Annotated in this window: 219 protein-coding genes, 4 tRNA genes, 1 other RNA gene and 1 pseudogene (2 of these 225 running past the window's edge); 101 read left to right on the plus strand and 124 right to left on the minus strand. The window is 57.0% G+C overall.

The window, feature by feature from the left end; all coding sequences use genetic code 11:
• Positions 1-432: the 3' portion of an OmpW family outer membrane protein gene (locus Q1B21_RS02525; RefSeq protein ID WP_298933064.1), read on the plus strand. It extends 174 nt beyond the left edge of the window; 432 of the gene's 606 nt are visible here — the last part of the coding sequence; its start codon lies off the left edge, out of view; it ends in the stop codon at positions 430-432.
• Between the two features lie 50 nt (positions 433-482).
• On the opposite strand, the gene Q1B21_RS02530 is transcribed toward Q1B21_RS02525, so the two are convergent.
• The 4 genes from Q1B21_RS02530 to Q1B21_RS02545 form a co-directional block, all read right to left on the minus strand.
• Entirely contained in the window at positions 483-1,646 is a 1,164-nt protein-coding gene (locus tag Q1B21_RS02530) for an isovaleryl-CoA dehydrogenase (RefSeq protein WP_299885500.1), read from the minus strand.
• 86 nt (positions 1,647-1,732) lie between these two features.
• Positions 1,733-2,455 (minus strand): EF-hand domain-containing protein, encoded by a 723-nt coding sequence (locus Q1B21_RS02535; RefSeq protein ID WP_299885503.1) that lies wholly within the window; start codon positions 2,453-2,455, stop codon positions 1,733-1,735.
• 117 nt (positions 2,456-2,572) lie between these two features.
• Complete coding sequence (locus Q1B21_RS02540; RefSeq protein ID WP_299885506.1) at positions 2,573-3,772, minus strand: aminotransferase class I/II-fold pyridoxal phosphate-dependent enzyme; 1,200 nt, start codon at positions 3,770-3,772, stop codon at positions 2,573-2,575.
• Between the two features lie 39 nt (positions 3,773-3,811).
• The gene (locus tag Q1B21_RS02545) at positions 3,812-4,483 is read right to left on the minus strand and encodes an HAD-IA family hydrolase (RefSeq protein WP_298933075.1); all 672 of its coding nucleotides are present in this window, start codon (positions 4,481-4,483) and stop codon (positions 3,812-3,814) included.
• Between the two features lie 134 nt (positions 4,484-4,617).
• Here Q1B21_RS02545 and glmU point away from each other — a divergent pair, with 134 nt between their 5' ends.
• The 5 genes from glmU to Q1B21_RS02570 are packed head-to-tail and all read left to right on the plus strand — an operon-like array spanning position 4,618 to position 9,459.
• On the plus strand, positions 4,618-5,970 hold the full coding sequence (glmU, locus tag Q1B21_RS02550) for a bifunctional UDP-N-acetylglucosamine diphosphorylase/glucosamine-1-phosphate N-acetyltransferase GlmU (RefSeq protein WP_299885509.1): 1,353 nt from the start codon (positions 4,618-4,620) through the stop codon (positions 5,968-5,970).
• A gap of 5 nt (positions 5,971-5,975) precedes the next feature.
• The gene (gene glmS, locus Q1B21_RS02555; protein WP_298933081.1) at positions 5,976-7,799 is read left to right on the plus strand and encodes a glutamine--fructose-6-phosphate transaminase (isomerizing); all 1,824 of its coding nucleotides are present in this window, start codon (positions 5,976-5,978) and stop codon (positions 7,797-7,799) included.
• A gap of 19 nt (positions 7,800-7,818) precedes the next feature.
• Entirely contained in the window at positions 7,819-8,175 is a 357-nt protein-coding gene (locus Q1B21_RS02560) for a hypothetical protein (RefSeq protein WP_299885512.1), read from the plus strand.
• A 42-nt stretch (positions 8,176-8,217) separates the two neighbouring features.
• Positions 8,218-8,760: a pyridoxamine 5'-phosphate oxidase family protein gene (locus tag Q1B21_RS02565; protein ID WP_299885515.1), complete on the plus strand. Its 543-nt coding sequence runs from the start codon at positions 8,218-8,220 to the stop codon at positions 8,758-8,760.
• Positions 8,761-8,766: 6 nt separating this feature from the next.
• Positions 8,767-9,459 (plus strand): DNA alkylation repair protein, encoded by a 693-nt coding sequence (locus Q1B21_RS02570; RefSeq protein WP_299079930.1) that lies wholly within the window; start codon positions 8,767-8,769, stop codon positions 9,457-9,459.
• Here Q1B21_RS02570 and Q1B21_RS02575 read toward each other — a convergent pair.
• Positions 9,441-9,863, minus strand: a complete 423-nt coding sequence (locus Q1B21_RS02575; RefSeq protein WP_299885518.1) for a hypothetical protein — start codon at positions 9,861-9,863, stop codon at positions 9,441-9,443. The two genes, Q1B21_RS02570 and Q1B21_RS02575, sit on opposite strands and share 19 nt — an antisense overlap.
• Positions 9,864-9,953: 90 nt before the next feature.
• Between Q1B21_RS02575 and moaA the strand changes: the two genes are divergently transcribed.
• Together moaA and Q1B21_RS02585 are read left to right on the plus strand one after the other, a co-directional pair.
• A complete protein-coding gene (gene moaA / locus Q1B21_RS02580) occupies positions 9,954-10,961 on the plus strand; it encodes a GTP 3',8-cyclase MoaA (protein WP_299885521.1) in 1,008 nt (335 codons plus the stop codon).
• Between the two features lies 1 nt (position 10,962).
• A complete protein-coding gene (locus Q1B21_RS02585) occupies positions 10,963-12,252 on the plus strand; it encodes a 3-deoxy-D-manno-octulosonic acid transferase (RefSeq protein WP_299885523.1) in 1,290 nt (429 codons plus the stop codon).
• An 81-nt stretch (positions 12,253-12,333) separates the two neighbouring features.
• Here the strand turns inward: Q1B21_RS02585 and Q1B21_RS02590 are convergent, their stop codons facing one another.
• From Q1B21_RS02590 to Q1B21_RS02610, 5 genes are read right to left on the minus strand one after another with little or no spacing between them, the layout of a single operon-like run.
• Positions 12,334-13,497 carry a M20 aminoacylase family protein gene (locus Q1B21_RS02590; RefSeq protein ID WP_299885525.1) on the minus strand — a complete coding sequence of 388 codons (1,164 nt, stop codon included), beginning with the start codon at positions 13,495-13,497 and terminating at the stop codon, positions 12,334-12,336.
• 22 nt (positions 13,498-13,519) lie between these two features.
• Positions 13,520-14,683, minus strand: coding sequence for a M20 aminoacylase family protein (locus tag Q1B21_RS02595; RefSeq protein WP_299885527.1), 1,164 nt, complete (start codon positions 14,681-14,683; stop codon positions 13,520-13,522).
• A gap of 16 nt (positions 14,684-14,699) precedes the next feature.
• Entirely contained in the window at positions 14,700-15,866 is a 1,167-nt protein-coding gene (locus Q1B21_RS02600; protein WP_299885529.1) for a M20 aminoacylase family protein, read from the minus strand.
• Positions 15,867-15,909: 43 nt separating this feature from the next.
• Positions 15,910-17,076 carry an acetylornithine deacetylase gene (gene argE, locus Q1B21_RS02605; protein ID WP_299885531.1) on the minus strand — a complete coding sequence of 389 codons (1,167 nt, stop codon included), beginning with the start codon at positions 17,074-17,076 and terminating at the stop codon, positions 15,910-15,912.
• 5 nt (positions 17,077-17,081) lie between these two features.
• Positions 17,082-18,902, minus strand: a complete 1,821-nt coding sequence (locus Q1B21_RS02610; protein ID WP_299885533.1) for an ABC transporter ATP-binding protein — start codon at positions 18,900-18,902, stop codon at positions 17,082-17,084.
• 285 nt (positions 18,903-19,187) lie between these two features.
• Between Q1B21_RS02610 and Q1B21_RS02615 the strand changes: the two genes are divergently transcribed.
• The 3 genes from Q1B21_RS02615 to Q1B21_RS02625 all read left to right on the plus strand — a co-directional run bounded on the left by Q1B21_RS02615 (position 19,188) and on the right by Q1B21_RS02625 (position 22,969).
• Positions 19,188-20,894: a peptide ABC transporter substrate-binding protein gene (locus Q1B21_RS02615; protein ID WP_299885535.1), complete on the plus strand. Its 1,707-nt coding sequence runs from the start codon at positions 19,188-19,190 to the stop codon at positions 20,892-20,894.
• 94 nt (positions 20,895-20,988) lie between these two features.
• On the plus strand, positions 20,989-21,996 hold the full coding sequence (locus Q1B21_RS02620) for an ABC transporter permease (RefSeq protein WP_298933106.1): 1,008 nt from the start codon (positions 20,989-20,991) through the stop codon (positions 21,994-21,996).
• The gene (locus Q1B21_RS02625; protein WP_298933107.1) at positions 21,989-22,969 is read left to right on the plus strand and encodes an ABC transporter permease; all 981 of its coding nucleotides are present in this window, start codon (positions 21,989-21,991) and stop codon (positions 22,967-22,969) included. The genes Q1B21_RS02620 and Q1B21_RS02625 overlap by 8 nt, the downstream gene beginning before the upstream one ends.
• Positions 22,970-22,977: 8 nt before the next feature.
• Here Q1B21_RS02625 and Q1B21_RS02630 read toward each other — a convergent pair whose 3' ends face one another.
• From Q1B21_RS02630 to Q1B21_RS02655, 6 genes are all read right to left on the minus strand, one after another.
• Positions 22,978-24,114 (minus strand): MFS transporter, encoded by a 1,137-nt coding sequence (locus tag Q1B21_RS02630; protein ID WP_299885539.1) that lies wholly within the window; start codon positions 24,112-24,114, stop codon positions 22,978-22,980.
• A gap of 71 nt (positions 24,115-24,185) precedes the next feature.
• Positions 24,186-25,463 carry a DUF3422 family protein gene (locus Q1B21_RS02635; protein WP_299079901.1) on the minus strand — a complete coding sequence of 426 codons (1,278 nt, stop codon included), beginning with the start codon at positions 25,461-25,463 and terminating at the stop codon, positions 24,186-24,188.
• 108 nt (positions 25,464-25,571) lie between these two features.
• A complete protein-coding gene (locus Q1B21_RS02640; RefSeq protein ID WP_120635939.1) occupies positions 25,572-25,928 on the minus strand; it encodes a VOC family protein in 357 nt (118 codons plus the stop codon).
• 93 nt (positions 25,929-26,021) lie between these two features.
• Positions 26,022-27,476, minus strand: coding sequence for an NAD(P)(+) transhydrogenase (Re/Si-specific) subunit beta (locus tag Q1B21_RS02645; protein WP_299885544.1), 1,455 nt, complete (start codon positions 27,474-27,476; stop codon positions 26,022-26,024).
• 13 nt (positions 27,477-27,489) lie between these two features.
• Positions 27,490-29,061, minus strand: coding sequence for a Re/Si-specific NAD(P)(+) transhydrogenase subunit alpha (locus Q1B21_RS02650; protein ID WP_299885547.1), 1,572 nt, complete (start codon positions 29,059-29,061; stop codon positions 27,490-27,492).
• Positions 29,062-29,190: 129 nt separating this feature from the next.
• The gene (locus Q1B21_RS02655) at positions 29,191-29,640 is read right to left on the minus strand and encodes an isoprenylcysteine carboxylmethyltransferase family protein (protein ID WP_299079895.1); all 450 of its coding nucleotides are present in this window, start codon (positions 29,638-29,640) and stop codon (positions 29,191-29,193) included.
• Between the two features lie 173 nt (positions 29,641-29,813).
• Between Q1B21_RS02655 and kynU the strand changes: the two genes are divergently transcribed.
• The gene (gene kynU, locus Q1B21_RS02660) at positions 29,814-31,007 is read left to right on the plus strand and encodes a kynureninase (RefSeq protein ID WP_299885550.1); all 1,194 of its coding nucleotides are present in this window, start codon (positions 29,814-29,816) and stop codon (positions 31,005-31,007) included.
• Here the strand turns inward: kynU and Q1B21_RS02665 are convergent.
• Positions 31,000-31,578 carry a TetR/AcrR family transcriptional regulator gene (locus Q1B21_RS02665; protein WP_299885553.1) on the minus strand — a complete coding sequence of 193 codons (579 nt, stop codon included), beginning with the start codon at positions 31,576-31,578 and terminating at the stop codon, positions 31,000-31,002. The two genes, kynU and Q1B21_RS02665, sit on opposite strands and share 8 nt — an antisense overlap.
• A gap of 98 nt (positions 31,579-31,676) precedes the next feature.
• On the opposite strand from Q1B21_RS02665, the gene Q1B21_RS02670 reads away from it, so the two are divergent.
• Positions 31,677-32,141 carry a (2Fe-2S)-binding protein gene (locus tag Q1B21_RS02670; protein WP_298933125.1) on the plus strand — a complete coding sequence of 155 codons (465 nt, stop codon included), beginning with the start codon at positions 31,677-31,679 and terminating at the stop codon, positions 32,139-32,141.
• A gap of 3 nt (positions 32,142-32,144) precedes the next feature.
• Positions 32,145-34,385, plus strand: coding sequence for a molybdopterin cofactor-binding domain-containing protein (locus Q1B21_RS02675; RefSeq protein WP_299885557.1), 2,241 nt, complete (start codon positions 32,145-32,147; stop codon positions 34,383-34,385).
• A gap of 46 nt (positions 34,386-34,431) precedes the next feature.
• Here Q1B21_RS02675 and Q1B21_RS02680 read toward each other — a convergent pair whose 3' ends face one another.
• The 3 genes from Q1B21_RS02680 to Q1B21_RS02690 all read right to left on the minus strand — a co-directional run bounded on the left by Q1B21_RS02680 (position 34,432) and on the right by Q1B21_RS02690 (position 38,033).
• Positions 34,432-35,211, minus strand: a complete 780-nt coding sequence (locus tag Q1B21_RS02680; protein ID WP_298933129.1) for a gamma-glutamyl-gamma-aminobutyrate hydrolase family protein — start codon at positions 35,209-35,211, stop codon at positions 34,432-34,434.
• A 189-nt stretch (positions 35,212-35,400) separates the two neighbouring features.
• Entirely contained in the window at positions 35,401-35,826 is a 426-nt protein-coding gene (locus tag Q1B21_RS02685) for a heme-binding protein (RefSeq protein ID WP_299885560.1), read from the minus strand.
• Positions 35,827-35,897: 71 nt separating this feature from the next.
• Positions 35,898-38,033 (minus strand): malate synthase G, encoded by a 2,136-nt coding sequence (locus Q1B21_RS02690; RefSeq protein ID WP_299885563.1) that lies wholly within the window; start codon positions 38,031-38,033, stop codon positions 35,898-35,900.
• A 202-nt stretch (positions 38,034-38,235) separates the two neighbouring features.
• On the opposite strand from Q1B21_RS02690, the gene pepN reads away from it, so the two are divergent.
• From pepN to Q1B21_RS02725, 7 genes are all read left to right on the plus strand, one after another.
• The gene (gene pepN / locus Q1B21_RS02695; protein WP_299885566.1) at positions 38,236-40,788 is read left to right on the plus strand and encodes an aminopeptidase N; all 2,553 of its coding nucleotides are present in this window, start codon (positions 38,236-38,238) and stop codon (positions 40,786-40,788) included.
• Positions 40,785-41,213 (plus strand): hypothetical protein, encoded by a 429-nt coding sequence (locus tag Q1B21_RS02700; protein WP_299885569.1) that lies wholly within the window; start codon positions 40,785-40,787, stop codon positions 41,211-41,213. The genes pepN and Q1B21_RS02700 overlap by 4 nt, the downstream gene beginning before the upstream one ends.
• A 130-nt stretch (positions 41,214-41,343) precedes the next feature.
• Entirely contained in the window at positions 41,344-42,603 is a 1,260-nt protein-coding gene (locus tag Q1B21_RS02705; RefSeq protein ID WP_299885572.1) for a hypothetical protein, read from the plus strand.
• 81 nt (positions 42,604-42,684) lie between these two features.
• A complete protein-coding gene (gatB, locus tag Q1B21_RS02710) occupies positions 42,685-44,196 on the plus strand; it encodes an Asp-tRNA(Asn)/Glu-tRNA(Gln) amidotransferase subunit GatB (protein WP_299885575.1) in 1,512 nt (503 codons plus the stop codon).
• Between the two features lie 148 nt (positions 44,197-44,344).
• Positions 44,345-45,601 (plus strand): peptidase T, encoded by a 1,257-nt coding sequence (gene pepT / locus Q1B21_RS02715; protein WP_299885578.1) that lies wholly within the window; start codon positions 44,345-44,347, stop codon positions 45,599-45,601.
• An 80-nt stretch (positions 45,602-45,681) separates the two neighbouring features.
• Complete coding sequence (locus Q1B21_RS02720; protein WP_299885580.1) at positions 45,682-46,128, plus strand: DUF4177 domain-containing protein; 447 nt, start codon at positions 45,682-45,684, stop codon at positions 46,126-46,128.
• 177 nt (positions 46,129-46,305) lie between these two features.
• The gene (locus Q1B21_RS02725; RefSeq protein ID WP_298933147.1) at positions 46,306-47,337 is read left to right on the plus strand and encodes a fatty acid desaturase; all 1,032 of its coding nucleotides are present in this window, start codon (positions 46,306-46,308) and stop codon (positions 47,335-47,337) included.
• Positions 47,338-47,458: 121 nt separating this feature from the next.
• Here the strand turns inward: Q1B21_RS02725 and Q1B21_RS02730 are convergent, their stop codons facing one another.
• From Q1B21_RS02730 to Q1B21_RS02740, 3 genes are read right to left on the minus strand one after another with little or no spacing between them, the layout of a single operon-like run.
• Positions 47,459-48,232, minus strand: coding sequence for a hypothetical protein (locus tag Q1B21_RS02730; RefSeq protein ID WP_299885583.1), 774 nt, complete (start codon positions 48,230-48,232; stop codon positions 47,459-47,461).
• On the minus strand, positions 48,232-48,939 hold the full coding sequence (locus tag Q1B21_RS02735) for a hypothetical protein (RefSeq protein ID WP_299885587.1): 708 nt from the start codon (positions 48,937-48,939) through the stop codon (positions 48,232-48,234). The genes Q1B21_RS02730 and Q1B21_RS02735 overlap by 1 nt, the downstream gene beginning before the upstream one ends.
• A 52-nt stretch (positions 48,940-48,991) precedes the next feature.
• Positions 48,992-49,246, minus strand: coding sequence for a BolA family transcriptional regulator (locus Q1B21_RS02740; protein ID WP_299885589.1), 255 nt, complete (start codon positions 49,244-49,246; stop codon positions 48,992-48,994).
• A gap of 106 nt (positions 49,247-49,352) precedes the next feature.
• On the opposite strand from Q1B21_RS02740, the gene Q1B21_RS02745 reads away from it, so the two are divergent.
• Positions 49,353-49,976: a DnaJ domain-containing protein gene (locus tag Q1B21_RS02745; protein ID WP_298933155.1), complete on the plus strand. Its 624-nt coding sequence runs from the start codon at positions 49,353-49,355 to the stop codon at positions 49,974-49,976.
• Between the two features lie 21 nt (positions 49,977-49,997).
• On the opposite strand, the gene Q1B21_RS02750 is transcribed toward Q1B21_RS02745, so the two are convergent.
• Positions 49,998-51,095 (minus strand): hypothetical protein, encoded by a 1,098-nt coding sequence (locus Q1B21_RS02750; RefSeq protein WP_299885592.1) that lies wholly within the window; start codon positions 51,093-51,095, stop codon positions 49,998-50,000.
• A 391-nt stretch (positions 51,096-51,486) separates the two neighbouring features.
• Here Q1B21_RS02750 and cobS point away from each other — a divergent pair, with 391 nt between their 5' ends.
• The 6 genes from cobS to Q1B21_RS02780 all read left to right on the plus strand — a co-directional run bounded on the left by cobS (position 51,487) and on the right by Q1B21_RS02780 (position 58,795).
• Complete coding sequence (gene cobS / locus Q1B21_RS02755) at positions 51,487-52,473, plus strand: cobaltochelatase subunit CobS (RefSeq protein WP_298933159.1); 987 nt, start codon at positions 51,487-51,489, stop codon at positions 52,471-52,473.
• Positions 52,474-52,486: 13 nt separating this feature from the next.
• Positions 52,487-53,185, plus strand: coding sequence for an aspartate/glutamate racemase family protein (locus Q1B21_RS02760; RefSeq protein ID WP_299885596.1), 699 nt, complete (start codon positions 52,487-52,489; stop codon positions 53,183-53,185).
• Positions 53,185-55,062, plus strand: coding sequence for a cobaltochelatase subunit CobT (gene cobT / locus Q1B21_RS02765; protein WP_299885599.1), 1,878 nt, complete (start codon positions 53,185-53,187; stop codon positions 55,060-55,062). Before Q1B21_RS02760 ends, cobT begins: the two co-directional genes overlap by 1 nt.
• A 296-nt stretch (positions 55,063-55,358) precedes the next feature.
• A complete protein-coding gene (locus Q1B21_RS02770) occupies positions 55,359-56,525 on the plus strand; it encodes a winged helix-turn-helix domain-containing protein (RefSeq protein ID WP_299885602.1) in 1,167 nt (388 codons plus the stop codon).
• 74 nt (positions 56,526-56,599) lie between these two features.
• Positions 56,600-58,390: an aminopeptidase P family protein gene (locus Q1B21_RS02775; protein WP_299885605.1), complete on the plus strand. Its 1,791-nt coding sequence runs from the start codon at positions 56,600-56,602 to the stop codon at positions 58,388-58,390.
• A gap of 63 nt (positions 58,391-58,453) precedes the next feature.
• Positions 58,454-58,795 (plus strand): DUF427 domain-containing protein, encoded by a 342-nt coding sequence (locus tag Q1B21_RS02780; protein ID WP_299885608.1) that lies wholly within the window; start codon positions 58,454-58,456, stop codon positions 58,793-58,795.
• A 49-nt stretch (positions 58,796-58,844) separates the two neighbouring features.
• Here Q1B21_RS02780 and Q1B21_RS02785 read toward each other — a convergent pair whose 3' ends face one another.
• On the minus strand, positions 58,845-59,051 hold the full coding sequence (locus tag Q1B21_RS02785) for a helix-turn-helix transcriptional regulator (protein WP_120635971.1): 207 nt from the start codon (positions 59,049-59,051) through the stop codon (positions 58,845-58,847).
• Between the two features lie 9 nt (positions 59,052-59,060).
• A complete protein-coding gene (locus Q1B21_RS02790; RefSeq protein ID WP_299885611.1) occupies positions 59,061-59,570 on the minus strand; it encodes a hypothetical protein in 510 nt (169 codons plus the stop codon).
• Positions 59,571-59,734: 164 nt separating this feature from the next.
• On the opposite strand from Q1B21_RS02790, the gene Q1B21_RS02795 reads away from it, so the two are divergent.
• From Q1B21_RS02795 to Q1B21_RS02805, 3 genes are all read left to right on the plus strand, one after another.
• Entirely contained in the window at positions 59,735-60,100 is a 366-nt protein-coding gene (locus Q1B21_RS02795; RefSeq protein ID WP_299885614.1) for a glycine zipper family protein, read from the plus strand.
• On the plus strand, positions 60,087-60,713 hold the full coding sequence (locus Q1B21_RS02800) for an alpha/beta hydrolase (RefSeq protein ID WP_299885617.1): 627 nt from the start codon (positions 60,087-60,089) through the stop codon (positions 60,711-60,713). Before Q1B21_RS02795 ends, Q1B21_RS02800 begins: the two co-directional genes overlap by 14 nt.
• 193 nt (positions 60,714-60,906) lie before the next feature.
• Positions 60,907-62,274 (plus strand): DUF3179 domain-containing protein, encoded by a 1,368-nt coding sequence (locus tag Q1B21_RS02805; RefSeq protein ID WP_299885620.1) that lies wholly within the window; start codon positions 60,907-60,909, stop codon positions 62,272-62,274.
• Positions 62,275-62,277: 3 nt separating this feature from the next.
• Here the strand turns inward: Q1B21_RS02805 and Q1B21_RS02810 are convergent, their stop codons facing one another.
• From Q1B21_RS02810 to Q1B21_RS02885, 16 genes are all read right to left on the minus strand, one after another.
• Positions 62,278-63,963, minus strand: a complete 1,686-nt coding sequence (locus tag Q1B21_RS02810; RefSeq protein WP_299885623.1) for a chloride channel protein — start codon at positions 63,961-63,963, stop codon at positions 62,278-62,280.
• Positions 63,964-64,053: 90 nt separating this feature from the next.
• Positions 64,054-65,703, minus strand: coding sequence for a DNA repair protein RecN (gene recN / locus Q1B21_RS02815; protein ID WP_299885625.1), 1,650 nt, complete (start codon positions 65,701-65,703; stop codon positions 64,054-64,056).
• Positions 65,704-65,739: 36 nt separating this feature from the next.
• Positions 65,740-66,603, minus strand: coding sequence for an outer membrane protein assembly factor BamD (locus tag Q1B21_RS02820; RefSeq protein WP_298933185.1), 864 nt, complete (start codon positions 66,601-66,603; stop codon positions 65,740-65,742).
• Between the two features lie 127 nt (positions 66,604-66,730).
• Positions 66,731-67,651 (minus strand): UDP-3-O-acyl-N-acetylglucosamine deacetylase, encoded by a 921-nt coding sequence (gene lpxC / locus Q1B21_RS02825; RefSeq protein WP_298933187.1) that lies wholly within the window; start codon positions 67,649-67,651, stop codon positions 66,731-66,733.
• A 213-nt stretch (positions 67,652-67,864) separates the two neighbouring features.
• The gene (ftsZ, locus tag Q1B21_RS02830) at positions 67,865-69,484 is read right to left on the minus strand and encodes a cell division protein FtsZ (RefSeq protein WP_299885630.1); all 1,620 of its coding nucleotides are present in this window, start codon (positions 69,482-69,484) and stop codon (positions 67,865-67,867) included.
• A gap of 347 nt (positions 69,485-69,831) precedes the next feature.
• Positions 69,832-70,251 carry a hypothetical protein gene (locus tag Q1B21_RS02835; protein ID WP_299885634.1) on the minus strand — a complete coding sequence of 140 codons (420 nt, stop codon included), beginning with the start codon at positions 70,249-70,251 and terminating at the stop codon, positions 69,832-69,834.
• Positions 70,238-71,572 carry a cell division protein FtsA gene (gene ftsA / locus Q1B21_RS02840; protein WP_298933476.1) on the minus strand — a complete coding sequence of 445 codons (1,335 nt, stop codon included), beginning with the start codon at positions 71,570-71,572 and terminating at the stop codon, positions 70,238-70,240. The genes Q1B21_RS02835 and ftsA overlap by 14 nt, the downstream gene beginning before the upstream one ends.
• A gap of 8 nt (positions 71,573-71,580) precedes the next feature.
• The gene (locus tag Q1B21_RS02845; RefSeq protein WP_299885637.1) at positions 71,581-72,588 is read right to left on the minus strand and encodes a cell division protein FtsQ/DivIB; all 1,008 of its coding nucleotides are present in this window, start codon (positions 72,586-72,588) and stop codon (positions 71,581-71,583) included.
• A complete protein-coding gene (locus tag Q1B21_RS02850) occupies positions 72,576-73,490 on the minus strand; it encodes a D-alanine--D-alanine ligase (protein ID WP_299885640.1) in 915 nt (304 codons plus the stop codon). The genes Q1B21_RS02845 and Q1B21_RS02850 overlap by 13 nt, the downstream gene beginning before the upstream one ends.
• Before the next feature lie 112 nt (positions 73,491-73,602).
• Positions 73,603-74,550 (minus strand): UDP-N-acetylmuramate dehydrogenase, encoded by a 948-nt coding sequence (murB, locus tag Q1B21_RS02855; RefSeq protein ID WP_299885643.1) that lies wholly within the window; start codon positions 74,548-74,550, stop codon positions 73,603-73,605.
• A 271-nt stretch (positions 74,551-74,821) separates the two neighbouring features.
• A complete protein-coding gene (locus Q1B21_RS02860) occupies positions 74,822-75,064 on the minus strand; it encodes a DUF2484 family protein (RefSeq protein WP_299079804.1) in 243 nt (80 codons plus the stop codon).
• Positions 75,061-75,309 (minus strand): DUF2484 family protein, encoded by a 249-nt coding sequence (locus tag Q1B21_RS02865; protein ID WP_299885646.1) that lies wholly within the window; start codon positions 75,307-75,309, stop codon positions 75,061-75,063. Before Q1B21_RS02865 ends, Q1B21_RS02860 begins: the two co-directional genes overlap by 4 nt.
• A 76-nt stretch (positions 75,310-75,385) precedes the next feature.
• Complete coding sequence (murC, locus tag Q1B21_RS02870; RefSeq protein WP_298933203.1) at positions 75,386-76,795, minus strand: UDP-N-acetylmuramate--L-alanine ligase; 1,410 nt, start codon at positions 76,793-76,795, stop codon at positions 75,386-75,388.
• A complete protein-coding gene (locus Q1B21_RS02875) occupies positions 76,792-77,889 on the minus strand; it encodes a UDP-N-acetylglucosamine--N-acetylmuramyl-(pentapeptide) pyrophosphoryl-undecaprenol N-acetylglucosamine transferase (protein WP_299885649.1) in 1,098 nt (365 codons plus the stop codon). Before Q1B21_RS02875 ends, murC begins: the two co-directional genes overlap by 4 nt.
• Entirely contained in the window at positions 77,889-79,052 is a 1,164-nt protein-coding gene (gene ftsW / locus Q1B21_RS02880; RefSeq protein ID WP_298933207.1) for a putative lipid II flippase FtsW, read from the minus strand. Before ftsW ends, Q1B21_RS02875 begins: the two co-directional genes overlap by 1 nt.
• A 176-nt stretch (positions 79,053-79,228) precedes the next feature.
• A complete protein-coding gene (locus tag Q1B21_RS02885; protein ID WP_299885663.1) occupies positions 79,229-79,627 on the minus strand; it encodes a rhodanese-like domain-containing protein in 399 nt (132 codons plus the stop codon).
• 140 nt (positions 79,628-79,767) lie between these two features.
• On the opposite strand from Q1B21_RS02885, the gene Q1B21_RS02890 reads away from it, so the two are divergent.
• The gene (locus Q1B21_RS02890) at positions 79,768-80,946 is read left to right on the plus strand and encodes an NAD(P)/FAD-dependent oxidoreductase (RefSeq protein WP_299886738.1); all 1,179 of its coding nucleotides are present in this window, start codon (positions 79,768-79,770) and stop codon (positions 80,944-80,946) included.
• On the opposite strand, the gene Q1B21_RS02895 is transcribed toward Q1B21_RS02890, so the two are convergent.
• From Q1B21_RS02895 to mraZ, 9 genes are all read right to left on the minus strand, one after another.
• Positions 80,943-81,317, minus strand: coding sequence for a glycine zipper family protein (locus tag Q1B21_RS02895; RefSeq protein ID WP_298933213.1), 375 nt, complete (start codon positions 81,315-81,317; stop codon positions 80,943-80,945). The two genes, Q1B21_RS02890 and Q1B21_RS02895, sit on opposite strands and share 4 nt — an antisense overlap.
• A gap of 105 nt (positions 81,318-81,422) precedes the next feature.
• On the minus strand, positions 81,423-82,823 hold the full coding sequence (gene murD / locus Q1B21_RS02900; protein WP_299885665.1) for a UDP-N-acetylmuramoyl-L-alanine--D-glutamate ligase: 1,401 nt from the start codon (positions 82,821-82,823) through the stop codon (positions 81,423-81,425).
• 152 nt (positions 82,824-82,975) lie between these two features.
• Complete coding sequence (mraY, locus tag Q1B21_RS02905) at positions 82,976-84,058, minus strand: phospho-N-acetylmuramoyl-pentapeptide-transferase (protein WP_298933216.1); 1,083 nt, start codon at positions 84,056-84,058, stop codon at positions 82,976-82,978.
• Positions 84,059-84,093: 35 nt separating this feature from the next.
• Entirely contained in the window at positions 84,094-85,488 is a 1,395-nt protein-coding gene (gene murF, locus Q1B21_RS02910) for a UDP-N-acetylmuramoyl-tripeptide--D-alanyl-D-alanine ligase (RefSeq protein ID WP_299885668.1), read from the minus strand.
• Positions 85,485-86,966, minus strand: a complete 1,482-nt coding sequence (locus Q1B21_RS02915; protein WP_299885670.1) for a UDP-N-acetylmuramoyl-L-alanyl-D-glutamate--2,6-diaminopimelate ligase — start codon at positions 86,964-86,966, stop codon at positions 85,485-85,487. Before Q1B21_RS02915 ends, murF begins: the two co-directional genes overlap by 4 nt.
• 22 nt (positions 86,967-86,988) lie before the next feature.
• Positions 86,989-88,776 carry a penicillin-binding protein 2 gene (locus Q1B21_RS02920; RefSeq protein WP_299885673.1) on the minus strand — a complete coding sequence of 596 codons (1,788 nt, stop codon included), beginning with the start codon at positions 88,774-88,776 and terminating at the stop codon, positions 86,989-86,991.
• Positions 88,773-89,141, minus strand: coding sequence for a cell division protein FtsL (locus tag Q1B21_RS02925; protein WP_120635996.1), 369 nt, complete (start codon positions 89,139-89,141; stop codon positions 88,773-88,775). Before Q1B21_RS02925 ends, Q1B21_RS02920 begins: the two co-directional genes overlap by 4 nt.
• Complete coding sequence (gene rsmH, locus Q1B21_RS02930; RefSeq protein WP_299885675.1) at positions 89,138-90,130, minus strand: 16S rRNA (cytosine(1402)-N(4))-methyltransferase RsmH; 993 nt, start codon at positions 90,128-90,130, stop codon at positions 89,138-89,140. The genes Q1B21_RS02925 and rsmH overlap by 4 nt, the downstream gene beginning before the upstream one ends.
• A gap of 4 nt (positions 90,131-90,134) precedes the next feature.
• Positions 90,135-90,638, minus strand: coding sequence for a division/cell wall cluster transcriptional repressor MraZ (gene mraZ, locus Q1B21_RS02935; protein WP_298933230.1), 504 nt, complete (start codon positions 90,636-90,638; stop codon positions 90,135-90,137).
• Between the two features lie 909 nt (positions 90,639-91,547).
• On the opposite strand from mraZ, the gene Q1B21_RS02940 reads away from it, so the two are divergent.
• Positions 91,548-91,772 (plus strand): DUF1127 domain-containing protein, encoded by a 225-nt coding sequence (locus Q1B21_RS02940; RefSeq protein WP_299885677.1) that lies wholly within the window; start codon positions 91,548-91,550, stop codon positions 91,770-91,772.
• A gap of 403 nt (positions 91,773-92,175) precedes the next feature.
• Here the strand turns inward: Q1B21_RS02940 and Q1B21_RS02945 are convergent, their stop codons facing one another.
• The gene (locus tag Q1B21_RS02945) at positions 92,176-94,575 is read right to left on the minus strand and encodes an ATP-dependent helicase (RefSeq protein WP_299885679.1); all 2,400 of its coding nucleotides are present in this window, start codon (positions 94,573-94,575) and stop codon (positions 92,176-92,178) included.
• 188 nt (positions 94,576-94,763) lie between these two features.
• Between Q1B21_RS02945 and Q1B21_RS02950 the strand changes: the two genes are divergently transcribed.
• From Q1B21_RS02950 to Q1B21_RS02965, 4 genes are all read left to right on the plus strand, one after another.
• Positions 94,764-96,554, plus strand: a complete 1,791-nt coding sequence (locus tag Q1B21_RS02950; protein WP_299885681.1) for a diguanylate cyclase — start codon at positions 94,764-94,766, stop codon at positions 96,552-96,554.
• Positions 96,555-96,593: 39 nt separating this feature from the next.
• Entirely contained in the window at positions 96,594-97,730 is a 1,137-nt protein-coding gene (locus Q1B21_RS02955) for an alpha-hydroxy acid oxidase (protein WP_299885683.1), read from the plus strand.
• A 146-nt stretch (positions 97,731-97,876) separates the two neighbouring features.
• Entirely contained in the window at positions 97,877-101,314 is a 3,438-nt protein-coding gene (locus Q1B21_RS02960) for a pyruvate carboxylase (protein WP_299885686.1), read from the plus strand.
• A 78-nt stretch (positions 101,315-101,392) separates the two neighbouring features.
• Positions 101,393-101,776, plus strand: a complete 384-nt coding sequence (locus Q1B21_RS02965) for an MAPEG family protein (RefSeq protein ID WP_299885689.1) — start codon at positions 101,393-101,395, stop codon at positions 101,774-101,776.
• 39 nt (positions 101,777-101,815) lie between these two features.
• On the opposite strand, the gene Q1B21_RS02970 is transcribed toward Q1B21_RS02965, so the two are convergent.
• Positions 101,816-101,962 (minus strand): hypothetical protein, encoded by a 147-nt coding sequence (locus Q1B21_RS02970; RefSeq protein WP_298933244.1) that lies wholly within the window; start codon positions 101,960-101,962, stop codon positions 101,816-101,818.
• A gap of 151 nt (positions 101,963-102,113) precedes the next feature.
• Here Q1B21_RS02970 and Q1B21_RS02975 point away from each other — a divergent pair.
• A tRNA-Gly gene (locus Q1B21_RS02975) sits at positions 102,114-102,188 on the plus strand.
• 34 nt (positions 102,189-102,222) lie between these two features.
• Positions 102,223-102,297, plus strand: a tRNA-Gly gene (locus Q1B21_RS02980).
• A gap of 58 nt (positions 102,298-102,355) precedes the next feature.
• On the opposite strand, the gene Q1B21_RS02985 is transcribed toward Q1B21_RS02980, so the two are convergent.
• On the minus strand, positions 102,356-102,595 hold the full coding sequence (locus Q1B21_RS02985) for an Lrp/AsnC ligand binding domain-containing protein (protein WP_120636199.1): 240 nt from the start codon (positions 102,593-102,595) through the stop codon (positions 102,356-102,358).
• 153 nt (positions 102,596-102,748) lie between these two features.
• Here Q1B21_RS02985 and hisB point away from each other — a divergent pair, with 153 nt between their 5' ends.
• On the plus strand, positions 102,749-103,336 hold the full coding sequence (gene hisB, locus Q1B21_RS02990; RefSeq protein ID WP_299885695.1) for an imidazoleglycerol-phosphate dehydratase HisB: 588 nt from the start codon (positions 102,749-102,751) through the stop codon (positions 103,334-103,336).
• Positions 103,337-103,393: 57 nt separating this feature from the next.
• Positions 103,394-104,032, plus strand: coding sequence for an imidazole glycerol phosphate synthase subunit HisH (gene hisH, locus Q1B21_RS02995; protein ID WP_299885698.1), 639 nt, complete (start codon positions 103,394-103,396; stop codon positions 104,030-104,032).
• A 4-nt stretch (positions 104,033-104,036) separates the two neighbouring features.
• On the opposite strand, the gene Q1B21_RS03000 is transcribed toward hisH, so the two are convergent.
• Positions 104,037-104,435, minus strand: coding sequence for a DUF2147 domain-containing protein (locus Q1B21_RS03000; protein ID WP_298933252.1), 399 nt, complete (start codon positions 104,433-104,435; stop codon positions 104,037-104,039).
• Positions 104,436-104,569: 134 nt separating this feature from the next.
• Here Q1B21_RS03000 and hisA point away from each other — a divergent pair, with 134 nt between their 5' ends.
• Together hisA and Q1B21_RS03010 are read left to right on the plus strand one after the other, a co-directional pair.
• Positions 104,570-105,292, plus strand: coding sequence for a 1-(5-phosphoribosyl)-5-[(5-phosphoribosylamino)methylideneamino]imidazole-4-carboxamide isomerase (hisA, locus tag Q1B21_RS03005; RefSeq protein WP_299885702.1), 723 nt, complete (start codon positions 104,570-104,572; stop codon positions 105,290-105,292).
• A 4-nt stretch (positions 105,293-105,296) separates the two neighbouring features.
• Positions 105,297-105,761, plus strand: a complete 465-nt coding sequence (locus tag Q1B21_RS03010) for a DUF2867 domain-containing protein (protein WP_299079745.1) — start codon at positions 105,297-105,299, stop codon at positions 105,759-105,761.
• Positions 105,762-105,772: 11 nt separating this feature from the next.
• On the opposite strand, the gene Q1B21_RS03015 is transcribed toward Q1B21_RS03010, so the two are convergent.
• A complete protein-coding gene (locus tag Q1B21_RS03015; RefSeq protein WP_299885706.1) occupies positions 105,773-106,219 on the minus strand; it encodes a DUF302 domain-containing protein in 447 nt (148 codons plus the stop codon).
• Between the two features lie 117 nt (positions 106,220-106,336).
• Between Q1B21_RS03015 and hisF the strand changes: the two genes are divergently transcribed.
• From hisF to Q1B21_RS03030, 3 genes are all read left to right on the plus strand, one after another.
• Positions 106,337-107,098, plus strand: a complete 762-nt coding sequence (gene hisF / locus Q1B21_RS03020; protein WP_299885709.1) for an imidazole glycerol phosphate synthase subunit HisF — start codon at positions 106,337-106,339, stop codon at positions 107,096-107,098.
• Positions 107,095-107,412, plus strand: a complete 318-nt coding sequence (locus tag Q1B21_RS03025; protein WP_299079737.1) for a phosphoribosyl-ATP diphosphatase — start codon at positions 107,095-107,097, stop codon at positions 107,410-107,412. Before hisF ends, Q1B21_RS03025 begins: the two co-directional genes overlap by 4 nt.
• An 84-nt stretch (positions 107,413-107,496) precedes the next feature.
• A complete protein-coding gene (locus tag Q1B21_RS03030) occupies positions 107,497-108,072 on the plus strand; it encodes a hypothetical protein (protein ID WP_299885712.1) in 576 nt (191 codons plus the stop codon).
• A gap of 2 nt (positions 108,073-108,074) precedes the next feature.
• On the opposite strand, the gene Q1B21_RS03035 is transcribed toward Q1B21_RS03030, so the two are convergent.
• The 4 genes from Q1B21_RS03035 to rlmB form a co-directional block, all read right to left on the minus strand.
• On the minus strand, positions 108,075-108,545 hold the full coding sequence (locus Q1B21_RS03035) for a CoA-binding protein (protein WP_299885715.1): 471 nt from the start codon (positions 108,543-108,545) through the stop codon (positions 108,075-108,077).
• A 196-nt stretch (positions 108,546-108,741) separates the two neighbouring features.
• Positions 108,742-109,194 (minus strand): YHS domain-containing (seleno)protein, encoded by a 453-nt coding sequence (locus tag Q1B21_RS03040; protein ID WP_299885718.1) that lies wholly within the window; start codon positions 109,192-109,194, stop codon positions 108,742-108,744.
• A gap of 105 nt (positions 109,195-109,299) precedes the next feature.
• A complete protein-coding gene (locus Q1B21_RS22355) occupies positions 109,300-109,470 on the minus strand; it encodes a hypothetical protein (protein ID WP_366525386.1) in 171 nt (56 codons plus the stop codon).
• Positions 109,471-109,596: 126 nt separating this feature from the next.
• Positions 109,597-110,367: a 23S rRNA (guanosine(2251)-2'-O)-methyltransferase RlmB gene (gene rlmB / locus Q1B21_RS03050; protein WP_299885721.1), complete on the minus strand. Its 771-nt coding sequence runs from the start codon at positions 110,365-110,367 to the stop codon at positions 109,597-109,599.
• Positions 110,368-110,483: 116 nt separating this feature from the next.
• Between rlmB and Q1B21_RS03055 the strand changes: the two genes are divergently transcribed.
• Positions 110,484-110,567 (plus strand) — tRNA-Tyr (locus tag Q1B21_RS03055).
• Between the two features lie 34 nt (positions 110,568-110,601).
• On the opposite strand, the gene Q1B21_RS03060 is transcribed toward Q1B21_RS03055, so the two are convergent.
• From Q1B21_RS03060 to Q1B21_RS03070, 3 genes are all read right to left on the minus strand, one after another.
• A complete protein-coding gene (locus Q1B21_RS03060; protein WP_299885725.1) occupies positions 110,602-111,723 on the minus strand; it encodes an alanine racemase in 1,122 nt (373 codons plus the stop codon).
• On the minus strand, positions 111,720-112,967 hold the full coding sequence (locus Q1B21_RS03065) for a D-arabinono-1,4-lactone oxidase (RefSeq protein WP_299885728.1): 1,248 nt from the start codon (positions 112,965-112,967) through the stop codon (positions 111,720-111,722). The genes Q1B21_RS03060 and Q1B21_RS03065 overlap by 4 nt, the downstream gene beginning before the upstream one ends.
• 88 nt (positions 112,968-113,055) lie before the next feature.
• Entirely contained in the window at positions 113,056-113,577 is a 522-nt protein-coding gene (locus Q1B21_RS03070) for a DUF2478 domain-containing protein (RefSeq protein WP_299885731.1), read from the minus strand.
• A gap of 128 nt (positions 113,578-113,705) precedes the next feature.
• Between Q1B21_RS03070 and Q1B21_RS03075 the strand changes: the two genes are divergently transcribed.
• On the plus strand, positions 113,706-114,392 hold the full coding sequence (locus Q1B21_RS03075; RefSeq protein WP_299885734.1) for a hypothetical protein: 687 nt from the start codon (positions 113,706-113,708) through the stop codon (positions 114,390-114,392).
• A 4-nt stretch (positions 114,393-114,396) separates the two neighbouring features.
• On the opposite strand, the gene Q1B21_RS03080 is transcribed toward Q1B21_RS03075, so the two are convergent.
• Positions 114,397-114,804: a c-type cytochrome gene (locus tag Q1B21_RS03080; RefSeq protein WP_299885737.1), complete on the minus strand. Its 408-nt coding sequence runs from the start codon at positions 114,802-114,804 to the stop codon at positions 114,397-114,399.
• A 97-nt stretch (positions 114,805-114,901) separates the two neighbouring features.
• Here Q1B21_RS03080 and Q1B21_RS03085 point away from each other — a divergent pair, with 97 nt between their 5' ends.
• Positions 114,902-115,339: a DMT family transporter gene (locus Q1B21_RS03085; protein ID WP_298933278.1), complete on the plus strand. Its 438-nt coding sequence runs from the start codon at positions 114,902-114,904 to the stop codon at positions 115,337-115,339.
• Here the strand turns inward: Q1B21_RS03085 and Q1B21_RS03090 are convergent.
• The 3 genes from Q1B21_RS03090 to Q1B21_RS03100 all read right to left on the minus strand — a co-directional run bounded on the left by Q1B21_RS03090 (position 115,323) and on the right by Q1B21_RS03100 (position 117,679).
• The gene (locus Q1B21_RS03090; RefSeq protein WP_299885741.1) at positions 115,323-116,009 is read right to left on the minus strand and encodes an ABC transporter ATP-binding protein; all 687 of its coding nucleotides are present in this window, start codon (positions 116,007-116,009) and stop codon (positions 115,323-115,325) included. The two genes, Q1B21_RS03085 and Q1B21_RS03090, sit on opposite strands and share 17 nt — an antisense overlap.
• Positions 116,002-117,297 (minus strand): lipoprotein-releasing ABC transporter permease subunit, encoded by a 1,296-nt coding sequence (locus Q1B21_RS03095; RefSeq protein ID WP_299885744.1) that lies wholly within the window; start codon positions 117,295-117,297, stop codon positions 116,002-116,004. Before Q1B21_RS03095 ends, Q1B21_RS03090 begins: the two co-directional genes overlap by 8 nt.
• Positions 117,298-117,379: 82 nt before the next feature.
• Complete coding sequence (locus tag Q1B21_RS03100; RefSeq protein ID WP_299885747.1) at positions 117,380-117,679, minus strand: hypothetical protein; 300 nt, start codon at positions 117,677-117,679, stop codon at positions 117,380-117,382.
• A 309-nt stretch (positions 117,680-117,988) separates the two neighbouring features.
• On the opposite strand from Q1B21_RS03100, the gene Q1B21_RS03105 reads away from it, so the two are divergent.
• A complete protein-coding gene (locus Q1B21_RS03105) occupies positions 117,989-118,348 on the plus strand; it encodes a hypothetical protein (RefSeq protein ID WP_298933287.1) in 360 nt (119 codons plus the stop codon).
• 96 nt (positions 118,349-118,444) lie between these two features.
• Here the strand turns inward: Q1B21_RS03105 and proS are convergent, their stop codons facing one another.
• Positions 118,445-119,785: a proline--tRNA ligase gene (proS, locus tag Q1B21_RS03110; protein ID WP_299079695.1), complete on the minus strand. Its 1,341-nt coding sequence runs from the start codon at positions 119,783-119,785 to the stop codon at positions 118,445-118,447.
• Between the two features lie 167 nt (positions 119,786-119,952).
• Here proS and Q1B21_RS03115 point away from each other — a divergent pair, with 167 nt between their 5' ends.
• From Q1B21_RS03115 to Q1B21_RS03135, 5 genes are all read left to right on the plus strand, one after another.
• A complete protein-coding gene (locus tag Q1B21_RS03115) occupies positions 119,953-121,317 on the plus strand; it encodes an FAD-dependent oxidoreductase (RefSeq protein WP_299885752.1) in 1,365 nt (454 codons plus the stop codon).
• Complete coding sequence (locus Q1B21_RS03120) at positions 121,317-122,291, plus strand: 2OG-Fe(II) oxygenase family protein (protein WP_299885755.1); 975 nt, start codon at positions 121,317-121,319, stop codon at positions 122,289-122,291. The genes Q1B21_RS03115 and Q1B21_RS03120 overlap by 1 nt, the downstream gene beginning before the upstream one ends.
• 90 nt (positions 122,292-122,381) lie before the next feature.
• Complete coding sequence (locus tag Q1B21_RS03125; RefSeq protein WP_299885758.1) at positions 122,382-123,455, plus strand: AI-2E family transporter; 1,074 nt, start codon at positions 122,382-122,384, stop codon at positions 123,453-123,455.
• Positions 123,456-124,145 (plus strand): DnaA/Hda family protein, encoded by a 690-nt coding sequence (locus tag Q1B21_RS03130; protein WP_299079688.1) that lies wholly within the window; start codon positions 123,456-123,458, stop codon positions 124,143-124,145.
• 49 nt (positions 124,146-124,194) lie between these two features.
• The gene (locus Q1B21_RS03135) at positions 124,195-125,739 is read left to right on the plus strand and encodes a Ppx/GppA family phosphatase (RefSeq protein WP_299885762.1); all 1,545 of its coding nucleotides are present in this window, start codon (positions 124,195-124,197) and stop codon (positions 125,737-125,739) included.
• Between the two features lie 12 nt (positions 125,740-125,751).
• Here the strand turns inward: Q1B21_RS03135 and Q1B21_RS03140 are convergent, their stop codons facing one another.
• The 6 genes from Q1B21_RS03140 to scpA all read right to left on the minus strand — a co-directional run bounded on the left by Q1B21_RS03140 (position 125,752) and on the right by scpA (position 131,242).
• The gene (locus Q1B21_RS03140; RefSeq protein WP_298933300.1) at positions 125,752-126,123 is read right to left on the minus strand and encodes a hypothetical protein; all 372 of its coding nucleotides are present in this window, start codon (positions 126,121-126,123) and stop codon (positions 125,752-125,754) included.
• A gap of 37 nt (positions 126,124-126,160) precedes the next feature.
• Positions 126,161-127,162 carry an endonuclease/exonuclease/phosphatase family protein gene (locus tag Q1B21_RS03145; RefSeq protein WP_299885766.1) on the minus strand — a complete coding sequence of 334 codons (1,002 nt, stop codon included), beginning with the start codon at positions 127,160-127,162 and terminating at the stop codon, positions 126,161-126,163.
• A gap of 4 nt (positions 127,163-127,166) precedes the next feature.
• Positions 127,167-127,847 (minus strand): molecular chaperone DjiA, encoded by a 681-nt coding sequence (locus Q1B21_RS03150; protein ID WP_299079682.1) that lies wholly within the window; start codon positions 127,845-127,847, stop codon positions 127,167-127,169.
• Between the two features lie 45 nt (positions 127,848-127,892).
• The gene (locus tag Q1B21_RS03155; protein ID WP_299885770.1) at positions 127,893-128,381 is read right to left on the minus strand and encodes a GNAT family N-acetyltransferase; all 489 of its coding nucleotides are present in this window, start codon (positions 128,379-128,381) and stop codon (positions 127,893-127,895) included.
• The gene (locus tag Q1B21_RS03160; protein WP_299885773.1) at positions 128,378-128,980 is read right to left on the minus strand and encodes a VOC family protein; all 603 of its coding nucleotides are present in this window, start codon (positions 128,978-128,980) and stop codon (positions 128,378-128,380) included. The genes Q1B21_RS03155 and Q1B21_RS03160 overlap by 4 nt, the downstream gene beginning before the upstream one ends.
• 135 nt (positions 128,981-129,115) lie before the next feature.
• Complete coding sequence (gene scpA, locus Q1B21_RS03165) at positions 129,116-131,242, minus strand: methylmalonyl-CoA mutase (protein ID WP_299885776.1); 2,127 nt, start codon at positions 131,240-131,242, stop codon at positions 129,116-129,118.
• 168 nt (positions 131,243-131,410) lie between these two features.
• On the opposite strand from scpA, the gene Q1B21_RS03170 reads away from it, so the two are divergent.
• Positions 131,411-131,857, plus strand: coding sequence for a DUF4174 domain-containing protein (locus Q1B21_RS03170; protein ID WP_299079671.1), 447 nt, complete (start codon positions 131,411-131,413; stop codon positions 131,855-131,857).
• A 118-nt stretch (positions 131,858-131,975) separates the two neighbouring features.
• Here the strand turns inward: Q1B21_RS03170 and Q1B21_RS03175 are convergent, their stop codons facing one another.
• The 6 genes from Q1B21_RS03175 to Q1B21_RS03200 all read right to left on the minus strand — a co-directional run bounded on the left by Q1B21_RS03175 (position 131,976) and on the right by Q1B21_RS03200 (position 138,260).
• Positions 131,976-132,770: a hypothetical protein gene (locus tag Q1B21_RS03175; RefSeq protein WP_299885779.1), complete on the minus strand. Its 795-nt coding sequence runs from the start codon at positions 132,768-132,770 to the stop codon at positions 131,976-131,978.
• Positions 132,771-132,777: 7 nt separating this feature from the next.
• Positions 132,778-134,823, minus strand: a complete 2,046-nt coding sequence (locus Q1B21_RS03180; RefSeq protein ID WP_299885782.1) for an acetyl/propionyl/methylcrotonyl-CoA carboxylase subunit alpha — start codon at positions 134,821-134,823, stop codon at positions 132,778-132,780.
• Positions 134,824-134,940: 117 nt separating this feature from the next.
• Positions 134,941-135,144 carry a hypothetical protein gene (locus tag Q1B21_RS03185; RefSeq protein WP_299885785.1) on the minus strand — a complete coding sequence of 68 codons (204 nt, stop codon included), beginning with the start codon at positions 135,142-135,144 and terminating at the stop codon, positions 134,941-134,943.
• A gap of 529 nt (positions 135,145-135,673) precedes the next feature.
• Positions 135,674-136,027, minus strand: coding sequence for a hypothetical protein (locus Q1B21_RS03190; RefSeq protein ID WP_298933319.1), 354 nt, complete (start codon positions 136,025-136,027; stop codon positions 135,674-135,676).
• A 136-nt stretch (positions 136,028-136,163) separates the two neighbouring features.
• Positions 136,164-136,649 (minus strand): DUF6497 family protein, encoded by a 486-nt coding sequence (locus tag Q1B21_RS03195; RefSeq protein ID WP_299885789.1) that lies wholly within the window; start codon positions 136,647-136,649, stop codon positions 136,164-136,166.
• Between the two features lie 78 nt (positions 136,650-136,727).
• The gene (locus Q1B21_RS03200) at positions 136,728-138,260 is read right to left on the minus strand and encodes an acyl-CoA carboxylase subunit beta (protein ID WP_298933322.1); all 1,533 of its coding nucleotides are present in this window, start codon (positions 138,258-138,260) and stop codon (positions 136,728-136,730) included.
• A 183-nt stretch (positions 138,261-138,443) separates the two neighbouring features.
• On the opposite strand from Q1B21_RS03200, the gene Q1B21_RS03205 reads away from it, so the two are divergent.
• Both Q1B21_RS03205 and Q1B21_RS03210 read left to right on the plus strand, forming a co-directional pair.
• Positions 138,444-139,649 (plus strand): multidrug effflux MFS transporter, encoded by a 1,206-nt coding sequence (locus Q1B21_RS03205; RefSeq protein ID WP_299079663.1) that lies wholly within the window; start codon positions 138,444-138,446, stop codon positions 139,647-139,649.
• Positions 139,650-139,714: 65 nt separating this feature from the next.
• Positions 139,715-141,115, plus strand: a complete 1,401-nt coding sequence (locus tag Q1B21_RS03210) for a short-chain fatty acyl-CoA regulator family protein (RefSeq protein ID WP_299885794.1) — start codon at positions 139,715-139,717, stop codon at positions 141,113-141,115.
• A 72-nt stretch (positions 141,116-141,187) separates the two neighbouring features.
• On the opposite strand, the gene Q1B21_RS03215 is transcribed toward Q1B21_RS03210, so the two are convergent.
• The 7 genes from Q1B21_RS03215 to Q1B21_RS03245 all read right to left on the minus strand — a co-directional run bounded on the left by Q1B21_RS03215 (position 141,188) and on the right by Q1B21_RS03245 (position 147,663).
• Positions 141,188-141,427, minus strand: a complete 240-nt coding sequence (locus Q1B21_RS03215; RefSeq protein WP_298933327.1) for a DUF465 domain-containing protein — start codon at positions 141,425-141,427, stop codon at positions 141,188-141,190.
• A gap of 88 nt (positions 141,428-141,515) precedes the next feature.
• Entirely contained in the window at positions 141,516-142,136 is a 621-nt protein-coding gene (locus Q1B21_RS03220) for a thermonuclease family protein (protein ID WP_366525385.1), read from the minus strand.
• Positions 142,137-142,217: 81 nt separating this feature from the next.
• Entirely contained in the window at positions 142,218-143,876 is a 1,659-nt protein-coding gene (betA, locus tag Q1B21_RS03225) for a choline dehydrogenase (RefSeq protein WP_299079654.1), read from the minus strand.
• Between the two features lie 73 nt (positions 143,877-143,949).
• On the minus strand, positions 143,950-145,458 hold the full coding sequence (gene betC, locus Q1B21_RS03230) for a choline-sulfatase (protein ID WP_299885800.1): 1,509 nt from the start codon (positions 145,456-145,458) through the stop codon (positions 143,950-143,952).
• The gene (betI, locus tag Q1B21_RS03235; protein WP_298933334.1) at positions 145,455-146,027 is read right to left on the minus strand and encodes a transcriptional regulator BetI; all 573 of its coding nucleotides are present in this window, start codon (positions 146,025-146,027) and stop codon (positions 145,455-145,457) included. Before betI ends, betC begins: the two co-directional genes overlap by 4 nt.
• 87 nt (positions 146,028-146,114) lie before the next feature.
• Positions 146,115-147,023, minus strand: a complete 909-nt coding sequence (locus Q1B21_RS03240) for a DMT family transporter (protein ID WP_298933336.1) — start codon at positions 147,021-147,023, stop codon at positions 146,115-146,117.
• A 40-nt stretch (positions 147,024-147,063) separates the two neighbouring features.
• Positions 147,064-147,663, minus strand: a complete 600-nt coding sequence (locus tag Q1B21_RS03245) for a LysE/ArgO family amino acid transporter (RefSeq protein WP_299885805.1) — start codon at positions 147,661-147,663, stop codon at positions 147,064-147,066.
• Positions 147,664-147,749: 86 nt separating this feature from the next.
• Here Q1B21_RS03245 and Q1B21_RS03250 point away from each other — a divergent pair, with 86 nt between their 5' ends.
• On the plus strand, positions 147,750-148,655 hold the full coding sequence (locus Q1B21_RS03250; protein ID WP_299885808.1) for a LysR family transcriptional regulator ArgP: 906 nt from the start codon (positions 147,750-147,752) through the stop codon (positions 148,653-148,655).
• Here Q1B21_RS03250 and Q1B21_RS03255 read toward each other — a convergent pair.
• From Q1B21_RS03255 to Q1B21_RS03265, 3 genes are all read right to left on the minus strand, one after another.
• Positions 148,652-149,926, minus strand: a complete 1,275-nt coding sequence (locus Q1B21_RS03255) for a permease (protein WP_299885810.1) — start codon at positions 149,924-149,926, stop codon at positions 148,652-148,654. The genes Q1B21_RS03250 and Q1B21_RS03255 overlap by 4 nt on opposite strands.
• A 175-nt stretch (positions 149,927-150,101) precedes the next feature.
• Positions 150,102-150,842 carry a YebC/PmpR family DNA-binding transcriptional regulator gene (locus tag Q1B21_RS03260; RefSeq protein WP_299079640.1) on the minus strand — a complete coding sequence of 247 codons (741 nt, stop codon included), beginning with the start codon at positions 150,840-150,842 and terminating at the stop codon, positions 150,102-150,104.
• A gap of 36 nt (positions 150,843-150,878) precedes the next feature.
• Complete coding sequence (locus tag Q1B21_RS03265) at positions 150,879-151,085, minus strand: hypothetical protein (RefSeq protein ID WP_298933346.1); 207 nt, start codon at positions 151,083-151,085, stop codon at positions 150,879-150,881.
• Here Q1B21_RS03265 and Q1B21_RS03270 point away from each other — a divergent pair.
• The 4 genes from Q1B21_RS03270 to Q1B21_RS03285 all read left to right on the plus strand — a co-directional run bounded on the left by Q1B21_RS03270 (position 151,084) and on the right by Q1B21_RS03285 (position 156,211).
• A complete protein-coding gene (locus Q1B21_RS03270; RefSeq protein WP_299885814.1) occupies positions 151,084-152,856 on the plus strand; it encodes an SLC13 family permease in 1,773 nt (590 codons plus the stop codon). The two genes, Q1B21_RS03265 and Q1B21_RS03270, sit on opposite strands and share 2 nt — an antisense overlap.
• Positions 152,857-152,872: 16 nt before the next feature.
• Positions 152,873-153,607 carry a glutamine amidotransferase gene (locus Q1B21_RS03275; RefSeq protein ID WP_299885817.1) on the plus strand — a complete coding sequence of 245 codons (735 nt, stop codon included), beginning with the start codon at positions 152,873-152,875 and terminating at the stop codon, positions 153,605-153,607.
• 73 nt (positions 153,608-153,680) lie between these two features.
• Entirely contained in the window at positions 153,681-154,538 is an 858-nt protein-coding gene (locus Q1B21_RS03280) for a bile acid:sodium symporter family protein (RefSeq protein ID WP_299885820.1), read from the plus strand.
• Positions 154,539-154,549: 11 nt separating this feature from the next.
• Positions 154,550-156,211 carry an FAD-binding dehydrogenase gene (locus Q1B21_RS03285; protein WP_299885823.1) on the plus strand — a complete coding sequence of 554 codons (1,662 nt, stop codon included), beginning with the start codon at positions 154,550-154,552 and terminating at the stop codon, positions 156,209-156,211.
• Between the two features lie 6 nt (positions 156,212-156,217).
• Here the strand turns inward: Q1B21_RS03285 and Q1B21_RS03290 are convergent, their stop codons facing one another.
• From Q1B21_RS03290 to Q1B21_RS03300, 3 genes are all read right to left on the minus strand, one after another.
• Positions 156,218-156,952: a YbaY family lipoprotein gene (locus Q1B21_RS03290; RefSeq protein ID WP_299885826.1), complete on the minus strand. Its 735-nt coding sequence runs from the start codon at positions 156,950-156,952 to the stop codon at positions 156,218-156,220.
• Positions 156,953-157,046: 94 nt separating this feature from the next.
• The gene (locus tag Q1B21_RS03295; protein WP_299885829.1) at positions 157,047-158,825 is read right to left on the minus strand and encodes an SLC13 family permease; all 1,779 of its coding nucleotides are present in this window, start codon (positions 158,823-158,825) and stop codon (positions 157,047-157,049) included.
• Positions 158,826-158,911: 86 nt separating this feature from the next.
• Positions 158,912-159,724, minus strand: a complete 813-nt coding sequence (locus tag Q1B21_RS03300) for a TIGR00282 family metallophosphoesterase (protein ID WP_299885832.1) — start codon at positions 159,722-159,724, stop codon at positions 158,912-158,914.
• Between the two features lie 132 nt (positions 159,725-159,856).
• Here Q1B21_RS03300 and Q1B21_RS03305 point away from each other — a divergent pair, with 132 nt between their 5' ends.
• A complete protein-coding gene (locus tag Q1B21_RS03305; protein WP_298933365.1) occupies positions 159,857-160,090 on the plus strand; it encodes a DUF333 domain-containing protein in 234 nt (77 codons plus the stop codon).
• 2 nt (positions 160,091-160,092) lie between these two features.
• Here Q1B21_RS03305 and Q1B21_RS03310 read toward each other — a convergent pair whose 3' ends face one another.
• Positions 160,093-160,650 carry a 5-formyltetrahydrofolate cyclo-ligase gene (locus tag Q1B21_RS03310; RefSeq protein WP_299885836.1) on the minus strand — a complete coding sequence of 186 codons (558 nt, stop codon included), beginning with the start codon at positions 160,648-160,650 and terminating at the stop codon, positions 160,093-160,095.
• The gene (gene mgtE, locus Q1B21_RS03315) at positions 160,647-162,041 is read right to left on the minus strand and encodes a magnesium transporter (protein ID WP_299885839.1); all 1,395 of its coding nucleotides are present in this window, start codon (positions 162,039-162,041) and stop codon (positions 160,647-160,649) included. The genes Q1B21_RS03310 and mgtE overlap by 4 nt, the downstream gene beginning before the upstream one ends.
• Positions 162,042-162,180: 139 nt before the next feature.
• Here mgtE and guaD point away from each other — a divergent pair, with 139 nt between their 5' ends.
• The gene (gene guaD / locus Q1B21_RS03320; protein WP_299079612.1) at positions 162,181-163,467 is read left to right on the plus strand and encodes a guanine deaminase; all 1,287 of its coding nucleotides are present in this window, start codon (positions 162,181-162,183) and stop codon (positions 163,465-163,467) included.
• Here the strand turns inward: guaD and Q1B21_RS03325 are convergent.
• From Q1B21_RS03325 to Q1B21_RS03335, 3 genes are all read right to left on the minus strand, one after another.
• Positions 163,464-164,798, minus strand: a complete 1,335-nt coding sequence (locus tag Q1B21_RS03325; RefSeq protein ID WP_299885843.1) for an 8-oxoguanine deaminase — start codon at positions 164,796-164,798, stop codon at positions 163,464-163,466. The two genes, guaD and Q1B21_RS03325, sit on opposite strands and share 4 nt — an antisense overlap.
• Before the next feature lie 115 nt (positions 164,799-164,913).
• Positions 164,914-165,705, minus strand: a complete 792-nt coding sequence (gene hisN, locus Q1B21_RS03330) for a histidinol-phosphatase (RefSeq protein ID WP_299885846.1) — start codon at positions 165,703-165,705, stop codon at positions 164,914-164,916.
• Between the two features lie 45 nt (positions 165,706-165,750).
• On the minus strand, positions 165,751-166,122 hold the full coding sequence (locus tag Q1B21_RS03335) for a helix-turn-helix transcriptional regulator (RefSeq protein ID WP_298933377.1): 372 nt from the start codon (positions 166,120-166,122) through the stop codon (positions 165,751-165,753).
• Positions 166,123-166,466: 344 nt separating this feature from the next.
• Here Q1B21_RS03335 and Q1B21_RS03340 point away from each other — a divergent pair, with 344 nt between their 5' ends.
• Positions 166,467-167,423, plus strand: a complete 957-nt coding sequence (locus Q1B21_RS03340) for an NADPH:quinone oxidoreductase family protein (RefSeq protein WP_299885850.1) — start codon at positions 166,467-166,469, stop codon at positions 167,421-167,423.
• Between the two features lie 6 nt (positions 167,424-167,429).
• Here the strand turns inward: Q1B21_RS03340 and Q1B21_RS03345 are convergent, their stop codons facing one another.
• Entirely contained in the window at positions 167,430-168,311 is an 882-nt protein-coding gene (locus Q1B21_RS03345) for a LysR family transcriptional regulator (RefSeq protein WP_298933381.1), read from the minus strand.
• 127 nt (positions 168,312-168,438) lie between these two features.
• Here Q1B21_RS03345 and Q1B21_RS03350 point away from each other — a divergent pair, with 127 nt between their 5' ends.
• On the plus strand, positions 168,439-168,648 hold the full coding sequence (locus Q1B21_RS03350; protein WP_298933383.1) for a DUF1127 domain-containing protein: 210 nt from the start codon (positions 168,439-168,441) through the stop codon (positions 168,646-168,648).
• 183 nt (positions 168,649-168,831) lie between these two features.
• On the plus strand, positions 168,832-169,569 hold the full coding sequence (locus tag Q1B21_RS03355; RefSeq protein ID WP_298933385.1) for a Bax inhibitor-1/YccA family protein: 738 nt from the start codon (positions 168,832-168,834) through the stop codon (positions 169,567-169,569).
• 174 nt (positions 169,570-169,743) lie between these two features.
• Here the strand turns inward: Q1B21_RS03355 and Q1B21_RS03360 are convergent, their stop codons facing one another.
• The 8 genes from Q1B21_RS03360 to gatC form a co-directional block, all read right to left on the minus strand.
• The gene (locus Q1B21_RS03360; protein ID WP_299079602.1) at positions 169,744-170,250 is read right to left on the minus strand and encodes a hypothetical protein; all 507 of its coding nucleotides are present in this window, start codon (positions 170,248-170,250) and stop codon (positions 169,744-169,746) included.
• A gap of 219 nt (positions 170,251-170,469) precedes the next feature.
• Positions 170,470-170,637, minus strand: coding sequence for a 50S ribosomal protein L33 (gene rpmG / locus Q1B21_RS03365; protein WP_007799108.1), 168 nt, complete (start codon positions 170,635-170,637; stop codon positions 170,470-170,472).
• Between the two features lie 127 nt (positions 170,638-170,764).
• Positions 170,765-171,472, minus strand: a complete 708-nt coding sequence (locus Q1B21_RS03370) for a DUF533 domain-containing protein (protein ID WP_299079599.1) — start codon at positions 171,470-171,472, stop codon at positions 170,765-170,767.
• A gap of 162 nt (positions 171,473-171,634) precedes the next feature.
• An RNA gene (gene rnpB / locus Q1B21_RS03375) (RNase P RNA component class A) lies at positions 171,635-172,034 on the minus strand.
• Between the two features lie 125 nt (positions 172,035-172,159).
• Positions 172,160-172,846 carry an N-acetylmuramoyl-L-alanine amidase gene (locus Q1B21_RS03380; protein ID WP_299886743.1) on the minus strand — a complete coding sequence of 229 codons (687 nt, stop codon included), beginning with the start codon at positions 172,844-172,846 and terminating at the stop codon, positions 172,160-172,162.
• Positions 172,830-173,534, minus strand: a complete 705-nt coding sequence (locus tag Q1B21_RS03385; RefSeq protein WP_299885857.1) for a hypothetical protein — start codon at positions 173,532-173,534, stop codon at positions 172,830-172,832. Before Q1B21_RS03385 ends, Q1B21_RS03380 begins: the two co-directional genes overlap by 17 nt.
• Before the next feature lie 38 nt (positions 173,535-173,572).
• Complete coding sequence (gene gatA / locus Q1B21_RS03390) at positions 173,573-175,060, minus strand: Asp-tRNA(Asn)/Glu-tRNA(Gln) amidotransferase subunit GatA (RefSeq protein WP_299885860.1); 1,488 nt, start codon at positions 175,058-175,060, stop codon at positions 173,573-173,575.
• 3 nt (positions 175,061-175,063) lie between these two features.
• Positions 175,064-175,351: an Asp-tRNA(Asn)/Glu-tRNA(Gln) amidotransferase subunit GatC gene (gatC, locus tag Q1B21_RS03395; RefSeq protein WP_039536649.1), complete on the minus strand. Its 288-nt coding sequence runs from the start codon at positions 175,349-175,351 to the stop codon at positions 175,064-175,066.
• A gap of 228 nt (positions 175,352-175,579) precedes the next feature.
• Here gatC and Q1B21_RS03400 point away from each other — a divergent pair, with 228 nt between their 5' ends.
• From Q1B21_RS03400 to Q1B21_RS03410, 3 genes are all read left to right on the plus strand, one after another.
• The gene (locus tag Q1B21_RS03400) at positions 175,580-175,738 is read left to right on the plus strand and encodes a hypothetical protein (RefSeq protein WP_299885863.1); all 159 of its coding nucleotides are present in this window, start codon (positions 175,580-175,582) and stop codon (positions 175,736-175,738) included.
• 157 nt (positions 175,739-175,895) lie between these two features.
• Positions 175,896-176,459 (plus strand): DUF4202 domain-containing protein, encoded by a 564-nt coding sequence (locus Q1B21_RS03405; protein WP_299885866.1) that lies wholly within the window; start codon positions 175,896-175,898, stop codon positions 176,457-176,459.
• Between the two features lie 96 nt (positions 176,460-176,555).
• Positions 176,556-177,245: an SGNH/GDSL hydrolase family protein gene (locus tag Q1B21_RS03410; RefSeq protein ID WP_299885869.1), complete on the plus strand. Its 690-nt coding sequence runs from the start codon at positions 176,556-176,558 to the stop codon at positions 177,243-177,245.
• On the opposite strand, the gene Q1B21_RS03415 is transcribed toward Q1B21_RS03410, so the two are convergent.
• Entirely contained in the window at positions 177,246-177,932 is a 687-nt protein-coding gene (locus tag Q1B21_RS03415) for a ceramidase domain-containing protein (protein WP_299885872.1), read from the minus strand.
• Positions 177,933-177,990: 58 nt separating this feature from the next.
• On the opposite strand from Q1B21_RS03415, the gene Q1B21_RS03420 reads away from it, so the two are divergent.
• Entirely contained in the window at positions 177,991-178,683 is a 693-nt protein-coding gene (locus tag Q1B21_RS03420) for a metal-dependent hydrolase (protein WP_299885875.1), read from the plus strand.
• 18 nt (positions 178,684-178,701) lie between these two features.
• Here Q1B21_RS03420 and Q1B21_RS03425 read toward each other — a convergent pair whose 3' ends face one another.
• Positions 178,702-179,166 carry a nucleoside deaminase gene (locus Q1B21_RS03425; RefSeq protein WP_299885877.1) on the minus strand — a complete coding sequence of 155 codons (465 nt, stop codon included), beginning with the start codon at positions 179,164-179,166 and terminating at the stop codon, positions 178,702-178,704.
• On the opposite strand from Q1B21_RS03425, the gene Q1B21_RS03430 reads away from it, so the two are divergent.
• The 14 genes from Q1B21_RS03430 to Q1B21_RS03495 all read left to right on the plus strand — a co-directional run bounded on the left by Q1B21_RS03430 (position 179,165) and on the right by Q1B21_RS03495 (position 195,136).
• Positions 179,165-180,043 carry a pseudouridine synthase gene (locus tag Q1B21_RS03430; protein ID WP_299885880.1) on the plus strand — a complete coding sequence of 293 codons (879 nt, stop codon included), beginning with the start codon at positions 179,165-179,167 and terminating at the stop codon, positions 180,041-180,043. The genes Q1B21_RS03425 and Q1B21_RS03430 overlap by 2 nt on opposite strands.
• A 174-nt stretch (positions 180,044-180,217) precedes the next feature.
• Entirely contained in the window at positions 180,218-181,132 is a 915-nt protein-coding gene (locus Q1B21_RS03435) for a 5-bromo-4-chloroindolyl phosphate hydrolysis family protein (RefSeq protein ID WP_299885883.1), read from the plus strand.
• A 30-nt stretch (positions 181,133-181,162) separates the two neighbouring features.
• Positions 181,163-182,353 carry a toxic anion resistance protein gene (locus Q1B21_RS03440; RefSeq protein ID WP_298933416.1) on the plus strand — a complete coding sequence of 397 codons (1,191 nt, stop codon included), beginning with the start codon at positions 181,163-181,165 and terminating at the stop codon, positions 182,351-182,353.
• Between the two features lie 22 nt (positions 182,354-182,375).
• On the plus strand, positions 182,376-183,323 hold the full coding sequence (locus Q1B21_RS03445; RefSeq protein ID WP_299885886.1) for a DUF2927 domain-containing protein: 948 nt from the start codon (positions 182,376-182,378) through the stop codon (positions 183,321-183,323).
• Positions 183,324-183,345: 22 nt separating this feature from the next.
• On the plus strand, positions 183,346-184,494 hold the full coding sequence (locus tag Q1B21_RS03450; protein ID WP_299885889.1) for an SPFH domain-containing protein: 1,149 nt from the start codon (positions 183,346-183,348) through the stop codon (positions 184,492-184,494).
• A 41-nt stretch (positions 184,495-184,535) separates the two neighbouring features.
• A complete protein-coding gene (locus Q1B21_RS03455) occupies positions 184,536-185,624 on the plus strand; it encodes a TFIIB-type zinc finger domain-containing protein (protein ID WP_299885892.1) in 1,089 nt (362 codons plus the stop codon).
• 87 nt (positions 185,625-185,711) lie between these two features.
• Entirely contained in the window at positions 185,712-186,380 is a 669-nt protein-coding gene (locus Q1B21_RS03460; RefSeq protein ID WP_299885895.1) for a nitroreductase, read from the plus strand.
• Positions 186,381-186,422: 42 nt separating this feature from the next.
• Entirely contained in the window at positions 186,423-186,863 is a 441-nt protein-coding gene (dtd, locus tag Q1B21_RS03465; protein ID WP_299885898.1) for a D-aminoacyl-tRNA deacylase, read from the plus strand.
• Positions 186,860-187,963, plus strand: a complete 1,104-nt coding sequence (locus Q1B21_RS03470; RefSeq protein ID WP_299885900.1) for a DUF4147 domain-containing protein — start codon at positions 186,860-186,862, stop codon at positions 187,961-187,963. The genes dtd and Q1B21_RS03470 overlap by 4 nt, the downstream gene beginning before the upstream one ends.
• Before the next feature lie 51 nt (positions 187,964-188,014).
• The gene (locus Q1B21_RS03475) at positions 188,015-190,009 is read left to right on the plus strand and encodes a CocE/NonD family hydrolase (protein WP_299885903.1); all 1,995 of its coding nucleotides are present in this window, start codon (positions 188,015-188,017) and stop codon (positions 190,007-190,009) included.
• A gap of 119 nt (positions 190,010-190,128) precedes the next feature.
• Positions 190,129-191,715: an ABC transporter substrate-binding protein gene (locus Q1B21_RS03480; RefSeq protein ID WP_299885906.1), complete on the plus strand. Its 1,587-nt coding sequence runs from the start codon at positions 190,129-190,131 to the stop codon at positions 191,713-191,715.
• Positions 191,716-191,730: 15 nt separating this feature from the next.
• On the plus strand, positions 191,731-192,687 hold the full coding sequence (locus Q1B21_RS03485; protein ID WP_299079549.1) for an ABC transporter permease: 957 nt from the start codon (positions 191,731-191,733) through the stop codon (positions 192,685-192,687).
• On the plus strand, positions 192,687-193,502 hold the full coding sequence (locus Q1B21_RS03490; protein WP_298933484.1) for an ABC transporter permease: 816 nt from the start codon (positions 192,687-192,689) through the stop codon (positions 193,500-193,502). The genes Q1B21_RS03485 and Q1B21_RS03490 overlap by 1 nt, the downstream gene beginning before the upstream one ends.
• Positions 193,499-195,136 carry an ABC transporter ATP-binding protein gene (locus tag Q1B21_RS03495; RefSeq protein ID WP_299885909.1) on the plus strand — a complete coding sequence of 546 codons (1,638 nt, stop codon included), beginning with the start codon at positions 193,499-193,501 and terminating at the stop codon, positions 195,134-195,136. The genes Q1B21_RS03490 and Q1B21_RS03495 overlap by 4 nt, the downstream gene beginning before the upstream one ends.
• A gap of 56 nt (positions 195,137-195,192) precedes the next feature.
• Here the strand turns inward: Q1B21_RS03495 and Q1B21_RS03500 are convergent, their stop codons facing one another.
• On the minus strand, positions 195,193-195,693 hold the full coding sequence (locus tag Q1B21_RS03500) for a thioredoxin family protein (RefSeq protein ID WP_299885912.1): 501 nt from the start codon (positions 195,691-195,693) through the stop codon (positions 195,193-195,195).
• A 175-nt stretch (positions 195,694-195,868) separates the two neighbouring features.
• On the opposite strand from Q1B21_RS03500, the gene Q1B21_RS03505 reads away from it, so the two are divergent.
• Positions 195,869-196,705: an alkaline phosphatase family protein gene (locus tag Q1B21_RS03505; protein ID WP_299885915.1), complete on the plus strand. Its 837-nt coding sequence runs from the start codon at positions 195,869-195,871 to the stop codon at positions 196,703-196,705.
• A 12-nt stretch (positions 196,706-196,717) separates the two neighbouring features.
• Here Q1B21_RS03505 and Q1B21_RS03510 read toward each other — a convergent pair whose 3' ends face one another.
• From Q1B21_RS03510 to Q1B21_RS03525, 4 genes are all read right to left on the minus strand, one after another.
• Positions 196,718-197,641, minus strand: a complete 924-nt coding sequence (locus tag Q1B21_RS03510) for an alpha/beta hydrolase (protein ID WP_299885918.1) — start codon at positions 197,639-197,641, stop codon at positions 196,718-196,720.
• A gap of 13 nt (positions 197,642-197,654) precedes the next feature.
• Positions 197,655-199,544: an acyl-CoA synthetase gene (locus tag Q1B21_RS03515; protein ID WP_298933444.1), complete on the minus strand. Its 1,890-nt coding sequence runs from the start codon at positions 199,542-199,544 to the stop codon at positions 197,655-197,657.
• Positions 199,545-199,703: 159 nt separating this feature from the next.
• Complete coding sequence (locus tag Q1B21_RS03520; protein ID WP_299885922.1) at positions 199,704-201,524, minus strand: ABC transporter transmembrane domain-containing protein; 1,821 nt, start codon at positions 201,522-201,524, stop codon at positions 199,704-199,706.
• Positions 201,525-201,789: 265 nt separating this feature from the next.
• Positions 201,790-201,863, minus strand: a tRNA-Gly gene (locus Q1B21_RS03525).
• An 874-nt stretch (positions 201,864-202,737) separates the two neighbouring features.
• On the opposite strand from Q1B21_RS03525, the gene Q1B21_RS03530 reads away from it, so the two are divergent.
• Positions 202,738-203,283, plus strand: a complete 546-nt coding sequence (locus Q1B21_RS03530; RefSeq protein ID WP_299885925.1) for a class I SAM-dependent methyltransferase — start codon at positions 202,738-202,740, stop codon at positions 203,281-203,283.
• Positions 203,284-204,199: 916 nt separating this feature from the next.
• Here the strand turns inward: Q1B21_RS03530 and Q1B21_RS03535 are convergent.
• Complete coding sequence (locus Q1B21_RS03535; RefSeq protein WP_299885928.1) at positions 204,200-204,703, minus strand: Lrp/AsnC family transcriptional regulator; 504 nt, start codon at positions 204,701-204,703, stop codon at positions 204,200-204,202.
• 47 nt (positions 204,704-204,750) lie between these two features.
• Here Q1B21_RS03535 and Q1B21_RS03540 point away from each other — a divergent pair, with 47 nt between their 5' ends.
• The 4 genes from Q1B21_RS03540 to Q1B21_RS03555 all read left to right on the plus strand — a co-directional run bounded on the left by Q1B21_RS03540 (position 204,751) and on the right by Q1B21_RS03555 (position 207,368).
• Entirely contained in the window at positions 204,751-205,713 is a 963-nt protein-coding gene (locus Q1B21_RS03540; RefSeq protein WP_299885931.1) for an EamA family transporter, read from the plus strand.
• Between the two features lie 46 nt (positions 205,714-205,759).
• Positions 205,760-205,882, plus strand: coding sequence for a hypothetical protein (locus tag Q1B21_RS03545; RefSeq protein ID WP_299885934.1), 123 nt, complete (start codon positions 205,760-205,762; stop codon positions 205,880-205,882).
• Between the two features lie 34 nt (positions 205,883-205,916).
• Positions 205,917-206,801 carry a DMT family transporter gene (locus Q1B21_RS03550; RefSeq protein ID WP_299885937.1) on the plus strand — a complete coding sequence of 295 codons (885 nt, stop codon included), beginning with the start codon at positions 205,917-205,919 and terminating at the stop codon, positions 206,799-206,801.
• Between the two features lie 159 nt (positions 206,802-206,960).
• Positions 206,961-207,368, plus strand: a complete 408-nt coding sequence (locus Q1B21_RS03555; protein WP_299885940.1) for a hypothetical protein — start codon at positions 206,961-206,963, stop codon at positions 207,366-207,368.
• Between the two features lie 923 nt (positions 207,369-208,291).
• Here the strand turns inward: Q1B21_RS03555 and Q1B21_RS03560 are convergent.
• From Q1B21_RS03560 to Q1B21_RS03570, 3 genes and pseudogenes are all read right to left on the minus strand, one after another.
• Positions 208,292-208,513, minus strand: coding sequence for a hypothetical protein (locus Q1B21_RS03560; RefSeq protein ID WP_299885943.1), 222 nt, complete (start codon positions 208,511-208,513; stop codon positions 208,292-208,294).
• Between the two features lie 176 nt (positions 208,514-208,689).
• Positions 208,690-209,210 (minus strand): annotated as a pseudogene (locus Q1B21_RS03565) (Arm DNA-binding domain-containing protein); the annotation flags it as partial.
• A 310-nt stretch (positions 209,211-209,520) separates the two neighbouring features.
• Positions 209,521-210,393: a MurR/RpiR family transcriptional regulator gene (locus Q1B21_RS03570; RefSeq protein WP_299083166.1), complete on the minus strand. Its 873-nt coding sequence runs from the start codon at positions 210,391-210,393 to the stop codon at positions 209,521-209,523.
• A gap of 104 nt (positions 210,394-210,497) precedes the next feature.
• Between Q1B21_RS03570 and Q1B21_RS03575 the strand changes: the two genes are divergently transcribed.
• The 7 genes from Q1B21_RS03575 to Q1B21_RS03605 all read left to right on the plus strand — a co-directional run bounded on the left by Q1B21_RS03575 (position 210,498) and on the right by Q1B21_RS03605 (position 218,379).
• A complete protein-coding gene (locus Q1B21_RS03575) occupies positions 210,498-211,283 on the plus strand; it encodes an N-formylglutamate amidohydrolase (RefSeq protein WP_299885946.1) in 786 nt (261 codons plus the stop codon).
• Positions 211,284-211,299: 16 nt separating this feature from the next.
• Positions 211,300-211,818 carry a TRAP transporter small permease subunit gene (locus tag Q1B21_RS03580; RefSeq protein WP_298934587.1) on the plus strand — a complete coding sequence of 173 codons (519 nt, stop codon included), beginning with the start codon at positions 211,300-211,302 and terminating at the stop codon, positions 211,816-211,818.
• Positions 211,818-213,143: a TRAP transporter large permease subunit gene (locus Q1B21_RS03585; protein WP_299885949.1), complete on the plus strand. Its 1,326-nt coding sequence runs from the start codon at positions 211,818-211,820 to the stop codon at positions 213,141-213,143. Before Q1B21_RS03580 ends, Q1B21_RS03585 begins: the two co-directional genes overlap by 1 nt.
• Before the next feature lie 72 nt (positions 213,144-213,215).
• Positions 213,216-214,247, plus strand: a complete 1,032-nt coding sequence (locus tag Q1B21_RS03590; protein WP_299885952.1) for a TRAP transporter substrate-binding protein — start codon at positions 213,216-213,218, stop codon at positions 214,245-214,247.
• A 91-nt stretch (positions 214,248-214,338) separates the two neighbouring features.
• Entirely contained in the window at positions 214,339-215,691 is a 1,353-nt protein-coding gene (locus Q1B21_RS03595; RefSeq protein WP_299885955.1) for a glutamine synthetase family protein, read from the plus strand.
• Between the two features lie 92 nt (positions 215,692-215,783).
• Positions 215,784-217,166 (plus strand): aldehyde dehydrogenase family protein, encoded by a 1,383-nt coding sequence (locus tag Q1B21_RS03600; RefSeq protein WP_299885957.1) that lies wholly within the window; start codon positions 215,784-215,786, stop codon positions 217,164-217,166.
• Positions 217,167-217,233: 67 nt separating this feature from the next.
• Complete coding sequence (locus Q1B21_RS03605) at positions 217,234-218,379, plus strand: iron-containing alcohol dehydrogenase (protein ID WP_299885960.1); 1,146 nt, start codon at positions 217,234-217,236, stop codon at positions 218,377-218,379.
• 68 nt (positions 218,380-218,447) lie between these two features.
• On the opposite strand, the gene Q1B21_RS03610 is transcribed toward Q1B21_RS03605, so the two are convergent.
• The gene (locus Q1B21_RS03610) at positions 218,448-219,680 is read right to left on the minus strand and encodes an HlyD family secretion protein (protein WP_299885963.1); all 1,233 of its coding nucleotides are present in this window, start codon (positions 219,678-219,680) and stop codon (positions 218,448-218,450) included.
• Between the two features lie 3 nt (positions 219,681-219,683).
• Entirely contained in the window at positions 219,684-220,076 is a 393-nt protein-coding gene (locus Q1B21_RS03615) for a hypothetical protein (protein ID WP_299886746.1), read from the minus strand.
• Between the two features lie 198 nt (positions 220,077-220,274).
• Here Q1B21_RS03615 and Q1B21_RS03620 point away from each other — a divergent pair, with 198 nt between their 5' ends.
• Entirely contained in the window at positions 220,275-221,348 is a 1,074-nt protein-coding gene (locus tag Q1B21_RS03620) for an FAD-binding oxidoreductase (RefSeq protein ID WP_299885965.1), read from the plus strand.
• Positions 221,345-221,995, plus strand: coding sequence for a DUF938 domain-containing protein (locus tag Q1B21_RS03625; protein WP_299885968.1), 651 nt, complete (start codon positions 221,345-221,347; stop codon positions 221,993-221,995). The genes Q1B21_RS03620 and Q1B21_RS03625 overlap by 4 nt, the downstream gene beginning before the upstream one ends.
• A 42-nt stretch (positions 221,996-222,037) precedes the next feature.
• On the opposite strand, the gene Q1B21_RS03630 is transcribed toward Q1B21_RS03625, so the two are convergent.
• The 4 genes from Q1B21_RS03630 to ggt form a co-directional block, all read right to left on the minus strand.
• Positions 222,038-224,545, minus strand: coding sequence for an FAD-dependent oxidoreductase (locus Q1B21_RS03630; RefSeq protein WP_299885971.1), 2,508 nt, complete (start codon positions 224,543-224,545; stop codon positions 222,038-222,040).
• A 142-nt stretch (positions 224,546-224,687) separates the two neighbouring features.
• Complete coding sequence (locus Q1B21_RS03635; RefSeq protein WP_299885974.1) at positions 224,688-225,680, minus strand: hypothetical protein; 993 nt, start codon at positions 225,678-225,680, stop codon at positions 224,688-224,690.
• Between the two features lie 94 nt (positions 225,681-225,774).
• Positions 225,775-227,178, minus strand: a complete 1,404-nt coding sequence (locus tag Q1B21_RS03640; protein ID WP_299885977.1) for an FAD-linked oxidase C-terminal domain-containing protein — start codon at positions 227,176-227,178, stop codon at positions 225,775-225,777.
• Positions 227,179-227,271: 93 nt separating this feature from the next.
• On the minus strand, positions 227,272-228,199 hold the 3' portion of the coding sequence (ggt, locus tag Q1B21_RS03645; protein ID WP_299885980.1) for a gamma-glutamyltransferase. 866 nt of this gene lie beyond the right edge of the window; only the last 928 of its 1,794 coding nucleotides appear in the window; its start codon lies off the right edge, out of view; the stop codon is at positions 227,272-227,274.

Raw genomic sequence — 228,199 nt, forward strand, 5'->3', positions numbered from 1 at the left:
CGCCCGATCTTTACGGCCGAATACTTCATCCGTGACAACCTGGGCATCGAGCTGCTGGCTGCTACCCCGTTCAGCCACGATATCACCCTTGGTGGAAGCACCGATGCTGGCAGTGTCAAGCACCTGCCGCCGACCTTGTCGCTGAACTACCACATCCCGACCAACACGGCCTGGAAGCCGTATGTTGGCGCGGGTCTGAACTATACCATTTTCTTTGACGAGCAGTCCTCGCTGGGCGATCTGAAGGTGGACAACTCCTTCGGCGTCTCGTTGCAGGCCGGTCTGGACTACGCGATCACCGACAAGGGCGCTGTGCGTCTGAACGTGCGCTGGTTCGATATCGACTCGGATGTCACGTTGGACGGCGCCAATATTGGCACGGCAGAAATCGATCCCTGGCTGATCGGCCTGTCTTACGTTCATCGCTTCTGATCCTTTGATCGGATCGCCCCGCAGTGACCTCGTCTGCGGGGCGTTTTTTCTCAGAGAACTTCGTTCATCAACTCGCGCCCGATCAGCATCCGGCGGATTTCGCTGGTTCCCGCCCCAATTTCCATTAGCTTGGCATCCCGGAAAATTCGGCTGACCGCCGAGTCCGCAAGGAACCCGGCTCCGCCCATCGCCTGAACGGCCTGATGCGCCTGAACCATCGCCTGTTCCGAGGCGTAGAGGCAGCAGGCCGCCGCGTCCTGACGCGTGACATCTCCACGATCGCAAGCTTTCGCGACCTCATAGATGTAGGCGCGTGCTGAGTTCATCGCTGTATACATATCGGCAATCTTGCCCTGCATCAGTTGGAAGCTGCCGATGGGTTTGCCAAACTGCTTGCGTTCAGCCAGGTACGGCATAATCTCATCCAGGCAGGCGGCCATGATCCCAGTGCCGATGCCAGCCAGAACCACGCGTTCATAGTCCAGGCCCGACATAAGAACGGCAACGCCCTTACCCTCTTCGCCCAGAACATTTTCGAATGGGACTTCGACATCTTCAAAGATCAGCTCGGCCGTGTTTGACCCGCGCATGCCAAGCTTGTCGAAATGGGGAGACGTGGAAAATCCCTTCATCTCCTTCTCGATCAGGAAGGCGGTGATTCCCTTGGATCCTGCATCCGGATCAGTTTTGGCATAGACGACCAGCGTATCCGCATCCGGCCCGTTGGTGATCCAGTATTTGTTCCCGTTCAGACGATAATGATCGTTACGCTTTTCCGCGCGCAGCTTCATCGACACAACATCAGACCCGGCCGAGGCTTCGGACATGGCCAAAGCACCGACATGGTCGCCTGAGATCAGACGCGGCAGATACTTCTGCTTTTGCTCCTCAGTCCCGTTCAGCTTGATCTGGTTCACACACAGGTTTGAGTGCGCTCCGTAAGACAATGACACCGAGGCAGATGCGCGCGCGACCTCTTCCACAGCAATCGTATGTGCAAGATAGGACATTCCCGCACCGCCATATTCTTCAGGCACGGTCACGCCCAACAGGCCAAGCTCCCCCATCTCTTTCCACAATTCATTGGGAAAGGCGTTAGAGGCATCGACCTCTGCCGCCATCGGCTTAACCCGTTCTTGCGCCCAGCGATGCACCAATTCGCGCAGCGCGTTTACATCTTCACCCAGATCAAATTGCATCGTTGCCTGGAACATATCGCTTTCCCGTACGTCGCCAAAATAATTGAACACCCGTTCATTAATAGCGACGCAAGAGATTGCTGTCCAGTCAGAATACTGCGTCAGTGGTTGACGAACTCCCCCAGGCTGATCCGGCCGTCGCCATCCGTATCGAGTTGCTTTAAAATCTCAGGGGCGCGGGCCGCGCTATGCATGCCAATGGCCGCTCTGCATTCGGCGCTGACTTTCGCTTCATCTTCTCGAAAACCGAATTCCAACTCAGCCAGGCTCACAAAACCATCTTCGTTTGTGTCCGCCGACGTAAAATCGTCTGCCCTGAAACGCTCGTTCGCAGCTACAACTTCGGACAGGGTAATGCGTCCATCCTTGTCGGCATCCGAAAAAGTGATCGCATCCTCCGCCAATTCTTGTGGTGACATCGACCAAACCTTAGCCAATTCGGTTCCATCGCAATCGCTGGGCAAATTCACTTCGGCTGCTTGCTGTGTCATGTGCTGCAGCATTTCCATGCGGTCAACAAAACCGTCGCCGTTCGTGTCTTTCGCACGGAAATTGCCCGCGAAGTCGGTTTTTGCTGACGCTCCGGCCAGTGACACTGCGGCAAGAATAGCGACCGTCAGGACCACCGGTGACGCGGCGATAGTAATCTTTTTCAAGGTCGAGGCCTCCTTCGTTTTTGAATGAGGCACGCCATCTTCGGCAATCAATCGGCGCAACGCGGCGCTCATGGTTTCACCACGGGATTCAACCCGCGATGCAAACGCATTTTTCTCTGACAGGCTGAGCCTGACTTCGAGGGATTCTGATTTCTTCTCTTTACGCATTGTTTCGCAATGATGTTGATAGCGTGCCCGGCCAAGAACGCTGGGGCACCTCAGAATGCTAGCAGGATACCGTCCAGACACGAGGAAATTCGTGTCCAGACAAACCGATTAGCGACTTCAGAACGCCACCTGGTTGTGGATGCGCGTCACTTCATCCCGAATGATCCGAGCGATCAGGCGACAATCTTCCAATGAAAACGTCAATGGGACGCGCATGTCGATGATCCCAGCAAGCACCCTGTCGCTGGTCGGCATGGGCGCGCTGTCAGCATAACGCCAACTGTCATAGCGCGACGTGAACCCGGTCGGCTCTGCCCCACCAAACCATTTCAACTCGACACCGCGGTTGGCACAGCGGCTGATGACGTCAGCTATGCGGTCCGCTGACCAGTCCAGCAACAGAAACTGGATTGAAGACCCAACATAGGTCTCATCCTCGGGGCGCTCCACCACCAGCAGGCCCGGTGTTCCCCGCAAACCTGCTTCGATCTCGCGGTAACGTTCGTTCCATCGATTCACCTGTCGATCCAGATCACGCAATTGTGGGCGAAGGATCGCAGCGCGCAAATTGTCCATTCGGCCCGAGACATTGGGTGTGGTGTACTTGATCCGGTCAAACACCTCTGGGCCTGGTGCCGCCAAATGGCGTTCGTACAGCATGTAGGACCCAGATAGCATTGTTGCTTTGGCCGCCAATTCCTCATCATCTGTGATCAGCAGACCACCTTCGCCTGAATTGACGTGTTTATATGTCTGACAGGAATAGCACCCGATAGCGCCCTGACGCCCGGACAATTGCCCGCGCCAAGCCGCCCCCATGGTATGTGCACAGTCTTCGATCACGGTGACACCCGCCGTGTCGCACAGCTCCATCAGCCGGTCCATGTCGCACAAATGCCCACGCATATGGCTGAGCATGAGGACCCGCGCCTGTCCGAGCTTACTTTCCAGATCATCCAGATCGATGGTCAGGCCTTCGGTCACGCCAACAAAAACCGGCTTGGCCCCAACCGACGCGATCGCCCCTGGCACCGGCGCCAGAGTAAACGCATTGGTCAAAACCCGATCGCCCGGCTGCACTCCCACCGCCCGCAGCGCAGTCGCCATCGCATACCCACCGGACGACACTGCAAGGCAGTATTTCGCCCCCATTTGGGCCGCGAACTCCTGTTCTAGCAAGGCGGTCTCCCCCAGCTCTCCTGGGGCAATGTTGTAACGATGCAGGCGCCCGTGACGCAGCACCGCCAATGCGGCCTCGATCGCGTCGTCGGGGATAGGTTCCTGTTGGGTGAAACTGCCGGTAAATGTCTCAGTCATGGCATTGTTGTGGGGCCGCACAGGGCCTGGGTCAAGGGATCAAGCAGCCGCACCGATCAATCCCGGAACCATTCCGGGTAAATCATCGAAATGATGCAGCAAAGCCTCTGGCTCCAGAGCCGCCATGTCATCACCGGACGGGCCAAATGTGACCAGAACCGAGGGAACCCCTGCGGCCCGCGCGGTGTTTCGGTCGGTATCCGAATCCCCGATCAAGACGCATAACTCCGGATCTCCGCCAGCGCGGCGAGCCGCCTCACGCAGTGGTTCAGGGTCTGGCTTGCGCACGGTCAGCGTATCTGCCCCGACCAGCGACGCGAACCGGTCGCGAACGCCCATGCGGGTTAGCAATAGCTCGGCCAGCGCCTCGGGCTTGTTGGTACAGATGCCAACACCGTAACCAGCGCCTTTCAGCAGATCGACCGCCTGCAATGCGCCGGGGTAGAAGGTTGTATGTGTATCGATAGCTTCGGAATAAGCCTTCAGCAGCATCGGGTAGTAGTCGAGAACAGTCCGCTCTTGAAAAGCCCCGACCCGCTTTAGGCCATGGGTCAACATCATCCGGCCACCGCGCAGCGCAACACCTGCATCCTGCCCGTGAACCAACACATCACCATGCCCCATGTGACGAAAACAATGGTTCGCCGCCGCCAGCAAATCGCCTGACGTATCCGCCAATGTGCCGTCCAGATCGAAGATGACTGTTCGCATTTTTTCTCCTGCCTCGGCGGGTTTTCGCCATGTCGTATTTCAAAACGGCAACCTTGTTTGATGGCCGAACCGCTTGCGCCTTTGCCCTCAGCGGATAAAACGGACTGCGACAAAACAAAAGAGAAATTGATCTCATGACCATTGCCCTTGTCATCCTTGCCGCCGGGAAAGGCACCAGGATGAATTCGGATGTTCCAAAAGTTCTGCATCCTATCGCCCAGGCACCCATGCTGCTTCACGCGATGCGGGCGGGTGCAGTGCTGTCGCCGGAACGCACCGTTATCGTCACGGGCCATGGGTCAGAAGCTGTGGCCAAAGTCGCCCAGGCCGAGGATGAAACGGCACAGGTCGCCGTGCAGGAGGAACAGCTTGGCACAGCGCATGCGGTCGCTCAGGCCCGCGCGGCGCTGGATGGGTTCGATGGTGACGTTGTTGTCCTTTATGGTGACACGCCATTTTTGCAGCCCGACACGTTAGAGCGGATGATCGAAGCCCGGGCCCAGAATGATCTGGTCATCCTTGGGTTCGAAGCCGCCGACCCCGGACGGTACGGACGTCTTGTAATGCAGGGCGACACTTTGGAACGGATCGTGGAATTCAAAGACGCCACGGAACAAGAACGATCCATAACCTTTTGCAATTCAGGTCTTTTAGCATGCAACGCAAAGACATTGTTTGACCTGCTTGCCGCGGTTGGAAACGACAACGCATCAGGTGAATACTACCTGACCGATGTGGTGGAAATCGCCCGGGGCAAGGGCCTGACCGTGACGGCAGTTGCTTGCGACGAAGGACAAACATTGGGCGTCAATTCCCGCGCTGATCTGGCGGCAGCGGATGCCGTGTTTCAAGCGCGCGCGCGCGTCGAACTGTTGGATCTGGGCGTGACGCTGATGGCCCCGGAATCTGTTTATCTGGCGGCTGACACCGTCATTGGACGCGATTGCGTGATTGAACCCAACGTGGTCTTTGGCCCCGGTGTGACTGTCGAAAGCGGCGCAACGATCCGGGCGTTCTCGCATCTTGAAGGCTGTCATGTCAGCCGCGGGGCTATCGTTGGCCCCTATGCCCGATTGCGACCCGGTGCCGAATTGGCCGAAAACGCGCGGATCGGCAACTTTGTCGAAATAAAAAATGCCGAGATCGCCGAAGGGGCCAAGGTCAATCACCTGAGCTATATCGGCGATGCCACTGTTGGCGCTGCGACGAATATCGGCGCCGGGACCATCACCTGCAACTATGATGGCGTGATGAAGCACCAAACCACGATTGGTGAAAACGTCTTTATCGGCTCGAACACCATGCTGGTGGCCCCGGTGACGCTGGGCGATGGTGCGATGACTGCGACGGGAACCGTTGTGACCCGGGACGTAGAGCCAGATGCCCTGGCCGTGGCCCGCGCCCGGCAGGACAACAAACTGGGGTATGCGCGTAAATTGTTTGACATGTTAAAGGCGAAGAAGGCTCGCCTAAGCAAAGGAGCCTGAGACCTATGTGTGGCATTGTAGGCGTTCTGGGACAGCATGAAGCTGCACCCATACTGGTCGAGGCGCTCAAACGGCTCGAATATCGCGGCTATGACAGCGCGGGGATTGCGACCGTCAACGACGGTGCGTTGGGGCGCAGGCGCGCTGTTGGAAAACTGGTCAACTTGAGCGACTTGCTGGTACATGATCCCCTGCCCGGCAAATCCGGGATCGGCCATACCCGCTGGGCCACACACGGGGCACCTTCGGTCAACAATGCCCACCCGCACAAGGCTGGTCCGGTGGCTGTCGTGCACAACGGGATCGTCGAGAACTACCGGGAACTGCGTTCAGAACTTGCAGAGCATGGCATCGGCTTCGAAACCGAAACCGATACTGAAACCGTCGCCCTGATGGCGGAACATTTCCTCAAATCCGGTATGTCGCCCGTTGAGGCTGCGTTCAAAACCATCGACCGGCTGCAGGGTGCTTTCGCGCTGGCCTTTTTGTTCGACGGTCAGGGCGATTTGATCGTGGCCGCGCGCAAAGGCTCACCCTTGGCCATCGGTCACGGAGATGGTGAAATGTATGTGGGATCCGATGCCATTGCTCTGGCCCCTCTGACAAACAAGATCACCTATCTGGAAGAAGGCGACCGCGCCGTTCTGACCCGCACTTCGCTGGAAATCCGCAACGAGGTTGGTGAGTTGGCCAACCGCGAAATGCGCAAAATCAAACTGGATCATGCGCGGGCCGACAAGGGCGAGCACAAGCATTTCATGGCCAAGGAAATCGCCGAACAACCCGTTGTAGTGGCGGAGGCGATCAGATCCTATATGCCCACCGGCGGCGATAAGGTGATTCTCCCCGATACAGATCTCGATTTCACCAAGCTAGACCGCCTGACCATGGTCGCCTGTGGCACAGCGTTTTATGCCTGCCTCACGGCGAAATACTGGTTCGAGCAGCTGGCCAAAATGCCAGTCGAGGTCGATATCGCCAGCGAGTTTCGGTATCGCGAACCACCGATCACTGACCGCACCTTAGCCCTGTTCGTCAGCCAATCGGGTGAGACTGCCGACACGCTGGCGGCACTACGCTATTGCGATGGCAGAGCTGACAAGATCGTCTCGGTTGTGAACGTCCCTGAAAGCTCGATTGCGCGGGAAAGCGATGTGGCTTTGCCAATTCACGCGGGTGTCGAGATTGGCGTTGCCTCGACCAAGGCCTTCACGTGCCAACTGAGCGTTCTGCTGATGCTGGCACTGAAGGCTGCGGCGGACCGGGGCACGTTGACCGATGAGGAAATCGCCGATCACGCGGCCGCCCTGCGCGGATTGCCTTCGGTGCTCAATACGGCATTGGACCAGAACCGGGCCATCCGCAAATCCGCCCAGCGCTTGTCCGAAGCACGCGACGTTCTGTTTTTGGGCCGTGGCCTGATGTATCCGCTTGCGATGGAAGGTGCGCTGAAGCTCAAGGAAATCAGCTATATCCACGCCGAAGGATATGCATCGGGCGAGCTGAAACACGGCCCCATCGCCCTGATAGACAAGCATATGCCAGTGGTTGTCATGGCACCGCGCGACGCTGTTTTCGACAAGACCGTGTCCAACATGCAAGAAGTGATGGCACGTAAAGGCAAGGTCATCCTTGTATCTGATGATGACGGCATCGCCGAGGCTGAGGATGGCGTCTGGAGCACGATCCGCATGCCTCATATCCACCCTAACCTGGCGCCGATCCTGTATTCGGTTCCGGCACAACTGCTGGCCTATCACACAGCCGTCGCCAAGGGCACAGATGTCGATCAGCCGCGCAACCTCGCGAAATCTGTCACTGTGGAATGATCACTTTGGGACCAGCAACTTGAACGACACTGACATCCGGACCCTTTTGCGTCTGATGCGCAGCTCGAAACAGGAATACGAGCTGTACCTGAGCAATGGGCGAACGTTCCTTCATGCCAGAAAGCTGAGAGAAAACAATCAAGCCATCCTCGACTTAATCGCGGCCGAAGGTTTTGGACCAGACGACACGTTGGGTGCGGGCCTTCAGGACCTGAAAGAACATTTGGAAGACTGGGCACAATGCTGGGATCGCGAACAGGCCACTCTGGGCCCCAATGATGATGATCCGTTTGTCTTTACAGGCTACAAGACGTATCCAAAGCATCTGGACGCGCTTCTGGCACAGTACCAAAAGGACAGGGGTCGCAAGATCTGAGGCGCAGCCGCTCCGAAATTGACAGTCACGGTGGAGAGCCCAATGGCCAAGCAATTCCCACAAATCGATGTCGCGCACCAAAAATTCATTGAAGACCAGCACATGTTCTTTGTTGGCTCTGCGGGCACCGAGGGGCGTGTAAACATCTCACCCAAGGGTATGGATTCATTGCGGGTTCTGGGGCCCAATCGGATTGTCTGGATGAACCTGACCGGCAGCGGAAATGAAACTGCCGGGCATCTGCTGGACGTAAATCGCATGACACTGATGTGGTGCTCGTTCACCACCCGCCCACTGATCTTGCGCACCTATGGCACCGCCCGCATGGTCCAGACCGGGGACGAAGATTGGGCTGAAATGGCCCAGCAGTTTCCCGATCATCGCAGCGCGCGGCAGATCTACGACCTGACTGTCGATCTGGTCCAAACCTCTTGTGGTTATGCCGTCCCTTTCATGGAGTATCAGTCCGAACGGGACACGATGCAAAAATGGGTTGATGGCAAATCGGACGACGATATTCGCGCCTATTGGGTTGAGAAAAACCAACATACAATCGACGGCAAACCCACTGGAATTCTGGGCTAACCAACCATGATGGACGCGTATCTGAACCAGATCAAAGCCCACGCCGACCCTGAACGCGCAAAACAGATGGCGGCGTATCACAAGGCAGATCGACCCCATTTGGGCGTCGCAAACCCGGTTCTGAACGACTTGACCAAGATGTGGCGGCAAGAATTGGACGTGCCAGCACGTGTGGAACTCGCGGGTGCGCTTTGGAAAACCAACATCCACGAGGCGCGTCTTGCTGCAGCAAAACTGCTGACCCAAGCGCGCATCCGCCCCGATGCCGAGGTTTGGAGCCTGTTGCAAAGCTGGTTACCGGACTTCGACGCATGGGCGGTCGCAGACCACGCCTGCATGGCGATGCAGAAACGTCTGTCGGCCGACCCGGAGCGCTTGGATCAGGTCGAGCTTTGGACGACGTCAGATCATATGTGGACGCGCCGGGCGGCGCTGGTGGCCACCCTGCCCTGGACCAAACAGAACCATCCAAAACCTGATGACCTCCTACATCGAGATCGGGTGCTCGGCTGGGCTGCAAGCTATGTGCAGGATCGTGATTGGTTCATTCAGAAAGCGATTGCTTGGTGGTTGCGCGAATTGTCCAAACACGACCCGGACCGTGTGATTGCATTTCTAGAAAACCAGGGTGACGCCATGAAGCCCTTTGCCCGCCGCGAAGCGGGCAAGTACCTGAAGGATCAATCGACGAAGACCTGAACTTCAACCAATTCGTCAAATGGCACCAATAGCGCCCGCATTGCATCCACCGACAATCGGCTTCCGCTGCCGGCTGGTCCCGGTGCGGGAACCAGAGTGATATAAGCCTGTGCACCGGTTTTTGGGACAACAACGCGCGCAGTAACTTCCGCATCAACAAGTGGCGTCTGCATCCAGCGACCGGGGGTGGACGGATCGCCCAGACCAGCAATAGTCGTCCTGGCGCCGACCCAGCCCGCAGACGCCGAAACCGGCGCAGGGTCTGGCGTTTCAGTGTCAGCCTCAACCGCCGCGGGCGTTGTTTCGGCAGGTGCCTCATCTTTTCCGAAAACGCGGTCTGTCGTGGACCGAATTGCGTCGCATCCACCAAGCACAACACATGATATCAAAAGCACGTATCTCATGTCTGAAACCTACAGCCCTGTGCGCATCTGTACCAGCGCAAAGCACAGTTCACCCTTGTCGCGGACAGGTTCCAGCTTTACCTATACCGAATGACAGTTCCGCTTATTGACCCGTTCGCACGCGCCATCACATATCTCCGCGTCTCCGTCACGGACCGCTGCGATTTTCGCTGCGTCTATTGCATGTCCGAAAACATGACCTTTCTGCCCAAGAAAGAACTGTTGACGCTGGAAGAGCTCGACCGGATGTGTTCAACCTTTGTCAAAATGGGCATCGAGAAGCTGCGCATTACCGGTGGTGAGCCATTGGTGCGCCGCAGTATCATGACGTTTTTTAACGCCATGACACGCCATCTGGACAGCGGCGCATTGAGAGAACTGACGCTGACCACCAACGGATCGCAATTGCATCGCTTTGCCGATGATCTCTATGCGGCAGGCGTGCGACGGGTGAATGTCTCGCTGGATACGCTCGATGAAGACAAGTTTGGCCGCGTAACGCGCTGGGGTCGTCTGAAACAGGTCTTAAATGGTATCGACGCGGCACAAAAAGCGGGATTGCGCGTCAAAATCAACGCCGTGGCCCTAAAAGGGTTCAACGAACCCGAGCTGCCAAAGATCACCGAATGGTGCGCCGAACGTGATATGGATCTGACATGGATCGAGGTCATGCCCATGGGCGATATCGGCAACGAAGATCGTCTGGACCAATACTGGTCCCTCAAAGATGTGCGGGCTGAGTACGAAAACCACTATACGGTCAGCGATCTGGCTGAACGCTCCGGTGGCCCTGCGCGGTATGTACGCCTTGAAGAAACCGGTCAGAAAATCGGCTTTATCACTCCGCTGTCCCACAATTTCTGCGAAAGCTGCAATCGGGTGCGCCTGACCTGCACCGGCGAGCTGTATATGTGCCTGGGCCAGGAAGACATGGCTGACCTGCGCGCGCCATTGCGTGATCAGCTCGATTCGGAAGAACCACTTGAAAACGCAATTCGCGCTGCGATCAATCTCAAGCCGAAAGGCCATGATTTCGACTATTCGCGCCAAACGATCGATGGTCAGATGAGCCGCCACATGAGCCATACAGGCGGCTGAGATGCCTGAACGTCCGACGCTGCTGTATCGGCTGTATTGCGGCCTGACCTCGCTTGTTGAACCACTCGCATGGCGCACAATTCAAAAGAAACTACAAGCGGCAGACGTGTCCGTCGCACGTCAACGCGAACGCTTGGGTCATGCGTCCGCGCCCCGCCCCGATGGTCAGCTGATATGGTTTCACGCCGCCAGTGTCGGCGAAAGCCTGTCGGTGCTTAGCCTGATCAAGCGCTTGGGGGACAGGTTGCCTGAAGCGCATTTCCTTATCACCTCGGGCACGCCGACCTCTGCAGCCTTGATCGAAAAGCGCCTGCCCACGCGCGCACGGCATCAATACCCACCGCTGGATACCGGCGGCCCCGTAAAACGTTTTCTGAATCATTGGCAACCTAACGCCGGTATCTTTGTCGAAAGCGAGATTTGGCCGCGCCTGATCGTCGAAAGCGCCCGGCGCGGCGTGCCATTGGCCTTGCTCAATGCACGTTTGTCCGAGAAGTCCGTGAAAGGTTGGTCGCAACGCCCCCAAACCGCGCGCTTTATTCTGGACAGTTTCCGCCTGTTTCTGACCCAAAACGACAGGACCGCCGGAAACCTGATCGGCTTAGGGGCAAATCCCGATCATGTCCAGCGCGGCACCAACCTTAAAGCCATGTCCGATCCGTTACCCGTGGACCAAGATGTTCTGGATGGCATTCGCAAAGAAATCTCTGGGCGGCCGGTCTGGATTGCCAGCTCCACCCATGATGGCGAGGAAGAGACGGTTCTGGCTGCACACACGCGTCTTTTGAAACGTTGGCCCAACCTCCTGCTTTTATTGATCCCGCGCCACCCGGACCGTCGTGACGACGTGGCCGCGATACTGAAAGAGGCCGGGCTGAAAGCTTCTTTCCGCATGGCCGCCGAGCCGATAACTGAGACAATTCAAGTCTATGTGGCTGACACGCTAGGCGAAACCGGCACCTGGTACGCGCTTTGCCCAATCGTGTTTCTTGGTGGATCGCTGAAGGAAATCGGCGGCCATAATCCTTTTGAGCCAGCGCAAGCCGGCGCCGCCGTGATCACAGGTCCGGGATATTTCAACTTCGCAGAAACCTTTGCACCTTTGGTGAAAAGCGGCGGTGCCATCAAAGTTCAATCGGCACAAGACCTCAGCGAAACAGTTGAACGATGGCTTACAGTTGAAAGCGCGCTGCGCGAAGCTCAAGCCGCCGCAAGCGCCTGTGTGAAGACGCAGGAAAATGCTCTGGACTCGGTCTTGGACACGCTGTGCAAGCGCCTTGATCTCACCTGACGCACACGACTCGCTCCTTCATCTGGCTAAAAATATCCCGGGGAGCGCGAGGGGCTGGCCCCTCGCTTGCCCAAGTCATCCCTAGACAGCAGGCATCCGCTGTTCGACAATTTCCGCCCACCAGCTGCACCCGGCTGGAATGGCCTCATCATTAAAGTTATACTCAGGATGATGCACCATCGCGGTGTCACCATTGCCAACCAGAATATAGGCGCCGGGGCGCTCTTCGAGCATGAAGGCAAAGTCCTCGCCACCCATCACCAACGGCGCTTCTTCGCAATTGCCCGAGATCGAGCGTGCGACATCGGCAGCAAAATCGGTCTGTTCGTCACTGTTGACCATGACCGGATAGCCACGGATGTAAGTGACATCTGCCGTGCCGCCAAACGTGGCTGCGACACCATTGCAGATCTCATTGATGCGCTTTTCGGCCAGATCGCGCATGTCTTTGCTCATCGTACGCACGGTGCCTTTGATCTGTACGGTCTGCGGGATGACGTTGAACGCTTTCGACGAAGTTTCGAAAGAGGTAACCGAAACGACCACCTGATCAATCGGATCAGCGTTGCGCGACGCAATCGTTTGCAGCGCCAGAACCGCTTTGGCCGCGATGATTGTGGTGTCCACAGTATCATGCGGTTTGGCTGCGTGACCTCCGCGCCCTTCGAATGTGATGTCGAACTGATCCGTCGCCGCAAAGAAAGCGCCGGGGCGGATCGAGAAGCTTCCGACCGGTTTGCCTGGCCAATTGTGCATTCCATAAACTTCCTGGATGTTCCAGCGGTTCATCATGCCGTCTTCGCACATCTCGCGGCCGCCGCCGCCGCCTTCTTCGGCAGGTTGGAAGATCACCACAACAGTGCCATCGAAATTGCGGGTTTCGGAAAGGTACTTGGCGGCCCCCAACAACATCGCGGTATGCCCGTCATGACCACATGCATGCATGGCTCCGGGCGTTTTTGAAGCATAATCCAATCCCGTGGCCTCATGGATTGGCAAAGCATCCATATCGGCGCGCAACCCGATGACTTTCCCAGAAGAATCAACCTTGCCTTTGATCACGCCGACCACACCGGTTCGACCAATCCCCGTGACGACCTCATCACAACCGAATTCTTTCAGCTTTTCGGCAACCAGAGCACTTGTGCGGTGAGTGTCGAACAGGATTTCCGGGTTTTCGTGCATGTCACGTCGCCAAGTTGTGATTTCATCCTGCAGCTCGGCAAAGCGGTTTTTAACGGGCATACTGTCTCTCTCCTAATTCACTTCAAGCTACCGGCATCCGGCGCTCGACCATTTCGGCAAACCACGAGCATCCGATCGGTATGATCTCGTCGTTGAAATTGTATTCCGGGTGATGCAGCCCTGCTGTGTCGCCATTACCCAAAATAATGAACGCGCCAGGGCGCTCTTCGAGCATAAAGGAAAAATCCTCGCCCCCCATCACCATCGGTGCTTCGTCGCAGCTGCCACCAACCGAGATCGCGATCTCTTCGGCGTAACCTGTCTGTTCCTCAGCATTGATTGTCACTGGAACGCCGCGCTTATAGGCGACAGTCGCGGTCCCGCCCATGGTGGCAGCAATCCCTTCCGCAATTTCTGTCAGGCGCTTTTCGATCAGGTCGCGCATCTCGTTGGAATGGGTTCGCACCGTTCCGTTCACGCTGGCCGATTGCGGGATCACGTTGAAGGCCTTTGAGGATGTTTCGACAGATGTCACCGACAAAACGCCCTGCTGGATCGGATCCGCATTGCGCGACACCACGGTTTGCAACGCAACAATCAACTGAGACAACATCACGGTTGTATCCACGGTGTCATGGGGTTTCGCCGCATGGCCACCCCGCCCTTCCAGATGAATTTCAAACTCATCCGCCGCCGCCAGCAAGGGCCCCGAGCGGATGGCAAACTGACCCGTGGGAACGCCGGGCACGTTGTGCATGGCATAGACTTCCTGAATGCCAAACCGATCCATCAGACCATCTTTGCACATGGCCTCGGCCCCGTTGCCGCCTTCTTCGGCGGGCTGGAAGATCACAACCGCCGTGCCGTCGAAATTCCGCGTCTCAGCCAGATACTTGGCCGTCCCCAGGACCATTGCTGTATGGCCGTCATGGCCGCAAGCATGCATGGCGTTTGGAGTCTGCGAGGCGTATTCCAACCCGGTCTGTTCTTGCATCGGCAGCGCGTCCATATCGGCACGCAATCCGATGGCACGTCCTCGGGTATCCGACTTGCCCCGGATCACCCCTACCACGCCGGTGCGACCTATTCCGTTCACCACCTCATCACAGCCGAATTCTTTCAGTTTTTCGGCAACCAAAGCGCTGGTGCGGTGCGTGTCATACAGGATTTCTGGGTGCTGATGAATGTCACGCCGCCAGCCGGTGATTTCTTCGTGCATTTCTGCAAGGCGGTTCTTGATCGGCATGTCATGCTCCCTGTTTTTATGCGACGGGCAATCGTCGTTCCACAAGCTCGGCATACCAACTGCAGCCGGCGGGTATCGCGTCGTCGTCGAAATTGTATTCCGGGTGGTGGCACATCGCGGTGTCCCCATTGCCTACAAAGATGTAGGCTCCGGGCCGTTCTTCAAGCATATAGGCAAAATCTTCGGACGGCATTATGGGATCGGTGTTCTCGGTCACCTTGCCTGCTACGGCGGCGGCGGCCTCGGCCGCATACCCCGTTTCCGCCTCGGAATTTACCGTCACCGGGTAGCCGGGCGTCCACGTCATCGTTGCAGTCGCCCCAAAGGCCGAGGCCGTGTCTTCTGCGATCCTGCGAACCCTCTCTTCCGCGATGGTGCGGTATTCGGGGTCAAGGGTTCTGACAGTACCCAAAAGGCGCACCGTGTGCGCAATGACATTCGAGGCCGAGCTGTCGGTTTCAAACGTGCCCACCGTCAGAACAACGCGCTTAATCGGATCGACCGAACGCGCCACAACGGATTGAAGAGCCACGACGATATGAGAAGCCACCAGCGTTGTGTCGACCGCATCATGGGGCGCGGCGGCATGCCCCCCTTTGCCGGTGACAACGATCTCAAACTCGTCAGAGGAGGCCAGCAGTGCCCCGGGCCGGATCGCAAACTCTCCGACAGGCAGACCCGGCATATTGTGCATGCCGTAGACTTCCTGAATACCCCACCGGTCCATCATTCCGTCTTGGCACATGGCCAGACCGCCCGCGCCGCCTTCTTCGGCGGGTTGAAAGATCAGCACGGCCGTACCATCGAAATTCCGCGTCTCTGCCAGATATTGTGCCGCGCCCAGCAGCATCGAGGTGTGCCCGTCATGGCCGCAAGCATGCATCTTGCCGGACACGGTCGAAGCATAGTCCAGCCCCGTCGCTTCTTCGATCGGTAGCGCATCCATGTCCGCACGCAAACCGATCACGCGGCCGTGCGTATCCTGACGTCCGCGGATCACGGCCACAACACCGGTTTTCCCAATGCCCGGGGTTATCTCGTCTACACCAAATTCTTTCAGACGCTCAGCAACAAATGCCGCAGTTTCGTGGACATCATACATTAGCTCTGGATGAGCATGCAGATGACGGCGCCACTTGGTGATCTCGTCATGCATTTCAGCAAGTCTGTTTTTGACCGGCAATTTAAGTTCTCCACGTAGCTATTTGATAAACAAATAAAACAGATTATGCCGCCAACCTTGATACAAGGCGTTTCATGAAGGTCTGGCCCGAGTCAAACTGCGAGATCGAAATGAACTCGTTTGGCTGATGCGCCTGCGCGATATCGCCCGGTCCGCAGATCACGGCAGAATAACCCGCCTCCTGAAACTGTCCGGCTTCTGTGCCATAGCTGACGACATGACTGGCATTGTCACCTGTCAGGGTGCGCACCAAAGCCTCGGCCTCACCTTCTTTTTCCGGCACCAAGGCAGGTACTGCAAAACTCTCGGAAACCTCGATGCGGGCTTCCGGATGGACCTTTTGCATCTGTGTCTCGGCCTCGCGGACCTGCCGTAGATAGGCATCTCGCCAAGTGCGAGCCTCTTCACCCGGCACAACCCGAAAGTCCATCATGAACCGGCAATCTTTGGCGGTGATATTATGCGCCGTTCCGCCCTGAATCATCCCCACATGGCAGGTGGTCCATGGCGGATCAAAGACCGCCGCTATGTCACTCGGCCTGGCCAGCCGGTTTTCGGCGTTTCGCCTGTTGGCCCAGTCGATCAACGGGGCTGCTTCCATAATGGCGTTGACACCTGTGTGCATGATCGAGCTGTGAACCTCAAACCCGACCATATGGGTGTCATAGCCAAAGCCCCCCTTATGGCCGGTCACAGCTTGCATCATCGACGGCTCACCCACAATCACAGCAGAGCCTTTTGGCAGCACGCCCTGCATCGCCTTGATCATCGGCGGCGCACCGGTGCATCCGACCTCTTCATCAAAGCTGAGCGCCAGCTGTAGCGGGCGTTTGACATCGGCGTAGTGCGCCTCAACCAAGGCCCAGATGGCCAGGGCATCAAAGCCCTTCATGTCACAGGTGCCGCGCCCGAAATACTTGCCGTCCTTCTCTGTCACCAAGAACGGATCGGTATCCCATGGCTGCCCGTCCACCGGCACCACATCCGTGTGACCGGACAGAACAATTGCGCCCTCTTCCCAGGGGCCGACATGAGCATACAGCGCCGCCTTGTGCGGCTGCTCCGGGTCCGGCCAGCGATATGACGTGATCCCGTGGTCCCGCAAATACCCTTCGACCCAATCCACCAAAGGCAGGTTGCTGTCGCGGCTCACCGTCGGGAATGAGATCAGCTTGGTCATGATCTCAAGCGGCGTCAGGCGCAGTGCCATGGGGTCTAGTACCCGCTGTCAGTGGTGAGAATGAAATGCCCCGGTTCGACCTCGCGGTACTCCGACGGCTCTGGTGTGTACCCAATCGGGTGGATCGGAGATGGGATCGGTTTGAAATTTAAATCCTTTTCCGACTTCCGTTTGTTCGGATCAGCGATTGGCACTGCTTTCATCAGGGCCTGTGTATAGGCGTGCTGCGGGTTTTCGAACACGCGCGCACGTGGTCCCAGTTCCACGATCCGGCCCAGATACATGACACCGACATGGTGGCTGACCCGTTCCACAACGGCCATATCATGGCTGATGAACAGATAGGACAATCCCAACTCGGACTGTAGCTCCATCATCAGGTTCAGAACCTGCGCCTGTACCGAGACGTCCAGAGCCGAAACGGCCTCATCTGCGATGATCAGCTTTGGGTTCAAGGCCAACGCGCGGGCAATCGCGATTCGCTGTCGCTGACCGCCTGACATTTCATGTGGGAACCGGCGCATGAAACTGCGCGGCAGTTGCACTTTGTCGAACAATTGTGCCACGCGGTCCTGCAACTCTGACCCGGTCGCCACGCCATAGTTCCGCATCGGTTCCGCCACTTGGTCCAGCAATTGCATCTGCGGGTTCAGCGAGGCGAAGGGATCCTGAAAGATCATCTGCATGTCCAGCCGCGCCTTGCGCAGACCGCTCTGATCCAGCTTTATGATGTCCAAGCCATCCAGATCGACCTCGCCAGACAAAGGCTCGACCAAACGCAGGATAGATCGACCGGCCGTGGATTTTCCGCATCCGGATTCGCCAACAAGACTTAGGGTCTGCCCTTTGTTCAATTTGAACGACACATCCTCGACCGCATGGACGTTCGAGATGGTCCGGCGTAACAATCCGCCTTTGACCGGAAAGCGAGTTGTCAGGTTCTTAACCGTTAACAGAACCTCCTCGGTGCCCGGGATCGGCGCGATATTCTGCCCTTCCACGCCCAACAGCTTCATCGGTTCGGGCGCGGCTTTGCCCTGCATTTCACCCAGCTTCGGCACTGCCGCCAGCAAGGCCTTGGTGTAATCGTGCTGCGGGTTCTCGAAGATCTCTTTGACTGAACCTTCTTCAACCTTGTTGCCGCGGAACATGACCACGACACGGTCGGCCATCTGCGCAACCACTGCCATGTCATGCGTAATGAACATAACAGCGGTGCCCGTTTCCCGTTTCAGCCGGTCCATCAGAGCCAGAATTTCGGCCTGAATGGTCACATCCAGCGCCGTGGTCGGTTCATCCGCAATCAGCAGGCGCGGTTCGCACGCCATTGCCATGGCGATAACAACCCGTTGCCTCATCCCACCGGACAATTCATGTGGATATTGCTTCAGGCGTCGTTCCGGCTCGGGGATGCGTACCTGGCGCAGAAGTTCCAGCGCCCGCGCTTCAGCCTCGGGTTTGGTCATATCTTTGTGGATGCGCAGGCCTTCGGTCAGTTGCCGACCTACTGTGAAAACCGGGTTCAGGGCAGTCATCGGCTCCTGAAAAATCATCCCAATTTCATTGCCGCGAATCTGTTTCATCAGGTCCTGATCGGCCCTGGACAGGTCCATCTCTTCGCCATCGCGCCGGTCGAACAACAATTCTCCGCCCGCGATTTCGCCGCCTCCGAACTCGACCAACCGCATCAGTGACAACGACGAGACCGACTTTCCAGACCCGGATTCACCAACGATACAAACGGTTTCGCCGGGATTCACCTCGAACGAGACATCCTCGACCCCAACCACTGGGCCGTCCTTGGTTTGAAACTCGACGCGAAGTTTTTTTATCTGTGCAATCGGTTGGTCCAGCACGCACACGCTCCCCTTGGCAGCTTTTTTTGTTCTATTGCCCGACGCTAAGGCGGCAATAAGGGGAAAGTCAAACCGGTTGCACCTTTTCGCCACAGCAACTCTTGCAATTTTCCAAAGTTCTGTTTCGATACCAGGCGTAACCGTATTGGGGAGAATACGGCATCATCAGAATGCTGCCTGAATTTGCGATTCGAAATCAGGATCTTACTCCCCTTTCGGCAACGCCAAATCCGCAGGCATTGCGGAAGAAATCGAGACACGCAAGTGTCCAACATGGAGTGTATGATGAAAATCAAAACCCTTTTGCTTGGCGCGATCGCAAGCACGGCTATGGCCCCGATGGCCATGGCAGAGCGCGGATCGGACGGCAATGTCAGCATTATTTATTGGCAGGCTCCGTCAATCCTGAACCCTTTCCTGTCAGGCGGCACCAAGGACGTCGAAGCATCTTCGCTCGTGATTGAACCTTTGGCCCGCTATGACCAAGACGGCAATATGGTGCCCTTCCTTGCCTCTGAAATTCCAACCGTTGAAAATGGCGGCGTTAGCGAAGATCTGACCTCGATCACCTGGAAAATCGCACCGGGAATCACTTGGTCCGACGGAACGCCCTTCACATCCGCAGATGTGAAATTCACCGCCGACTACTGCATGGACCCCGATGGTGGCTGCGCGCAGGTGACCAAATTCGAAGGCGTAACCGCTGTCGAAGCAGTCGATGACCTGACCGTCAAAGTCACATTCGACAAACCAACCCCATTCCCCTACGGCCCGTTCGTTGGCGGCGAAAGCCCGATCATTCAGGCTGCGCAATTTGCAGATTGCACAGGCGCGAAAGCGCCGGAATGCACGGACCAGAACTTCAACCCAATCGGCACGGGCCCGTTTGTCGTCACCGAGTTCAAGCCGAATGACGTGATCACATTCCAGGCCAACGACAATTACCGCGACCCGGCCAAACCCGCATTTGCTTCTGTGACGTTCAAAGGCGGCGGCGACGCGACCGCGGCAGGCCGCGCCGTTATGGAAACGGGCGAGTTTGACTATGCCTGGAACCTGCAGTTGGCGCCCGAAGTGATCGCCCAGATGCAGGAAGGTGGCAAGGGTACGCCCGTCGCGGGCTTTGGTCCACTGGTCGAGCGGATCATGTTGAACCAGACAAACCCATCGCCCGACCTACCGGAAGGTGAGCGTTCGACAGCTGCCCATCCGCATCCGTTCCTTCAGGACCCGGCCGTTTACAAAGCCATGTCAATGGCCATCGACCGTCCGCTACTGGTGGAAATCGGCTATGGTCAGGCAGGTAAAGTGACCTGCAACTGGGTTCCGGCGCCGGCCGCGTTCAACTCGACCTCGATGACCTGCGACACGCAGGATATCGAAGGCGCGAAGAAGATGCTGGATGACGCAGGTATTGTCGATACAGATGGCGACGGCGTGCGCGAAAAAGACGGTGTTCCGCTGAAAGTTGTCTACCAGACCTCGACCAACGCCGTCCGTCAGGACTTCCAGGCGCTGATCAAGGAATGGTGGAGTCAGATCGGTATCGAATCCGAGCTGCGTAACATCAACGCGTCAGTCTTTTTCGGGGGTGACCCGGGTTCGCCTGATACCTTCCAGAAGTTCTATGCCGACGTTGAAATGTATGCCAACACCTTCAACGGCACCGACCCGCAGTCCTATCTGGGCAATGGTCTGTGCGACAAGGCACCTCGCCCCGACTCGCAGTGGCAGGGTGAGAACATCAGCCGCTTCTGCAACGAAGAGTTCGACAAGCTGCACGCACAACTGGCCGAAACCGCAGGTCTGGAGCAGCGGGCTGCTATCGCCACACAGTTGAACGATATCATCGTTCAGAACGGTGGTATGATCCCGCTGGTGCACCGTGGCCGTCTGTCGGCGCACGCGAATACGCTGGGTGGCGTTGTCCTGAACGTTTGGGACAGCGAACTGTGGAATATCGCTGACTGGTACCGCAAGACCGGTTCCTAAGCGTTAGCCTTGCAAAGCCGCGCCCCGATCTTTATCGGGGCGCGGTCTTTCGCATAATCCACCAACAAGAAGACGCATATAAAGGCGCCTCTTAATGCTTAACTTCACAATCAGACGGCTGATACTGGCCGTTCCGACGCTTTTGTTCATCAGCCTCGTCATTTTCCTGCTGCTCGAGCTCGCACCTGGCGATCCGATGGCGCAGGTTCCGCTCACTGTTCCGCCCGAAGTCAAAGAGAAGATGCGCGAGGCACTAGGCCTCGGCCAGCCGATGCATATCCGATTCTGGAAATGGATCGTGCAATTCTTCTGGATCGAACCACAGGTGCTGATCGACGCAATGTTCGGCACAACCTTCTCAGAAGGTGATCTGCGCGTGATTTCTTGGCAGACCCGCTCGCCGGTTATGGACATCGTTGTTCAGCGTATCCCGCAGACCCTGTGGGTTGTTGGCACCGCCTATGTGGTTGCCATCCTGATTGCCCTGCCCATCGGCATCTACTCTGCATATCGCCAGTACTCCTGGTTCGACCAGATGGGGACATTTGTGTCGATGATCGGCTTCTCGGTTCCGCCGTTCTTTTCGGGTGTTCTGGTGATCGTGATCTTCTCGGTGCAACTGGGCTGGTTTCCGTCGATCTATGACACCACACTTGTTGTGAACAGTTGGGACAGCTTTGTATTGCAGCTGAAACAGATGATCATGCCGGTCATGGTTCTGGCACTACAGATCACAGCGCAACTCAGCCGGTTCATGCGCGCCTCGATGCTGGACAACCTTAATCAAGACTACGTCCGCACTGCCCGCGCCAAAGGCCTGAGCGAGTATGTCGTGGTTATGGTTCACGTCCTGCGCAATTCGATGATCCCTGTCGTCACCGTGATCGCGTTGGGAATTCCCGCCATCTTTGGCGGCGCAATCATCACCGAACAGGTGTTCAAGGTGAACGGTATCGGCCAACTGCTGATTGGTGCCATTCAGGCCAACGACCTGCCGATGGTGCAAACCCTGACCTTCATCTTTGCTGTGCTGATCGTTCTTTTCAATCTGATCGCAGACGTTCTGTATGGCATTCTGGACCCGAGGATTCGCTATGACTGATCACAATCATTCAGACACGCTGATCCCCGATGAAGGACTTGCCCCGGCATCAACAGCCCTGCCAACGGCCGACGTGCTGGAAGAGCTGGCAACCCCACCCCGCAGCCAATGGCGCGATGTGTGGGATCAGTTCAAAACCCACAAGGGCGCCATGCTGGGGGCGGTTCTATTCATCTTTATCGTGGCTGCCGTCTATCTCGGCCCGTTTCTTTGGACGATTGATCCGACGCAGATCGACATCCGGTCTCGGAATCAGGGGCCCAGCTTCGCTCATCCCTTTGGCACTGACCAGTTGGGGCGCGATATCATGGCTCGCATGATGTCAGGTGGTCAAACATCGGTTTCAGTGGGCATCACGGCAATGCTTCTGGCCCTGTTCTTGGGCTCGTTCATCGGCGTTGTTGCCGGATTCTTCAGACGGTTGGACGGTCCGCTGATGCGCCTGACGGACCTGTTCCTGGCTTTACCACTGCTGCCTTTGCTGCTGGTGATGATGCTGTTGTTCCGCGAGCCTTTGTCCGCAGCCTTCGGGCTGGAGCGTGGGATTTTCATCCTGATCGTCTGCGCCATCGGGATCACATCATGGATGCCGACAGCGCGGATCGTGCGGGGTGATGTGCTGGCCATCAAGGAACGAGAGTTCGTGCTGGCCGCCCGGTCCATCGGCACCAGCAACAGCCAGATCATCACGCGGCACATCCTGCCCAACGTGCTGTCGCCGATCATGGTATCGGCAACGCTGGGGATTGCTACGGCGATCATCACGGAAAGCGCCCTGTCTTTCCTTGGATTGGGCTTTCCGCCTGATTTCCCAACCTGGGGAAGGCTACTGTTTGATGGTGTCGACTACCTGCAGCAATACCCGGAGCGCGTATTCTGGCCCGGCCTGGCAATCTCGCTGACAGTGCTGAGCGTCAACTATTTGGGCGACGGCCTGCGCGACGCGCTCGATCCGCGTATTCGCGGACGGTAAACAAAAACTCAGCCGGCGCGCCTTAGCGCGCCGGCGCATACTACAATCATAACGGCCAACGGTAGCAAAACCGCGAAGGCCATCCGCAGCGTCAAAAGCTCGGCCAGAAACCCGATTAGCGGTGGCCCAATCAACAACCCGCCATATCCAAGTGTTGCGACACTGGCGATCGCCTGACCGGGCGGAACATTCGGGTCATTTGCCGCCCGGCTAAACGCCAATGGCATGATCACGGCATAGCCAACCCCCATCAGGGTAAACCCGACCAAAGCGAGGGGCACATTGCCGGAAGAAACAACTAAGAACACCCCCAAGGCCGAACAGAGACCACCAAAACGCGCCGACGCGACGGGTCCAAACCGAGCGATGGCCACGCCTCCGGCAAGCCTGCAAACCACCATCGCAACCGAAAACACTGCATAGCCCAAGGTCGCCACACTTTCGGTAGATCCTGTCACGTCGCGCATGAACAAGGCACTCCAATCGGCAACAGCGCCCTCGCCCAGCGCAGCGCACAGTGCTGTGAACCCGACAAGGATCAATGCGCCCGAAGGCAAGGCAAAAACCGATCCTTGCGACAAGGCTGACCGGCGCGATACCCAAGGCACCCACGACATCGCCAAAGCCAGAAGAACGACCATGCAACCAGCCACCAAAAAATGCTGAAGTGTCGTCAGATTAAACTGCACCGCTATGAAACCGCTGACCGCGCCCAGACCGGCACCCAAGCTCCACATCGCGTGGAACGAGGACATCAACTGCTTATCGTAGGTTTGCTCGACCTCTGCCCCCCAGGCGTTCATGGACACATCCATCGACCCATGAAACGCACCGAAAACGAACAGAAAAGCCGCCAGCGCCGCAAAACTGTCTGCAAGACCCAACAGGACTAGAGAAAATGTGTATAGGACCGCAATGATCCGGGTGATGGCGACAGCGCCAAACCGGTCTGTCAGACGCCCAGTCACTGGGAAGGAACAGACAGCCCCGGCCGCCATGAACAACAGTCCATAGCCCAGGTCTTCGTGGCTTAGTTGCAGGTGGTCGCGAACGGCAGGAATACGAGACGCCCAAATGCCGAACAAAGCACCGTTCAGAATAAACATGGCGGCCACGGCCCGCCACGCAGATGCAACACTGATCACTGGAAACCTCTGCCCTTTCACCGACACTCGCGACCACTTCTACAAAGGCCGAAGTCGGTGGCAAGCCGCTCTTACTCTAAACGGCTGCGTATTTTTCGGATTGCGCCCCAAACCAACAACACAACCGGAAGCGTGACAGCCGCCGTTAGCATGCCTTTGCTGATCCCGGCGGCCGTCAACGGATAAAGCAAATAGCTGGCCAGCGAAACCGCGTAATAGCTGATCGCCACAACAGACAACCCTTCGACCGTGTGTTGAAGACGCAGCGCAAGATCGGCCCTGCGGTCCATGCTTTCCAGCAATGCCTGGTTCTGGGCGCTGCGTTCGACGTCCACCCGCGTGCGCAGCAGATCACCTGCACGGATTGCCCTATCCGACAAGGTCTGTAAGCGCCGTTCCGTGGACTTCACGGTGCGAATGGCGGGGTCATATCGGCGCATCATGAAGTCGGCAAAGCTCTGCCTGCCAAGAAAGCGCTCCTCTCGCAACACTTCGATCCGCTGATTCACGATGGCCTCGTAAGCTCCGGTTGCACCAAACCGAAATGCATTGCGGGCAGACAGTGTTTCCAACTCGGTCGAGATTGCGAGCAGTTGCGGCAACTGATCATCGGGCCGGTTGGCATCGTCGGTCATTTCAATCATCAGCTCGGTCAGTTTTTGATCCAATTCACTGATGCGTTCTGTCAGACTTTTGACGCGCGCGAACCCAAGCATGGACATTGCCTTATAGGTCTCGACCTCACACAATCGTTGGATGATGCGGCCAATTCGTCGTTCGCCGGTCCCTTCCGAGACGAACATTGCAAACCGCATGTGCCCGGCCGGGTCGATGCGAAAATCGCTGGCGCAAGTGGCAGCATTATCCAACACTCGGGAAACGGCCAGACTTTCCGGCTCGAACCAATCGGTCAGCGACGCGCTGATTTGATCGTCATCGGGGCATGGTACTACACGCATCAGAACCGAGGTTACCCGTTGTCCCGGGCTGGACATCAGCCAGTCCGGTGGAAAAACCTCAAAATCAGCAGGATTGAACGCACGCTCGCTGACGTTGTTTGTGATCGCGGTGAACGTTACAAACTCCGTATGCTGTTCCCATTTGAGCCAGTGGCGTCCGATTTGCCCCGCGTAATGCGTCGCACCGGGTTGCGGATGCGGTGCGCCGTGGCGGTCCAAGAGGTCTGTCAGATGGGCGATATCTTCACTTCTGTCCCGACCCACTGCTTGCTCGGGCTTTTTGATTGCTAAAAACACAACCGTGCAGGGCATCTGAGCTACCGGAAAAGGGCGCGCATGCAATTCATTGGCCAGCGCATAGCGCAGCGGATGGTCCTGGATCGGTGTCATTGGTCGCTCCGTTCAATTCCCCGGACTATACGGCATGCACGACAGACATCAATTCTCTTTTTATTTCAGTAACTTACATGGATACAACGGTATACAAGACACGCTATCTCATTGATTTGGTTGCCAGAGCTCAATCGGATTGCCCTCAGGGTCGTGGATGCGGGCAAACTTCCCGACCTCGCTGTCCCACTCTGGGTTGGTTTCTACGGTGATCCCGGCCGCTTGCAATTGTTTGGTCATGGCCTCCAGATCATCAACACGGAAGTTGATCATCCATTGTTGTTCGTCTCGACCAAAATAGCCCGTGTCCTGCGCGAAGGGGGTAAACACCGTATAGCCCTCGCGCTGTTTCCACGGAACCGGATCATAGTGATGAACGCCCAGATGCGTCTCGTACCATTGTGTCAGCGCCTGCGGATCACGAGCGCGAAAGAACACGCCACCTATGCCATTCACTTTTTCCATCGGACACCTCCTATGACCGCATGGTACCTCAATGCTGGCAAAAACAGAAAAGGCGCCCATTGGGGCGCCTTTCCAAAGGGTATCGGACCCAGATCAGTCGATCATCGGCAACAACTTGTCCAACGAAGCCTTGGCGTCGCCATAGAACATGCGGGTGTTTTCTTTGAAGAACAGCGGGTTTTCGATACCCGAGTACCCGGTGCCCTGGCCGCGCTTTGATACGAATACCTGCTTGGCCTTCCAGCATTCCAGAACCGGCATCCCGGCGATGGGGCTGTTGGGATCTTCCTGTGCAGCGGGGTTCACGATGTCGTTCGAGCCGATGACAATGGCCACATCCGTGTCCGGGAAGTCATCATTGATCTCGTCCATTTCCAGAACGATGTCATATGGCACCTTTGCCTCGGCCAGCAGAACGTTCATGTGGCCCGGCAAGCGGCCCGCAACGGGGTGGATGGCAAAGCGTACGTTCTTGCCTTGCGCCCGCAGCTTGCGCACCAGTTCGGAAACCGACTGCTGCGCCTGTGCCACGGCCATGCCGTAACCGGGGATGATCACCACGCTGTCGGCATCGTTTAAGGCCGCAGCCACACCGTCGGCCTCGATGGCAATCTGCTCGCCCTCAACAGCCATCTGTTCGCCCTGCGGGCCGCCAAAGCCGCCCAGGATCACACTGACAAAATGACGGTTCATCGCTTTACACATGATGTAGGACAAGATCGCACCTGACGAGCCCACGAGCGCACCAACCACGATCAGCAGGTCGTTGCCCAGCGAGAAGCCAATCGCCGCAGCCGCCCAGCCGGAATAGCTGTTCAGCATCGACACAACTACCGGCATGTCGGCACCGCCGATGCCCATGATCAGGTGATAACCGATGAACAACGCGGCCAGCGTCATCAGGAACAGCGGGAAGAACCCACCCGACGCGGTGTACCAGATCAGGCAGATCAACGAGATGATTGCGGCCGCCGCGTTCAGCGCATGGCCACCCGGCAGCTTGGTCGCCGCAGATGTCACCTTGCCCGCCAACTTGCCATAGGCCACGACCGAACCGGTAAAGGTGATCGCGCCAATGAAGATACCCAGGAACAGTTCCACATGCAGGATGCCCAGCTCTGCCGGGGTTTTCTTTGCAATCAGCTTGGCGAAAGCCCCCAGATCAGACAGGTCCGCCTGATTGGCCGAATCCACTATAGCTATGACCTGCGCTACATTGCCAATCTCGAAATGCGCATTGTAGCCAACGAAAACAGCCGCCAGACCCACCAGCGAGTGCATCGCGGCCACAAGCTGTGGCATCTCGGTCATCTGTACGCGCTGCGCGACGTACTGGCCGATAAAGCCACCGCCAGCGATCAATAGTAGCGACAACAGCCACAAGCCAGACCCGGGACCGACCAGCGTAGCAAAGACCGCAAGCCCCATACCGACGATGCCATACCAGACCGCGCGCTTGGCGCTTTCCTGGTTCGACAGTCCGCCTAGGGACAGGATAAAAAGGACAGCCGCAACAACGTAAGCGGCGGTAGTGAAGCCATAATCCATGTGCCCGGCCTCCTTAAGATTTCTGGAACATGGCAAGCATGCGCCGGGTTACGAGGAAGCCGCCGAAGATGTTGATCCCGGCCATGAAGACAGACAGTGCCGCCAGCAGAATGACCAGGAAGGATCCCGATCCAATCTGCATCAGCGCGCCAACGATAATGATCGACGAGATCGCGTTGGTGATCGCCATCAACGGAGTGTGCAAGCTGTGCGAGACGTTCCAGATCACCTGGAAGCCCACAAAGATGGCCAGCACGAAGACGATGAAATGTTGCATAAAGCTGGCCGGAGCAATCAGCCCCACCAGCAGCATCAGCACGCCGCCGACCCCCAGCAGCGTAAACTGCTGCTTGGTCTGCGCCTGGAAGGCCGCAATTTCCTGCGCCCTCTTTTCTTCCGGCGTCAGCTCTTTCACCTCAGCCTTGGGCTGAGCCGCGATTGCCTGCACTTTGGGCGGTGGTGGCGGGAAGGTGATCTCACCCTCATGTGTCACGGTCGAACCGCGGATCACGTCATCTTCCATGTCATGATTGATCTGACCGTCCTTTTCGGGCGTCAGATCAGTCATCATGTGACGGATGTTGGTGGCGTAGAGCGACGAGGATTGTGAGGCCATACGGCTTGGGAAGTCGGTATAGCCGATGATGGTCACGCCATTATCGGTCACGACCTTCTCATCCGCGATCGTACCCTCAACGTTGCCGCCCCGTTCGGCCGCAAGGTCAACGATCACCGAACCCGGTTTCATGGCCTTGACCATATCCTCGAGCCACAGCTTTGGCGCCGGGCGGTTCGGGATCAGTGCGGTGGTGATGACGATGTCCACTTCTGGTGCCAGTTCACGGAACTTGGCCAGTTGGGCTTCGCGGAACTCGTCGGACTGGACGGATGCATAACCGCCCGTGGCCGCGCCGTCCTGCTGTTCTTCTTCGAAGTCCAGATAGACAAATTCCGCGCCCATCGACTCGACCTGCTCGGCCACTTCGGGGCGGACGTCGAACGCATAGGTAATCGCACCCAGCGAGGTCGACGTACCGATCGCCGCCAGACCAGCCACGCCAGCACCCACGATCAGAACCTTCGCGGGCGGCACTTTACCAGCCGCCGTCACCTGGCCAGTGAAGAAACGGCCAAAGTTGTTGCCAGCTTCGATCACCGCGCGATAGCCTGCGATGTTGGCCATCGAAGACAGCGCATCCATCTTCTGCGCACGGGAAATCCGCGGCACCATCTCCATGGCGATCACGTTGGCACCTTTGGACTTGGCCAACTCCATTCCTTCTTCGTTCCCGGCCGGGTTGAAGAAGGAAATCAGCGTCTTACCCTTGGTCAGACGCTTTAGCTCGGCCTCGGTCGGGATCCGAACCTTGGCTACAATGTCAGCCGATTTCCACAACGAGGCTGCGGTCTTGACGATCTCGACGCCGACCGCCTTATACGCCGCGTCTGAAAAGCCCGCCGCTTGCCCGGCCCCCTTTTCAATGGCGCAATCATAGCCCAGTTTCTGCAGTTGCACGGCGGAGTCCGGGGTCATCGCGACCCTGTTTTCACCGTCCAGTATTTCCTTTGGCGTGCCTATTTTCACTGGCAGTCCCCCTAATTATCACTCTGGCAGAGCGGGTGATCGGTATTGTTAGTTAAGCAAAGATGTATCTTGCGCAAGATTATTTCGCAAGCGCAGCAATCGTTACGTGATGTCACAGCACGAAACACCCTATATCCAACGACGTGTTTTGCGTTCATATCGGGCGAAATCCGCACGAAAAGTACGGCGCAGACGGTCTTCTTCAGGTATTATAAAGCGACGTTCAAGCAGCGAGACAAGGATCGGCACCAAGACCAATGACAGCACGGCATCCAGACGCAGTACAAGCCCGGCCAAAATCAGGATATCGGCCAGATAGATCGGGTTGCGACTGTATTTGTAGATACCCGATTGCACCAGCGCCGTCGGCGTTTCATGCGGGATGACTGTGGTCTTTTGCCTACGAAACTCGACGATCGCCATAACCACGATCAAAATACCGCCGCCAATCAAAACACCACTGATGAGATCGGTCACTCCGCCTTCCAGCGACAATCCAAAACCCAAAAAGCGCGCCTGCAGCCACGCCAGAAAAACAAACCCCAATAGCCAAACAGGCGGAATGTCGATCCGACGCATGCATCGTCCCCGTGGATGGCGACACGCAGTGGCACATGTCGCTTCTGCGCGATGTCCTATCGCTTTCAGACCGGAATAGCAAAACCTCAGTATGTCGCATGAATGGACAGATACAAGAGGATCGGATAGGCCAAAAGCACCCTGCGATGTGTAAGAAAGAATTGTGAGCCGCCATGACCGATTTTGCCGCAACCAAGGCCATGTTCCATCTGCCCGAAGGGGTTCTGTATCTCGACGGTAACTCTCTGGGACCATTGCCAAAAGCGGCTGCAACCGGGGTCCAGCGCATGATGAGCGACGAATGGGGCCAGATGTTGATCACCTGCTGGAACAAAGCCGGCTGGATGGGGCTGCCCACGGGCCTTGGAGACCGTATTGGTCGGTTGATCGGAGCCGAGGCTGGCAGCGTCGTCGTCGGCGACACCTTGTCGATCAAGGTCTATCAGGCCGTTGCATCTGCGCTAGAGCTTAATCCAAAGCGCAAGGTGGTTCTGTCCGACAATGGTAATTTCCCCTCAGACCTATACATGGCAGACGGTCTGTTGCGCTCCCTTGGGGCAGAATACGAATTGCGCGTCGTTGACCCTGAGAATGTCGCTGACGCGCTGACAGAAGAAATCGCGGTCTTGATGCTGACCGAGGTCGACTATCGTACAGGTCGCAAACACGACATGAGGGCCCTGACCGAGCTGGCCCATGCAAACGGCGTGGTAACGGTGTGGGATCTGGCGCACTCGGCCGGGGCGATCCCGGTTGATCTTGCCGGATGCAATGCCGATTTTGCGGTGGGCTGCACGTATAAGTACCTGAATGGCGGACCGGGCGCGCCTGCCTTTGTGTACGTGGCACCCCGACTGGCACCCAACGTGCGCCCTGCTTTGTCAGGCTGGCTGGGGCACGAAGCTCCGTTCAACTTCGATCTGGACTACCGACCCGGAGCAGGGATCGAGCGGATGCGCGTCGGCACGCCGCCCGTCATTCAGATGACGGCTTTGTCCACCGCGATGGATGTTTGGGATATGGCCGATATCGCGGACGTCCGCACCAAATCCATTGAACTGACCGAGATGTTCGTAGACCGGGTCGAAGCGACCTGCGCCGATCTTGAGTTGGCAAGTCCGCGTGATCCGGAACAACGTGGCAGTCAGATTTCCTTCAGGTTCCAAGAAGGCTATGCCGCGATGCAGGCGCTGATTGCGCGTGGGGTAATCGGTGATTTCCGTGCACCCAACATCATGCGGTTCGGCTTCACACCTTTATATGTTGACGAAAACGATGTCGCTCAGGCGGCGGATATCCTGGCCGATATCATGACCAACAAACTGTGGGATACGCCCGAGTACAAAACGCGCCAGCGCGTTACCTGACCTCAAGCCCGGCGCCGATCAGGGCGGCCAGTTGCACGGTCCGCCTTTCAAATTCTTCCGCGCCGGACGCCGTCATTTTGACTCCCTTGAGCGCGACTGTGATGGTCTTTGCAGTTTCATCAGGGGTTTCAAACAACCGGACCCGACCAGCGACGTCTTCGCGGGTCAGCCACGCCGCATAAAGACCCGTTAGCTCGGCCTCGCCTTCTTCAACAATGTCGATGGACATCGATTTGGTCGTATCCAACATCTCTAACCCATGTGGTGAGGCAAGAATGGCAGCCATCCCGTCTGCCTGCGCCAGGATTGCCCGTGTCACGAGGTCAGAAACTGCTCCGGACCCGTTTAGGGCTTCGGTCACAGCGACGATCTTTTCGGCATAGTGCAATTCGGTCAGCTTCCGAACAATCGCCTCTTTATTCTTGTAGTGCAGATAAACCGCAGGACGGGACATCCCCGCCCCGCGCGCTATGTCATCCATCGAGGTCTTACGAAACCCATAGGACGAAAAAGCCTGAAACGCCGAGGTCAGGATCGCCTTTTGCCGTGTATCGTCACCGGTGTCGTTCATACTCGCAGACCTGACATTTTTTGTATATTTTGTCAATTGACATACTGACACTTTTCACCAATTATGTCAGAAACAGCCACAGCCAAGCGAGGTGAGCCATGGCGACCACCCTTAAGATCAACGGAACGTCTCATCAAGTGGACCTGCCGGATGATGTGCCCCTGTTGTGGGTCCTGCGGGATGAGGTCGGTCTGACCGGAACCAAGTTTGGCTGCGGCGTTGCCTCGTGTGGGGCATGCACCGTCCACATCGATGGTGAAGCTGTGCGCTCATGCCAAGTCGCGCTGTCCGACGTCTGGGGCGATGTGACTACAATCGAAGGTGTAGGAACCCCGGATGCGATGACCACAATCCAGCAAGCATGGGTTGACCATCAAGTAGCGCAATGCGGCTACTGCCAGTCAGGCCAAATCATGCAGGCTGCCACTTTGCTGGCTGAAAACCCGACCCCCACAGACGCCGATATCGACGATGCCATGCAGGGCAACTTGTGCCGCTGCGGCACCTATCCGCGCATTCGCGCTGCTATTCATGACGCAGCTGCCAAATTGAAGGAGGCATAAGCAATGGCTCGCATTGGAAAAATCCTCCGCCGTACTTTTCTGATTGGCTCTGCCGCGATTGTTGGCGGTGTGGCGTTCGGCGCGTATTACGTCAGCCGTCCGGCGGCCAATCCGTTGAAACCGAAAGAAGGCGAAGCGGCGCTGAACCCCTTCATCCTGATTGACCAGAAAGGCGTCACCCTGTTTGCACCGCGCGCCGAGATGGGACAGGGCGTCCAGACCACCTGGGCAGCACTGATCGCAGAAGAACTGGACGTAGATCTGGATAAGATCACGGTTCTGCACGGCCCGGCAGCAGCAGCGTATTACAACTCGGCGCTGGTCGGTGAAGGCCTTCCCAACAAGGGCTATGACATCACGAATTTCCAACACAATCTGGGCGAGGCCCTGGGCGTGTTGGGCAAAGTGCTCAGCCTTCAAGTCACTGGCGGCTCGACCTCGATGAAGGATGGGTTTGAACGCATGCGTCAGGCAGGTGCCTCGGCACGCGAAACCCTAAAGCGCGCCGCTGCCAACCGGCTTGGGGTAGACCCATCTGAGCTACAGACAGCATCGGGTCATGTGATCGCACCGAACGGTAGTCAGATTGCTTATACAGAACTGGCCGTCGATGCGGCGGGTTTGGAACCCGTCGATGTGCCCCTGCGCGACCCATCCGAATGGCGCTATCTGGGCCAGACCCAACCGCGGCTGGATATGGTCGAAAAGGCCACCGGAACGGCCGAATTCGGCGTCGATGTGCGCCTGCCCGGCATGAAGTATGCCAGCGTTCGGATGAACCCCAAACTGGGTGGGGCGATGAACGGATATGACGACAGCGCCGCGACCTCACTGCCCGGTGTTGAAAAAATCGTCGATCTGGGCACTGGCGTTGCGGTTATCGCCAACAATACCTGGTTGGCCATTCAGGCTGTTGAGGCCATCGATGTCGATTGGGGCGATGCCCCCTACCCGCCAGAAACAGACGGTATCTTTGCCAAGATTGCTGAGGCGTTTGACGGCTCGCCGAACTCTACAATGCGCGACGATGGGGATGTCGGCACCCTGCCCGCAGGCGCAACAGAGGTCACGGCAGAGTATCAAGTGCCCTATCTGGCCCATGCCACGATGGAGCCGATGAACGCCACTGCACTTTATTCCGGAGATGCATTGGAACTGTGGTGCGGCAACCAGGCCCCGACATTGATCCAGTTCCGTGCTGCCAACACGGCCAATCTGGAAACCGAGGCGGTGCAGATCCACACCACCTATCTGGGTGGTGGGTTCGGTCGCCGGGGCGAATTGGATTTTGGCGAGATTGCCACCAAAGTCGCCATGGCCATGCCCGGCACCCCGGTTCAAACAACCTGGAGCCGCGAAGAGGATATGCGTCACGATTATTTCCGCCCAGGCGCAATTGCACGTATGCGCGGTGCAGTTCAGGACGGAACCGCAGTTTTGATCGATGGCAAACTCGCATCGCAATCCTGCACGCAGCAGGCTGTTGAACGTTACACGGGCATGCCGGGCGCTGGCCCCGACAAGGTGCTGGTCGAGGGGTTCTTCAACCAACCCTACGCGGTTCCAAACTACAGGATGAGCGGCCATATCGCCGATTTGGCAATCCCGGTCGGCTTTTGGCGGTCCGTAGGTAACAGCCACAACGGTTTTTTCCATGAAACCTTCGTGGATGAGATGGCACATGCCGCGGGTCGCGATCCCTTAGAGTTTCGGCTGGAGTTGATGAAGAACGAACACGCCCCATCGGCCGGTTGCCTAGAGGCCGTGCGAGAGATGTCAGGCTGGATCGGTAACAAACCGGATGGTGTTGGTCGCGGCGTGGCGTTTACCTACAGCTTTGGCACCCCCGTCGCTCAGGTCATCGAAGTGGTGGACGAAGACGGCACCATCCGCATCAACAAGGCCTGGATCGCGTGCGATATGGGACTTGCACTGGATCCCGAAAATGTCAAAGCGCAGATGTTCGGTGGCATGATGTATGGCCTGTCGGCCGCCTGCTACGGAGAGATTACCTTCTCCGAAGGAGAGGTCGAGCAGTACAACTTCCCGGACTATGACGCGATCCGCATGCACACCGCGCCGCAGGTCGAAGTGCGCGTGCTGGAAACCAACCGTCACATGGGTGGCGCGGGAGAGCCCGGCACGCCCCCATCAATGCCGGCGCTTGGAAATGCGCTGTTTGACCTGACCGGAAAACGGGCCCGAACCCTGCCGCTGAACACTCAGTTCGACTTGCTGATCTGACCACAGAACACTGGTCCGGTAGCGCAAATGCCGGGCTAGCTTCATCTTAAGCAGATTGTTGGATCAATTGCGTGTCCGACCCCGTCGCCCATGCACGAACGGCGGCCCCAAAAGCCTCGAATAGCGGGCGGGACACTGGATCATTGATCGCGTCCCATTCGGGATGCCATTGCACCGACAGTGTAAAGCCAGGTGCGTCTTTGATGTACATCGCTTCGGGCGTTCCATCCGGTGCATGCCCATCGACCAGGACACGCTGCCCGACCGTCTTGATCCCCTGCCCGTGCAGCGTGTTTGTCATCACTTCAGACGCACCAAACAGATCGTGAAACACGCCATTTTCGCTTAGCTTTACAACATGACGCAGCGCAAATTTTTCTTCCAGGGTGCCGTCTGGTGGCATGCGGTGGTTCATACGCCCGGGCAAATCTCGGATCTCGGGGTAAAGCGTGCCACCCATGGCGACATTCACTTCCTGAAATCCACGGCAGATGCCAAGGAACGGCTGGCCGCGATCCACGCAGGCGCGCACAAGGGGCAAGGTGATCGCGTCACGCGCCCGGTCGAAATCGCCATGCGCGTCGGTTGCGGACTCACCATATTCCTCAGGATGCACGTTGGGTCGACCGCCGGTCAGCAGAAACCCATCGCACACCTCCAGCAGTTCCTCCACTGAAACATAACGTGGATCAGCCGGGATCAGCAGCGGCAAGCATTCCGAGACGTTGGCCACGGCATCCGAATTCATCGTCCCACCGGCATGTGTCGGGTATTGATCGTTCATAAGATAAGAATTGCCGATAATACCAACGACGGGTCGAGACATTCCGCATACCTTGCTGTGACAGTAGTTCACCGCGAGGCTATCTGCAGCGGGATAAACGTGCAACAACACACGACCTGCATGACAGCGCAAGACCGTGTTCAACAGCGCACATCTCATGCGTTATTGCTGAAAGCCTAAGAAACAGGCGTTTTGCAACACCTCCAAATGCTGGCAAACAGCCTGCTGTGGTCAAATTTCTCCTGTCAGACCAGAGGCTTCAATACCCGCCATACCGGCCGCCGCATCGTTGTCCGACGTATCACCGGTGACACCAACAGCGCCGATTACAGCGCCTTTGCGGTCCCGCAACAGAACCCCACCCGGGACTGGTACAACCTGCCCGCCGTAAACACCGTTCACTGCTGCCATAAAATAGGCCTGTGCCTCGGCCCGCTGCATCTGCGCGGTCCCCGCCATGCCCAGCATTACCGAGCCATAGGCTTTCCCATGCGCAATGGAAAAGCGACCGGGGGCTGCGTCGTCTTCGCGCTCAAAGGCAATGACGTGCCCACCTGCATCCAGAACAATCACCGACAACGGCTTAAGTTCCATTTCGCGTCCTTTTTCCAGCGTTTTGCGGATAATCGTACGCGCTTTGCGCAGTGAAACCGACATGTATGCGTCCTCCTGTCAGATCGGGTTTTATGCGGAGCCAGAGGACCAACGCCCCCGGCTTAGTTCGCCGCTTATTCTTGGCTGGCCTTCAATTCCAGGCGTCGCGCATGCAGAACCGGCTCGGTATAGCCCGAGGGCTGAACCCGCCCTTTGAACACCAGATCACAAGCAGCCTGAAAGGCGATGCCGTCGAACCCGGGCGCCATTGGCGAGTAGCCCGGGTCCCCCTCGTTCTGACGATCAACCACGGCTGCCATTTTCTGCATTGCCGCCATCAGCTGCGCCTCGTCCACCACGCCATGATGCAACCAGTTGGCCAGCGCCTGAGACGAAATCCGGCAGGTTGCACGATCCTCCATCAGACCGACATCATTGATATCTGGCACCTTGGAGCAACCGACACCTTGATCGACCCAGCGCACCACATAGCCCAGTATTCCCTGCGCGTTGTTCTCGATCTCGCGCGTGATCTCGTCGTCGCTCAGATTGCGACCGCCCAGCAATGGGATAGTCAGAAGATCGCCCAATGTGCTGCGGGCTCCGCCAGCGGCGATTTCATCCTGACGCGCCAACACCTTGACCTTGTGATAATGCGTGGCGTGCAGTGTTGCCGCGGTTGGCGATGGCACCCATGCGCAGGTTGCTCCAGATTGCGGGTGCCCGATCTTGGCTTCGAGCATTTCGCCCATCCGATCGGGTATCGCCCACATGCCTTTACCGATCTGCGCTTTGCCTTTCAAACCGCAGGCCAAACCAATATCGACATTCCGGTCCTCGTAGGATGAAATCCAGGGCGTGTTCTTGATATCCCCCTTGGGCAGCATCGGCCCGGCCTCCATCGAGGTATGGATCTCATCTCCGGTTCGATCCAGAAAGCCCGTGTTGATGAAAGCCACGCGCGATTTCGCGACGCGGATACACTCTTTGAGGTTCGCAGAAGTTCTGCGTTCCTCATCCATGATCCCGAGTTTCACGGTGTTGCGTGGCAGGCCCAAAACTTCTTCGACCATATCGAAGATTTCCATGGCAAAACCGACTTCCTCCGGCCCGTGCATCTTGGGCTTTACGACATAGACAGACCCTTCGACCGAGTTGCCTCCGTCCCGCTTCAGGTCATGCATCGCAATCAGCGTGGTGCACAACGCATCCATCAACCCTTCGCCAATCTCGCGGCCTTCGACGTCCAGCACGGCGGGGTTGGTCATCAGGTGGCCGACATTGCGGATCAGCATCAACGCCCGCCCCTTGAGCGCGGCTTGTTCACCGCGTGCAGTCGTGAATTCAACATCCCCTAACAGCTTGCGGGTAAACGTCTTTCCGCCTTTGGTAACCTCTTCAGTCAGGTCGCCTTTCATCAGGCCAAGCCAGTTGCTGTAGGCGCCAACCTTATCCTCAGCATCGACACACGCGACAGAGTCTTCACAATCCATAATCGTGGACAAAGCGGATTCCAGACGCACATCGGAAATGCCAGCCGGATCGGAAGCGCCGATGTCGCTTGTCGGATCAATCATGATCTGAATGTGCAGACCGTTGCTCTTTAGCAAGACAAAATCGGGCTTCTCAGCAGTTCCGCCAAAGCCGACAAACGCGCCCGGATCGGACAAGGCTGGTACAAGGGCCCCACTTTCCACGCGAAGGCTATCGACCGCAGCCCACGAACCATCTGCCAACGCAACCGCATCATCCAGAAACGACTTGGCCCAGTCGATCACCCGGTTTCCACGCGCTTCATCATACCCTCTGCCGCTAGGCAAGTCGCCCATCGCATCCGTGCCATAAAGCGCATCATACAAGCTGCCCCAGCGTGCATTGGCCGCGTTCAGCGCAAAACGGGCGTTCGTGATCGGCACAACCAGTTGAGGACCCGGCGTTAGGGCAATTTCGGGATCGACATTGGCCGTTTCAATCTCAAAATCCGGGCCGTCTTCGACCAGATATCCAATTTCGCGTAGAAACGCTTCGTAGGTGGTGGCGTCATGAGCTTGACCTTTGCGCTCAGCGTGCCACCCGTCGATGCGCCCTTGAATGTCAGCACGTTTGGCAAGCAGTTCGCGGTTTTTCGGACCAAGCTCGTCCACGATGCGGGCCAGACCTTTCCAGAATGTGTCGGGTGCAACACCCGTCCCCGGAAGTGCCTGATTGTCGATGAAATCAACCAATTCATCCGCAATCTGCAATCCGTTTCGGATCTGTCTGCCGCTCATATCCCTATTCTCCCGCGCTGGATGCGATAGTATTCTTCCATCAATTAGGGGCAAAGTTTCCGATAGGCAACAACCCAAATGTCGATTTGGTAAAATAATATTACCAACTAGAAGTTCGCCGACTCTCGCCTCTGCCATTTGCTTGCAGCCTGCAGACGTTCCCCATAGTTTCGCGTCAAATTTGTACCGAAGCGAGGCCCCGATGCGTGACGCCGCCCCCACAACGATTTACCTCAAAGACTACACGCCGTTCGGCTATCTGGTGGATAGCGTGCATCTGACCTTTGACCTTGCAGCCCATGCCACACGGGTCACCTCACGGATCGCGTTCCGCCCCAATCCCCAAGCAACGGATCAAACGTTTTTCCTGCACGGCGAGGGTCTTACATTGATCACCGCCGCCATCAATGGAACTGACATCTCCCCTGAAATCACAGACCAAGGCCTAAGTGCAGACGTACCAGACGCGCCTTTCATCTGGGAGGCTGAGGTTGAGATTGATCCCGGCAACAACACCGCGCTCGAAGGGCTGTATATGTCGAACGGCATGTACTGTACTCAGTGCGAGGCCGAAGGGTTCCGCAAGATCACCTACTACCCCGACCGCCCCGATGTGATGTCCACCTTCACCGTGCGCATCAATGGCGATTTACCGGTACTGCTGTCCAACGGAAACTTGTCAGGCAAAGGCGAAGGTTGGGCCGAATGGACTGATCCATGGCCGAAACCGGCATATCTGTTTGCGCTGGTCGCCGGCGATCTGATTGCCCATCCGGGACAGTTCACCACCAAATCGGGTCGCGATGTCGAGCTAAACCTCTGGGTGCGTCCGGGCGATGAAGGCAAATGTGCCTTTGGCATGAAAGCCTTGAAAAAGTCGATGAAATGGGACGAGGACGTGTATGGCCGCGAATACGATCTAGATGTCTTCAACATTGTCGCCGTGGACGATTTCAACATGGGCGCCATGGAGAACAAGGGGCTGAACATCTTCAACTCGTCAGCTGTTTTGGCCAGTCCGGAGACCTCGACCGATACCAATTTCGAACGAATCGAGGCGATTATCGCGCATGAGTATTTCCACAACTGGACCGGCAACCGCATCACCTGTCGTGACTGGTTCCAGCTGTGCCTCAAGGAAGGTCTGACCGTCTTCCGCGACGCGCAGTTCACCTCGGACATGCGCTCGGCCCCCGTGAAACGCATCCACGATGCGATTGACCTCCGCGCGCGGCAGTTTCCCGAGGACAACGGGCCATTGTCGCACCCGGTTCGGCCTGAGAGCTTTCAGGAAATCAACAACTTCTACACTTCGACCGTCTATGAGAAAGGTGCCGAAGTGATCGGGATGCTCAAACGGCTGGTTGGGGATGAGGCCTATACCAAAGCGCTCAACCTGTACTTCGAGCGCCATGATGGGCAGGCCTGCACGATCGAGGATTGGCTAAAAGTGTTCGAGGACACGACGGATCGCGATCTGACCCAATTCAAACGTTGGTACAGCCAATCCGGGACACCGCGTGTCGCCGTATCAGATAGCTGGTCGGACGGCACCTATACCCTGACCTTGAAACAAAAGACCCAACCCACATCGGGACAAGATGAAAAGCACCCGCAGGTAATCCCCGTCGCAGTTGGCCTGCTGGGGCCAAATGGGGACGAGGTTCGTGGGACCGAAGTGCTTGAGCTGACAGAACCCGAACAGAGCTTTTCGTTCACCGGGTTGACCGCCAAACCCACGCCATCGATCCTGCGCGATTTCTCGGCACCAATTATCCTGGAGCAGGATCAATCCAATGCTGAACGCGCCTTTTTGCTGGCGCATGACACCGACCCGTTTAACCGCTGGCAGGCCGGCCGGTCACTGGCGCAGGATACCCTGCTGCGGATGATCTCGGACGAGGCAACACCGGACGCGGACTATCTCGAAGGGTTGTTGGCCGTGCTGCGGGATGGCGAACTGGACCCGGCCTATCGCGCGCTGATGCTTGGTTTACCGACGCAATCGGAACTGGCTGCTGCGCTGCATGAGAAAGGCGAAACGCCCGATCCGATGGCGATCTGGACAGCGGTGGAAACACTGCGGCAGGCCACCGCGCAGCACATGCAGGACCTGCTGCCAAGGTTACACAGTGAAGCTTTGGTCGATGCGCCCTATTCCCCTGATGCCAAGCAATCCGGCAAACGCGCGCTGGGCGGCGCGGCGCTGGCGCTGACCTCTCGCCTGGACGGCGGGGCCATGGCCGCTGAGGTTTACGCCAAGGCGGATAACATGACCCTGCAACTGACCGCCCTGTCCTGCCTCTTGCGGGCTGCAAAAGGCGACGCAGAGCTGGCTGCCTTCTACGACCAATGGCGGCACGACCGGCTGGTGATGGACAAATGGTTCGGCCTGCAAGTGGCAATGGCGTCCCCTGAGGCGACGTCCAAAACCACCCGCGCACTGACCGAGCACCCAGAATTCAATTGGAAGAATCCCAACCGTTTCCGCGCCGTGATGGGGGCGTTGGCCATGAACCACGCCGGGTTCCACCAACCGGATGGGGCAGGATACGAGCTGTTGGCCGGGTGGCTGATCCGCCTGGATCCGGTTAACCCGCAGACCACAGCTCGTATGTGTTCAGCCTTCCAGACCTGGAAACGCTATGACGCGGACCGTCAGGACATGATGCGCGCTCAACTCACGCGGATTTCAGAAACACCCAACCTATCGCGCGACACGACCGAAATGGTGTCCCGAATCCTCGGCGCATGAGCCCGTACACCTTCACGCGCCGGAACAGGACCTCTCGCACCGTTATCATTTTGATCGGCGTTTATGCCGCTTTGCTGGCCTTGGTGATCCTATTCAACGCCGCTTGGTGGCTGATGGCCCTGTTGGCGCTGGCGACACTGCCGGCGGTTTGGGATGTCTTTCAAGACACCCAAGCCGGCCTGTGCCTGGGGCCAGAACAGTTGCGCTGGTATTCAGGCCAACGCCAAGGCGAGACCGAACTGAACGACATCGATTTCTTCCGATTCGACACGCGCTGGGACTTTTCTGTAAGGATCTCTCTGGTCCTGCATTCCGGTAAACGGATACGCCTTCCAGATGAGTCTCTGCCGCCGCATCGAGAATTCGAGGGCCTATTAAGTCAAGCGGGATATCGCGTCGAGCGCCATCATTTTACTGTTTTTTGAAACGATCGTGGCATCAGGGCGCGATTGACCAGAAAAACTACAAAACGACCAGCAATTAACTTGAACTGAATGCCATTAGCGCCCAGACTGCTACCTCAGTTATGCGTTGTTAATAGTTTCGAGTTTTACCATGTTTCGGTTGTTCAGGGCGTTTTCGGCCCGATCAGAAGGTTCCCCACCAGGTAACGCGCCCGAATTGTGCGCGACAAAATCGGCCTTGGCGGCTGCGCTTCCGGAACAAGGGCAACTTAACATTCCGGTCGCCCAGCTTGGTTCGGAAGATATGATTGGCCGCGCAACCATCGAACATGGCCGGTTTCTTGCTCGGCAGGATCGCTGGAGTGAGTTGTCAGCGGAAATGCAAGCCGCTGACGAAACCCGGGAGACGGCCCCGGACGGAATGCCAACCGCCGACTTGTTGGCGTTCGGCGCGCGCTCTGACGTGGTTCTGGCCGTTGAACATGCGTTGTCCGATGGCAAAGCAATATCCGATTATGACTTGCTAACAGGCATCTCTGAACTTGAAGGAGAGATGCGCGAAGCGCCTGATGACGCGATGCTTGCCCTGGTTGTGGCACTGGCACATATCGACATTGCCTGGGCCTGGCGCGGAACGGCCCTCGACGCCACCCTGCCCCCTTTGCACCGGTCACGCTGCGCTGCGCATTTTGATAGGGCCGCCGCGATCCTTCCCATGTGTCGCACGGCGGCCCCTAACAGCCCACTGATCGCCGCTGCGGGATGCGCCTTGTTGGCTGGACAACGCAAAACGACGGCACGTGTCGCTGACGAGTACGAGCGTCTGATAACTCTGGACCCGCAAAACCAGCGCCATATGCGCGCGATGGGCAGCCATCTGCTGCCACGCTGGTTCGGCAGCTATGAAGAGCTTGAGGTTCAGGCCCTGCGCAACGCCGCCCGGACGCAAAGTAGTTGGGGCGCAGGCGGCTATACCTGGGTGCAGTTTGATGCCATAGCTCTGGACGACGAAGCCTGCGCGCGTGTGGATCTAGATTACTTCCAAGAAGGGTTGCGAGACATTGTGCGACAACGCCCAGATCAGCAAATGATCAACATGCTATCGGCCTATTGCGCAATTACGCTTCAAAACGGTCTGGGTTTGAACGAAAAGGCCGATCTGGTTCGGACGCAGATGCGGGAAACTGCCAACTGGCTGATCCGTGATCATCTGACCGAACTGCACCCGCTGATCTGGGCGCATGCCGCCAACGGGTTCAACAACAGCGTTCGCATCAATTCGCCCGAGCGGTTCGCGGCACGTGGTCACCGGGACGCATTGCGGGCGATTGGTGATTTGTTCCGGGATGAGTTGGGCAGCGGGATGGATGTAACCTTCACGCCGTCGGGCCTGCGCTTCTCTGAGAACTGATCCACGCAGGATTCCCCCTTGCCCCTTTGGCGCGCCGAGCCTAATACGCAGGCTTAGACTTCTGCGGAAAAGAGGCGCGCCATGCTCGATCTGACATACGAAATGCCCAAACCCAAAACAATCGCCGGTGCCAAGCACGATTGGGAGCTGGTGATCGGGATGGAAGTGCATGCGCAGGTCTCATCCAACGCCAAATTGTTCTCGGGCGCCTCAACCCAATTCGGGGCCGAGCCGAATTCGAACGTCGCCTTTGTTGACGCGGCGATGCCCGGTATGTTGCCGGTAATCAATGAGTATTGCGTGGAACAGGCGGTGCGAACCGGGTTGGGCCTAAAGGCGGAAATCAACCTGAAATCTGCCTTTGACCGCAAGAACTATTTCTATCCCGATTTGCCGCAGGGGTACCAGATTTCCCAGCTTTATCAGCCTATTGTCGGCGAAGGTGAAGTTTTGGTCGAGATGGGGGATGGCACTGCGCGTATGGTACGGATCGAACGTATTCATATGGAGCAGGATGCCGGCAAATCGATCCATGACATGGATCCTCATATGTCTTTCGTGGACCTGAACAGAACCGGCGTGTGCCTGATGGAAATCGTCTCGCGCCCTGACATTCGCGGACCCGAAGAAGCGGCCGCCTATATCGCTAAGATCCGTCAGATCATGCGGTATCTGGGCACATGCGATGGCAACATGCAGAATGGCAACCTTCGGGCAGATGTGAACGTCTCGATCTGCTTGCCGGGTGCATACGAGAAGTATCAGGAAACACAAGACTTTTCACATCTGGGCACCCGCTGCGAGATCAAGAACATGAACTCCATGCGATTCATTCAGCAAGCCATCGAGGTTGAGGCCCGCCGCCAAATCGCAATCGTCGAAGGCGGTGGTGAGATCGATCAGGAAACACGCCTGTATGATCCCGACAAGGGCGAAACACGATCGATGCGGTCGAAGGAAGAAGCGCATGATTATCGCTATTTCCCTGACCCGGATTTGCTGCCGTTGGAGATCGAGCAGGCCTGGGTCGACGATATCGCCGCCAAATTGCCGGAACTGCCAGATGAGAAGAAAGCGCGTTTTATCAGTGCCTTCGGCCTGTCCGACTATGACGCATCGGTGTTGACCGCTGATGTGGAATCTGCGGCATATTTTGAAGATGTTGCCAACGGTCGCAATGGCAAGCTGGCCGCAAACTGGGTCATAAACGAACTGTTTGGCCGGCTGAAAAAAGAAGATCATGACATCACCGAGTCGCCGGTTTCTCCCGCACAGCTGGGCGGCATCATTGACCTGATTTCATCGGATGCGATCTCAGGCAAAATCGCCAAGGACCTGTTCGAAATCGTCTATACTGAAGGCGGTGATCCGGCCAAGATCGTCGAAGATCGCGGCATGAAACAGGTCACCGATACCGGCGCGATCGAGGCTGCGCTGGATGAGATTATAGCCGCCAATCTGGCACAGGTTGAGAAGGCCAAGGTAAATCCGAAACTGGCTGGCTGGTTTGTTGGTCAGGTGATGAAGGCAACTGGCGGCAAGGCAAATCCCAAAGCTGTTAACGAATTGGTCAGCCAGAAGCTGGGATCGTAGATCTTTCGTCTTGTATAAGTCGGGCAGCAGAGATTGTCTGACTTGTACAAAACAGAATTTCACGCTTTGTGAAGGTTTGGGGGTCAGACCACCCGGTTGACTTCCCCCCGTCGGCACCCTTTCTTCTGCATCAGAGAGATGAGGTGTCATGCAGAAACGATTTGATCAGGAACTGGAAGACCGGCTGGTCCGCTACGCAGCGATAGACAGTCAGAGCGACGAGATATCACCGTCAACTCCCAGCACGGATATCCAATTCGACATGCTAAACCTGTTGCAGCAGGAATTGAGCGATATAGGCGCGCAGGATATCGAGCTGACGGCGGACAGCGTGGTGGTGGCCACCATTCCGGGCACAGCACCAGGCCCGACCATAGGCTTTTTGGCTCATGTCGATACGGCGCCGCAATTCAATGCAACAGGCGTCAAACCGAGGGTGATCAAAGGGTACAATGGCGGTGAGATTACCTTTCCCGATGATCCGGAGTTGGTTCTGTCGCCCGAAGAACATCCCTATCTGGCGAAAAAAATCGGACATGATGTGATCACCGCCTCGGGTACGACCCTGTTGGGCGGTGATGACAAGGCTGGTGTGTCGATTCTGATGACCATGGCGCGGTATCTGCTTGAAAACACAGACATCCCGCATGGCCCAATCCGCATTGCCTTTACACCAGATGAAGAGATCGGGCGCGGTGTCACAGAGAACCTGTCCAAGGATCTGAAAGCTGACTTTGCCTATACTCTGGATGGTCAGGACATCGGCAACATCGAGTATGAGAGCTTTTCAGCTGATCGGGCCATCATCAAGATCGAAGGCGTTTCGATCCATCCGGGGCTGGCTAAGGGCAGGATGGTTAACGCCGCCAATCTGGCCGCCAAAATCGTGCAGACCCTGCCGCAGGCCACGATGACGCCCGAGGTCACTGATGGGCGCGAAGGTTTCATCCATGTCACTGACATGAAAGGCGGGTCATCCGAGATGGAGATCAGGCTGATCCTGCGTGACTTCGAACTGGATGCGTTAGAGGCGCAGGGTGATCTGGTGCGGCAGGTCTGTGCCGCCGTACAGGCCACCGAACCACGGGCAGTGATCTCTTGCGACATATCCCACCAGTACCGCAATATGCGCTACTGGCTGGAAAAGGACATGACGCCAGTAGAATTGGCCTTAGATGCCTGCCGCGGCTTGGGGATCGAGCCAGGCTCGGTCCCGATCCGGGGCGGAACGGACGGCTCTCGCCTGACCGAGTTTGGCACGCCCTGCCCCAACCTGTTTACCGGCATGCAATGTGTCCACGGCCCGTTGGAATGGATCTCAGTTCAGGATATGGCCCTGGCTACGGAACTATGCTTGTCTGTTGTGCAAAAAGCCGCGCTGAATACGCGCAACAGTCAGGGCTGAAATCCGCTGGTTGGGCAACATCTCTTTCGTCCGGGGATCAACGTGTTAGATTGGGCGCAACAGGCATTTAGGAACAGTTGATGCAGCGTTACGAATACAAGGTTGTCCCCGCCCCGCAAAAGGGCGCCAAAGCCAAGGGTGTCAAAACGGCAGAAGGACGTTTTGCAGTTTCGGTCGAACAACTGTTGAACCAGATGGGTCAGGACGGCTGGGAGTACCAGCGCGCTGAATTGCTGCCCAGCGAAGAGAGAACCGGCCTGACGGGATCAACAGTGAACTGGCGCAATGTTCTGGTATTTCGGCGCGCGGTCGAGGGGAATGCCGTCGTCATCCCTGCCCCCAGTCCGACAGAAACATCCGAGGGTGTTCCGCTGGCACAACCGATTTCGGGACCCGACACCGTGGCAGCACCCGCACCCATTTCAGAGACGGCAGACGAGCCGCCTTTGTCACTGAAAGGGTCCGAGAACCCAAAGACTGAAGAGGCCGACCAGAAGACCTCAACAGAGGCTGCTGACAAAGCCTGAAGCAGGCAATTCCCACGGATACTGCGAACACCGCGTGTGGATTCAGTCCTAGCAACGGGTGTTTTTGGATCACGCCTCAAGTTTTGTTTACCCACGGTAGGCCAATGATGAGTTTTATGCGTTGTTTACTTGGCGCTTTCGTCTATCAAGGCCGGTGACACCGATAAAAGCAGGCAAATGCAACACAATCCCGACTCCTTTCAAAAGGACACCGATCAGACGCACGCGCGGGATTGGGTAAAAGTTCTCTCATCTTATCGCGAACCCAGCGGGTCCCGAAGTGCCTTCGAGCTTGCCGTTACGCTTGGCCCGTTCATAGCTTTGTGGGCTTTTGCCTGGTTTGCCCTGTCTTTCAGTGGCTGGTTGGCGTTTGTAATTGCCCTGCTCAACGCGGGATTCCTGCTGCGCCTGTTTGCGATCCAACATGATTGTGGGCATAGCGCCTTTTTCAACAACCGTACGGCCAGCGACTGGTTGGGTCGAGTCATCGGTGTGCTGACACTGACCCCCTATGACGTGTGGCGCCGATCGCATGCGATGCATCACAGCTCTGCCGGCAATCTGGGGCGGCGGGGCATGGGTGACATTCACACGCTGACTGTTGCAGAATACAAAGAGCTTTCGCCGCTGGGGCGTTGGTCTTACAGGCTTTATCGCCATCCAATCGTGCTGTTCGGTCTTGGGCCCGGTTATCTGTTCTTCTTCCAGAACAGGCTGCCTTTGGGGTTCACCAACCAGGCACGCTACTGGGTCAGCGCCATGGGGACGAATGCAGGGATCCTGATTGCGTTGTCGCTGATCTACTACTTCGGTGGGCTGATGCCAATCCTTCTGATTTTCGTGCCAACGACTCTGCTGGCCGCAACAGCCGGGGTCTGGCTGTTTTATGTGCAGCACCAGTTCGAAAACACCCATTGGTCTGAAGATACGGATTGGGATCTGCATGACGCGGCCCTGCATGGCAGCTCGCACTATGTGTTGCCCAAAATGCTGCAATGGATGAGCGCGAATATAGGCATTCATCACGTGCACCACCTGTACTCTCGCATCCCGTTTTATCGGCTGCCCGAGGTCCTGCGCGATCACGCCGTTCTTGCGCATAGCAACCGGATGACCATCCGTGAAAGCCTGTCCAACGCGCGCCTGCATCTGTGGGATGAGCAGAGCAAAAAGCTGCTGTCCTTCGCACAGGCTAGATTGCTGGGCTGAACCGGACTAAAAGTTCAGCTTCACAACCCAAGTGAAATTTGCCTGTATAAGCAGACGATGCTCATTGTTTTGGTAGCGGCGCAGACTCCGCGGGTTTGGCAACCAGGGGAGTGCCAATTGTTCAAATTACCGCAGCAAAAGCTTTTGACCTGAAAACCAAAAATACTTTTCCAGACCGCCTTTCGGCCGAAGAAAAACGCGCAATGGTCCAATCAGCTGAAACAACGATGATCCTGGGACCATCCAAATCGAATTCCACAAAGTCATTTGCATATTCACCCGATAGAATGGCAAACGGTTCGTGAGAAACGTAAACCCACAAAGTCCCAAGTATTTTTTCAACTGAAAGGTGCGCCGGAGCTTCGATTGTTTTGTTCCATGCCAACCTCGTTGATTGTAGAGATCCAGCCAATTGTGTCCTATACCAAAATCCTGCGTCTTTTTCGCCGCCGGACGCCTGAAAATGAAACCGAGTTGGTTTGATTTCTCCAGTCCCGAACGTGCCAGACAAATCGATGTGGCCACTTTGCGGCAAGAAATGTTTCATAAACGCGCAACCTATAAGGTCGAATTCAAGCTTCGGGTTTAAGTTATCACGAATACGTTCTACGCCAGTTTTCGTGGATTTGTAGTGCTCGGGGGAAGACGTACCGACGGTTAGTTGCCCATTGTCACGCAGATCGATTTGACTCGCAACGCGCATTGGCCGGAAGCCAGCCGGGCAAACGGGTCTCGGTTCACCCGGCTCCAGGTTCATCAACTTGGCAATCACGAATTCATTGGGCAAAAATGTAATTTCCCAAGTTCGGGCAGCGACCGGGTTGCTAAAAACCGAGCAGGTCAGGGACGCCCAGAGAAAAATCCGTACACTTTTACGAAAAAACGCGTGGCACATTATTGACTGCTCTCGGGCATCGGAAACTCTACAAAGCTGCTTAGGGTCAAATCTACCAGCATCTCGCCGTCCCCTTCCTGCGTCTGAAAAGGTATATCTTTCAATTCCAACGAAAGATGGAGGCGACCAGTTGTGTCTGGTGTATCAGACTTTCCAAAGTTGGAATCTCGATACCACTTAAACCCCCGCTCGAATGTTAGCGAAAAAGTTTCGCCCTGATCTGACGTTACAGCATCTCTTTTATGAACTGTGAAATTCCCAACTTCGCCCGAAGCCGTGTAAACAAGGCCCACAAACTCAGGAAAACCAAGGTATTCGCAAAAATAGAGCACTGTGCGCAACTCCACATCTGCAGCCTGCACTTTTGAAAAAGACTTGCTTGCAAACCGCGCCTGACTCTCTGGTCCTTCCGTATCGGTCTGCCCACCGCGCCGCACGACAACTGGCTTTTTACGTAGCGCGGTTTCGACAAAAGATGACAAGTCATGAGTCTGTGGGTTCAATGCATTGACGATGTCAATCTTTGCAGGGCGCATCGGAACCTTGCAGGAAATAGCGGACTCGGGTGCCACTATTTCAAGCTCTACAGAAGTACGACGAGCATTCAATTCTAGGTGCGCATTTTGCGCCTGCGCCTGAACGCCCGACCATGCTGAGATTAAGGCGACCAGCACAACGACTAAGAGAGCTTTTGATGCAAGGATCATTTCAAAGTTCGAATAGATACAATCTAAGGCAGAACTACGGCAGGTTTCATGTTCAAACCCCAATATCCAACGCCAGCGCATGGATGCGCGGCACTATGTCGCCCAGTGCCTTGTGAACCGCGCGATGCCGGGCGACGCGGGATTGGCCCTCGAACGCAGACGCGCGGATTCGAACGTTGAAATGGCTTTCGCCACCCTCTTGAAAACCTGCATGGCCACGGTGACTTTCGCTATCGTCCACAACTTCAAGCTCATGCGGCTCAAATGCGGCCTGCAGGCGATCTTCAATTTCTTCGGTGATGCTCATTTTTTGCTCAACGGCAAATTAATTGCCGTCCCCCTCTTCTACTTTCGGCTGCTTAGACTAAACTGCTGCCTCCGAGTCGAAAAGATACGTTCGTGAGGATCAGAGCATGGCAAAGTCAGACCCCTTCGGATTCGATATGTCCGTTTCCACGTCAAAGAAAAAGAACCCGCGCGGGCGTCGGGGCATGTCGGGTGCGTCAGAAACTTCGGTTCGGGTCTGTGACCACGAAGGCTGTGAAGAGGCGGGCAAATTCCGCGCACCCAAAGCACCAGATGTACTGGACGACTTTTTCTGGTTCTGCCAGCAGCATGTGCGCGAATATAATCAGAAGTGGAACTTCTTCGACGGCACCACCGAGGCCGAGTTGAACGCACAGCGATCCAAGGACAAAGTATGGGAGCGTGAGACCAAACCGATGGGCGACCCCGAGGCCCGCGCTTGGGCCCGTCTCGGCATCGAAGACCCGCATCAGGTGTTGGGCGAGAACGCAACCAAGAACCCGGGCCGGGCAAATTCCGGCGGCCGCCGATTGCCCCCGACCGAACGCCGCGCCGTCGAAATTCTGGAAGCGCAGGACAGCTGGTCCAAGGCCGAGATACGCAAAGCCTATAAAAAACTGATCAAAGTGTTGCACCCGGACATGAACGGCGGCGATCGATCGCAGGAAGAACAGTTGCAAGAGGTCGTCTGGGCCTGGGATCAGATCAAGGACAGCCGGAGTTTTAAATAGGGCTGGCCAAGCAGCGATCACTTAGTCCCTGATTGCGATTTCAAGAATGCTGAGCAGATTGTTTGCCCCCTCGGCAAGCAGAAGGCCGGTTTCGGCTTTCTCGGCGGTGGACATGCTGGACCACATGCGGCCAGCATAATCGCCCGTGAGGACGACGGCATCCGCTTCGCCGGATTCGACATCCAGTGTCATGCTGATGTCATCCGTTTCCATTTGCAGGGCTTGCGCACCCTGCGTCAACTTGCGCAGCGAGGCTTCGCGCTCGGCCTTCAGCTCGGCGACGCGCACGGTCCGTTCCTCTTCACTTAGCACGCGGGCCCTGTCCATTTCCTTGCGCCAAGTGTGCATGGCCGCCAATACGGCGCCGCCGGCCGTCAGCGGCAATAACGGTGGGCACAGAACTCCGACAACGACGCCCAAACCAACACCCGTGCCGACCCCGTTTCTAAGCGCGCGCCCACTAGCGTCGAGGCGGATGGAGATTGGAGAAGTAACATTGTCCGACAGCGCAGCCGACACGGTCTTGTGAAGGTTTGCGGCCAGTTCAGGTACAGAGCTTGCACGTGACATGGTATCTGAAACACCGTCTTGCAGACTGCCCATCAACCCAGGCACCGAAGACGCGTGAGATTTTGCACCACTCCAAACAGTTTCCGACGCCGAGCTCAAACCGTCCAACGCGCGGGTGAATCTTGAAGCCTTTTTGTAAGGTTCAACCGGAGAGGGAGCATATTCTGCCAACACCTCGAGGTTCACACGCGCTTCGGCAAAGCTCGAACCTTCGATCCGCTGCCGAGCCTCTTTGGCCAGTGTCGCCGCGCGATTTATGGACGCATAGACCTGGTGTCTTTCATCTTCCGAGATCGATGTCATTTGGTCCATGTCTTCGAGCATTGCAAAAATCGCAATAAAACTGGGCACGTGCACGACATGAAACGCCCTGTTCTGACGCCAGAGTTGGGGATCAGAGGTGAGGGCATTGGTTACGTAGGTCAAATCTTCCGGCAACGTTCCGATGGCCCGGACAAAGTCACGATCAACCGCTGCTCGCCTATCAACTTGCGCCGCCAAATGATTTAGAGTTTCGAGCCGCTCACTGTCAGTTACAGGTTGTTCCACTTGGCTTGAGCCTTATTCAATCCCTTTTTGCGTGCAAATCCTAGCGCCCTAAAACTTTGAATTCGAGCGAATAGTGTGTCCGCGATCGGTTTTTGGCGCTCTGGAATTGTGAAGAAGCACTTCTAAAGCTCGACATATGGAAACCGCCCAGGCGCGGCAACCTTGGTGACCCGGGCAATGTGCCTAGTCCTGCGACTATTGGGTAGGCAAGGTCCGATGCGTATGTGGGACATTCCCGATCAGACGGTCCCGCACATCGATAAGGCCAGTTTCAAAGAAACATCCGCCTAGCTTTTGACACGCGCGGCTTTCCCTTGCCCTTGCCCGCAATATGTTGCACCACACACGGGTTCAAACCCGGGAAACGGGGCAAAGGATAAGGACAAGACGCATGGCTGACGGATCGATCGATATCAACGCGAAACCCACCGAAGAGATCTCGGTCCGTGAAGTGTTTGGAATTGATAGCGACATGGCGGTCAAAGGCTTTGCCGACCGCAGTGATCGCGTGCCTGCCATCGACTCGACCTACAAGTTCGATCCCGAGACGACGCTGGCGATTCTGGCGGGGTTCTCGCACAACCGCCGCGTCATGATCCAGGGCTACCACGGCACAGGCAAATCGACCCATATCGAGCAGGTCGCAGCCCGCCTGAACTGGCCCGCCGTGCGTGTAAACTTGGACAGCCATATCAGCCGGATCGACTTGATTGGTAAGGACGCCATCAAACTGCGCGACGGCAAGCAGGTGACAGAATTCCACGAAGGCATCCTGCCCTGGGCCTTGCGCAACCCTGTAGCCATCGTGTTCGACGAATATGATGCGGGTCGTGCGGATGTCATGTTCGTAATCCAGCGCGTGCTGGAGCATGACGGCAAGCTGACTTTGCTGGACCAGAACGAAATTATCACACCCAACCCGAACTTCCGCCTGTTCGCCACCGCCAACACCGTTGGCTTGGGTGACACCACGGGCCTCTATCACGGCACCCAACAGATCAACCAGGCGCAGATGGACCGTTGGTCGCTGGTCTCGACGCTGAACTATCTGAGCCATGATGCCGAAACGATGATCGTCCTGTCCAAGGCTCCTTTGTACAACACCGCCGAGGGCCGCAAGACCGTCAGCCAGATGGTCACTGTTGCCGACCTGACCCGGACCGCCTTCATGAATGGCGATCTGTCCACAGTGATGAGCCCGCGTACCGTGATTAACTGGGCCCAGAACGCCGATATCTTCCGCGATGTGGGATATGCCTTCCGCCTGTCTTTCCTGAACAAATGTGATGAGCTGGAGCGCCAGACCGTGGCTGAATTCTATCAGCGCTGCTTTGACGAAGAACTACCAGAAAGCGCGGCTAGCGTCAGCCTGGGGTGACTGGAGGTCCGCCATGCATATCGGATTGATTGGCGGGATCGGTGTTGCTGCAACAGTGGTGTATTATCAGCGGCTGAGTGCGGCCATTGCGGCACGTGAAAAGCCGCTTGAGTTGACCATCGTAAACGCGGATGTGCAGGAGTTGATCCGTAACAATCTGGCTGATGAGCGAGACGCGCAGGCGCGGGTCTATGCTGGGTTGCTGAACCGTTTACAGGCGGCAGGTGCAGATTGTGCGGCCATCACCTCACTGGGCGGGCATTTCTGCTATGATGAGACAGTCCCGCTATCTCCTATCCCGTTGGTTTCGGCCGTAAAGCCTTTGGATGCCTATTTCGCCTCTCAGGGGTTTGGGACAGTTGGATTGCTGGGTACGCGGGTTGTGATGCAGACAAAACTCTATGGTCAGCTTGTGCAAACTCGGGCAGTCGCGCTGGAAGACGAGATCGACACGCTGGGGCAGACCTATCAGGATATGGCAGTCGCCGGAATCTGTTCCGAACAGGATCGCGCGCTGTTTCTGGACGCAGGCCACCGTATGGTGAATGACTTGAATGCTGACGCCATCGTTTTGGCGGGAACCGATCTAAACCTTGCTTTTGACGGGCAGGATCCCGGCTATACAGTAGTAGATGCGTTGGACGTGCATGTGGAGTTGCTCGCTCGTCTGGCAGGCAAAGAATTGACGCTTGAAGAAGCAGGGGCAGATTAATGAGTAAACAAAACGACAACCCTGCCGATCCGTTCAAGAAAGCTCTGGCCGAAGCCACCAAAGTGATGGCGGACGATCCTGAGTTGAACGTCTCATACACGGTTGATCCGTCAGGGATGACGGGTGAGTCGATGCGTTTGCCGCAGGTCTCCCGCCGGATGACGCGCGAGGAGGTTTTGCTGGCACGGGGCACTGCGGACGCCTTGGCGTTGCAGCGCCGGTATCATGACGACGCGACCCACAACCGCTATGCGCCTCCAGGTGATATGGCGCGTGATCTTTATGAAGCGATGGAGGTCGCACGCTGCGAGGCGATGGGGGCCCGGGATATGCCCGGCACCGCTAGCAATATCGACGTGAAGATCGGGCATGAGGCGATCCGGCGTGGCTATGATCAGTGCAAGCAACCGGCCGAGGCACCTTTGTCCGTGGCAGCAGGCTATCTGATCCGCCATCTGGCGACCGGGCGCGATCTGCCGCCTGCCGCTGAAAACGTCATGAACCTGTGGCGTGGGTTTATCGAAGAACAGGCTGGCGGCGTGCTTGAAAACCTTGATGAGGTGCTCTCGGATCAGGCCGAATTCGCCAAGTTCGCGCGCCAGATGATCAAGGATCTGGGGTATGGCGACCAGCTGGGCGATGACCCGGATGAGCTGGATGAAGATCAGGAAGATCAGGCCGAGGACGACGCGGAAGAACAGCCTGATCCAGACAGTACCGGCCAGGATGATCAGGACGAACAGGACGCCGACGCGACGCCCGAGCAAACGCAGGAAGAGCAGCAGGATCAATCTCAGGCGCAGGTCTCGATGGATGAGATGGCCGAGGATGAGATGGGCGATGAGGCCGAAATGCCCGAGGGCGAGGCCCCGATGGAGCCACCTGCCCCACCGCCAGCGTCCGAGGCTGACCCGGACTACAAGGTATATCTGAACACCCATGACGAAGAGATTTTGGCCGAGGATTTGGCGGAACCGGCTGAATTGGAGCGTTTGCGCGCCTATCTCGATCAGCAGCTGGAGCCTTTGAAAGGTGCTGTCAGCCGTTTGGCCAACAAGTTGCAGCGTCGCTTGCAGGCGCAGCAGAACCGGTCTTGGGAGTTCGATCGCGAAGAAGGTATTCTTGACGCTGGCCGTCTGGCGCGGGTGGTTGCGAATCCGACCACACCGCTGAGCTTTAAGGTCGAAAAGGATACCGAGTTTAGAGATACCGTTGTGACGTTGCTGCTGGACAATTCAGGCTCGATGCGCGGACGCCCGATTTCGATTGCGGCGATCTGTGCCGACGTTTTGGCGCGGACGCTGGAACGTTGCAACGTGAAGGTTGAGATTCTGGGCTTTACCACCCGGGCGTGGAAGGGTGGTCAGGCGCGCGAGGCATGGTTGAACGATGGCCGCCCACAGCAGCCGGGGCGTCTGAACGATCTGCGCCACATCGTCTACAAGGGTGCGGATGCACCGTGGCGACGGGCACGGCCCAATCTAGGGCTGATGATGAAAGAAGGCCTGCTGAAGGAAAACATCGACGGCGAAGCGCTGGAATGGGCGCATCGCCGGATGCTGGCGCGGCGTGAACAGCGCAAGATCCTGATGGTGATTTCCGATGGTGCGCCCGTCGATGATTCAACGCTGAGTGTGAACCCGGCCAACTATCTGGAAAAACACCTGCGCGACGTGATCGCCATGGTGGAAAAGCGCAAGATGGTGGAACTGCTGGCCATCGGCATCGGCCATGACGTGACCCGGTACTATGACCGGGCGGTGACGATCACCGATGTCGAACAACTTGCCGGTGCGATGACCGAACAACTGGCAGCGCTGTTTGACAGCGATCCCCGCGCGCGGGCGCGAGTGATGGGGATGAAACGGGCCAGTTAGGCCTGTTGCGGTCGGTGAAATAGCATACCAGCCAAAACGCTAAGAAAGTGTTTCGGTGCCGGTTCTTCAGGCGGGCTCGTGATGTGTCGCGGGTCTGGCAGCGTATGACGCGCAGCCTGGTGTTGTAAGAGGGCGGTGTCGAATGGGGGCATCATGGTGTGATCTCCTGTTTCAGATCTTATATTTGCCAACCAGTTAGTGCGCCTGCTTGAAGATACTCTTGAGATTTCCCTAAGAAACCTTTGGGATTGCCGTTGAACCTTGTGAGGCCGGGTAAAACCGGGTGTATTCGCCCCATGCGATATGAGTTTGCTGATTGTGTTCTGGATATAGATCGTCACGTGCTGTTGCGCGGTGGCGAAACCGTATCTGTCGAGCCGCAAGTTTTTGATCTGTTGGAATTGCTGGCGCAAAGCCCCGGCAAGCTGGTCCCGCGTGAAGAGATTATCGAACGGGTCTGGCAGGGGCGCTTCGTCTCGGATTCAACGATCAGCGCGCGCATAGCTGCGGCCCGGAAAGCCGTCGGGGACGATGGCAAGACGCAGCGGGTCATTAGAACGATCGTGCGGCGTGGATTGCAATTGGCAGCGGAGGTAAGCAGCGATGACGACGCGGGCTCGGGAATGGGCGAGCATACTCAACAATTGAGATATGCACGTGGTCGAAATGGCCAGGCAATCCCGTTTACCCTGTGCGGCGAGGGCCTGCCGGTTCTTCGCTTAGGGTCCGTTGTTCATGATCTGGAAGCAGAATGGCGCTTGTCATCAGAGCACAAGCGGTTGGCAGATATGGCTGATCGGTTTCGTCTGTTGCGGTACAACAAGGACCACAATGCGAGTTCGAATTCAAACCACGAAGCTGTGTATAATCACAGGATCGACGAAATCCTGACCGTGACTGAGGCCGCAGGATTTGAGCGTTTCTCTATCGTCGGTGAGTTCGGCGGAACATTCCCGGCATTGCACTTTGCAGCGCAGCACCCCGAGCGGGTGAACAAGCTGGTGATTGCAGGTGGTTGGGCCGAAGGGCGAGATCATCGCGCGGACGCGCAACAGCCGGACTCGATCCGAACGTTGATTGCCGAGGGCTGGCAAACTCCGAGGGGCGGGTACGCACTGGGCTCTACGCTCAGCTATTTTCCGGATGGCCCGCTTGATGACGTCCGGCAGATGGTCGACGAGATGCAGTCGTTGTATTCCCGAGAGCAAAAGCTGCACTACCGCGACATAGGCAACAGCACATCCGCCTTGCACATACTGCCAAAAATCGAGTGTCCCACCCTAGTTCTGCACGGGCGTCACGCTGCAGTTCACCCGTTGTCAGAGGCGCGGAAACTGGCGGCTGGAATACCCAACGCCTCATTGGTGGTCCTCGAAACGGGCAATCAGATACCCCTGCCCGGAAACGCCGCATATGACACCTATTTGCAAAGCCTAACCGCGTTTCTTGAAGCACCCGACTAAGGTCGGATCGGGCGCTGGACATTTCTCGGCGCAGCGCTCAGGTTTCACATCGACCATGCAAAAATGAGGCCCCCATGTTCCAGTCTTTCACAGCCACCGCGCGCCCTGAACAAGGCCCCCCTCGGTTGGCGGCACTGCGGGGCGAGATGGCAGGCGACGGGTTGGACGGGTTTCTGGTTCCGCGAGCGGATGCCCATCAGGGTGAGTATGTGGCACCCCGGGATGAGAGGCTGGCATGGTTGACCGGTTTCACCGGATCAGCCGGGTTTTGCGCGGCTCTCGTCGATGTGGCCGGGGTTTTTATCGACGGGCGCTATAGGACGCAGGTCAAGGCAGAGGTGGCGCGGGATTACACGCCGGTTCCATGGCCTGAAGTCGGCTTAAGTGCCTGGCTGAAGGAACAGCTGCCAAATGGCGGCAAGATTGGGTTTGACCCGTGGTTACACCCGGCTGGGCAAATTTCCAAGACGCGGACCGAGTTGGATGGCAGTGGCATCACGCTGGCGCAATGCGACAATCTGGTGGACCGGATTTGGGACAATCAACCCGCGCCACCGATGAACCCAGTCAAGGCGCACCCGATTGAACTTGCCGGCGAAACCGCAGACAGCAAGATTGGTCGATTGGCCGATGGTTTGCAAAAGGACGGATACGCGGCAGCGGTGATCACCCTGCCGGATTCGATCATGTGGTTGCTGAACATTCGGGGATCAGACATTCCCTATAATCCGGTGGCCCACGGGTTCGCCATTCTGCACGCCGACGCCCGGGTAGATCTGTTTATGGCCGCTGAAAAGTTGGTGGGTGTGGAAGGTCATCTAAGCCCACATGTCCTGGTGCATGACCCATCTGATTTCCTGGATGCTGTAGGCAAGTTGGAAGGGCGCATTCAGGTTGACCCCAACACCGTGCCCCAGATCGTTGCGGATGCTCTGGGGGATCGGCTGGTCGAAGGTGGCGATCCTTGCGCCCTGCCCAAGGCCTGCAAGAACGCCGCTGAAATCGCAGGTAGCGCCGAGGCGCATCTGCGCGACGCGGTCGCTGTAGCTGAAACGCTGTGCTGGCTGGATACGCATTCCCCTGGCAGTCTGACGGAGTCTCAGGTTGTGACGCGGCTTGAGGAAAATCGCCGCAAAGACAATGCACTGCAGGACATCTCGTTCGATACAATCGCGGGTACCGGTCCGAACGGCGCCATCATGCATTACCGCGTGACCGAAGAGACGGATAGCAAGCTTGAGGACGGTCATCTGTTGGTTCTGGACAGCGGCGGGCAGTATCTGGATGGCACAACCGATATCACCCGTACCATAGCGATTGGCGAAGTCGACCACGAGGAAAAAGCCTGTTTCACCCGCGTGTTGAAGGGCATGATCAACCTGTCGATGTTGCGTTGGCCGGTTGGGTTGGCCGGCCGCGATATCGAATGCATCGCCCGTACGCCGCTGTGGTTGGCCGGTCAGGATTTCAACCACGGGGTTGGGCATGGTGTTGGTGCCTATCTCAGCGTTCACGAAGGACCGCAACGTCTGTCCAAGGTCAGTCATGTCCCGCTTGAGCCCGGCATGATCCTGTCGAATGAACCGGGGTACTACCGCGAAGGCGCGTTTGGCATCCGGATCGAAAATCTGGTGGTGGTGGAAGATGCCGACACCCTGCCCGGTGGCGATGCCGAACGGGCAATGTTGTGTTGGCGCACTCTGACATATGTGCCGATCGACCGCCGACTTATCGTCACCGAGATGCTGGCCGCGGATGAGCGCATCTGGCTGAACGCCTATCATCGCGACGTTGCAGAAAAGATCCGACCAAGGCTGGGCCCGGACGCGCAACTGTGGTTGGATGCCGCAGCTGCGCCGATCTGACACCGGACTGTTACCCAGACCGGGCAGAGGAAAGGCCCTGATACGACGAGAGTAGGAGCAGAAATGACTGAGATCACGATCCAAAAAGCGCCGGGGAAATGGACCGTCCGCTCGGGCGGAGCGATTCTGGGCGAGACAAGCAACGCGCTGGAATTGAACGAAGGCGATCTGGATCCTGTGATCTACTTTCCGCGTTCGGACATCGCCATGGCCTTTCTGGATCAGACCGACAAGGTAACCCATTGCCCCCATAAGGGTGATGCGACGCATTTTTCCATCGTCAACAAATCCTCGGTCACGGAAAATGCAGCCTGGAGCTATGAAGACCCGATTCAGGCTGTGGCCGAGATCAAAGGGTATCTGGCGTTTTATCCGCAGGAGTCGGTGAAGGTCGAACAAATCTAGGCTTCGCACGATCCGAGGCGCCAGACCCGGTCAGGCCAGGCGTTCCTTTTCAGTCAGGCTCAAAACTCAGGATATCGCCTGGCTGACACTCAAGATATTTGCAGATCGCGTCCAGTGTCGAAAACCGGACGCCTTTTATTTTGCCTGATTTGATCAGCGACAGGTTGGTCTCGGACAACCCGATTGCCGCCGCTAATTCCCGCGAGGAGACTTTGCGCTTTACTAGCATCAGGTCGAGATTCACCTGAATTGTCATACAGTCCCCCTATAGAAAGTGTTTGTTTTCATCTTCGGCCTGCCAGGCACGCCCTAGCGTTTGCGAGATCGCCAGCAACACAACACCCGTTATGGCAAAGATAATGTCCAAATCCAGTGGGTCCCAGCCGAATTCGAACCCTTCGGTCGAGTCCAAACCAACCACGATCAAATACGGCATCACGGCTGAAATGATATTGTAGCCGATCCAAAAGCCGATCAGCCCCCAGGCCATGCGACGCAGATTGCGTGCCAGATCGCGAAAATCCTGCCCCTGCCCGCCGTTTAAGATTAACCAAGCACCCCGAAACGCACCGGCCAGAGACAAAAGGGCAAGTAGGGTCAGGATCAATCCGATCATCAATGTCCAAACGGGTGGGGACGAAGGTTGTATAGGAAACTCAAAAATGTCCCATATCTCGTTGTGAAGACCCAACATTTGGCCAATCCAGAGGAAGCCAAAGATAAAAAGATAGTAGGTCATGCTCAATACCATCGCGGCCTTTGCAAGAAAACTCATCATACCTCCTGTGTTGCCGATCGTGCTTATCGCAATTCGTCAAGTACACAAACCCTTACTTTACGTAATTTAAATAAAACATAAAAATATTGTTGAAAAGCATTGAACCTTCGATTAGGTCCGCTGCCGAGTAATTCGATCGCAATTAAAAAAAGGACAAAACGATGAAACTGACCAATTCTTGCGGCATACTGATACTTGGATTGACGGTCGCGGCGTGCTCTGACAGTGCAGACACTTTGATTGTTGACGGCCAGAAAAAAGCGAATTTCCAATCCGACCTGACCGCCTGCCAGCAGGTGTCGATGCAGCGCGAAAAAACCAATGACGGGGCGGTTACCGGTGCCGTAATCGGCGGGCTGGTCGGCGCAGCCGAAGCAGACAGCGGCGACGCACTGGCCGGGCTCGGTATTGGTGCAGCCGTTGGCGGCCTCATAGGAACAGCCGAGGATTCATCTGAGGCAGACGACGCCAGAAAACGTATCGTTTTTAGCTGTATGCGGGGTCGAGGCCACAATGTCGTTGGTTAGAAGACATCTTTCGCCGCGTGGCCGCCGCCTGAGCCGCTATGCCGCCGTGCTGGCGGCAATGGTCGCGGTTTTAATGGGCGGGTGTACTCAGATGTCCATCTTGGCGTGGAACCAGGTCCCGATGACCGAGTTCCGCGTCGATGGCACACGGCTGTATATGCAAGGGGCTATCAACTCTCAGACGCTGAAACAGTTTGAAGACGTTTATGCCAAGCACCCTGACATCAAGACTTTGGTCGAACTGGATGTGCCCGGATCGCTTGATGATGACACCATGATTGCGCTGGCCTACCGAGTACGAGAGCTGGGACTTAACACCCATCTGGAAGCCTCCAGCCTGATCCAGTCAGGCGGGGTGGACTTGTTTCTGGCAGGCGTCCGTCGCACCATGGAGCCGGGCGCACAGATTGGTGTGCATTCTTGGTCAGACGGATCGCGGGACGCGAAAGACTACCCGCGCGATGCCCCTGAACACGAACAGAACCGATTGTACATCGAGCACGTGCTGGGCGATGAGTCATTCTACTGGTTTACGATTTATGCCGCACCGGCTGATGGCATGCACTTCATGACTAGCAGCGAAATCAAAAAATACGGGTTATTGACGAACTAGCCATCCAATGCCCCAAGTCGATGTGACCGCAGGCACGCAGATTTCAACGCGCGTGCCTACTACATTTTGATCGGTGCATATGCTCTCCGTTTCGCGAAAGCCTGAAATCCGATCACACGCTGCTCACGCGGCTGTGGCATGCAATTGATCATCCCAGCGTGCATATTGGGCGTGAACAGAAAGGGAGCGGGCCATGTCGATATCTCGTCGCAGCTTTGTTGGACTAGCCGGGGCAGGCGCATTCGCGCCAGTTGCGCTCTGGGCCCAACAGGACCCGGTGCTTGAGGCAGTTCGCAGCACGCTTTTCGGCCGCAGGACTGAGTTTGAGGCACACATGGCGTTTCTTAAGGATCGCGGCAACCCTGACGTTGTTCCGGCCCTGCTGACAGGAATGCGGTTTTCCGACCGGCGAAGAGACGACATCGTCGAAGTGATGGAGGCTCTGACGGGTAAGCAATTGGGCACCAACTGGTTCGAATGGATGCTATGGCAGGAACGCAACCCGCAGGTGGTGCCCCACCCATCGCTGATCCCGTTCAAACGCGAAGTTCTATTGGGTGTCGATTCCAATTTCGACGTATTCCTGCAGCCAGAGTATCTGCAACGCGACAAGATGAAGATCCGGCTGGAAGAGATCGCCTGGGGTGGCGTGCGCAAAGACGGCATTCCGTCGTTGGACAACCCTACACTCATTTCGGCTGCAAACGCCGACTACATGAAGGGCGACGATCTGGTGTTTGGCGTGGCGATCAACGGGGATGAGAGAGCCTACCCGCTGCGGATCATGGGATGGCACGAGATGTTCAACGATGTGATTGGCGGCGTGCCGGTTGCTTTGGCTTACTGCACCCTATGCGGTTCGGGCATTCTCTTTGAAACGCAGGTTCAGGGACGGCAAAAACCACTGGTGTTTGGCTCATCCGGGTTCCTGTATCGGTCCAACAAGCTGATGTTTGACCGCGCGACACATTCGCTGTGGAACCAATACACCGGAAAACCGGTGGTGGGGCCGTTGGTGGATAGCGGACTTACCCTGAAGCAACGCCCTGTTGTGATCACGACCTGGGACAGCTGGAAGACATCACATCCGGGCACGCGGGTGCTGTCGCTGAACACAGGGCATCGGCGTAACTATGGTTCGGGTGTCGTCTACCGGGACTATTTTGCGTCGAGCGAGTTGATGTTCCCGGCGCTCGTGGATCAGTCTAAGCATCGGCAAAAGGACTACGTGTTTGCGGTACGCCAATTTGGGGCGGCGCGGGCTTGGCCGCTGGATGCGTTCAAGCGAACTCCGGTGATCAATGACGCCATCGCGGGCCGCCCGTTGGTATTGATTGGTGATCCGGCCGAGCGCAGTGTACGGGCCTACGAACGCAAGTCCCACAAATTCAGCGCGTCGGGTCGTGGGTTGCGGGATGCCAAGGGCGCTGACTGGACCGTCACGGAAGAGGCGATTGTCGGCGCGGATGGCACACGGCTGCCGCGGGTGGCTGGTCATATCTCCTACTGGTTTGCGTGGGACAACTATATGGGTGACGCCGCAAGCGTGTATGACGGCTGACGGTCAGGAATGTTCCTCGGCCGCTGTTGCCGCCAAAGCTCGGTTATAGGCTTTGAGCGCATCTACGTGATAGAGCGCGCCAACGGGCGTTTCTCGTCCAACTTCATCGACAATGACCACCGGAATACACGGGATATCGTCGCGGTCGAAATAGGGCATCGCGGCTTCGAGCGTTGCGCTGGCTTTGACGCAGAACCCCTTATCGATCAGGATCTGCGCTTCATCCTTTGAAATCGAACGCGGGTCTCCGATAGGCCGCATTACAGCCCCTGCCCTGAGCATGGCCAGCAGATACGCCTGGGGCCCGGCGGCCAGATGCACGTTGCGACGTTCTAGCTGGGTCAGGAAGAACGAGCGGTCGACCAGGCGAGATGCCAACGCGGTGGACATCGAAACCGACACCATCACAGCCAGGCCAATCTGCCAATCTCCGGTCAGTTCGAACACGATCAAAGTGGTAGAGATCGGCGCGCCCAGAACGGCGGCGGCCACGGCGCCCATGCCCGCGAAGGCATACAGCGTATGGGTACCCGACACTTCCGGCAGCAATCCGGTGGCAATAAGACCAAAGGCCAACCCGGTCAGCGCTCCAATCATCAACGATGGGGAAAACACGCCGCCGCCCATACGCCCGCCCATGGTGATCGCTACCGCTATGGTCTTGATCACGGCAAACAGGATCGCGGTTGGCAGCACAAGATCACCGGTCAACGCACGGATCGTGGTTTCGTATCCGACCCCGATGATATGCGGGAACCAGATTGCCAAAAGACCCAGCATCGCGCCGGATACCCCTGGTCGCAACCACCGCGGCATGGATAGGCGGTTTTGAACATGGCTGCCGATATCCTCGGCAAAGAAGATCGAACGCATCAGCAGCACTGCCACGAAGCCGCAGATCAGCCCAAGGATCAGAAAGGCCGGCAATTCGACATAGAATTGCAGAGACCCGGGCGTTTCCAGCGCAAACTCTGTGACGTCACCATATTCCAAGCGGTTGATCACAGTCCCCGCGACCGAGGCAATGACGATGGGTGCAAATGCGTGCACGGCGAAATGGCGCAGCACGACCTCGAGCGCGAATAAGGCTCCGGCGATGGGCGCGTTAAAACTGGCCGAGACGGCGGCGGCAACAGCGCAACCCAGCAGATCACGCCCGGTAATGCCATCTGCGTGAATGCGATTGCTAACCCAAGTGGAAATCACACCCGCCATATGGACCACCGGCCCTTCCCGCCCGGTGGACCCGCCTGTACTGAGGGTGATGAGCGAAGCAAAAAACGACGCGATACCCGCTTTGGTTTCGACCCGCCCATTAGTCACGGCAGAACCTTCGATTACATCTGCCACGGATCGAACACGCCCGTCATCAGTGAATTTATTCAGTATGACCCCGACGATCAAACCACCGAAAATGGGGGTGATCAGGATCAGAAACCACGGGAGTTTTTCGACGTGGCTATGCAGCAGCAGAATGTCTTCCGTTTCGTAAACATAGGCCTGCAACGCCCGGATCGCCTTACGAAATCCAAGCGCCATGAAGCCCGCAGCTATTCCGATGACCAGTGCAATGAACCAGAACTGGATCTGGCTGGGACCCCGGCGCAGCATCACCCGCCAGGCGTCCTTGATCGCGGCCAGAGCCTGACTAAGCTGGTTGCGCAGAACGGTGCGGGTAGATTGGGTCATTGGCCCTCGGGGATCATCTCATATCCCTTAGTAAGCCACGGGGCGCTCATATAAAAGTAGGATAGCGACCCCGCGTAGTAGCGAGTTGTTTCAGGCTTGCAGCAAAGCGCGTGCCGCGGCGCGGGCCTCGTCCGTTATCGTATCGCCTGCAACCATGCGCGCGATCTCATCCACCCTTTCGGGATCGGCCAAAGGGGTGACAGTAGACAGGGTCTGCCCGTTGGCGACATGTTTCTGAACGCGCCAGTGATGCGCGGCACGGGCGGCAACCTGCGGCGAGTGGGTGACAACCAGCACCTGCCCACCTTCTGCCAGCGACGCAAGACGTCGCCCAACGGCATCGGCGGTAGCGCCTCCGACACCGCGATCAATCTCGTCAAAGATCATTGTAAGGGTGCTGTCATCACCGGACAGGCACACTTTGAGCGCCAGTAGAAAGCGACTAAGTTCCCCGCCCGAGGCGATCTTGTTCAGCGGCCCCGACGGTGCACCGGGGTTGGTGGCGACTGTGAATGCAACCGCGTCAGTTCCTTCAGGGCCGGAATCAGCGGCGGTGATTTCGGTCTGAAACACCGCGCGCTCCATTTTTAGCGGCGCCAATTCATCCATGACGGCTGCATCCAGTTGCCCGGCTGCCGACTTTCGCTTGGTACTCAGCGCATTGGCCGCCGTATCATAAGCAGCTTGTGCCACATCCATAGCGGCGCGGTGATCAGCAAGATCCGCGTCCCCTGCATCAAGCCGGCTGAGACGATCCCGCAGCGTTTCGGCAAAGCCACCTAGTTCATCTGGCGCAACATCATGCTTGCGAGCCAATGCACGGATCGCGAACAGACGTTCTTCGGCGGCTTCAAGGTCAGCCGGGTTGAAATCCAGCGCCTGCAGGCAGGCGTTGACGCCGTCCTGTGCCTCACCCAGTTCGATCATGGCGCGCCCCAGCGCGGCGATAGGGCCTTCCAGTTGCCCGCCTGCGTGATCGGATACGCCTTCGAGCCAGCGCACGGCATCAGCCATGGCCCCTTCTGCGCCGTCCCCGCCCAACAAATCAAAAGCGCGGGCGACGTCGTCACGGATGCGTTCAGCCCCCTGCATCATGCGGCGGCGCGCGTCGAGTTCGGCATCTTCACCCGGCTGAGGGTCAAGTTGATCCAGTTCCGCCACGGCGTGGCGCAGAAATTCCTCTTCGGCGCGCATGGTTGCCAATGCGGCTTCGGTCTCGGCCAGCGCTTTACGTGTGCGGGACAGTTCAGTCCACGCGGTGCGTACGGCATGCAGATGACCCGAAAGCTGGGCATAGCTATCCAACATTGCCCGGTGGCCGCGCGGATTCAGCAAACCACGATCATCATGCTGACCATGCAGTTCAATCAGGGTTTCAGACAGGGCCCGCAACACCTCACCAGAACAGCGGCGGTCATTAACCCAGGCGGTCTTGCGCCCTTCGGCTGTATTGACGCGGCGCAGGATCAACTCTTCTCCGCCGGGCAAACCGGCCTCGGATAGTATTTCGTGGGCAGGGTGATCGTCTGGCAGTTCGAATTCTGCTACTACCTCGCCCTGCGCGGCCCCTTGGCGGACAAGTTCAGCTCGGCCGCGCCAACCAAGCACAAAACCCAGTGAATCCAACAAGATCGATTTGCCCGCACCCGTCTCACCGGTCAATGCGTTCAGCCCCGGCTGGAACGATAGCTCCAACCGGTCAATGATCAGCATGTCGCGGATATCGAGGGCGCGCAGCATCGGGTCTTTACCGTCCCAAGCCAAAAGCCATGACGACTACAACCACTCACCCTTGATGGTTTGACGATAGATCGTGCTGAGCCAATTGTTGCCACGGCTCTTGAGATCCAGCCCACGCGAAGTCAGCAGCTTGTAGGCGTCATCATACCACTCCGAAGACTGGTAGTTGTAGCCGAGGATCGCACCGGCCGTTTGGGCCTCATCCACCAGACCAAGTGACAAGTAGGCTTCGACCAGACGATATAGCGCTTCGGCGGTATGCGATGTGGTCTGAAAATCCTCTACCACCACACGGAACCGGTTGATGGCCGCGATGTAGTGATCCTGACGCAGATAATAGCGCCCGATTTCCATTTCTTTTCCCGCCAGATGGTCAAAGGCCAGATCGAATTTCAGCACGGCCGACGTGGCGTATTCGCTGTCTGGATAAACCTCGATCACTGTCCGCAGGGATTGCAACGCCTGAAAGGTCAGACCCTGATCGCGACCAACTTCGTCAATCTGGTCGTAATAGCTGAGCGCCAAAAGATACTGCGCATAGGCCGCGTCTTCATCCGTTGGATAGAAGTCGATGTAACGCTGCGCGGCCGCACGGCTTTCTTCATAGTTCTTGTCCGAGTGGAACGAAAACGCCTGCATGATCAGCGCACGTTTGGCCCAGTCGGAATAAGGATACAGACGCTCGACTTCCGAGAAATACCAAGCCGCATCGTCCGAACGACTCTGCGATAGTTCGTATTCACCACGGGTGTAAATCTGCTCCGGCGTATAGCCTTCCAGGTTTTGACTGCGATCCGCGCCTTTGTTGCCGAACAGGCCCCCCGCGTTGCCGCATGCCGTCAAAGTTGCTGCCAGAAGAATCGCGCTTGCGAACCTGACTGCCGCTTTGCTGCCAACCATACCGCCCATCCTTGTCGTCTTAACTTAACGGGGTTCGCCCCGGATTGAGCCATGGTCTAGCACAGAAAATTCCGGTGCAAAACGCCTTATCCACGCTCTGGCGCAATTGTCGTCAGAGTTGATCAGATCAGGCGACTTCGGGAACTTCGTTCAGAACGAGGCCCTGCCCTGGCAAGCGCGCAGCTTGTTCGGGGGTACACAGGACTGGACGCACCGCACCGGGCGTTTCGAACAGTTTGCGCAGCAAAGTATTGGTCATCGAATGACCTGACTTGTCACCGGTGAAGTGACCAAGAATCGGACCACCCGCAAGATAGAGATCGCCCAGAGCGTCCAGCATCTTGTGGCGCACGGCCTCATCTGCGCGGCGAAAGCCGCCCGGGGTCAGAACTTCGTTACCTTGCACAACAACCGCGTTTTCCAACGTACCGCCAAGTGCGAGACCGTTTTCACGCATGGCTTCGACATCTGTACGACGGCAGAACGTCCGACAGTCACTAAGCTCGCGGGCAAACGACCCGTTGCGCATGTCCAGAGTTTTGGTCTGGCTGCCGATGGCGTCGTCTTCGAAATCGATGTGGAAGTCGATGATCAGCCCGTCTGCGGGCACAATCGTGGCGCTGGCGCCTTCACGCGAAGCAGTCACTGGTTTTACAACTTCGTAGGCCAGAACCGGGCTGGCTTGACGGCGCACACCCTTTGCCACAATGCCGCGCACGAAATCGATGGACGACCCGTCCATAATCGGAACCTCGGGCCCATCGATCTCGATCAGTGCATTGTGCACGCCACATCCGGCCAGAGCCGCCATGATATGTTCAACGGTAGACACCGACACACCAGCGTCATTCACCAGGCGGGTGCAAAGTGGCGTCCGCTCGACCACGTCATAGATCGCAGGGATGAGGGCATTGCCCAGCTCGATATCCGTCCGCTTGAACCAAATGCCGTGACCGGCAGCTGCCGGTTTCAGGACCATCTTGGCAGGCTGACCGCCATGCAGTCCGACGCCTTGGAACGTGACCGGAGATTTGAGCGTATGTTGCAAATGGTGCCTCAAAGAGTGGTGTCCAGCCTGCTAGGGCTGTGTTGCATCCCCAGTTAAGGAAGCACGCGTCAAGGCTCAACTCACTCTTTGTAACCGAATGAAACATGTATGTAACAGATCGGCAAAACCCTGCTTACCCACCTATAATACTTTGGTAATAAAGTAAAAAGGGCCGCCAGTAGGCGACCCTTTACACTCAATTTGTTACCGCCATCAGTTGGCTTGGCGGCGCAGGAAGGCCGGAATTTCGATCCGTTCCTGTTCCGGGTCGGCCTCATCATGGATAGGTGCCGTAGCGTCAGCCTGACGCATTGCAGGCTGTTGACGCACCGGCTGCGGGGCCTGTGCCGGAGTATCTGCCGCATGGCCGGTCATCCGGTCAATCAACCGATTGAAGCCAAAGCGGGGGCGTTCTTCGGTCTCGGGCTGCGGTTGCTGCGCCGCCTCCTGAGGCCGCGAAGCGGTCATGCGCTGCTTGGCTGACGGCACGTTTTGAACGGCCGCCTGCAGGCGCTGAAGTGCTTCGGGTGAGGGGGTGCCAGCGGCTTGTCCACGCGGAGCAACAAAGGTTTCTGGTGCCTGCTCAACGGGATCGGGCTGCGGTTCAAATTCGGCCACACGCGGCTGGTAGGCCGGAGGCGGCAGACCGTCATCATCCCGCTCGTCCCGTGCATGAAACTGCGTCGGGGCAGGCTCTTCGGCTGCTTCAAACAGAGAAGGCTCGCGGATTTCTTCTGGCTGCGGAGCTGGCTCGGCCACTTCGGCTGCAACAGGCGTTTCCTCGGGCATGTGCTCTTCCGCTGAAACCGTACGGGTCAGTGGTGCGGACATCGAGCGGCGTGCAACCGGGATATCTTCCTGCTTTTCAGTGGCGTCGATGCCAGTGGCAACAACCGATACGCGCATGCCACCTTCCATTGCGGTGTCCAGCGTCGAGCCGACGATGATGTTCGCCTCGGGGTCAACTTCTTCGCGGATGCGGTTGGCCGCTTCGTCCAGTTCGAACAACGTCAGATCGTGCGAGCCGGTGATGTTGATCAGCACGCCCTTGGCGCCTTTGAGGCTGATTTCATCGAGCAGCGGGTTGGCAATGGCCTTCTCAGCCGCCTGAACCGCGCGATCTTCGCCGGTTGCTTCGCCGGTGCCCATCATGGCTTTGCCCATCTCGTCCATCACCGCACGGACGTCGGCAAAGTCGAGGTTGATCAGGCCCGGACGCACCATCAGGTCGGTGACGCCTTTGACACCCTGATACAGAACGTCGTCGGCCATCGAGAACGCCTCGGTGAACGTGGTCTTTTCATTAGCCAGGCGGAACAGGTTCTGGTTTGGAATGATGATCAGCGTGTCAACAACCCGTTGCAGCGATTCAACGCCGTCTTCGGCCTGTCGCATACGCTTGGCCCCTTCGAACTGGAAGGGTTTGGTCACGACACCAACAGTCAGTACACCAAGCTCGCGTGCGGCCTGCGCAATAATCGGAGCGGCCCCGGTTCCGGTACCGCCACCCATGCCGGCGGTGATAAAGCACATATGCGCACCCGCCAGGTGATCAACGATCTGTTCGATGCTTTCTTCGGCGGCAGCAGCCCCTACGGTCGGCCGTGCCCCAGCACCCAAACCTTCGGTGACCTTTACGCCCAGTTGCACGCGCGCCGATGAATGGCTTTGCTGCAACGCCTGAGCGTCGGTGTTAGCGACAACAAAGTCGACCCCATCTAGTTGCTTTTCAATCATGTTGTTAACGGCATTGCCGCCGGCGCCGCCAACGCCAAATACTGTGATCCGAGGCTTCAGTTCATCGTGCCCGGGCATCGAAAGATTCAATGTCATGCTCTGTCCGCCTGTTTTTATGTTCCGCCAAAGCGGTGTTTTTCTTGCCTATCTGCCCATGATTCTATCGCTCCAATACGAAAAGGTCACGTCAAAAATTGCGTGATTCCACAAAATATGGAGGAAATAAGGCGCTGAACGGCGGTATTTCGCATCCAACGCCAGATATTGGGGACCACAGGCAAATCACAACAAGACAAGCGTCATTCGCGCCGCATTTAAGGTGCGTCACGGGTTAGTGGATCGTATCGGTACATGCGGAAAACTGCTCATGGTCCTGCCGCGGGGCCTCTTGCGGGCCTTGTGGATATCTTTAGGGATAAATCCGGTCGCTGCAACCCGTTTCTTTAGCTGATCGGAGCACCTGGACAGTTCAAACTGTTCGTGGTGATGCTGCGCACTTCCTGAATTTCACCGTCCGAGAATGAAGCAAGCCGCACCAACAGGCGGTCTTTATGCATAAACGGCCACCAACATACAGGCAGACCATCCGGATCATTGTCGTACAGAAAGCAGATCTGACCGTTGGGCGTGGTGATCTGACCATAAACGCACCCCTCGCCCTCTTGCCGCCAGACCGATGTTGTGCGGCTTAGAAACTGTTCGGTTCCTACCAGGTCGCCGCTTCGGATTTCATAGAATTTTAACGTTTTCCCAATTGCGGCATCCAGAAATGCCTCGGGCGTGATGATGGTTTGGGCCGCAGCCCAGCCGGGCAGCAGCACTGCCCCAAGACCGAACCAGCGCAGTGTTTTACCAATTGTCACGAAACCACCGGACGGCCCGTTTGAAGGGGCGTGCCGCGTCCGTGTCGACCGGAATTTCGAAGTCCCACCATTCGTCCTGCGGATGCGCAGCAAACAGGCTGAGTCCGACCGCCGAGGAAAAACCCGGCCCGGTAGCCGATTGCGGCAGCCCGTGGACGCGCAGCGGACGGCCCAGGCGCACACGCTGGCCCAGGATCCGCGTCGCAAGGCCGTCCAGCCCCATGATCTGACTGCCACCGCCGGTCAGCACAATCTGCTGGCTTGGCATATGTTCGAACCCGGCCGCGTCCAGACGTACACGTACCTCTTCAAGGATTTCTTCGACCCTAGGGCGCATAATCCCGATCAGTTCAGCGCGGCTGACGGTGCGGCGATCATGTTCCCAGTCTCCAGTGTCGCCACCGATATCGATCATATCGCGATCATCCGCGCCGGTCGCATGGACGCCACCATTAAATGTCTTGATCCGTTCGGCCACAGACGCGGGCACGCCCAGCCCCATGGAAATATCCGACGTCACGTGATCTCCGCCCATGCGCACGCAATCGGCATAGATCATGTGCTTTTTCATGAAGATCGATACGCTGGTCGTGCCACCACCCATATCGATACAAGCCGCGCCCAGTTCCTGTTCATCTTCAACAAGCGAAGAGATGCCCGACACATAAGCCGAATTTGCAATACCAGCGAGCTCTAGATCGCAGCGTTTGATACAGCGCACGATGTTCTGAATTGCCACAGCATCAACGGTCAGCATGTGCATATCGACGGCCAGCGATTGCCCGAGCTGACCGCGCGGATCAATCAGGCCCGAGCGGTTGTCGAGCGCAAAGTTCACCGGCTGGGCATGCAACACTTCGCGCCCTGCTCCGTAGTCGGGCACATCGCAGGCGTTCAGAACGCGGCCTACTTCGGCCTCGGTCACAAGCTGGCCTTCCAGATCGACCTGTGCATCCAGCCCATAAGACCTAGGGTTGGCGCCCGAGAAACAGGCGATCACATGATCAACGCGGATATCGGCCATTTTCTGTGCTGCCTGCAGCGCCGTGCGAATGGCCCGCTCGGTTTCCTGCATGGCCGTGACTTCGCCAAATTGCACGCCGCGTGAGCGTGTTGTGGCTGCCCCGACAACGCGGAACCCGGTCTGACCCGCCATGGACCCGATGGTGTTATCCTCGCTGAGACGCCCGGATCCGTCGAACCGCAGCACAAGGCAGCTAATCTTGGAACTTCCGACATCCAGAATGGCGACGACGCCCCTTTGCATGGCTTGTCTACGCATCTGCCGCATGGCGCGTTGAGACTGATATAGATCGGTCATCATGGTCGTTACTGCCCGTTACCCACTGTCACTTTTGTATTCCACCAGTCTTCGCTGGCAGCTTTTGTCATTCTGATTGTCGGACGCTGCCCAAGGCGCATGTCCACCACGGCCACGTCTCGCTCCAGAAGATCCTGCACTTCGTTCACCGCCAGCACGCGCTCCAACGCACGCACCGGGCGCTCGACGGGCAGCATGATGCGCTGCCCGCGGTCGAGCACCAAATCCCAACGCCGCTCACCGACGCGAACCAATCCGCGAACCCGATCGCCGAGGCTGCGGGCGGTGGTAAAAATCTGCAGCGCCTCGGACACGTGCTGATCTGCACCAGTTCCAGCAACCAACGGCAGATCCACGTGATCCTTCCGCGAAACGGCCTGATCCACGTGCACGCCGGTTTCGTCCAGCAACTCGACACCGTCCCGGGTGCGCCAGACGATAACGGGCTGCCGTTCAATGACATCAACCTGCAGAATACCGCCGGGGCGAATGCGCACCGTCGCGGATTTCACCGGGTCCAGACCAGTGATGGTGTCACGCATCTGCTCGACATCCAGATCCCAGGAGCTAATCGGGAAATCCAACGGAACGATCTCGCGAATATCGTCGGCCAACCCGGTTCCGGCGCCATCAATCGCCATGAGATTGACCATGAATTCCGGTCTCTCCTGAATCGAGGTGCGAATGTCGGCGATATAAGCGCTAACGGCTTCGCGCCGATCTTCAGAGGCAAAATACAGACCAGCTGCTGCGGCAATGGCGCAGATCGGAACGCCCAGCTTGACGCCAAGGCGAATACCCGGCGTCAGCATCCAGCGCTGGAACCGATAGCTGAGCCGCGACGGCGCAGGGTCACTGCGTCGTGCGGTTCGCGCAAAGACCTTGGCCCCGCGAAGCCGCAGGACAGGTTGAACATCGCTGTCCTCTGATCCAGCGGACTCAAAATCTGCATCCGGCCCGGCCAATGGTTTGGCGCGGTGGATCACGGGTGCGCGGGTGGCGATCAGCGGTCGCATGAGGCGTCCTCCACCATCCAGGCGCAGAGCTGGCCGAACGTTAGGCCACAATGCGCGCCCTGTTCCGGCACCAGCGAGGTTGGCGTCATCCCGGGCTGGGTGTTGGTTTCCAACAAGAACAACCCGTCCGTACCCTGACTGTCATCCCAACGAAAATCGGTACGGCTAACACCCCGGCATCCCAACAGAGTGTGGGCGCGCAAAGCGTACTCCATGCACATGTCAAAAATCTCGGATGGAACTTCGGCGGGCAGAACATGCCATGATCCGCCGGGTTTGTACTTGGCGTCATAGTCGTACCAGCCGTCGGTCATGATCTCGGTCACCGTCAGGGCGCGGTCGCCCATCACGGTCACGGTCAACTCGCGGCCTGCGATGTATTGTTCGACCATCACCTGATCGGGCATGTCATCTGACAGTTTCGGAGGGCCATTTGCGCCCTCAAACACCAGATAGATGCCGACGCTGGACCCCTCGTTGTTGGGCTTGACCACATAAGGTGCTGGCATTGTGTGCTTGGCCACCACCTCGGTCTTGGGCAGGATCACACTGTCGGCAATGGGCAGCCCCGCGATGCGAAACGCCTCTTTGCTGCGCTGCTTGTCCATCGCCAAAGCTGAAGCCAAAACACCAGAGTGCGTGTAAGGGATGCGCATCCATTCCAGCAGGCCCTGCACACAGCCGTCTTCGCCCCAACGGCCATGCAGGGCGTTGAAAACAACATCCGGCTTGATGTCCAAAAGGCGCGCATAGAGGTCGGGACCTGCGTCCAGCTCGACCACTTCAATACCTTCTCCCCTGAGGGCGGTTGCGCATTCGCGCCCGCTGCTGAGAGACACCTCGCGTTCAGCCGAGGGGCCGCCCATCAATACCGCCACTTTGGGGCTTGTCCTGCTCGACATACCCACGTTCGTGCGCCTCAATGTCCCCGGACCTTATCTGGTGGTCCGTACTGCGTTTATGCCTTTGATCCGTCGCCTTAAATTGCCTGTTATTGGTCTGACGGTTTGGGCTTTATTCTGTCAGCGGATCACCGACCCGCATGATTTCCCACTCTAGCGTGATACCGCTTGTTTCGTAAACCTTTTTTCGCACCTCTTCGCCCAGCCCTTCGAGGTCTGCGGCGGTGGCGTCTCCGGTGTTGATCAGGAAATTCGAATGCTTCTCACTCATCTGTGCGCCGCCCCTCGTGGCGCCGCGCATGCCTGCGTCATCAATCACTTTCCACGCCTTGAGGTCATGCACATCATCAGTGCGGCCAGTGGACGAGAAGCCCGCAGGGTTTCGGAAGGTCGATCCGGCGCTGCGATCCTTGGTGGGTTGCGTCTCGTCACGCTTCTTCAGTTGGGCGTCCATACGCGCATGCAGATCAGCGGGAGTGCCTGTAGGGCCCTCGAATTGGGCCGAAACCAACACCGCACCGTCCGGTAAATCAGACTGGCGATATCGAAAATTTAGCTCTTCAGGCGTGAGATCCAAAATCTCGCCCTGCCGGGTCACGATCGTGGCTTTGCGCAACACATCTGCCGTATAGCTGCCATAGCACCCGGCATTCATCCGTACCGCGCCGCCGATTGAACCGGGGATGGTGCGCAGAAAGGTCAAGTCAACGCCCGCATCCGCCGCCTTGCGCGCCACGTGAGCATCCAACGCTGCTGCGCCCGCAGTGACGGTGTTGCCTTCGACCGAGATCCCGTTGAACCCGCGCCCGAGCCGAATTACCACGGCACGGAGCCCACCGTCTCGGACGATCAGGTTCGATCCGACGCCCATAGGGAAGATCGCGACATCTGCTGGCAGATCGCCCAGAAAGGTTTGCAGATCTTCGATATCCGCCGGCTGGAACAAATAGTCCGCTGGACCGCCAACGCGGAGCCATGTGAGGTCGGACAACAGGCGACCATTTGCGAGTTTGCCACGTAGGCTTTTAAGGTTCAGCTCCGTGAGCGTTTCCGCCACCATGCCCCAATACTCCATCCTTTATCGCGACCACTCCGTACCACAAATGTATCCAGATAACGTACGCTATCACTGCGAGGGTAATGTCGTAGGTCTCAATCGAGCGCCAATACAGCGCTAGACCCAAAAGAACAAACCACAAGATGGAAGCGGTATATGCCAGTCGAAGCTTTCTGTGGAGAGCCGCGTAGGCAAAGGTCAAAAACCAGCCAATAAAGCCAAAGAAAATTGGGGCCATGATTACGAAGATCGAATCAAACAAAGAGGAACGCCCTTACATCAGACCGCGCAACCACCGCCCAAGATAGATCACAGGCCAGCGCAACACCGACATTCCTGCGGCGAGGACCAGCAGCCCAATCCACGGGCCGTTCTCGTAAGTCACGTAACCTACAATCGGAATGCCTACCGCGATTAGGAAATAGGCACGAGCCCAGTGATTGTCTTTGCTAGGGATCATCGCCAGAATATTGGCCGCAAGCCCCCAGAGCGCGGCAAGGGCGAGAGACCAGATCATTCTGTCACCTCTCGGCCTGTCCATTTGCACCAGTAAAATCGGATGGGATTGCGGAACATCGAGATGAACCCGCCGGAGGCGAGAACCGACCAGAACCAGCCGTGGTCATAGCCTAGCCAGATGATAAGCGCTGGCGCGCAGATCAACAGGATGATGCCCGGCGGAAATTGCAGCCGCATCGGCAACAGCGCCACGATTGTGGCGCAGATCACCCAGAGGGCGGCAAAGATCATCGAATAGTCCATTCGCCCCTCCAAGGACGCGCGGTATCAGCGAGCATCGTATCACACTTTATGGTTGTGCGCCAAATCAACATGGACGTCAAACAGCTTGTTTTCTTTGCAATCTCTCGGGCAAACCGTTAGCCCAGGCGCTGATCGTCCCTGCGCCCAGGCAAACAACCATATCACCGGGACGGGTCTGTTCGCGCACGAGGCGTTCAAGGTCTTCTTCATTCAGGATCGCACGGGCATGACGGTGACCGTGGCGGATCAACCCTTCGACCAGATCGTCGCGGCTGGCCCCTTCAATCGGGTCTTCGCCAGCGGCGAAAACCTCGGCGATGGCGACGACGTCAGCGTCATTGAAGCAAGTGCAGAAATCGTCGAACAGGTTGGACAGGCGGGAATAGCGGTGCGGCTGATGAACCGCAACGACACGGCCTTCGGTAGCCTGGCGGGCGGCTTTCAAAACGGCGGCAATTTCAACCGGGTGGTGGCCGTAATCGTCGATGATGGTGACGCCTTCGACCTCACCCACCTTGGTGAAGCGGCGATTGACGCCGCCGAAATTAGCAAGCGCATCACGGATTTCTACCGCCTTCATACCCAGATGGCGGGCGACAGCCACGGCGGACAACGCATTCGAGACGTTGTGATCGCCGGGCATCGGTAGAGTGCAGCCTTCGATAACCTTGTCTTCGTATTGCAGGTGGATGTCGAAATGCGCGACGCCGCCCTTGTAAGTCAGGTTCTCGGCGCGCACATCAGCCTGCGCGTTGAAGCCATAGGTGCGCACCCGACGGTCGGTGATACGGCCAACCAGCGCCTGAACTTCGGTATGATCGGTGCAGCAAACTGCAAGGCCATAGAAGGGCAGGTTTGAGACGAACTCGTAAAAACCATCGCGCAATTGATCGAAATCGCCCCAATGCTCCATATGTTCGGGGTCGATATTGGTGACGATTGCGATGGTCGCGGGCAAGCGGTTGAAGGAACCGTCGCTTTCGTCCGCCTCGACCACCATCCACTCGCCCTGCCCCATCCGTGCGTTAGAGCCATAGGCGTGGATGATACCGCCATTGATCACGGTCGGGTCGAAATCACCTGCAACCATCAGCTCGGCCATCATCGTTGTTGTGGTGGTTTTGCCATGGGTCCCGGCAATGGCGATGTTGGAGCGCAGGCGCATGAGCTCGGCAAGCATGTCTGCGCGGCGCACGACCGGCAAGCCTTGAGCCCGCGCCTCGTCAAGTTCCGGGTTGCCGGGTTTGATCGCGGTGGAAGTAACGATGACCGCAGCGCCTTCAAGGTTTTCGGCTTTTTGACCGACAAAGATCTCAGCACCCAGACCAGCCAGACGATCAGTGATTTTAGAGGCCTTCAGATCGGACCCCTGCACCCGATAACCCAGGTTCAACAGTACCTCGGCAATGCCTGACATCCCGATCCCACCGATCCCGACAAAGTGGATCGGACCTACATCCTGCGGCAGTTTGGTTGCTGGGTTCATGTGGTCTCCTTCTGCGCCAGTTGTTCGACAAGGGCCACCAGACGCTCGGTTGCGTCCGGTGCCCCGACTGACAAGGCGGCATGGGCCATTTTCTGTGCGGCTTCGGGGTTGGTCAAAACCGTGGTCATTTGTTCGGTTAGCGAAGAAACGTCAAGCATGTTTTCGGGGATCATGATCGCCCCGCCCGCCTGAACCAGTCCGCGTGCATTGGCTGTCTGGTGGTCGCCTGCCGCCGCGGCAAAGGGGATCAGTATCGACGGGCGTCCGATGACCGAGATATCAGCGACGCTGGATGCGCCCGAGCGGGAGACGACCAGCTGCGCTTCGGACATCCGGCGGGGGACATCCTGAAAGAACGGTTGCACATCGGCCAGGATGCCGTGATCGGCGTAGAATGCAGTGACACGCTCTCCATCCTCGTCGCGGGCCTGATGGGCAACCCGAACATAGCGGCGCAGATCTTCGGGCAAAGCTGCAATCGCCCCCGGCACAACATCGCTGAGGATACGAGCCCCCTGAGAGCCGCCCATCACCAAGACCGACATCGGGTAGTCCCCCGGTGGAATGTAGGGCGCGGCCGCGCGGTCCAGCACAGCGGCGCGGACAGGATTTCCGGTGTGAATACCGTTCGAGTCTTCGGGCAGATCCGTGGGCCACACACCACAGGCTACATGCGCAACCCGGGTTGCGAACAGCTGGTTCACGCGCCCCAGAACACCGTTCTGTTCGTGGATCATGCGGGGAATTTTCAGCAGGGTTGCGGCGCTGAGTGCCGGGATCGACGGGTATCCTCCAAAGCCCACGACCACATCCGGCTTATCGCGCATCATGCCAAATGCCATGGAGGTAACACCGCCTGCAATCTTGGGCCCGGCCAGCACCTTGGCAGCCAACCCGCCGCGCGCGAACGTGGCGGAGGATGCTTCGACAATTTCGGTCGAATGCGGGAAACCACTGGTATATCGCGCGCCGCGCGCGTCGGTGGAGAGACGCACGCGCCAGCCTTTATACAACATTGCCTCGGCCAGTGCCTGCGCAGGGAACATGTGGCCCCCGGTGCCGCCAGCCGCAATCAATAGGTAGGGTTTGCCCATCAGCCTCGTCCGCGCAGAATATCGCCAAGTTCGCCCTGTGGGCGGGTTCGGGTGAAGGCCAGCAACATGCCAACTGCGATGCCGCCGGCAATCAGCGACGAGCCACCATAGCTGACAAACGGCAAGGTCATGCCCTTTGCGGGCAGCAGGCGCACGGCAACGCCCATGTTGATCATCGCCTGAACGCCGAACATACAGGCTAGACCAGTGCCCGCCAGGCGGATGAACATGTCACGCTCACGCATCAGGCGCAAAAGCGAACGCACCACGATGATCGAATACAGAGCGATGATGATCAGCACAAGGATCAGGCCGTATTCCTCGGCCGCGACAGCAATGATGAAGTCTGTGTGGGCATCGGGCAGCGACCATTTCACCTGTCCTTCGCCAACGCCAACGCCAAATAGCCCGCCTTCGCGGATGGCGTTGGTGGCATAGCCAAGCTGGGTGGTCGGGTCGACCTCTTGATTCAGAAAGCCATCAATGCGGCGGGCGAAGTGGTCGGAATTGGAATAGGCAAACATGCCGCCCAGAACAACGACCCCGGCCATGCCGACCAGCAGCAGCATCGGCGCACCGGCGACGAAGTACATCACACCCCAGCCGAATAGGATTAGACAGGCCTGACCGAAGTCAGGCTGCATCACCAGCATGCCAACAATGGCCATGCACAAGGCGAACGACCAGATCCGCCCCGGTGGGCCATTGATTTGCTGGGACGCTGCCAACAACCATGCGGCCACAACGACGAAACCGGGTTTCAGGAATTCCGAGGGTTGTAGCGAGGCAAAGCCCAGCGAATACCAACGCACGGCACCTTTGCCGAAATCAGTGCCGAAGATGGGCAGGAAGGCCAGCGCCACGAATGAAGCCAGAAAGCCCAGTACCGCCAGACGTCGTACAAGCGTCGGCGACATCATCGAGGTCAACAACATAGAAACCAAGGCCAACCCGCCGAACAATGCCTGTCGCTCTACATAGTGAAAGGGATCAAACCCGTTGCGACCTGCCAGCGGTGGCGATGAGGCCAGCCCCAACAACAGCCCGATCACAAACAGGATCAGTACGCAGGACATCGTCCAACGATCAATCGTCCGCCACCACTTTGGTAGAATCGGTTCGCCGCGCTGGTCCTGGACCGCGCCATACACCATCTCAGTCATGAGATACCGCCACTATCTGCCTCAACAACGTCCCGTTTTTCGGGATCTGATTGAGAGTCTACAGGGAAATTCGCGTTTGGGCCAGTGGAATGACGGGTCGCGGCGGAAAACAATTGGCGGCGTGCGGAACCTTGCCGGGGCGGGTTTTGTGCCGCCAGACGCTTTGTCGAATTGCGCTAGTCGACATCCTCGACAGGGCCATCTGCCTTAACCCAGGCGCTGAACCCACCTGCGATATGTGCGACCGGGGCCAGACCCATTTCCATTGCCGTCTTGGCGCTGAGCGCCGACCGCCACGCGCTGGCACAATAGAAGACATATGTTTTGTCCTGATCGAAGATGTCTCTATGATAAGGACTTTCCGGGTCGATCCAGAATTCCAGCATGCCACGTGGACATGAAAAAGCGCCGGGTATCTTACCCGCGCGTTTCAACTCGCGAATATCGCGCAAATCGACCAGAACATGCTCTTCGCTGTCAATCAAACCTTTGGCTTGCTCGATCGAGATAGTCGTAACGACGGCATTTGCCTCGGCAAGCAGGGCTTTGATCCCCTTCGTGATGGTCTGTGACATGGGCGATGTTCCTATGTTTCGGGGTTCGTATCGGAGCTTGAACAATTTGCTTGAATCTACCTGAGTGCAGGCAGCCCGGCAAACGCAATCCCGACAGGCAACCTCTTGCCTTCCTCAACGATCCACGCCATGCGCTGGATATGACCTATGACACGATCATCCTTGGGGCCGGTGCAGCCGGTATGATGTGCGCGGCCCATTGCGGAGGGCGCGTTCTGGTGATCGATCACGCGAAGGCCCCGGGTGAGAAAATTCGCATCTCGGGCGGTGGGCGCTGCAACTTTACCAACATGTATGCGGCCCCCGATAACTTTCTGTCGCAGAACCCCCATTTCTGCAAATCGGCGCTGGCGCGATATACCCAGTGGGATTTCATCGATCTGGTAAACCGGCACGACGTAGCATGGCATGAAAAGACGTTGGGCCAGTTGTTCTGCGACGGCTCCTCCAAGCAGATCATCGCGATGCTGCTGACTGAGATGGAGCGCGCGGGTGCCGAGCTTTGGGTGCAGACTTCACTGCGTTTCCTCCGCAAGTCCGACGCCGGGTTTGCCTTGGAGGTCGAACGCGAAGGGCAAAGGCACAGCCTAACCTGTAACAATCTGGTGCTGGCGACGGGCGGCAAGTCGATCCCCAAGATGGGTGCCACGGGACTGGCCTATGACATAGCGCAGCAGTTTGGGTTGCGTCTGACCAACACCCGCGCGGGTTTGGTGCCGTTCACATTCTCGGACGGTAAATTCAAGGATTTGTCGGGGGTGTCCCTGCCAGCTCGACTGTCCAATGACCGGACAAGCTTTGACGAGGCCCTGCTGTTCACTCATCGTGGCCTCAGCGGCCCTTCGGTGCTGCAATTGTCATCCTATTGGCGCGAAGGCGAGGCGATCCGGGTCAACCTGATCCCCGATCTGCCTTTGTACGACCTTCTGCGCGACCAAAGACAGGCGTCCGGGCGCAAGGACCTGAGCACCGAGTTGGCGCGGCATCTGCCAGGGCGACTTGTGGACTACCTTGGCCAACAGCTTCTGGTGTCCGGCAAGCTAGCCGATCAGTCAGACACGAAACTGGCTGAACTGACGAAAGCGCTTTCCGATTGGCACCTCGTGCCCTCGGGCACCGAAGGGTATCGCACTGCCGAGGTGACCTTGGGCGGGATAGATACGGATGATTTGTCGTCAAAAACGATGGAGGCCAAGGAAATCCCCGGCCTCTATGCAATTGGCGAAGCGGTGGATGTCACCGGATGGTTGGGCGGCTACAATTTCCAGTGGGCGTGGTCCTCGGGCCACGCCGCCGGAACCGCGATTGCTGGTGATTAACCGACTACGTTGTAGCCACGACCACGCATGCAATTCCGCACAATGACTTCCTTGTTCTGGTTCTTGCCGATGGCATCAGCACTCGCCCCCAACAAAGCACCTGCAACAGCAGCACGACCCAGATTGTCGCTGCTGTCCTGAACAATCCCTGTGACTGCGGCCGCACCTGCCGCACCGATAGCTGCGTTCCCGGCAGTGCTACCGTCAATAGTTGCCTGCGATGCAGCCAATTGCTGGCATTGCGCCAGATCGTTGCTGTAGTTCGGCCCAATCGGCCCATCGATAACCGGCTGATAGCTAGCCCCGGTATTCGCGCAGGCACCAGCCAGCATCAAAGCGGGAACAATCATAAGAGATTTACGGTTTGGCATATTCATGACCTCGTGTTGAGCTATCGAGAAACAAAACAAATTCTTAAATGGCGTCAAGCCAATCACCTCGGACTCTGTCCGAAACGGCGGTCAATTGCAAATGAGCTAGTCTTCCAGTTGGCTTTTGACCTGTTCCGCGAAATCGTCTCCGCGCTGTTCGAAATTGTCATACTGGTCAAAACTGGCAGCGGCCGGGGCGAGCAATATAGTCTCCCCCGGATGGCTGTCTGCCACTGCTTGCGCAACGGCCGCCTCCATGGTCGTGCAGACCTGTGCGTCAATGTCCAACTGCATGGCAAAATTTGCCGCCTCACGCCCGATGACATAGGCCCTGAGAACGTCTTTAGTGGCCCCGTTCAGGGCCACGATACCGCCCTCTTTCTCTAACCCGCCGCAAATCCAGCGAATCTTTTTGAAGGCACTTAGCGCTTTGATAGCGCTGTCCACATTGGTCGCCTTGGAGTCGTTGACATAGGTCACACCATCGGCTTCGGCGATGATCTGGCTGCGATGCGGCAGACCCGGATAGCTGTGCAACGCATCTTCGATCACCCGTGGTGCCAGACCCAGCGACCTGCAGGCAGCATAGGCTGCACAGGCGTTCTGGTGGTTATGCGCACCGGGCAGGCCCTTGATGGCGCGCAAATCGATCGAACCGGCCTGACGCCCCTTACGGTATTCCGACAGGAAACCTTTACGAGCAAAAACCTGCCATCCCGGCCCTGTAAGCTTGCGCGCAACCGAAACGCGGATCACCCGGTCATCGGTCGGGCCTTCGGCCAACTGGCCTGCCAGAAATGCGCCTTCGGCCTCGTCCACGCCAATGACGGCGCGATCCGGGCCACCTTCCGCGAACAGGCGCCGCTTGGCTGCAAAGTACCCGCCGATGCCGCCATGCCTGTCCAGATGATCTGGTGAGAGGTTGGTAAACACCGCCACATCCGGCGTCAGCGCGCGGGCCAGCTCAGTCTGATAGCTGCTGAGTTCCAGCACAACGACCGAGCCATCACCACCTGGTTCGATATCAAGCACCCCACGCCCGATATTACCGGCCAATTGCGCATCTCGTCCGGCCTCGGTCAGGATATGGTGGATCAGTGCGGCCGTCGTGGACTTGCCGTTTGACCCAGTAACCGCAATCACCCGTGGTGGAGTTTCGAACTTGCCCCAATCCTGATCCGCGAAAGACCGGAAGAACAGGCCGATGTCGTTGTCCACCGGAACACCGGCTTCAAGCGCTGCGGCTACAACCGGGTTTGGCTTTGGGTAAAGATGCGGAATACCTGGCGAGACCACCAGCGTAGCAACATCGTCGAAGGCGCCATGGCGCAACAGATCGGCGCAGGTAAATCCTTCCTGCTCGGCCATATCAAGCGTGGTCGGATTATCGTCCCAGCAGATGGGCGTGGCTCCACCTGCAAGAAGGGCGCGTGCCGCCGCCAGACCCGAACGGCCCAGCCCCAGAACAGCCACCTTTTGTCCTGAAAACCCTTTGACCGGGATCATACTGCCCTACCTTCACTTCAATCTTGAATTGGCCGCCACACTGCACCGAAGAAATTGCCATTGGCAAGGGCGGCATCAGGCTCGTGCGGCAGCGCGAGCCGGGCCCAACATGTGCAAGGCAGGCCGCAGGCCCGTCGAACCCGGCGGGAGCATTACCTGACTTTGAGGGTCGCCAGACCAATCATCGCCAGGATAAGTGAGATGATCCAGAAACGGATGACAATCGTAGGTTCCGCCCAGCCCTTTTTCTCATAGTGGTGGTGGATTGGCGCCATCAGAAAAACCCGTTTGCCAGTACGCTTGAAGTAAAGCACCTGGATGATCACACTCAGCGCTTCGACCACAAACAGGCCGCCAACTACCGCAAGAACCAGCTCGTGTTTGGTCGCGACGGCAATGGCACCCAGCGCACCGCCCAAAGCCAAAGACCCGGTGTCGCCCATGAAGACAGCTGCTGGAGGAGCGTTATACCAAAGGAAGCCAAGACCCGCACCAAACAGGGCCGAGGTAAAGATAAGGATCTCGCCCGTGCCTGGCACATAGTGCACATCCAGGTATTCAGTGAAGTCCACCCGTCCAACGGCATAGGCGATGATCCCAAGGGTCGAGGCCGCAATCATCACCGGCATGATGGCCAGCCCGTCTAAACCGTCTGTCAAATTCACCGCATTCGCAGCGCCAACGATCACGATGATTGCGAACGGAATGTAAAGGACACCAAGGTTGATCAGTGTATCTTTGAACACCGGCAGGGCCAGCTGGTTTTGCAACGCATCGGGATGGTTCAGGGATGCCCACCCTGCGGCCAGCACCGCGATGATGACCCCCAAAGCAAGCCTCATTTTGCCAGAAACACCTTTGGAATTCTGCTTGGACACTTTTGCATAGTCATCAGCAAAGCCAATTGCCGCATACGCCAGCGTTACAAACAGCACCATCCAGACATAAGGGTTGTCCCACCGGGCCCAGATCAGGGTGGATGTCAAAAGCGCGCCCACGATCAGCAATCCACCCATGGTCGGCGTTCCAGCTTTGGACAAATGGCCCTCGGGCCCGTCGTCACGGATTGGCTGACCTTTGCCCTGCTTCTTGCGCAGCACGTTAATCAGTGGTTTGCCAAACAGAAACCCGAATATCAGTGCAGTCAGGAAAGCGCCGCCTGCGCGGAATGTGATGTAGCGGAAGAGGTTAAAAAAATCTCCCCCGTCCGACAGGGCGGTCAGCCAATAGAGCATTATAAGACCTTTCTCAAACGCGTTTCACGGGTGGGTTACACATCAGGCGCGCCCCCTTGCCCCATTTTCCGCAAACCGTCAACAATCCGTGCCAATGCCATGCTGAGAGACCCTTTGGCCAGAACCGCATCGCCGGGCCGGATCACGTCCGGCAGATGCGCCGCCATCTCATCGCTGGTTTCAAACCACAGCCCGCGCCGACCTTCCGGCAACGCCTGATACAGGGCCTGCATCAACGGGCCGATGCAATGTACCTGATCAATATGCGCCATGGCGCCCACGCCTGCCACGTCGGCATGCATCGCCTGTTCTTCTGGGCCCAACTCTTTCATATCGCCCAGAAAAGCGATCCGTCGTGTGCCTTGAACCGCGGCAAGAACATCAAGGGCCGCTACCAGCGATGTGGGGTTGGCGTTATAGCTATCATCCAGCACTTCGATTTGCCCGCCTTTAGGCAGTGCGATGATCTCGCGCACCCCGCGCCCTTGCACCGGTGACCAGAGTTTCAGACCAGCGATGGCCCGATCAATACCGACACCCAATTCACGGCAAGCAGCCAAAGCGCCGAGGGCATTCATCGCAAAATGCGTGCCCGCCGACGCCACGTCATAGGCAAAAGTTTTTCCGCCTAGTGTCGCCACAGCGTGAATCGAGTCTGATAATTGCTCGACATCCGTCAAAACAAAATCTCGGGCTGCACGGCCGAAATCGACTGTTTTCGCACCCAGCGCCTGCGCGTGTTGGCGCAGAATATCAGCATGTTCGATATCTGCATTGACGACAGCGGTGCCGCCTGCGGTCAATCCGTCGAAGATCGCTGCTTTTTCATGAGCAATACCAGCAACCGAGTCAAACGCCTCCAGATGCACGGCGGCAACCGTTGTGACCAGCGCGACATGAGGGCGGGCTTGTCGCGCCAGAGGCGAGATTTCACCCGGATGGTTCATGCCGATTTCGATCACGGCATACTCGGTCTGCCGGGGCATCCGGGCCAGTGTCAGAGGAACACCCCAGTGGTTGTTGTAGCTGGCAACGCTGGCATGCGTGCGGCCTTGTGTCGATAGAATCGCAGCCAACATTTCCTTGGTCGAGGTTTTGCCGACACTGCCGGTTACCCCGATAACTTTTGCCGCTGTTCTGGCCCGGGCAGCCTGTCCCAATGCCTCTAGCCCGGCCTGCACGTCTTTCACGATCAACAAGGACGCATCTTCAGAGACACCTTCTGGAATACGCGAGACCAGCGCAGCGCCTGCGCCTTTTTCAAGCGCCTGTGCAACAAAATCATGCCCGTCACGTGCCGCCTTGAGGGCCACGAAAAGATCACCAGGCCGCAGCGTGCGCGTATCGATGGACACACCGTTTGCCACCCAATCGGTGGTGGCGCGCCCTGCGGTTGCGCCGGCGGCCTCGCCTGCAGTCCAAAGGGTCATGCGACCCTCCCATCCAATGCTGCGACCGAGATACTGGCCTGTTCGACATCATCGAACGGCAGAACCTGATCGCCGACAATCTGGCCCGTTTCATGCCCTTTACCCGCAATCAACAACGCGTCGCCCGGTTGCAGGGCGTCAATGCCACGCAGGATGGCTTCGGCCCGATCAGCCACTTCAGTGGCTCCTGGGGCTCCGTCCATCACCGCAGCGCGAATTGTGGCCGGATCTTCGCTGCGCGGGTTGTCATCGGTGACAAAGACGATGTCGGCGTGATTTGTCGCAGCACTGCCCATCAAGGGGCGTTTGGTTGCATCACGGTCCCCCCCCGCGCCAACAATGGCGATCAGACGCCCTATCACATGCGGACGCAAGGCTTTCAGTGCCGTCGCAACCGCGTCCGGTGTGTGGGCATAGTCAACAAAGATGGCCGCGCCATTTTCGCGGGTTGCGGCCAGTTGCATGCGGCCTCGCACAGTTGTCAGATGCGGTAACGTTTCGAACACGCGCTCCGGGTCATCCCCGGCTGCAATCACCAACCCGCAAGCGAGCAGTATGTTTTCAGCCTGAAACCCACCGATCAGGTTCAGACGAGTCAGGAAGGTTTTGCCTTGCCAGGAAAACCGCAGATCTTGTCCTGTCGCGTCAAAACGCTGGTTCATCAGACACAGGTCTGCCTGTCCAAGCCCAACCGACAGCACCGATTGGCCGCGCGCTTCGGCGATCCGCCGCACCTGCCCGCCTTTCGGGTCACTCAGATTGATAACTGCGACACCGTCCTGTGGCAGAACCCGATCAAACAAACCCGCCTTGGCGTCGAAATACGCCTCGAACGTTTCGTGATAGTCCAGATGGTCCTGCGTGAAATTCGAAAACCCGGCTGCGGCCAACTGCACGCCGTCAAGGCGGCGTTGTTCAAGACCGTGGGAAGACGCTTCCATCGCGGCGTGGGTTACACCATTATGGGTCGCTTCAGCCAAACATCGATGCAGAGTGATCGGCTCGGGCGTTGTGTGGGCCAGCGGTGCGGTCCAAGCTCCTTCCACCCCGGTTGTGCCAAGATTGACGGCAGCATGGCCCAGCTCGGTCCAAATTTGACGCACGAATGTTGCGACGGATGTCTTACCGTTGGTGCCGGTGACGGCCACAATGGTCTGCGGTTGCGCCCCGTACCACAGCGCGGCACATCCGGCCAAGGCCTGCCGGGGGTCTTCGGTCACGATCAGGGCCACATCCGAGGCCGACAGATCAGTCGCGGCGATTTCGGCGCCCTCGGCATCGGTCAAGATCGCAGCTGCGCCCATACGCAACGCATATTGAATGAACTCTCCGCCATGAACCCGTGTGCCCGGAAGGGCCGCGAACAGGTAACCATCCTTGACCTCGCGGCTATCGACGGCCAGCCCGGTGATCGACGGGTTCGCACCCCCCCGCGCAGTCAGGGCCAGCTGGCTAAGTTTCTTTGACTGATCGCCCATAACCCACCTTCTGTCCAACAACCTAGTTCGAGGTCAGGGTTATAGCAGCGCCGGCTTCAGGCTCAAGCCGGGGACGCAAGCCCAAAAGCGGTGCGATCCGACCGATCAATTCGGCGGCGACAGGAACTGCAGTCCAGCCTGCCGTTCGGCGCTTTTCGCCGTAGGCCACGATGGACGGTTCGTCCAGTGTGACGATCAGAACGTATTTCGGATCGTAAGACGGGAACATCGTGGCAAAGGTGGCAATGACCTTATCGTCATAATACCCACCGCGGGGTTTCGGTTTGTCGGCAGTGCCGGTTTTGCCTGCAACGTAATACCCCGACACATCGCCAAAACTTGCTGTCCCTTCCGTGACGACCTTGCGAAGCATCTTCTGCGCCTGACGGGCCGTGTCCTGCGACATCACTCGCGGCCCATATTGCGGGCCATTTTTGCGCAAAATTGTCGGGCTTACATAGTGGCCGCCATTGGCGATGGCCGCATATCCTGCTGCCAAATGCATTGGGCTGGTCGACAACCCATGGCCGTAGGAGATGGTCACGGTGCTCAGTTCGCCCCATTTCTTGGGCTTAAGGGGTTCGCCACCTGCGGCTTCGACAATTTCGAACGGCGTAGGTTCGAACATACCAAGCGTTTCCAGGAAGGCCTGCTGCCGCTGCGCGCCGATCTGCAAGGCTAGGCGACCAGTGCCCCGGTTAGAGCTGTGCACGATCACATCAGCCACGCTGATTTTGCCGTAGTTCTTGCCGTTAAACTCACCAATCGGAAACCGGCCAATTTTCATCGGGCCCGAAGTGTCGATGATCGTGTTCGAATTCACCAGGCCCAGTTGCACCGCCTGCGCTGCTGTGAAGATTTTGAAGACTGACCCAAGCTCGTAAACACCCTGCACATAGCGGTTGAACAAGGGGCTGTCCGACGGATCAAAGCCCGAGGTTGGCGGGCGCGGACGGTCGTTGGGATCAAAGGAGGGCAACGACGCAGCCGAAACGACCTCGCCCGTATGCGCATTCATCAAAACAGCCGAGGCCCCTTTGGCGTTCATGATCTTCATGCCACCATACAGCACTTGTTCGACCGCGGCCTGAATGGTCAGGTCCAGCGACAGTTGCAGGGGTTTGTTGCCGTTGGCCGGGTCACGCAAATAGTCGTCGAACTTTTTCTCGACCCCGGCCACGCCGATGACTTCGGCCGCGCTGACGCCTTCGCGCCCAAACCCGGAACCACCTAGTATATGTGCCGCAAGACGGCCATTGGGATACAGGCGCATCTCGCGCGGGCCGAACAAGATGCCCGGATCGCCGATGTCATGTACCGCCTGCTTCTGTTCGGGCGAGATCCGCTTTTTGATCCAGATGAACTTGCGGTTGCCAGTGAAGTCCTTGATCAGGCGCTCTTTCTCCAGATCTGGGAAGATCGCGACAAGCTGGTCGGCTGCCGCGTTCGGATCGATCATCAAAGGCGGTTGAGCATAAACCGAGTAGGTGTCGAGATTGGTCGCCAGGATGCGCCCTTCACGGTCGACAATATTGGCCCGCTGCATGGCAATTGCGGCACCGGGCGCACTGGCCAGCGGTTCCTGGGCCTCGGATGTGGCAAGCATGCCCATGCGCACGCCCACAACGGAAAAGGCGCAGAAAAAGAACAGCCCAAGTACAAGCAGGCGCCCTTCGGCCCGGGCGCGTGCCCGGTCCTTCATATCTTCGTGGCGCTGGCGGATGTTTTCCCGTTCAATCGCCTTGGGGTTTTCGCCACGGGCGCGGGCATCCAGAACGCGGGCCAACGGGCGGAGTGGCGTGCGGGTCATGGGAACTGCACCTCGCCAAGGGCCTGAATGTCGGTGATTGCCTGCAGCTCGATCGGATCAACAATCGGCAGATCCGGGTCTTCGGCATAGGTGATCTGATCGGCCCGCCCGAACTGTTCAGAACGCAGCGGCAGCAGACCAAGGCGTTCGAAATTCAGATCCGCCAGTTCTCGCAGCCGATCAGGGCGGTTCAGGTAGGCCCATTCTGCGTTCAGCACGGCTAGCCGCACCTGTGCGGTGCCGATTTGTCGCTGCAACCCTTGGGTTTCTTTCAACACCTGCTGGGTACGGTAGTTTTCCTGATAGGCCCATAATGCCAATCCGAACACCGCCAGAGCAGTCAACACATACAAAAAACCCTTCATCTTGCCCTTCCCCCAAGTTGCGGCATGCCGATAGCGCGGGCATCGATTTCCCCCGCAGGGGCATCCGTGCGCACTGCAACGCGCAGCTTGGCCGAACGCGCGCGTGGATTGTCCTGCAATTCCTGATCATCCGGACCAACGGCCTTACGGGTTTTCAGGTGAAACTGCGGCTGTTCTTCTTTCATTTCAGGCGCATAACGATTGGCCCGGCCTGTTTTGCCCGCGCGCGACTGAAAGAACCGTTTCACCATCCGATCCTCGATGGAATGGAAGGTGACAACGGCCAGTTGCCCGCCGAGTTTCAACGCCCGTTCAGCCGCCATTAGGCCTTGAAACAGCTCTTCATATTCTGCGTTTACTGCGATGCGCAGGCCTTGGAAGCTGCGTGTTGCTGGGTGTGATTGCCCGGGTTTTGGGCGCGGCAGGCAGGACTCGATGATCCCGACCAATCGCAAGGTTGTTGTGATCGGCTCCTCAGCACGCGCTTTTACGATGGCTCTGGCGATGCGACGGCTGGCGCGTTCTTCGCCATAGTGAAACAGAATGTCGGCCAGCTGCGCCTCGGTCGCAGTATTGACCAGATCGGTAGCGCTGTCTCCATCCTGGCTCATGCGCATATCCAGCGGACCGTCTTTCATGAAGGAGAACCCGCGCTCGGCCTGATCCAGCTGCATGGAAGAGACCCCAAGATCCAGAACGATGCCGTCCAGATCATGGGCATATTCATCCATGCGCGAAAACACACCTTGCTGCATCACCAGACGGTCGCCATAGTCCCCGGCCCAATCGGCAACCATTTCAAAAGCCAGCGGATCGCGATCCACACCAATGACCTTATCCGCGCCAGCTTCAAGCAATCCGCGGGTGTAGCCCCCAGCACCAAAAGTACCATCCAACCAGATGCCTGAAACAGGGGCCACCGCAGCCAGCAAGGGGCGCAGCAAAACTGGGATATGTGGTTTATCCGAGGAGGGGGTCGCGCCGGCCATGCCGCTACGCATCCCCGGTGCCATCAAGGAACTGCAGCGGATCGAAATCTTCGGGCAGATCGTCCAGCCAATCTTCGGCTGCGGCCAGTTCCTCGGCCTCGTAGGTTTCAGGCTTCCAGATCTGGAATGTATCACCGGCAGCTATGAAGAACGCCTCATTCTCAAGATCGATCTTGCTGCGCAACTTGGCGGGCAGCACCAAGCGCCCGGTCTCATCCACATTGGTCGGGAACGACTGACCGTGGAACATGCGTTGCAACATCCGGCGCTGCATCGAGCCGCGCGGCAAGGCATCGATCTTGGCGTCAACCTCATCGATGGCCTGCATCGTATAACACTCAAGATATTTGCGGCGGTGGTCACCGTAGACAATCACCAGTTCAGGACTGTCTCCGGGCTGCCAATTGGGATCGGACGCTTCAAGCACACGGCGAAACGAGGCAGGGATCGAGACCCTGCCTTTTGTGTCCACCTTATGGTGGCTTTCACCTCTAAACCTGCGCGCCAAGACGACTGTCCCTTTCGCTTGCGCCCCACCAGAAAACTACGTTCCCCCGGAAGTAAAAACGGCGGGTTGATCTGCTGCCACTGATCAACCCGCCGCATTGACCCGCTGTGCGGGATGTCCAGCTGCACGCGCCACCTGGGGGGATGTCTGCTCGCCCGCGCGCCGGATCTCTTGATTGATGAAAGCGAGATGCCTGTATGAAACCTGATTATTTTTGGTTCGGGGTCGTTTGGCGCCCCTGCTGCCTCGTCCTCATCGGATGAATAAGGGATGCCATGGGAATTCATGGAAATCAACTAGTATTTTTAAACTAGGAACGACTCAAGCAGCGTAATACTGACATTCTTATCGTGAAAAACGCACCATGTACACACTATGTCGACATATCGATCTAGATAGACACAACATATGCGCAGATAGGTGGCTATCAAAATTTCCCATGATTTCCCGCAGAGATCAGACTTTAGTGCAAATACCTTTCAAACCTGCGGTGAGTTTCAGTATTTCGCTACGAATCACGCACACCCTGTAAGACAGGTCACATGCCTTTCACAAAGCTCAACCGACCCTCCCATGGTTTCCCATGTCATCGCCGCACGCGCACCAAACTCACACAGCAGGCAAACGATGGTTTCCCACCGCACAAATTTTAGAGTTGGGCGCACAAACATGAAGCATCCACTTGCGCTAACATTTTTTTGCAAATTCCTGACGCAAACCAGACGCGCGCCAAACCCATATTTTTAGGGCGAATTTCCAAATCAACACCCAACGAATTGATATCTATGCGTTTGCTGCATAGCAGCATTGACGACGCCAGCTATTGTGCAATTGCAGCATTCACCTATTTTCAGTCTCAAGCAAACGCCGGAACACACCGGCAACAACATGAGACATCGGGTTACGCACATGACAGTGGCAACCAATACTTCCGCGCTGAAAGGCGCATCCACAGGTGGGCTGAGCGCTCTGATCGAAGCAGCAAAAACGCGTTTTGATCGCTATCGCATGTACCGCCAAACGGTCAGCGAACTGGCATCTTTGTCGGATCGCGAACTGGCCGATCTGGGCCTGCACCGTTCGATGATCCGCCGCATTGCAATGCAAGCGGCCGAAGAAAACGCGGCGCGTTAAGCACCTGAAGAACAACCGAGATCAGGCCCTCCTCCTCCCTTTGGGTCTGTAATCAGCGGCGGCATCTCTCCTCCTCCCTGATGCTGCCGCATCTAATACCGGCCCTGATTGCCGGAACTTGATACATCGGGGCTCTCCTCCTCCCTGCCCTGATGTTGAAAGCGCGCGGCGACGTCTCCTCCTCCCTGATGTCGCCGCGTCTTCCCATACCGGGATCAAACCCGGGTTCGTATACATCGGGGCTCTCCTCCTCCCTGCTTCGATGTTAATAAGAACGGCGGTTTCCTCTCCTCCTCCCTGGAAACCGCCGTTTTTGATTTCCCCAACACGAAAAAAGCGCCACAGCCAGAGCTGGGCGCCTTTTGTAAAAAAGAGCATGTGCCGTCAGGCACATTCCATATGATTAAAACGGAACATCGTCCTTGGCGGACAAAAACCGAGAGACAACTTTCTTGGTGCCGGCCTTGTCGAAATCCACTTCGACCTTGTCGCCCTCGATCCCGATCACACCGCCATAGCCAAACTTTTGGTGAAACACCCGCTCGCCCAGTGTGAAACTGGCCACGGCAGTGGCATCGATCACCGTATTGCGGCTCTCTTTTGGTTGCGACATACCATACTGCCCTTGCCGGGCCTGCATTCGCCGCCAGCCAGGAGAGTTATAGACATTCGCCTCGGCCGCGCGGGTTTCGATTCCGGCTGTCGTCTGCCCCCCGCCATAAAGACCCGGAGGCGTCAGCACCTCTACATGGTCCTCGGGCAGTTCATCAATGAACCGCGATGGCATCGAGTTCTGCCATTGGCCGAAAACACGCCGGTTGGCGGCAAAAGAAATGGTACAGACCTCTTCGGCGCGAGTGATGCCGACATAGGCCAGCCGCCGCTCTTCCTCGAGGCCCTTGATGCCCGTCTCATCCATCGAGCGTTGGGACGGGAACAACCCATCCTCCCACCCCGGCAAGAACACGGCAGGGAATTCCAACCCCTTGGCCGCGTGCAGGGTCATGATCGAGACCTTGGCCCCATCCGAGTCCTGCTCGTTATCCATGACGAGACTGACATGTTCGAGGAACCCTTGAAGGTTCTCGAAGTTATCCAACTGGTTGACCAGCTCCTTAAGGTTTTCCAGCCGCCCCGGTGCCTCGGGCGTTTTGTCGTTTTGCCAGTGTCCAGTATAGCCGGATTCGTCCAATACGATTTGGGCAAGTTCGATATGTGTATGCTCGGGCGCGCCAAACCGCATCGGCGCGGTGCCATCGTCGATCACCGTCTCGTCGTCAAGTTCGATCCGGGGGCCCCGAGTCATTGCGTTCCAACGGGCCAGCCCGTCGATCAACTCGCTCAGCGCTTTACTGCCTTTCCCCTTGATCAACCCATTGTCGATCGCGATCCGAGCACCGTCGACCAAGGACACACCGTTTTCCCGTGCCGTCATCTGGATCGTCTGTTGTGCCTTGTCGCCCAGACCGCGCTTGGGCGTATTCACAATCCGTTCGAAGGCTAGATCATCCTCGGGGCTGACCACCAGCCGGAAATAGGCCATGGCATCACGGATCTCCATCCGCTCATAAAAGCGTGGCCCGCCGATTACCCTGTAGGGCAGACCGATGGTCAGAAACCGGTCTTCAAATGCGCGCATCTGGTGGGATGCGCGGACAAGGATAGCCATCTCGTCGAGATTCATCGGACGCACGCCTCGGGTACCACCCTGCATCGCGTCGATTTCCTCGCCGATCCAGCGCGCTTCTTCCTCCCCGTCCCAGTGACCGATCAGGCGCACCTTCTCGCCATTCTCCTCGGCGGTCCAAAGCTCCTTGCCCAAACGGCTTTCATTGCCTCGGATGACATTCGAAGCAGCCGCGAGAATATGTGGGGTCGAGCGGTAGTTTTGTTCCAACCGCACCACAAAAGCGCCGGGAAAATCCTTTTCGAACCGCAGGATGTTGCCCACCTCGGCCCCGCGCCAGCCATAGATCGACTGATCGTCATCGCCCACGCAGCAGATATTCTTGTGCCCGCCGGCCAGCAATCGCAACCAGAGGTACTGAGCGACGTTGGTATCCTGATATTCGTCCACGAGGATGTAGCGGAACCAACGCTGGTATTGTTCCAGCACATCCCCATGCGTCTGGAAGACTGTCACCATATGCAGCAACAGGTCGCCGAAATCGACGGCATTCAACTCGCGCAGGCGAGTCTGGTATTGGGCGTAGAGTTCAATGCCTTTGTGGTTATAAGCCCCCGCATCCGCAGTGGGCACCTTGTCCGGTGTCAGTGCGCGGTTCTTCCAGTCGTCGATGATGCCGGCCAGCGTCCGCGCGGGCCAGCGCTTGTCGTCGATATTGGCAGCCTGCACCAATTGCTTGAGCAGGCGCAGCTGGTCGTCGGTATCCAGAATCGTGAAGTTCGATTTCAGATCGACCAGTTCCGCATGGCGGCGCAGCAGTTTGGCGCTGATTGAGTGAAAGGTTCCCATCCACCTTACCGGCTCTTTCAATAGATAGGGATCGTCACGCAAACGATCCTGCATCTCGCGAGCCGCCTTGTTTGTGAAAGTGACTGCAAGTATTTGATCAGCCGCGGTTTTTCGCTTCGCTACCAGATGGGTTAAGCGCGACATCAGCGCTCTAGTTTTGCCGGTTCCCGCACCAGCCAACATGAGCACAGGTCCGTCCAATTGCTCTACCGCCTCTAGTTGGCTAGAGTTCAGAACCTTCAAATAGTCCCCGAACGACGGCACCGCCATTGCCCGCGCCGACAGCGATGCGCCCTCGAAGGCGTCCATTTCGTCAAAACTGCTCATGGCTGCAAGCTACGCCGGTTTGGTGACGAGGGAAAGAGTTTGTTCATGACTTGTTCACCTGAAATTCACCAATATGCCAAACCATTCAGCCAATTCGATTGAAACTGTCCGCGTCTAAAACGCCTGACGTTAACCCTCTGTCAAGCACTGCCCGACATTGTTGCGTTGGAGTTGGGAAGTGTCAGATCATGAATAGAAAACTATCAGAAACAACGCGACATAGACTGAAATGGGCCGGAATCAGTGCGATGCTGGTTCTCATGACCATCGCAGCCGGTTCGGGCATCTATCGTATTCCGGGCCCTTTGGTGGATCGGATGCTGCAGACCGATATTCTTCATTCCGCCGAGTTGTGGAAACGACGCGTGGTCTTTCACATGGGCAACGTTGAAGATGGCTTTCGAACCGGGCACCTGGACCCCCATGATCAGGAGTTTCTTGAAGCACTGCCGGAAGCGTCGGATGTCTATCGCTTCAAACTGTTCGACACCACCGGCCGGGTCATCTGGTCGACGCGTGGCCACGAGATCGGGCAGCTTGAAAGCGCCTCGTTCTTTCGCAACGATGTCGCACAGGGCATGATCCACTTTATTCACGAAACCTTGCCATTGTCCGAAATCGATGGGCTGGATCTACATGTCGAACACGCCAACAGCATCGAAATGCGCCACGTCGCCGAAGTTTTTGTGCCTGTGATGGTCAACGGGCGTTTTGTCGGCGCAATCGAATTCTTTACCGATTTCACCGACCTTCGCGCGACCTTTGTCAAACGGGTGCGGCTGTCTCTGATTGTCTTATCGGCTGTGGCTTTATGTGCGATGGCTGCGGTTTCTTTGGTGATCTACCAAACGAACCGATCGCGGATGTCGTCGTTGCGCAGCCGGAACACCAAGGAACGGGATCTGCTGAACGACCAGTTGCGGTTGGCGCGCGAAGTGCGCCTGTTGGGCGAACTTAACGAATGGTTACAATCAAGCCGCTCTTTGGAAGAGCTGTTTGATATGGTCGCGCGCTTCATGACACATATTCTGCCCGACGCTGAAGGCAGCGTTTATGTCTATTCGAATTCACGCGATGTGCTGGATGGCTGCGCGAGCTGGAATGGTGGCAGTCACAAAGCGCATATTCACCCCGAAGGATGCTGGGGCCTGCGTCGTGGCCGCACCTATGAGTTCGGCGCGTCCGAAATTGATTTCGTCTGCGAACATGCCGAACCGCATGATGGCAGGCCCTACTTTTGCTTTCCAATTCTGGCGCATGGTGAAACGGTTGGGCTACTGCATCTCCGGGCACAATCTTCGGAAGCGGAAGCGTTTCACGCCAGCAAAAAACTCGCTCAGATGTGCGCCGAGCAGATCAGCATGGCAATTGCCAATGTCCGGATGCGCGATCAGTTGCATGACCAATCGGTTCGCGACCCGTTGACCGGATTGTTCAACCGCCGCCATATGACCGAAAACCTGCGCAAGTCGATCAGCCGCAGCCAACAGACCGGCGCTCCGCTGAGCCTGATTGCGGTGGATGTGGATCATTTCAAAAAATTCAACGACACCCATGGTCATGATGCCGGTGACATGGTCTTGCGGGCGGTTGGTGCGGCGCTGGAACAAGGCTGTGACCGAGACGAGGTGGCCTGCCGCATTGGGGGTGAGGAATTCATGCTAATCCTACCGGACAACACGCCCGAAGACGCCGTGACGCGAGCGGAAAAATTGCGGCAGGCGGTCGAATCTGTCTCGGTCCGGTATGGCGAAAAATCCCTGCCACGCATCACGATATCCATCGGGGTGGCGCATTATCCGACCCATGGACATATGCCGCAGGACCTGATGCGCTCGGCAGATGACGCGCTCTATGCTGCCAAGGACAAAGGGCGCAATCAGATGCAGGTGGCGCGCGGGATTTCCCGCCACGAACATGCTGATCAACAGGCACGTAACGAGCTTGGAGCAGCGATCCCCCCTGCAAACGCGGCCTGACATCCTTGCCGAATCGCGCTGTAAGCCCGATCAAGCTGCATGGACCTGCACAGCACTTATCCCGGCATATCGGATCTGAAACAGCGCGCTAAACGACGACTGCCGCATTTCGTCTGGGAGTACATCGACAGCGGGACCGGCGCGGAAACGACCATACACCGCAACAGAGATGCGCTGGATCAGATCCGTTTCCCCCCCTCGATCCTGCATGGCGCGCTGGAGTTTGACACCAGCGCTCGGGTCTTGGGACATGACTATCCATTGCCATTTGGTATCGCACCCATCGGGATGTCAGGGTTAGTCTGGCCTGACGCGGAAGGCATATTGGCAAGGGCCGCAGCCGATTCTGGCATACCATACACATTATCAACAGTTGCCGGCCAATGCCCCGAAGATCTGGCGCCCCACCTTGGGGACAATGCCTGGTTTCAGCTGTACCCACCGAAAGACCCGGAAATTCGATCAGATCTGCTGAACCGGGCGTGGCAATCGGGTTTCCGAACCCTGGTTTTGACCGCCGATGTACCGGTAGCATCCCGTAGGGAACGGCAGACACGGTCCGGGCTGACGCACCCGCCGCAGATGACACCGCGACTGATGGCGCAAATCGCGCTAAGACCCGCTTGGGCTTTGGGTATGTTGCGGTACGGGGTTCCGCATATGCGGACGCTCGATAAATACATCGATGACAGCCAGAACCTGCCTCCGACGGCGCATATCGGATATCTGCTGCGCACCTCTCCGGACATGGACTATGTGAAATGGCTGCGTGATCACTGGAATGGGCCTTTTGTAGTCAAGGGCATCTTACGACCCGAGGATGCGGACCGCTTAGAACAAGCTGGTATCGATGCGCTTTGGGTCTCGAATCACGGCGGTCGTCAGTTCGATGCCGCACCCGCCAGCATCGAAGCGTTGCCCGCCATCCGCGCCGTCACCAATCTGCCGCTGATCTTCGACAGCGGGGTTGCAAGCGGGTTGGATGTTCTACGCGCACTAAGTAAGGGTGCCGATTTTGTCATGCTGGGCCGGGCATTTCTCTATGGAATTGCGGCGCTTGGTGCACGCGGCCCTGCGCATGTCATTGACATACTGAGACAGGACATGCTGGCCAATATGGGGCAAATGGGGATCGCAACACTTGCCCAATTTCCCTCGGGTCAATCAAACAATTGATGCTGCAGCGCGGCGTATGTAAAAGGAAAGCGCCTTAGGGCGGCGTTTGCGAGCGATAACATGCCGGTTCTACCCAGAACTACAGATGTACGCGGCCGTAATGTCCGCCTATTAACACGGCCATACAAAAAAGACCGGGACCTAAAATGACAGACTTCAACAAGATCCTGATCGCCAATCGCGGCGAGATTGCCATTCGCGTGTTGCGCGCAGCCAACGAGATGGGCAAACGCACCGTTGCCGTCTTTGCCGAAGAAGACAAGCTGGGCCTGCACCGTTTCAAAGCGGATGAAGCATATCGCATTGGCGAAGGGATGGGGCCGGTCGCGGCATATCTCTCGATCGACGAAATAATCCGTGTTGCCAAGGACTGCGGCGCGGATGCGATCCACCCGGGCTATGGTCTGTTGTCGGAGAACCCGGATTTCGTGGATGCCTGTGTGCAAAACGGCATCACCTTTATCGGACCGAAAGCCGAAACCATGCGCGCCCTGGGCGACAAGGCGAGCGCACGGCGGGTTGCGATCGAGGCCGGAGTGCCGGTGATACCCGCCACCGAAGTGCTGGGCGATGACATGGATGCAATCCGCAAGGAAGCTGCTGAAGTTGGCTATCCTTTGATGCTCAAGGCGTCCTGGGGCGGCGGTGGACGTGGCATGCGCCCGATCGAGTCCGAGGATGAACTGGAAGAAAAGGTTCTGGAAGGCCGCCGCGAAGCCGAAGCCGCCTTTGGCAATGGCGAGGGGTATCTGGAAAAGATGATCACCCGCGCCCGCCATGTCGAAGTGCAGATTCTGGGCGACAAGCATGGTGAGATTTACCACTTGTATGAGCGCGACTGTTCGGTTCAGCGCCGGAACCAGAAAGTCGTAGAGCGCGCGCCTGCCCCCTATCTCAGCGAAGAACAGCGTACCAATATCTGCGAACTTGGCCGCAAGATCTGCGCGCATGTGAATTATGAATGCGCGGGCACCGTTGAGTTCCTGATGGATATGGAAACGGGCAAGTTCTACTTCATCGAGGTGAACCCGCGCGTGCAGGTCGAGCACACGGTAACCGAGGAAGTCACCGGTATCGATATTGTCCAGGCACAGATCCTGATCGCCGAAGGAAAGTCGTTGGCCGAAGCGACCGGCGCAGCAAACCAGGCCGAGGTAAAGCTGAACGGTCACGCACTGCAGACCCGGATAACCACCGAAGATCCGCAGAACAACTTTATCCCGGACTACGGCCGCATCACGGCCTACCGCTCCGCCACAGGAATGGGGATCCGGCTGGATGGCGGCACGGCATATGCCGGCGGGGTGATCACACGGTATTACGACTCGCTGTTAACCAAAGTGACCGCTTGGGCGCCAACGCCTGACAAGGCGATTAGCAGGATGGACCGGGCACTACGTGAATTCCGTATTCGCGGCGTCAGCACCAATATTGACTTTGTCATCAACCTGCTGAAGCACCCGACCTTTTTGTCCAATGAATACACCACCAAGTTCATCGACACGACGCCGGACCTGTTCACCTTCAAGCGGCGACGCGATCGGGGCACCAAGGTTTTGACCTACATCGCGGACATCACCGTGAATGGGCACCCCGAAACGAAAGACCGCCCGGAACCCCGCGCCGATTTGAAAGAGGCCAAAGCCCCCGCGCCGAAGGCCGAACCACAGATGGGTGCCCGCAATCTGCTAGAGCAGAAAGGTCCACAGGCCGTTGCCGACTGGATGAAAGCACAGCGGCAGTTGCTGATCACCGACACCACGATGCGCGACGGGCACCAGTCGCTGCTGGCGACCCGGATGCGCTCGATCGATATGATCAAGGTGGCGCCCACTTATGCGGCCAACCTGCCGCAGCTGTTCAGCGTTGAATGCTGGGGCGGTGCGACCTTTGATGTGGCCTATCGGTTCTTGCAGGAATGCCCCTGGCAGCGTCTGCGTGATCTGCGCGAAGCGATGCCGAATTTGATGACTCAGATGCTGCTGCGCGGTGCAAACGGGGTTGGCTACACCAACTACCCCGACAATGTGGTGCAGGAATTCGTGCGTCAGGCGTCGCAGAACATCGATGTGTTCCGGGTGTTCGACTCACTGAACTGGGTTGAGAACATGCGTGTCGCGATGGATGCAGTCGTAGAAAACGGCAAAATCTGTGAAGGCACCGTCTGCTACACCGGTGACATTCTGGACCCGGATCGTGCAAAGTATGACTTGAAATACTATGTCGGCATGGCGAAAGAGCTGCGCGATGCGGGCGCGCACGTGCTGGGTCTGAAAGACATGGCGGGCCTGCTCAAACCAGCGTCGGCCAGGATCCTGATCCGGGCATTGAAGGAAGAGGTTGGGCTGCCAATCCACTTCCACACTCACGATACCGCCGGCATCGCCAGCGCGACCATTCTAGCCGCATCCGAGGCAGGCGTGGACGCGGTCGATTGTGCGATGGACAGTTTCTCGGGCAACACCTCGCAGGCGACGCTTGGCACCGTGGTCGAAGCACTGCGTCATACCGAGCGGGATACCGGGCTGGACATCAAAGCGATCCGCGAAATCAGCGATTACTTCGAGGCTGTGCGCGGTCAATACGCGGCGTTTGAATCCAGCTTACAGGCCCCAGCCTCTGAGGTGTATCTCCACGAAATGCCTGGTGGCCAGTTCACCAACCTCAGGGCGCAGGCGCGCAGCTTGGGGCTGGAGGAGCGTTGGCACGAAGTGGCGCAGATGTATGCCGATGTGAACCAGATGTTCGGCGATATCGTCAAGGTAACGCCGTCGTCCAAAGTGGTTGGCGATATGGCACTGATGATGGTCAGCCAGGGCCTGACTCGCGCCGAGGTGGAAAGCCCCGATACCGATGTGGCCTTTCCGGATTCGGTTTTGGATATGATGCGCGGAAATCTGGGCCAGCCTCCGGGCGGGTTCCCTGACGTCATCATCCAAAAAGTTCTGAAGGATGAGGTGCCTAAAACCGAACGTCCCGGTAAAGGTGTCGACCCTGTCGATCTGGAGGTCACTCGCGCCGATCTATCCAAGCAACTGGATGGCAAAGAGGTCGATGACGAGGATCTGAACGGCTATCTGATGTATCCTAAGGTGTTTCTGGACTACATGGGCCGCCATCGGGTCTACGGTCCGGTCCGCACCCTCCCCACCCGCACCTTCTTTTATGGCATGGAACCAGGTGAAGAGATTGCCGCCGAGATCGACCCCGGCAAAACGCTTGAGATCCGCTGCCAAGCCATCGGCGAAACCGATGAAAAGGGCGAGGTGAAAGTGTTCTTTGAGCTCAATGGTCAACCGCGCGTAATCCGGGTGCCAAACCGGTTGGTGACCTCTGCCACGCAGGCGCGTCCAAAAGCCGAAGTTGGCAACCCCAACCATGTCGGAGCGCCGATGCCAGGTGTGGTGGCTACCGTTGCCGTCGCAGCCGGACAGGAGGTTAAGGAAGGCGACATGCTGTTGACCATCGAAGCGATGAAGATGGAAACCGGTATCCACGCCGAGCGCGACGCGACGGTCAAGACTGTCCATGTCCAGCCGGGCGGCCAGATTGACGCCAAGGATCTGCTGATCGAACTGGAATAAAAGAAAAAAAGCATTAACCTACCAAAGGCCGCGCAATGTACTGCGTGGCCTTTTTTTGATGCTCTAACGGAGGCCCCCATGCTTGCCATCACTCCGATCTACGCGGCACTAATCGCGCTATTGTTCGTCGCGCTCAGCGCCAATGTCATCTCGCAACGCCGAAGCGGCCGGATTTCGGTTGGTGACGGAGGTAGCAAAGACATGATTAAGGCCATGCGCACGCATTCAAACTGTGCCGAATACGCTCCGTTTGCGCTGCTGTTGATCGCCATGGTCGAGCTGCAAGGTGCCGGTGCGCTCTTGTTGAACCTGTTGGGGCTGTCACTGTTGGGCGGTCGCGTTTTGCATGCCTACGGATTCGGGCGCACACCTCAGGTCATCATTCTGCGCCAGATCGGCATGCTATTGACCTTTGCCGCTATATTGGTTGCTGCATTTGCAAACCTTGTACTGGCGCTCTGACAAGGAAACCCTTGTCAGCAGTGCAACAGGGTAAGGGCGTCAGGGCTGCAACTGGTCGGTTTCACAGAATTCCGGCGCTTGGACAGGCTCGGCCGCCTGGGCGCCATACCTGTCTGTTTGGGCCAGCGTACCAACAACGATCAACGCCGCCAGCATTGCCATTTTCAGAGTCTCTTTCCGCGTCATCTGTCACCTCTGCTACACGCTTGTTTTTGCTTTCTGACCTTTGAACGGATCAGCGCATGAATTCCGTCGCACGAAAGATTTTTTAGCGATGAGGCGTTTTTCCTCTTGCAGCTTTGCGCCAGAATTAATACTTCACGCCTCACTCAACGGCGCGGGCGTAGCTCAGGGGTAGAGCATAACCTTGCCAAGGTTAGGGTCGGGCGTTCGAATCGCCTCGCCCGCTCCATTGAGAGACCGAAAGGTCGCCATAAGTATCTGATGCGGGCGTAGCTCAGGGGTAGAGCATAACCTTGCCAAGGTTAGGGTCGGGCGTTCGAATCGCCTCGCCCGCTCCAGATACAAGCCTCTCTGAACGGAAAAATTGATCACAATTGGCAGAGCCTCTTGCGAGCGTCAGAATGCCTTGAACGTCATCGTGGTCAAGGATCGTTCGATGCCCGGAATCACCAGAAGGTGTTCGTTGATGAAATGCCCCACATCCTCGGATTCGGGGATGTAGAGCTTCAACAGCAGGTCATACTCGCCGCTGGTCGAGTAAAGCTCGGAGTGAATTTCGCGCAGCGCGATCTCTTCGGCGACTTTGTAGGTGGTGCCGGGTTTGCAGCGGATCTGGATGAAAACGCAGGTGGACATGGCTTGACCCTGTTGGTTGAGTTGCGGGCAGGCTGGCATGCCGGGCGTGCAGGCGCAATCCCCTGCAACAGTTTGCAGCGATTGCCACGCTTGGTCTGGATCAATCCACCCTGCCCCGTCTATAAGCGCGCCTGTAGCAAAAGGAATTCGCCCATGCGCACCGCTTTGATCAGCCGTAAGACCGCCGAGACGGACATCTCGGTTGAGGTCAACCTGGACGGCACAGGCCAGTATGACAACAAGACCGGTGTCGGGTTCTTCGATCATATGCTGGACCAACTGGCGCGCCACTCGTTGATCGACATGACGATAAGCGCCAAGGGCGATTACCACATCGACGATCACCACACGGTCGAAGACACCGGCATCGCGCTGGGTCAGGCACTGACTCAGGCGTTGGGCGACAAGAAGGGCATCCGCCGTTATGGCGAATGCCACCTGCCCATGGATGACGCTCAGGTGCGCTGTGCGCTTGATCTGTCGGGCCGTCCGTTTCTGATCTGGAACGTGGACCTGCCGACACCCAAGATCGGGGCGTTCGATACCGAATTGGTACGCGAGTTCTTTCAGGCGCTCAGCACCCATGGCGGCATCACGCTGCACATTGACCAATTGCACGGTTTCAACAGCCACCACATTGCCGAGGCGGCGTTCAAGGCCGTTGCCCGCGCATTGCGGCTGGCGGTCGAGACCGATCCGCGCAAGACGGATGCGATCCCGTCGACTAAAGGCGCGCTGTAAGCGCAACTCAAAAAATCGGCCCGGTTTTCGGACAAGTTGCGCGCAGAAAGGACTCAGATGCTCACTGCGATTATTGACTATGAAAGCGGCAACCTGCATTCCGCCGAAAAAGCATTTCAGCGTATGGCGCGTGAGATGGATGCGGGCGAAGTTGTGGTGACCTCGGAAGCTGATGTTGTCGCACGGGCCGACCGGCTGGTTCTGCCCGGCGACGGGGCCTTTCCGGCCTGCGCGGCCGAACTGCGCGGGCACAAAGGCATCTATGATGCGATGGTCGAAGCGGTCGAACAGAAAGCCCGGCCGTTTCTGGGCATCTGCGTTGGGATGCAGTTGATGGCCTCGAAAGGCTTAGAGTACACAGAAACGGATGGATTGGATTGGGTCGCGGGCGATGTGGTTCGAATTGAACCGTCAGACAGCGCGCTGAAGGTACCCCACATGGGCTGGAACGATCTGGTTCTTGAAAGTGATCATCCGGTGTTTGCCGGGGTCAAATCAGGTGATCACACCTATTTCGTGCATTCCTACCACTTTCGGGTCACTGACCCAGCGCAGCGTCTGGCCTATGTGGAATACGGGCAGGAGGTCACGGCCGTGATTGGCCGTGACACAATGATTGGGATGCAGTTCCACCCGGAAAAAAGCCAGGACGTCGGCCTGCGCATGATCGGGAATTTCCTGACCTGGACCCCATGATGGGTTATTGAACGCGTGTCCATGTCTGGCCACGGCAGACCAGACCACCCGCGACGCACCCTTTGACGGTCAAGGTATTCTGGCCGTCCAACGACATCTTCGAACTGTAGGTCTTGTTCCGGTCTGGCGCCCAGATCTTACCGTCATCATATTTACCGCCACCTTCGGGAATCATATCCCAGATGATCTGCTTGCCCAGGTTTTCGTATTCCAGTTGCTCATTGCCATCTTTGTCAAAAGCGGTGTCAATCGTACCGCAAATGGCACTGCCGCAGGACCCGATGGACACGTGAAGATAGCCGCCCGTGTCGCCGGGTTGCGTTTTCCAAAGGCCGTCAACCTGATCTGCAAAGGCGCTGGTTGCCATGGCGGCGAAGACCGCTGCGAGTGTAAGCTTCTTCATAATATTCTCCCTATTTTGCATGCAGTCTGGCCCGGTCGGGGATTTCGGGCAAGAATGACTTTGCGTCGCGTTGCATCCCCTGCCCCGCTTGTGCGATATCCCGCCCGAATAACTATGACATAGGGCCGCCCGACATGATCCTCTATCCCGCCATCGACCTCAAAGACGGCCAGGCCGTACGCCTGCTGCGCGGTGAAATGGACAAGGCCACCGTATTCAACGAAGACCCGGCCGCTCAGGCCCGTGCTTTTGTCGACGCAGGATGTGACTGGCTGCACCTTGTTGATTTGAACGGCGCTTTCGCGGGCACGCCGGTGAACGCTGGCCCGGTCGAAGCGATCCTGAAAGATTGTGACGTTCCCGCCCAGCTTGGGGGTGGCATTCGCGACATGGCCACAATCGAGACGTGGTTGGACAAGGGCTTGGCCCGCGTCATTCTGGGCACGATCGCGGTCGAGAACCCAGATCTCGTTCGCGAAGCAGCGCGCGCTTTCCCCGGTCAGGTCGCTGTGGGGATTGATGCGCGCAACGGGCTGGTCGCGACCAAAGGCTGGGCCGAAGAAACCAATGTTCAGGTCACCGATCTGGCCCGCAGTTTTGAGGACGCGGGCGTTGCTGCGATCATCTACACCGACATCAACCGCGACGGCGCGATGCAAGGCCCGAATGTCGACGCCACCGCCGCATTGGCGCAGGCGGTTTCGATCCCCGTCATTGCATCAGGCGGTGTGTCTTCGATCACCGATTTGATCGCCCTGCGCGATTGTGGCGCAGATTTGAACGGTGCGATTTCGGGCCGCGCGCTGTATGATGGGGCGATAGATCTGAAAGAGGCTCTGGCAGCGCTCAGAGAATAGTCTGATGTTCGAAACGCGTGTCAAACGGACTGATTTACCCGCCAGTAGTCTGTTGCACAAGCGACTACAAAGCGGCGATTTTCTGGATTGTTTCAGCGTGGCCTCGGACCTGCCACCGCGTCGGGCGGCAGAAATCATCACCGCTTTTCCGACATGGGCAACGGCGCTGGTTCGCCTGCGTGGCCTGTTGGTGGCGCCGTTTGGGATAAGTAAGACCGGACCCGATGCCAGCGACAAGTTGGGGATTTTCCCGGTGGAGCATGATGACGAAACAGAGGTGATCGCGGGTTTCAACGACCGACATCTTGACTTCCGGGTTTCCGTACATTCGGAAAACGGTCGTGTTTCATTGGCCACTTGGGTTCATCGGCACAATCTGGGCGGGCGACTGTATCTGGCTTTGATCCTACCGTTTCACATCCTGATCGCCCGGAATGCGCTTGCGCGGGTACGCCACGCAAGCACCTGATCTGATCGCGCTTAACCGGCCGCCGCGGCTGTCAGTTTTTTCAACGCGCCGCGCATCTTTTCGATGACGGGTGATTTTTCGACCTCGTCGAATTCGTCCATTGTTTCTTTGGGGTCTTCATAGGCCAACCAAACCTGACCACCCGCGTCCTCATATGCCTGTACCTTCAGCGGCAGAAACAGGCCAGCACCGGGATCGATCATCATGGCTGGGGTCCCCAGCTTGGGGTTGCCGAAAATCAGCACTTGGTTAGCCGGGATGGGCGTTCCCACCTTTTCGGCCCCTGCCGCGTGATCGACGCGGGCAAAGACAGTTGCGCCAGCGTTGCCCACTGCGGCTTCAAGCGCGTCCAGCGCCTCTACCACAGACTTGTCTGTTGGAACTTTGATGATGTCGTCAGCCATTGCGGACAGCGCCCCTCCGAAGGTGAAAATAGTTGCCAGTATCAGTTTGCGCATATCGGACTTCCTTCTGTGAATTTCACCCTAGTTTTCACAGCTTTGCGTGTTCGGGCAATCACAAGTCTGGCATCGGCGGGGCTTTGCCGGTAGAGGTGCGGCAACAAAGGATGTTCCATGCTGAAAACCCGCATCATTCCCTGTCTGGATGTCGCTGATGGCCGTGTGGTCAAAGGCGTCAACTTTGTTGGTCTACGGGACGCGGGTGACCCAGTTGAATCCGCCAAGGCCTACGATGCAGCCGCGGCGGATGAGATCTGTTTTCTGGATATCCATGCAACGCATGAAAACCGCGGCACCATGTTCGACGTGGTACAACGCACGGCTGAACAATGCTTTGTACCCCTGACCGTCGGCGGTGGAGTACGCACCAAGGAGGATGTGCGGGCGCTGCTGTTGGCAGGGGCAGACAAGGTCAGTTTCAACTCGGCCGCGGTGGCCAACCCCGATGTGGTGGCCGAGGCGGCGGACCAGTTCGGCAGCCAGTGTATCGTAGTTGCCATCGACGCCAAAACCGTCAGCCCCGGCAAGTGGGAGATTTTCACCCATGGCGGGCGCAAACCAACCGGCATAGATGCGGTTGAATTTGCCAAAACGGTTGTTGCCAAGGGCGCGGGCGAAATTCTGCTGACATCGATGGATCGGGACGGCACCAAAGCCGGGTTCAACCTGCCCCTGACCCGCGCGATTTCAGATGCGGTGGATGTACCTGTTATTGCCTCGGGCGGCGTGGGCACCCTAGACCATCTGGTCGAAGGTGTGACCGAGGGCGGGGCAAGCGCGGTACTGGCAGCCTCGATCTTTCATTTCGGCGAATATACAATCCGAGAAGCTAAGGAACATATGGCCGCAGCCGGCATTCCCATGAGGATGGCATGAGCATTCTAAACGACCTGGCAGCAACGATTGAAGCGCGCAAAGGCGCAGATCCAGACTCCAGCTGGACAGCTAAACTACTGGCGAAGGGGCCTGAGAAATGTGCCGAAAAATTCGGCGAAGAGGCCATTGAGGCCATCATCGAAGCTATCAAGGGCGACCAAGAGAAGCTGACCGCAGAGGCGGCGGATGTGCTGTACCACCTCCTGGTTATGCTGGCGTCGCGCGATGTGGCGTTGAGCACGGTGTTGAGTGAGCTTGAGCGGCGTCAGGGGACAAGTGGCATTGCGGAAAAGGCATCGCGGCCTGACAGTTGATCCTGCGGGTTCCGCCACCCTGACTTCCCCTTTATAGTGACCGCTCGACGCGCATTCGCGCAGGACAGATCAAAGGACGCAGGAATGATCAGACCCATGGCCTATGTTTTGGCCCTGCTTGCGCTGCTAACGCTCACAGCGTGTTCTGCGCCGCCCCCGTCCAGTAGTGACGATGTTCAGCGTCTGGCAACCGAAATCCAACGTCTCGGGCCAGATGTTGACCCACAAGAGGCACAGCGCGCGGCCAGTATTGCCTATGCCTACACCGCGCAGTTGGCGCAGGAGTACCAGATCACAGATCCGCCGCTGATCCACAACACCAAGGTGAACCGAGGAACGCGCCCGCGCGGGCTGTGCTGGCACTGGGCCGAGGACATCGAACGGCGATTGAAGCAGGAAAACTTCCGCACGCTTACCCTGCACCGTGCCATTGCCAACGCCGACAACCCGTTCCGAATCGATCACAGTACGGCCATCATCAGCAGCAGTGGCGAAACCATGTATGAAGGGGTCGTACTTGACCCGTGGCGCTATGGTGGCGTGCTGTTCTGGTCGCCGTTGGCTGAAGATACCCGATACGACTGGGTTGCGCGCGAGGTGGTTCTGAAAAAACGCCGGCAGGAGCAGGTGGCCCGTTTAAAGCCCTACACCGGCGGTTAGAGTTACAGTTTTGATGAAATGATCCCGGTGCTGAACCCGCCCATGCGAAGCTCGCCAAACAGACGCTGATACTCGATCTTTGGACAACGGTTCATGATCACATCTACGTTCCGCGCCTGCGCTTTAGCAGCCGCCTCAGCATGTTCCACGCCGATCTGCATCCAGATCGTCTGCAGGTCGGGAAACACCTCCAGCGCTTCGTCAACAATCGGTGGCACCGCCTCGGACCGGCGGAATATGTCCACCATATCAACCTGATCAGTTATTTCGGCAAGATTGCCGCGTACCGTTTGACCGAACAGGTCTTTGCCAGCATGCCCCGGATTGACCGGAATGACCGTATAGCCTTTCAGGGAAAGATACCGCGCTACGTAGTAGCTGGGGCGGACAGGGTTCATCGAAACCCCTACAACGGCCACGGTCTTGGTCCGTTGCAAAATGGATTTCAGGTATTTGTCAGAATAATCGGTCATGACCCTATACTTAGCAGGGTCCAGAAAAGAAAAAAGCGCCCAAGAAACCTTGGGCGCAAGTTATGGAACGAGGGACAGTGAAATGACCCGCGGCAGTTCCGTTCCGCGGTCACTGTGACATTTAGGCATGATCTGTTTGAAAAAAAGAGGTCGCGCTCATTTTTGTGATGACTTTTCACAAATGTCGCACCTGTCCCTATTCTTGATACAGGATGGCTGGCCAGTTCTCATCAGCCATTTGAATATATTCACCTCGATCCTGATCCCAGATTTGTTCGACCTGAGGTGAATGCGTCAAGTACAATCTGCCGTCAACAACCTGCCACGCGTTTGGGTCAGTGCTTTTCAGAACACCATGCGCCACGGCGTACGAGCAATATCCACCGAACTGAGGCGCAAAAGCGCGTGGATTGCTTTCGAACATTTCCCGGTGTTCCGGAGAGGCAAAATGCCATTCCGCCCCTTTCCACATAACAGCAATCTCTGGCTCACCAAGGACTGGTACCTCGTTTTCGAAGTAAGACACGGGGTCATAGCCCGCCATGGCGGCACCGTCTGCTTCGAAGTAGACGGGCACGTCTTGTGCCTGCACAGCAGGGGAAAAAACGATGGCGGTCAGCGCGCCAAGAAGGAAACGTCGGGTCAGCATCACGGTTTCAGAATCAGGATCAGAGGGTGATAAATTGCAACTTTTGACGCCCGGTGAAACCCCCGTTGACGCGGTTGTGAACGCCTGTATCGCTGTCAGGGTGGCTTAGTCGAAGATATCTTCGATCACATCCCATGCCTCATCCAGAACGCGCGAAAACATCGTTTTCTTCTTTTTCTTGCGCTTGGATTTTCGAGAAGACGGGTAAGCCGCTACATCGCGCGTCGGCCTGGAATCTGACGTCTTTCGCTTGGGCAACATCTTCAGGTTATGCAATGGGGCACCGCAGCTAGAGCAGCTGAGCTCGTGCCGGTCTTTCCCTTTGAGCACCAGAGCGGCGCGTGTGCCGCAGTAACAGCAGGTCGCGATTTTGGACGGTCCTGGAATGGCGCTTTCCTAACTTCAGTGCTGCGATGCATATAGGGCGATTGCCGCCGCGTTTGATACGTTCAGTGAGCCGAACCCGCCAGCTGCGTCAATTTTCACCAGTTGATCCACGGTTTCTTTGGTCTTTTGCCTCAAGCCGGGCCCCTCTGCCCCAAGAACCAATGCCACTGGACGATCCTGTCCATCACCCAGCGCGGCCTCAATCGTATTTTCGGCATCACCGTCCAGTCCAAGCACCAGAAATCCCATATTTTGAAGCTCAACAATCGCGTCGGCCAGGTTTCGTACTCGTAGATAGGGCTGGCGTTCCAGCGCACCACTGGCTGTTTTGGCCAGCGCCCCGGTTTCTGGCGCAGAATGATGGCGCGTACCAATCACCGCACTGGCCCCCAGCACCTCGGCCGAACGCAGAATTGCGCCCACGTTATGCGGATCGGTCACCCGATCAAGCAATATTACCCGCGGGTGTTCGCGACCAATGCAGTTCTCAGCAAGACCACCCCAATCCAGCGGTTTGACCTCCAGCGCGGCGCCCTGATGGACAGATCCCGGATCGATCGGAGCGCTGAATTTGCGCGGATCAGCCATCTCGGCCTCAATACCGGCAAACTCAATGGCTTCGGCCAGTTTGTCCCGCGCATTTCGGGTCACAACAAGGTGCAGTTTTTGGCGTTTCGGGTTCATCAAAGCATCCCGTACGGCATGCAAACCAAACAGCCAGACAGTCTCGGATGCGGCCGCTTTGCGCGCCTGTTCCTTTTCGACGACCCACTTGGGTTTTTTCATTTCTTGGGCCTCCAAGCCGGGCGAAAGGTTTCCTGCGCCAATGCGGTATTTTCCTGTTGACGCTTCTTTAGCGCGCTAGTAATCACGCCTCCACGTCAGGTGCAACGCCTGACAGTGGGCGACAGGCCGCAAGGTGTGGCAGGGGACTGTAACTCCCTCGCGGAGACGCACGCCTGGTTCGATTCCAGGGTCGCCCACCATCTTCCAAAGATGAGTGATTTTAGCAACCAGCCTTTAATTTGGCAGGCAAGGCCATTCGTGGACAACCTGGTTATCCCGGACCGCAAGCAATCTGCCGAACTGATTCAAGACCGCCTCGCTTTGGGTGGGCCGAAGCAGGGCGATGTCACCGGGTTGAACGGATGCCGCCATTGGACCGGTCCAGACCTCTTGATTGGTTGAGCGTCCAAAGACAGAAGAATAGGCGAACCCGTTGGGATAAAGCGGATCGGCCATGTAGTACCCGCCAAAGACGGCGATATCAGTTTTCCGACGCGGCAGAAAACCCAAACCTGGCAATGTGTTACCGGGCATGACCTTGAGGATTGGCGTCGCCAGATAGGTCGCAGGTGTGAAGTCCCTCGTCGAGGCATGGTCGAAGTCTGATGGCTTCACCAGAACCGAGCCAAAAGCGATCTCGTTGGCGAACCCTGCCGCCTTGTAGGACTGAAAGGTCAGGCTGCCACCAGTATTCAAGCAAAGCCGAGAATTGGTCGCCGGAAGGGCATCAATGGCACGGCGATAGGCTTCGGCGCAGGATCGACCGGCGCGGGATCTGAGAAATGCGGGCAGCTTGGCCAAATGGGCCTCGTACCCCATTAACCCACTGAGCTGGGCATTTGGATGGGCGGCTACGGCTCGCGCGGCCTCGGCCACCTGATGAGATGTCATCCCTCCGCGGTGCAGGCCGATATCCACTTCCAACGAAATTCGCAACCGAGATTTGCTGCCCTCCGCAAGTTTCAGATACTCCTGCAAGCGATCCGGGGTATCGATCAACCATTGCACCCGATCGACTGCATCGGAACACGCCGCCAGTAAACGCGCGGCCGAACTGACTGGAAGCGGTTTGCCAAGCAAATGGTCAGTGCCGGTTTCCGCCCTGAGCAAGGCTGTCAGCATGGTCTCGGAAAAGGTCATCAGGCCTGAGGTCGGGATCAGATGTCTGATATGGTCCAACAACGGCAGACAAGGCAACGACTTGGCGACCAGACGCCGGTTTACTCCAGGATCTGCGGCCGCCAATGCGATGGTACAATTGGCCTCCAGACGGTCAAGATCGACAACCGTCACCGGTTGATCGACGCCGTAGTTGCGCAGCGTGTCAGGCAGCTGGGCCAGATACGGATCGCTCATGGTTGAAACAGCCGGGACAAAGCAGGCGTCAGGAATTTCCCGGTTGGGTCCAATCGCTCTCTCGCCGCACAGAACCGGTCGAAATCTGGGTAAAGTCTGGACAAGTCAGAGTATGTCAAGCTGTGCATCTTTCCCCAATGTGGTCTTCCGCCTGCTTCGACAAATAGCGGTTCCATCGAGTTAAAGTACTTGCGGTGATCTTCATGCGCATCAGTGTGAATTGCCACTGAAATACGCGGCCCACCCTGAAACGGTGACAAGCAGGCTGTATCGCCAGCAGTCTGCCGAACCTCGACGGGGAAATAGATATCCTTGTGATCCCTCTCCAGCAGCCGAAACACCTCAGCCAACACATCGCCTGTCGCGTCAGGTGGCAAGTGATACTCCATCTCTTTGAAACGCACATGCCGGTCACTGCACAGAACACGCCAACTTTCACCGACATAGTCCTCTTCGGATTGGGCAAGTATCAGCAATTTCAAAAGCATGGCGCGCAGACGTGGGCTGAGGCGCCCGGCATTTCGCGCAAGTCTCAGCACCTTTATTGCAATCATGTCCAGATCGCGTGGTGCATTGGTTTCCGGCGCATCGCTTAACGCATGACGGATTTCGACGGTCGCGCCGGTGAAGGGAACGTAAAAAAACTCAAAGTTCCGGTTTTCGGCCCAGTTTTGATGCATCATGTCCAGACTGTCTTGCAGCGCGGCCAATCGCACCTGACGGCGCAGGTTGTATTTAGGCACAACTTTGATGCGCGCCTCGGTCAGAACCCCAAGCAACCCGAGCGTGACCTGTGCCATGTCCAGCGGGACATCTGATATGGTAAGGACGTTCCCTGCGGCTCCGACCAGCTTTGCAGCGGTAAGCTCAGCGGCGATGCTTGGCAGTTCTTGTCCAGTTCCATGGGTTGCGGTGGAGACGGCACCGGCCAGCGACTGGGCGTTGATGTCGCCCAGATTGCGAAATGCAAAGCCATGTTGCGCGAGCGCTAGCGAGAGATCTCGCAGACGCGCATTGGCGTTCACCCAAACCTGCCCGCCCTCTATACGCCCGACTGTGGGCATTTGCAGATTCGACAGATCCAGAATGCGATCCGCGCCTGCCACGATGGGTGTAAAGGAATGCCCTGCCCCGACAACTCGCAAATTTTGCGACTCAGAAACAGCGCTTTGCAACGCCGTCAGTGTTGCGGGCCGCGTCAGTTTTGTGCTGGCGCTTTGATTGCCCGCCCAATTGGTCCACATGTAACTGTTCCTCCCACCGTCGAAGATCGCAGCCCGGGCGGCGCGGAACAAGTCAGTATATCAGGACGTTACGCGAGGTGATCGTCACCTAGGCAGCAGCCTCTCGCCGCGCGGTGACACGGTCTAACCAATCTGCGATGGCTTGCACATCTGGGACAAGCTGTTCGGCCTCACCGCCGGTGAATTCGTTAAACTTTTCGGTATTCAATCCGTTCACGCCAACCAGAACAGGAATGTCCTGCGCCAGGGCCTCGGCAATCACGGGACGGAATCCGCGTCCGTCAGCCTCGTGCTTGCCAAATTTATTTATGATCAGCAACTGCGGCGCATCTTTCAGGGATGCGGTCACGTATCCAACGGCTTGTTCCAAAGCAGCCGGGTCCAGACGGCATCCACGGGATTGAGTTCCCAAAGTTTGCGAAATTCGAATGGTCTCACCATCCGGCAGAACGCGCACATCCATATCGCATTTGCTGTCGTCGGCGCATTCGGTATTGGTTTGAACCACCCCCGCAAGATGCGCACCGCCAGCCAACAAGTGTTCGGCCACTGCACTTAGCAGGCGATCCGTCGCGCCGCGATCCGTCGTTGTGACATAAGCCAGATACATTCAGAAACCCCCGTTCCTTCAAGGCTGCTGACTCAGATAGCACGCCGACCGGCACCCCGCTACTTTTCTTTGCGACTAGCGTGTGAAAACGGCTTGCGGAAAGGGTGCAGCATATTAGGCTTAACTTCATGGTTCTGCGCGGTTTGTTTTTTGCCCTTTTGTGTCTTGCGTCTTGCGGTCGTCCCCTGACAGATCTGGAGCGCGAATTTGCCAGCACAGTTCAAGGCGAAACACTTGATCTGGACCGAGTGCGCCTTGTCGATGGTGCGCCAGTTACGCAGATCACCTATTTTCGCGAAGCGCGCCCGCGTTTGGCCTGCCGCGAACGCATTCTGCCGCCGATCGAAGAGGGCACCGTCTCTGGCAAGCCTGCAGCCATTGCCCTGTTCAACAGGGTATATTTTGCGCGGGATTGGTTTCTTGAAGACTATATGTCCGAATACCCGGACGAGATGAATTTGATCGCGGCAATGCTGCTGGCCCATGAATTGACCCATGTTTGGCAATGGCAGAACCGCAAAACAACCGGATACCATCCATTGCGCGCAGCGGCCGAGCATGGCGGACGGAAAGATCCCTATCTTTTCGACCTCGATACGTCGCCGGACTTCCTCTCATACGGGTATGAACAGCAAGGCGCTATTGTGGAGGAATACGTCTGCTGCCGCGCGCTTGATCCCCAAGCGGAACGCACCCAAAGACTGCACAACATGCTGGGCGAGCATTTTGACCTGTCAGCCCTGCCCCAGAAAGAGCGAGAGCGCGACGTGGTTATCCCCTGGAGCGAGGCTAAAGTTCAAGGGATTTGCCGCTGAGAACTTAATCCTTTTGGAGAGTTTTCAGATACGCGACCAGGTCGACAATCGGTTGGCTGGTCAGGATCGGTTGACCTTCATGGGTTTTGATGGCTGTGTCCTGCCCTTCGAAGTAAGGTCCGTAGACCGGCATTGGGCTGCCGTGGCTGACCAAAGGGTCGCGCCCATCAATCCTGGCGACAACGCGCGCTGTAGGAAAAACGCCATCCCCACTGACCAGAGACTTCAGATCTGTTGGCTGGATCAGCAGCACTCCGGCCATCGGTCCTTGTCCGGTGGCGTCGATCCCATGGCAGGTCGCGCAATAATGCATATACAGGTCTTCGCCTGTTTCAACATCCTGCGCCCACCCGACTTGGGACGCCAACGCAACAAGCCCAAATACCCCAGCCCCAATTCTTGCCTTGATCATCGCATCCTCCTGTCAAGATTGACATTTGCAGGCTTGCCCGTCGGGCGTCTTGGCGCAATGATCCAGATCAACGAAACCGTCGCAAAGGGTCCGGGCCATGACACAATACGCCACCATCATGCTGGCCGCTGGAATCGGAGTTCCGATCCTTGCAGCGCTGAACGCCGCGCTGGGTAAACTGATTGGATCGCCAACAACTGCGGCGGTCATCTTGTTTGCTATCGCGTTTTTGGCATCCGCTTTGTTGATGGTGTTGTTTCCCGGATTTGACGCCCTGTCAAAGGTTACTCAGGCGCCCAAACATCTGTTGCTGGGCGGTGTTCTGATCGCATTCTATGTCCTGTCGATCACCCATGTGGCGCCGCATTTCGGCGTCGGGAATGCCGTTTTCTTTGTGCTTGTTGGACAGCTGATCAGCACCGCTGCGATTGACCATTTCGGCCTGTTTGGCGCTCAGGTCACGCCGCTGACGTGGATTCGTGCGGGTGGTATCACTGTCATGGTGGTGGGTGTGGCCATCACTCAACTGGCCTGAGCACCCCACCGTCCAGACGGACCATCCGGTCCATGCGTGCAGCAAGCTCAAGATTATGTGTGGCGATAAGGGCCGACAGACCTTCATCGCGCACAAGCGACATCAGCGCATCAAACACCTGATCAGCTGTGTCTGGATCCAGGTTGCCCGTCGGTTCGTCCGCAAGCATCACGCGTGGTTTGTTGGCCAAGGCCCGACAGAAGGCCACGCGCTGTTGTTCGCCGCCAGACAAAGCCGCCGGACGGTGATCCGCTCGCTCGGCGACACCCACGCGTTCCAACAAACTCATGGCCCTGTCCTGCGCGGTCTTTTCGGACTGCCCGTTGGCAAGCTGCGGCAGGGTGATGTTTTCCAGCGCCGTGAATTCGGGCAACAGATGATGGAACTGATACACAAACCCGACGTCTTGCCGCCGTAGCGATGTACGGGTCCGATCCCCTTTACCCGACACGTTCTGCCCGCCGATTTCGACGGTCCCATCGTCAGGTTTGTCCAGAAGCCCGGCAATATGAAGCAGCGTTGACTTGCCTGCACCCGATGGTGCGACCATTGCCACAGCCTCGCCCGTTCGCAGGTCCAGATCGACCCCGCGCAACACCTGAACCTCGCCAGGGGTTCCTTTCAGATAGGTCTTGGTCAGACCACTCAACCGCATCGTCAGATCATTCATAGCGCAGTGCCTCAACCGGGTTCAGCCGCGCTGCGCGACGGGCGGGAAAATAGGTGACGATGAAGGACAGGCCAAGCGATAGCCCCACGGCCTTTAGCACATCGTTCAGGTGCAGCTCGGCCGGTAACGCATAGATGCCCCGAATGGACGGATCCCAAACCCCACCACCCATGACTGCATTCACGAAGGAAAAGATCGGGTCGATATAGATCGCAAAAAGGCACCCCAGAACCACGCCCATCGCGGTTCCGATGATCCCGGTAAAGGCGCCACAGATGAAAAAGACGCGCAGGATCGAGCCTTCACTCAGTCCGATGGTGCGCAGGATACCGATGTCGCGGCCTTTGTTCTTAACCAACATGATCAGACCCGAAACGATGTTCATCGCGGCGATCAGCACGAGGATCGAGAGAATGATGAACATCACGTTGTCTTCGACCTCAAGCGCGCGCAGGAACCCTCCCGAGGCGTCCTGCCATGTCCAGATCTGGCTGCGCTCGCCAGCGGCTTCCAGGATAGGGATCAGGATGGGCCCCAGATCTTCAGGTTTGTCGACCATCACCTCAATTTCATCGGCAACACCGTCACGATTGAAAAAGCCCTGCGCTTGTGAAAACGGCATGTAGACGCGAGTGCGATCGATGTCGTAGCGCCCGGCGGAAAACACATAAACCACGCGGTAGGCATTGACGCGGGGAGAAGTGCCAAAAGCGGTCTTCACGCCATTGGGCGAGGTCAGCTTGACCGTATCCCCGACAGTCGCACCGATACTGCGCGCCACGCCCGAGCCGATGGCGATCACATCTTCGCCCGTTTGAAACAGGGACAAATCGCCAGCGGATTGCTCGCTTTGCGCGACGCCCGGCAGATCCCGCAGGTCATCCGGACGGATGCCAAAAACCTCGACGCCGCTGCTGCGGTCGCGATTGGTGATTAGAACCTGGCCTTTGACCAAAGGAGCAGCGCGCGCAACACCCGGCACCTGCGCAATACTTGTGGCCCGTTCTTCGTAATCGACCATGGTGCGATCCACTCGCCCCTGCGTATCGATCTCGCCAGAAGAAAAAATGGTGACATGTGCGTTGGCCCCAAGGATCGTCCCGACAAACTCCGCCCGGAACCCGGACCGAACGGCCAGGGTCGCGATCAGAGCGAACACGGCCAGCGTGATCCCGATCAACGAAATCCAGGTCATCGCACTGACGCCACCTTCAGCCCTGCGCGCACGCAGATAACGCCAAGCAATTTTCCATTCAAAAGGCGCAAAGGGCGGGGGTGTTTTGGCCATGCCTGCTCCGGTTTTTGTGTCGCGGCGACACTTTCGGCATTTCGTCGGATGGTCAAGCCGGTTGTGTGCCGACGCCTGCCCCTCAGCCCTTTAAGGCCGAAGTTTGTTGTAGCGCAGTTTCGGCCGTGGTTCGATCGCAGACTTTGCGGAATTCGAGCTCTGAGGAGACTTGCCGACACAAAGCCGCTTGCGGACTTGGTGCGATGCCTTCCTTCAGCATCGCCTCATCGATATCGGTCGGGATCGCGTGTGTCGAGGTCGTCTGTTCCGGCCGAACAAACCGCGCGAAGGGCAGCACCTGGAGCTTGAGCAATGGAAAGTCTCTTGAGCAAACAGCTGTGGCGAAACTCCACAAACCCTGATCCTTCTCGGCCTTCAGCACCCCGTTATGACCAAAACCACGCCGTCAAATTTCCTGTTTAACGATTCTGAAACGAATCATTTCCGGCCGGTTGCGGGGTCATGTTCGGAAAAAAGTCGCTTGCGGTACCAATGATTTACACCTGTGGTTGTGACGCTCATCACAGACAAGGGCGCATTGTTTCACTTATGAAGTCAATGCGGGCATTACGTGAGTCACTGAACTCAAAATGCCACATTTCGCAGGCAATTTTATTTCGCTTTTTGCTTATTTTGAGAAACTTTGTCACCCTGATTTGGGGGAACACATTTTAAAGAGCGGGGGTCGCTCATGTATATTCAAACGAACACGGAAGGGTCGGGTCCGATTTTGGCCCGCAAGGTATCAACAGATCTGGATTGTGAAACCGCAGCACTTCTGCGTGCAGCGATCCGCCCAGTTTTTGCCAGCGCCGCCAGCTGGGGTAACCTGTCAGACATACTGAAAGACAAAGGTTACCACCTGGCGTTTCGACAGGGTCGGTTGTGCATCACGGATCTTGCGACGGGTGCGCGGGTTTGCGGGCTACGGTTTCTTGGTTTCGAATTAAAGGACCTGATCAGCCGACTGGGCCGTCCAATCGTTGTTGCACGCGGCAATCAGGCGGATGGCGACGTACTGGCTGTGCGGCCAACATCTGCCCAGACCTGAACGCCTAATCACACGCGGTTAGACAGCGTCTTCCAGTGATGCCCTGCCGTCCAATGAACGGCAGGTGCCAGGCCTTTTTTGCCCGAGGTCTTTAGGTCAAGCGATGTTCTGATAGATCTCGGCGATCTTCGTGACGGCTGCCTCGGGGCTGAGCTCTTCGCTTTTGCCGGTGCGGCGGCTTGTCAGCTCGACTACACCGTTCTTCAAACCGCGTGGCCCGACGGTGATACGCCAGGGCAGTCCTATCAGGTCCATCGTGGCGAACTTCCCGCCTGCGCGTTCTTTGCGATCATCATACAGCGGGTCCAGACCCAGCGCAGTCAGCGCTTTGTAGATACTGTCACACGCTGCGTCAGCTTCATCGTCGCCCTGCTTCAGGTTGACGATGCCGCAATGGAACGGGGTTACGCCTTCAGGCCAGATGATGCCCTTGTCGTCATGGCTTGCCTCAATGATCGCTCCGACCAGACGGCTGACACCAATACCGTGGCTGCCCATGTGCACAGGAACCGGCTTGCCATCGGGGCCTTGGACGGTCGCGCCCAGCGGCTCGGAGTATTTGGTGCCGAAGTAGAAAATCTGTCCAACCTCGATGCCGCGCGCTACACGACGGCGGTCTTCGGGGATCTGTTTGAAAAGCGCTTCGTCATGGGTTTCATCCGTGCGGGCGTATTTCGAGGTGAACTCTTCGAGAATCGACTGGCATTGCGCGCGATCGTCATAATCGATCTCGCGATCACCAAAGGTCAGATCGGTGACTGCACCGTCATAGAAGACCTCGGATTCACCCGTATCGGCGAGCACCAGGAATTCGTGCGTATTGTCGCCACCGATGGGGCCGGAATCGGCGCGCATCGGGATGGCCTGCAGACCCATGCGCTCATAGGTGCGCAGGTAGGTCACCAGATGGCGGTTATAGGCGTGCAGAGCGTCCTCTTTATTTAGGTCGAAATTGTAGCCGTCCTTCATATAGAATTCGCGGCCACGCATCACGCCAAAACGCGGGCGGATTTCGTCACGGAACTTCCACTGGATCTGGTACAGAGTCAGCGGCAGATCCTTGTAGCTGCTGACATGGCCGCGGAAGATGTCGGTCACCAACTCTTCGGCCGTGGGGGTGAACAGCATGTCCCGGTCATGCCGGTCTTTCATCCGCAGCATTTCCTGACCGTAATCATCATAGCGCCCGGATTCCCGCCACAGATCTGCCGATTGGATGACCGGCATCTGGATCGCGATATGGCCAGCGCGCGCCTGTTCTTCGTGCACAATGTTTTCAATCTTGCGCAGTACTTTGAAGCCCAGTGGCAGCCAGGAGTAGATACCGGCCGAGGCCTGCTTGATCATGCCCGCGCGCAGCATCAGCCGATGGCTGACAATCTGGGCCTCGGAGGGATTTTCCTTGAGAACGGGCAGAAAGTAACGGCTGAGGCGCATTGTTTAACCTTCAAAGGTGAAAATCGACTTCAAAGGTGATTATGCCAAAGCCCCGCCGGGGGCAATCATGCATTGATGAATTTGCGACCTCAGGATGGTCGGTTTTTGATTGACCCGCCGATCAGGAATTTCAAATGTGACGGAACCACAAACTTCATGAGGCGTCGATGCAGACCATTCAGGAACCCGCCCGACAGATCCCTGTTGTCCACAAAACAGATGTATTGGTCGTGGGGTCTGGCCCTGCGGGCTTGGCCGCAGCACTTGCAGCCGCACGCGCCGGTGCCGAGGTCTCGCTGGTCGACCGCTTCGGTTGCATGGGTGGCAACATCACCGCCGTGGGCGTCGAAGGGTTTGCCTGGTATCGTCATGAGCAAACGGTCGAGGCTGGTGGCATCGGCATGGAGTTCGAAACCCGCGCCAAGGATATGGGCGCAGCGGTGCCTGAGAGCCAATCGCTGAGCTACGAGCTAGACAGCGAGGGGTTCAAACTGGTCGCTGACAAGCTGGTAGAAGAGGCAGGTGTGCATCCCATGCTGCACCGCCAGTTCGTTGCCCCGATCATGGAGGGCGACCGGATCACCGGTATCATCACCGAATCCAAAGCCGGGCGTGAGGCGATCCTGGCCCGTCTCGTTATCGACGCGACGGGGGACGCAGATGTGGCGCATCGCGCTGGTGCCCCCACGCGCAAGACAGCGCCGGAAGATATGATGGCGGCGTCGGTCATGTTCCATCTCGCAGGCGTCGACAAACGTGCCTTTATGGACGGGGTCAAATCCGACCCGCAGACCTATAAGGACTGGGGCGGTGGCGGTGAGTGGAACATCGAGACCAGCGGTAAGGAGGACGACATGTTCTCGCCCTTCGTGCACAAACCGTTTCAGCAGGCTATTGATCAAGGTCTTATACCGCCGCATCTGAATACCATCGCGGGCACATGGGGTGCGATGCATGATACCGGCGAGTTGACCTATATGAACCTGATCCATCTGGCCGAGATCGATGGCACAGACCCCGACAGCCTGACCCGAGGTGAGATCGAAGGCCGGCAGCAATCCATGCTGGCGATCGAGGCGCTGCGCCGTTTCATGCCGGGCTGCGAAAATGCGCGGCTGCGCAATTTCGGAATGACCATCGGCATCCGAGATACCCGCAAGATCGATGCGGTTTACAACATGAGCGAAAATGACGCGCGTCATCAGGGGCGGTTCGAAGACTCGATCGGGATCTATCCCGAATTCATCGATGGATATGGCATCCTGATCCTGCCCACCACGGGCCGGTACATGCAGATCCCCTATCGCTCTATGCTGCCAAAAGGGATCAAAGGCCTATTGGTCGCGGGCCGCTCTCACGGGTCGGACAAGGTGGCACATGCCGCGACCCGGAATATGGCCTGTTGCGCCGTCATGGGCCAAGGCGCAGGAATTGCAGCAGCGCTTGCCCTCCGAAGCAATCAGGACCTGAACAGCATGGACCTTGCGCCGGTCCATGCCGAGCTGGATCGCCAGGGCGTCAGGGTTCACTGATGGTGCGAATTCCAACTATAAACATATCTCCACTGTGGGACAAAACCAGCGCGGGCTATGATGAGACAGTTCGGCAGATTTTAGACGCCTGCACCGAAATCGGATTTTTGTCGATCACGGGAACACATGTGCCACAAGATAAAGTCGACCAGGTTCGGCGCGTGACCCAGGCGATTTTCGACGTCGATGAGCAACGAAAATGGGATCAGGCCATCACCCGTGACAATTATCGCGGCTATATCCCGATGGGATTCTTTTCACCCAATGACGGCTCGGGGCAGACCGACAAGTATGAAGGGTACAAGCTGCATTATGACGTAGCTGAGGATGCCGAGGTTCGTCAGCAATGCGCCCTCTATGGACCCAATATCTGGCCCGAGGAGGTGCCCGAGGCGCGGGACGCCATTCTGGAATACTGGGCTCAATTGGATCAGGTCGCAGATCGCCTGTTAGACGCGTTGGAGGTCGGTATGGATCTGCCACCGAACATTCTGCGCGATGCGTTTCGAGACCCGATGACCAACATGACCTTGTTGCATTACCCGCCGCAGGCCCCGGACGAAGGCGGCTATGGGATTCACCCGCATAAGGATACCGATGCCTTGACGATCATCGCCCCCGACCCCGTTGGCGGCCTTGAAGTTCAGACCCGCAATGGCGGCTGGATCACACCTGACTGCCCACCGGGCGGTTTCGTGGTCAATATCGGGGACATGCTGGAGCTTTGGTCCGGTGGTCGTTTGAAGTCCACGCCACATCGTGTTGTGAACAAATCAGGCAGACAGCGCTACTCGTTCCCTTACTTCGCGGTCCCACGACACGATGTGGTTGTCGCGCCATTGCTGCCCGCCCTGCCCGGTTTCAAGCGCCCCTCAGTGCATTGCGGCCATTGGTCAGCCGAAATCTGGCGCACCAACTGGCCGGACCAGACGGCGGCCGAGGATACCCCGGAACTGGGAACGTTGCAGGATTAACGACCCGAAAACGGCAGATCTATGAAGCGCTTGCATCGCAAGCCTTCATACGCCAAGAACGCAAGGAAAGGTCGCAACAAGGGGACCCACATGGCTTTGCCGGTAAAGGATCAGCTCAGGTACTGGGGCGTCGTTTCCGCGGTTATCGTGCTGCTGCTTTGGGCGCTTGGGGACGTCCTGTTGCCCTTCGTGATTGGGGGCGCGATCGCCTATTTTCTGGATCCGGTTGCAGACCGGCTGGAAAGACTGGGCCTGTCGCGCATGGCCGCGACTGCAATCATCACAGTCGTCGGGGTTTTGGGGTTTGTCCTGATGATCCTGATGGTTGTTCCCGCCCTGATCACGCAGTTGTTGGATCTGATCGATGTGCTGCCCAGCCTGTTCAAGGAACTACGCGGGTTCATCGAAAAACAGTTCCCGGCCCTTCTGGACCAGGATTCGAACACGCATCAGATGCTGATCTCGTTCGGCGAAACGCTTAAGTCCAAAACCGGGGATGTGCTGCAGACCGTCCTCAGCTCACTGGGATCCGCGCTGAACATCGTTGTTCTCTTGGTCATCGTTCCCGTTGTCGCAGTTTACCTGCTGCTGGACTGGGATCGCATGATCGCCCGGATCGCCGAGCTGTTGCCACGCGATCACGCGCCGACCATCAAACGTTTGGCGGGAGAGATTGACGCGGTTCTTGCGTCATTTGTGCGCGGGATGGGGACAGTTTGTCTGATCCTTGGCACTTACTATGCCGTCGCCCTCATGCTGGTGGGTCTGCAATTCGGCCTGATCGTTGGGTTCATTGCCGGTCTGGTCACCTTCATTCCCTATCTCGGAGCGTTGATCGGCGGCAGTTTGGCGATTGGTTTGGCGCTGTTTCAGTTTTGGGGTGACTGGGCCCATATCGGGTTGGTGGCCGGGATCTTTGCACTGGGTCAGGTCACCGAGGGCAATTTCCTGACACCAAAACTGGTCGGCAGTTCGGTCGGGTTGCACCCGGTCTGGCTGCTGCTTGCGCTGTCGGTGTTTGGCGCCCTTTTTGGTTTTGTTGGCATGCTGATCGCAGTTCCAGTCGCCGCAGCATTGGGTGTATTGGCGCGGTTCGGAACCTCAATGTATCTGGACAGCCGCCTGTATTCAGGCTTGCAGGGCCAGGATCAGGAAGACGAATAAATGCCTCGGCAATTGAGCTTTGATCTACCAGCAAAGACTGCGCTGGGACGCGAGGATTTCTTTGTCTCACCAGCCAATGCGTTGGCAGTTGCAATGATATCGGCTACGTCCTGGCCGGGAAACAAGCTGGTCCTCAGCGGGCCGACCGGGGCGGGTAAGACGCATCTGGCACATGTTTGGGCAGCCGAAACAGGCGGGCGTATCGTTCAGGCCACAACACTTCGGTATGATGACGTGCCGGAACTGGCGCAGGCACCAATTGCTGTTGAAGATATCCCCAATATTGCTGGCGATATGGACCAGCAAAAAGCACTGTTTCACTTACACAACCTGGTTCTGGCCGAAGGGCATGCCTTGTTGATGACCGGGCGTCTGGCGCCAAAACTCTGGCAATTGCCCCTGCCAGATTTGCAAAGCCGGGTTGAAGGCGCTCATCATGTTGCGCTGGATCCGCCCGATGATGCCTTGTTGGGCGCGGTGTTGGCGAAACTGTTCCTGGACAGGCAACTGAACCCTTCGCCAGACGTGATCTCTTACCTGGTCAAACACATGGATCGGCGCTTTGAAACCGCCGCTGATACGGTGGCGCAATTGGATCAGCTGGCGTTGTCCGAGAAACGCGACATCACCCGCGCTTTGGCGGTTCGGGTTCTGAATTCGGATGTAAATTCAGTTGATGCCGATGATTGACCCGCAAGCATCGATTTCGCATCCTGCGCCTGCAACACCTGGAAAAGATATGGATCAGACTGTCGATACCGACATCCCGGATTGGGGACCTTTCGGAAAACCTTTATTCGATGACCCGGGAGCCCGCGCCCTATCGCGGGTTGGGGTTGTCGATGTAGGGTCAAACTCGGTCCGTATGGTGATCTTTGACGGCGCGGCGCGATCGCCCGCCTATTTCTACAATGAAAAAGTGATGTGCGAACTGGGGGCGGGTCTGTTGGAAACCGGCTGTCTCAACCCGCGCGGACGGGAGCGCGCGCTGGCAGCGTTGCGGCGGTTTCAGCAGCTTGCACAAGATCTGGACTTGCCCGGTTTGCATGTTGTGGCCACCGCCGCCGTAAGAGAAGCCAAAGATGGCCCAGATTTTTGCGAACAGGTTCGGGACGAAACCGGATTGCATGTTGGTGTCATCGACGGGCAGGAAGAGGCGCGATTATCAGCGCAAGGCGTGCTTTTGGGCTGGCCAGGTGCTTATGGTCTGATTTGCGATATTGGCGGATCTTCCATGGAGCTGGCCGAAATCGGCGATGGTCAGGTTGGTCGGCGGGTAACCTCTGCCCTTGGCCCGCTGAAGCTGCGCGATATCAAAGGCGGACGACGCGCCCGAAAGGCGCATATCAAATGCACGATGGAAGAGTTGCGCGATCAGATGGGACCACAGCGAGATCGGCTGTTTCTTGTCGGCGGCAGTTGGCGGGCTTTTGCCCGACTGGACATGTTGCGGCGAGGATACCCGCTGAACGTTCTTCATGAATACCGTATGACCACCAAACAAGTGCGCGAAACGATCAAGTTCATCGAAAAGAATGACCGCGACAAGTTGCGCAGTCAGGCGGGTGTTTCAAGCTCGCGCATGGCGCTAGTCCCCTATGCGATGGATGTGCTGGCCCGGCTAATCCGGACCTTCAAACCCAAAGATATCGCAATCTCAAGCTATGGGATTCGCGAAGGGCTGTTGTATGAGCAGATGTCGCAAGAACAGCGCGACCGGGACCCGCTGATTGAAGCCAGCCGATTTTCCGAATCCAAGGATGCCCGACTACCCGGGTTTGGCCGTCATCTGTATGATTTCGTAACACCCCTGTTCAAATCCGCCCCGCCAACACGTATTCGGCTGATCAAGGCGGCCTGTCTGCTGCATGATGTCAGCTGGCGCGCGCATCCCGATTATCGCGCCGAGGTCTGTTTCGACAATGTCACCCGCGCAAATCTGGGCGGTCTAAAGCATTCAGAACGGGTTTTCATTGGTCTCGCCCTGCAACACAGGTATCGCAACAAGCGCGAAGGCAACCGGTTTGCCCCACTGTACGAACTTTTGGACGAGAAGGACCAGAAGCAAGCCGAGATATTGGGCAAAGCGATGCGCTTCGGGGCAATGCTTTGGATGCACAGTGACGCCAATATGGGCCGGTTGCGGTTTTATCCAAAGAAGCGAGAACTTGAACTGTTTCTACCCAAAGCTGCTGCGTCGCTGTTCAACGAGGTTGCCGAGGCGCGCCTGAGTTCGTTGGCGAACGCGCTGAAATCCGACGCACGTGTCATCGTAAAGGGCTGACCCGGCAGAAAATCAAATATCGGTTACGCCTTCAGATTCTTCTTCGTCAGGTTCGACGTCTTCCGGTGGGTCCTGTGTCGGCTTCTTTCGGATGATGATATCACCGTTCGGCAATATCTCGGGCGTTTCATAAACGCTCCAGTCTTGGATTTCACCAGCCAGCTCCGCTAGTGCAGGACCCATTTCTTCAAAGAATGACTGCATTGCCGGGCCGAACTCGTCAGCCAGCCCCAGCAACTCACCCAGTGCTGGTTCCATTTCTTTGCGCAGGCCTTCGAAAAACAGCTCGGCCCCCTGCTCCATCAGTGACTTACCGTTTTCTTGCGCAATAGTAGGCGCACCTAAGGCACTAACCATCGCACTGATCATCAGAATCCGTTTCATGGGTGAAATATAAGCGACGCAATGCACGCTTGAAAGGTCACAACTCGATATCCAGTGTAACGGGGAAATGATCTGAGGCGGTCAGCAAGGCATCGCGAAGATCAGGCGAGGCCCAGCAAGCTGCATCGCGAAATGGGTGCCAGATGCGCCAAGCGGGTCGGTTGGTCTGCAGGTCTTCGCTGATCATGATATAGTCCAGCAAAGCTTCGAGGAATGTACCCTTATCCGGGCGCGCAAACCGGGCCGTCGACAGGACGGAACCGGGCCGTGGCCCATGGGCCATGGCCGCATGCGGATCATACAGCCCCGCCTGCAACAGTATTTCCACCGAAGAGCGCCCGAACAAATGTTCGAATTCATCCAGACCCGGCCCGTCATTCAGATCGCCCAATAATATCACCGGCTCGTCCGCACCAATATGCGTTTCGACCCGCCGAGCCAGCCAGATCGCCTGTGCCAGCTGCTTGCGGCGATTGGCAATCGAAATGCGGATCGCTTCATCCCGCGAATCCGCCCCGTGCGGCGCTTTGGATTTCAGATGTGCGCCGATCAGCCTGAACTCGGAACCTGCATGGGTCCGCACCGCCAGTTCCATTGGTGGCTTTGAGAACTGAATCACATCCTCGGTCGCGTCGATGTCCAAATCGATCCGAAAATCACCATCGAATCGCGGGGCACGCGTCGACGTCACGTCCCCTTTGGGATCATGGCGTGCAGTCAACACATCGCGATCATACAGCAACGCCAATTCCTGATGTGTGTCATTGGCAAACCCCATAAGCGCATTGGATGCACGCAGTCCGAACGCCTCCGCAAATACCTGCAGGGCGCGAACCGTATTCTGGGTCTTGCCGGTGTTCGGCGCTTCGACGATCAGGACGGCGTCCGCATCAATTGCCGTCAGGACTTTGGCGATGGCCTCAATCTGCTGCGCCTTGGTAACGTCATGGCGGCCCGACCAACTGTTGTCGACAATCAGATTGTCTTCTCGGTCAAACAGATTGGCAAACCACTCGATGTTATAGGTCGCCAATCGCATCTGATCAGGCTCGCACGCCTTTGATTTCGTCCCAGGCGCGATTGATGTCTATCATCTTTTTTTCAGCCAGACGTATGGCTTCCTCAGGCACACCCCGCGCCATCATCGCGTCGGGATGTGTGTCGCGAACCAATTGGCGCCAGATCTTGCGAATGTCAGACACCGGCATATCGCGAGGCACGCCAAGGACCGTGTACGGATCATTTGGCGCATCTGGCACAAACCGTGCCCGCAAAGCCATAAACTGGGCATCGGTCTGGCCAAAGATCTGGCTGACGTCTTCAAGGAATTCATTTTCGTTCGGATGGTAGAAGCCATCGGCCATCGCTATGTGAAACAGCCCCTCCATCAGGTCACACAAGGTAGTGCTGTCTTCTGAGAACATTCGCGCAATTCGCTGCGCGTAATCTCGATATCCTGCGACATCAGTGCGTGCCATATCGAAAACGCGCGCTGCGCCCTCTTCATCCTCGCGAGCGATTTGAAAGACGTCGCGAAAAGCGGTCACTTCGTCCCGTGTCACCTGCCCATCTGCCTTGGCCATCTTGGCGCCCAAGGCAATCACGGCAATCGTGAAGGCCACGGAACGTTCGGGCGGCGTGCGCAGTTTTTCAAAAACAGCGGTCAGGCTTTCGCCCTGGGCGAGCGCGCTGAGCGCATCGGATATTCTAAGCCAGATCGACATGCGCGTACCCTAGCGCTACAAAACCGGACTGTCAGGTGCGACAGATCACTCCGGCGAAAGAATTTTCTGCATCAATACTAGATCCAGCCGTTGACCCCATTTGAACCCCACTTCGGGCAAATGGCCAACCTCGGCAAAACCCAAAGCAGCGTGAAAGGCCACAGCCGCAGGGTTTGCCGAGGATATCCCTGCTATCAACACATGCACGCGTTCTGCCTGTGCCGCCTCTTGCAGTTTTGTCATTAAAAGACGACCCAGCCCGCTGCCGCGCACCTCGGGTGCAAGCTGTATCGAATGTTCGCGGCATTGCGCATATCCAGGACCGGAACGAAAGGGGCCATAGGTAGCAAACCCAACCACTTCACCCTCATGCTCGGCTACAAGGAAGCCGGGACCGCGGGTCTTGATATCAGCGACGATACTTTCAGCACTGCGTTCGTTTGTGGTGAACGTCGCCAATGTTTCACGAATAATCGTGTTGGTGATGGAGGTTATGGAGCCAGCATCCTCGAACCGTGCCTGACGGATGTTCATTCCAACACACGCATCCCATGTGGTGTCTCAATTTCGGCACGTAACGCCGCTGAACCGGGTTCGAAAACCACATCCTTTAGCTCACCCAAATGTTGTTCCAGTGTCGGCGCATCTGGATGACTGACGATCAACCGTTTCAAACGGCATCCGCTGTCATTCAACATCTGGGCGGGGTGCAGATCGCCCTGCCATTGGATAAGGGCAGGAAACAGATTGTCGTACGGCAAACGGCCATCGGGTGGCACGGCCATCCGCCAGCGTAGCGATCCGCGGGTCAAATCAATCGGCTGACCAACACCACCTGGGAACGCGGACAAGGCTGCTTCGATGTCGGGTACGCGGCAGATCCAATTGGTCAGGCGGGGCTGCCCTGCAAACCGATCCAGATCGAACCATCTTGTGCGTTGTGGGTGGCGCGCATTTGGATCAATGGAAATTGCTTCGAGATAAAGCCCGTCCTTCAGCCCTAACAGCTGGTTATGCGTTCCAAACTTCTCATGCTTGCCGCCTTCCTGCAGCTTTACCCCGAGGGCGTCCTCAACATGGGCTGTCGCCTCTTCCAGAGTGGCGCCGGCCACCGCGATATGATCCAGTTCCATAGCACCTCCCAAACACGTTCAGCCTACCGTTGAACCAAATGGGCGCAAGCCTAAGCTGCACCCATTTTTTCCGCGATTGAGTGCCTGCTTGGTCGTCTTTTTGTCCGGCAAGATCTCTGGCTTCGTTCCTTAGCTTTAACGGCGTGCCTCAGCGATCAGTCGCAGGATATCCTGCGCAGCCTCGGGAATATTGGTACCCGGGCCAAAGATCGCCTTGACTCCATGGTCATAGAGAAACTGGTAATCCTGTTGTGGGATAACGCCGCCACAGATTACGATGATGTCGCCTGCTCCGGCTTTCTTAAGCTCTTCCACCAGTTGTGGTGCCAAGGTCTTGTGCCCCGCCGCCTGTGAAGAAATGCCAACAACGTGCACGTCGTTGTCCACGGCATCCTGTGCTGCTTCGGCAGGCGTCTGGAACAGCGGACCTACATCAACGTCAAATCCGATGTCGGCAAAGGCTGTGGCGATCACTTTGGCGCCGCGATCATGCCCGTCCTGCCCCATCTTGACGACCAGAAGGCGGGGACGACGACCTTCAGTTTCCGCAAATTCCTCGATAGATTTCTGGATCGCAGCAAACCCTTCGTCGCCTTCATACGCAGCCCCATAGACGCCGGCCAGTGTCTTGACCTCGGCGCGGTGGCGGCCGAATTCCTTTTCCATTGCCATGCTGATCTCTCCTACTGATGCACGGGCGCGGGCGGCCTCAACCGCGGCGGCCAGAAGGTTACCGCCGTCGCGGGCGGTATTGGTCAGGGCGTCCAGTGCTGTCTGGCACGCCGCTTCGTCTCGCGTTGCGCGGATGCGTTCCAGCCTGGCAATCTGCGCTTCGCGCACGGCGACATTGTCGACATCCAGAATGTCGATCGGGTCTTCCTGTTCCTTGCGGTACTTGTTGACGCCGACGACCACCTCTTCGCCACGGTCGATCATGGCCTGACGGCGCGCAGCACTTTCTTCAATCCGCAGCTTGGGCATGCCGCTGGCAACGGCCTTGGTCATGCCGCCCATCTCCTCAACCTCTTCCATCAGAGCCCAGGCCTTTTCGACCAACTCATTGGTCAGGCTTTCGATGTAGTAAGAGCCCGCCAATGGGTCGACCACGTCCGTCACCCCGGTTTCTTCCTGCAGCACCAGTTGCGTGTTGCGCGCGATGCGGGCCGAGAAATCGGTGGGCAAGGCAATCGCCTCGTCCAGAGCGTTTGTATGCAGTGACTGCGTACCACCCAGAACCGCGCTCATTGCCTCATAAGCGGTGCGGATCACGTTATTGTACGGGTCCTGTTCCTGCAAAGACACGCCAGATGTCTGGCAGTGGGTCCTCAGCATCTTGGAGCGTTCGGATTTTGCGCCAAAATCCGTCATCACCCGGTGCCACAGCGTGCGGGCCGCGCGCAGCTTGGCGATCTCCATGAAGAAATTCATGCCAATGGCGAAGAAAAACGACAGACGGCCTGCGAACTTGTCTACGTCCATCCCAGCCTCGGTCGCGGCTCGGACGTATTCGCGCCCGTCGGCCAGCGTATAGGCCAGTTCCTGGACCAGATTCGCCCCGGCCTCTTGCATGTGATAGCCGGAGATTGAGACAGAATTGAACTTGGGCATATCGTTCGAGGTGTATTCGATAATGTCCGAGATGATCCTCATCGAGGGTTCCGGCGGATAGATATAGGTGTTGCGCACCATGAACTCTTTCAGAATGTCATTCTGAATGGTGCCCGCCAGCAGCGACTTGTCATGCCCCTGCTCTTCTCCCGCAACGATGAAGCTCGCCAGAATCGGGACCACCGCACCGTTCATGGTCATCGAGACCGAGACCTTGTCCAGCGGGATGCCGTCAAACAGGATTTTCATATCCTCAACAGAGTCGATGGCCACACCTGCTTTACCGACATCGCCAACAACACGCGGATGGTCGCTGTCATAGCCGCGGTGTGTCGCCAGATCGAAGGCCACCGATACTCCCTGCTGACCTGCTGCCAAGTTACGGCGGTAGAAGGCGTTCGATTCCTCAGCCGTTGAAAAACCGGCGTATTGGCGGATGGTCCAAGGACGGCCCGCATACATCGTTGCCTTCACGCCACGTGTGAACGGCCCGAACCCGGGCATCGATCCCATATGTGGCAGATCAGCGGTGTCTTCCTGCGTGTAGAGCGGTTTGACCTCGATACCTTCCAGAGTTTCCTTGGTCAGGTCGTCCAGCGGTCGTCCGCGCAGTTCTTTCTCGGCCAGCGCGCGCCAGTCGTTGGTGTCAGTCATTGAGTTTATCCTCTCGTCATTTCGGATCGCGCAGGGCTAAGCCTGTGCGTAAATGTGTTGGGGGCCGTCGTTTCGAAAACGGCTAAGCGCGACATTTTGAGTGCCCGACGCATTTCGCCGGTCGCATTCGGGCGCATAGGGGCTATATTCAACAGAACAGGAGGCCCCATGAATCGTACGCTTGTCCTTGTTTTTTCGGCACTATTCCCTTTGACCGCTATGGCAGCCGACGGCGCCGCGCCTGTCGATGACGCGTTTGTCCGTCCTGTCGGCGACAGTGAGTTGGCCGATTTTCTGTGGACCCATCGACCGATTGTGGTGTTTGCGGACACCCCGGCGGACCCAAGGTTCCAACAGCAAATCGATATGCTGACAAAGGGCGAAGATGTGATGCGCGACCGCGATGTGGTGGTTCTGACCGATACCGACCCATCTGCCCGCTCCGCAATCCGGTCCGAATTGCGCCCGCGCGGGTTCCAGATGGTTTTCGTCGACAAGGATGGTGTCGTGAAGCTGCGCAAACCCGCGCCGTGGAGCGTACGGGAAATCGGGCGGTCCATCGACAAAACGCCGCTGCGCCAGCGGGAAATCCGTGACCGGCGTGGCGGGAACTGAGCCGCACTGCGCTTGTAAAACCTGTTGGATTCACCTATATTTAGGACATGCAGGGCGTTGTGTCCTGCAGGCAAACAAGGAAAGGGCAACTGAATGGAAAAAGATCCTAACATTCCGTTTACTCCGATCCCTGTGACAGGTCGGACTGGACCGCGGCCGGGTTACTAAGCTTTTTGGCCAGCCTTTCAGCGGCTGGCTGACCTTTATCCGCATATTCCTTGATCAGGCGAAGCGCGAACTGCCCCATGGCAAAGGCGCTTTTTCGTGTTTCAAAATAGTCGCGATACATCAGGATGCGCCGCTCCTGCGCCATATCAGAGCTGCGAAATACATCGCCACGCATATCTTCGGCCTGCGCCGATATTGATTTGATCAGACTGTAATAGGCGACCACCGCATCAATCGTGATGCGAGGCAGGACCTCGATTTCATCAACAAGAGAATCATAGACAAAATCGTGATGCTCGCGCGGGATCAATGGAATGAAATCCGGGTCTGCGGTCATCCGTTCGACCATCGCCTCGGCCTCGTCCTCAGCCTTGCCGCGATCCCACAGCACCTGTAGCGTGTTACCAATCTCAGCGTAGAGCGCTTTGTGGTAGTCCCGCAGCTTTTCGGCCTTATCTCGGGATTTCCCGAGTTCGCCGAAAATCGCGGTTGTTAACCAACCTGTGGTGATCACAAAGCCTGCAATGATTGCCGCCCAGATGCGTTCATCAAAATCCGTACGCACGGCCATAATCGCCAGCCCGCTGCCGAAAATGACCAACAGCGGAAGGGCGATATTCAGAATGAATTGCACAAATACGCGTCGCGCCACATGGGCATCCTCGGACAGCCAGAAAGCAATCACGAGGACGGCGCAGGCGCCCACTGCCAACAAAAGCCAGTTATTTGTGAGAAACTCGGTCATCAGCCGACTATTCGAACTCCATGATCACATCATCAACAGCCAGGCTGTCACCCGGGCCTGCGTTGATCTTGGTCACAACGCCTTTCTTTTCAGCACGCAGTATGTTTTCCATCTTCATCGCCTCGACGGTGCACAATGCCTGACCTTCCTGAATTTCCTCGCCGACCTCGACGTTGATCTTAACGATCAGACCGGGCATCGGGCAAAGCAGCATTTTTGACGTATCGGGCGGTAGTTTCTCGGGCATCATGCGGGCAAGCTCTGCCTGACGCGGGGTGCGCACATGTACCTTAAGATCAGCGCCGCGATTGCGAATGCGAAAGCCACCGGACACTTTGCCAACCTTCAGAATTAGCGGGCTGCCGTCGACGTCCAGAACCGCCAACTGGTTCCCTGGCGTCCAATCTGATGCAACTCGTAGCACGCCACCATCCAAGAATGTCACTGTGGAGCCGTTTTGGTCAGCCTCGATAGCGACCTCGAATTCCTGATCTTGCAACGTGACGACCCAGTCAGTGCCAACCTTGCGCTCGTGGTTGTCCATTCGACCGGAGACGCGGGCACGTCGAATTTCTGCGACGCGATGCATCGCTGCGCAGGAGGCTGCAATCCGGCGCAGGTCCGTTTTGGGAAGTTCGACGCCCTCGAACCCATCGGGGTACTCCTCGGCGATGAAAGCGGTTGTCATGTCGCCACTGATGAAAATGGGATGATCCATAACAGCCGACAGGAACGGCAGGTTATGCCCGATACCTTCGACTTCGAAACTGTCCAGCGCCACACGCATGGCTTCGATGGCCTGATCCCGGGTCGGCGCCCAGGTACACAGTTTGGCGATCATCGGGTCGTAGTACATGCTGATCTCGCCGCCTTCATAGACGCCAGTGTCATTGCGAACAGCGGTAGCGCCTCCCGGTGCATCCCCCTGCCACTTACCATTGATCAACATCGGCCCAGCGGCAGTTTCCTGCGGCGGGCGGTAACGGGTCAGACGACCGATTGACGGCAGGAAACCACGATATGGATCTTCGGCATACAGGCGGTTTTCGATGGCCCAGCCCGTCAGGGTGACATCATCCTGTGTGATCGACAAAGGCTCACCAGCAGCGACGCGGATCATCTGTTCGACCAGATCGACACCGGTGATCAGCTCTGTCACCGGGTGTTCCACCTGCAGGCGGGTGTTCATTTCGAGGAAATAGAAATTCTTGTCACCATCGACGATGAACTCGACCGTACCTGCACTGGCATAGCCCACCGCCTTGGCCAGGGCGACCGATTGCTCGCCCATTGCGCGACGGGTCGCTTCATCCAGAAAGGGGGATGGTGCCTCTTCCACCACTTTCTGATTCCGGCGCTGGATCGAACATTCGCGCTCGCCCAGATAGACACCATTGCCATGGCTGTCACACAGAACCTGAATTTCGATATGGCGTGGTTGGGTTACGAATTTTTCGATGAAAATCCGGTCGTCGCCAAAAGAATTTGCAGCCTCATTCTTGGATGACTGAAACCCTTCACGCGCCTCGTCGTCATTCCAGGCGATCCGCATGCCTTTGCCACCACCTCCGGCACTGGCTTTGATCATCACCGGATAACCGACTTCATTGGAAATCTTCACCGCTTCATCCGCATCCTCGATCAGACCCATATACCCGGGTACTGTTGAGACATTTGCCTCCTGAGCGATCTTCTTTGACGTGATCTTGTCACCCATCGCCTCGATTGCGCCTTTCGGGGGGCCCACAAAGGCAACACCTTCAGTCTCAAGTGCTTCAGCGAATTTGGCGTTCTCCGACAAGAAACCATAGCCGGGGTGGACCGCCTGCGCACCGCTTTGACGGATCGCATCCATGACCTTGTCAATCACGATGTAGGATTGGTTGGCCGGGGCCGGGCCGATATGCACAGCCTCATCCGCCATCTCAACATGCAGAGCCTGACGATCCGCATCCGAATAGATGGCGACCGTGCCGATGCCCATTTTGCGCGCGGTCTTGATAACGCGGCAGGCGATCTCGCCTCGGTTGGCGATCAGGATCTTGTTGAACATGGTACGTCCTTTGTCTTGAAGGTCAGAAAACGCAAAAACGCCACCACAGGGCTTTGACCCCGTAGCGGCGTGTTGCGCGATATGTGTTGGGACACTGCAGGCCCCAAAGAAGGTGTCTTAGTTACAGTTGTTCTGCGTCTTGCAATACAGCACGTTGCCCGCTGCACCGACCGCAGCGCCGAAAAGCGGGTCGGCGCTAAGGACGGCGGCCCCGACCGCGCCGGCGCCTCCGCCAAGCAACGCCTGTTCGCCAGTGGTGTCGCCGCAGGCCGCAAGGCCCGCACAGGTCGCCAATGCAAAGAAAATCTGTGGGATTCGCATGTTGTCTGCCCTTCTGATGTTTTTGACTGCTTTGGGTGCAGTTGCGGGCAGCAGGAGCTCACAGGCAATAAACGATGCTGTTGATCGGTGTTTTGCGCAGAAATCTGCCGCTTTTTGCCCGGAACATGCGCAAAGAAAAACGCGGGCAGGATGATGTGGAAACCACAAGCCTGCCCGCGGAAGGAAGGGGTACGGAATAGTAGGTGCATGTGCGGCGCAGGCAAAATAGAGCCACACGGCTGCATCAGAATGCACGGCACAATCAGGCCCGCAAGCAAAGTATTGTTTCCAGTCAAGATTCCGGCTGGTTTCTGCCCATTCGGCGAAACACCGCGCAAATTCGTGCCGAACACGGCCAAACGGCGATTTGCGCGCCAAAGATCGGGAGATCGCGCTGCATCGCAGCGAAATCCGCGCCTTGATAGTGTCGAGCGTCGCCGCGTTTGTGATGCTACGCCTCGGCGCCACCTTGCGTGAAGCGATGTTTCATCCGCCGGAACCGAAATATGTGGCGTCACGGCACCCATGATCAGGATGTCTCACCAAAGATGTCGGGAAAAGATGCGCGGGCCACATCCAGGTCGATCACCAGCAACGCTTCATAGCTTGCAGGATCAAACGGATCTTCTGCCGGAATAACCTCGCGTTCGAACAGCCAACTGATCCGACCCGCATCCAGATTGCCACGTTCAAAAGGCTGATCTCCGAAATGCCCCCACAGCGCCTCCATGAAAGCTGCATCCGCGCGCCTGTCTGCGGGTTTGCGGTCACGGAACCTTTCGCGCTTGGTCAGCGGAGTGACGCCTTTTGGGTTGGCCCGACGAATGGTGAACTGAAAGTCCGTGCCTGTCAGACGGCCAGGGAATCCGCGATGTTTCAGCATATCGGCCCCTCAGTCGCTAGAGTGTTTACCAAGTCGGAAATTTTGCATCCGCCAAAGGATGGGATCATGTTGTGCACCTCCAAAGCCGCACCGTTGGTCTGAGACGCTCTGGGATCATGAAAGCAATGGTTCACGGTCAGAGTCCCTCCCAGATACACCGGGACTGCTCCAGCCGGTAGGCTTCGAAAAACTGTGTCGCATCCGGAGCGGCATCGCCAAAATCAATCGGACGGTCGGACAGCGAAACAACAACACGAAACGGCTCTAACTGATGTTGCGCCACGTAAGGAACGGCCAATGTCTGGCACAGGTGCTCCATGTCTTTGGTGGCCACATCATAGCCGATCCGACCCACTGAGGACCCGATCTTTGGTGCAATGAAACGAAACCGGACCCACAGCTCGCCGGGGTTATTGTCCAGAAGAACGTCGCTCAGATGAACTGGCTGACCCGATGGCACCGGCAACAGTGTTTCTGTCTGAGCCAAAACCGGAGCGCAATGAAAGAAAAGCATCAGACCAATGGCGCAATCCCGGACCCGCCAGCGGCAGGCTCCTCCTTCCGGGATCGCGCGCGCAGTGCTGTTGGCCTGCGCGGTTTTATGTCTGATGGATCGGATCATTCAACTATTTGGCGGTTTTTGTCAAACTTGCGCTGTTTTCAGGCACTTTCTGAACATTCCGCTACACCTTTTCGAAGATCAGAGCGGAATATTGTCGTGCTTTTTCCATGGGTTCTTCAACTGTTTGCCACGCAGGCTGGCAAACGCCTTGGAAACGCGGCGGCGAGTCGAATGCGGCATGATCACCTCATCGATAAATCCCCGCTCAGCCGCAACAAATGGGTTGGCGAACCTGTCCTCGTAGTCTTGCGTATGCTGAGCAATCTTGTCCGCATCACTGAGGTCGGCGCGATGAATGATCTCGGTTGCGCCCTTGGCGCCCATCACCGCGATCTCGGCCGTGGGCCAAGCATAGTTGAAATCGCCGCGCAGATGTTTGGACGCCATAACGTCGTAAGCCCCACCATATGCTTTGCGAGTGATTACTGTCACCTTAGGCACCGTCGCTTCACCATAGGCAAAGAGCAGCTTGGCTCCGTGTTTGATAACACCGCCATACTCCTGACTGGTGCCGGGCAGAAATCCGGGAACATCGACCAAAGTCAGGATTGGGATTTCGAAGCAATCACAGAAACGCACGAACCGCGCGGCCTTGCGTGAGCTGTCAATGTCAAGACAGCCAGCCAGAACCATCGGCTGATTGGCGACAACGCCAACGGTTTGGCCTTCCAAACGGATGAAACCAGTGATGATATTCTTGGCGAAGTCTTCCTGAATCTCGTAGAAATCGCCCTCATCCGCCACTTTGGTGATCAGTTCCTTCATGTCGTAAGGCGTGTTGGCGTTATCAGGGATCAACGTGTCTAGCGAGCTTTCGATCCGATCCGGTTCGTCAAAAAACGGGCGAACGGGCGGTTTCTCGCGATTGTTGAGCGGCAGGAAGTCAACAAGGCGTCGCACTTCTGCCAGCGCCTCAACATCGTTTTCAAACGCGCCATCCGCGACCGAGGATTTCTTGGTGTGGGTCGATGCGCCTCCAAGCTCTTCGGCCGTGACCACTTCATTCGTGACGGTTTTCACCACCTCCGGGCCAGTCACAAACATGTAGGACGTGTCTTTGACCATGAAGATAAAGTCTGTCATCGCCGGGCTGTAGACTGCACCACCGGCACACGGGCCCATGATTACGCTGATCTGCGGCACTACGCCGGACGCCATGATATTGCGCTGGAACACTTCGGCGTAGCCCGCCAAAGACGCCACACCTTCCTGGATTCGCGCCCCGCCCGAGTCGTTAATACCGATCACTGGCGCGCCATTTTGCACCGCCATATCCATGATCTTGCAAATCTTTTGTGCGTGGGTTTCTGACAGTGATCCACCGAAAACTGTGAAATCCTGACTGAACACATAGACCATGCGACCGTTGATCGTGCCCCAACCTGTCACAACCCCATCGCCCGCAGGCTTTTGTTTTTCCATTCCGAAATCAGTACAGCGGTGGCTGACGAACATGTCGAACTCTTCAAAGCTGCCTTCGTCCAGCAGCAATTCGACACGCTCGCGCGCAGTCAATTTTCCGCGCGCATGCTGCGCATCGATCCGCCTTTGCCCGCCACCCAGCCGGGCTTCGTTGCGGCGGTCTTCAAGCTCGGAAAGGATGTCTTTCATGGCGATAATCCCCTGTAAAATCTGAGCGGACCGTATATGTTTCGATGTCTCAGCCAAAGTGGTTTTCCGCAAATTTGCAAAGTTTTGGCAACCAGAAACTGACAAAGTGTAAACTTGCTAAGTTTCAAATTGAAACGGGTGGACGTCTGGCAATCCCAAATTCCGTGACTATACATGTGAACAATGCAGTTCAGTTCGTCCACGGTTCGCCGCACACCGCCCTCAATTACAACGCTTGTCTTGCTCTCGGGGCTGTCCGCCCTGAGCATGAATCTGTTTCTGCCAAGCCTACCCAACATGGCTCTGCATTTCGAAACCGACTATAAGGTCATGCAGCTGTCCATTGCATTGTACCTGCTGGTTAATGCTGTTCTGCAAATTCTGATCGGCCCAATTGCCGACAAAGCTGGGCGCAGACCGGTATTACTTTGGGGGCTGAGTTTATTTCTGCTTGCAACCCTTGGCTGCATCTATGCGCCAAGCGCCGCAGTTTTTCTGGCGTTCCGAATGTGTCAGGCAGTGGTGGTGGTCGGGATGGTCCTGAGCCGTGCGGCTGTTCGCGACCTTTACGATCAAGACCAAGCCGCATCCATGATCGGCTATGTCACAATGGGAATGGCCGTGGTTCCGATGATCGGCCCTGCCATTGGAGGATTGCTTGAAGAAAGTTTTGGCTGGAGGGCAAACTTCTGGCTGCCCTTCGCGGTCGGCGCCCTGACTCTCGCCCTTACATTCACAGATTTCGGCGAAACCTCGACCAAAAGCGGCAAGACGTTGCTCCAGCAATTCCGGGAATATCCCGAACTGCTGACGTCGCCGCGGTTTTGGGGTTATTCGCTGTCATCGGCGTTTTCGTCAGGGGCATTTTTTGCCTATCTCGGCGGAGCCCCCTTCATTGGCACCGAACTGTTCGGGATGAGCGCCGCCGAAGTCGGCATTTATTTTGGCGCCCCGGCCGTTGGTTATTTTATCGGTAACTTCCTTAGCGGGCGATACTCTGTACGCTTTGGCGTGAATCGCATGGTTCTTTGGGGGTGCTGGCTCAACGCTTTGGGCGTGGCGCTTTCTGCTGTTCTTTTCCTAGCCGGAATGGGAACCGCGCTAAGCTTTTTCGGATTCATGACATTCGTGGGCGTCGGCAACGGAATGACCATTCCAAATGCCACCTCAGGTGCATTGTCGGTGCGCCCGCATTTGGCGGCAACAGCCTCAGGCCTGAGTGGCGCAATCATGCTGGGTGGCGGTGCGGGGCTGAGCGCACTCGCCGGTGCAGTTTTGACAAAAGAGACCGGAGCAATGCCCTTGTTGTGGCTTATGCTCGCGACGGCTGTTCTGGCCATCGCAGCCATAAGTGTTGTGGTCTGGCGCGAACGGCAGCTGGGGTTGTAACACTACTTGCCCTTAAGGGTTTGCAAAGTTAGCTTTCAACTTTAGAAAAGTTGCAAAGGCACCACATGGGCACCCAAAAACTCTATGCTGGCGCGAAACTGCGCGAAATGCGCACGCGCCTGACCCTAACGCAACGCGAGTTCGCGGCAAAACTTGGCGTCTCACTGCCTTACCTGAACCAGATGGAGAACAACAACCGGCCGATATCAACCACGGTTGTTTTGGCTTTGGCGCAGGAATTCGGAATGGACGTCACCGAACTCAGCACAGGTGACAGCGAGCGTCTGGTCTCAGATATGCGCGAAGCGCTGGCGGACCCGGTATTTGCGGATGTCCTTCCCCCCTTGGCAGATCTGCGTTTGACTGCCTCAAATGCTCCGGCACTTGCGCGGGCCTTCATCGAATTGCACCGAACATATCGCCAGACTCATGAACGGCTTGCGTCATTGGACGAGGCACTGGGTCGGGAAGATGCACGTATTCAGGCCAGCCCGTGGGAGGAGGTGCGCGATTTCTTCCACTATTGCGACAATTACATCGACGCAGTGGACCGCGCTGCTGAACTGTTCGCAAATCGCGCCGAAGGTCCGGGTGGCGTTCGTCAGGCAGCACTGACCAGCCTGTCCGAACGTGGGATACAGGTCATCTTTTCAGACATCGCGTCCTTGCGCAGTTACGATACAGAAAGCAGGATCCTGCGCCTGTCGTCTCGCGCCGCTCCACAAACCCAGGTGTTTCAACTGCTGCTTCAGGTCGCTTTGATCAGTCAAGACAAACTGCTCGAGGCAACATTGGACTTCGCCAAATTTCAAAGCGAAGAGGCACGGTCTATCGCCAAGATAGGTTTGGCCAATTACTTCGCAGGGGCGTCCCTGATGCCCTATGCCGCCTTCCTGGCGGCAGCTCAGGAAGACCGACACGATCTCGAATTGGTCAGCAACCGGTTCGGCGCGTCGATAGAACAAGTGGCCCACCGCCTGTCCACATTGCAAAGACCCGGCGCCAAGGGCATTCCGTTCTTTTTCGTGCGGGTTGATCAGGCAGGCACCATCACCAAACGCCACTCGGCGACGCGCTTACAATTTGCTCGTTTTGGTGGGGCTTGCCCACTATGGAACGTACATCGCGCGTTCGAGACACCCGGCCACTTCCTGCTGCAACTTGCAGAAACCCCGGACGGGGTGCGCTATATTTCTTTGGCAAGAGACGTGTCGAAATCGGGCGGGTCTTTCGGTGCGCCTGTGCGCCGATATGCCATCGCCCTGGGATGCGAGGTGCGGCACGCTCAAGCATTGGTCTATGCTGACAACCTCGACGTCAACAAGGCCAGCGCATTCGAACCCATTGGCATTTCCTGCCGTATCTGTGAGCGGCAAAACTGTCACCAGCGCTCGGTTCCACCGCTCGAACGTCGCCTGACCATCGACGCGCATACTCGCGGGACACTTCCCTACGAGGTCACCTGATCTTCATCTGGCCACAAGTATCCCGGAGGAGGCGCGGCTTGCCGCGACGGGGGCAGAGCCCCGCCCTTTTGTTCAGACCTTAGACAAGATGGTCCAAATTTCGTCTTTGAGCGCGGCCCGTTTTTTGCGCAGCTCGATCTCCGCCAACTCCTCCATCGGCTCGACATGTGTTTCAGCCCTGTGCACGACGCGATTGACCTCGTGATACTCATCTGCCAGCCGGGCAAAATGTGCGTCCGACTGCTTGAGCTGGCTCATAAGTTCCGTCTTGTCGGGAAATTCTTCCGCCAGTTCATGCGGGGTGTGAGACATTCCTGTTCGCTCCTTGATCTATCATTGCAATCCATAGCTAGAGTTGATGGAAGCATACCTCTTTGACGCGGATCAAGTTGTGTGACGTTTAGCGACTTGCCTTACGCCATCCTGCGGCTTTGGCCTCGGTCTCGGAACAAAACCATCGCTCTTTGCCACCTGCACTTACCCGTGTTTTCGAATAGTGTTCTTGTCCCGGCGCGTGATAGATACGTTCGCCAGAAAATGAGATGTTGCCCTTGATCCGGCAAGGTCCGGACGATTGCGTAACACCAGACGCCCGGTACACCCACGGCATCTGAACATGCGCGCCGTGCAATCCAGCCCGCTCGGACGCCGCATGAGCTTCTTCCGCTACATAATCGGTCGAGTACTTACGATAAGCGAAGGCCACGCCACGGCGCACCATGTCACGCCCGGCGTCCTGTCCAATGACCCGGCACCGCGCGATCACTCGGCCGTATCGATCCCAATCCAGTGGAGTGCACTGCGCAGGTTTTCCATGAAACCGCCGACGCACTTCTTGGGTCACCCAATTTCCACAGGCCCAGGCTTTGCCGTCGTTCTTTTCGCAGCACTGACCCAGTTCCGGCGCGTCTATGCCATGCAATCGTACTCGAACACCGCCCACGACCCAGGTGTCGGCATCGATAACATTCACCGGCCCTTCGACCAGATCAGTCGCGATAGCTATAGACGGGGCGAACAAAACAAAAGCCAAACAAAACCTTAACATTCCCTCGATATGCGCCCAGACTCAGGCATATTCAACGGGGGTTGTTCACAAAGGTTAACGCTGTGCGGCCGCCCATCCTGGATGGATCCACGGGCGATCGTTTGACTTAGGCAAAGGGCCCTTACCCAACAGGGAATCGGACATTTTCTCACCAACCATGATGGACGGTGCGTTCAGGTTACCATTGGTGATCTGAGGGAAAATCGAACTGTCCGCGACCCGCAGACCTTCCACACCAACAACACGACCTTGCGGATCAACAACAGTGTTTTTATCATCCGCTCGCCCCATGCGACAGGTGCCGCAAGGGTGATAAGCGCTTTCAGCATGTTCAGCGATAAACTCATTTAGCTCTTTATCCGTCTGTACGTCAGCGCCCGGTTGAATTTCTTTTCCCGCATAGGGCTTGAAAGCTTCCTGCCCAAAGATCTCACGGGTCAGGCGAATACAGTTGCGGAAGTCTTCCCAATCTTCTTCTTGGCTCATGTAGTTGAACCGGATCACTGGTGCGTCCTCGGGCTGGGCCGAGCGCAGCGTGACCGCCCCCCGCGAAGGCGAACGCATCGGGCCGACATGGGCCTGGAACCCATGCCCTTCGGCCGCAACCTGGCCATCGTATCGAACCGCGATAGGTAGAAAATGGTACTGTATATCGGGATACTCTACGCCCGGCTTCGACCGGATGAATGCTGCGCTCTCGAACTGGTTCGACGCGCCAAGACCGGTCTTGGTGAACAGCCATTGAGCCCCAATCAGGCCTTTGCTGAACAGGTTCCAATGCTTATAGAGCGTGATCGGCTGTAGCGAGGCCTGCTGGATGTAAAGCTCCAAATGGTCCTGAAGGTTAGCGCCAACACCCGGGCGATCCGCAACAACGTTAATCCCGTGTTCGGCCAAGTGCGCACCTGGGCCGATCCCGGACAGCATCAACAGCTTGGGTGAGTTAATCGAAGATGACGCAAGCACCACTTCGCGGCGGGCACGGATGACTTCCGTTCTGCCCCCACGGACCAGCTCAACCCCGGTTGCGCGCCCGTCGTCCAGGATCACGCGCGTGGCCAGCCCGCGCACGATATCGCAATTCTCGCGCTTGAGCGCCGGTTTCAGATAGGCGTTTGCCGCAGACCAGCGCCGACCTTTCCAGACGGTCTGCTCCATCGGGCCAAAGCCCTCCTGCTTTTCACCGTTGTAGTCACCGGTGACTTCGTATCCCGCCTGTTGCCCAGCATCGACAAAAGCTTGAAACAAAGGATTTTGTCGGGGGCCGCGTGACACATGCAGTGGGCCATCAGTTCCGCGCCATGTTGGGTCGCCCCCATGGCCACCGTCGTGCCATGTCTCCATTCGTTTGAAATAGGGCAAGACGTCAGCATAAGACCATCCGTCAGCCCCCATGTCCGCCCATGTGTCGAAATCCCGCGCATGGCCGCGCACATAGACCATCCCGTTGATCGAGGATGACCCGCCAATCACCTTTCCCCGTGGGCACGCCAGCCGACGGTTGTTCAGGTGCGGTTCCGGTTCGGATTCGTAGCCCCAGTCATAGCGCGACATGTTCATCGGATAGCTCAGCGCTGCGGGCATCTGAATGAACGGCCCAACATCCGAGCCCCCATGTTCGATAACCAAAACCGACGCGCCCGCCTCGCTGAGGCGATAGGCCATCGCGCAACCCGCGGACCCGGCGCCCACGATGACGAAATCTGCTTCCATACTTACGACTCCTTGCTCCGCCGAAACGTGTTGCAGCGCCTTCGGCGGGAGTATTTTTGAAAAGATGAAGAGGTTATTCTCCGCGCGGGAAGCGGGCGTTTTCCTCGACGATATTCAGATCCATGTGATTGCGCATGTAACGTTCGGATGCTTTCTGCAGTGGTTGGTAGTCCCACGGGTAATAGCCGCCTTGCCGCAGCGCCTCGTACACGACCCAGCGACGAGCCTGGCTGGCACGAACGTCTGCGTCGAACCGCTCCAGATCCCATCTGGTTTCGGATTTCGCGCGCAGGGTGGCCAATGTGCCCGAATGTTCCGGATTGTCAGCCAGATTTATCAATTCGTTTGGATCTGCATCCAAATCGAACAGTTGATCAGGGTCCAAATCGCACCGATTGTACTTCCACTTACCGTAGCGCAAGGACACCAAGGGGGCATACGACGCCTCGGCCGCATATTCCATGGCGACCGGAGCGGTGCGTTCGGTCCCCTTTGCCAAGGACACAAGATCCTGGCCATCCGTCCAAGGCGAGATTTCTTCCATGTCGACACCGGCGAGTGAACCCAACGTCGGGGTGACATCGATGGTCGATACCGGAGTGTCGATCCGACCCGTTGGCAGCTCCGGCGCCGAGATCATCAGCGGCACCCTTGCTGAGCCTTCATAGAAGGTCATTTTGAACCACAGGCCCCGCTCGCCCAGCATGTCGCCGTGATCGGAAACGAATAGAATGGTTGCGTCTTGCCGGGTGGCTTCCAACACGTCCAGGATCTCACCGATCTTATCATCGAGATAGGAAATATTGGCGAAGTAAGCGCGCCGGGATTTACGGATATCCTCTTCGGTGATGTCAAAGCTCCGCCAATCATTGGCGTCGAAAATCCGCCGCGAATGTGCATCCTGATTATCATAGCCAAGATCCGCAATCTCGGGCAAAAGATGCTCACAGTCTTCGTAGAGGTCCCAGTATTTCCGCCGCGCCACATAAGGGTCATGCGGATGCGTGAAGCTGACGGTGAGGCACCAGGGTCGGTCATCCTTGCCTCGTGCCAGATCGTAAAGCTTGGCCGTGGCGTTGTAGGCAACCTCGTCATCATATTCCATTTGGTTCGAGATTTCGGCGACGCCCGCGCCGGTTACCGAGCCCATATTGTGATACCACCAATCGATCCGCTCGCCCGGTTTGCGATAGTCCGGGGTCCAACCGAAATCGGCCGGGTAGATATCGGTCGTCAGTCGATCTTCAAAACCATGCATCTGGTCTGGCCCAACAAAGTGCATCTTGCCCGACAGGCAGGTGTAATAACCTGCACGGCGCAGATGATGGGCATAGGTTGGAATATCACTGCGGAACTCGGCCGCATTGTCATAGACTCCCGTGCGCGAGGGCAGCTGACCTGACATGAAACTGGCCCGCCCCGGTGCACATAGCGGCGACGCGGTGTAAGCATTGGCAAACCGGGTCGATCGCTCCGCCAGCTTCTTCAAGTTCGGCGCATGCAGCCAGTCGGCGGGACCGTCGGGAAAGAGGGTTCCGTTCAACTGATCCACCATCAGGATCAGAATGTTTGGCTTTGTCATTTTTCAGCCTCGAGTAGAGTATTGAGGACACGCAATGCGTGGTTTACCGCCAGTTGCGGCTCTTCCGGAGCGCTAAGGGCAGCGCGAATGTACAAACCATCAATAAGCGCGATCATGTTCTCGGCCGCTTCGACGGGATCTTCCAGAAGGGGGCGCAACGAGTAGATCAGATTGGATCGGATGCGCGCCTGATAAATCTGCCAAAGCCGCAATGCGTCCTTATTGGTCTGTGCCAGCACATAGAAGGTCATCCAGGCTGCAATCGCATCAGGGGTAAAACAGGACGGCGCAAAACAGGCCCGGATTATGGCTTGGGCCCTCTGATCCGGCGCGGCCCCTTTAAGTTCGCTGCGGGCCTCGTTGGCAAAATCGGCGAGGATCTGTCGCATCGCCGCCAGAAATATCTGATCCTTGCCGCCGAAGTAGTGATGTGCCAGCGCGCTTGACATACCGGCGCGTTTGGCAATCTGGCTGACAGTTACATCGAGGGACTTTTTGACGCCCAGCTCAGCGATCGTCGCACGGACGATCGCATCACGGCGAATTGGCTCCATTCCGACTTTTGGCATCGCTACCCCCTGAACACGCGCTATGGGAGCGAACGCTATGCGGTTTTTATTGACTCGTCAATCAATAACGGACAGGCCTATGCCACACTATAGCTTTGGCGCAATACTTGGGGGCGTCAAGTCTCGACGGTTGAGCACCGCCTCGCGCCAGGAAATAAAACTGACTGCAGCAAGGATCAGTGTTCCGCCGGAAATCACCCAGACATCGATGCTTTCGTGAAACACCGCAGCACCAAGCACCGTTGCCCAGATAAGCTGTAGAAACGTAACGGGTTGCGTGACGGCCACCGGGGCCGCTTGTAAGGCAAGCGTCATGAAGTAGTGACCGGCTGTTGCAAAGCTCGCGACCAAGAACAGCACGCCCAGATCGCGCAGGCTGGGCGTGCTCCAAACGGCGATGGCAAAGGGAATCAGCGCGATAGTCACCCAGATCGACAGATGTGCCACAACGACTGAAGGTGGGATGTCACGCACCAGTAGCTTGGCCAACAGATATGATCCGCCCAAGGTCAGTGCTGTTCCTAGCATGGCAAGGTGGCCTGCGGAAACCTCTCGGAATCCCGGGCGCAGGATGATCAGAACCCCAACCAACGCGACCACAATCGCGGCAATGCGGCGAATGGCAAGTTTCTCGCCTAAAAACAGCGCCGCGCCGAGGGTGACATAGACGGGAGTCATGTAGTTCATCGCCGTAACCTCGGCCAATGGGATTTGGGTCATGGAGAAGAACCACAACATGACGGCCGCTGCATGGATAACACCGCGCAGCCCAAACAAGGTCAGATGTCGGGTCGTCAGGTGCGTTTTCAGGATCAGGCGCAGCGCGGGCAACACGAAAATCAACCCCAGGACATAGCGCAGAAAAGCCGCCTGAATGGGGTCCATCGTCGTGCCCAAGGATTTCACAAGCGCCGTCATGACAACAAATGAAATGCCGGCGGCGAACATCCAGAACATGCCCGCGATCGGACGAGATGAGGCGACAGCTGTTGTCATGGCCCTGGTTGAACACGGAAAGCTGGCCGGGGACAACCCTTCACATGATAACAAGTTTCAAAGCGATACCCAGCATGACAACACCGATCACGACATCCAGAACCTGCCAGGCGCGAGGGCGCGCGAAAACGGGCGACAAAACACCGGCCCCGTAGCCCAAAGAAAAGAAGAAAACAAAACTGGACGACATCGCACCGATGGCAAACCCAAGCCGGTCGTCATACTGCGCCGAAATCGACCCAATCAGAACAACTGTATCCAAATACACATGTGGATTCAGCCATGTGAACGCCAGGACTGTCAGCAACACCGTGCGTAGGCTGGTGCGATGGCCTTCGCCGACCTCCAATGCCGACCCGCCCTGCCACGCAGACCAAAAACTGCGCAATCCGTACCATAGCAAAAACGTTGCCCCACCATAGCGCATCACGGTTTCGAACCACGGCACGGCCCGCGCCAAAGTGCCAAACCCAGCCACGCCGGCACCGATCAGGATGGCATCAGACACGGCACAGGTCAGACACAGAACAAACACATGCTCGCGTCTAAGCCCCTGTCGCAGGACAAATGCATTTTGTGCACCAATTGCCAGGATCAGGCTAAAGCCAAGGGCAAAACCACCAATCAGAGATGGGGACATAAAACCTCCTGTGTTCAAGGTGTTTGACTAAAGCCCGGCCAACGATCTATCAAATTAAAGATGCTTACCCGAGTTAAGTTGTACTAATGTTGCTCGATCCTCATCATCTTTCCGCGCTGTCCGCCATTTTGCGCTATGGCAGTTTTGACGCAGCAGCGTCTCAACTGGCTGTAACCCCGTCGGCGGTATCCCAGCGGATCAAAGCGCTGGAAGATCGCGTGGGCGCATCGCTGATCAATCGGGGATCCCCCTGCATCGGAACCCCGGCGGGGTTGCGCATTGCCCAATACGCAGAAGATATTGGCCTGCTTGAGGCGCAATTGTCGCGTGAGCTGGCCCTGGAACAGGGCGCGGGACCCGGTCAGGTACGGATTGCAGTGCCAGCTGATAGCCTTGCGACCTGGTTCGTTGATGCGATGGCCCAGACCCAGGACATGATGTTTGATCTGATTGTCGATGATCAGGACTACTCGGCAGATTGGTTGCGGCGAGGTGAAGTGAGCGCGGCAGTCACTGTCGGCGGTCAGCCTGTCTCCGGTTGTGATGCCGTGGCGCTTGGAGCCATGCGATACCTGCCCACGGCTAGTCCCGATTTTATCAGCACGTGGTTCAAAAACGGCGTCACTGCCAAAACGCTGGATCTGGCGCCGAGCCTGACATTCAACCGGAAAGACGGCCTTCAAAATGCTTGGATGGAGGCTCAGACAGGCAGCCGCCTCTCGCCTCCGACACATTTCATGCCTTCTTCACACGCTTTTGTCGAAGCCGCAATTGCCGGGCTGGGATGGGGGATGAACCCTCAAGAGCTGGTGCGCGCGCCGATCAAAGACGGGCAACTACGCTCGATCATCCCGGATGCACATTTGGACGTTACGTTGACCTGGCAGGTTGGCCGCATTCTTGCCCCTGCCCTCATGCCACTCACCAGTGCGGTTCAGAAGGCCGCCGCGAAGGTATTGCTCTCTCCGGTCAAAGCCGAGCGGCACCGTTAGGAATGCGCCGGTTCCTTGGCTGGGGGAACAACAATGCGATAACACGCAACGCTAGCCACCAAACTGGCCAAGATGATAATGTCGATCGCCAGCGCAACTTCGTGTAAATGCGCTATCCCCGCCAATGTGGCCGAGATAACTACAGCAGTCACACGGGCGATGCTTTTAACTGCAGCTGCCCCCTGAACACGTTGAGCTTTGGGTGCGACATCCAGAAAATACAACTTGCGGGCACTGCTAACGCCTGTCGAGGCGACGGTGACAACAAACAAGGCGGCCGCATGCAAGTGTACATCATGGTCGATATGCAAATAGTGGAAAGCCAGTAGCACCACACCCGTGATTGCCACCATTAGCGTTCCGGTCACCATGACCGCACGGTGAGACTTCATGTTCACAAGTTGCCACAATGGTGCGGCAACAAGATATCCGGACGCCGAGGATACGATGAGCGCCGTCAGGCCCCGGGTTGACGCATGATGGGCTTCGGCAGCGATCAGAGCAAAGAAGGGCACCGACAGAGAAACAAAGACCAGAGGTATACGCATAACCATATACCGCCTGAACCATGCGTGGTCGAACATGTCCAGGATGCCTTTGATGTTTGCAGCAAGGGAAAGTTTCGGTGACGGTTTTGAGGCCTGAACTTGCTGATCACGCTGCCCAATTTCAAACATCGCCAGAATTGACAATCCGGATAACAGAAAAAATCCGAATGAGACAGCGATCATGGTGGAGTGCCGGGAAAATGGCGGGTTTCCCTTGGTTATCTCGTGGACCAACAAGGCAAGCCCGATGGCCCCCAGACCGCCAACCCCCAGTTGAACGTAGCGCATGATCATCCGGGATTTCGACTGCACGTGATCGCCAAGCAGATCTGCATACATCAGGCCCTGAATCTCGTCAAACAGACCAATCAGAAAAAACACCGATACAAACGCCACCGCGATCAAAGGCACGACGCCGGTGGCCGCAACGGCGATTGCCAGAATCAGGCACACGCCAACTGCGAATTCGGTCAGTGCAATTCCACGCTTCTTTTGCTGTTTTGCAGCCAGCATCTGAGCCAGAAAGATGTCGGCAATCATACTCCCAACCATCCGCACAGACACCAAAGCCCCGGCGATGAACATTGGCAGTTCAAACGACACAGCAAGAAACGGCAGCACGACCGAAGGGCTGCCCAAGGTCCATGCGACCTGGGAGAGAATACTTTGACCGGTTAGAACCGGAACATTCCGCTTTGCAAGGTTCGAGGGGACTTCTACCATCGGTATGAACTCAAGATCCGGCACAACAGAGCCTATGTCTGCGTGCCCTTCTCCTCCGTTAGGTGCTGCACGTCAGCCTAAAGGGTTCTGCGGCCCCGGCCAATCATCCAACAAAAACATTTGCAAAAAGCCAACCTTTCAAGCCGGGTTTCGTATCATACCAAAACTGACCCAATCAGAGCTGGGCCATGACTTCATCCGTGGCCTCAAAGTTGGTGGTGACGCGCTGAACGTCGTCATCATCCTCCAAAGCATCAACCAGCTTCATCAGGCGCTGCATGTCTTCCAAGCCCAGTTCGGTCGTCGTCGTGGGTTTCCAGACCAGTTTGGTAGATTCCGTTTCGCCCAGCGCTGTCTCAAGCGCGCTCGATACATCGTTCAGGTCGGTGTCTGCACACCAGATGATGTGACCATCGTCCGAGCTTTCGACATCTTCGGCACCCGATTCTATTGCGGCCTCGAAAATCGTGTCGGCATCGCCCGCTGACAACGGATAGACAACCTCGCCCTTGCGTTCGAACATGAACCCGACAGATCCGGTTTCGCCCAGATTGCCACCATTTTTCGAGAAGGTTGACCGGACCGTTGACGCGGTTCGGTTGCGATTGTCCGTCATCGTTTCGACAATCACCGCCACACCGTTGGGGCCATACCCCTCGTACCGGATTTCTTCGTATTCGTCGCCTTCGCCTGCAACCGATTTCTTGATTGCGCGGTCGATCACGTCCTTGGGTACAGAATTCGACTTGGCTTCTTTTACCGCCAGACGCAGGCGCGGGTTCTTCTCAGGATCGGGATCCCCCATCTTGGCAGCGACGGTGATCTCTTTCGACAGTTTGGAAAACAGCTTGGACCGCGCGGCGTCCTGGCGCCCCTTGCGGTGCTGAATGTTGGCCCATTTGGAATGACCGGCCATGGCTTACTCCTGTCGCGTTCTGTAATCCCGGGTCTATTACGCAAGGATGGGTTCGGTTTCAATAGGATCAGCGGCCATTGCCAGCTTGCACAACGTCCTCATTTGAGGGTTCACCGGTGTTTCGATCATCCACAGGGCCGGAATTGACATCGTTTTCAACGCGACATCGAACAGAGGTCTCGTCGCAGCTGCAGGAAAATTCCCCTTCGCTTTGGCCAGGTTGTGCGGATAAGGTCCGCTCATGACGACGGATCAGATCATCCTTTTCGCACTTTTCTTCACCGTCTTTGGCATGCTGCTTTGGGGCCGGTTTCGATATGACCTTGTTGCATTCGCGGCGTTGATGGTCGGCGTAGTTCTGGGCGTTGTGCCCGTCGATAATGCATTTGCAGGGTTCGGGCACCCTGCCACCATCATCGTTGCACTGGTCCTTGTGGTTTCAGCCGGGCTGGTCAGATCCGGTGCAGTGTTCCTGATCACCCGCACGCTGGTCGATGCCTCTCGCGGGCTTGGAGCACACATAGCCCTTATGGGCGGGATCGGTGCTGTGCTGTCGGCATTCATGAACAACGTTGCTGCCCTGGCGCTGTTGATGCCCGTCGACATCCAAACCGCGCGTAAAGCGGGACGTTCGGTGGGCCTAACGCTGATGCCTTTAAGCTTTGCGACCATTCTGGGTGGCATGGCGACCCTGATCGGAACCCCACCCAATATCATCATCGCGTCGATCCGGGCAGAGACATTGGGTGAGCCGTTTCGCATGTTCGATTTCGCCCCGGTCGGTGGCTTAGCTGCGATTGCCGGGCTGGCTTTTGTCTCTCTGATCGGATGGCGGCTGATCCCAAACCGTGGTCCACAAACGGAAACCTCCGAGGTTCTGGCCGAATACATCGCGGAATTGACGCTGCCGCAGGAGTCCCCGCATATCGGCAAACGTGTCAGTGAACTTTATGAGGCGGCCGAAAAGTCTGACGTGGCCATCATCGGGTTGATCCGGGACGGCAAACGTCGTTATGGCCGGTCGGCCCACGCAACGCTGAAAGAAGGCGACGCGCTGGTTCTTGAGGCTCGCCCGGAAGCGCTGGATGAGTTTAGGGCGGCGCTGAATCTGGATTTTTCAGATACGCGCAGACAGGAATTGTTAACCGCCGATGGAGATGGGCTTGAGGTGATCGAGGTGGTAGTGCCCGAAAACGCACGCATCACAGGGCGCACAGCTCAGGGGCTGGGCCTTGCCTGGCGTCAAAGCACAGTGCTTATGGGCATGTCACGACAGGGGCAGCGGATCACCGAACAAGTCCGCAAGACCGAGGTTGAAGCTGGCGACATCCTGTTATTGCTCTGCCCCCGCGACCGTAGTGCAGACGTTACCGAATGGCTTGGCTGTTTGCCACTGGCACAGCGCGGCTTGAACGTCACCGCCAACAATAAGGCTTGGCTGGCCATTGGGCTTTTCGCGGCTGCTGTGCTGGCGGCAAGCATCGGGCTGATCTACCTGCCCGTGGCGCTGGGGCTGGTTGTGATTGGCTACGTGCTGACCAAAATCATGCCGATCTCCGACCTGTATAATCACATCGAGTGGCCGGTTGTGGTTTTGCTGGGATCGATGATCCCATTGGGCAGCGCGCTGGAGACATCCGGCGGGACCGAGCTTATTGCGAACGCTCTGATCCAGTTGACCGATGGGCTGCCGGCTTGGGCCATTCTGACCGCGCTGATGGTTGTCACCATGACGTTGTCCGACGTTCTGAACAATACGGCTACGGCAATCGTGGCCGCACCAGTGGGGATCCAAATGGCAAGGGCTTTGGATGTGTCGCCTGACCCGTTCCTGATGACGGTCGCAGTGGCGGCCTCGGCAGCCTTCCTCACACCAATCGGGCATAAGAATAACACGCTTGTGCTGGGCCCGGGTGGGTATCGGTTCGGTGATTATTGGCGCATGGGGCTGCCGCTGGAAGTTCTGATCATCTGTGTGTCGGTCCCTGCCATCCTTGTGTTCTGGCCGCTCTGAAGGATAAAGGCAGCGGATGAAACGTTTTTTGATCTTGCAGCTGCGCCCGGAAACAGATGCCTCGGATGCCGAGTATGCCTCGATCCTGGACAAAACCGGTTTGGTGCCAGACCAGACCCATCGCATCCGGTTGGATTGCGAGGATTTGCCCGAAGGACTGGATGTCACCGACTATGCAGGCGTCATAGTTGGTGGCGGCCCCGGGTGCGTCAGCGATGACCCGGCGACGAAAACCCAATTGGATGCAAAGATCGAAAACACCATCATGGGCCTGATGCCCCAGATCACGCAGCGGGATCATCCTTTCATGGGCTGCTGTTATGGCCTGGGCATATTGGCGGCACATTTGGGTGGAGAGGTCAGCAAGGAACAATTCGGTGAACCTGTCGGCCCGTCGACCTGTCGCCTGACCGGCGACGGCGAGGATGATCCATTGACCGCGGGGCTGGCACCAGAATTCGACGCCTTTGTAGGTCATAAAGAGGCTGTTCAGGCTCTGCCCGATGGGTGCGTGCATCTGTTGGCTTCGGACCCCTGCCCCATTCAAATGATCCGCTGGGGACAGAATGTCTATGCCACCCAATTCCACCCCGAGGCAGACGCTGAAGACTTTGAACAGCGCATCAACATCTATAAGCACCACGGCTATTTCCCACCCGAGGACGCCCAGCGACTGATCGACACCTGTAAGGCGGCGGATGTCACCCAGCCCGGCGAAATCCTGCGTCGGTTTGCCGAACGGTACACCTGACCCAACGGAGCGGTTGCCGGTTGGGTCCCTGCTCGACTAGGTTGATCTGACACGACTTTGGGAGGGGTTGTTCTTGGATCTACTTATTAGCGTCGGCCTGCCGATTTCTCTGGCCATCATCATGTTGTCCCTGGGCATTGGACTAGAGATTGCGGATTTTCGGCGGGTCATCAGCCGTCGTTACCCCTTCGCCATCGGTGCACTGTGTCAGGTCGTATTGCTACCCGTCGCTGCATTTGCGACCGTCAAACTGTTTGGCCTTCCACCAGAAATCGCAGTGGGGTTCATGCTGCTAAGCTTTTGCCCCGGCGGGGTGACCAGCAATATCCTGTCCAAACTTGCCAAGGCGGATGTTGCTTTGTCGGTCAGCCTGACAGCGGTGATTAGTCTGCTTTCGATCCTGACTGTTCCAATCCTTGCCGCGTGGTCGATCAATCACTTCATGGGGGAAGATGCGCCAGAGGTTTCGATCAGCGGGCTGGCAATTGCGATGTTCCTGATCACCACCCTGCCTGTGGCAATTGGCGTGAGCGTTCGTCGTTTCGCCGCCACCTTTGCCCAAAAGATCGATGCCCCACTTTCAAGACTGGCCACCGCGCTGTTCGTTCTGATTGTCTTGGCCGCGCTGGCTGGGAACTGGCAGCTGTTTGTTGATAATCTTGGCGTCATGGGCGCCGGATTGATCTCCCTGAACGTTGCCTTGTTGCTGATCGGATTGGGACTGGCGCGCGCGGCAAGTTTGTCTTGGAATGAAAGCAAGACGATCTCAATCGAAACGGGCATTCAGAACTCGACTTTGGGCATTACGCTGGCCGCACTGATCACCGGAACGGAAAGCGGGTTCAGCCCCCTGGCCCTGCCCTCGGCCGTTTACGGGATAACAATGTACGCCGTGGCGATTCCGTTCCTGGCCTGGTTCCGCAATCGCTGAAAGGACATTTGATGAGCAATAACAGTGCAGATGCAATTGTCGTCGGTGGCGGCCTGGCCGGTTTGGCAGCCGCAGCAGAATTGGGGGGCCGGGGCAAAAAGGTAATCATCGTCGATCAGGAGCCCGAGCATTTTCTGGGCGGTCAGGCGTTCTGGAGCCTGGGCGGGTTGTTCATGGTCGACACACCAGAACAACGCAGAATGGGCATCAAAGACAGTCACGATCTTGCTCTTCGTGATTGGATGGGCAGTGCGCAATTTGATCGGGAGGATGACAAGTGGCCCCAGAAATGGGCTGAAGCATATGTTGAATTCGCAGCTGGTGAGATGCGCCCGTGGCTGCATGAGATGGGCGTGCGCTGGTTTCCGGTTGTTGGTTGGGCTGAGCGCGGCGGATCTTATGCCAACGGGCATGGAAACTCGGTGCCGCGTTTTCACATCACGTGGGGCACTGGACCGGGAATTCTCGAGCATTTCATTCGCCGGGTGCAGGAACATGTCAGCGCGGGTTTGATCCAGCTGAAGTTCCGCCATCAGGTCAGCCATCTCATCGTACAGAATGGCACTGCCAAGGGGGTTTCGGGTGAGGTTCTGGCCGATGACGCCGCCCAGCGCGGTGAAAAGACCAACCGCGACGAGGTCGGAGAGTTCGAAGTCTACGCCCCGTCGATCATCGTCACGTCAGGTGGGATTGGCGGCAATTTTGAAATGGTACGCAAAAACTGGCCGCGCGACCGGCTGGGCGCGCCACCCAAGGACATGGTGGCGGGCGTTCCCTTCCACGTAGATGGCCGAATGATCCCGATCAGTGAAAAGGCGGGCGGCCATGTGATCAATGGCGACCGGATGTGGCATTATACCGAGGGCGTCAAAAACTGGGATCCGATCTGGCCCGACCATGGCATTCGTATCCTGCCCGGGCCAAGCTCGATGTGGTTTGACGCAACAGGCAAGCGACTGGGGCCGCCCTGCCTGCCGGGGTTTGACACACTCGGGACCCTGCGGGAGATTCTCAAAACGGGCTATGAATACAGCTGGTTTGTCCTGACCCAGAAAGTGATCAAGAAAGAATTCGCTTTGTCGGGGTCGGAACAAAATCCGGACTTTACGTCGGGCAGTTGGAAAGAGGTCATCCGCCAACGCATACTCTCAGGCTCCAAAGCGACGGCCCCGGTCGAGGCTTTCAAGGAGAAGGGTGAAGATTTCGTAGTGGCGAACACACTGACTGAACTTGTCGGTGGTATGAATCAACTTGGCGGTGGCCTGATCGACGAAAGCCATTTGCGCGCCCAGATCGAGGCCAGGGATTCTCAGGTCGACAATCCGTTTTCCAAAGATGCGCAGATGATGGCGATCCTTGCCGCGCGAAACTATCGTGGCGACAAGCTGATCCGCACCGCCAAACCCCACAAATTCCTGGATCCGTCCAACGGCCCGCTGATCGCAGTGAAACTGCATGTTTTGACGCGCAAGACGCTTGGCGGTCTGCAAACCAACCTCGACAGTCAGATGATCGGCGCCGACGGGAAGGTCGTACCAGGCCTGTTCGCAGCGGGCGAAGTCGCGGGCTTCGGCGGCGGTGGCTATCACGGCTACAACGCGCTGGAGGGGACATTCCTGGGCGGTTGCATTTTCTCGGGACGCAATGCGGGACGATCACGGGCTGTTGCCTGACATGTGCTACTGCTTGCGTGAAAATTCAACGACCGGCTCGCCATTGGCATCCAACAGAGCCAGCGCATTTCCCTGCGCTGCATAGGTGGTGACGCGCTGCAACCCTTTAAAGAACTGCCGTTCAACTTCGTCCAGTGGCGGTGGGCAGGCCATTAGGGTCGCGGCCATGTTTTCCGGGAACTCGATCCGATTGCCCGAAATCTCGGCCGTACCGCTAAAGCGATTGCAGCCTCCGGACCCGGAAAACGCGCCGCCTGACACAAATGAAAGCTCAGGCCGACGATCAGTTTCAATAGGCGCGCCATCCAACAAAACAGCAGTCCAAACTGTGTTTTCCAGCACAGCATCCTGTTGAGCCTGAACCAAAATCATGTCAGCAGAGTTCGCCGCCCCGTTCGTGAGCACCGGATAAGCCGTATCCGTGGTGAACAGCAGGTTTTGACCCTGCGTGATCGAAGCCCTGACGACGTAGCTGTGATTGTCCTGTATCAATGTGTCGTCATAGGTCAGTTCAAAGCCGGCAGGCACGCCACCAAACGCATATCTTTGTGCTGCAAGAGTTACGGCAGGTGCGTCGACCAACGATACATCCTGAAGCTCAACAAACAAGGTCGCGTCTGGTGGAAGGGCGATCCGCTCGCGGTAGGTGGCCGACCCTTCGACCGTTCCGGCAAAGGCCGCGCTGGCGAGCGTGGCCAGAATTGCGACGCTGGCCAGTATTGAATGACGGGTTCCGAGCATGTTCAAATCTCCTCAGGCAATCACATCTAAAAGATCGTGCCTGATCGAACTTATGCAAGACATTCACCAACCCAGCGGCAGGTCTGTGCCGAACTTACAAAGGCCAGATCAGTGGGATCAACAACGAAGCCAGCAACCCAACACTCAGGTTTAGTGGAATTCCAACCTTCATGAAATCGGTGAACCTGTAGCCACCGGGTCCGTAGACCATCATGTTGGTCTGGTACCCTATTGGTGTGGCGAACGAGGCAGAGGCTGCCACCATCACCGCCACCACCAATGGTCGCGGATCAATGCCGACAGCTTGGGCCAACCCGATCGCAATTGGTGTTACCACAACAGCAACCGCGTTGTTGGAAACCAGTTCGGTCAAGACTGACGTCAGCAGATAAACGGCCCAGATGATCAGGAACGGCGGCAGGGTGCTAAGACCCGGTGCGATGGCCTCGACGATCAATGACACAGCGCCGGAACTGTCCAAAGCCGCACCAATTGCCAGCATTGAAAAGATGAGGGCAAGCAGGCGCCCCTCGACAAACGAAAAAGCCTCGTCCGCGTCAATGCAGCGGGTCAAAAGAACCACGGCAACAGCCAAAATCGACAGCAGCAGGATCGGAGCCACGCCCAGCGCCGCCAATGCGACAATTCCAAAAAGCGCGGCAATAGCGATAGGGGCATGGCTGCGCCGGAACGCCCGTGCCGAAGGTTGGGTCACGTCGACCATGTCCATGTCGGCGGCCAGCTTTTGAATATCCGCCGGCGATCCTTCCAACAGCAAAGTGTCCCCGACCCGGACGACCAGATCCTCCAACTGACGACCAATATTTTGATTGCGGCGATGAACGGCGAGTACGTAGACACCGTACCGGCGCCGCAGTCGCATGGCGCCCAAAGTACGGCCCACCATGCGGCAACCGGGCGTTATCAGAACTTCAACCGTTTTGGTTTCCACAGCGGAGACCTGATCGACCCGTTTCAGTTCCTTGTTGCTCTGAAGGCTTAACAACTCGGTCATCTGGGTACGCAAAACCACCCGGTCTCCCAATCGCAGTGCAACACCTTTTAAGTTGCGCCGCAGGGATTCATCCCCCCGGATCACGTCGATCAGGCGAACTCCGGGACGTTTGAACAGTTGCACGCCCGTGACCTCTCGGCCAATCAGGTTGCTTTCTGGTGGGATGACCGCCTCGGTGAAAAACTTCATCTTTGACCGATCGCTGAGCATCGATGCCATACTGTCACGCTCGGGCAGCAAGCGCGGCGCGATGAACCGTAGGTAAAACATGCCGTAAATCACCAGGGCGATGCCCAGCGGCGTGACCTCGAAGATTGTGAATGGTGTCATGCCCTGTGACCGGGCCACACCGTCCACCAGCAGGTTGGTTGACGTGCCGATCAGTGTCAGGGTTCCCCCCAGAATGGCTGCATAGCTGAGCGGGATCAGCAGTTTCGAGGCCGGAACATTCAATGTCCGCGCGATTTGAATGAAAACCGGGATCATCACAACCACGACCGGCGTGTTTGACACCACGGCCGAGGCCAGAATCACAAAGCCCATCAGCAATGCGATGGCGATCTTTGGGGACACCTGCGCCTGTCTCTGGGCCACTGATGTGAAAGCATCCAGCGCGCCGGTCCTCACCAAAGCGCCCATGATGATAAACATCGCGGCAATCGTCCAGGGGGCTGGATTAGACAGAACGATCAACGCGTTCTGGTAAGGGAGTATCCCGGTAACCAGCATCAGAGCCACGCCACCGATGGCCACAACCTCGGTCGGATAGACCTCGCGCAGGAACATGACGAACATACCCGCAACAATCATGAGCGCAAGAATCGCGCTGCCTGTGTCTGTCAGTGAAAGGAATTGCATTCGTGGTATTCTATCTGAACCCTGGCCCAAGCGCCTGACCAACAGTTTCACGCATTGCGTGCAACAGGGCAAGCCCGACGTCTCTTTTAAGGGCCTGCCTGTTCCAGACGTCCACCCACGCGCACCATGCGCACCGATTTGGCCTGACCGGTGCGGTCGTCGGTGTCTACAAACACTCCGCTTAGGGTGGCCTCGCCATTGGCCGGTGTAAACCGCGTCTTGGGCATGCCGGTGATGAATCGACGCAGCGGTTCCTGTTTGTCCATGCCGATCACCGAGTCGTAGTCACCGCACATACCGGCATCGGTCAGATACCCTGTTCCTTGGGGCAGAACTTGAGAATCCGCCGTTGGGATATGCGTGTGCGTTCCCACGACAAGGCTGGCACGCCCATCGCAATAATGGCCCATCGCCATTTTTTCCGAGGTCGCCTCGCAGTGCATATCGACAATGATCGCCTGCGCCTGCCCGCCACGCGGGTGGGATTTCAGGATAGGTTCGATGGCCGAGAACGGATCATCGAAGGGGCGCTTCATGAACACCTGCCCCAGCACCTGAACCACCAGCACCTTACGACCTCCGGGCGCTCTGAACAGCCGATGCCCCCGTCCGGGCGCGCCCTTAGCAAAATTCACCGGGCGCACGATACGCTGTTCTTTCTCAATGAATTGCAGCATGTCTTTCTGGTCAAAAGCATGATCGCCTAAGGTTACGCAATCAGCCCCGGCATCCAACAGCAGCTTGGCGTGATCACCGGTCAGGCCCATCCCGTTCGAGGCGTTTTCACCGTTGACCACAACAAAATCCAAACGCCACTCGTCGCGAAGACGCGGCAAGTGCGCTTGAATGGCCGCGCGTCCAGCACGACCCATGACATCACCCAGAAACAAAATTCTCATATTCCGGGTCGTAGGGGCTGCGCACGGCAATAACAAGGCGGAACCGTGCAAATTACAGGCCTCGGCGCAGTCTTGTAATCACATACGAAGATGCCAATCTGAAACGCAGCAATTTTGTTCACGGAGAATTTCATGAAACCGCTTGCCGTAACCGCGATCGCCGCTTTTGCCACCACAGGTGCCTGGGCGCAGGCGACGACCAAGACAACGATGGCCAACCCCGCCGCCACGTTTTGCGTCGAAAACGATGGAGAGTATCAGATTCGAAAAAACTCAGACGGCAGCGAGTACGGTGTCTGCATCCTGAAAGACGGCACCGAGGTCGATGCCTGGGACTACCTGCGCAGCCATTTCGAAAACCAATAGGGTTAGAAAGTAAGCACTCGGCTTTCTGTGACAACCATGTTCAGCGGCTGATCCGTTGGCTCAAGCGGTAGGTTTTCGGCCTCTTGAGCGTCGAAGGCAAAGCCAATGGCCAGCGTAGGGCGTTTGGTGCGCAGACCTTCCAATGTGCGATCATAGAAGCCGCCACCATAGCCCAGCCTGCCTCCTTGCGCGTCAAATGCAACCAGCGGCACGATCAGAATTTCAGGATCGAAGTAGTCATCAATTTCAGGTATTTTCGCCCCGAAGGGACCGTCCTTCAGTATGCCTTCGGGCGACCAGCGGGAAAACTTCAGCGGCTGTCCGGCCGCCTGAATCACTGGCACACCCACGGGCCCATAGGCTATGGCCTCGGACATAGCCGGTAGCGGATCAATTTCGGTCCTGATGGGCATGTATCCTGACAACGGCACACCCCGGTATCCGGCCAGAACTTCGGATAAACGTCCCGCTGCGCCCGCTGGGCGCGTGTCGAAAGCTCCTTTGCGGCGGGCAAACGCCACCTTGCGTGCGACGGCTTTGATTTCGGTCAGATCGGTCACAAAAGCACCACGCTGGCAAGTCCCAAGAAGATGAAGAACCCCATGACATCGGTGGTCGTGGTCACGAAGGTTCCAGACGCCAGCGCCGGGTCAACACCCAAACGGTCCAGCACCACAGGTACTACCGTACCGGCAAAACCCGCGATGATCATGTTCACGACCAAAGCCGACCCAATCACGACCCCCAACAACGGAGAGCCAAACCAAAGCATTCCGACAGTCCCAAGAACGATGGCAAAACACAGCCCGTTCAGCATGCCCACCAGAAGCTCGCGCCGGATCACCCGCATGACGTTCGCGCCCGTCAGATCGCGCGTGGCCAAGGCACGCACTGCGACTGTCAAGGATTGTGTGCCCGCATTCCCGCCCATCGACGCCACGATTGGCATCAAAATGGCCAGTGCGACCAGTTGATCAATCGCTGCTTCAAATTGCGAGATCACCAGCGACGCACAAATGGATGTGCACAGGTTAACCGCCAACCAAGGTAGACGCCGCCGACTGGTGGCAGCAACACTGTCAGACAGAGAGCTTTCGTTGCTGACACCCGCCAGGCGCAAGATGTCTTCTTCGTGCTCCTCATCCAGAACAACCATCGCGTCGTCGATCGTGATTACGCCAACCAGGCGGCCATCCGCATCTACCACAGGGGCCGAGATCAGGTGGTACTGGTTGAAGGCATAGGCCACATCCTCTTCGTCCTGATCGACGGGGATCGTGTGAAATTCCTCTTCTGCGATATCGTGAAGGGGCACTTCGCGCCGCGTGGCCATCAGCATGCCTAAGGTCACTTGGGCGACGGGTTTCAGCCGCGGGTCCACCAGAACAATATGGTAGAACTGGTCAGGCAGGTCATCATTGGCGCGCATGAAGTCAATGGCTTGTCCAACCGACCAATGCTCGGGCGCCATAACCACTTCGCGCTGCATAAGACGACCGGCAGAATTTTCGGGATAGGCCAGCGCCTGTTCCGCGGCAACCCGTTCGGAATCCTCAAGCGCATCCAGAATCGTTTCTTGCTGCGGTTCCTCAAGATCTTCCAGCAGGTCAACGACATCATCGCTTTCCATGTCCCGAACCGCCTCGGCCAGAACATCCGGGTTAAGGACATTGATGATTTCTTCGCGAACGGCTTCATCCAGTTCTGACAGGATGTCCCCGTCAAAATCCTTGTCATACAATCGGATCAAACGAGCCCGATCGTATGGGTTGATCTGTTCAAGAAGGTCGGCGATGTCGGCCGGGTGCAACGGCTCCATCAGCTCGATCAGCTTGTCGCGATCTTCCACGTCCAAGGTGTACAGAATGGTCGCCACGCTCTTGCGATCCAGCGCATAGACGTCTTCGTCCCGGGGCTGATCAGGTTTGGCTTCGTCAATGCCTGTCGTCATGCGCTGCCCCTCTTTCACGGCGATTGGCCCTTAAATAGAAGAAGCAGCTACCGGAAAACAATGACAATGCTCAGATTTACCCGCATCTTTCCCCCGCTTATGCTGCAGAGCGGTCCAAAACACTTGGAGATTAGGGCAAATGGCGCACAAGACGCTTTTGAAAGGGCGGGTATTGAGTTTTGACGGATCACCCTTCGAGGGTGAGCCGACCGATGCAATCCGCCTTAACGAAGCAGTTTTGGTTCAGGACGGGCACATTGCGGAACTCGGGACAGCTGACAGTCTGATCCGGTCGTATCCCGAGGCCGAGGTCAGAGATCATGGTGACCACCTGATCATGGCCGGTTTCGTCGACCCCCACGTGCACTATCCGCAAACCGCCATGATCGCCAGCTGGGGCAAGCGCCTGATCGACTGGTTGAACACTTACACCTTCCCAGAAGAGATGAAATTCGGCGATATCGACTATGCAAAGGAAGTTGCCAATCGCTATCTCGACCTCACAACGGCACATGGCACGACGACGATGTGCAGTTTTTGCACGATTCATCCCGAGAGCGTTGACGCATTCTTTGGTGCCGCGCAAGAACGCGGGCAACGCGTTGTGGCTGGAAAAACCTGTATGGATCGCAATGCGCCCGACGGGCTACGCGATTCCGCACAAACGGCCTATGACCAGTCCGCAGCCCTGCTGGAGAAATGGCACGGTGTTGACCGCCTGTCCTACGCGATCACGCCACGGTTTTCGCCGACATCCACACCGGAACAACTGGAAGCCATGGGTGCCCTTTGGGCAGAGCATCCGCATTGCCTGATGCAAACGCATCTGAGCGAACAGACCGACGAGATTGAATGGGTCCGATCCTTGTTCCCGGATGCACGTGATTACCTGGACACGTATGAGAAATTCGGTCTTTTGGGTCAGAACGGTGTCTACGGCCATGTCATCCATTTGGAAGACCGCGAACGCCATCGGCTGCGCGAGGTAGACGCCGCGCTGGTCCATTGTCCGACATCGAACACATTCATCGGTTCTGGCCTCTTTGACATGAACGGACTGATTGCCGAAGGTCATCGGATCGGTCTGGCCACTGATACCGGCGGCGGGTCAAGCTTTTCGATGTTGCGTACAATGGCGTCTGCCTATGAAGTCGGCCAGTTGCGCGGGCGCCCGCTGCACCCGGCCCAACTGCTTTGGCTGGGAACAGTCGGATCCGCCCGAACTTTGCGGATGGGCGCGAGCATAGGCAACATCGTTCCGGGGATGGAGGCGGATCTGGTCGTGCTGGACTTGGCTTCGACCCCTGCCATTGCACAGCGCGAAGCCCACGCCAATGACATTTGGGAAGCTGTTTTCCCGACCATCATGATGGGCGATGACCGGGCAGTATCCGAGGTTTGGATCGGCGGGAAACGGGCCGCCTAGTCCCGCAGCGCCCGCGCAAGGGTATTCTGACGCTCGATGACCCTTGGCAGATCGATGGTTGTCAGATGTCCGTCGCGAACAATCTGGCGCCCTTCGACAAACAGGTGGCGAACGCGCGTCGGACCTGCCAAAAGCAAAGCGGCAGGGTCCCAGCTGCCTGCGCTTTCAACGCAGCGCGTATCCCAAACCGCGATATCAGCGCGTTTGCCGGGCATCAGGCGACCGCAATCGGGGCGACCGAGCACATCTGCGCCACCTCGTGTCGCGATCTCAAGGGCTTCGCGGGCCGACATGGCATCCGCCCCGTTCGCGACGCGCTGCAACAACATGGCCTGTCGCGCCTCAGCCATCAGGTTGCCGATGTCATTGCTGGCAGAACCGTCGACACCAAGGCCAACCTGCACGCCGCAGTCCCGCATGGCTCGCACCGGGGCGATACCTGACCCCAAACGACAATTCGAACAGGGGCAATGGGCAACACCGGTTCTGGTCCTGGCAAACAGATCAATTTCAGCCCCATCCAGCTTGACGCAATGTGCGTGCCAGACATCCTGACCCGTCCACCCCAGATCTTCGGCATACTGGCCCGGACGACAGCCAAATTGAGCCTTGGAATAGGCGATATCTTCGTCGTTCTCGGCCAGATGTGTGTGCAACATCACGCCTTTGTCCCGCGCCAGCAACGCCGTGTCCCGCATCAAGTCGCGACTAACCGAGAACGGCGAACAGGGTGCCAGCCCCACGCGGCACATGGACCCTTCACGAGGATCATGAAACGCGTCCACAACACGAATCATGTCGTTCAGGATATCACTTTCGGCTTCGGCCAGACTGTCTGGAGGAAGACCACCGTCGCTTTCTCCAATACTCATCGCGCCGCGTGTGGGATGAAACCTTAGGCCCAGCTCGGAAGCAGCCGCAATGGTATCCTCTAATCGTGACCCATTTGGGTACAGATATAGATGGTCCGAACTGAGCGTGCATCCGGACAAGGCAAGTTCCGCCAACCCGATCTGAGCCGACGTAAACATCTCATCCGGGCCGAACCGCGCCCATATCGGATAGAGGGTCTGCAGCCATCCAAACAGCAACGCGTCCTGTCCCCCGGGGACAGCTCGGGTCAGTGTTTGATAAAGATGGTGATGGGTATTCACCAGACCTGGTGTCACAACACAGCCTGACGCATCATGGACATCGCCGTTCGTCGCCAATCCGTGACCGATCTGAACGATCTGGCCGCTGTCAATCAAGATGTCTGCACCGGACAATTCGCGCCGTTTGTCGTCCATTGTTAAAACAGAATCAGCGTTTTTGATCAGAAATTCGGTCATATGAGCCCTCCTGCATATGCCCGTCTCATGCAAGGAGTGCGAAAGCTGGTGGAAAACGGGCGCAAGAACCAGCTTGGACTGATGTACCTGCCTACAGGCGCTACGGCAACAGAATTCAGTAGTGGCGCAAGATCTCCAGCGCGGCAGTGTGAATCTCGGGGTTGGCCGCTGCCAATACCCGACCGCCATTATGGGCCGGGCCACCTTGCCAGTCTGTTACGATCCCGCCCGCCGCATGAATGACTGCAATAGGCGCCTGAATGTCATAGGCGTTCAAACCGGCCTCGATCACCAGGTCTGCCTGACCCGCCGCAACCAGTGCATAGGCGTAACAATCCATTCCGTATCGCGTCAGTTGAACCTGTTCGGCGACGGAGCGAAACCCTGCAGCCTCTTCCGATGTGCCAACCTCCGGAAAAGTCGTAAACAACATCGCTTGATCTAAGGCCTTGGTCGCACGCGTTTTCAGTGCGCTGGTGCCCAACGGACCGGTGACCTGCGCGATCTCTGGCGTGCCGACAAAACGCTCGCCGATATAGGGCTGATCAATCACACCCAAAACTGGCCCGTCCCGAGTGCTAAGTGCAATCAAGACACCCCAAGTCGGTGTGCCGCTGATAAATCCACGGGTTCCGTCAATTGGGTCTAAAACCCAGGTACGTCCACTGACGCCTTCGGTGTGACCGAATTCTTCGCCAAAAATACCGTCATCGGGGCAATGACGGGACAGCACGTCTCGCATCGCCTTCTCTGCCGCACGATCCGCAATCGTTACCGGATCAAAGCCTTCGGCCAGTTTGTTGGATGTTTCGAGATTTCCTTGCCGGAAATACGGAAGAATGGCCGCGCGTGCTGCGTCGGCCATTTCCTCGGCAACTTCTATATCACTTACCTGGGTCGTTCGCATGCAGCAGAGGTGCGATTAACGCCCCAGATAGTCAAGCGGGATTTATCAGGCGACGTCGCTTAAAACGCGAGCCAACTCGAACAGACGACGGCGCTGATTTTCCGGGATCGCATAGTAAGAGCGCACCAAATCCAGAGCTTCTTTGTCACCCATCAAGTCCACAGGAACGGACTTTTTGTCTGCCTCGTCCTTTTGGGTTTCTTCCAAACCCTCAAAAAAGAAGCTGACCGGTACATCCAATGTCTCGGCGATGTCCCAAAGGCGAGACGCGCTGATTCGATTGGCACCCGTTTCGTATTTCTGAATCTGTTGAAACTTAATACCAACCTGCTGCGCCAACTGCTGTTGGGTCATCCCAATCAGCCAGCGGCGATGCCGAACGCGCTTGCCCACATGGACATCGACGTGATGAGTCATTGGTATTCTCCTCTACTACACAAACATCTGAAAGGGATCGCGCGACGACCGTGATCGCATCATTAGCGTGCCAGTCTTAAGCACTCACTAATCCGGATCGTGCCTTCCCCCGAAACAGCACTAGGCGCCTATATTGCTGCTTTTTGACTTTTTTTCAAGCTGGTTGAGTCATCAACACCGCACAGTGGTTTATGGTTGTGTCGTTTTGAGACACAATCACTTCAAATCGCACCTGTCGTTGCCGACTCAGTTCGCCTATGCGTTTCACTTTGCCGCAAGGGTCAAGTTATTGACAATGTTGGCTCAGCGCGAACGTATATGCGAAAAGCGCCGAAGGGTTCTCTATGCTGGCTTATCGCATTCAATCTAATGGGTCCGCGGCCCAACTGTGCCATGTGGACATTCCCGCCCCTAAGGCAGGTCAGGTTAGGATTGCGATCAAGGCCTGTGGACTGAATTTTGCTGACCTCTTGATGCAGAAGGGCACGTATCAAGATACGCCTGAGCCTCCGTTCACGTTGGGCATGGAAATTGCCGGAGTGGTGGACGGCGTTGGTGCCGGGGTCTCACACCTGGAATGCGGGGACCGGGTCGCAGTCTATTCCGGTCAGGATGGGTTGGCAGAATACGGCGTCTTCGATGCTGATCGTGCAATTGCCTTGCCCTCGTCCACCAGCTTTGAAGATGCCGCAGCCATTCAGATCGCTTATGGCACCAGCCATATCGCGCTGGATCACCGGGCCAGATTGCAACCGGGCGAGACGCTGCTTGTCACTGGCGCCGCCGGTGGCGTCGGCCTCACCGCAGTGGAAATCGGAAAACTGATGGGCGCCACCGTGATCGCGCAGGCACGCGGCGAAGACAAGCTGGCCGTTGCCCACACCGCTGGGGCAGATCATCTAATAGACGCGTCCGAAAACCTGCGCGACAGGGTCAGGGCGTTGGGCGGGGCGGATGTTGTTTATGACGCCATCGGCGGTGACGTGTTCAAAGCCGCGTTTCGCGCCACAAATCCCGAGGGGCGTTTGCTGCCGATTGGGTTTGCCGGCGGGGACGTCCCGCAGATCCCTGCCAATCACCTCTTGGTCAAGAACTTGACGGTGATCGGCTTTTACATCGGCGGCTATCTGAGATTCCGCCCCGAGATCGTGCGCGACAGTTTCAATACCCTGTTCCGGTGGCACGCAGAGGGAAGGATTAAACCGCACATCAGCCATGTCCTGCCTTTGCAGGACGTGGAAAACGGTATGCGGTTGCTTAGAGAGCGGAAATCGACAGGAAAGATTGTTATCAAACCCTGAACACGTCTATCCGGCTACGGCCCTTAACGGGCTGCCACCCAGCATGCGGAAATTCTGCCGCACTAAGGCAGCTAGCGCCTCAACCACCGGGTCACGACCAGCTTCGCCACCGTATAAATTGATCATATGTGCGGGCAGTTCAGGCAAGACACCCCCTGTGTCTATCTGCTCCAGGTGTGCAGCCTCTGTGCCATCCAACATCGCGTGTACCGCTAGATCCGCGCTGACAGTGGCTTCGATCGTGCGGTCGTTTTCAGTCTCGACTGAGAGCTCCCAGGGAATTCCGGCGGCATCCAGTGCGGAAATCACCTGCGGTCTGAACAGGCAGCGCCGCCCCAGCGCCAAAGGCAGCGGCCGTTTGCGCCAGGCTGACCCGCCCGGGGCACCGATCCAGCGCAACGGCAGCTCAGCAATTGTCTCAGCCCCATCGGCAATTGACGGTTCGGTCGTCAGGATCACATCGCATTCGCCGCGCTTGTACATGTCCTTCAACTGGAGTGAATAGGACGAAACCAGCTGCACCCTGACCCGTGGGAAATCCGCGTTGAAGCGCTGTAGAACACGCGGAATAGCCGGATAGACAATATCATGCGGCACTCCGAGGATGACCTCGCCTTCAAACGCCTGATCGGTAAGTTTGGAAATCACCTCATCATTCAGTGCGGTCATCCGACGTGCATAGGCCAACAACTGTTCTCCAGACGCGGTCAGAGCAATTGTTCGTCCGCTGCGATCCAGCAATTCAAGGCCCAGCAGTTCCTCCAGACGCTTAAGCTGCATCGAAACCGCTGATTGCGTCAGGTGCAAAAACCCGGCTGCCCGAGTGACGCCGCCTTGATCCGCCACCGCCACGAAAGATCGCAGTGTGGTTATGTCCAGATTTCGCATCTTCACGATTCCTTATGGGTTACATCATAAATATTCGTTTTCAATATATGTCATACTGCCCCATATCAATCAAGGAAGTTGATGGAACCCGTCAAATCCATCGCAAACCGCAGAAAGGACAATAAGTATGACCCAAGTTGCAATTCATCGCCCGTGCAAGCCCGCTAAGCGATCTGTTCTTGGCATGATCACAAACGCAATGTCCCTGAAGCGCCAGCGCAGCAGTTTGGCTCAGCTGGATGACCGCGCCCTGAAAGACATCGGAGTGACTCGGAGCGAAGCCAATATCGAAGCCAGCCGTTACATATGGGACGCACCGGATTTCTGGCAGAAATGACGAAAAATCAGCATTGTAGTGCAATAATGGCGTTCCGCTGCGGTGGATCGCCATTTTTGTTGCGCGTTTTAGTCGGTTTTATGCGGTAAACTCTTGAAACACAGCCTGTAGTTGCCGATATTTGCAGAGAAAGCGCTCTGCCTCGGTGGGGCGAACAAGAAGTATGTTTAGGGAGACCCTTTGATGGCACAATTCGACACGATCCGGACGGCCTCCGGCGCGCGCGCCGCCGAGATCGATGAGGGCCTGCGCGCCCATATGAACAAAGTCTACGGCACAATGTCCGTAGGTATGCTGATCACGTTTGCTGTGGCCTGGGCTGTTGGATCCAGCCCGCAACTACTGTCCGTGTTTCGTGACCCGGTCACGCTGAGCCCCAACATTCTGGGCTGGATCGTGATGTTTGCTCCGTTGGCAATGGTGTTTGGCTTTGGAGCAGCAATCAACCGCCTGTCTGCTGCCGGTGCGCAGTTGTTCTTCTATGTCTTCGCTGGGGTCATGGGCCTGTCGCTAAGCTGGATTTTCGTCGCCTTCACCGGCGTCTCAATCGCTCAGGTGTTTCTGGTGACGTCCATCGCCTTTGCGGGCTTGTCGCTGTACGGCTATGTCACCAAAAAGGATCTGTCCGGAATGGGCACGTTCTTGATGATGGGCGTGATCGGTCTGGTCGTTGCCATGGTGATCAACCTGTTCTTGCAGTCGCCTGCGATTATGTTTGCAGTCTCCATTCTGGGTGTGCTGATCTTTGCCGGTCTGACCGCCTATGACACGCAAAAGATCAAGACCACCTATTTGCAGATGGCACATGCCGGTGATCAGGAATGGTTGGGCAAAGCCGCCATCATGGGCGCACTGAACCTGTACCTGGACTTTATCAACATGTTCATGTTCCTGCTGCAGTTGTTCGGAAGCCGCGAATAACAAACCGCAAAGCACAATTGTCAAAGGGCGGGTCCGAACGACCCGCCCTTTTTCTTTTGTCTTAATAACTGCGCTCGGCTGCGACGCAACACGATATCGGTCAATGTCGAGATTCCCAAAAACAAAGCCCCCACCATCAAGATGAGGGCCTCATTGGTCTTAGTTGGCTAAGGTTCAGCTACAGTTCAGAGGAACTGCAAAGCCTGAACTCCGCTCGGACGAGCCTTTGCGGAAAACGTCACCTGCCGGCAGACACCCGGTGAAACGCTCGGTCTGACTTCCGAAGGTGGCGCCGATCGAGTTGTCCACGGTTGTGGTGTTGGTCGGCGTACGCAACACACCGAATAATGTGCCGTTCACGTTGACGGTACTCAGGAACAGATTGGTATCGCTGCCTGTCAATTGAACCGCAGAGGTATCCGTGCGCCCGCCATTGTCGATGGCGACACCGGCCACTTTGGACGGGTCAACCTGATCGGACAAAACAGACACTGTACGAAGTTCTGCAAGTTCCGCTGGGATATTGGTTGCTGGCGGAACAAACGCGACTGCGCCCGGAACATCCGAGATGGTGCGCGGCTCGCCATCGATCCCAGCAAACCCAACACCTTCACGGTTGAAGGGATCTTCACAGCCCGCAAGCGACAGGACGGTAATTGTGGATAACAAGATTTTTTTCATGGCGGTCAACATTTTGTGGCGGTTTGCTCAACCGTATGTGCAGGTCGGCGTAAATTGCAAGCCGGAGCCAAGACGATTGCGCTCAGCCCTGATGCGCCACTGCAACGGCACGATCCTTCGATTGCACGGCACTATAGGGTCGAACCATGGAAAAAAGGACAACAAAAAAGGGGCCCTGCCTGCGCAGAGCCCCTTCGAATGTCCAATCGGAACGGCAGATTACTTGATCTTGCCTTCCTTGTACTCAACATGCTTGCGAACGACCGGATCGTACTTACGAACGGTCATTTTCTCAGTCATGGTGCGCGCGTTTTTCTTGGTCACGTAGAAGTGGCCCGTGCCCGCGGTCGAGTTCAGACGGATCTTGATTGTCGTCGGCTTCGCCATGGTTATCTCCTGCGTCCGAAAAGGCAGGGGCCTTTCGGTTGAATTCCTATGAGCGTGCGCTTTTACGCCCTGCACAGCGCATGTCAAGGCCAATCACATCGGCTGTGGCCAGGATTCTGCCGCCAGCTTAGACAGACAGGTTTGGCGCGCCCATATAGGTATGAATCTGGTCCCGCTCCTCATCGGAAAGGCCCAATGCGTTGGACAGCTGGTGTAGATAAGAGGCCTCGCGCTCGTTATCCAGTCGAATCGCTGCCAGTGAGGTCGCGTAGATCTGGGTCTTTAGTGGCGCCCCTGAATCGGCGGCCAGCCCCATGACATCAATCGGTGCATTCAACTGTTCCTGCACGAATGCGCGTTCTTCATCGCTGATATCGTCGCCCAACTCGCCAAGAATGGTGTCCTTTTCCTGTTCATCCAGTTCACCATCCGACTTGGCAGCCTGGATCATGGCGCGGAGCATCAGTTTGGCCTGTTCCTCCATCGCCGCACCGGCTGGTGTGCCTTGGAAAACTGTCTCCATCATATTTGTTGTTTGCTGGCTTCCGGTTCTGGCGGCGCCCTGCATTGCGTTCAGCAAGCCGCCCAGACCGGCTGCGCCTGCGGCGCCGCCGCCCATTCCCATTTTGCCCATCATGTCCTGCAGACCAGAAGCACCGCCGGGCATCCCGAACTGCTCGGCCATTTTGCCCAACTGGTCCATTCCGAACCCACCGCCTGACCCTTTCATCATATCCTGCAAACCAGCCATGCCGCCCATCTGCTTGTACTTATCCAAACCTTTGGCCGCCGCAAATCCCACCGCAACCGAAGCCAGCGCTTTCATGAAACTCATAACTTTCCTCCCAGACTCCTACTGCAATCCGTTTTCAAACTGTAACAGCGGATCGAAGATTAGAATACTGCTCATAGGATTACCTGGGGTGTCGCAAATCCACTCTGCAAGAAGACAAGAGACCCAGCACATTCGGCTTAACGCTGGCCGCTCAAAAAGAACATGCGCGGAGGGCCTGTAAGCCGGATCTTGTTCCGGGGTTGCCCCCTTCGATGACCATTCCTCTAGGCCGCGCATTGCTGCGCGGCTCAAGCTGCCAACCCGGTCCCTCTCGGCCAAGACGTGCTTAGCGGTGGTATCGGCTGATGCCGACCAACCCGCGCGGGGACCCTATTTGGCATTGCTCCCGGTGGGGCTTGCCGTGCCACCGCTGTTGCCAGCGGCGCGGTGGGCTCTTACCCCACCGTTTCACCCTTACCACGGATCGAAATCCGAGGCGGTCTGATTTCTGTGGCGCTTTCCGTCGGGTTTCCCCGCCCGGGCGTTACCCGGCACCGTTGCCTTGTGGAGTCCGGACTTTCCTCTCGGGCCCTCAGGCCCCAGCGGCCATCCGGCCCTCCGCGCGAGGGTTCAGGTATGACGGGCGACGCCGCAGGTCAAGCTCCGTTTGGGCAGGAAGGGGCCAGCCTCTTCTTGGCCTTTGGCCAATTCATCCCCGGGATATTTTGAGCCAGATGAGAAGGTGGATCAGGTCGAGAGGGCTGTATAACCGAGCGGCGGGACATCTTCAGGTGTCAGTGGGCCTTTGGCCCATGGTCTGTACCGGAGACGAACCGCTGTAAGCAGGGTGGCGTCGTCGGCATCAGAGGTGAAACCTGCATCCCTTGCTAACGCGCGAAACTCATCCATCGAAACACTCTCTGAGCATTGGGCGCATCCGCGCTGTTTTGCCAGCTGTTGATGTTCCAGTCTTTGCCAATCGAATTTGGCACCTGGATCAGACTTACGCCCGGGCGCCATATCGGAATGGCCTATGACGCCGTCCGGCGCGATGGTCCATCGGTCCATGATGCCGGGGAGCAGACGCTCTAACGCATCCATTTGAGGCTGCGCAAATGGGTGGTCGCCCTTATTGTCCAGCTCGATCCCGATGGAACGCGAGTTGATGTCATCCTTGCCGTGCCACTCACCGGCGCCTGCGTGCCAGGCACGATCTTCTTCGCGTACCATCTGCCAAACGGTCCCGTCGGCACCGATCAGATAGTGTGCTGAAACCTGCGCTTGTGGATCGCACAAACGATCAAGCGCCGCCTTGGCGCTGTCCATAGCGGTGTAGTGGATGACGATGAGGGACGGCAGCAACCCATCTCGGCGCTGGTCGAAATTAGGCGATGGGCGCCAGATCGGCGTCAGTCGGTCAGTTGTTGACGGCACTGCGAAACGGGCTGGGGTCCCAGCTGCAGGCAAACCCATCCCCATCCGGGTCCAGACCCTTGCGATCACGCTGAGGGCCCCCATTCGACAAAAATTCTATCTGAGCTTGGTCGGATGACGGGAATTGGGCGCAATTTCGCTGGGCCTTGGCTTGCAAGTTAAACCCAGCCCGGCTGTAAAGCTGGGCACCAACGGGGTTCGTGGTGCTCAGCGCGTATTGTACGATGTTAGGTTGGCCGTCAGCGCTGCGTTCGGGAACGGCGGTCGGGGCAACGACCTCGTATGTTTGACGGTTCTGGTCGATCCGGGCAGCATCGGATTCGATGCTGCGGCGTTCGGACACGGCGGCAAAGTCCTGTTCGTCGGAAATCCCTGTGTTGCTCGCGGCCGTGGCTGCAACTGCCGTTGCGCCTGCCGCCCCAGAGGTGCTGGCCAATGCGGCCGCTGTCTGGTTGGCGATATCGGCATTTGACCCCGTCGCCGCGAGAACCGTGCCCTGCGCGCCCAGAGTTTCCTGCGACACATCAGCAGGGGCCAAAAGGGGATCGTAAACCGCGCCCTGCCCCGCCAGCTCAGCCTCGCGCTGCGCCTGATATTGTGGCGTGTTGAAACCCGTACCGGTAACCGGCGCAACTGTATTGCACGCAGCGATAAGTGCGACGGTGGGGATCAAAGGCATAAAGCGCATTCGATGGCTCCGTATCTGTTGTCCTAGCGGCCCGAGGCTTACCACCATTTTCCAGGCTTGGCCACAAAACCAGCCGCGTTTTCCAGCGCATAGGCGGTGTTGAGCAGGTCACCTTCATCCCAAGGGCGCCCGATCAGCTGCAAACCCAAAGGCAAGCCGTGCGAATCCAGGCCAGCTGGCACCGAAATACCTGGCAAACCAGCCAGGTTCACGGTGACCGTAAAGACGTCGTTCAAGTACATTTGAACCGGATCCGCCTCGGTCATTTCGCCCAGACCAAAGGCGGCCGATGGTGTCGCAGGCGTCAGGATGGCGTCGATGCCATTGGCAAACACATCCTCAAAGTCTTTCTTGATCAGGTTCCGCACCTTACGCGCCCGATTGTAGTAAGCGTCGTAGAAACCAGCCGACAAAACATAAGTCCCGATCATCACACGGCGCTGCACCTCATGGCCAAAGCCTTCGGCGCGGGTCTTTTCATACATTTCAGTGATGCCGTCGCCCTGCGCCAGCGTGGCCCGGCGGCCATAGCGCACTCCGTCGTAGCGTGCGAGGTTGGAGGAGGCTTCGGCCGGGGCAATCACATAATAAGCTGGCAGTGCGTATTTGGTGTGCGGCAACGAGATATCGACCATCTCGGCGCCCGCATCCTTTAGCATCGCGGCGCCATCGGCCCAGAGCCTTTCGATCTCGGGCGGCATTCCGTCCATACGGTATTCCTTGGGGATACCGATTTTCTTTCCTCGGATGTCGCCGGTCAGCATCGCCTCAAAATTAGGGACAGCCAATTCGGCACTGGTCGAGTCTTTGGGATCGTGTCCACACATGGTTTCAAGCATGATCGCCGCGTCGCGCACGTTCTTGGTCATCGGTCCAGCCTGATCCAGCGAGGACGCAAACGCCACGATGCCCCAGCGCGAGCAGCGGCCGTAGGTCGGCTTGATGCCGGTGATGCCCACAAATGCTGCCGGTTGGCGGATCGATCCGCCAGTATCGGTGCCGGTCGCAGCCAGGCACAGATCTGCGGAAACGGCCGAGGCGGAACCGCCCGACGAGCCGCCCGGTGTCAGCTGCGCGTCATCGTTACCACGCCGCCATGGGCTGACCGCGTTGCCATAGGCAGAGGTTTCGTTGGACGATCCCATGGCAAACTCATCCATGTTCAGCTTGCCCAGCATCACCGCACCGGCGTCAGCCAGTTGCTGCGACACAGTGGATTCGTACTCCGGTTTGAACCCTTCCAGAATCTTTGAAGCGGCCTGAGACGGCACGCCCTTGGTGCAGAACAGATCCTTGATGCCGATCGGAAGGCCACACATCGACGGCGCATCACCGCCATTGATACGCACGTCCGCCGCCTTGGCACGTTCCAGCGCGATCTCGGGCGTCTTGTGAACAAAGGCGTTCAGCGCGTCGGCCTCATCAATAGCCTTAAGGCAGGATTCGGTCAGCTCGACCGAAGTCACATCGCCGGCGCGCAGCGCGTCACGGGCTTCGGCCAGACCCAGTTTATTCAGATCGCTCATGTCTTACTCCACCACTTTGGGCACTGCGAAAAACCCCTCTCGCGCATCGGGGGCGTTGGCCAGAACCTTGTCCTGCTGGTTGCCGTCGGTGACCACATCTTCACGTCGTTTCAGGCGCATAGGCTCGACCGAGACCATCGGTTCAACCCCATCGACATCGACTTCGTTCAGTTGCTCGATGAACCCCAGGATCGTGTTGAATTCCGAGGCCAGCGCCGGCAGCGCGTCATCCTCGACCTTGATCCGGGCCAGTTTGGCCACCTTAGCGGCGGTGCTTTGGTCAATCGACATCGGCTTCCCTCATATACGTTAGGGGGCATTTACCCGTCTGGCGCACCAGTCGCAAGACCGCTGAGGGTCCGGTTTCTCCATGTATCTGGCCACCCGTCCTTCCCTGCCATTCAATCCTGAATACCCGGTATGCAAAAAAGTAAACTAATTAGTTCACTTTGCGCCTTGAAAACTGAACTGGACTGTTCATTTTCTATAATGTGACACAGCACAACAACGGAGACAGAAATGAAAACCTTCATCACAGCCGCCATCTTGTCTACCACCGTTCTTGCCGCACCGGCCATGGCCATGGGTGTCGACATGACCAACCTGACCCGGAACCTGAGCTTCCCCACCACAGCCTCGGAACCTGTCACCCAGGATAAAGTTAAACCGGGCAACTAAGCCTGCCCGAACCCGCCGGGTCAGATACCCCCTCGTCTGACCCGGCAAAGGTTTATTTGAGTGATGCACTTGCCGCATCAAGCCGCTACCATAGCTAAGAACACGCTGGTGAACTGCTGCTACAACAAGCAGTTCCCGCAAGCCAACGGAGCGGTGAATGAGCGCGCGAAAGCAAGCAGTTCTGGACGCAATAGATGCGGCCAATGCAAAAGACCCCAACATCGACAACGATCAGCCCGAAGCTTTGCTCTATGGGTCAAGGATGAGCGCAGAACTGGATCGCTTGTTTCCGGATGCGTCTGACGAATTGCAGATCGCCGCGCGTGGCCAGCATATCGAACGCTGGAAACTTGCCCGCAGTGAATACCCAGATGGGCGCGCAGGATATCTGGCCTGGCGCAAGGCCCAAGGGGTGCATCATGCCGATGTTGTCATGTCGCTTATGATCCAGAACGGATACAGCGGGGATCAGGCGGAAACGGTCGGACGAATGCTGCGCAAGCAGGGCATCAAGCGCGACGCCGAAGTGCAAGCGCTAGAGGATGTGATCTGTTTCGTCTTTCTCAAGTGGTATTTCCAACCCTTCGCCGCGAAGCACTCGGCCGAGAAAATCAAGCGCATCGTTGAAAAGACCGCGCGCAAGATGTCAGCAGAAGGTCGCGCCAGGGTGTTGAGCCAGTTTGAGCTGCCGGCCGACCTGGCCGCCTCATTTCAAAACTGACGGATACTGATACCGATTTTTTTTGGATCTTAATGGTGCGTTTACCATTTAAGTCTCCTATTGAGACTCTCGAAATCATCTTAATTCAGGTCTCACATGCCAAGAAAATTCATTCTACTTATTGGGTTACTCAGCTTCTTGCTCGGGTGCCAGGAGGCACCGTCTAGTCAACCAGATGCAAAAATCATTGTCGTTGGTGATTCTCTTATGGCGTGGAATTCTACCTCCGGCTCCTCGATCCCGGATGTGATTGAAAAGAGTGTCGGGTCTGCGGTCATCGACAGAACAGTACCGGCTGCGTGGTTGCAAACTCAGTTCGACACAGATGACAGGCCCAAAACCGGCGTTCAGGCGCAATTTGTCGAAGGTGATTGGAAATGGGCAATCGTCAACGGTGGCGGCAATGATCTGATGCTGGGCTGCGGTTGTTCGCGTTGCGACGCCGTATTGGACAGAATGATCTCGGTTGATGGGAAGTCTGGTCAGATCCCGCGATTCCTGCGCCGCATACGGGACCGTGGCACCCAGGTCATTTATGTCGGATATCTGCGCAGCCCCAAACTGCTGACACCTATTGAGCACTGTAAAGCCGAAGGTGATGAGTTTGAGGCCCGGATTGCCCGTCTCGCACAACAAGAACAAGGTATTACGTTCGTCTCAAACCATGATGTCGCACGCCCAGGTGATGCGTCGTATTTCTCGTTTGACCTGATCCACCCCTCCCGAAAGTCCAGTCGCATCATTGGCGAGCGGATCGCAAATGTTATTAAAAGCGAAGGGCTTTGATCACGCCTTCGATCCGCGCCCGGGATTTGCATCTTGTGCGCGACGCCGCAAAATAGCGGCCCGATATACTTCGATCATCCAACCCAGCATGATGGCGTTCACAATGTGCCACAAGAAATGCGTGCCCATGGGCCATTGCCCGCAGATCGGGATGTCCATAGCGCGAAACGTGATCGACAAGATCAGGACTAAAGCGCCAGCCGCCATTCCCTTTGCCAGGCTCGGATCGCGGCTGCGCAGGGCAACGGCATAGATCAATATGAGCAAAGGAACCGGAGCGTAGACTGCAGACCCGCCCAGCCCGGGGACGAATTGAAACAGGGGAGCAGTCGCGGCCGCGTAAGGAAGGAACAGCAGAGTCCCGCCCAGCGCATATGCAGGTGACATGCCCCAAGCGTCTCGATTCACCGCGAATATGTAAATCAGAATAAACAGCAATATGGGTGTGGTATCTGCGATGGCAGCCCAAACCTGCGCATGGGTGTGGAACAGATAGCTTCCAATCCCGATAGCCGCCAACATGATGACCAACGCCGTGGCCAATGGCAGTTTCTCACCCCGAACACGCCGCCACATGACCCAGGCCGCAATCAAAAAAGCCGCATTTGTAACAGCGTTGATGGGTTCAGCCCAATAACCAGCTGACAAGCGTTCACAATACCCGTCGATTTCCTGCATCCAGTCCATGAACTTTTACATAGCGGATGGTAAGCTGTCGCCAACAGTATGATTGGGAGGATTATTTATGAAAATTATTTGGTTGGGCCACGGCAGTTTCCGCATCGAAACCCAAGGTCAGGTATTGCTGATTGACCCATGGCTGACCGGGAACCCGGTCCTGGGCGAGGCGCAGCATGACGCCGCCCTGGAAAGCGCCACGCATATCCTGCTGACGCACACGCATTTCGACCATGTTGCCGACGTTTTGTCCCTAGCTAAGCATCTCAACATACCCGTTGTCGGGCAATACGACCTAATGGGGTATTGGAGTGAAGCCGAAGGGATTGAAACAATTGGCTTTAACAAGGGCGGCACGGTGAACCTGAATGGCATCAAGGTGACAATGGTGCCCGCGTCTCACAGCTCGACCTTTTCAACACCTGACGGGCTGCGCACGGGTGGCAGCGAGGTCGGATTCATGATCGCGACCGAAGGGCATGTGGTTTATGTTTCGGGCGATACCGACATCATGGCCGACATGGATTGGATGGGATATTACTACAAACCCGATATCGGCATTCTGTCAGCGGGTGGACACTTTACCATGGACATGAAAGCGACAGCCTACGCGGCCGAGCGGTATTTCAACTTCAAGACGGTCATCCCCTGCCATTACAAAACCTTCCCCATCCTAGAGCAGTCGGCTCAGGCCTTGATCGAGGGATTGCCGGGGGTGGACGTGATCGAACCTCAGCTGATGCAACCCATCACACTTTGATTCAAGGGGCTTGCCGGATCAGTCCGGCAAGTTCTGCCTGCGCGCAGCAAAAAAGGCTTTCAAAAGTGATGCGGCTTCTTCGCCAGCAATACCGTCATAAACCTCGGGGATATGATGGGCCTGTTTGTGGGAAAAGACCCGTGCCCCGTGTGCAACGCCACCGGATTTCGGATCTGCCGCGCCATAGTAGATACGCCGAATACGCGCCGCGGCCAGCGCGGCTGCGCACATCGCGCACGGCTCCAAAGTGACGTAAATGTCGTGATCAGGTAACCGCTCGGACCCTGCCGCAGAGCATGCGGTCCGCAACGCCAAAATCTCGGCATGCGCCGTTGGATCGCTCAGTTCGCGCGTGCGATTTCCCGCCACAGACACGATCTGACCATCTGGCGCCACGATGACCGCACCGACCGGCACCTCGCCACGGTCGCCGGCTGCGCGTGCTTCTGCCAATGCATGGGTCATATGCGTTTTGAACGTCATGCCCCTGACTGCAACAGAAACCTGCCTTTCGCAAGCGGGCGGGATGCGCTATGGCCCACACATGAGCAATACCCCTCCTCCCGGCGACCGGATCGCCAAAGTGCTGGCGCGCGCGGGCGTCGCCTCGCGTCGTGAAGCCGAACGCATGATCGAAGCTGGTCGCGTCACCGTCAATGGAAAGGTGATCGACAGCCCTGCCCTGAATGTCACCGCAAAGGACAAGATCACCGTTGATGGCAAACCGGTGTCAGAGCCGGAACCCTCACGTCTTTGGCTATATCACAAGCCCTCGGGGTTGGTGACCACAACCCGCGACGAAAAGGGCCGAGCGACGATCTTTGACAAGCTTCCGGAAGATATGCCGCGTGTCATGAGTGTCGGACGGTTGGACTTGAACTCGGAAGGGTTACTGCTTTTGACCAATGATGGCGGCATCAAGCGCAAGCTGGAACTGCCCGCAACCGGGTGGCTGCGCAAATACCGCGTCAGGGTGAATGGCCGCCCGAAGGACGAAGACTTTGCGCCTTTAAGAAAAGGCCTTGTCATTGAAGGAGAGCGGTTTCAACCGATGACCGTCACGCTGGATCGTCAACAAGGTGCAAACGCCTGGCTGACGATTGGCCTGCGCGAGGGAAAAAATCGCGAGATTCGTCGCGCGATCGAGGATATCGGATTTACCGTAAACCGACTGCTACGCGTCTCATACGGCCCATTTCAGTTGGGTGATCTGAAACCTGGCGCAGTTGAAGAGATCCGTCGCCGGGTGATGCGCGAACAGTTGGGTCTGGATGCCGAAGCCGAACCCGCAGGAACAGCTAAGAGAGGGTCTCGCCCACAAAGAAAACGGGCACCCGTCGGCAAGAAACTTCGCAAGTGATGCGGGTTTGGCAACCTTCCCCCTAGCGCCAAGCCCTCGCATCTACTAAATTTTCTGCGAATGCTGCTATTGGGGGGCGACATGTCCGGAACCGGAGTGCAAAAACTGGCTTATGCGGCGCTGCTGGTGCTTTTGTTCGGCGTCTGTACCGGCGTCCTCGGGGGCTTGTAGCGCATGGCAAAACGGTACGGCGGAAAATTCAGCCCACAAGATGAACCTTCCTCAGACGAACCGCATCAGCGCGGGCAGTTCGAAGGTGCAACGGTCGAACCTGCGGGTGCGCGTGCCAATGTGTTGTTTGTTCCGGCTATACCCTTGGTGTTTTTGTCCCTGAATGATGGTGCCATCGGCATGACAATCGGGCTTGTGGCGGCAGGCTTGTTGACCGCCGCCGCATTCTTGCTGCGCGAGGGGTTGCGGGCTGAAGCTGCCTTTAAGGCCCGCCGCGCTGCCAGGCGACCTGCCTTTCCCCGCAAGATATTCTCCAGCGTGCTGACCGGTCTTGGTGCAGCGCTCGCATCCTACCGCAATGAGTTTCTGGATGCTGAGGCAGCATCACAGGTTAGCCTTCTGGCCCCGATCCTGTTTGGTGCAGTCGCAACCGTTCTACATTCAGTATCCTTTGGCCTGGACCCTATGAAAGACAAGGGGATGGAAGGCGTCGACACCTTTCAACAGGACCGTGTCGCGCGTGTTGTTGAAAGCGCCGAATCTCATCTGAGCGAAATGACCGATGCGATCAAACGCGCAGGTGATCGTCGGATCGAAGCACGGGTTGAACGCTTTCAGGACACCGCGCGTGATCTGTTCCGCACGGTCGAGGAAGATCCCCGTGATCTGGCAGGTGCCCGCAAGTATCTGACCGTCTACCTGCAAGGGGCCCGCGACGCGACGGTGAAGTTCGCGGATGTCTTTGCCCGCACCCGTGACAAACAGGCACTGGACGATTATTCGGCGCTGCTGGACGATCTGGAACAGAATTTCGCTGCGCGCACGCGCAAGATGCTATTGGATGACCGCAGTGATCTGACGGTTGAAATTGATGTGTTGCGCGAAAGGCTGCAACGCGAAGGCGTCCGGTTGGATTGACCGGCCATTATCTGAATGAGGAACATCCCCATGTCCGACGAGATCAAGAACAAGGCGGTCCAGGCAGAAACGCTTGTACAAGAAGTCACCGCAGTTGCGTTGCCCGAACCAAAAGCCGAAGTCATCTCGCTTGAAGATGCCGATGAACCTGTCAGCGCTGAGATTCGCAAGCGAATGGATGAAATCGACATGGAGAACACCAACTCGATTGTCTCGTTCGGATCGTCCGCGCAGTCCGAGTTGCAAGAAATCAGCCAAGCCATGCTTGCGGATGTACGCAACAAGGACGTTGGACCTGCTGGCGACAGCCTGCGAAACATCGTAACGACAATCCGCGGGTTTTCGATCAGCGAGCTGGACGTCCGCCGCGAGCGCAGCTGGTGGGAAAGATTGCTCGGCAAGGCCGCGCCGTTTGCCAAGTTTACTGCACAGTTCGAAGATGTTCAGGGCCAGATCGACCGGATCACAGATGATCTGCTGGGGCACGAGCACACGCTGCTGAAAGACATCAAGTCGCTGGACTTGCTATATGAGAAAACCTTGGGATTTTACGATGAACTGGCGTTGTACATTGCCGCAGGTGAAGAAAAGCTGACCGAACTCGACAGCCATGACATTCCGGAACGAGAGGCCGCGGTTCAGGCCGCACCGGAAGAAGAGCAGGTGATGAAAGCGCAAGAGCTGCGCGACATCCGCGCCGCACGCGACGATCTTGAGCGTCGGGTCCATGATCTGAAACTGACACGGCAGGTAACGATGCAATCGCTGCCCTCGATCCGCTTGGTGCAAGAGAACGACAAGTCGCTGGTGACCAAGATCAACTCGACACTGGTCAACACCGTGCCGCTTTGGGAAACACAACTGGCGCAGGCTGTAACCATCCAGCGCAGCGCCGAAGCTGCTGCAGCGGTGCGCGATGCCAATGACCTGACCAATGAATTGCTGACTTCGAACGCTGCAAACCTGCGCGAATCCAACAAGATGATCCGCGAGGAGATGGAACGGGGCGTCTTCGACATCGAGGCCGTTAAACAAGCCAATGCGGATCTGATCGGAACCATCAACGAAAGTCTGGCGATCGCGGACGAAGGCAAGGCCAAACGCGCCGCCGCCGAAGAGGAACTGCAGAAGATGGAGGCCGAACTGCGCGATACGCTAGCATCCGCCAAGGCGCGCAAGGATGGTACAGGCGACAACGCCGGAACCGCTGTTCCGGGATAAAGGTAGACGGGGCGTGCAGCCAATGAGATCACTCAGGTTGGGGCTAAGTGCCGCCTCGTTTTTGGCGTTGGCCAATTGCGAGGAAGCGCTGACAACACCTGTTGTTCCCGAGCCTCGCCCGGCTGCTCCTGTCGCTGTGCCTGTCGCTTATGTCCCTCCGTCGGCGGCCAGTCAGGATCTGGCCCGGTTCTACAAACGCGTTGAACGCGATTTGCTGACACGTGGCTTGCTGCGCACCGATGGAGGAGGCCCGGATACGCCTTATGACGCCGATGATCTTGCACGGAATTTCGAGGCGATCGCGTTCTACAGCGAATATCCCAATCACAGCGTATCAATTGGCTCGCGCCAGACAGATGGTCAGCTTAGCCGCTGGTCTGGACCTGTGCGCATCAAAACCGAATTTGGCCCTTCGATCTTACCGTCAACGCGTGAAAAGGATGCCGCACAGGTTAAGTCTTTTGCCAGTCGTCTGGCCAAGCTCACCAACCACCCGGTTTCGACGGTCAGCCGAAAAGCCAACTTCCATGTCTTTTTCGCCGGGAAGGACGACAGCGCATATGTCGTGAAACGGTTGAAAGAATTGATCCCGGGAATCAGCCAGGCCTCGTTGGAACTGGTTGCCAACCCTCGGTCTAATTTTGATTGTTTCGTATTCGCTTCTGCCACTAACGCGTCACCATTCAAATATGTACGCGCCGTGACTTTGATCCGGTCCGAGCTGCCTGATCTGGTGCGGCGGAGCTGCATTCACGAAGAAATTGCTCAGGGCCTGGGATTGTCCAACGACAGCCCGGCCGCGCGACCATCGATCTTCAACGATGATGATGAGTTTGCGTTGCTAACCAGCCATGACGAGAAACTGCTGACAATGTTGTATGATCCGCGTCTGGAGCCTGGCGTCTCGGTCGATCAGGCCCGACCTGTGGTGCGGATCATTGCACGTGAAATCATGGGGCAGCCGCTCTGACCCCAAGGACAGGAGAACCCAAATGGGAATTTTCGATTTTCTGACCGGAGAATTCATTGATGTCATTCACTGGGTGGATGACAGCCGTGACACAATGGTCTGGCGGTTCGAACGTGAAGGGCACGAAATCAAGTATGGAGCCAAGTTGACCGTTCGCGAAGGTCAAGCAGCTGTGTTTGTGCACGAAGGGCAGTTGGCGGATGTGTTCACGCCGGGTCTTTACATGCTTGAAACCAACAACATGCCCATCCTGACGACGCTGCAGCATTGGGATCATGGGTTCCAGTCTCCGTTCAAGTCGGAGATCTACTTCGTCAATACGACACGGTTCAACGACCTGAAATGGGGTACAAAAAACCCGATCATGCTGCGGGATCCAGAGTTCGGTCCAACGCGCATCCGCGCCTTTGGTACGTATACAGTTCGCGTCAAGGACCCGGCGAGATTCCTGGTCGAAATCGTCGGCACCGATGGCGAATTCACCATGGACGAGATCAGTTTTCAGATCCGCAACATCATCGTTCAGGAATTTAGCCGTGTCATCGCAGGCTCGGGCATCCCAGTGTTGGATATGGCCGCGAACACGGCCGATCTGGGCAAGTTGATCGCGGCCGAAGTCTCACCCGTTCTTGACGGCTATGGGCTGGATATGCCCGAGTTTTATATTGAGAACATTTCGCTGCCACCAGCTGTCGAGGCCGCGCTGGACAAGCGCACCTCGATGGGTCTGGCAGGAGACTTGGGCAAATTCACCCAGTATTCGGCAGCAGAGGCAATGACAGCGGCTGCAAACAACCCCGGACAAGGCGGTGGCATGGGCGCCGGTCTTGGTATGGGGATGGGCATGGCGATGGCGCAGCAATTGTCGAATATGACAGCGGGCCAACCCAGCGGCCCTTGGGGATCGTCCGCCCACGCTGCCCAGCAACCACCAGCGCATGCGGCACCGCCGCCACCGCCTCCGGTCGAGCATGTGTGGCATATCGCGGCTGACGGTCAGACAAGCGGGCCGTTTTCGAAGGCCAAGATGGGCCGCATGGCGACCGACGGTGAGATCACGCGCGATACGCATGTTTGGACAGCGGGCCAGGATGGTTGGAAAAAGGCTGGTGATGTTCAGGAATTGGCGCAGTTGTTTACGATCCTGCCGCCTCCACCTCCGGGCGCTTGATGCCCACCGACTAGCATCGTGCCAGCAAACAAGGCGGACAAATGACTGAAGAACACCGCTTTCCCTGCGACCAATGTGGGGCGGATTACCGCTTCAATCCGGGTGACGGCACCCTGAGCTGTGACCATTGCGGTCATTCCGAGCCGATCAGCACCGGCCCATGGGGCGGTGCCAGCTTGCGTGAGTTGGATTTTGACGCGGCCATCGCCGACCGCCTGCCCGAAAGCGAGATTGAGGAAACCCGGGTACTGTCCTGTCCGAACTGTGCCGCTCAGGTCGAGTTCGATCCGGACACGCATGCAGCCGAATGTCCGTTCTGCGCCACGCCGGTGGTGACGGATACCGGGGTCAGCAGGCATATCAAGCCGAAAGGTGTGTTGCCGTTCGCGTTGGACGAACGCGCCGCTCATAAAGGCATGAGTGATTGGTTAGGTGGTCTGTGGTTTGCCCCCAATGGGCTGAAAGACTATGCCCGAAAAGGGCGCCGGATGCAGGGTATTTACGTGCCCTACTGGACCTTCGATGCGGACACAAAGTCCAGCTATCGCGGCGAGCGTGGCGTGGTGTACTATGAAACCCGCACGGTGATGCGCGACGGCAAACGCGTGCAGCAACAAGTGCCAAGAACCCGTTGGACACCTAAGTCAGGACGTGTGGCGCGGTTCTTTGACGACGTTCTGGTATTGGCGTCGCGCTCTCTCCCCAAAAAATACACAGATGCGCTTGAGCCTTGGGACTTGCCTGCATTGGAACCCTATCAACCCGAGTATCTGGCGGGTTTTCGGGCCGAGGCCTACACCGTTGAATTGCGAGAGGGTCACGCCGAGGCGCGCGCCTACATGGCGCGGGTAATCGAGCGGGATGTGCGTTTCGATATCGGAGGAGACCGGCAGCGCATCCATGCCGTGGACACCGACGTCCGGGATGTTACTTTTAAGCACATCCTGCTGCCAGTTTGGATGGCCGCCTACAAATATCGCGGGCAAACCTATCGTTTCGTGGTGAACGGGCGAACGGGTCGTGTACAGGGAGAGCGCCCCTGGTCCGCAATCAAAATCACCATCGCTGTTGTTCTGAGCCTGCTGATTGCTGCCGGTGTCGGTTACATGGTGGCGACAGGGCAACAATAACCCTTGCCCGCCAGACACCCACGCCCCCTTGAACATCCTTTGGTCCGAAGCCATCCTCCGCGTCGCGAGTTTGGGGAGAAAGCCGCTGTGACAATATCCGTACTGAATACCCTGCTTGAGGATCGGCATTCCTGCCGTGCGTTTCGTCCCGACCCGGTCCCCAAGGGTCAGATCGAACAAATCCTGACCAGCGCCTCGCGTGTTCCAAGCTGGTGCAATGCGCAACCATGGCATGCGGTGATCACCAGCGGTGAGGAAACGGACACCTTCCGCCGCGCCATGCGGATCGAAGCCGAGACAGGCACTCCCACCCCAGATCTGCCTTTTCCCACGTCGTATTCCGGTGTCTATCAGGATCGCCGACGCACCTGCGGCTGGGCTTTATACGAAGCAACCGGTGTCGAACGCGGTGATCGCACCGCATCTGCGCGTCAAATGATGAAAAACTTCACTTTGTTTGGTGCACCGCATTGCGCCATTGTCTCTAGCCCTGTGGAACTGGGCGCTTATGGTGCTTTGGATTGCGGCGGGTTTGTCACGGCATTTACCCTGGCCGCTCAGGCGCTCGGCATTGCGACAATTCCACAAGCGGCGCTTGCCAGCTATAGCCCGTTTTTACATCGCTATTTTGATATCCCGGATGACCGGTTGATCTTGTGCGCGATTTCATTTGGCTATTCAGACACAGACCACCCTGCAAACGCTTTTCGAACGGATCGCGCGGCTTTGGGTGACATTGTCGACTGGCGCGGATAAACCTTCCCATCAAACAGACTTGCACAACATCAGAGGTTCAATTTGCGCGCGCTGCTACAACGCATTTCCCATGCCAAGGTCTCGGTCGATGAGGTTGTTGTCGGACAATCAGGACCTGGGTTGCTAATTTTTGTGTGTGCGATGCAAGGTGATGACGAACAGCAGGCCGCGAAGCTGGCCGCCAAGGTTTCAAAGCTACGCATTTTCAAGGATGACGCTGGCAAGATGAACCGCTCGATCGTAGACAGCGGCGGATCTGCTCTTGTCGTCAGCCAGTTCACATTGGCCGCCAACACCGCTAGCGGCAACCGCCCTGGCTTTTCCGAAGCTGCTGCGCCGGAAACAGGTAAACACTTGTACGACGTTTTTGGCCAATACCTGGTATCGCACGGGATTGCCGTGGAAAAGGGGCAATTCGGCGCTGATATGGCTGTTGAGTTGCTCAATGACGGGCCTGTAACAATCTGGATGGACAGCCAATGACCCAAGCAGAACAAGCAATCAAACTGTGGCAGGCTGGGGTCGCGGCGGTCGACGGGTACACTGCAACACAATCCGCTTTGTCGGACGTCCCGAAACCCGATCGTATTCTGGCCGTCGGGAAACCCGCCGCAGCGATGGCGCGCGCAGCGTTGGATCATTTCGGAATCGTTCCCACCCTTGTGGTCACCAAGGATGATCATGGCCGGAATCTGCCTGACGGCGTTGAGGTCATCGAAGCCTCTCATCCCGTGCCTGACGGCCGAAGCCTTGCAGGTGGGCGCGCTTTACGCCTAGCTGCTGAGGCAATGCAGCCGGGCTCGCATCTGCTGCTTTTGGTCTCGGGTGGGGCGTCGTCGTTGGCCGAGGATCTGTTGCCGGGAAACTCGCTTGAGGATCTTGAGGCCCTGAACAGGAGTTTGCTGTCCGAAGGTCTGGATATCACGGCAATGAATGCAAAACGTCGCGCGATGTCCCGTGTCAAAGGCGGTGGATTGCTGTCACATTTTACGGGCAAAAAAGTAACGGTTCTGGCGATATCAGATGTTCCGGGGGATAATCTTCACGTCATCGGGTCGGGGATTGGCGCATTGCCAGATACCTACACCTTCGAGGCCACAACCCGTATTATCGCATCAAACGCACATGCCCGAGCTGCGGCAACAAATGCGGCGCAGGTCGCCGGGTTCACCGTGCACGCGGATGAAGAGGCCCTGCACGATGATTATCTTGCTGTGTCTGCGTATCTGGGGTCGCGATTGCGGCAGATGGACCCCGGCGTGATGGTATTTGGTGGTGAGCCGACGGTGGTTCTGCCCGACAACCCGGGGCGCGGCGGTCGAAATCAGGCCCTTGCCCTTGCTTTGGGGCGCGAGATATCCGGCGTCTCTGGAATCACGGTGGTTGTTGGTGGCACCGACGGCACGGATGGCCCGACAAACGCGGCAGGTGGGATCGTTGATAGTTCAACCTGGGCCGAGGGGGCCGAAACAGCATTAGAAAACGCCGATAGTGGCAGCTATCTGGACAATGTTGATGCTTTGCTTGTGACCGGCCCAACGGGCACAAATGTCATGGATCTGGTTGTCGCAATAAGAAGGTAGTTTGACGTTTTTACCCTGTCCTATGACCAACAGGACCCGGAGACTGCCACAATGACGTCTGCACCCAACTCGCTAAGTGAGATCGAGGAAATCGCCGACTTAGGCATTCAATTATCTGATGGGTGTCGCCTGTCTGCTCGGGTATGGCGACCCACGGACGTAGATCAGTCTCCGGTTCCGGCAATTCTGGAATATCTCCCCTATCGCAAACGCGATGGCACCGCCGCACGGGATGAACTAACCCATCCGTGGTTCGCCAAACGCGGCTACGCCTGCATTCGTGTGGATATGCGCGGCAACGGCGATAGCGAAGGCTTGATGACCGATGAGTATACCCAGCAAGAACTGGATGATGCTGTCGAAGTTATTCAGTGGCTGACGGATCAACCTTGGTGCAGTGGCTCGGTTGGGATGATGGGAATCAGCTGGGGCGGCTTTAACGCATTACAGGTCGCCGCGATGCGACCCGACCCGCTTAAGGCCATCATCACCCTATGTTCGACAGCGGATCGGTATGCAGATGATATCCACTACAAGGGTGGATGTCTGTTGAACGAAAACCTCGGGTGGGGCGCGACGATGTGGTCCTATTCCTCGCGTGCGCCCGACCCCGAGTTACGCCCGAACTGGCGTGAGCTATGGTTGGATCGGTTGGAGAACGAGCCGTTTTTGCCGTCAGTTTGGTTGCGGCATCAAACACGCGACGACTACTGGCGACATGGCTCGGTGTGCGAAGATTTTGGGGCGATCCGTGCAGCGACGCTCGCGGTTGGTGGCTGGGGGGACGCGTATAAAAACACCGTTCCGTTGCTCATCGAACAGTTGAACACTCCGGTTAAGGGCATCGTTGGTCCCTGGGTTCACAAATACCCGCATTTTGCAGTGCCAGAACCCCGGATTGGCTTCCTTCAGGAAGCGTTGCGGTGGTGGGACCATTGGTTGAAAGACGTAGACACCGGGGTGGAAAACGATCCGGATTACCGGGCCTATGTGATGGACGGTGTGCGCCCTGAACGTTGGTACGCCGAGCGGGCCGGTCACTGGATCGCAGAACCTGATGGTGCGACATCTCAACTGCCCACTGTGACCTTGCCCATTTCGGATGCGGGGTTCGGTCAGGCCGGTCATTTGAATGTGCGCATACGCTCGCCCCAGCATTGCGGCATGGATGGCGGCGAGTATTGCGCCATCTGGTTGGGCCCTGACATGCCTGGCGACCAGCGGACCGATGATTCATTGTCGGCCTGTTTTGACAGCGAACCGCTGGGCGATACCATGGACATCGTAGGCGCACCGCGGGTGCGACTGACGGTCAGCACCGACAAACCGCAGTCTCAGATCGCGATACGCCTGAACCATATTCATCCCGACGGCGCCACGACCAGAATCACCTACGGGGTTCTGAACCTCGCGCACCGGGACAGCCATGCAGACCCCGCGCCGCTAACACCCGGCGAACCTTATCAAATTGAAGTTGACCTGGATCACATTGCCTACCGTGTCCCTAAGGGGCATCGGTTGCGCCTGTCTGTCTCCAGCGCATATTGGCCGTTGATCTGGCCCTCTCCAGAGATGGCCGAGCTGCATTTGACAGCGGGCGAGGTTACGATCCCGCAGCGGGAACCTGTGTCGTCTGACGAGTGCGTGTTTCCTCCGCCTGATTCTGAAGAGCCGCGGAAAGTCAAAACCTTACGGGAAACATTGAATTCCCGCCGTGTCGAAACGGATATGAATACCGGAGAAATACGTCTGATCATCGAAGATGATTTTGGTCTTGTCGAAGATTGCGCGCATGGGTTGATAAGTGGCGGTTCTGCACATGAGATTTGGTCAATACGTCCCGATGACCCGCTTTCTGCACGGGGCACCTGTGACTGGATCCAGGAACAAAAACGCGGCGACCTGGAATTGAAAACTGCGACAAGTTGCGAGATGTGGTCTGACGCCGAAAATTTCTATCTGCGCGCTTCGATAAACGCCTACGAAAACGAAGTGCTATTGTTTTCAACGCTCAAGGAGGACACGATAGCGCGGAACAACTTGTAGATCCAACCACTAAGGGCAGGACTTTAAACTTGCCCGGCAGGTTGAAATGCGCCAACGTTGACTCAAGCGTCAATAAAAAGTCCGCAAAGGGCTATAACAAACCAAAGGGAGATCTTTGCATGAACGACCAACTCACTCACATGACCGGACAAGTGACGGCAGGAAAACTAACACGCCGCGAATTCATGGGGAAAGCGGCCGCCCTTGGGGTCACTGCCGCGATGGCCAGCACAATGTTCGCAGATGCCGCCCGCGCTGCAGGCGCCAAAAAGGGTGGTGATCTGAAATTTGGCCTGCAGGGCGGCGAATCTACGAACTCGCTCGACCCGGCAACCTATGCCAGCTCGGTTCCGTTCCAGAACGGCAAGCAGTTTGGCGACCAACTGGTTGAGGTGGCACCTGACGGTACAATCGAGCCACGCCTTGCCGAAAGCGTTGAAGGCAGTGCAGACGCCAAGGTCTGGACCTTCAAGCTGCGTCAGGGTGTCGAGTTTCACAACGGCAAGACCATGACCAGCGAAGACGTTCTGAAGACGATGGAGCGCCATTCGAACGAAGACTCCAAGTCGGGTGCCCTCGGCATCATGAAAGGCATCGAGTCGATGAAGGCTGATGGCGACAACTTCCAGGTCACCCTGACCGAGCCAAATGCCGACCTGCCCTATCTGATGGCTGACTATCACCTGATCATTCAGCCCGATGGCGGCATGGACAACCCTGCAGCAGGTATAGGTACCGGCCCCTATAAGCTGGAAGTTGATGAACCGGGTGTACGCCACCTGTTCACCAAGAACGAAAACCACTGGAACAGCGATTTCGGTAACTTTGACAGCGTCGAAGTGGTCGTCATCAACGACGCGACAGCGCGTACTGCTGCGCTGCAATCCGGTCAGGTGCACGCGATCAACCGGGTTGAACCAAAGGTTGCCGACCTGCTGGGCCGCGCGCCCAATCTGACGGTGAATTCGACGGCTGGTCGTGGGCACTATGTGTTCATCATGCATTGCGATACGGCACCGTTCGACAACAATGAACTGCGACTGGCACTGAAATACGCCATCAACCGCGCCGACCTGGTCGACAAGGTCCTGCGCGGCTACGGCTCAATCGGGAACGACATGCCAATCAATGCGGCATATCCGTTGTTTGACGAGACAATCGAACAGCGCGAGTTCAGCATCGAGAAAGCTGCAGAACACTACAAAAAGTCCGGTCATGATGGCTCACCCATCATCCTGCGTGTTGCAGATGGTGCCTTCCCAGGTGCCGTCGACGCAGCAGCGCTGTTCCAGCAGACCGCTGCTCAGGCTGGTATCCCGCTGGAAATCAAGCGTGAGCCCAATGATGGATACTGGTCCGAAGTTTGGAACGTTCAACCGTTCTGCGCGTCGTACTGGGGTGGCCGTCCGGTTCAGGATCAGATGTATTCGACCGCATATCTGTCCACCGCAGACTGGAACGACACCCGGTTCAAGGTTCAGGCGTTCGACGACATGCTATTCGCGGCCAAGGCGGAGCTGGACGTTGAAAAACGCAAGGGCATCTACAGCCAGATGGGCCGAATGGTCCGCGACGAAGGCGGCCTGATCTGCCCGATGTTCAACGACTTTGTCGAGGGTATCAGCAACCAGCTGGACGGGTGGGAATCTGACCCGACGCAAGAGATGATGAACGGTAATATATCCCGCAAAATGTGGTTCGTCTGATACGGACAACGGATCATGCATCCTATCATCAAACTGGTTTCCCAGCGCCTGGCGCTGGGAATCCTATTACTGCTCGGCGCTTCGGCCTTGATTTTTGGCCTGACCGAAGCCCTTCCCGGAGACGCCGCGCAAGCCGTCCTGGGGCAGTCCGCAACCCCCGAGGCCCTTGCAAACCTGCGCGAAGAGATGGGTTTGGACCGTCCCGCATTGACCCGCTATGTCGAATGGCTGACAGGCATCCTGCAAGGTGATCTGGGTCAGTCGCTCACCAACAAGCTCGATATCGCTGACAGTATCGGAAAACGACTGGGAAATACGCTGTTCCTGGCGTGTGTTGCCGCGATCGTCTCGGTTCCGCTTGCGATTTTTCTGGGCCTGTTGGCCGTCCGCTACCGCAACCGTTGGCCGGACAAACTAATTTCAGCGATCACGCTGACAACGGTTTCGATCCCCGAGTTTCTCATTGGTTATGTGCTGGTGTATTTCATTTCGGTAAAGCTGGGGTGGTTTTCGTCCCTTGCAATGGTCAACGATTCCATGTCGTTGGGGCAAAAACTGTATGCAATTGCGCTGCCGGCGTTGGTTCTGACACTCGTGGTTCTGGCGCAGATGATGCGTATGACCCGGGCCGCAATTTTGAACCTGATGCAGTCTGCGTATATCGAGACTGCCGAACTCAAAGGACTGTCCACCTTTCAGGTTATCGCCAGACACGCCTTTCCAAATGCCATTTCACCAATCGTAAACGTTGTCATGTTGAACCTGGCTTATCTGGTGGTCGGCGTTGTCGTGGTTGAGGTTGTGTTCGTCTATCCCGGCATGGGGCAATACCTTGTCGACGCCGTGACCAAACGCGATGTGCCGGTTGTTCTGGCCTGCGGCGTAGTCTTCGCGGCCGTCTACATTGGCCTGAACATGGTCGCGGACATTGTGTCTATCCTTGCGAACCCAAGACTGAGGCACCCGAAATGATGAAGAATATTCCTATTTCGGCAGCCATCGGTCTGTTTTTCACTGGCACCTACTTTTTGGTGGCCATCGCCGCGCCTTTGATCGCGCCTTACGGAATGGCCGAAGTGGTTGGGGACGTCTGGGAACCCGCCAGTGCCAAACATTTACTGGGAACCGACAATATCGGACGCGATCTGCTGACCCGCATGATCTATGGTGGCCGTACCACGATCTTTATCGCGGCGGCTGCGACGCTCCTTAGCTTTCTGACCGGTACGTCACTTGGACTGCTTGCAGCAGTTATGGGCGGCTGGGCTGATCAGGTTCTAAGCCGGGCGGTCGATCTGGTCATGTCGATTCCCACGCTGATTCTGGCGCTGGTCATTCTGGCAATTGTCCCTGTGACCGTTCCGATCCTGATCCTTGTGATGGGCCTTTTGGACGCCACACGCCCCTATCGTTTGTCGCGATCTGTCGCGGTGGATATCAACGTGATGGATTATGTCGAGGCCGCCAAACTGCGTGGTGAGGGCCGGGTCTGGATCATCTTCCGGGAAATTCTGCCCAACGCGCTGTCACCATTGGTGGCAGAGTTCGGTCTGCGGTTCATCTTTATGGTGCTGTTCATTTCGACCCTGTCGTTCCTGGGTCTGGGCGTGCAGCCGCCGCTGGCAGATTGGGGCGGTATCGTGAAGGAAAACAAAGATGGCATCGTCTATGGCATCGGCGCAGCACTATACCCGGCCGTCGCGATCGCGACACTCGCCATCTCGGTCAACCTTGTGGCTGACTGGGTGCTGAACCGTACAACTTCGCTGAAAGGAGGCCGGGGATGAGTGATACCCTTCTCAAGGTCCGCGACCTCAAGATCGGCGCGACTGTGTATCCGCCGGGTGAAAAACCCCATGACATTGAAATCGTGCACGGGGTCAGCTTTGACCTCGCGCCCGGCAAAGTCTTAGGGCTAATTGGCGAATCCGGGGCCGGCAAATCCACCATTGGCTTAGCATCCATGGCTTACGGTCGGGGCGGTGTTGAAATCACTGGCGGCGAAGTCTGGGTCAATGGGCGGGATATCCTGAAATCTCCGCTTGGCGACATCCGCAAATTGCGCGGGGGCGAAGTAACCTATGTTTCGCAATCCGCAGCGGCGTCCTTCAACCCTGCCAAAAAAATCATGGATCAGGTTGTCGAAGCCGCGGTCGAACAGAAAAAATTCTCGCGCAAGGAAGCCGAAAAGCGCGCGCGCGAGCTGTTCGCCAAACTGGGGTTGCCTGATCCGGACAATATCGGGGATCGGTATCCGCACCAGGTTTCCGGTGGGCAGCTACAACGTTGCATGACCGCCCTCGCCTTGTGTCCCGAGCCGGATCTCGTGGTGTTTGACGAACCCACAACAGCGTTGGACGTGACCACCCAGATCGACGTTCTGATGGCGATCAAAGAAGCCATTCGCGACACTGGTGTTGCCGCTCTCTATATCACTCACGACCTTGCTGTTGTGGCGCAAGTCAGCGACGACATCATGGTCCTGAAAATGGGCAACACGGTCGAATACGGCAGCACGGATCAGATCATCAACAAACCGCAGGAAGAGTACACCCAAGCGTTGGTCTCGGTCCGCTCGATCGAACATGAAGAGAAACAGCCCACGCCGGACCCGGTGCTGAGCGTCGACGGGATCACCGCACGCTACAAGGGGCTGAACTTCGACGTGTTGCACAACGTCAATGTCGAGCTTCATCCAGGACAGACATTGGCTGTTGTGGGCGAATCCGGTTCGGGCAAATCCACGTTGGCGCGGGTGATTACAGGTCTACTACCGCCCAGCGGCGGTGAGATCACATTTGCAGGGCGCAAGCTTTCGGCGGATCTGGCCGGACGTTCGCGTGAAGATCTGCGTGAGCTGCAAATGATCTACCAGATGGCGGATGTTGCGATGAACCCGCGCCAGACCGTCGGGACAATCATCGGTCGGCCGCTGGAGTTCTATTTTGGCATGCGTGGTGCGGAAAAGCGCAAGCGGATCATCGAACTGCTGGATGAGATCGAACTGGGCGAAAAGTTCATGGATCGCTATCCGGCAGAGCTGTCGGGCGGTCAGAAACAGCGTGTCTGCATTGCCCGTTCGCTTGCAGCCAAGCCCAAGATGATCATCTGTGACGAAGTAACATCAGCATTGGACCCGCTGGTCGCAGATGGCATCCTGAAACTGTTGTTAGATCTGCAAAAGATCGAGGACGTGGCCTATCTGTTCATCACCCACGATCTGGCGACGGTGCGCGCCATCAGCGACAGTATCGCGGTGATGTATCAGGGTCGCGTGGTTCGCTATGGTCCCAAGAGCGAGGTCCTGAGCCCGCCATTTGACGACTATACCGACCTGTTGCTTAGTTCGGTGCCCGAGATGCATCTGGGATGGCTGGAAGAGGTCGTTGCGCATCGAAAAATGGAAAGCGCCGGGAACTAAGCCCGCATATCAACACTTGAACCCGGCGCGTTTCGACACGCCGGGTTTTGTTTTTCTCACGCAGTGCTGCCGTATCGCTGCTGATGTCGGACCAGTAGCTCGCTTAACTCGTCCCGGTACCGCATGCCGCTTAACGTTTGCAGCAACCTCCCATCACCGTCGAACAACAGCAATGTCACGTGCGGCACGCCATAACGGTTGGCAAAGGTTGCGCCCTTTGTCTGACTGACATCCGCAACCAGATACACCAAATCGCATTCACCAAATTGCTTCATCGCATTTCGGGTTTCGCGTTGCAGGGCAGTACATGTCGCACATTGCGGATCATGCACCTGAACCACCACCGGTTTGCCTTGACCGATCCGCGTAAGATCCTGCTCAGCCTGCATCGCGTTTACCGATCGCATCATCCAGAAACCGCCGCCGCCAATTGCCACGGCGGCAACGCCAACATGCCGCGCCCAGCGCAATACATCGCGACGAGAGGGGTTTTGCTGCGCCTCAGACTTTTTTGCCCTTTGTTTCTGGGCTTTCTTGCGTTTGGAGATTTTGGCCATGAGTCATCCAGAGCTGGTTTGCGACAAGAACAACAATAGTGTCCGTCGCCATTGATGCGGTTCACAATTTCGACAACACAATTATGCTGTTTAAGCGATAATACTGTCGCTTTTCTGACAGCCAAACGGCGTGCTTGAAACCACAACACGCAAAACAGAAGTGGAAAGGCACAGCATGGATCGCAAAATTCTACTGATCATTCTGGACGGAGTTCCGTATCGCAACTTTCGCCGCCTTTTTGGTAACCTGGAAGGCTGGGTTCAAAACGGTGAGGCGCGCGTCTGGAAACATCGCGCGGTTCTGCCGTCGATTTCTGCCAGTTGCTATGCTTCGATCCATACCGGTGTGAAGCCGCAGGAACATGGCTGTACCGGCAATGGGAATGTATTCCGCCTGGGCCACAAGGACGTGTTCAGCCAGGTGAGAGAAGCCGGGGGCAAGACCGGCGCCGTAACCCACAGCTTCTGGTCACAGTTTTTCAATCGCCATCCGTTCGACTATGTGCGTGACGTCGAATATGACGAACCAGATAGCCAGACGATCAACCACGGTCGCTTTCACTCGATGACCGGCTATGGCAAGGACAATCAGATGACGCCGTCGGACGTGGATCTTTTTGCCACGCTGACCAATCTGTGCCTGCGACACGGGCTGGATTACGGCATTCTGCACAGCTGTACGCTGGACAGCATGGGGCATCGCTATTTTCACGACTGTCAGGAAATGGACCATGCGTGCTTTGTGATGGATGAAATGTTGGCCCCTTTCATCCCCCGGTGGCGCCAATTGGGATACGAAGTGATCGTGACCGCAGACCACGGACAGGACGAGCGTGGACATCACGGCGGGTGCGGTGAGCTACAGCAAGATACGGCGCTTTACTATTTCGGTGATGCGCAAGGCCCTGATCCGGACACGGTCATTGACCAGCTGCAACTGGCACCGACAATATTGAAACGCATGGGCGCCCCGGTTGCAGAGACAATGCAGGCCGAGCCGTTTCTGAAGTAATCCGGCGGGGCATCAGTCGTAGGACCAGATGCCCTGCCCCAAAGCCTCGATCGCGACCGAGATTCTTTCAAAACTGTCAGACGCGCGTTTGACCGTTGTTCGGGCGCGAAGATACCCGTGAACAAGGCCCGGTTCGTTGATCCAATGCGCTTTGCCCCCTGACGCTATGATTTTCTCACAATACGCCGGTCCATCATCGCGCAGTGGGTCACAGTCGGCGGTGATGACAACAGTTGGTGGAAGCCCCGAGAAGTCGGTATCATTCAAAGGGGCATAAGTTGCATCCCTCTCGGGTTTCGTTTCCCCAAAGCGAAGCTTTTCGTAGAACTGGATGTCTTCGAGCGTCAGAAGCGGCGCATAAGCATGTTCAACATACGACCCTTGCGTCCTGTCACCGCCCAGACCCGGATAGATCAGCACTTGCCCTAAAACATGCCCTAGCCGCCCGCGCGCGCGATGCGCGACGGATGCTGCCAGATTACCGCCGGCGCTGTCGCCTGCAAGAACGATGGGATCGCCAAATTCGCTGGCAGCCCATTCGACGGCGGCCCAACTGTCGTCAAACTGCGCCGGATGCACATGTTCCGGGCACAACCGATAATCAACAGCCACAACGCGATACCCAGTTTGCACGCAAATCTCGGCACAGACGTCATCGTGGCTGTCGAGACCACCCAATATGAAGCCGCCGCCATGGAAGTAGACAACGCTTCGGGTCGGATCTCCGGCTGTGTAAACGCGAACCGGGACGCCGTCGGCGGACCGGTCCTGCGTTTTTACTTGATTGGGTCGGGGTTGGCGAAAGTCCTGACACATCGTGTCATAAACCCGGCGTTGATCGTCTATGGACAGGTCAACCGCATCGTCGGGATAGCTTTCAGCCGTCCGTCTTATGAACGCCCAGGTTTCTTCATCAATCAGACGTTCATAATCCATAGCCCCTCCGTGATCAGGCTGCCCACTCCCATGGCCGGGTGAACGTTCCCAGCACTGTGCTGACATCGTCTTCGGAGGAGCCGTTCGCGTCAAGCTGTGCGACAAGCCCACGCTTTTTGTCATCGATGACCGAGACAACCCGCGCATCGACGCCCGCTTTTTCAAGCGCGCCGTTGTAGATACGGGTAATCGCGTTTTTGCGCAGATCAGGTTTGAACACCTTGCCAACGGCGGTTTTTGGCAACTCTGTCAGAATCGTCATGTGCTTGGGTTGCGCGGCCCGTTCGTGGACGTGGACTGTGCAGTACTCCAGCAACTCTTCTTCAGTCACGCTGGCACCGTCGACGAGTTCTACAAAGGCACAAGGCACTTCACCTGAATGGGCATCCGGTTGGCCGATGGCGCCCGCAAAGGCGACCGCCTCATGGCCCAGCAATGCCTCTTCAATCTCTGCCGGGTCAATGTTGTGGCCGCCACGGATGATCAGGTCCTTGGCGCGCCCTGTGATCCACAGATACCCATCCTCGTCAAATCGACCCAGATCGCCCGTGCGCAGATACTTGTCGAAATGATAGAGGTTCGCGTTCTTTTCCGCCTCGGTATAAGTGTTGCCCGCGTAGACGCCAGGGTTCGATATACAGATCTCGCCGATCTCGTCAGCACCACATTCCTTGGGACCATCTGGCCCATCCTGCAGGATTTTGACATCCGTATAGGGGAACGGAATACCGATTGAGCCGATCTTCTTCTCGCCATCCACCGGGTTACAGGACACAAGGCAGGTGGCCTCGGTCAGGCCATAGCCTTCGACGATCGTGACACCAGTTGCTTCTTCGAAACGTCGGAACAGTTCCACGGGTAAGGGTGCGGAGCCCGAAAACGCGGTTTTCACGGATGAGATATCCGCATCTACCGGGCGCTGCATTTTGGCCGAAATCGCCGTTGGAACCGTGATGATGAACGACACCTTCCAGCGCTCGATCAGCTTCCAGAAATTGTCAAATACGCCGTCGCCGCGATACCCGGCCGGTGTCGGGAAGATGACGTGCGCGCCGGATGAGACGGCGGCCATCATGATCACATGCACCGCGAAGACGTGGAACATGGGCAGCGGGCACATGATCACGTCATTTTCGTCAAACAGCAGCGTATTTCCCAGCCAGCCATTGTAGACCAGCCCGGAATACTTGTGTTGCGCGACTTTGGGCATGCCCGTGGTCCCACCAGTGTGGAAGTAGCAGGCCACACGATCTTCTTTGCTGTCTTCAAATGTCAGGCTGGTCGGCTGTTTGGCCAACTCCTGATTGAAACTTTTGTAATCCGCATGGGCCAGATGCTCTTTGTCACCCATTTTGGGACGCAGGAAGGGCACCAGCCAGGATTTCGGTGGCGTCAGGTAACGGTTCAGGTCGATTTCCAGAATTGTGTTGACCTTGGGCGCGTGGCGGACGGCTTCTTCAACCTTTTGTGCCACATCTGTCTTCGGGAAGGACTTCAGCGTCACCACAACCTTAGCTTTGGTTTCGCGTAGAATGGAGGCAATCTGTTCAGGTTCCAGCAATGGGTTGATCGGATTGACGATCCCCGCCACGGCGCCGCCCATCATGGTCACAAGCGTTTCGTTGCAATTGGGCAGAACATACGCCACCACATCCTTTTCACCCACACCGAGTGACCGGAACAGGTTGGCTGCCTGATTGACTTTGCCCAGCAAGTCGGACCACGTCAGTGTTTCGGCCTTATCATTCGGGCCCGAGAACAGCTGGAAACTGATCGCCTTGTGGTTTGGAAACTTACCTGCTGTTCGCGACAACAACTGATGGAACGTGACCGGGAGATCGCGATCCTCCCAGGACATTTCCTGCTCCATACGTGCTTTGTCTTCTAGACCCTCAAATGCCATGTGGCTCCTCCCCATTTTTTCTCCCATGCGCGGCACAGGGTTTTTGATCTATCCTAGGATGGGACCATATCCTTGTCGGCGCAAGCAAGGGCTTAGCGTCGGATTTCTGGAAAATGTAGAATGACGCTGCGGCGGATCGCCATTTGTCGGTACGTCACTTCATTCTGCGGCGACGCCATCCGTGAATTGAAGACGGGCCAACCGGGCATACAGCCCGTCCTGTGCTACAAGATCTTCATGGGTGCCTTGTGCCACGATCTGCCCGGCCTCTAGCACCACGATCCGGTCGGCCTTTTTGACCGTCGCCAAGCGGTGCGCAACGATCAGGGTCGTACGCCCGGCGCGCATTTGATCCACGGCGCCCTGAACGGCACGCTCGCTTTCAGCATCGAGGGCCGACGTCGCCTCATCCAGCAACAGGACCGGCGCATCGCGCAGAATGGCACGGGCGATCGCAATTCGTTGTTTCTGGCCACCGGACAGCATCACGCCACGTTCTCCGACAAAACTGTCATAACCTTCTGGCAATGCCGCAATGAAGTCATGTGCCGCAGCCGCGCGCGCGGCCGTCTCAACTTCGGCATCCGTAGCATCCAGTCGGCCAAAGCGGATGTTTTCGCGGGCCGAAGCAGCAAAGATCACCGGGTCCTGCGGAACCAACGCCATTTGAGCGCGAAAATCTGCGCGATCCAGGTCTCGCAGGTCTTGGCCATCCAATGTGACGCGACCAGAGTTCGGGTCATAGAACCGCTGGATCATCTGGATCACGGTTGTCTTGCCTGCCCCCGACGGACCTACAAAAGCAACAGTTTCGCCCGGGTTCACTTGAAGCGATAGATGGTCCAGCGCGATTACATCAGGGCGTGCGGGATAGCGGAAGGTAACATCTTCAAACCCGATTTCACCGCGCACGGGTTGCGATAGCGACCCGGCTTGCATCGGATCGGACACCGTATCCTCGGCATTCAGCAATTCAATCAGGCGTTCGGTAGCGCCGGCAGCGCGCTGAAGCTCGCTCCATATCTCGGACAAGGCAGCTACGGAGCCTGCCATGATGATCGAGTAGATCACGAACTGGATCAGCACGCCCTCGGTCATGACACCGTTGCGGACGTCATTCGCCCCCATCCACAGCACGCCGACGATACCGGAAAAGACCAGGAAGATCACGATGACTGTCAGTACGGCTCGAGTCCTGATGCGCCGTAGTGACACCACATAAGACGTCTCGGTCATATCACCGAATTGTTTGCGACTGGCTTGTTCGTGGGTGAACGCCTGCACCGTCTGGACAGCCCCCAGCGCTTCGCCCGCATTGCCCGAAGACGCCGCGATCCAGTCCTGGTTTTCGCGGCTGATGACTCGCAAACGACGGCCCAGAACCAGTATTGGAACGACAACGATTGGGATCAACAACAGGACAAGACCAGTCAACTTGGCAGAGGTCAGCAGCATCAATACCAGCCCGCCGATGAACATCAGCATATTCCGCAACGCGATCGAGACAGAGGACCCCAGAACCGATTGAATCAATGTCGTGTCCGTCGTGATCCGGCTAAGCACTTCGCCGGTCATAATGCGCTCGTAGAATTCCGGGCTCATACCGATCACACGGTCGAATACGGCCTTGCGAATATCCGCCACCACTCGCTCACCTAGCCGGGTGACCAGCGTATACCGAATCCCGGTGCCAACCGCGAGGATGGCGGCAATCCCCAGCGCAGCCAGAAAGTACCAATCCAGCAGCTCGCCATCCTGAATGCGGAAGTTGTCCACCACGCGACGGACAGCCAGCGGCAGGGTTAGTGTCATGCCCGCCGTCAGTATCAAAGCCAGCGTGGCACCGATCATCAACCATTTGTAAGGCAGCATGAAGGGCCAGAGAGACGCCAGCATGCTCAGCTTTTTCGATCCGGGCCGTTCCTCGCTGGCGCCGGGGGCCGGCGCGTTTGCTGGGTTGGCGGTGGTCTTTCGTGCCATATCGGGCCCTTACGCTCCAAACGGTCCTGAGTGGAAGCTTCTTGACCCTAGCAGCACCTGTGGTCAAGCAGCACAACACTTTTGGCGGCTTGCACGGGCCATTTGACGCAGAGATTGGGGAGATATTCTGGAGCGGGTAGACGGAATCGAACCGACATAATCCGCTTGGAAGGCAAGCGCGTTTGTTTTTATTTGTTAAATAAAAACAAGTACTTGGGAGGCATGATAGTTGTCATTTTCAGATCTTGTGTCGGAAAATAAAACTTGGAGCGGGCGGCGGGAATCGAACCCGCGTCATTAGCTTGGAAGGCTAAGGTCTTACCACTACACAACGCCCGCTCAACAGTGACATCACCTATTTCATGTGAATTTTGACGTCAAGAGCGCGTTTCAGCTCAAAGCAACATTGTTGGCTCGTTTTAGCCTTCGGCCCTTAGCTGCCGTCTAAATCTGCAAAATGCTGCATCTGATCCAAAGTCCGCCTCCTGTGCATTGCCACCGTCGCTCAGGTCCAGTCCTGCACTCGCAGCGAATGGCGGACTTGTGGTCACTTTTGACCAGTTTAGGTGCCATTCCGTGAAGGTCGGAATCCCTAGCAGACATTGCACCGCTCCTTACTGAGAACTTTTCTGATTGGCCTCAATGCCTGACGGCGGACACCCGGAAGCCGCCCACTCCTTCGACGCACCGAACTTGCCGATGCAGACGCGGACCTTCCCAAAATTGAGGGACAGTGGTTTTCCACCAATCGGCACGCACGAAGCGGCCCGAAAAGACGCGATTCTGCGCGTGTCTGACTTTCTCGACGAGCATTTGGCTCAATAATCGAACAAGTTTTTGTCAACAGATGGACGCCTCCATTTCTGACATGCTGGAACAAAGCTGCCTTTTCGTGGGACCAATTGCGGCTCAAACTGAGATAGTTGCTGCGACGGCACCTGATCAACACTTGGTTCAACGCGTAGATGGACGAACGGAAGTTCCAATTGTGAAAACGTGCTAGCAGAACTGGTGTGTCTTGAAGTGGATTTTCGCAAAAGAATTAAGCTCGGCAAATCAATGCATGCGCGCACCCGAATAGGAAAATCCGATGAATGACGATACTCTCAAACCCAGCTAGGGCTTCGATTACTATGCTCCGGAAACGGTTTTCTTCAACAGTTTCGACATCTTCGCTGATCAGTGGAATGAACTGATATCCGGCAACTCTGATATGGGTTGGATGGACCACCTGCTGAAGGAATTTGGCAAATTCGAACGCGCACTCTTTGTAAGTTGTGGAGACGGATGGGTCGAAAGGGATTGTTTTCAAGCCGGTTTGATTGGACATGCAATTGGCTTTGATATCTTGCCAGAACTGCTGGAAACCGCCCGGACTGAGGCCGCAAAGATCAGGATGCCATCAACGTACTCAGTCGAGGATGGGAACAAGATTAACCTGCCTAAGGGTGGCTACAATCTAGTCGTCAACAACGGAGCCTGTCACCACGGAGCCTGTCACCACATTGCGTTTTTGGGTCGGCTGCTTCGAGAGGTAAACGGCGCGCTGGCACCGGACGGGCTTTATGTCATTATCGATTATACAGCCCCGCACTGGAACCAGTATTCGTGGGCTGCCTGGGAGCAGATTATCAAGGCAAATGTAGAGCTTACTCGTACCGCGCCTGAGACGAACCTTTTCACCTTTGCAATCTGCCGACCGAAAGGGACCTCGGAAATGCCTTCTCAGGAGCAGCTTGACGCGTGGACAGAAGAGTAAATAGCGCGTGAAGCCCATGCTGAGAAAAACAATGGGCGCTATTATCCGGCCAATGCCTTAGAGCTACTTTACCACCAACATGCACTGGAAACGACTTCGCTTTCTCATCAGATTTCGGCGAGGGTCCTGGAGCGGGATGCCGCCCTACAAGAGGTGATAGATTCGAAACCGCGCGCCAAGGCCTATCCAGTATTGCGAGAACAGGCCTACAAGATTTGCGACTTAAGCAGGCGTCTCCGGGGCAAGGAAAAAAACTAAGCTTGGTTTCGAAGTATCCGCATGTGCTGCCTGAACAATCCGGCAGGACCGTAAGGCATACACACGCATACGCGGATCCCTCAATAGGTGGTGAATTAGTCTCGATGTGAACTGACACCGCCCCTTCTGAGCAAGCTGAATTGGGGGCGGCACATCTCTTGAAGGAAATGTCGGTTGGCTGCATCACTACAGTCACCAGCGCACGCAGCTAGGCGAGATGAGTTGCGTTAAAACACCCATCGAAACTATGATCAACGACGAAGAAATCTGGCAGGAAAAGTTTCTGAATCAGACTTGACCTTACAGACACCGCCAGAAAAACGAACAACTGTCAGATCACATCTGAACCACTACAGCTAATAGCTCGACAGACACTTCAACTGGCTAACCGTACCTGCACCTCCGACCGCTGCCCCAACACCCTGCGCTACACATCCTTTACCACTTACTCCGGCACGTCCAAAGCGGTCACCCCCCTTCTGGCGTATTCGTATGCAGCATCGACGGTACCATCCGCCCCAACCAGCGCCACCCGATGCTGCGACACGGCCCGTCGAACCCGCCGTTCGCCGCGCGCGCAGAATCAGAGGCTGGCCGAACTCACAATTGCGGACTTTCCCGCCATTCGCCCAATGGCGACTTTGACTGTTGCGGCGAGCTATAGCTCGACCAGCCGTTCTTCAACAGGGCTGGACTGCACTACCGAGGAGTTGGTTGCGCCGAACGGCACAATGCGATCGATCATGGATTCCATCTCTGCCACATCGCGGACATGCGCTCGCGCGACGAAGCAGTCTTCGCCGGAAACGCGGTCGCAGGCGATAATCTGGGGCGTGTCTTGAATGGCTTCGATCATATTGCTCATTTCGCCTGGCAAAGGCCGCGCGCGGATCAGGATCGTCAGGCCGTAGCCAAGGCGGGCCGGGTCGATCCGTGCGCCATAGCCGGTGATGATGCCCACGTCCTCAAGCCGCCGTACACGATCTGCGACACTCGGCGCTGAAAGGCCCACGCGGCGGGACAGTTCTGCGCGTGGAATGCGCGCGTCTGCGCACAGTTCCCGCAGAAGCGCAGCATCGATGGCGTCAAGACCGGCTTCTTCGGATCGAAGGTTTTTGGCCTGTACTACCTTCTTTCTTGCATTTAACTTCGTGGCTGCCATATCTGATCTCCATATCATGTCCTGCAAACACTTTGCATTGTAGTTGTATGACAAATCAAGCCGCCACAAACCCCGCCTCCGTCAGCGCCCCCGAAACCATGTCACGCATATCCGAGGCCGTTCCCCCTCATGCATGGTTCGGCGTCTCTGCAGTTTTCCACTACCTCGCACCGGCCTTTGCCGTCCTGCTGTTCCCGGTCGTGGGCGTCTTAGGCGTAGCATGGTTCCGGATCGCTTCTGCCGCTCTGGTGTTCGCGCCAATTACAAAACCTTGGCAGACATTTAAGAAGTCCAGCAATAAGGAACGTCTGCTTCTGCTCGCGCTTGGTGCCTGCCTCGCGATTATGAACAGCTCTTTTTACCTCGCACTTGATCGACTTCCGATTGCCTTGGTCGCAGCTATCGAGTTCGTTGGCACCATCGGAATCGCGCTGTGGGGTTTGCGCACAGGGAGGAATTATCTGGCCTTTGTTGTCGCTATCGTTGGCGTCGCGCTTCTGATCGACGTGCCATCTATTCTCGCTGCTGATGGCGATGCCTTCACTTCGGACCTGCTCGGCTTGTTCTGGGCGGTGCTGAATGGCTCTCTATTCGTCCTTTACATCGTCCTTGGACACAAGATTTCCGAGGGCGGTGCGTCCGGCGGCGTTGAGCGTCTTGGTGCGGCAATGACAGCGGCATTCATATTCGTCACGCCAATCGGGTTCATGCAGGCGTTAGAAGCCTTCGGCGCGCCTTTGCTAGTGCTGGCAGGGATCGCAGTGGGTATCTGTTCTTCGGTGATCCCCTACGTTTGCGACCAACTTGCCATGTCACGCCTGCCTCGTGCCAGCTTCGCTTTCCTTCTGGCCTTATTGCCCGCAACCGCAACGATCATCGGCGTTATTGTCCTGCGCCAGATACCAAGCGCCATAGACGTGCTAGGCGTTGTGTTGGTGATGATCGGTGTGGCTGTCCACAAGCCCGCTCCGATGCCAGTTCCGGCTGCTCCGCAAGAGGAAACCGCCTGACCAAAAACCGGAAAATCAATCCCCTGAAACTTCTAGGAGAAAGCCCATGTATTCGCTTCTATTATGGTTCCTGAGCCTGTCTTGCGCCTTCGGCCGGGTCGATAGCGGCACCCTTCATACGGCACCAAAAGCCCACAAGGTCATCACGCGCGAAGGCTTTGGGCATTGATGATCTCCGTACAATCTCAGCGCGGGCCGTCCAAATGAACGAGTCCAGTTCGAACGGCCGGTCTGCCGGTATTGTTCTAGGCGTGGTTGGAATGCTGGGTTTTAGCGGCACTTTGGTGACAACCCGCATTGCCGTCACCGATTTCACGCCTCTAGAAATCACCTGCGCCCGCATCGTCATTGCGGGCGGTCTGGGCGCAGGCTTACTGCTTCTAACAGACCAACGCGCACCACCCGAACGCAGGCTTCTCCTGCCGATCCTAGTGATGGGTTTGGGACTGGCGGTCGGCTATCCGTTTTTCCTAGCAATGGCGCTTGAGACCGTCCCTGCGGTCCACGGCGCTGTCGTGACCGGCCTTGCTCCGGCGGCGACAGCAATCATTGCCGTGCTGCGCACGGGCGAAAGGCCGCCCCTGCCGTTCTGGGTTGCCTGTCTAACCGGCTTCTATGCGATTCTCTACTTCGCATATGACGCCGGTGGAGGGCATCTGAGCTTGGCCGATGGCTGGCTGTTTCTCGGAATGCTCAGCCTGGGCATCGCTTACGTTGAAGGCGGCCGAGTCTCCCGTGAATTGTGCGGGTCCGTGACTCTAAGCTGGGCCATGCTGTTTCTGACACCCTTTGCAACAGTTCCGTTGCTGATTGGCCTTGATGCTTTTGACGTTTTCGCCGTGTCCGTCGCGAGTTGGGTGTCGCTTGCCTATCTTGGGATCATCAGCATGTTTCTGGCGTCCGTGTTCTGGTATCGCGGCCTGGCCCTCGGGGGCATCGCCCGCATCGGCCAGATCAACCTTCTCTTGCCGCTGGTCGCCCTGGGATGGTCAGCACTCTTTCTCGGAGAACAGATCACGACTACAGCCATCGTCTGTGCGATCATCGTCCATGCCTCTATGATCGTTTGCCTGAAAAGCCGAATCTGACATTCGTCACCATGCAGCATTTGGTAGGTGTGGGCTCAAAGCCTACTTTCTCTGCGGGTCTCATCGATTGGTGATAAGAGCCCATAAAGACGCTTGCCGCACTTTGCTACAAGGTGCGCTAAACTAGGTGAGAACCAGTGCTGCACAGGTCCTGTAGAATTGAGTATTGAACGCCTTTTGTCGTTTTGGGCTAGAACGGCACCTGAATCACCTATGCAACGTGTGGGCGCATTTTTGATGGCGCTGAATGCAATCTTTTGCACGATCATAATCATAGGGGTGATTTTCAGTGCCGCCGTGAGCACTTGGGCATTCAAGGGCTTGTTAGGCGGCGTAGTTGGATTGGGCGTTATTTTATTGTTGCTTCCCGTGGGAATAGCACACGGATTGGCCGCGTGTTTTCCAAGACTATTGGAGCCTTGGAAGCGTGAACCGAATGGACGCTTAGAAGAGATCAAAATCCACTTCACCGACAAAACACGGGATATGTATCATGTTGTTGGTTGGATCGTTTCGATAGGTGCAGTCTTGGCGACCATTTATCTCATAGCGCTTCGAGCGCATTGATCGGTGGGCGCCTGTATCGAGAGCAGGTTTCTAGACAGATGAACGAACGCCAGCATTGCCCGCATAACCGAACTTGATGTGGTCTGAACCGACCCTATGACCTACCGAAACCGTCAGATGACCGGTCTGAGCCCATAGCGGTGATCATATTTTCTAGCTAAAATGCACTTACAGTAGACAAAACGAAAAGTACTCAAGCATGTGCCTCAGAATAACTTGGCTGATTTTTTCGATGTCTTGGATGCTTCTTGCGTCAACCGCGAGCGGCCAAGACATAGATCAGAAACAAGGGAAATGGGGCCATCTTTCCGAGTATATTGGTACCTACAACTACGAAGCTGTGTTAAGTGATGAAGAGGTCTCAGCAAAGCTATCCTCCATTCTAGGAGGTGAGTTAGAGCGGTTCCAAAAAAACCTTTCAGTACATGGGCCTATAGGTTTTAGCGGCCGCTGCTTGATCCTTACCGGTAACGCTCCTCATCGCGGCTTCGACGAAAATGCGTACCTGAACATTTGCTTGTCTCGCGGCTCTGTAGATATTGTTTTGACAGGTGACGGGGCAATCCAAGTTTACTCGGAGAAGTCGCGATTTCAGCATCTGGATTGGATGCTTCGTTCTTGGATCACAAGGTATCAATCCGAAGATCACTTTACTTCAATTCCAATCCGCACAAGTTTCATTCAAACTGACTAGGCGCAGCAACAAACAAGTGTCACTTTGTCCGCGTAGCCGACATTCAGGCAAACCGCGGAGAACATCCACTCTCCACCCGTTACTGTGCCAATCTCCGTACCCCCCTTGAACTTCCTTGCGGAAAAATCTGGTTACCCCCGCCGGTCCCTTGGCTTAAAGCCTGTAACTTTTGATACCCCCCCCTCTCAAGGATTTGGCACAGCAAAGCGGTGGCGCTGTGTAGTTAGCCTTAGCTGAACTCTTTGCCCTTCGTCGCCGTGACCCAGTTGAAGAACGCAAGGTAGCGGTCTGCGTCTTCGTTTTTAGGAAAGCGCGTCGGCAACATGTAGTGCCCTGCTTTTCTGAGCAATTGCAGAAGCTCGAAGACATCGCCCGGCCATTGGTTTTCAAGCCAGAGCTTCCAACTCTCCAGAGCACTGCATTCAAGATCGGCAATCGGAATATATGGCATCGGACGGCCAACCACGTTGGTGTTTTTTATGTTCTTTCCTTGGTTCTTATAGGGGTGACAGCTGTGTCACTCTTGAGCGACCGCAATGCCACCTCTTGGGGCGACAGGCTGTCACCCTTGAGCCGAGTACACATATCTGATGCGCCCGGTGTGCATTCCGAACTCTGACCCGACGCAGGCAAATCATAGATACGGCGCGCATGGTTCCAGGCGGTCCGAAAGTACTTCAGCGTGTGATTTGCAGAAGATGGCGTTGCCGCCATGGATCTGTGACGCTGAACTACCATCGACTTGGTTATCTCATCCAAAGGCAGGCGCAGCCAATCTTTCAAATGAAGCTCGCACTGCTGTCGCACGCTTGATCGGTGGGCCTCAGACCGAAGCTTCGGGCGGGCGAGATGGTTTCCATGGCTGTCTCAAGCGTCGGCGCTCCAATCTGGATACGCTTGCCCGCTCCCCTGCCCCAGTCCAGCGCATATCCCAGTGCTGTCTGTCGTGCAGTATCTGCAGAGATCATCGGCCAGCGCCCTATCAACACGCGCCGCGTTTGACCCCCAACGTCTCTTTGGAAATACCAAGTCTTTGACTATCTTCCAACGAAGAGAACAAGCCCTTTTATCTCGCCATCCCAGTGCTTGGCAGTGCCCTGTTTTGTCTGGGGAACTTTGCGTGCAAATGTCTCAGTTAGCTTTGGCATTTTATCGGCTTTTTGTCGGAAATAGTATGATAGAAGTTGCTACCATTTGATACTAGGTGCAAAATATTATTCAATTAAATAAAAGGTATAGCAACCACACGATACTCAATCAAACTGATCATCATTGCTTGGAAGGCAGGGGCTTTACCATTAAGCTATACCTGCTCTTGGTTTGGGCTGGCTAAGTCATGTGCTTGGGGACGTCGAGCAGGAAGTCAGAAAAACTTGTCTTCAAATCGAAGCCCCGAGAACCGTTTTCTTTTCCGTTTCTACCAATTACAACCCCAGCATTAGGCACGCGGGCACAGTCCTATTCTTGGCTGCGAAATATGCGCGTCGAAGAGAAAAAGCGCTCCAACTCCTCGATCCTCTCCTTGCTTTCCTCCCAACGCGCCTCTTGCACTTCAGCGATCAGAGTTTCCGAGATCAGTTGCAAGGCAATGGTCGAATCCCAACTGGACGGCGCTTCGACCAAGGCATGAAACGTATAGTCCGCGGTCTTGCCAATCGGAGAGCCCCACTGATCTGTAAACAGCACAACGGTCACCCCACGGCTGGAGGCAACTTGCGCCAGTTTTTCCAGATGTGCTTCGTAGCGGCGAATATCGAATATCACCAGAACCGAGGTTTCCCCCATGTCCAGTAGATATTGCGGCCAGACATTCGCGGAATTGCCCAACATCGTCACGTTCGGGCGAATGATTTGCATGTGGTTGTACAGATAGTCTGCATTTGACCGGGTGATCCGTCCGCCCACAACATACAAAGGGCGTTCCGTGTCGGCCAGCAGCTGTGCAACAGCATTGAACATCTCTTTATCAAGGCGTTCCAGCGTATGACGCATGTTGGTCCAAACCGCCTGCGCAAATCGTGTTATCGGATGCTCTGCTTCGTCGTCGTCTGCCCAGTCATCGCGTTTCGAGATTGGCTTCTTGATCTGGGCCGCGACCTCTTCGCGCAGCGCGTCCTGCATGTCAGGGAATCCGTCAAACCCAAGTTTGCGGGCCATTCGGATGACAGTAGGTGTCGACACCTGAGCTGCAGCAGCCAATTTGGTGATCGATTGCAACCCCGCCATGGGATAGTCCTGCAAAAGGATCGAAGCCAATTGACGTTCTGACCGCGTCAGACCGTCCAGTTCATCCTGTATCCGCTGTTTGACAATTTTGGCGACGGTGGCCATCGGCACCCTCATTTTTTTCTATTCGTTACAGAATATTTGAGATTGTAATTTTGTCTACAGTAATTTTCTTGACAGCCGAGTTTCTACTGTAGCAAATGCTACGTATGCATGAAGAAACCGAGTCACCTTTGCTTCAGCCGACCGAAGCGCCTGCCGCGCGCGTGTTGAATGCACGTGGCCACGCGCCAGCCGTTTTGGTCTGCGAACATGCCAGTCGATTTATCCCGGCGGCGCTTGGTGACCTGGGGCTGGACGATAACGCTGCGCGATCTCATGCCGCCTGGGACATTGGTGCACTGGAGCTTTCAGTGGAGTTGATGGGCGCCTTGGATGCGCCGCTGGTTCATTCCCGCGTCAGTCGTCTTGTCTATGACTGCAATCGCCCGCCGAGCCGCGACGATGCCATGCTGAGCACCAGTGAGGTTTTTGCTGTGCCGGGCAACATGGGCTTAACCGAAGCGCAACGTGCACAAAGGGTTCACGAAATCTATGAGCCATTTCGACGCTTGCTTGCCTATACTTTAGACGCGCGGCCAGAGCCGCCTCTACTGATCACGATCCACAGTTTCACACCAGTCTACAAGGGTGAAACGCGGTCGGTCGAGTTGGGCATATTGCATGATAGCGACGATAGAGCCGCCGAGGTCATGCTGCGGCATGCTCAGGGGTCAGGTCTGCAGGTGGCACGAAACGAGCCCTATTCTGCCGCCGACGGCGTCACCCACACGTTGCGTGAACATGCCATCAAACGCGGGCTTCCCAATGTCATGATCGAGATTCGAAACGACCTGATCGATACGCCAACAGGCATCAACCACATTTCAGGGCAGCTGACACCGATCCTGCAAGCCGTGGTCAACGAATTTTCGCACGCAGAGGCGAAGCTATGAAATCTGGGGGATCGGAATGAGTTTCATGCGGGGATATGTGGCGGTCATTGACCGCATGAACCGCTGGATCGGCCGGATCGTCATGTATGGCATTTTCGTCATGATGGGCATCCTGCTTTGGTCTTCGATCTCTAAGACTTTCTTTCTGCCCTCACTCTGGACGCTGGAAGTGGCACAATTTGCGATGGTGGCGTACTACATCCTTGGCGGCCCCTACTCGATCCAAATGGGATCCAACGTCCGCATGGATCTGCTATATAGTGAGTGGTCCGACCGACGTAGGGCGTGGACCGATGCCATCACCGTGTTCTTTCTGATCATCTATCTCGGCGTCATGATCTATGGCGGGTACGATTCACTCAGCTATTCGCTGCAATATGGCGAACGCAGCCCAACCGCATGGCGCCCGTACCTTTGGCCGATCAAGGTGATCATGGTGGTTGGTCTGTTCCTTATGTTGTTGCAGGCGATTTCCGAACTTTTCAAAGATATTCTGCGCCTTCGCGGCGAAGACATCCCGCGTGAGGTAATCTGATGTCCTACGAGTTGATCGCCATCCTGATGTTTTCGACGATGATGCTGATGCTGCTGACCGGGCAGCGGGTCTTTGGGGCAATCGGGTTTGTTGCCGTCATCGCGGCCCTTTTTCTTTGGGGTGACCGGGGCGGGTATGACCTTGGGTTTGCTGCTGCGATGAAGTTGATGAAATGGTATCCGCTGCTGACGCTGCCGATGTTCATTTTCATGGGCTATGTCCTGGCCGAGTCCAAAATCGCGGATGATCTGTACAAGATGTTCCACGTCTGGATGGGTGGCCTGAACGGTGGCTTGGCCATCGGCACGATCGGGCTGATGGTACTCATTTCAGCCATGAACGGGCTGAGCGTTGCCGGTATGGCGATTGGCGCGACCATCGCGTTGCCAGAACTTCTTAAGCGCGGATACGACAAAAGAATGGTGACCGGGGTTATACAGGCCGGCTCCTCCTTAGGCATTCTTGTACCGCCCTCTGTGGTTTTGGTTCTCTACGCGATGATCGCGCGGCAACCGGTCGGCCAGTTGTGGCTGGCTGGCATCTTGCCAGGGTTGATGATGGCGACGATGTTCATCCTGTACATTGTAATCCGCTGCCGCATTAACCCGGCCTTGGGTCCTGCCCTTCCGAAGGAAGAACGCGACGTACCGATGGCAGAAAAGCTGCGTCTGTTACAGGCGGGTCTGCTGCCACTCGGGATTTTTGCAGCAATGATGGTGCCGTTTGTCAACGGCTGGACCTCACTGGTGGAAAGCTCGGCCATCGGCGCGCTGACTGCCTTTGCGGCGGCTGTTCTCAAGGGGCGTATGACGCGCGAAGTGTTCGAAACTTCGGTGCGCTCGACGCTTGGCATCACCTGCATGTTCATGTGGATCATTCTGGCGGCGCTGGCCTTTGGTGCCGTGTTTGATGGCTTGGGCGCTGTGCGCGCCATCGAGGACCTGTTTACCGAACGTCTGGGCCTGAACCCGTGGGTGATCCTGATCCTGATGCAGCTGAGCTTTATCCTGATGGGCACGTTTCTGGACGATACAGCCATGCTAGTCATCGTCGCGCCACTTTATGTGCCACTTGTCGGTGAACTGGGATTCGATCTGATTTGGTACGGCGTGCTGTACACGATCACGACGCAGATCGCGTATATGACACCGCCATTTGGTTATAACCTCTTCCTGATGCGCGCCATGGCGCCACCAGAAATTTCGCTGCGCGACATCTATGGCTCGATCCTGCCCTTTGTTCTGGTGATGACGCTGGCGCTGGTGATCATCATGACCTTCCCGCAGATCGCATTGTGGTTGCCGGATTACATCTACAACAAATGACCCCGGATCAAACCGGGGCAAAGTAAGGGGGATACCCTTTCGCAACTTGAAACTGACCAACGGAGAGAGAGAATGACGAACAGACGTACATTTTTGAAAGGCGCCGCTGCGGCACCTGCGGCTGCCTTGGCCACACCCGCTTTGGCACAATCGACGATAACATGGCGGATGCAGACCTATGCTGGACCAGCGCTAGCCGAACACGTCATCGATCCGGCGATCAAGATGTTCAACGACATCGCCGGTGACCGAATGCAGATCGAGCTGTTCTATGCGGACCAACTGGTACCCACTGGCGAGTTGTTCCGCGCAATGCAACGCGGCACGATTGATGCGGTGCAATCAGACGACGACTCGATGGCGTCCCCGACCGAAGTGACTGTGTTTGGCGGATACTTCCCCTTCGCATCCCGCTATTCTTTGGACGTGCCAGTTCTGTTCAACCAGTATGGCTTGAATGAAATTTGGGACGAGCAATATTCGGCAGTCGGTGTAAAACACATCTCGGCCGGTGCGTGGGACCCATGCCACTTTGCAACCAAAGACCCGATCAACTCGCTTGCCGATCTGCAAGGTAAACGTATTTTTACCTTCCCGACTGCAGGTCGCTTCCTGACACAGTTCGGCGTTGTGCCGGTCACTCTGCCCTGGGAGGACATCGAAGTCGCGGTGCAAACCGGCGAGTTGGACGGCATCGCTTGGTCAGGCATCACCGAAGACTATACAGTTGGCTGGGCAGATGTGACCAACTACTTCCTGACCAACAACGTGTCGGGCGCCTGGGCGGGCCACTTTTTTGCCAACATGGATCGCTGGAATGAACTGCCGGAAGATCTGAAAACGCTGTTCAAGGTCTGCACCGACCAATCGCACTATTATCGCCAGTGGTGGTATTGGGGCGGCGAAGCCTCGTTGCGCGTGAACGGCGACAAGCTGAAGCTGACCACAATCCCGGATGAAGAATGGGCGACCGTCGAAGACGCTGCTGTCAAATTCTGGGATGAGATCGCAGCCGAGTCTGAGACCAAGGCTAAAGTTGTCGAGATCTTCAAGCAATACAACGCCGATATGCAAAAGGCAGGCCGGCCTTATCGCTACGGCTAGGATATCGCCAACACGACCTGCCCCACCTTCGGGGCGGGTCAAACAGAACGAACAGCCGACGAGTTGACGTCGGCAAGGATAAAGGTGGCACATGCTCACGTTCGAACATCTCAAGACTCAGGTGTCTGAGGGGACTGTAGACACAGTTCTGGTCTGCTTGGTTGACATGCAGGGGCGCCTGATGGGCAAGCGGTTTCATGCAGGTCATTTTGTGGCTGGCGCATGGGAAGAGACCCACTGCTGCAATTATCTGCTGGCCACCGACCTGGAGATGGGAACGCCTGACGGCTATGCCTCGACCAGTTGGGAACGGGGGTATGGCGACTATGTCATGAAGCCCGATCTCGACACCCTACGCCCGGTACCATGGCTTGAGGGCACGGTCATGGTAATGTGCGATGTATTGGACCATCACACGCATGAAGAAGTCCCGCATGCGCCTCGGTCGATCCTGAAACGCCAAGTCAATCGTCTAAAAGCCATGGGCTATGATGCGATGACCGCGACCGAGTTGGAGTTTTTTTTGTTCGAGAAAAGCTTTGATCAGATCCGCAATGAAGGCTTCCGCAATCTGGAACCGATCTCGGGCTACAATGAGGATTACCATATCCTGCAGACCACCAAAGAAGAACATGTGATGCGTCCGATCCGGAACCATCTATGGGATGCGGGCATTCCGGTGGAAAACTCCAAAGGTGAGGCCGAAACCGGGCAGGAAGAGCTAAATATCAAATACACACACGCGATGGACACGGCCGAGTATCACTCGATCGCCAAAAACGCAGTGAAAGAGATTGCCTGGCAGCATGGCCATGCCGCGACGTTCCTGCCGAAATGGCATCATGACAAGGTGGGAAGTTCGTCCCATGTGCATCAGTCGCTTTGGGCAGATGGCAAGCCCGCATTCTATGACCCAGATGATGATCTGGGCATGTCCGCGCTGATGAAAAGCTACATGGCTGGTTTGCTGAAATACGCACCAGATTACACGGCGTTCATGGCACCCTACATCAACAGCTATAAACGCTTCATGAAAGGCACCTTCGCACCGACCCGGATCATCTGGTCCGTGGACAACCGGACAGCGGGGTTCCGTCTGTGCGGCGATGGCACAAAAGCGGTTCGGGTGGAATGTCGAATTCCAGGCTCGGACATGAACCCCTATCTGGCGATGGCCGGGATGCTGGCGGCCGGGATTGCAGGGATCGAAGAAGGGCTGGAGCTGCAGCCACCGACCACGGGCGATGTCTATCAGGGCGAGACGGGTATGATCCCGGGCAACCTGCGCGCAGCGCGAGATGCGCTGCATGGTTCGGCGATGTTGCGTACGGCCATGGGGGACGAAGTGGTCGATCACTATGCGCGCGCGGCCGAAGTTGAGATCGAGGAATTCGAGCGTGTGGTGACGGATTGGGAAATTGCCCGCGGGTTTGAGCGGGCCTGAGCCTGGGAGCGAGGGGCCAGCCCCTCGCACACCCCGGGATATTTATGGCCAGATGAAGCAGGGTTCTGTTTCAATTTGAATATGGAGAGACCATGGGTCAGATGTTGAGATGCATCTCACCGATCGACGGATCGGTTTTTGCAGAGCGTGAGGTCTTATCACGAGATGCAGCGTTTGAGGTTGCGGCGCGTTCTCGGGCCGCGCAACGGAACTGGATGGCGCGGCCGCTGCAGGAACGCGTTGATCTTGTAATGGCGGGTGTCGCTGCTATTGGGGCAATGAACGACGAAATCGTTCCAGAACTGGCCCATATGATGGGACGTCCTGTTCGGTACGGCGGTGAGTTCGGCGGCTTCAATGAACGTGCCAGCCACATGGCAGAGATTGCTGAGGCTTCGCTGGCGGATATCGCAGTGGGCGAGGACGAGACCTTTAAACGTTACATTAAGCGTATTCCCCACGGCGTGGTTTTTGTCGTGGCGCCGTGGAATTACCCTTACATGACGGCGATCAACACCGTGGCACCTGCGCTGATTGCCGGGAACACGGTTGTTCTGAAACATGCCACGCAAACGCTGTTGGTGGGCGAGCGTATGGCGCAAGCCTTTCATGCGGCGGGCGTGCCAGAGGATGCGTTTCAGAATGTGTTTCTGCCTCATGACGTGGCCAATGATCTGATCGCAGGCAACGCGTTTGACTTTGTGAACTTCACTGGATCAGTCGGTGGTGGTCAGGCGATGGAGCGCGCCGCCGCAGGCACCTTCACCGGGGTCGGGACCGAATTGGGTGGCAAGGACCCGGGCTATGTCATGGAGAATGCCGATCTGGATGCGGCGGTCGACACGTTGATCGATGGGGCGATGTTCAACTCGGGCCAGTGTTGTTGTGGGATCGAACGGATCTATGTGCATGAGAACCTGTATGATGACTTTGTCACCAGGGCTGGTGCGATTGTGAAAGGATACAAGCTGGGCAATCCGCTAGACAGCAACACGACGATCGGCCCGATGGCCAATGTGCGCTTTGCCGATGAGGTGCGGGCGCAGATTTCTGAGGCCATCGCGGCAGGTGCAGTCGCACATATCGAGACGTTCCCCGAGGATGACGGCGGCGCCTATCTGACGCCGCAAATCCTGACCAACGTGACCCACGATATGCGAGTGATGCGGGATGAGAGCTTTGGGCCGGTGGTTGGCATCATGAAGGTAGCCTCGGATGAAGAGGCCATCGCATTGATGAATGACAGCGAGTTTGGCCTGACTGCCAGCCTGTGGACCAGCGACGTGGATCGTGCGGCGTATGTTGGTGATGCAATCGAGACCGGCACTGTGTTCATGAACCGGGCCGACTATCTGGATCCCGGTCTGTGCTGGACCGGCTGCAAGAACACAGGGCGTGGCGGTGGCTTGTCCGCGATCGGCTATCACAATCTGACACGTCCCAAATCCTACCACTTGAAAAAGGTCACCAGCTAAGAGCGACCTGCCTGCCACGGAAAGACCCCCTCGCCGGGGCAGGCCTTAATGATGAAGGAAATCTGACATGACACTTGTTGGAAATTGGTCCTATCCCACCGCGATTAAGTTCGGTGCAGGACGTATCAAGGAGCTACCCGAGGCTTGTGCAGCGGCTGGGATGAAGAGACCCCTGCTGGTGACCGACAAAGGGCTGGCCGATCTGCCGATCACTTTGACGACCCTGGATATCCTGGAAGCTGCGGGTTTGGGCCGGGGCTTATTCAGCGATGTGGACCCTAACCCCAATGAAAAGAACCTCGAGACTGGCGTTGCAGCGTACAATGAGGGTGGCCATGACGGCGTGATCGCCTTTGGAGGCGGCTCGGGCCTGGATCTGGGCAAGATGGTCGCCTTTATGGCGGGACAGAATCGACCAGTCTGGGACTTTGAAGATATCGGGGATTGGTGGACCCGCGCAGATGCAGATGTGATTGCTCCGATCATTGCTGTGCCAACCACTGCAGGAACCGGATCCGAAGTCGGTCGCGCCAGTGTCATCACCAATTCCGCGACCCATGCCAAGAAAATCATTTTTCACCCCAAGGTGTTACCCACGGTCGTGATCTGTGATCCTGAACTGACCGTAGGCATGCCGAAATTCATCACCGCAGGCACCGGGTTGGACGCGTTTGCCCACTGCGTCGAGGCGTTCTCGAGCCCGCATTATCACCCGATGAGTCAGGGCATTGCGCTGGAAGGCATGCGTTTGGTCAAAGAATACCTGCCGCGCGCTTATGCCGACGGCACCGATATCGAGGCGCGCGCGCAGATGATGAGTGCAGCAGCAATGGGCGCTACCGCTTTTCAAAAGGGTCTTGGTGCGATCCATGCGATGAGCCACCCTGTCGGGGCTGTATTCAACACCCATCACGGCACAACCAATGCCGTTTGCATGCCATCAGTGCTGGAATTCAACGCTCCTTTTATTGCGGGCAGGTTCGACACAGTGGCCGCATATCTGGGAATAGAGGGCGGCTTTGACGGGTTCCGAGCCTTTGCACAAGATCTCAACGACAATCTAGGCATCCCCCGGCGATTGTCAGACCTGGGCGTCACCGAAACCTCGATCCCAGAGCTCGTACAGGGCGCATTGGTCGACCCGTCTTGCGGCGGCAACCCGATTGAACTGACGGAAGACAACCTGACCGCACTGTTCAAAGCGGCGCTGTAGAGACGTAGGTCGCCAATACCACCACAATTCAAACCCGACCCCGGCTGCAAAGCTGGGGTCGGATTGCGTTAGTGTCCGGTCAATACAAGCGTATTCACAGGCATAAGGATCAAACGCAGGCGCAGCCCCGCCGCATGGACAACGCCAATTGTGTCGACCACATGCAGGAAAGCGGATTCCCAAAAGCCAAGGTCCTCGTGTTCGAGCCTTTCGTGGTTGTCGGTGTAGACATTCGCCAAGCAATTGCTGCCCGGAGGAATGTCCTCGGCCATGCTTTCGTACAAAGGTTCCATATACACAAGGATCGAGCCAGGCACCTTATTGGCCTGCACATCACGCAATTCATCCGATGGTCGAATTTGCCCTGACGGGATCACGTCCTGTACCTCGACCACAACCATAGGTATGACGGTGAAAGGCTTGGTCATGCAGCCCAATTCGCCAATCATTCCGGGTTTGATAACCTGCGCAGAGAGCTGGTTAAATGCAGCCTGAAATCTGTTATGCCCAGAGGATGACGGCACCAGAATACCCGCGGGGCGCAGCAACGGGCTGACGTAATCCCCCACTTGCAACCCGAACTGTTCGATCCGCCCAGTCACGCCAGCGTTGATGACCGTCTTGTCAAGCTCAGTCAGGGCAGCATCCAGCTGCGCGTTTGCGCTCGCCAGTTGCGCCGGGATCAGTTCTTCGATCTGCTGAACCACGGCAGCCCGCTTTGATTCAGAGGCTACGACCTGCGCCTTACGTTCAGCCACGAGGTTTTCAAGCCGGTCGATTTCAGCCAAACGCACCGCGCTCGACCCCTCATCGCGCAGCGTGGTGTTGCGCTCCAGATCCTCTAGCGATTGCGCCAACGCGGCGCGCGCCCCGGCGATCCCAGCATCTGCTTCCGCCAGATCTGTTTCAGCCACTTTCAACGAGGCCTGAACCTGCGCGATCTGAGCATGTGCGGATTCGACCTGTGCGGTCTGGGTGAAATCCTCGATCCGGAAAATCGGCTGTCCTGCAGTTACCAATTCGTTGTTGCGAACATAAACCTCGGACACCCGCCCGCCCAGTTGCGGCAGGATCGTGACAGTGCGGAAATACGACGCAGCGGTTTTGGATGCAGGATGAAAGTAAAACAGCGTGGTGATCACTGTCAGCGCCAGAATGGCACAGGTGGTCAACCCCCATCGCAATTCATACCACATGGTAAACAGGGTGATTTCATGCCCGATCCGTTTGCCCTGAACATAGCGGCGGAACAGATAGTCTGGCAGCACGGTAATCAGCGCGCACATCATTGTTTCAAGCATATCTTACTGCTCCTGCGGCGCGGTGGGTTCGGCGTATTCTGCCGCCGTATCCTCGACCAACGGGTCGGGTGTACGTTGCGGGGCTAAGGATCGGATCGCATCGGCAATCGATCGCAACGGTGCGGCAAAATCAGGGAACTGGAAACCGGCCACAAGAATAGCAGCCACCCAGAACAGCCCGTTATGGGTAAACAACGCCAACAGCGCCAGAATGCCCACCAGCTGGAATTGCGGGTGATTGGATTCATGTGCGATTTTTTCCGGAATCGAATGCAGGGTGAAATACGCCACACCGATCAAAATAATCAATGCAACAGTGAAAACGACCATGAATGTGAATAGAAAATCACTTCCGTCCGCTTGGACCACGTAGGATGGAATGTGTCCTGTGGCCATTGGGTGCAGTTCTGCGGTGCTCACCCTATCCTCCTGCTAATGCTTTCTCCTTGTTTGGATGGGTTGCTAGTCAAATTCAAGCCTGCTTATAGTTTCCGAGGCGCGTAGTAGGTCCTTCCAAACCTAGCAAGGTCCAACTACGCATCTCACCTGCCGATAGGAACACCGGAGCAGAACCAGTTGGTATTGAAGTAAAACATGATTGATTTTCTGATTGTCGGCGGCGGCATCGCCGGACTAAGCGCTGGCGCGCGCCTGTCAGAGCATGGATCTGTAACAGTTCTCGAAGCCGAAGACGTATTGGGCTATCACGCCTCGGGTCGGTCTGCGGCCCTGTTCGAAGAAAGCTATGGCCCGTCTTCAGTCGTTGCGCTTAACAAAGCTGGGGCGCAGTATTTGCGATCCGAAAACGGCGGATACTTGACTCCGCGCGGGTTGATGCTGGTCGGTGCCAATCATCAGTCGGAAGTCTTCGAGGCCGATTGTGCAGACCTGAACATGCAACGCCTGTCAGTGGATCAAGCCCTCTCGCGGGTTCCGATCCTTAACACGGATATCGTCGGATTTGCCGCTATCAGCGAGGGTGCATTCGACATTGATACAGACCGACTGCTGCAGGATTTCGCACGGGTCATACGCCGAAACGGCGGCGCTGTTCTGACCAAATGTGAAGTGACCCGGATACAAAAGGGCACCCATTGGACGGTCGAAGCCGGACAGGTGTTCGAAGCCCGTCATCTGATCAACGCAGCCGGAGCTTGGGCGGACGAAATCGCGGCGTTGGCTGGTGTACCGCCCATCGGCATAACACCTCGCCGTCGATCAATGGCCCGCATCCCTGCCCCGGGTGGGCACGACGTTTCGACTTGGCCTATGATGCTGGGCACTGGTGAGACATGGTATGCAAAACCGGACGCTGGCAAACTGCTGGTGTCACCGTCCGAGGCTGATCCGGTTACACCGCACGACGCCTTTGCCGACGATATGGTGCTGGCGGAAGGTCTTGCCAGATACGAGGAACTTATGACCGAACAGGTGACACGCGTGGAAAGCAATTGGGCTGGATTGCGTAGTTTCGCCCCCGACGGCACTCTGGTGCTTGGCCCTGATCCCGCGGAGCCCTCGTTTGTCTGGTCAGCGGGACAAGGGGGGTACGGATTTCAAACTGCACCCGCGGCGTCTCAGCTTTTGGCCGATCTGGTCACAGGGAACCAGCCGCAGATTGATCAGCGTTTCATCTCGCTCCTTACTCCGGAACGGTTAAACAGATGATCAAACGCACCCTTCCCCCTTCAGCTAGCGTCGCGTCCGCAGCAGATGACGGCAAAATGGTTGCACCGGCCGCAACCCGGAATACAGGTGCCTTATGTGAGCTAATAAGCGCCCATGCCCCACAGCGGGGCAGAGCGCTTGAGATCGCAAGCGGCACAGGCCAACACGTTTGTGCTTTTGCTGAACATCGACCTGATCTGACTTGGCAACCCACAGAAATCGATACTGATCGCCGCGCCAGCATCGACGCTTATGCAAGTATCCTGCCCAATGTGGCTGCAGCAGCCGAACTGAACGCCACTTCACCGGGATGGCATTCACGGGTTTCGCAGCAGGACCTGATCATATTGGTCAACCTGTTGCATCTGATTGGCTGGGAGGAAACGGAAGTCCTTGTCGCTGAAGTCGCCAAGGCGCTGGCACCGGGTGGCCGTTTCATCTTGTACGGCCCCTTCAAACGCGCAGGGCAACTCACCAGCGAAGGCGACAAACGGTTTCATGATGCTCTGACCCAGCAAGACCCTGAGATCGGGTACAAGAACGACAACGACATCACCGAGTTGTTCTTGTCTTGCAGTCTGGAACTGCTCGACATCATCGAGATGCCTGCCAACAATTTGGCGTTTGTCACAACAAAGCCCGCCTAAGCGGGCTTTGATTTGTTTGCGTTGGTTTAAACCCGAGGCAAACTAGCCGTCCTTACGGATGACCTCGTTTTTCGGATCGTAGGGGCTGTCGCAGGTCACGACCGCATCCCACAGTTTGTCCTGCATTTTAACCTTCAACTTGGTGCCTTCGACGGCCAGATCAGGCGTGACGTAACCCATGCCGATGGACTTCTCAAAAGCCACCGAATAGCCACCCGATGTCAAACGGCCCACACGCTCGCCTTCTGGAGTGTAGAGCACCTCGCGGCCCCACGGGTCGGCATCGTCCGGCCCGTCGATCAACAAAGTGCAACACTTCACGCGCACGCCGGTTTCGACCATCTTGTCCTTGCCGTGGAATTCTTTGTTCAGATCGACAAAGCGCGGCAGGTCGGCCTCCAACGGGTTTGCATCGCGACCCAATTCGGTACCGAATGCGCGATAGGACTTCTCCTGGCGCAGCCAGTTTTGCGCGCGGGCGCCAACCAGCTTCATGCCGTGCTTCTCGCCCGCTTTCTCTAGCAGGTCGAACAGGTAGTTCTGCATCTCCATCGGGTGATGCAATTCCCAACCCAATTCACCGGTATAGGCCACACGGATCGCATTGACAGGGCACATGCCCAGTTCGATCTGACGGGCCGACAGCCAGGGGAAGCGCTTATTTGACAGCGCGGTTTCGGGATCGGCGTCTTTGATGACCTCTTTCAGAACATCACGCGATTTGGGACCGGCGATGGCAAAGACGCCCCACTGGGTGGTCACGTCCTGGATTTCGACATAGCCGAACTCATCCATCTTGTCTTCGGCCGCCTTACGCAGGAAGTCAGCATCGTATTCGGTCCATGCGCCGGCAGAGACGATGTAGTAGCTGTTCTCACCGGTGCGAACGATGGTGTATTCGGTGCGCGTGGTGCCATGTGCAGTTAGCGCATAAGTCAGGTTGATACGGCCGACCTTGGGCAGTTTGTTGCAGGTGAACCAATCCAGGAATTGGGTCGCACCGGGGCCTTTGATGACATGCTTGGTGAACGCGGTCGCGTCGATCAGACCGACACCTTCACGGATCGCTTTGGCCTCTTCGACGGCATATTGCCACCAGCCACCGCGACGGAAAGATCGCGCGTCATGGTCGAAGTTTTCCGGCGCATCAAGCGGTCCGTAGTAGTTCGGTCGTTCCCAACCGTTCACCCATCCGAATTGCGCGCCGCGTGCCTTCTGGCGATCGAACGCAGGAGCGGTCCGCAGAGGCCGCGCTGCCGGTCGCTCTTCGTCGGGGTGGTGCAGGATGTAGACATGGTCGTAGCACTCTTCGTTCTTGCGGGCCGCGAATTCGGTGGTCATCCAGTTGCTGGAATACCGTTTGGGGTCCAGCGAGGCCATGTCGATCTCGGCTTCTCCATCGACCATCATCTGCGCCAGATAATAGCCGGTGCCGCCTGCTGCGGTGATCCCGAATGAGAAACCCTCGGCCAGCCACATATTGCGCAGTCCGGGAGCGGGGCCAACCAGCGGGTTGCCGTCTGGCGTGTAGCAGATCGGACCGTTGAAATCGTCCTTCAGACCGCTTTCTTCGCAGGACGGAACGCGGTGTATCATGGCCATATACTGCTCTTCGATCCGCTCTAGATCCAGCGGGAACAGATCAGCGCGGAAACTGTCAGGCACACCATATTCAAAGCAGGCTGGCGCATTCTTTTCATAGACACCCAGAATCCAACCGCCGCGTTCTTCACGGACGTAAGACTGCGCATCGGCGTCACGAATCACCGGATGTTCCGCGCCACCGTTGGCGCGGTACTCAACCAGCGCCGGATCTTTGTCCATGACAATGAACTGATGCTCGACCGGGATCGCAGGCATCTTGATGCCCAGCATTTTGGCAGTGCGCTGCGCGTGGTTACCCGAGGCCGTCACGACATGCTCAGCCGTGATTACAACCTGCTCGTCGCCGGGCACAAGATTACCGCCCTGCTCGACCATCTTGGTGCAAGTGACTTCCCAATGGGTGCCGTTCCAATGAAAGGCGTCGGCCTGCACCTTACGCACAATGTCGGCACCATGCTGGCGCGCGCCCTTGGCCATCGCCTGTGTCACATCCGCCGGGTTAATGTAGCCATCGGTGTTGTGATATATCGCGCCCTTCAGGTCTTCGGTATTGATCAGCGGCCAGCGCGCCTTGATCTCATCCGGTGTCAGCCATTCGTAGGGCACGCCGCACGTCTCAGCCGTTGAGGCGTACAGCATGTATTCGTCCATACGCTCTTGCGTCTGCGCCATACGCAGGTTGCCAACAACGGCAAAACCGGCGTTCAGGCCGGTTTCTTCTTCCAACTGCTTGTAGAAATCGACCGAGTATTTGTGGATGTGGGTCGTCGCATAGGACATGTTGAACAACGGCAGCAGACCCGCCGCGTGCCATGTCGAGCCAGAGGTCAACTCATCCCTTTCGATCAGCATCACGTCATCCCAGCCCGCTTTTGCCAGGTGATAGGCAATCGAAGTTCCGATGGCGCCGCCGCCAACAACCAGTGCTTTGACTTGGGTTTTCATAACCGGGCGTCTCCCCTTGAATTCAGCTGACACCATATGGCGCAGTTGCGAAGGCAATCGCGACATTCATCCGACCAGTGATATGAAAAAAACGACCCACATATCAAATGCGGGTCGTAAATCAGCCTTACTTGAGCGTGTATCAGTCGTCGGAGCGGCAAAGCTTTCTTGTTCCAACTGTCTTGCAGGTCAGCTTGCCGCCTTCTGTCGCGGGCGCTTGTTGAGACCTGTCATTCTCCATAATCAGAATTAATGCGCTCCGATAAGTCGTCTGTATAAGGGCGTCATAGTCGGGAACGTCGTCGCCAGTTGCGTCCAATGTCGCGCCCGGGGCGATGTTTTCGACAAACGAGTTGATAAGCTGCGCCGCCTCATCCGAGTTCAAGTTGCGTTCCTTCGCGGACTCGGCCCGCAATTGAACCATCGCCCTTCGCAGCTCCATCATCTGAGCCGCCAGCGCGACCTCATTTTCCGGTTGAACTTGCACATCTGTCCCGACCGTTGGGACCGGCGTATTCAGTATCTCATTCAAGCCGTCATAGTTTATCGCGCCCAGCAAGGCCCGCACCGAGGCGTCCGATGCGACCGCCCGCACCCTGATCTGTATTTCGTCGTCAAAACCGATCCAACCATCAAACACCCTGAAGGCAGACGCCTCTTGCCAGGATGGAAACTCCATCTCTGCGAAACCGACGCCACCCGAAACAGCAAAGCCCTCATACTCCTGCTGATACGCTATTTCGCTCGCTGAGACCTCGGCCATTCCACTCAAAACACCTTTGGATTTTAGCAAGTCATTTCGAAAGGCTTCGATCCAAATGATCTCGTCATCCTTGGCGTAGATCCATCCACGCGCCGCTGCTTGTGTCGCTTCCGGTCCCGAAGTTCCCGTCCACAGCGGTGCGTTGCCCCCTTCAGCCAGAGCGCGGCGAGACCAGCCATCCGGGGCATCTGGCAAGAATGCTCTGGTTTCGGCGTCGATCACCTCATCTCCGAACACTCGGGACGAGACAGAGTTGAGGTAGCTTTCTAGGCTAAGCCCCCCTTCCGACTTCTTGTACTGCTGGTGATAATCCAGCCCTGCGATGACAAGGCCACAAATGGCCGCCAGTCCAGCAAGATACTTAGCGCTCATAGATTCCCATCCGTAGTGGTTTGGACCGAAATCAACTTAGAAAACGGTCGTTTTGAAGGCGCAAAACGGACAGGAGTTGGAAACCGTCTTTCATTCAGTCAGACAGGATTTTTCCGGGGTTCATAATGTTGTCGGGATCCAGTGCCGCCTTAATCGCTGCCATGTACTGTGTGGCTGCCCCAAGTTCCTTGATCAGGTAGGGGCGTTTCCCCTGCCCGATACCGTGTTCGCCGGTGCATGTGCCTTCCATCGAAATGGCCAGATCGTTTAGCCATCCCACAAACTCATTGGCCTTGGCGATTTCATCTGCATTTTCCATATCGATAAGCGGCAGTGTGTGGAAGTTTCCGTCACCCACATGCCCCACAATCGGAGCGATCAGCCCCAGTTCGGTTGCCTTGTCCTGAGCGGCGCCGACGGCTTCGGCCAGCCGAGAGATCGGCACGCAGACATCCGTAGACATCCCATGCGCGCCAGGGCGCAACTGAAGACTGGCCCAATACATGTCGTGGCGCGCCTGCCAAAGCTTGTTTCGTTCCTCTGTCGAGGACGTGGCCGCAAAATCCGCGCCCCCAAATTCCTGTGCAATCTGACCAAAGGTCTCCGCTTGTTCCGCGGCACCAGACTCGGATCCGTGAAATTCAAGCAGCAGCAGAGGTGTTTCAGGCAATGTCAGACTAGAATAGGCATTGGCAGCCTTGACCGACATTTCATCCAACAACTCGATGCGCGCCACCGGAATCCCATACTGGATTGTCATCATTACCGCCTGACATGCGGCATCAACGGTCGGGAAAGAACACCGTGCTGAACTGATCGCCTCAGGGATACCGTGCAGGCGCAAGGTCAACTCGGTGATTATGCCCAGCGTTCCTTCGGCGCCGATCATCAACCGGGCCAGATCGTATCCGGCCGAGGATTTTCTGGCGCGGCGCCCGGTTCGGATAACCTGCCCGTCCGGCATAACCGCTTCAAGGCTGAGCACATTGTCTTTCATGGTTCCGTAACGCACAGCATTGGTGCCGGACGCCCGGGTCGCCGCCATGCCACCCAACGATGCATTGGCGCCAGGATCGATGGGAAAGAACAGGCCCTGATCGCGCAGGTGTGTGTTCAGATCCTCACGCGTGACGCCGGGCTGTACCACACAATCCAGATCTTCAGAATGCACTGCCAGAACCTGATTCATTTCGGTCAGATCAACCGATATTCCTCCCGCTGGCGCATTTACATGTCCTTCAAGCGATGTGCCTGTGCCAAAGGCGATAACCGGCACCTTATGGGCAGCACAGGTTTTGACAATGTCTGACACTTCTTCGGTCGTGTGTGCAAAAACCACGGCGTCAGGGCTTTGGTTTTCTATCCAGGTGGTGGTGTGGCCATGCTGTTCCCGAATTGCGGCACCGGTCTGCAACCGGCCACCGAAGCGTTGCTTCAGAATACCAATTGCAGTTTCGATCCCGGACTCGTTTCGCGGCAAAGCAGTCGCTTGCACCATGATGATCCCCCCTTGCCCGCATGGATGGCGGGCCTTTAAATACATGACTAAAAGGCCCGCTGCCTTGGGGCAATACCCACAAGTTGGGGTGTCTTACTCGCCCAGCGCGATTCCTTCGCGCCTTGGATCTGCACCACCGCTCAGCCCTTCCCCGATTTCGATGGCATGCAGACCCGAGGTCAAGTCGCGTGGATTCACCTCGAAACCGATCTCGATCAGGGCGTCTGCATATCCTTCCGCGGCGGTGCCAAGTTCCACATCATAGGTCCCAAACCGATTCACCAGATGCGGCAGCGATACGGCTTGTTGCACATCCATATCCCAATCCGCCCAAGCGATGATTGACTTGGCGACATAGCCGATGATGCGGCTTCCACCCGGTGACCCGATGGCCAGAACCGGCGCACCGTCCCGCATTACGATGGTCGGGCTCATAGACGACCGCGGGCGTTTGCCCGGCTCAAGCCGATTGGCAATAGGCACACCGTCGCGATGTGTTCTAAACGAGAAATCGGTCATCTCGTTGTTCAGCAAGAACCCGTTGGTCATCAGGCGTGAACCGAACCCGTTTTCTATGGTCGTCGTCATCGACAACACGTTGCCATAGGCATCCACGATCGAAATATGCGAGGTCGAAGGCAGCTCGAGCGAAGCATCGTCTGCCCAGTTCAGCGCATGATCGAATTCAGGATTGCCGGGGGTCACTTCGGCCAGCGCGCCTTCGGCATTCAGCAATTCTGCCCGCCCGGACAAGTAATCCGGATCAACCAGACCCGTGGTTGGCATGGGCACAAAGTCGCTGTCAGCCATGTAACGACCGCGGTCTGCAAAGGCGAGGCGAGATGCTTCACCGATCAGCCGCCAAGTTTCGGCATTTTCAGGCCCCATCGCGGCCAGATCATAGCTGTTCAGCATGCCAAGTATCTGCCCGACGGTCAGCGCCCCGGACGACGGCGGACCCATGCCACAGACTTCGTAGACGCGATAAGCGGCACAGACGGCGTCACGCTCGATGATCTGG

Source organism: uncultured Ruegeria sp. (assembly GCF_947504215.1).
Lineage (GTDB): Bacteria > Pseudomonadota > Alphaproteobacteria > Rhodobacterales > Rhodobacteraceae > Ruegeria.

Excerpts from the sequence above, each read along its gene's own strand:
- Q1B21_RS02950 (WP_299885681.1), top strand. The coding sequence starts at position 94,764 with ATGAATAGAAAACTATCAGAAACAACGCGACATAGACTGAAATGGGCC.
- argE (WP_299885531.1), bottom strand. The coding sequence starts at position 17,076 with ATGGCACTGCGCCTGACGCCGCTTGAGATCATGACCAAGCTGATCTCA.
- Q1B21_RS03210 (WP_299885794.1), top strand. The coding sequence starts at position 139,715 with ATGGGCACCCAAAAACTCTATGCTGGCGCGAAACTGCGCGAAATGCGC.
- Q1B21_RS03240 (WP_298933336.1), bottom strand. The coding sequence starts at position 147,023 with ATGACAACAGCTGTCGCCTCATCTCGTCCGATCGCGGGCATGTTCTGG.
- Q1B21_RS03285 (WP_299885823.1), top strand. The coding sequence starts at position 154,550 with ATGAGCAATAACAGTGCAGATGCAATTGTCGTCGGTGGCGGCCTGGCC.
- Q1B21_RS03000 (WP_298933252.1), bottom strand. The coding sequence starts at position 104,435 with ATGAAGAAGCTTACACTCGCAGCGGTCTTCGCCGCCATGGCAACCAGC.
- Q1B21_RS03590 (WP_299885952.1), top strand. The coding sequence starts at position 213,216 with ATGACGAACAGACGTACATTTTTGAAAGGCGCCGCTGCGGCACCTGCG.
- Q1B21_RS03550 (WP_299885937.1), top strand. The coding sequence starts at position 205,917 with ATGAACGAGTCCAGTTCGAACGGCCGGTCTGCCGGTATTGTTCTAGGC.
- Q1B21_RS03385 (WP_299885857.1), bottom strand. The coding sequence starts at position 173,534 with ATGCGCTTTATGCCTTTGATCCCCACCGTCGCACTTATCGCTGCGTGC.
- gatB (WP_299885575.1), top strand. The coding sequence starts at position 42,685 with ATGCTCGATCTGACATACGAAATGCCCAAACCCAAAACAATCGCCGGT.
- Q1B21_RS03340 (WP_299885850.1), top strand. The coding sequence starts at position 166,467 with ATGCTGGCTTATCGCATTCAATCTAATGGGTCCGCGGCCCAACTGTGC.
- Q1B21_RS02890 (WP_299886738.1), top strand. The coding sequence starts at position 79,768 with ATGACCTATGACACGATCATCCTTGGGGCCGGTGCAGCCGGTATGATG.
- Q1B21_RS03625 (WP_299885968.1), top strand. The coding sequence starts at position 221,345 with ATGATCAAACGCACCCTTCCCCCTTCAGCTAGCGTCGCGTCCGCAGCA.
- Q1B21_RS03505 (WP_299885915.1), top strand. The coding sequence starts at position 195,869 with ATGGATCGCAAAATTCTACTGATCATTCTGGACGGAGTTCCGTATCGC.
- Q1B21_RS03530 (WP_299885925.1), top strand. The coding sequence starts at position 202,738 with ATGGGTTGGATGGACCACCTGCTGAAGGAATTTGGCAAATTCGAACGC.
- hisB (WP_299885695.1), top strand. The coding sequence starts at position 102,749 with ATGCGCACCGCTTTGATCAGCCGTAAGACCGCCGAGACGGACATCTCG.
- Q1B21_RS03635 (WP_299885974.1), bottom strand. The coding sequence starts at position 225,680 with ATGAGCGCTAAGTATCTTGCTGGACTGGCGGCCATTTGTGGCCTTGTC.
- Q1B21_RS02615 (WP_299885535.1), top strand. The coding sequence starts at position 19,188 with ATGAAAATCAAAACCCTTTTGCTTGGCGCGATCGCAAGCACGGCTATG.
- Q1B21_RS02670 (WP_298933125.1), top strand. The coding sequence starts at position 31,677 with ATGGCGACCACCCTTAAGATCAACGGAACGTCTCATCAAGTGGACCTG.
- Q1B21_RS03440 (WP_298933416.1), top strand. The coding sequence starts at position 181,163 with ATGTCCGACGAGATCAAGAACAAGGCGGTCCAGGCAGAAACGCTTGTA.
- Q1B21_RS02885 (WP_299885663.1), bottom strand. The coding sequence starts at position 79,627 with ATGTCACAGACCATCACGAAGGGGATCAAAGCCCTGCTTGCCGAGGCA.
- Q1B21_RS02530 (WP_299885500.1), bottom strand. The coding sequence starts at position 1,646 with ATGTTCCAGGCAACGATGCAATTTGATCTGGGTGAAGATGTAAACGCG.
- Q1B21_RS02925 (WP_120635996.1), bottom strand. The coding sequence starts at position 89,141 with ATGAAGGGTTTTTTGTATGTGTTGACTGCTCTGGCGGTGTTCGGATTG.
- Q1B21_RS02745 (WP_298933155.1), top strand. The coding sequence starts at position 49,353 with ATGGCAAAGTCAGACCCCTTCGGATTCGATATGTCCGTTTCCACGTCA.
- Q1B21_RS02565 (WP_299885515.1), top strand. The coding sequence starts at position 8,218 with ATGGCCAAGCAATTCCCACAAATCGATGTCGCGCACCAAAAATTCATT.
- Q1B21_RS03595 (WP_299885955.1), top strand. The coding sequence starts at position 214,339 with ATGCTCACGTTCGAACATCTCAAGACTCAGGTGTCTGAGGGGACTGTA.
- Q1B21_RS03170 (WP_299079671.1), top strand. The coding sequence starts at position 131,411 with ATGAATCGTACGCTTGTCCTTGTTTTTTCGGCACTATTCCCTTTGACC.
- Q1B21_RS03135 (WP_299885762.1), top strand. The coding sequence starts at position 124,195 with ATGGATCAGACTGTCGATACCGACATCCCGGATTGGGGACCTTTCGGA.
- Q1B21_RS02845 (WP_299885637.1), bottom strand. The coding sequence starts at position 72,588 with ATGCGACCGCTGATCGCCACCCGCGCACCCGTGATCCACCGCGCCAAA.
- glmS (WP_298933081.1), top strand. The coding sequence starts at position 5,976 with ATGTGTGGCATTGTAGGCGTTCTGGGACAGCATGAAGCTGCACCCATA.
- Q1B21_RS03480 (WP_299885906.1), top strand. The coding sequence starts at position 190,129 with ATGAACGACCAACTCACTCACATGACCGGACAAGTGACGGCAGGAAAA.
- Q1B21_RS02780 (WP_299885608.1), top strand. The coding sequence starts at position 58,454 with ATGACTGAGATCACGATCCAAAAAGCGCCGGGGAAATGGACCGTCCGC.
- Q1B21_RS03515 (WP_298933444.1), bottom strand. The coding sequence starts at position 199,544 with ATGGCATTTGAGGGTCTAGAAGACAAAGCACGTATGGAGCAGGAAATG.
- Q1B21_RS03090 (WP_299885741.1), bottom strand. The coding sequence starts at position 116,009 with ATGAATGATCTGACGATGCGGTTGAGTGGTCTGACCAAGACCTATCTG.
- Q1B21_RS03570 (WP_299083166.1), bottom strand. The coding sequence starts at position 210,393 with ATGGCCACCGTCGCCAAAATTGTCAAACAGCGGATACAGGATGAACTG.
- Q1B21_RS03400 (WP_299885863.1), top strand. The coding sequence starts at position 175,580 with ATGAAAACCTTCATCACAGCCGCCATCTTGTCTACCACCGTTCTTGCC.
- Q1B21_RS03325 (WP_299885843.1), bottom strand. The coding sequence starts at position 164,798 with ATGACCGAATTTCTGATCAAAAACGCTGATTCTGTTTTAACAATGGAC.
- Q1B21_RS03435 (WP_299885883.1), top strand. The coding sequence starts at position 180,218 with ATGGCAAAACGGTACGGCGGAAAATTCAGCCCACAAGATGAACCTTCC.
- Q1B21_RS02865 (WP_299885646.1), bottom strand. The coding sequence starts at position 75,309 with ATGGACTATTCGATGATCTTTGCCGCCCTCTGGGTGATCTGCGCCACA.
- Q1B21_RS03490 (WP_298933484.1), top strand. The coding sequence starts at position 192,687 with ATGAAGAATATTCCTATTTCGGCAGCCATCGGTCTGTTTTTCACTGGC.
- Q1B21_RS02570 (WP_299079930.1), top strand. The coding sequence starts at position 8,767 with ATGATGGACGCGTATCTGAACCAGATCAAAGCCCACGCCGACCCTGAA.
- Q1B21_RS03185 (WP_299885785.1), bottom strand. The coding sequence starts at position 135,144 with ATGCGAATCCCACAGATTTTCTTTGCATTGGCGACCTGTGCGGGCCTT.
- Q1B21_RS03445 (WP_299885886.1), top strand. The coding sequence starts at position 182,376 with ATGAGATCACTCAGGTTGGGGCTAAGTGCCGCCTCGTTTTTGGCGTTG.
- Q1B21_RS03085 (WP_298933278.1), top strand. The coding sequence starts at position 114,902 with ATGACACAATACGCCACCATCATGCTGGCCGCTGGAATCGGAGTTCCG.
- Q1B21_RS03160 (WP_299885773.1), bottom strand. The coding sequence starts at position 128,980 with ATGGAACTGGATCATATCGCGGTGGCCGGCGCCACTCTGGAAGAGGCG.
- Q1B21_RS02920 (WP_299885673.1), bottom strand. The coding sequence starts at position 88,776 with ATGACCCGCACGCCACTCCGCCCGTTGGCCCGCGTTCTGGATGCCCGC.
- hisH (WP_299885698.1), top strand. The coding sequence starts at position 103,394 with ATGCTCACTGCGATTATTGACTATGAAAGCGGCAACCTGCATTCCGCC.
- Q1B21_RS02665 (WP_299885553.1), bottom strand. The coding sequence starts at position 31,578 with ATGAACGACACCGGTGACGATACACGGCAAAAGGCGATCCTGACCTCG.
- Q1B21_RS03510 (WP_299885918.1), bottom strand. The coding sequence starts at position 197,641 with ATGGATTATGAACGTCTGATTGATGAAGAAACCTGGGCGTTCATAAGA.
- Q1B21_RS02770 (WP_299885602.1), top strand. The coding sequence starts at position 55,359 with ATGCGATATGAGTTTGCTGATTGTGTTCTGGATATAGATCGTCACGTG.
- Q1B21_RS03130 (WP_299079688.1), top strand. The coding sequence starts at position 123,456 with ATGCCTCGGCAATTGAGCTTTGATCTACCAGCAAAGACTGCGCTGGGA.
- rpmG (WP_007799108.1), bottom strand. The coding sequence starts at position 170,637 with ATGGCGAAGCCGACGACAATCAAGATCCGTCTGAACTCGACCGCGGGC.
- Q1B21_RS03140 (WP_298933300.1), bottom strand. The coding sequence starts at position 126,123 with ATGAAACGGATTCTGATGATCAGTGCGATGGTTAGTGCCTTAGGTGCG.
- Q1B21_RS03535 (WP_299885928.1), bottom strand. The coding sequence starts at position 204,703 with ATGGCAGCCACGAAGTTAAATGCAAGAAAGAAGGTAGTACAGGCCAAA.
- Q1B21_RS02735 (WP_299885587.1), bottom strand. The coding sequence starts at position 48,939 with ATGATCCTTGCATCAAAAGCTCTCTTAGTCGTTGTGCTGGTCGCCTTA.
- Q1B21_RS03560 (WP_299885943.1), bottom strand. The coding sequence starts at position 208,513 with ATGCCATATATTCCGATTGCCGATCTTGAATGCAGTGCTCTGGAGAGT.
- Q1B21_RS03105 (WP_298933287.1), top strand. The coding sequence starts at position 117,989 with ATGTATATTCAAACGAACACGGAAGGGTCGGGTCCGATTTTGGCCCGC.
- Q1B21_RS03145 (WP_299885766.1), bottom strand. The coding sequence starts at position 127,162 with ATGCGATTGGCGACCTATAACATCGAGTGGTTTGCCAATCTGTTTGAC.
- Q1B21_RS03605 (WP_299885960.1), top strand. The coding sequence starts at position 217,234 with ATGACACTTGTTGGAAATTGGTCCTATCCCACCGCGATTAAGTTCGGT.
- mgtE (WP_299885839.1), bottom strand. The coding sequence starts at position 162,041 with ATGACGACAGGCATTGACGAAGCCAAACCTGATCAGCCCCGGGACGAA.
- Q1B21_RS03640 (WP_299885977.1), bottom strand. The coding sequence starts at position 227,178 with ATGGTGCAAGCGACTGCTTTGCCGCGAAACGAGTCCGGGATCGAAACT.
- Q1B21_RS02960 (WP_299885686.1), top strand. The coding sequence starts at position 97,877 with ATGACAGACTTCAACAAGATCCTGATCGCCAATCGCGGCGAGATTGCC.
- Q1B21_RS03015 (WP_299885706.1), bottom strand. The coding sequence starts at position 106,219 with ATGCGCAAACTGATACTGGCAACTATTTTCACCTTCGGAGGGGCGCTG.
- Q1B21_RS03010 (WP_299079745.1), top strand. The coding sequence starts at position 105,297 with ATGTTCGAAACGCGTGTCAAACGGACTGATTTACCCGCCAGTAGTCTG.
- Q1B21_RS02700 (WP_299885569.1), top strand. The coding sequence starts at position 40,785 with ATGAGCCCGTACACCTTCACGCGCCGGAACAGGACCTCTCGCACCGTT.
- Q1B21_RS03520 (WP_299885922.1), bottom strand. The coding sequence starts at position 201,524 with ATGGCACGAAAGACCACCGCCAACCCAGCAAACGCGCCGGCCCCCGGC.
- hisN (WP_299885846.1), bottom strand. The coding sequence starts at position 165,705 with ATGCGAACGACCCAGGTAAGTGATATAGAAGTTGCCGAGGAAATGGCC.
- Q1B21_RS03025 (WP_299079737.1), top strand. The coding sequence starts at position 107,095 with ATGAGCATTCTAAACGACCTGGCAGCAACGATTGAAGCGCGCAAAGGC.
- Q1B21_RS02730 (WP_299885583.1), bottom strand. The coding sequence starts at position 48,232 with ATGTGCCACGCGTTTTTTCGTAAAAGTGTACGGATTTTTCTCTGGGCG.
- Q1B21_RS03195 (WP_299885789.1), bottom strand. The coding sequence starts at position 136,649 with ATGATCCGATCCATCAGACATAAAACCGCGCAGGCCAACAGCACTGCG.
- Q1B21_RS02540 (WP_299885506.1), bottom strand. The coding sequence starts at position 3,772 with ATGACTGAGACATTTACCGGCAGTTTCACCCAACAGGAACCTATCCCC.
- Q1B21_RS02625 (WP_298933107.1), top strand. The coding sequence starts at position 21,989 with ATGACTGATCACAATCATTCAGACACGCTGATCCCCGATGAAGGACTT.
- Q1B21_RS03245 (WP_299885805.1), bottom strand. The coding sequence starts at position 147,663 with ATGTCCCCATCTCTGATTGGTGGTTTTGCCCTTGGCTTTAGCCTGATC.
- murD (WP_299885665.1), bottom strand. The coding sequence starts at position 82,823 with ATGATCCCGGTCAAAGGGTTTTCAGGACAAAAGGTGGCTGTTCTGGGG.
- Q1B21_RS03410 (WP_299885869.1), top strand. The coding sequence starts at position 176,556 with ATGCCAAGAAAATTCATTCTACTTATTGGGTTACTCAGCTTCTTGCTC.
- Q1B21_RS03155 (WP_299885770.1), bottom strand. The coding sequence starts at position 128,381 with ATGAACATCCGTCAGGCACGGTTCGAGGATGCTGGCTCCATAACCTCC.
- Q1B21_RS03180 (WP_299885782.1), bottom strand. The coding sequence starts at position 134,823 with ATGTTCAACAAGATCCTGATCGCCAACCGAGGCGAGATCGCCTGCCGC.
- Q1B21_RS02970 (WP_298933244.1), bottom strand. The coding sequence starts at position 101,962 with ATGACGCGGAAAGAGACTCTGAAAATGGCAATGCTGGCGGCGTTGATC.
- Q1B21_RS03615 (WP_299886746.1), bottom strand. The coding sequence starts at position 220,076 with ATGGCCACAGGACACATTCCATCCTACGTGGTCCAAGCGGACGGAAGT.
- Q1B21_RS03205 (WP_299079663.1), top strand. The coding sequence starts at position 138,444 with ATGCAGTTCAGTTCGTCCACGGTTCGCCGCACACCGCCCTCAATTACA.
- Q1B21_RS02805 (WP_299885620.1), top strand. The coding sequence starts at position 60,907 with ATGTCGATATCTCGTCGCAGCTTTGTTGGACTAGCCGGGGCAGGCGCA.
- Q1B21_RS03095 (WP_299885744.1), bottom strand. The coding sequence starts at position 117,297 with ATGGCCAAAACACCCCCGCCCTTTGCGCCTTTTGAATGGAAAATTGCT.
- Q1B21_RS03295 (WP_299885829.1), bottom strand. The coding sequence starts at position 158,825 with ATGCAATTCCTTTCACTGACAGACACAGGCAGCGCGATTCTTGCGCTC.
- Q1B21_RS02635 (WP_299079901.1), bottom strand. The coding sequence starts at position 25,463 with ATGACACCGATCCAGGACCATCCGCTGCGCTATGCGCTGGCCAATGAA.
- Q1B21_RS02760 (WP_299885596.1), top strand. The coding sequence starts at position 52,487 with ATGCATATCGGATTGATTGGCGGGATCGGTGTTGCTGCAACAGTGGTG.
- mraY (WP_298933216.1), bottom strand. The coding sequence starts at position 84,058 with ATGCTCTATTGGCTGACCGCCCTGTCGGACGGGGGAGATTTTTTTAAC.
- pepN (WP_299885566.1), top strand. The coding sequence starts at position 38,236 with ATGCGTGACGCCGCCCCCACAACGATTTACCTCAAAGACTACACGCCG.
- Q1B21_RS02820 (WP_298933185.1), bottom strand. The coding sequence starts at position 66,603 with ATGGTTGGCAGCAAAGCGGCAGTCAGGTTCGCAAGCGCGATTCTTCTG.
- Q1B21_RS03200 (WP_298933322.1), bottom strand. The coding sequence starts at position 138,260 with ATGAAAGACATCCTTTCCGAGCTTGAAGACCGCCGCAACGAAGCCCGG.
- Q1B21_RS03060 (WP_299885725.1), bottom strand. The coding sequence starts at position 111,723 with ATGAGCGATCCGTATCTGGCCCAGCTGCCTGACACGCTGCGCAACTAC.
- Q1B21_RS03420 (WP_299885875.1), top strand. The coding sequence starts at position 177,991 with ATGAAAATTATTTGGTTGGGCCACGGCAGTTTCCGCATCGAAACCCAA.
- Q1B21_RS03080 (WP_299885737.1), bottom strand. The coding sequence starts at position 114,804 with ATGATCAAGGCAAGAATTGGGGCTGGGGTATTTGGGCTTGTTGCGTTG.
- Q1B21_RS03370 (WP_299079599.1), bottom strand. The coding sequence starts at position 171,472 with ATGAGTTTCATGAAAGCGCTGGCTTCGGTTGCGGTGGGATTTGCGGCG.
- Q1B21_RS03500 (WP_299885912.1), bottom strand. The coding sequence starts at position 195,693 with ATGGCCAAAATCTCCAAACGCAAGAAAGCCCAGAAACAAAGGGCAAAA.
- Q1B21_RS03150 (WP_299079682.1), bottom strand. The coding sequence starts at position 127,847 with ATGTCGATCTGGCTTAGAATATCCGATGCGCTCAGCGCGCTCGCCCAG.
- Q1B21_RS03585 (WP_299885949.1), top strand. The coding sequence starts at position 211,818 with ATGTCCTACGAGTTGATCGCCATCCTGATGTTTTCGACGATGATGCTG.
- Q1B21_RS02720 (WP_299885580.1), top strand. The coding sequence starts at position 45,682 with ATGCAGCGTTACGAATACAAGGTTGTCCCCGCCCCGCAAAAGGGCGCC.
- Q1B21_RS03360 (WP_299079602.1), bottom strand. The coding sequence starts at position 170,250 with ATGAAAAAAATCTTGTTATCCACAATTACCGTCCTGTCGCTTGCGGGC.
- Q1B21_RS02595 (WP_299885527.1), bottom strand. The coding sequence starts at position 14,683 with ATGCCGATCAAGAACCGCCTTGCAGAAATGCACGAAGAAATCACCGGC.
- Q1B21_RS02680 (WP_298933129.1), bottom strand. The coding sequence starts at position 35,211 with ATGTCTCGACCCGTCGTTGGTATTATCGGCAATTCTTATCTTATGAAC.
- Q1B21_RS03125 (WP_299885758.1), top strand. The coding sequence starts at position 122,382 with ATGGCTTTGCCGGTAAAGGATCAGCTCAGGTACTGGGGCGTCGTTTCC.
- Q1B21_RS02645 (WP_299885544.1), bottom strand. The coding sequence starts at position 27,476 with ATGGATTATGGCTTCACTACCGCCGCTTACGTTGTTGCGGCTGTCCTT.
- proS (WP_299079695.1), bottom strand. The coding sequence starts at position 119,785 with ATGCGCCTCAGCCGTTACTTTCTGCCCGTTCTCAAGGAAAATCCCTCC.
- Q1B21_RS03545 (WP_299885934.1), top strand. The coding sequence starts at position 205,760 with ATGTATTCGCTTCTATTATGGTTCCTGAGCCTGTCTTGCGCCTTCGGC.
- Q1B21_RS02850 (WP_299885640.1), bottom strand. The coding sequence starts at position 73,490 with ATGTCGAGCAGGACAAGCCCCAAAGTGGCGGTATTGATGGGCGGCCCC.
- Q1B21_RS03115 (WP_299885752.1), top strand. The coding sequence starts at position 119,953 with ATGCAGACCATTCAGGAACCCGCCCGACAGATCCCTGTTGTCCACAAA.
- Q1B21_RS02775 (WP_299885605.1), top strand. The coding sequence starts at position 56,600 with ATGTTCCAGTCTTTCACAGCCACCGCGCGCCCTGAACAAGGCCCCCCT.
- glmU (WP_299885509.1), top strand. The coding sequence starts at position 4,618 with ATGACCATTGCCCTTGTCATCCTTGCCGCCGGGAAAGGCACCAGGATG.
- Q1B21_RS02575 (WP_299885518.1), bottom strand. The coding sequence starts at position 9,863 with ATGAGATACGTGCTTTTGATATCATGTGTTGTGCTTGGTGGATGCGAC.
- Q1B21_RS03450 (WP_299885889.1), top strand. The coding sequence starts at position 183,346 with ATGGGAATTTTCGATTTTCTGACCGGAGAATTCATTGATGTCATTCAC.
- murC (WP_298933203.1), bottom strand. The coding sequence starts at position 76,795 with ATGAACCCAGCAACCAAACTGCCGCAGGATGTAGGTCCGATCCACTTT.
- Q1B21_RS02725 (WP_298933147.1), top strand. The coding sequence starts at position 46,306 with ATGCAACACAATCCCGACTCCTTTCAAAAGGACACCGATCAGACGCAC.
- Q1B21_RS02800 (WP_299885617.1), top strand. The coding sequence starts at position 60,087 with ATGTCGTTGGTTAGAAGACATCTTTCGCCGCGTGGCCGCCGCCTGAGC.
- Q1B21_RS03065 (WP_299885728.1), bottom strand. The coding sequence starts at position 112,967 with ATGTGGACCAATTGGGCGGGCAATCAAAGCGCCAGCACAAAACTGACG.
- Q1B21_RS03255 (WP_299885810.1), bottom strand. The coding sequence starts at position 149,926 with ATGGTAGAAGTCCCCTCGAACCTTGCAAAGCGGAATGTTCCGGTTCTA.
- Q1B21_RS03430 (WP_299885880.1), top strand. The coding sequence starts at position 179,165 with ATGCCCCTGACTGCAACAGAAACCTGCCTTTCGCAAGCGGGCGGGATG.
- Q1B21_RS03600 (WP_299885957.1), top strand. The coding sequence starts at position 215,784 with ATGGGTCAGATGTTGAGATGCATCTCACCGATCGACGGATCGGTTTTT.
- Q1B21_RS02740 (WP_299885589.1), bottom strand. The coding sequence starts at position 49,246 with ATGAGCATCACCGAAGAAATTGAAGATCGCCTGCAGGCCGCATTTGAG.
- Q1B21_RS03270 (WP_299885814.1), top strand. The coding sequence starts at position 151,084 with ATGACGACGGATCAGATCATCCTTTTCGCACTTTTCTTCACCGTCTTT.
- Q1B21_RS02585 (WP_299885523.1), top strand. The coding sequence starts at position 10,963 with ATGCCTGAACGTCCGACGCTGCTGTATCGGCTGTATTGCGGCCTGACC.
- Q1B21_RS03260 (WP_299079640.1), bottom strand. The coding sequence starts at position 150,842 with ATGGCCGGTCATTCCAAATGGGCCAACATTCAGCACCGCAAGGGGCGC.
- Q1B21_RS03345 (WP_298933381.1), bottom strand. The coding sequence starts at position 168,311 with ATGCGAAATCTGGACATAACCACACTGCGATCTTTCGTGGCGGTGGCG.
- Q1B21_RS03190 (WP_298933319.1), bottom strand. The coding sequence starts at position 136,027 with ATGCTGAAACATCGCGGATTCCCTGGCCGTCTGACAGGCACGGACTTT.
- moaA (WP_299885521.1), top strand. The coding sequence starts at position 9,954 with ATGACAGTTCCGCTTATTGACCCGTTCGCACGCGCCATCACATATCTC.
- Q1B21_RS03250 (WP_299885808.1), top strand. The coding sequence starts at position 147,750 with ATGTTGCTCGATCCTCATCATCTTTCCGCGCTGTCCGCCATTTTGCGC.
- Q1B21_RS02875 (WP_299885649.1), bottom strand. The coding sequence starts at position 77,889 with ATGGGCAAACCCTACCTATTGATTGCGGCTGGCGGCACCGGGGGCCAC.
- ftsW (WP_298933207.1), bottom strand. The coding sequence starts at position 79,052 with ATGACTGAGATGGTGTATGGCGCGGTCCAGGACCAGCGCGGCGAACCG.
- Q1B21_RS02915 (WP_299885670.1), bottom strand. The coding sequence starts at position 86,966 with ATGGGCGATCAGTCAAAGAAACTTAGCCAGCTGGCCCTGACTGCGCGG.
- Q1B21_RS02690 (WP_299885563.1), bottom strand. The coding sequence starts at position 38,033 with ATGAGCGGCAGACAGATCCGAAACGGATTGCAGATTGCGGATGAATTG.
- Q1B21_RS02985 (WP_120636199.1), bottom strand. The coding sequence starts at position 102,595 with ATGTCCACCTGCGTTTTCATCCAGATCCGCTGCAAACCCGGCACCACC.
- gatA (WP_299885860.1), bottom strand. The coding sequence starts at position 175,060 with ATGAGCGATCTGAATAAACTGGGTCTGGCCGAAGCCCGTGACGCGCTG.
- gatC (WP_039536649.1), bottom strand. The coding sequence starts at position 175,351 with ATGTCGATTGACCAAAGCACCGCCGCTAAGGTGGCCAAACTGGCCCGG.
- Q1B21_RS03035 (WP_299885715.1), bottom strand. The coding sequence starts at position 108,545 with ATGACCGATTATTCTGACAAATACCTGAAATCCATTTTGCAACGGACC.
- Q1B21_RS02640 (WP_120635939.1), bottom strand. The coding sequence starts at position 25,928 with ATGGAAAAAGTGAATGGCATAGGTGGCGTGTTCTTTCGCGCTCGTGAT.
- ftsA (WP_298933476.1), bottom strand. The coding sequence starts at position 71,572 with ATGACCGATCTATATCAGTCTCAACGCGCCATGCGGCAGATGCGTAGA.
- Q1B21_RS02955 (WP_299885683.1), top strand. The coding sequence starts at position 96,594 with ATGGACCTGCACAGCACTTATCCCGGCATATCGGATCTGAAACAGCGC.
- Q1B21_RS03415 (WP_299885872.1), bottom strand. The coding sequence starts at position 177,932 with ATGGACTGGATGCAGGAAATCGACGGGTATTGTGAACGCTTGTCAGCT.
- Q1B21_RS02590 (WP_299885525.1), bottom strand. The coding sequence starts at position 13,497 with ATGCCCGTTAAAAACCGCTTTGCCGAGCTGCAGGATGAAATCACAACT.
- Q1B21_RS03075 (WP_299885734.1), top strand. The coding sequence starts at position 113,706 with ATGGTTCTGCGCGGTTTGTTTTTTGCCCTTTTGTGTCTTGCGTCTTGC.
- guaD (WP_299079612.1), top strand. The coding sequence starts at position 162,181 with ATGGCGCACAAGACGCTTTTGAAAGGGCGGGTATTGAGTTTTGACGGA.
- ftsZ (WP_299885630.1), bottom strand. The coding sequence starts at position 69,484 with ATGACATTGAATCTTTCGATGCCCGGGCACGATGAACTGAAGCCTCGG.
- Q1B21_RS02945 (WP_299885679.1), bottom strand. The coding sequence starts at position 94,575 with ATGAGCAGTTTTGACGAAATGGACGCCTTCGAGGGCGCATCGCTGTCG.
- recN (WP_299885625.1), bottom strand. The coding sequence starts at position 65,703 with ATGCTGCGCGCCCTCGATATCCGCGACATGCTGATCATTGACCGGTTG.
- Q1B21_RS03575 (WP_299885946.1), top strand. The coding sequence starts at position 210,498 with ATGCATGAAGAAACCGAGTCACCTTTGCTTCAGCCGACCGAAGCGCCT.
- Q1B21_RS02535 (WP_299885503.1), bottom strand. The coding sequence starts at position 2,455 with ATGCGTAAAGAGAAGAAATCAGAATCCCTCGAAGTCAGGCTCAGCCTG.
- Q1B21_RS03580 (WP_298934587.1), top strand. The coding sequence starts at position 211,300 with ATGAGTTTCATGCGGGGATATGTGGCGGTCATTGACCGCATGAACCGC.
- Q1B21_RS03355 (WP_298933385.1), top strand. The coding sequence starts at position 168,832 with ATGGCACAATTCGACACGATCCGGACGGCCTCCGGCGCGCGCGCCGCC.
- Q1B21_RS03040 (WP_299885718.1), bottom strand. The coding sequence starts at position 109,194 with ATGCTGACCCGACGTTTCCTTCTTGGCGCGCTGACCGCCATCGTTTTT.
- Q1B21_RS03540 (WP_299885931.1), top strand. The coding sequence starts at position 204,751 with ATGACAAATCAAGCCGCCACAAACCCCGCCTCCGTCAGCGCCCCCGAA.
- murF (WP_299885668.1), bottom strand. The coding sequence starts at position 85,488 with ATGACCCTTTGGACTGCAGGCGAGGCCGCCGGCGCAACCGCAGGGCGC.
- Q1B21_RS02965 (WP_299885689.1), top strand. The coding sequence starts at position 101,393 with ATGCTTGCCATCACTCCGATCTACGCGGCACTAATCGCGCTATTGTTC.
- Q1B21_RS02620 (WP_298933106.1), top strand. The coding sequence starts at position 20,989 with ATGCTTAACTTCACAATCAGACGGCTGATACTGGCCGTTCCGACGCTT.
- Q1B21_RS02940 (WP_299885677.1), top strand. The coding sequence starts at position 91,548 with ATGACAGTGGCAACCAATACTTCCGCGCTGAAAGGCGCATCCACAGGT.
- Q1B21_RS03120 (WP_299885755.1), top strand. The coding sequence starts at position 121,317 with ATGGTGCGAATTCCAACTATAAACATATCTCCACTGTGGGACAAAACC.
- Q1B21_RS03630 (WP_299885971.1), bottom strand. The coding sequence starts at position 224,545 with ATGAAAACCCAAGTCAAAGCACTGGTTGTTGGCGGCGGCGCCATCGGA.
- scpA (WP_299885776.1), bottom strand. The coding sequence starts at position 131,242 with ATGACTGACACCAACGACTGGCGCGCGCTGGCCGAGAAAGAACTGCGC.
- betA (WP_299079654.1), bottom strand. The coding sequence starts at position 143,876 with ATGGAAGCAGATTTCGTCATCGTGGGCGCCGGGTCCGCGGGTTGCGCG.
- Q1B21_RS03610 (WP_299885963.1), bottom strand. The coding sequence starts at position 219,680 with ATGCTTGAAACAATGATGTGCGCGCTGATTACCGTGCTGCCAGACTAT.
- Q1B21_RS03495 (WP_299885909.1), top strand. The coding sequence starts at position 193,499 with ATGAGTGATACCCTTCTCAAGGTCCGCGACCTCAAGATCGGCGCGACT.
- Q1B21_RS02810 (WP_299885623.1), bottom strand. The coding sequence starts at position 63,963 with ATGACCCAATCTACCCGCACCGTTCTGCGCAACCAGCTTAGTCAGGCT.
- betI (WP_298933334.1), bottom strand. The coding sequence starts at position 146,027 with ATGCCAAAAGTCGGAATGGAGCCAATTCGCCGTGATGCGATCGTCCGT.
- Q1B21_RS02685 (WP_299885560.1), bottom strand. The coding sequence starts at position 35,826 with ATGTCGGTTTCACTGCGCAAAGCGCGTACGATTATCCGCAAAACGCTG.
- Q1B21_RS02675 (WP_299885557.1), top strand. The coding sequence starts at position 32,145 with ATGGCTCGCATTGGAAAAATCCTCCGCCGTACTTTTCTGATTGGCTCT.
- Q1B21_RS03455 (WP_299885892.1), top strand. The coding sequence starts at position 184,536 with ATGACTGAAGAACACCGCTTTCCCTGCGACCAATGTGGGGCGGATTAC.
- Q1B21_RS02860 (WP_299079804.1), bottom strand. The coding sequence starts at position 75,064 with ATGATCTGGTCTCTCGCCCTTGCCGCGCTCTGGGGGCTTGCGGCCAAT.
- Q1B21_RS02785 (WP_120635971.1), bottom strand. The coding sequence starts at position 59,051 with ATGACAATTCAGGTGAATCTCGACCTGATGCTAGTAAAGCGCAAAGTC.
- Q1B21_RS03335 (WP_298933377.1), bottom strand. The coding sequence starts at position 166,122 with ATGACTCATCACGTCGATGTCCATGTGGGCAAGCGCGTTCGGCATCGC.
- murB (WP_299885643.1), bottom strand. The coding sequence starts at position 74,550 with ATGGTGGCGGAAACGCTCACGGAGCTGAACCTTAAAAGCCTACGTGGC.
- Q1B21_RS02895 (WP_298933213.1), bottom strand. The coding sequence starts at position 81,317 with ATGCCAAACCGTAAATCTCTTATGATTGTTCCCGCTTTGATGCTGGCT.
- Q1B21_RS03485 (WP_299079549.1), top strand. The coding sequence starts at position 191,731 with ATGCATCCTATCATCAAACTGGTTTCCCAGCGCCTGGCGCTGGGAATC.
- Q1B21_RS03350 (WP_298933383.1), top strand. The coding sequence starts at position 168,439 with ATGACCCAAGTTGCAATTCATCGCCCGTGCAAGCCCGCTAAGCGATCT.
- pepT (WP_299885578.1), top strand. The coding sequence starts at position 44,345 with ATGCAGAAACGATTTGATCAGGAACTGGAAGACCGGCTGGTCCGCTAC.
- Q1B21_RS03305 (WP_298933365.1), top strand. The coding sequence starts at position 159,857 with ATGAAACCGCTTGCCGTAACCGCGATCGCCGCTTTTGCCACCACAGGT.
- cobS (WP_298933159.1), top strand. The coding sequence starts at position 51,487 with ATGGCTGACGGATCGATCGATATCAACGCGAAACCCACCGAAGAGATC.
- hisF (WP_299885709.1), top strand. The coding sequence starts at position 106,337 with ATGCTGAAAACCCGCATCATTCCCTGTCTGGATGTCGCTGATGGCCGT.
- Q1B21_RS02795 (WP_299885614.1), top strand. The coding sequence starts at position 59,735 with ATGAAACTGACCAATTCTTGCGGCATACTGATACTTGGATTGACGGTC.
- Q1B21_RS03175 (WP_299885779.1), bottom strand. The coding sequence starts at position 132,770 with ATGACCGAGTTTCTCACAAATAACTGGCTTTTGTTGGCAGTGGGCGCC.
- Q1B21_RS03275 (WP_299885817.1), top strand. The coding sequence starts at position 152,873 with ATGAAACGTTTTTTGATCTTGCAGCTGCGCCCGGAAACAGATGCCTCG.
- betC (WP_299885800.1), bottom strand. The coding sequence starts at position 145,458 with ATGACAAAGCCAAACATTCTGATCCTGATGGTGGATCAGTTGAACGGA.
- Q1B21_RS03300 (WP_299885832.1), bottom strand. The coding sequence starts at position 159,724 with ATGAGAATTTTGTTTCTGGGTGATGTCATGGGTCGTGCTGGACGCGCG.
- Q1B21_RS03215 (WP_298933327.1), bottom strand. The coding sequence starts at position 141,427 with ATGTCTCACACCCCGCATGAACTGGCGGAAGAATTTCCCGACAAGACG.
- Q1B21_RS02545 (WP_298933075.1), bottom strand. The coding sequence starts at position 4,483 with ATGCGAACAGTCATCTTCGATCTGGACGGCACATTGGCGGATACGTCA.
- Q1B21_RS03470 (WP_299885900.1), top strand. The coding sequence starts at position 186,860 with ATGACCCAAGCAGAACAAGCAATCAAACTGTGGCAGGCTGGGGTCGCG.
- cobT (WP_299885599.1), top strand. The coding sequence starts at position 53,185 with ATGAGTAAACAAAACGACAACCCTGCCGATCCGTTCAAGAAAGCTCTG.
- Q1B21_RS02790 (WP_299885611.1), bottom strand. The coding sequence starts at position 59,570 with ATGAGTTTTCTTGCAAAGGCCGCGATGGTATTGAGCATGACCTACTAT.
- Q1B21_RS02655 (WP_299079895.1), bottom strand. The coding sequence starts at position 29,640 with ATGCGTCGGATCGACATTCCGCCTGTTTGGCTATTGGGGTTTGTTTTT.
- Q1B21_RS03030 (WP_299885712.1), top strand. The coding sequence starts at position 107,497 with ATGATCAGACCCATGGCCTATGTTTTGGCCCTGCTTGCGCTGCTAACG.
- Q1B21_RS03265 (WP_298933346.1), bottom strand. The coding sequence starts at position 151,085 with ATGAGCGGACCTTATCCGCACAACCTGGCCAAAGCGAAGGGGAATTTT.
- Q1B21_RS02705 (WP_299885572.1), top strand. The coding sequence starts at position 41,344 with ATGTTTCGGTTGTTCAGGGCGTTTTCGGCCCGATCAGAAGGTTCCCCA.
- Q1B21_RS03620 (WP_299885965.1), top strand. The coding sequence starts at position 220,275 with ATGATTGATTTTCTGATTGTCGGCGGCGGCATCGCCGGACTAAGCGCT.
- kynU (WP_299885550.1), top strand. The coding sequence starts at position 29,814 with ATGACCGATTTTGCCGCAACCAAGGCCATGTTCCATCTGCCCGAAGGG.
- rlmB (WP_299885721.1), bottom strand. The coding sequence starts at position 110,367 with ATGAAAAAACCCAAGTGGGTCGTCGAAAAGGAACAGGCGCGCAAAGCG.
- Q1B21_RS03290 (WP_299885826.1), bottom strand. The coding sequence starts at position 156,952 with ATGCTCGGAACCCGTCATTCAATACTGGCCAGCGTCGCAATTCTGGCC.
- rsmH (WP_299885675.1), bottom strand. The coding sequence starts at position 90,130 with ATGGCCGGCGCGACCCCCTCCTCGGATAAACCACATATCCCAGTTTTG.
- hisA (WP_299885702.1), top strand. The coding sequence starts at position 104,570 with ATGATCCTCTATCCCGCCATCGACCTCAAAGACGGCCAGGCCGTACGC.
- Q1B21_RS03425 (WP_299885877.1), bottom strand. The coding sequence starts at position 179,166 with ATGACGTTCAAAACGCATATGACCCATGCATTGGCAGAAGCACGCGCA.
- Q1B21_RS03405 (WP_299885866.1), top strand. The coding sequence starts at position 175,896 with ATGAGCGCGCGAAAGCAAGCAGTTCTGGACGCAATAGATGCGGCCAAT.
- Q1B21_RS03070 (WP_299885731.1), bottom strand. The coding sequence starts at position 113,577 with ATGTATCTGGCTTATGTCACAACGACGGATCGCGGCGCGACGGATCGC.
- Q1B21_RS03475 (WP_299885903.1), top strand. The coding sequence starts at position 188,015 with ATGACGTCTGCACCCAACTCGCTAAGTGAGATCGAGGAAATCGCCGAC.